Raw genomic sequence first — 230,686 nt, 5'->3', positions numbered from 1 at the left:
ATGAATTAGCCGCATGCGATGAGCAGAATCCATACAAGCCCCCTGCCCCATCAGGTAAATGAATCCAGGATTGAAAATCAGCTTCATGGCTTGGGCGCAAGCGTTTTATCCAAGGTTTCAGGACGCTGGATGAAATTTGGTCAGCCCAAAGGATAGCTAACACTAAATAAAACAGAGATGCTTTAATCGCTTGAGGCTTTACTTGATATATCTTGTAAATCAAATAGGCATAAAGGGGAATCCATACCAACTTATTGGACAAGAATCGCATGATTATATCTAACTCAGTTGTGTACGACTGGTTGATTACCCGAAATAAAGATTCATCCCATGTCGGAAACATTACTTAAAATTTAAAAACGTTTCGAACTCTTGCCAATGTCGCCGCTGCAATCGGTTCCACCTTCTTCTCGCCTATTTCTAATTTTTCCTCTATGAGCGTTGGATTGTTGATGTAATAATCAAACTTTTCCCGTGCCTCTTTGAAATACTCCAACATTAACGCGTGCAAGGCTTGTTTTGCATGACCATAGCCATAGCCGCCTGCTGAATATAATTTACGCATTTCCTCTGATTGTTCCGGTGTGGCGATTAAATTATATAACTTAAAGGTAATGTCTTTGTCGGGATCCTTCGGATCCTCTAAAGGCGTTGAGTCGGATTCAATCTTCTTGATCTGCTTCAACAATTCCTTTTCTGGTAAGAATACGTCGATGTAATTATTCAAGGACTTACTCATTTTATTGCCATCAATCCCCGGAATGGTCATTACCTCCTCGTTGATCGCTGCCTCAGGAATGACAAATATCTCTTCATTAGCTACCCGATTGAAAGCACCTGCCATGTCGCGCGTCATTTCGATATGTTGGCGTTGGTCTTTCCCGACAGGAATGATTTGGGCATCGTAAAGCACAATATCTGCTGCTTGCAAAACAGGATACGTAAATAATCCCGCATTGACTTTGTCCATGGTGGTGGATTTATCTTTAAAGCTATGTGCATTAGCCAACATCGGATAAGGCGTCACACAGTTTAAATACCACATGACCTCAGTATGGTAAGCAGCTAATTTGGATTGACGGTAGAAATAATTTTTATCCGTATCAAAACCAAAGGCCAACCACGCAGCCGCAATGGATAAAGTATTCGCACGAATTTGTTCACCATCCCGTAGGCTGGTAAGCGTATGCAAATCGGCAATAAATAGAAAGGATTCATTCCCAGGCTTTTTAGAAAGCTCGATTGCGGGCATGATTGCTCCTAAAATATTACCTAGATGGGGTTTTCCAGAAGATTGTATACCGGTTAAGATGCGCATATAACTAATCAAAAATTTTACAAAAATCACGAAATTCATTCAATTCTCCCAATATATTTTTTGTCATTCTTTTGCTTGCCTTTTCGATATAAATTCTCCTAAAATTTCGCTAATTTCGTTCAATCAATTTTTATTCTTTTTTCATGTCTGTCTCCCCTGACTTACTCCGATTTTTGACCGATTTGAAAGCAAATAATTCGCGCGAATGGTTTGCTGCCAATAAATCTGTTTATGATCTGGAGAAGCAGAAATTTGATCAATTGATCGAGCGGTTGATTCAAGAATATGGGGCTTTTGAGAATATGATGGGTGTAGAGCGAAAGCATTGCTCCTATCGTTTATATCGCGATGTGCGGTTTTCAAAAAACAAGGATCCCTACAAAACTTGGTTTTCAGCCAGTTTCTCGGAGGGTGGTCGGCGATCCGGTTACATGGATTATTATCTACACATTGAACCCGGCGGTAAATCTTTTTTAGGTGGTGGGATGTACAGTCCTACGCCGGAGCAAATTGCGAAGTACCGACAAGAAGTGGATTACAATGGTGCGGCTTTGCGTAAAATTGTGGAATCTCCTTCATTCTTGGCCACATTTGGGAAAGCTGAGGGTGAAATGTTGCAAAAGGTTCCGAAAGGATTTGATCCAGATCCCGCAGATGTCGAATACATTCGTCGGAAACAATTGTTTTATTGGCGGCATTATTCCGACAAGGAAATTACTTCTCCTGATTTTGTCTCCAAACTCATGCAGGATTCGAAGCTTTTAAAGCCATTTTTGGATTTCTTGAATTTGACATTTTTTGATAAAGAACCTTTTTAACACCCATTTACATGCAATTTTCGCATTTACATAATCACTCTCAGTTTTCATTATTGGATGGGGCGTCGAAGATTTCGGCGATGTTTAAAAAGGCAAAGGCAGATAATATGCCAGCGGTTGCGATTACCGACCATGGAAATATGTTCGGCGTATTTCAATTTGTGGCAGAAGCTGGTAAGCAAGGAATTAAGCCCGTTGTAGGCTGCGAGTTTTATCTTGTAACAGATCGTCACAAGCAGAGTTTTACGAAGGAACAAAAGGATAAGCGTTACCATCAATTGTTTTTAGCCAAGAATCCGGAAGGTTATCAAAATCTGGTCAAACTGTGTTCGTTGGGATTTATGGAAGGAATGTATTCCAAATATCCACGGATCGACAAAGAATTAGTCTTAAAGTATCACAAAGGTCTGATTGCCACGACTTGTTGTTTAGGGGCGTCGGTACCGCAGGCTATATTGCGTTCGGGTGAAGAGGAAGCAGAAAAGGAATTTAAATGGTGGCTAGATCTTTTTGGTGAGGACTATTACATCGAAGTTCAAAATCATCATATACCTGAGCAACAGACAGTTAACGAGGTCTTGTTAAAGTTTGCAAAGAAATATAACGTCAAGGTAATTGCCTCGAATGATAGTCATTACTTAGATCAAAAGGATTCCAATGCACATGATATTCTCTTGTGTATCAACACGGGTGAAAAGCAGGCCACTCCTACCTACAAGGATATCGATGATGGATCTGAGATGAAAGGAAAGCGTTTTGCTTTCTACAATGATCAGTTTTATTTCAAGACGACAGAGGAAATGACCAAACTTTGGTCCCACGTTCCCGAAGCTATCGATAATACGAATGAGGTGGTGGATAAAGTAGAAACCTTGAAGCTCACCAAAGATGTATTATTGCCTAACTTCCAGATTCCGACCAATTTTCAAACGCAGGATGATTATTTGGAGCATTTGACGATGGAGGGCGCAAAAAAGCGCTACGTGGATATCGATCAGGTGGTTGAGGAACGTTTACGTTTTGAATTATATACCATCCGAACGATGGGTTTTGCGGGTTATTTCTTGATTGTTGCCGATTTTATCCAAGCAGGTCGTGATTTGGGTGTTTACGTTGGTCCGGGCCGTGGTTCTGCTGCGGGCTCAGTGGTAGCCTATTGTTTAGGGATTACGAATATCGATCCCATTAAGTATAATTTGCTATTTGAGCGTTTCTTGAATCCCGATCGTAAGTCATTGCCCGATATTGATACGGACTTTGATGATGAAGGCCGACAAAAAGTTATCGACTATGTGGTCGATAAATATGGTAAAAACCAAGTGGCGCACATTGCTACGTATGGAACTATGGCCGCCAAAATGTCGATTAAAGACGTCGCACGCGTATTGGATTTGCCACTATCCGAGTCCAATGCGTTGGCGAAATTAGTTCCAGAGAAGCCAAAAATTACCTTGGAGCGAATATTTAACGCGCCTCTGAATGGAGATAAGAGTTTGGCTGATAAAGAAGGTTTGAATCCGGAGGAGATCGAACAGGTGAAGCAATTGCGTCAAATCAAAGATTCAGGTGGTTTGCCTTCCACGGTGATTGAGAATGCCTTGGTTTTGGAAGGTTCTGTGCGCGGAACAGGTATACATGCTGCGGGAATTATCATTGCACCCTCTGATTTAACGGATATTTTACCGGTCGCCACTTCGAAGGACGTTTCCTTGTTGATCACGCAATACGATGGTTCAGTCATTGAAAATGCCGGTGTTATTAAAATGGACTTTTTGGGTCTAAAGACCCTTTCCATCCTTAAAGAGGCAGTTCGCCTAATTAAACAGAATCACGGGATAGAAATTGTCTTGGATGATTTGCCCTTGGATGATCAAAAGACCTTTGAATTATATCAACGTGCAGAGACGAATGGTACCTTTCAGTTTGAATCCCCTGGAATGCAAAAGCATTTAAGGGATTTGAAGCCGGATCAGTTCTCTGATTTGATTGCCATGAATGCCTTGTTTCGTCCAGGCCCGATGGTTTATATTCCGAACTACATTGCTCGTAAGCACGGTCGGGAGGCCATTGAATACGATTTGCCGGAAATGGAGGAGTATCTGAATGATACCTACGGGATTACGGTCTATCAAGAGCAGGTAATGTTGCTTTCGCAGAAATTAGCTAATTTCTCGAAAGGTGATGCCGACGTACTTCGTAAGGCCATGGGTAAGAAGGATAAGGCGACGATTGATAAAATGAAGGGTAAGTTCATGGAAGGTGGGCAGGCCAACAATCATCCGGCGCCTAAATTGGAAAAGATTTGGACCGACTGGGAAGCATTTGCGCAGTATGCCTTCAATAAATCGCACTCGACCTGTTATGGTTTGGTGGCTTATCAAACGGGTTACTTGAAAGCAAACTATCCGTCGGAGTACATGGCAGCCGTCTTGTCCAATTCCCTAGGAAACATCGAGAAGATTACCTTCTTCATGGATGAGTGTAAACGAATGGGGATTCCGTTGTTAGTTCCGGATGTTAATGAATCATCCCGATCGTTTGCTGTGAATAAAAAGGGACACATTCGTTTTGGACTTGGAGCGATTAAGGGTGTGGGCGAAGCAGCTGTAGACGTGATTGTAGAAGAACGGAATAAGAATGGGGAGTATAGGGATATTTATGATTTTGTTTCTCGAATCAATGTTCGCCAGGTAAATAAGCGCAGTATGGAATCTTTGGCATTAGCTGGAGCATTTGATTGTTTTACGGAGGTTCAGCGTTCACATTATTTTGCCATGGAGGACGGGACATCGTTTATTGATAAAATTGTTCGCTATGCTTCTAAAATGACCGAATTAAAGGCTGAGGCAACGCAATCATTATTTGGGGACTTGGGAGCTGGAACAGGAAACGATATCGCTAAACCGCGTCTTCCCTCGAGTGAATCTTGGTCTGTGATGGAGCAATTAAAAAATGAGAAGGAAGTCGTTGGGGTATATATTTCGGGTCATCCTTTGGATGAATATAAAGTTGAGATTCAGAATTTTACGAATTCAACTGTAACCCAATTAGATTCAAAGCCTGGTGCTGTTCAATCCGTCGCTGGCATTGTAACCAAAATGAATACGCGTACTTCGGCGAATGGAAATCAGTTCATGATTTTCACGCTAGAGGACTACTCAGGAAATTATGAGTTTGCGTTATTCGGTAAGGATTACATTGAATTCGAGCGTTTCATTGGTCAAGATCGGATGTTGTTTTTGCAGGGTTCTTACCAACAAAAGAACCGCTATGTAGAGCAGATGGTCTTTAAAATCCAATCGATTGAGTTGCTTTCAGAGGTTTTGGAAGAGCGTACCAAAGAAATGAAACTGTCTTTACATCTCAAGCACCTTACTCCTGCTCTGATGGATAATTTATATTCGGTGTTGGATCGGAACAAAGGGAATAAGAAATTGGTTATTGAGGTATTCGATGAAGAAGAGAAGATTCAGATGGATTTCTTGTCAAGAAAGATGCAGATTCGAATTGGAAAAGGTTTGATTGCCGACTTGCAAGCGCTTGATTCGGTAGGTTTTCGATTAATTTCATAAATATTTACGCGGGAACTAAATCTTGTATTTGATTTGTTATAATTTTGAATTTTAAAATAAAATAGAAAATGGGAAAATATGTAGAGGCAACGGATGCCAACTTTCAGGAATTAATTAATGGACCAACACCAGTATTAGTCGATTTTTGGGCTGAATGGTGTGGACCTTGCAAAATGATCGGACCAATCGTAGAGGAGTTAGCAGGAGATGTTGAAGGACAAGCGGTGGTAGCTAAAATGAATGTGGATGCGAATTCTGCGGTACCTGCCTCTTTAGGTATTCGTTCAATTCCTACCTTGATGGTATTTAAAAATGGTGAAATGGTGGAGCGTTTAGTGGGTGGAAATATCCCTAAATCTGTTTTAGCAGAAACTTTGTTGAAGCACGCTTAATTTGCCCGATAAACCTTATCCATGGCTTGTAACAAGATGTTGCAAGCCATTTTTATTTCCGCTTGGGTGATCACTAAGGGAGGTGCAATGCGTAAGGAATTATCGCAGAACAAAAACCAATCCGTGATTAAGCCCAGATGTATACATTCATCAATGACCGCTTTGACGGTTTTGAAATCTTGCATTTCCACGGCAATCATCAAACCTATTCCGCGGAATTCTTTGATAATGGGATGCTTTAATAAATCTTTAAATAAATCGTGTTTCGCTCCCACTTGATCAAGAAGTTGATTATTTTCAATGTATTGTAAGGTCGCTAATGAAGCCGCACAAGAAACAGGATGTCCCCCAAATGTCGTAATGTGACCTAATACGGGGTCATAGGAAAGCGATTGCATAAGTGATTCGCTGGCCATAAATGCACCAATGGGCATTCCGCCCCCCATCCCTTTGGCGGTTAATAGCACATCGGGAATGATGTTTTTAGATTGAAAAGCCCAGAAAGTACCCGTCCGTCCGAATCCAGTTTGTATTTCGTCAATGATTAATAGGCAGCCTACTTCGGAGCATCTGGCTCGCAAAGCTTTAAAATAGGCTTCACTGGCCGTTCGAATTCCCGCTTCACCTGCAACAATTTCAATAAAGACGGCGGCGGTTTTGTGGGTAATTGCGTTTAAATCCTGCAATTCACCATGTCGAATATGTCGGATATCTGGTAATAAGGGCCGAAAGCTGTTTTTAAATCCTTCATCCCCTGCTAAGGATAATGCACCTTGACTAGCCCCATGATAGGCATTGATGCAAGCAATCATCTCAGTCCTTTTGGTATATCGTTTGGCTAATTTCATGGCCCCTTCTACAGCCTCGGTACCAGAATTTGTAAAATAAACTTGGTTGAGGGTATTGGTTTGGGTCGATTTAACCAGAGCTTCAGCCAGTAGTACTTGTGGACTTTGGATGTATTCGCCATACACCATCAAGTGCATGTATTGATCAAGCTGATTTTTGATGGCTTGAACTACTTCAGCATTTCGATGCCCCACGTTCGATACCGCAATTCCAGAAATTAAATCGATGTACTTTTTATTGGAAGTATCCGTTAAATAAATATGCTCGGCATTCATTATTTCTAATGCTAAAGGGGCATTAGACGTTGGAGCCATGTGTTTCTGAAAGAGTTGTCGGTGAGTCAATCCCATAAGATTTCAAATTTACGCCCTTTTATTAAATTATCAGTTTTTAACATGGTGTATTCCAATTATCTTCGAAACTTTGTGCTATGAAGCTACTCTTACTATTAATTCTTTTTCCTATATGCCTGACAGCTCAAACCTTACAGGGACGTGTAATGGACGCGAAAGGTGAAGCATTAGCTTTTACTTCAATTTGGGTGGAAAATACGAATCAAGGAACCTTGGCGAATGAGGATGGCCGTTTTGAATTGCGTTTAAAACAGGGAAAGAATCGGTTGGTATTTAGGCATTTGGGCTTTGCTCCTAAGCCTGTTGAAATTGAATTAGCTAATCAGGAATCCAAGGAGGATGTAGTGGTTATTATGCAGGAGCAAGCGGTTGCCTTGGATGAGATTAATGTGCGTGCACTCAAGGAAGATCCTGCGATTGGTATCATGCGTCGAATGATCGCTATGGCCCCTTTTCATTTAAAAGAACTAAATTCTTATCAGGCGAAAGCTTATGTGAAAGGTGGTGGTAAAATAATATCTATTTCTAAATTAGCCGATTTAGCAATCGGAAAGCAGTTGGAGAAAGATGCGGGTATTAAAGTAGGGAGAACGTATGTTTTAGAGGGGATTAACCAAGTAACTTATAAGCGTCCCAATCAAGTCCAGGAGCGTGTGATATCAAATCGTAGTAATTTGCCACTTGCTTTGAAGGGAGCTGATGCACCTAATTTAAGAGCTACTCAAACTAATTTTTACCAGCAGAAAGTATGGGGGTCTTTGATTTCACCCCTTGCTCCTCAAGCCTTTCAATTTTATAATTTTAGTTTTTTGGGAAGTTTTACACAAGGCGGAAAAACGATAAGTAAAATACAGGTTCGGCCAAAGGCTTACGCCATCGATTTGTTTGATGGAGAATTGTTGGTCGTGGAGGACACATGGAGTATTTATTCGCTTCGATTGAATTTTAAGAATAGTTCGGGAGGTTTTACGTTAAGCCAACAGAATGCTGAATTTCAGGGCGTATGGATGCCAATTAATTATGAAATGCGTGCGACTCTGCAGGTTTTAGGCTTTGGTTTCGCGGTTAATTATGTAACACAGGTAAAGTCCTATCAGATACAGGTTAATCCGGGATTTGTGGTAAAGCCCCAGATTATTGAAGAGCGTTTAGATAAAGCTTTGGCCAAAGAAATAGATCGTTCGAAGGTTACCAGAAATCCCCAATCAGCGTTTAATGGAGAGATTACGCGAAAAAAATTAAAAAAGGTACTTAAGCAGGTTGCCAAGGAGGAGGTAAAAGAGGATTCTTTAGCCAAAGAAGGAATAAGTGGGATTTATGAAATGACAGTAGATTCGCTTGCTCCTACGCATTCGGAAGCGTTCTGGAATAAAGAAAGAGAAGTCCCTCTGACGGAAGCTGAAATTAAGGGATTCAAGGAAGCAGATAGTTTATATGTATTTGAACGCGCGAAGATGACGAAAGACTCTTTAAATGCGTTACCTAAGTTTAAATTATCTCATTTGTTTTTTGCGAAGCGGTATACTTATGAAAAGAATGGCTTGGGTAATTCTTTCAGTATTGGTTTGTTCGGTTTTGGATTTACTCCCGTGGATGGATTTTATTTAAATCGGGATTTAGAATTCAATCATCAGCGGACAAAGACTGATTATTTTAAAACGGGAGCCTATTTGCGTTACGCCTTTGCGCGCCAAGGATTTAATGGAGACTTTTTTGTGGAGAATAAGTCGGATGAAGGTAGAAACCTCCTTAACATGACAGTAGGATCTCAAGTGGCTAATTTTAGTTCTGCCAAAACACTTCCATTGACGCTCAACTCAAGCGCGGCTTTGTTTGATTCAAGGAGTTATTTGTATTGGTATCAAAAGGATTTTGCTCAAATAAGCTTTAGGCGTCAGGTTCGAGCTTCTTTTCAATGGCGGGCTGAATTAGAATATCGTAACCGTAGTCCATTGACTAATGTAGTTTCAAATGGATGGTTTCAAAGACAGAATTCATTTCGAGCGAATTATCCTTTAGCGAATGAAATTGCAGACACAAGGTTTGAGACGCATAATCAATGGAGCATAGGAGCATCTATTACTTGGAAACCAGGATCTACTTGGCGATTGATTAATCAAGTCCGTCGAGTAGCTAGATCTGAGAGTAATTTAACGATGAAGTTAGAAACTCAGGCTGTATTGGGTGATTTTGGCTTTTCAAGAATAGGTATTCAGGTAGATCAAACGGTTAATTTAAATCGTTTAGGTCAATTGGCTTATCAGGTTCGTTACGATGATTTCTTCAGGAAGCCACGTATTTTTATGGATTTCACCCATTTCAATGCCAATGAATTAAATGTTGTTTCAAGTTTACCTTTTGGATTTAGCACCTTACCTATGTATCAATTTAGTACAGCGGGCAGATCACTCGTTTTTCATTCGAAATGGAGTCCCCGAAAATTATTATATACCCAAAGTCAATGGTTCTATATGTATGGACTACGTGAACATATTCGTTTCAGTTCATTGCAGACGGTGTCTAGGAATGGGAAAGATGGTTTTTATGAAGTGGCTTATTCCTTGCAAGGAATTTTCAGGACATTTGGTTTAGAAGTTGCAAAACCGATTGGTAATTGGGTTCCATCTGAGTGGAAACTTTCAATAACTGCACCCTTCTAGTTGGAAATTTGCGGGAAAATCTCTTAATTGTGCTAAATTTTTTTGAAAAAATCTAAATCATTATTTATGAATCAAATTGTTTACTTAGTCCCTGCTTTTGGTATAGTAGGATTGCTGTATACAGCATGGAAATTTAGTTGGGTATCTAAACAGGATGCGGGAAATGACAAGATGCAGGAGTTGTCCGGCTACATTGCGGATGGGGCGATTGCATTTTTAAAAGCAGAGTGGAAAATTTTAGCCTATTTTGCCATTCCAACGGCAATTTTATTAGCGTGGTTGGGTACACAGACAGGAACTGTGGATAATCCCATTCACTCATCTCCTTACATTGCATTAGCCTTTCTTATTGGCGCCATTTTCTCAGCTACCGCGGGGTACATTGGTATGATTGTAGCTACAAAGGCCAATGTGCGTACTGCTGAAGCAGCTCGTACTTCTTTAGCTAAAGCATTGAACGTATCGTTTACAGGAGGTTCAGTTATGGGTATGGGAGTTGCTGGCTTAGCGATTCTTGGTTTGGGTGGTTTGTTTATCGCCTTCTATCAATTATTTGCGGAAGGCAAAGCATTGACTTCTGATGAGATGAAGACGGCTATTGAAGTATTAGCAGGTTTTTCATTAGGTGCGGAGTCGATTGCCTTATTCGCTCGTGTTGGAGGCGGTATCTATACGAAAGCTGCCGACGTTGGAGCTGACCTTGTAGGTAAGGTAGAGGCTGGTATCCCAGAAGATGATGTTCGTAATCCAGCGACGATTGCTGATAACGTGGGTGATAACGTAGGTGACGTAGCGGGTATGGGAGCTGATTTGTTCGGTTCTTATGTGGCTACGATTCTAGCTACCATGGTATTGGGACAAGAAATTGAAGTTACTGATAATTATGGTGGCTTCTCCCCTGTTTTATTGCCGATGTTAATTGCAGGTGTGGGTCTATTAGCTTCCTTAGTTTCGACATTCTTTGTACGAATTTCGAAGGAGACAGATTCGGTACAAAATGCGTTGAACGTAGGTAATTATGCTTCTATTGTTATCACATTTATTGCCTCCTATTTCTTGGTAACCAATATTTTACCTGAAACCTTAGTATTACGTGGAACAACATTCAGTTCAATGGATGTATTCTATGCGATTATTGTAGGTTTGGTAGTTGGTGCATTAATGTCAATTATCACGGAGTATTATACGGCGATGGGTAAGCGTCCGGTTGATTCAATCGTACAGAAATCAGGTACAGGTCATGCAACGAATATTATCGGTGGTTTAGCGGTTGGTATGGAATCTACTGTATTGCCAATTATCGTTTTGGCTGCAGGTATTATCGCTTCTTATAAATTTGCGGGTATCTACGGTGTTTCTATTGCTGCTGCGGGTATGATGGCAACAACTGCTATGCAATTAGCAATTGATGCTTTTGGTCCAATCGCTGATAATGCAGGAGGTATTGCTGAGATGTCTCAATTGCCTTCTGAGGTTCGTGATCGTACGGATAATTTAGATGCGGTAGGAAATACAACAGCAGCTACGGGTAAGGGTTTTGCCATTGCATCGGCAGCTTTGACTTCTTTGGCATTGTTTGCGGCTTTCGTTGGTATTTCTGGAATTACTGCTATTGATATCTATAAAGCAGATGTTTTGGCAGGTTTATTCATTGGTGGTATGATTCCATTTATTTTCTCAGCTTTATGTATTTCAGCTGTAGGTAAAGCTGCGATGGAAATGGTTAATGAGGTGCGTCGTCAATTCCGTGAGATTCCAGGTATCATGGAATACAAAGCAAAGCCAGAATATGAGAAATGTGTGGCTATTTCTACCGAGGCATCAATTCGTCAAATGATTTTGCCAGGTGCAATCGCTTTGACAGTACCTGTTGTCGTTGGTTTCACGATGGGACCTGAGGTTTTAGGTGGTTTATTGGCAGGTGTAACGGTATCAGGTGTTTTGATGGGTATTTTCCAATCAAACGCGGGTGGTGCTTGGGACAATGCAAAGAAATCATTCGAGAAAGGTGTGTTGATCGATGGTCAAACATTTAAGAAAGGTTCTGAACCTCATAAGGCTGCTGTAACGGGTGATACTGTTGGTGATCCATTCAAGGATACTTCTGGACCATCGATGAACATCTTGATTAAATTGATGTCGATCGTTTCTTTAGTTATTGCTCCTTACATTTATGCCGGAAAAAGCAAGGCACACGCAAGTGTGAAAAGCCCCGCGCCTATCGTTAAGGTAATTGCTAAAAAATAGATTACCATGGAGCGTTTCATCATTTGATGAAACGCTTTACATAAAAAAAGCCATCCGTAATTTGACGGATGGCTTTTTTAGTTCTATCAGAAAAATCTCTAAGAGAATTAAGCAGTTAATTTACCTCTTAATGCTCTTGGGATATCGATGGTAGCAACTGGGTTAGAAGCTGGATTTAGGATTTCGCAACCCTCAACTTTCAACTTGTTAACCTTCACTGTTTGACCTAAGTCAAGTCCAGAGATATCCGCTGTTACGAAATCAGGAATGTTAGCCACTAATCCACGTAAAGAAACTTTACGTAATTTTTGAACCATTTTACCCCCTTTGATAACGCCTGGAGAGTTTCCAATGATTTTAACTGGAACGTCGATTTTAACTGGCTTGTCAGCCGTGATCTCCAAGAAATCTACGTGAAGAATCATTTCGTTTACTGGGTGGAATTGAGCATCTTGCAAAATTGCACGGTGGATATCTCCTTCAATGTTCAATTCTACTTCGTACACATCTGAAGAGTACAATAACTCACGGAACAAGATCATCGGAACTGCGAAATGCAATTGCTCTTTACCACCATACAATACGCATGGAGCTAATGCCTCTGCACGTAAATCTTTTGAACCTTTGGTACCTAATGTAGCGCGCTTATACCCTACGATTTCTAACTTTTTCATTTTGTTTTTGTTAGTGTTTCCAGTCTTTCGCACGTAGGCTATCCCCTGAAAACGGTTGAAATTAATATTTAATAAATAATGAACTGATAGACTCATGATCACGGATACGACCAATTGCTTTGGCAAATAACTCAGCAACGGATAATACCTTAATTTTGTCGCATTCCTGTTTTTGTGGAATCGTATCTGTTACCAATAATTCCGTTAAAACAGAATTAGAGATATTTTCATACGCTTTTCCAGATAAAACGGGGTGTGTTACCACCGCGCGAACTGAATTTGCACCCTTGTCCATGATTAACTGAGCGGCCTTACACAAGGTACCTCCGGTATCAATTAAGTCATCGACCAAGACCACATCTGCACCTTTCACATCTCCGATTAATTGCATAGATGCAATTTCATTGGCACGCTTACGGTGTTTATCGCAAATAACCATCTCCGCATTGAAGAATTTGGCCATATTGCGCGTACGTACCACACCACCTACGTCCGGTGATGCAAATACAATATTTTCAAGATTTAACGATTTCAAATAGGGTACAAAGATGGCATTGCCTTCCAAGTGATCCACTGGAAAATCCATAAATCCTTGAATTTGACCCGCATGAAGGTCAATCGTCATTAAACGATCTGCTCCAGCCGCAGTCAATAAATTTCCAATCAATTTAGCTCCAATACCTACACGTGGACGATCTTTACGATCCTGACGAGAATAACCAAAGTAAGGAATTACCGCCGTCACGTAGTGTGCTGAAGCACGTCTTGCTGCATCAATCATCAACAACAATTCCATCAAGTTATCAGCTGTAGGGAAAGTTGATTGAATAATAAATACATCACAGCCGCGTACTGATTCATCAAAACTGGGTGACATCTCACCATCTGAGAATCGCAATGTGGTTACTGCACCCAAATCCTTTCCATAATACTTCGCAATTTCCTTCGCGAGGTAATTAGAGGCCGAACCTGAGAAAATTTTAACTGCGTTAATCGCTGCCATGTTAGTATTGTAAGGGCTTAATTATAAAAATTAAGGCGCAAAATTAGACATTTTACGCCTTAAATCAAATCTATTTTACAGATGCACGAATAATGTTCAATGCGCCACCTGCTTTGAACCACTCGATTTGTTGAGCATTGTAGGTATGATTCACCGCAAAACTCTCTTTCGAACCATCTGCATGCACCAATTCAATCGTCAATTGTTTTTCTGGTGCGAATGAACCTAAGCCAACAATATTAATGCTGTCATTCTCTTGAATCTTGTCATAATCAGCTTCGTTGGCAAATGTTAATGCCAACATACCCTGCTTCTTCAAGTTGGTCTCATGAATACGAGCAAATGACTTCACCAAAACCGCACGAACACCCAAGTGACGTGGCTCCATCGCCGCATGCTCACGAGATGAACCTTCACCGTAGTTGGTATCCCCTACTACAATTGTTCCAATTCCTGCCGCTTTGTATGCACGTTGTGTCGCAGGTACCGGACCGTATTCTCCCGTTAATTGATTTTTAACATTGTCTGTTTTCTCGTTAAAGAAGTTGACAGCTCCAATCAACATATTGTTTGAGATATTATCCAAGTGACCTCGGTATTTCAACCATGGACCTGCCATTGAGATATGATCTGTTGTACACTTACCTTTTGCCTTAATCAATAATTTCAAGCCGGATAAGTCGGTACCTTCCCAAGCCGCAAATGGATCCAATAATTGTAAACGATCTGATGTAGGTGAAACCTTCACTTGAACGCCTGATCCATCTTCTGCTGGAGCTTGATAGCCTGCATCTTCAGCCGCAAATCCCTTTTGTGGTAATTCATCGCCTGTTGGGGCATCCAATTTAACTTGCTCACCTTTCTCATTGGTCAAAGTGTCAGTCAATGGATTGAAAGTCAAATCTCCTGCAATTGCTAATGCGGTAACCATTTCTGGGGAAGCAACGAACGCAAATGTATTTGGGTTACCATCCGCACGTTTTGCGAAGTTTCTGTTGAATGAGTGAACAATCGTGTTCTTCTCTCCTTTTTCAGCACCTGGACGAGCCCATTGGCCGATACATGGTCCACAAGCATTCGAGAATACGGTCGCACCAATGGTATTGAATGTATCAATGAATCCGTCACGTTCAATCGTGTAACGTACTAATTCAGAACCTGGCGTAATGGTAAATTGCGCTTTGGTCTTTAATCCTTTAGCCGCTACTTGTTTTGCTAAAGATGCTGCGCGCGCGATATCTTCGTAAGATGAGTTGGTACAAGAACCTATCAAACCAACCTCCACTTTTGTAGGCCAACCGTTTTTCTCGGCTAATTCTTTCATTTTCGAAATTGGTGTAGCCAAATCGGGTGTGAAAGGACCATTTAAATGGGGTTCTAATGTATCTAAATCAATTTCGATTACCTGATCGAAGTATTTTTCTGGATTTGCATATACCTCAGGATCCGCCGTCAAGTGCTCACGAACTTGATCCGCCATTGCAGCAACATCCGCACGACCCGTTGATTGTAAATAACGCGCCATGGAATCATCGTAACCGAATGTTGAGGTAGTTGCACCAATTTCCGCTCCCATGTTACAAATAGTACCTTTACCTGTACATGACATAGAAGTTGCTCCTTCTCCGAAATATTCAACGACACAACCTGTACCACCTTTTACGGTCAGGATACCCGCTACTTTTAAGATAACGTCTTTGGGTGCAGTCCAACCGTTTAATTTACCTGTTAATTTAACACCGATTAATTTCGGGAATTTCAATTCCCAAGCTAATCCTGCCATCACATCACAAGCATCTGCACCACCCACACCGATAGCGATCATACCTAATCCACCCGCGTTAACCGTGTGAGAGTCAGTACCGATCATCATTCCGCCTGGGAATGCATAATTTTCTAAAACGACTTGGTGAATGATACCCGCACCTGGTTTCCAGAAACCGATACCGTATTTATCTGAAACTGATGACAAGAAATCGTAAACTTCTTTATTCTTATCGACCGCAACGGCTAAATCCGTTGATGAAGCCACTTTCGCCTCAATCAAGTGATCACAGTGTACCGTAGATGGTACAGCTACCTGTGGGCGTCCTGCTTGCATAAATTGCAACAAGGCCATTTGAGCCGTTGCATCTTGCATCGCTACACGGTCCGGTGCGAAATCAACATAAGAATTTCCACGAGCATATGCCGTAGAAGGCGTTCCTTCCCATAAATGGCTGTAAAGGATTTTTTCAGTTAACGTAAGCGGCTTACCAGTTAATGCACGTGCTGCTGCAATGCGAGCCGGCATTCTTTCGTAAACAGCTTTGATCATTTCAATGTCAAAGGCCATGGTAATTATTTTTATATAAGAAATTGCTCGCAAAATTAATAGATTAGCTTGAAAATTGCCAATTTTGAAGACTATGATTTCCTATGATTGAAATTTTATTGAAATTTGGCAATCGTTTCTGAATTAAATAATGTTTTTGGCTGTTTTGTCAGTCATTTAAACCTATTAAGCTTGAAAATTTTCCGTCATTTTGTTTGCCTTATAGGGCTATGCCTGCCTGGGATGGTATGTGCGCAAATGAATGATTTTCAGGCTGTTGTAGATTTAGCAATCGCCCAAGCTCCCTCCCATGCCGCCCAAATTAGACACCTGCAATTTGATGTGGAGATTGCCGAAAAAGGTCGTTTTGATCGTTTCCCCTATGTCGGTAAGCAACGTTTACAAAAATTGGAGGGGATTAAGATTGGGCAATGGTACGGTAAACAAACCAATTCGCATGTTTTTATGGGTGCGATGAATCAAATGATTCATCGAGTGGAACAAGTGCAAGGTAATCAAATCAAATATCCACGTCCTACTTTATTCTTTTGGACAGATTTTTATCAGGATTTTGTTGGTTCACAGATCATATCACCGCTTAATTTTCAGGCTCGTGCTTATTACGATTTTACTTTCAAACAGACTTTTCTTTTACAGGGCCAAGCGGTATACCAATATACCATTACGCCTAAATGGAAAACAGATCGTTTATTTTCGGGTGTTTTGACATTGAGTCAAGAAGGTATGTTTGTTGGCTTCGAAGGAACAGTTGAATCCGACGCAATTGATTATCAATTGGATATCAAGAATCAATATAAATATGACATTTGGCTTCCTTTATCTGCCCGTTTTCAAGTCAAAGGAGGACTCTTAGGAATAACGGGGGAATATGAAATCTTTCAAAAAGTCAATGGGGAAATTCAGTTTTGGTTACCCGCTGTAAATGACTTTGAAAAACCTAAAGCGATTAAGGAAGTATTAAATATTTCTGATCGAGCATTTGATGAAACATTTGTTAGCCAATTGCTCGCTAATTTTCATCAAGGTCTTATTCGAAAATGGAAACAGAGGCCACAATCAGCGCTCGTGAGTTCAGATTCCGTTGTTATAGCTCCTACAGTACAGAAGAAAATACAAACGCCGAATTTTTTCCCTGTACCCATGGATTCCTCAAGTATCGCTTATTTTGATACATTGAGGAAGGTTCCTTTTCGTTTGGATCAATTGGTATTTAGTCGGTCTTTTTACTTTGGCCAACGAAAGCAAGATTATTATCCCTTTGAAATCTATTACAAATCCCCCGTTTTTGACTCCAATTTCAACACTGCCGAAGGTTTCGTAGTCAATACAGCTGTCGTTTTTCGAAAACGATGGGCGCGCTATCGCATGTTGGAAGCCGAGTTATTAGGCCGAAGGTCTTTTGAGCTTAATCGAAATACGGGATATGCCCGACTCCGTTATCGTTCGGAAACATTAGATATTTCCGCCACGCAAGGAGATTATGTAGCACAATTCAACCCTGATAATACCATTTCACCCGAAATGAACTCGCTTGCGACGCTTCTTTTGAAAAACAATCAAATGAAGATTTATCGAAAACAGTTTTGGAATATTTCCTTATTGAAACGGATTTCATCACGCCTTTACATTAAGGCTCTTGTTGAATCAGCCTTGAGAATGCAAATGGATAATACAACGGGCTATTATTGGATCAATTACATGAACCGTCGATTTAGTAGCAATAACCCAACAAATGAGGAAAATATGGTAGAAGGTTTTGATGCTAACCGGGCACTTATCACACAATTTACGCTCGGGTATCGTCCTTTTCTTACACAATCCTATTTTAATTCTACCCGACAATCGGATTGGGGGTCTTCTCCTTTGATTCAGGTAAAATATCGTGCCGCATGGCCCGAAATCATGGGTGCTAAAGTGGATTTCCAAATGCTTGAATTATCTTATGTTCAAAATTTGCAACTTTCCCCATGGGCAAAATCGGGTTTTGTTATTAATGCGGGTACTTTCTTTGGGCATTCACCGAGATATTTTTTAGACTACAAACATTTTAATGGCGGCCTTAATTTGATAAACACAGGAGATATGTTGGCCTCGCACCGCTTAGTCGGTTATTATCAGAATTTTACTTCGGGGGCCAACCAGCGGCTAAATGTCAATCATTATGCTTACAGTACCTCAGGAAACTATGTTGAGGCTTTATCTCAATTTCAGTTTTCCAACCTTTGGTTAAAGCCCTTGCTTGGAACAAAAAAAGCCTACGTGAAAGAACTTTTGATCGCGAATGCCGTTTACCTACCTAAACAGAATTTATTTTACCAGGAATTGGGGTATGGATTGGATGGCGTTATTAAGGTCCTCCGATTGGAGGCTATTGCTAATTTTTCCAATGGAAACTTTAATTACCTTGGATTTCGGGTAAACATCAATTCGCGTATTCGAATTGGTAATATTCCTGAATAATATGATTTTTTAGATTTTTTTTGGTGCTTTCGCTGTAATTGTAAACAAATACATTTTAAGCAACTATATTTGAGGTCATTTCGAAAATTTAACCTGTAACGTTTATCTGATGGCAAAAAATTTGGTCATAGTTGAGTCCCCCGCAAAAGCAAAAACGATAGAAGGTTATTTGGGTAAGGATTTTATTGTAAAATCTTCTTTCGGTCATGTGCGGGATTTACCTACCAAAGGTGATAAAGTCATCGATGTGGATAATGATTTCACGCCCACGTATGTTGTATCCTCTGATAAGACACAGGTTATTTCGGAATTAAAGAAATTAGCAAAATCATCCGATGAAGTTTGGTTAGCAACGGACGACGACCGTGAGGGAGAAGCCATTTCTTGGCATTTAAAAGAGGCGCTAAATTTAAAGGATGATACGAAACGTATTGTATTTCGAGAAATTACGAAGTCGGCGATTTTAAAAGCGATCGAACAGCCTCGGGCTATTGACATGGATTTAGTGAATGCCCAACAAGCGCGTCGGATTATGGACCGTTTAATTGGTTTTGAACTATCCCCTGTTTTGTGGTCAAAGGTTCAAAAAGGATTATCTGCAGGTCGTGTTCAGTCGGTTGCCGTTCGTTTAATTGTAGAGCGTGAGCGTGAAATCGAAGAACATAATAGCATTGCTACTTTTAAAGTAACTGCATTATTTGATTTGCCTGGAAAAAAAGTATTGAAAGCGGAATTGGCCAAGAATTTTGCCAAAGAAGGTGATGCATTGGAGTTCCTTAAGAAGTGTGTTGGGGCAACCTTCTCCATTAAGAGTTTAGAAACGAAGCCTGCAAAGAAGACACCGGCTCCGCCATTTACCACTTCTACGCTCCAGCAGGAAGCATCGCGTAAATTGGGATATGCCGTGGCAACGACCATGTCCATTGCGCAAAAACTATATGAATCAGGTCGTATTTCTTACATGCGTACCGATTCAACGATGCTGTCACAAGAAGCGAGAGATAAAGCAAAGGCGGCGATTGAAGCGAACTATGGCGATAAATTTCACCATGCGCGTCAATTTAAAACGAAATCAGATAGTGCTCAAGAGGCGCACGAAGCCATTCGTCCAACGGATTTTGGTTTATCCACGCTATCGGGAGATTCTCGTGAGCGTAAACTATATGAATTAATTTGGAAGCGTTCAATTGCCTCTCAAATGGCAGATGCGCTTTTGGAAAGAACTACTGCCCAAATTGAAATTTCAACCACCACCGAAGTTTTAGTGGCTCAAGGTGAGATGGTCGCTTTCGAAGGTTTCTTAAAAGCCTATTTAGAAGGAAAAGACGATGAAGAGGAGGATGAGAACAAAGATATGTTGCCTCCTTTGACCGTTGGCCAAGTTCTCCAATTAGATGAAATTAAGGCGCAAGAGCGTTTCTCTCGTCCTGCACCCCGTTACACGGAAGCTAGTTTAGTGAAAGCATTGGAAGAAAAAGGTATCGGCCGTCCATCTACTTACGCTCCTACCATATCTACCATCATTAAACGGGCCTACGTTGAGAAAGAAGATCGTCCCGGAAAGGAACGTAGCTATCAAACGTGGACGTTAAAAGATGAAGAAATTGCAGGTACTAAGGCCACGGAAATGGTGGGTGCTGAAAAGGCGAAATTATTCCCGACCCATATTGGTACTTTAGTTACGGATTTCTTAGTTGAAAATTTCCAAGAGGTCGTTGATTATACCTTTACCGCTGAAATGGAAAATGAATTTGACCACATTGCACAAGGGAAGTTGCCATGGGTTAAATTGATGAAAGATTTTTATGGTTCCTTCCATAAGACCATTGAAGAAAGTAAGAGCATCTCGCGTAGTTCTGTGGGCGGAGGTCGTGAATTGGGTGTGGATCCGGAAACAGGCAAAAAGATTTCGGTTCGCTTAGGAAAATTTGGACCATTCGTCCAATTAGGTGAATCAGGAGAAGAAGATAAACCCGTTTTTGCGAACCTAGCGAAGAATCAATCGATAGCTACCTTAAGTTTAGAAGAAGCCATTGCTTTATTAGCTCGTCCGAAATTGCCACGTGAGATTGGTATCCATGAGGATAAACCGGTTGTAATTGGGGCAGGTAAATTAGGTCCTTACATTAAGTTTGATGGCAAATTCGTTAGTTTGCCAGAGCCTTATGATCCGTTTACGATCGAAATAGAACAAGCCTTGGTGGTCATGCAGGCCGCTCAAAAAGCTGCTGAATCAGCAGGTTTAGGGTATTTTGAGGATCAATTAATTGAAACAGGTAAAGGCCGTTTTGGTCCATATGTGAAGCATAACGGTAAGTATATATCACTAAGTAAGACAGACAATTTGGCGACCTTAACGCAAGAGCGCGCAATTGAATTAATCTTAGCCAAGCGTAATTCCGAGGCGAATAAGATTATCAAAGAATTTGCCGAGAATGCAGCTGTCAAGGTGGTAAATGGTATGTATGGTCCCTACATTCAAATCGGAAAACGAAATGTAAAGATTCCTAAGGATCAAGATCCCGCAAGTTTAACATTGGAAGATTGCCTGGCTTTAGGTGATGCTGCCCCTGCGCCGAAAAAAACAACTAGAAAAAAATAAAATGAGTCAGATTATTGATGGAAAAATGGTCGCTGAATCCATGAAAGCGGCTATTGCCTTGGAAGTTCAGGAGTTGCTTGCTTCCGGTAAACGTGCCCCCCATTTAGTAGCCATTCTTGTAGGTAACAATGGTGCATCTGAAACCTATGTGGCCAATAAAGTGAAATCATGTGAGGAGTTAGGTTTCTCTTCTACCCTACTTCGTTTTGATCCTTCCATTACTGAAGATGAACTCTTGAAAGCGGTTGAGGACGTGAATAATAATCCTGACATGGATGGGTTAATTGTCCAACTCCCTTTACCCAACCACATTAATCCAGACCGTGTCATGGAAACAATTCATCCTTCGAAAGATGTGGATGGTTTTCATCCAATCAATATCGGTCGGATGGCGAAAGGATTACCTGCTTACATTTCAGCAACTCCGCAAGGAGTATTGGATTTGTTAGCTTATTATAAAATCGAAACTGCGGGAAAACATTGTGTGGTAGTTGGGCGTAGCCAAATTGTCGGCTTACCGATGTCCATTCTCATGCAACGCAATCATCCACAAGGAAATTGCACGGTGACTTTAACTCATTCGCGGACTGCGAATTTGGAAGAGATGTGCCAACAAGCTGATATTCTCATCGCGGCATTAGGTAAACCCGAATTTATTAATGCTTCACACATTAAGCCAGGCGCGGTTGTCATCGATGTAGGTTTAACGCGTGTAGAAGATTCGTCGAAGAAATCTGGATTCGCCTTAAAAGGGGACGTCGATTTCGATTCAGTTTCGCCAATTTGCTCTTACATCACTCCGGTGCCTAAAGGAGTTGGTCCGATGACTATCGTTTCTTTAATGAAAAACACGCTTTTAGCAGCCAAAGGCGTGATTTACCCGAAGAATTAAGCCTTGAATAAATAGCGATGGAAAACTCCCAATGGGAGTTTTTTGTCGTATTGGTCATTAAGGTATAATTCACCCGACTGAGCATTGTCTGGAACACTGAAAATTCCATTGACTAAATTTTCAACAACCAATGTTGAAAAACCCAATGAATAGACATTCGTTAACAAGATGTGCTCTTTAGGGTCCAAAATCTCTTTCACAGAGCGTAACATATCATCAATTTGTTCCTCGAGAATCCATTTCTCTCCGTCAGGTCCCCGACCGTATGCTGGAGGATCTAATAAGACACCTTGATAGAAATTTCCCCTTCTCGCTTCTCGCTTGACAAATTTTAAGGCATCTTCAGCCATCCAACGAATCGAATCCAATTGGGAGACTTCCATGTTTTCCCTTGCCCAAGATAGTACAGGCTTCACTGAATCCACGTGTGTGACATCGGCTCCCATTTGACGGCAAACCAAACTAGCTCCTCCTGTGTAGGCAAAAAGATTTAAGATTTTTGGTTTTGGATTGCTCAACAAGGGAATATGCTTAGCTAAAAATTCCCAATTCGATGCTTGTTCCGGAAATAAGCCCACGTGTTTGAATGAGGATAAGCTTATCTTTAGTTTTAAATCCAATTTCTCCGATTGATAAGGAATAAACCATTTATCGGGAACTCCTTTTTTGATATCCCAGATACCACGCTCTGTACTCCCTTTTTCTTTGCGGAAATGGGCATTGGCTTTCATTGCCCAAAATTCTTCAGATAAGGATTTTGACCATAAAGCCTGAGGCTCTGGGCGTCTTACCACAAAATCACCAAACTGTTCTAGTTTTTCAAATCCGCCTGAATCGATGAGTTCGTAACTTTTTCCCCAGTTTTGAGGTGTTTCAATGGCGATGGATTGTTGATTGGTAGACATTAAGGGTTGAATTGAATTTTATTTAAATAGAAAACTTGACGTTTCCCATCCGTTTGGTTAACAATTTGTTGGGTACCGGAAGCTAAAAAATAAGTATTGTACCAATATGTTAAATCGGAATCACCGGATTTACGCACACGGTCACCTTCTTGATTGGTTTCAATCGGCATCACATGTTCGGTTTCTTTGGTTCCTTGCGCTTGGATTATTTTGGAAACAATCTCATTATTTCGGCTGTAGCTTAGTATAATTTGGTCTTCTTGAACTGAAGTTTTGATTTTCTGAATGAGTTTCGGCTCCTTCATATCTTGTAAGGAAATACAGTGATCCCACAATAATTTTCCAGTTTCATCTAATTCCGCTATGACAGCGTGGGTGTAGACCCATCCGTCAAACTGTTGCTGATTTCCATAATAATTAAATCCTCTGTATCCCCACGGACTGTAATAGCTTGAGAATGGCGAATAAAGACCATAATAGCCATATCCCCAGCGATAAGGATTATACAACATGCTCCAAGGAGAATAGAAGCCACCCATGGACATCATACCTGGAAAGAATCCACCGCCATAAGGGCCGAAATTATTGTATTTATAATCGGGATAAAAAGCTTCTGCAACAACGATGTAATGATCACCTTTTCGAATGATATCATGCATTAATAGTCGGTAATCCAGTCGCAAATCCTCCCCTTTTTCTTCCTTATCTTTGATTTTACGGTTTTGTCGTTCTTGTTGTTTTGGGCTCAAAAAGTTAAAGAAATTATCAAATTTCGTAAAGGAAGTATAGCTGGCATGGGTTTGTTCACCATCCACAAAGGATTGAAAATATAATCCTTGAGAACTTGGTCCCCTCGATGATCCAATGGTATTTTTATGCCCATAGGTACCCACGATGACTTGCAAGGAATCATTAATCTGCGCTGATTTGGCATTCATCATGGCATATTCCTCATTCGGTTTCATTAAGATTTGACTCACCTGATTTCCATCTTCATCAAATGATTTTAAGACCAATTGGTACTCTTTAGCCTTTTTCCCAACCGAATAGGTCACATTGATCTGACGGTAAACCGTATCCAAATCCATGGATTGAATTTCGGTTTGTCCTTTTACTACCGCGGGTAAAATGCGTGTTTTCTTTTCGTTAAGATTAGTAAATAGGATAACCGGCTGAGAATTTACCATTCCTGCGATAAATAGGGATGCGTTTAGGGCTTTGAAATTCGAGATCTCGATTCGGTCGACCGAAATAATTTGAAACTTTTCGACTTTTGCTTTCTCCGTATTCACTCGAAAGATTACGTAAGAGTTACTCTTAAATCGACTGAACAACAGATACAAATCTTCTCCATCATAACTGTGTGTTACAAAATCTTGGTTAGGGTCGATGTTGGCATTGCTTGACCATTCTTGCTCCAAATTTGTAGAGAATTTTCGAAGGTTAAAAGCCTGTTTGTTTAACTGACTCATTAAAATGACCCCCTTATTGCCAAGTGGAATCGTAAACGTTTCTACCTGATTCGATTCTTGAGGAAATTCAATTCGCTTATTGGTTTGACCATATCCTGAAAACAGGATCGCCAACAAACATACAAGAATCGAGATGGACTTTTTCATGATTATTCAGTTAGGCTCAATATTATATCAAACTCGGCTTTTTGAACTGGAGTTACGGATAGTCGCGATTGCTTTATTAATGCTAATGAGCTCAATCTTTCATCCGCTTTCATCGCTTTCAAGGTCACTGTTTTTTCGAATTTTTTCACGGGAATTAATTCGACAACCACCCAGCGCGTGTCCTCCGTGGTTGGATCTTGGTAAAATTCTTTACTTACTTCTGCGAGACCTACGACCTCCATGCCTTCGTTTGAGTGATAAAAAAACACCCAATCGCCTTTTTTCATGGCCATCATGTTATTTCTAGCTTGGTAATTTCTTACTCCGTCCCAAACCGACTTCCCTTCTTTAACGAAATCATCCCAAGAATATTTGAATGGCTCCGATTTTACTAACCAATAATTCATCTTTATGGGAATTTAGGGAATTTAGAGAAATTAGGTTTGCGCTTTTCTAAAAATGCATTTTTTCCTTCTTTCGCCTCATCCGAAAGGTAATATAATAGCGTTGCATTACCCGCTAATTCTTGAATACCTGCTTGACCATCTAATTCGGCATTGAAGGCTGATTTCAACATGCGTAGTGCCAATGGACTTTTTTCCAAGATTTTTTCACACCAGGCTACTGTCGTCGCCTCTAATTCCTCCAGAGGAACAACTTTGTTGACCAAGCCCATTTGTAAGGCATCTTGCGCATCATATTGATCACATAAGAACCAAATTTCACGGGCTTTCTTTTGACCCACGACACGCGCTAAATAAGAAGCGCCGAAGCCTCCGTCAAAGGAGCCAACGTTTGGACCTGTTTGACCGAAACGTGCATTTTCAGCAGCAATCGATAGATCACAGATAACATGTAAAACGTGACCGCCGCCAATGGCCCATCCAGCAACCATCGCAACAACGGGTTTAGGTATTGTTCGGATTTGACGCTGCAAATCCAACACATTTAAACGTGGTACATAATCTTCTCCAACATATCCACCATCCCCACGGACACTTTGGTCTCCCCCAGAGCAAAAAGCTTTGCCTCCTTCACCTGTTAAGATGATTACTCCGACAGACGTATCTTGGCGCGCTAATTCCATGGCCTCCGACATCTCCTGTACGGTTAAAGGCGTAAATGCATTGTGCTTGTGTGGGCGATTAATGGAGATTTTTGCAATCCCTTTGTATTGTTGGAATAAAATTTCTTTATACTCCTTTATCGTTTTCCAAGGAAAATTTGATGTCATATGGCTTTAATTTGATTCTTCGTTATACGTAACATCCCAAGTATGGTCTGCTAATAAAATGACTTTGGCTAAATAGCGGCTGTATTTAAATGAACGTCCCCATTCATGTGGCGCTACGAGGGATAATAAATCTGTCCCGTCTTCTTTTTCGTACATGTAATAGGTTTCACTGATAATGGGCTCAAAACCCATCGCGGCATCATAGATGCGTTCTGAAATTTCTTTACGATCGGCTAATAGTTTAGCTTGTTTGGCTAAAACCTCCATCTGCTCATAGAGCTGATTCATCTGACGATCGGTTTGTTGGCGCATGGCCATAATACTTCTCCCCTTCGTTTTCCCAGTATCCTCTGGTTTAATCACTGCGCCCCCTGCGGTATGTGCATAAGGAAGTAAGCCCGGGTTTTGAGCTACTTTGTCAGGATTAATGGGATTTAAAAAAGGATCTTCGTTCATCTGGGCAAGGTTATTTGATTAACCTCTTATTAACTCACGAAATTAGAGAATGTTTGGTTAATTTTGGAATGATTTGACGATTTATGCTGCTATTTTCTCCCCTTTCAGATGAATTACCTCAAGGCTCTACGGATTTTGAACGTGAAGCCTTGGAATTTTGTCGGCAATGGAAAAGTGGACAGCAACAATTTTTATTCCACACGTCGGGTTCGACAGGGATCCCTAAACCCATTTATGTCCAACGAGATGCCATGGTTGCATCTGCAAAAGCAACGGGCGAATGGCTAAATTTAGTACCCAATGATCTAGCATTAGCCTGTTTGCCTGTCTATTACATTGCTGGTGCGATGGTTTTGGTTAGGGCAATGGTTTTGGATTTACGTATTTGTTTGGTGGAGCCTTCCGTGAATCCATTGCGTAATTTGTCCCCAATTTCCATACAATTGGCATCGTTTGTACCGAACCAATGGCATGATATTTTGGATTCTTCGATTGATTTAAATTCTTTTTTTAGTCATTCCAAAGGTATTCTGCTGGGTGGTGCAGCCCTCTCGGAAAGTTTAGCTGAGCGCACGAAAGTTTTAGCCTACCCAATTTTCGAGACCTATGGAATGACTGAAACGGTTTCACATGTGGCTTATAAAAAACCTTTTGATTTAAATTTTCACGTATTGAAAGGGGTTGAGTTTGGGGTGGATGAAAGAAGCTGTCTTCGTCTAAAGGGGGCGGTTACCCATGATGAATGGATTCAGACAAACGATATAGTCCAACTTCAAAATGATGCGTTTTTTGAATATTTAGGTCGATTCGATCGAGTAATTAACTCAGCAGGTCGAAAAATACATCCGGAAAAATTGGAACAATTTATATCGAAGCATTTGCCCGTGGGGGTCGATTTTTTTATTGATTTCTTGCCTGATGATCACTTGGGTCAAATGGCTTGTCTATTTTACCGAGGTGAATTTTTGGAAATTAAACAAAAGGCACTTTTGCAAGCTTTGCGTGAAAATTTTGAATCCTGGGAATTACCTAAACAACTTATTCAATTACCAAGCTTCCAATTTACCACCTCAGGCAAAATAGATAGATTGAAATCCGTAGCTTTGTACCTTAAATTCAAGTAAATGAAAGCAGCGCGTCTCGAAAAAAAGTTTCAATTGTTTTACGAAAGTCCGAATAATGTACCAGCCCCCTATCATTTGGAGGCCTCATTTACATTTGAAGGTTTTTTGTCCGACAAGCCTCGTGTAGAGGTTTCTATACATTACATTGATCGGGATGATTTTTCGAGGGAGGAGTTATTGGCGGAGGGATTAAATGTAGAAGATCAATTTTCGTGGTCAGGAGATTTATCAATAGCCTGGCGTAATCGATTAGAAACAGCCTTTTTATTATTTCAATCGGGATCCTGTAATCCGAGGGATGAAGAACCTTTCATTACGCTTGAGGCTGCCGATACCAGTACAGCGGTACCCATTAGCTTAGAGACGGAAGATACATTGATGCAGGAGTTTATGCAGGCGATTTTAGAGGTTGCGGGAAATGAAATGCCCTTGTATTTGGGTTTTCAATTTACGGATGCAGATGGAGAATGGACCCGGATTGAAGGTGAAATGTCTTTTTTTGATTTAAAATATACCTATCGTTCGGTTGGTGAAAATGGTCCTGTTCGATTTACGGATCAATGGAGTGAACTTCAAGAATTGATGCAAGTCTTGTTTATTGGAGAATTTATCTTTGAAAAAGGTGTCGAGGATTTAAAACCAAAAACGCAGTTTGCAGTTTATCCAGGCGATGGCAAGTGGTATGTAGCTGGCGATACTTGGTATAGACCTTCGGGTAATAAAGGATATTTTGATTTAATTGAAGACAAATTGCGTAACCTATTCACTATTTAAAGTCCCTGATTATGAATCAAACGACTGAGGAAAGAATCCAAGAGGTTTTATTGTTGCAAAAATCAGCCTTGCTGCGCCTTAAAAATGCGAGTGCGGATGAACGGATTGAGAAGCTAAAGAAATTGCAAAAGTATATGTTGGCCCACCAACAAGACTTATTTGATGCCTTGTTTCAAGATTTTCGTAAACCGACCTCCGAGGTTATAATTGGCGAATTATTGGGTGTGAAACGAGAAATCGATCACATGATTTCCCACATTCGTTCTTGGATGAAGCCGCAAAGCGTGTCAACTCCGCTTTTGTTATTTGGAACTCGTGGACACATACAATATGAACCGAAGGGTTTGTGTTTGATTATTGCACCTTGGAATTATCCTTTCAACTTGGCGATTAATCCATTGGTACATGCCATTGCGGCCGGCAATGCGATTATTTTGAAGCCATCTGAAATGAGTGAGCATACGTCTGCTTTTATCAAAAAGATGATAACAGCCCTGTTTGATCCATCTGATGTCTTTTGTGTGGAAGGTGATGCTCAGATTTCCACCTATTTATTGGCACAAAAGTTTGATCATATCTTTTTTACGGGCTCTCCTGCCATTGGTAAAATCGTCATGGCAGCGGCAGCTAAAAACCTAACATCCGTTACACTCGAATTGGGTGGGAAGTCTCCTGCGATCATTGGCCCTGATGCCGATATGCCGAGTATCGTTCAGAAGATTGCATGGGGTAAGTTTTTAAATAATGGACAGACCTGCATAGCACCCGATTATGTGTATGTCCATGAAAAGGTTCACTTTCAGTTTTTGGCGGGACTTGAAAATACCATTCAGGCCTTTTACAATACGGATTCAAAAGGAATTGAGCAGAGTAAAGATTATGCCCGTATCGTTAATCGTCGCCATTTTGATCGAATCGTTCGATTGTTAGATGATGCTAAAGAGAAAGGTGCGAAGGTAATTTTCGGTGGCGATTTAAATCCAGATACGAACTTCATTAGTCCAACCATATTAAGTCAATGCACTTTAGATATGGCAATCATGCAGGAAGAGATTTTTGGCCCTATTCTGCCTGTACTCACCTATCGCTCGGAAGAGGAAATTATTAATTATTTGAGTAAGGAGGAAAAGCCTTTGGCCTTGTATATCTTCTCAGAGGACAAGTCCTTTATCGATTACATAAATAAAAATACATCGGCCGGATCCACCGTGGTGAATGATTGTTTGATTCAATTTGGACATCCTTCGTTGCCTTTTGGGGGCGTTAATAACTCAGGTATTGGAAAATCGGGTGGGAAGTTCGGTTTCCAAGAATTTTCACATTCCAAAGCTGTGCTTGTTCAAAAAACAAACGCACTTCGATTCTTTTATCCACCGTATACCTTTCGAACAAAATGGCTAATCGAGCAGGTGTTAAAATGGTTTTAAGAATCTATTTTAGATTTTTACTATTTCTGGGTGTTTCGAATTATTCTTTGGGTCAGTTTGCTACCTTAGATCAAAATCGTACTTCGAGGCAATTCTATCGCATTTCGTTGCATAAGGCGCCTTTGGAGTTATGGTTTCCTGCCGGTTACGACTCTGTAGCTCAATCGACAGCGCGATTAATGGATTCCACCTGGTTGAATATTGGTGGAGCATTTCCTAAAACCAATAATCGTTTTCGTGTTATACTGCAAAACCAAGGAATGGTCTCCAATGGTTTTGTTAGTTTAATGGCGCCTCGTGCCGAATTATTGACAACGCCCACGCAGGATGCCTCTTTGTTGGGAACCAGCGATTGGCTTCAATTATTAGTTTCTCATGAATTACGACATGTGCATCAAAACAATGCAGCCCGTCGAGGATTAGGGAATGTGATTCATTCCATTTTTGGATCATATGGTCAAGCGGTTTACGGTAATTTGTTAATTCCCAATTGGCTTTGGGAGGGTGATGCCGTGGAGACCGAATCCCGTATGAATGGAATGGGTCGATCCAATATTCCTCAGTTCAAAATGCCATTGAAAGCGTATGTAAGGGAATTTGGTGTGCCTTCCTATGCTAAATTGATGGGTAAGTCTTACCGCCAACTCGTTCCGAATCATTATGTGGTGGGCCAATTCTTAAGTCAATCGATGACAAATGATTTCGGTCATGATTTGATACCTCGATTATGGCAATCTACCCTTGACCATCCTACCCTGTTTGGTTTCTCCCGACAATTTAAAAAGGTTGCCGGAAAGTCCATTGATAAATATGCGTCCGAAAAACTTGGCGTATTTTCTCAAGATTTGGGTACAATAACAAAATGGAAAAAAGGCTTTACACAATATTTATACCCCAATGTATTGCCTGACGGTCGGATAATTGCCGTCAAAAGTGGTTTTTCGGATATCAAGCAATTGGTTGAAATCAAGGGTAAATCGGAACGTCGTTTAACTTATTTAGGCCCCTGGTTGGATCCTTCCATGTTAAGCAGTTCTTCGGAATTTAGTATTTGGGCTGAAATGGTTTATCATCCACGCTGGGGGCAAGAACAACGTTCTCGCTTGGTATTTTTTTCTCACCGTACTGGTCAGAAAAAATATTGGAATCAACGTTCAAGGTGGATAAATCCAAGTATTTCATCGGATTCCAAAATATTCTCGCTCATTCAGTTACTTGAGAATGGGGGGTCGAAGCTGCTAGTTTACGAATTGGTCTCGAAACGATTAATTGCAGAACGCCTTGCCAAACCGGGTGAACAATTTTTACATCCCCGTTTAGGAACGAATCATGATCTAGTTTTTATCAGTAAAATCAATTCAAATAAAACGCTGATTCGTTGGGATTATGAGGCTAATAACGATTCTTTTGTTTATTCCATGGGTGACCATAATATTGCACATCCTTTTCTGTCTGGAGATTGGATTTATATGAATTACCCTGATCTAGAGGTGGATCAAATTGCCCGTTTGAATTTAACAAATCAACGATTCGAGGTAGTAAGTAAAGAAACCTGGGGCGCCTATTTCGCGTTTCCGCTTGGGGATTCCTTGTTGTATTCAGCATATAGCCCCAAAGGTCATTATTTAGTTAAACAAGCGATTACTCCTCAATCATCGCCTTTAGTCTCCTCTCAAGTAGATAATTTGACACTTATCAAGGGGACGGATTATCCAATTAAACGAGTATCCAAATGGAATATTTTTCAGCCATTTACTTGGGGGCCTTTAGTTTCTTCTTCCGGTAATCAATTGGAAGTCAGCGTTATATCAAAGGATGTTTTGAATTCGCTTCAAGTATCTACTGGATTTCAATACGGTATGAATGAACGAAATTTGACAAAATTTGCGCGCCTCTCCTACCAGGCTTGGTTTCCTATTATCGACTTTAATTTTCAGTCGGCCGATCGTAAAACGCAATTGTACATTGATAATAAACGACCTTTGGACAGTTTACGGACCGATGAATGGAAGCAAACAACTTGGGATATAGGATATCGTATTCCGCTCAATTTGACACATGGGGCTTATCAAGAGAATTTACAATTTGGGTCTAATTTAGGTTTTTTACAGGTTCAGGGTTATGATTTGAGAAAACGTTATTATTCGGAACCTTTTAATGGTACCTACCAATTTTTAAAACATCAATTCGTCTACAGTAAGTTACTCGCCCGAAGTCTTTGGGATGTACAAAGTAGAAAGGGATTTGTTTTAAGGGCTAATTGGAATGGTACGGTATTTAATCAGAATTTGAACGGTGAATTATGGAATGTACAAGCTCAAGTGTATTTGCCAGGTTTATTTAAACATGATGGAATAGCGTTGAGGTATGCTTACCAACAAGAATCTTCCGGAAATTATCGTTTTGCTAGTTCTGTATTCTTTCCTAGAGGTTATTTGTATACTTCCTTTAATCGGCTTTCGACGATGGGAGTCGATTATCGTTTTCCGATATCAAATACCAACCTTAATTTAGGCCGTCTGATTTATGTGACTCGATTGAAAGGGAATTTATTTGGAGATTTGGGAATGGGGCAAGATAATTCAGCGCCTAAAACGCAATCTTTTCATTCATTCGGTGTAGATTTGTCGGCACAGTTTCATGCTTTACGTTTTTCGGAAGAGTTTGAAATGGGTGTTCGAGCGATGTATTTGTCGGCAAGTAAATCGTGGGTATTTGTGCCATTAGTAATAGATATCGGATTTTGATTAAGCAGTTTATTCTATTTTTTATTTGTTTGTTCGTTCTTTTTTCCTGTGATCAAACGCAGGATACCAAGGGTGAGACCATTCCAGCCCTGCAAGAATTTTCAAAGGTTCAAAATCCAGTGGTAACTGTATCCTATTTGACCAAACTTCTGGAAAATCAAGATGGGGCTAATCTCTATTTCTTGCGCTCTAGGGCTTATTTTGATTTGAGAGCTTATCAAAAAGCGGAAGAGGACATCGAGAAGGCTTTGAATAAAGTACCGGGAGATATTGATTTTCTTTTATTATCAGCAAAAATTAAGAGTAAATTAGGCTTGTTGGATGAAGCGATTGAGGATGCCAAATTAGTTGAATCAAGTGGTTTAGCTTCGGCAAATCTTTACCTTTTGTTAGCTGAGTTACACTTTAAACTGCATGAGAAAAGGATTGCCTTATCTTATATCAACAAGACACAAAAAGCAGGAATTCCGCTCGGCGAAAAGGTTTATTTTCAGTTTTTAGCAAGACAAGTTCGTTCGGATAGTATAGGGGCTTTAGAATCGATTGCGTGGAAGAGTATTGGGCATCCGGATTTAGCGCATGCTTATTTCAGTTTCCAACTTGGTCGTTTGGGTAATATTCAATATCAAAAATATATACTTGGCGAACTAAAAAAGTATCCATTAGATCCGTTTTTAATGATGTCTTGGGGGGATTTTTTGGTTCATGTTAGTCAATTTAGTCAAGCTGAAAAAGTATATAATCAGGTATTGCTATGGCTTCCGCGTAATCCGAGTGTTCGGATTCGTATGGCTCGTTTTTATTTGGGGCGCAAAAAATATGATTTTGCGGACAAGCAGATCGATCAGATTAATGCAAATTATTTTATGAAGGAGGTGCTTTATTTACGTGCTTTAATTCGTTTTTCAGCAGGTCAGAAAGAAAAGAGTATTGCTTTGCTTGATTCGGCCAAGAAATTGTATGGAACCGATGCGCGAATCATGAATTTATATGATCGTATTGTGGGGAAGAAAATTGATTCAACCCGAGTGAAAGTAGATTCTACCATACAATTGACACCTTAATTTTCCTATTTACACAACTTAAATACGTGTAAATTTGTACCTTTGCAAAAATTTTTTTCTATGATAAAAATATCTTTTCCTGATGGTCAGGTGCGTGAGTTTGAAAAAGGTGTAACGCCGATGGAAATTGCTTTGTCAATTTCGGAAGGCTTAGCACGTAATGTGTTGGCGGCAAAATTGAACGATGAAGTAGTGGATGCTTCTACGCCGATTGAATCGGATGCAAGTGTTCAATTGTTGACTTGGAATGATACGGAGGGTAAAAAGACGTTTTGGCATTCATCTGCCCACTTAATGGCGGAAGCTATTGAAGCCTTGTATCCGGGAACGAAATTTGGTATCGGTCCGGCGATTGAGAATGGTTTTTACTATGACATTGATTTGGGTGGTAAGGAATTTGGGTCGGATCAGTTCAAGGAGATTGAAGATAAGATGGTTGAGCTCGCTCGTCAAAAGAGTGAGTATATGCGTAAATCTGTTTCAAAAGCAGATGCGATTGCTTATTTCAAGGAAAAGAATGACGAGTATAAACTAGAATTATTAGAGGGTTTAGCGGACGGGAAAATTACGTTTTACACGCAAGGGAACTTTACGGATTTATGTAGAGGGCCTCATATTCCAAGTACAGGCTTTATTAAGTCGGTTAAATTACTAAGTGTCGCTGGAGCCTATTGGCGTGGAGATGAGACGCGTAAGCAAATGACGCGTATATATGCTATTACTTTCCCGAAGGCAAAAGAATTAGAGGAGTATTTATTCCTTTTGGAGGAAGCTAAGCGTCGCGATCACCGTAAGCTTGGTAAAGAATTAGAATTGTTCGCGTTCTCAGAAAAAGTGGGTATGGGTCTCCCCTTGTGGTTGCCGAAGGGTACTATTTTGCGCGAGCGTTTAGAGAATTTTTTAAAACGCGCTCAAGTTCGTGCGGGATATTCACCAGTTGTGACACCCCATATTGGCTCAAAGGAATTATATGTGACTTCAGGTCATTATGCTAAATATGGAAAGGATTCTTTCCAGCCAATTAGCACGCCTGATGAGGGAGAAGAGTATTTATTGAAACCCATGAATTGCCCGCATCACTGCGAGATTTATAAGACTAAGCCACGTTCTTACAAGGATTTGCCTTTGCGTTTAGCGGAATTTGGTACGGTCTATCGTTACGAGCAATCAGGTGAATTACATGGTTTAACCCGTGTGCGTGGTTTTACGCAGGATGATGCGCATATATTTTGTCGGCCAGATCAAGTTGAGGAAGAATTCATGAAAGTGATAGACCTTGTTCTTTACGTATTTAAGGCGCTTGGCTTCAATGAATATTCGGCTCAGGTTTCCCTGCGCGATCGTGAAAATCGGGAGAAATACATCGGAAACGATGAAGATTGGGATCGTGCGGAGCAGGCCATTATTAAAACAGCTGAACTGAAGGGATTGCCAACGGTGGTTGAATATGGTGAAGCGGCTTTTTATGGTCCGAAGTTGGACTTCATGGTTCGCGATGCACTGGGCCGTAAATGGCAGTTGGGGACTATTCAGGTCGATTATCAATTACCACAACGATTTGAATTAGAATACACAGGTTCAGATAATCAAAAACATCGTCCTGTGATGATTCACCGCGCACCGTTTGGTTCTTTGGAGCGTTTTGTAGCTATTTTAATTGAGAATACAGCAGGTAACTTCCCATTGTGGTTGTCACCTGATCAGTTAGCGGTTTTACCAATCTCCGAGAAATACGAGGATTATGCAAATGAGGTTTATTTACGTCTTCAAGAGCGTGATTTACGTGGATATGTGGATCATCGTAATGAAAAGATGGGACGTAAGATTCGCGATGCGGAAGTCGGAAAGGTTCCTTTTATGATTATTGTGGGCGAAAAAGAGCAAGCAGAAGGAATGGTAAGTATTCGTAAGAAGGGTGATGGGGATTTAGGCATGATGACGCTGGATGCCTTTATGGCCTTGGCGGGTGAGGAAATTAACCAACATTCGTATTCGTCTTAGAAAAAACTGATTATTTAGGCGCTTAACGGACATTTGTTTGCAATTGCGCGCTTTTTAAATTAGCTTCGAAGTGATTTTTATTTAAACCAAAAGATAATTTATGGCTTTACGCCCCAACAACAATTACCGAGGAAATAAACGAGAAGAAGAACCTTATCGTATTAATCAACTGATTCGTGGAGTTGAAGAAGTTCGATTAGTAGGTGAAAACATTGAGATTGGAGTATATCCATTTGCGAAGGCATTGGCTATTGCAGAATCACAAAACCTAGATTTGGTTGAAATTTCGCCGAAAGCGGTCCCTCCTGTTTGTAAGGTAATTGATTATGCAAAGTTTAAATACGATCAAAAGAAGAAGCAAAAAGAGATCAAGGCGAACGCTACAAAGACGGTTATCAAAGAAATCCGTTTTGGTCCTAACACAGATGAGCACGATTTCAATTTCAAATTGAAGCATGCGGTTAACTTTCTAAAAGAAGGTGCTAAGGTTAAGGCTTACGTTCATTTCGTAGGTCGTACCATCGTTTTCAAAGAGCGTGGAGAAATGTTGTTATTAAACTTCGCGAAAGGCTTGGAAGATGTGGGTAAACCCGATGATATGCCTAAGTTGGAAGGTAAGCGTATGAGCATCATCTTCTCCCCTAAAGTTGCCAAGAAATAATTTTTATATTCGGGTGGAATTTTGAGGTAATTTCATTACTTTTGCATTCCAATTTTTACATTTAATAATTTTAAGAATGCCAAAAATTAAAACCAACTCTGGAGCCAAGAAGCGCTTCAAAGTAACGGGAAATGGTAAAATTAAGCGTAAGCACGCTTTTCATAGCCATATCCTTACTAAAAAAACCACGAAACAAAAGCGTAATTTAGTTCACGCTACTTTAGTTTCACCAGTTGATATGGATCGCGTTAACTTAATGTTAGGTCTTTAATTATCAGTTTAGTTATTGTTAAACCAGAAAGAAGGCCATTAAAGTAATCATTTGATTCGCCTCATTTCAAAAAACAAAAAATTATGCCAAGAAGTGTCAATCACGTAGCCTCAAGAGCTAGAAGAAAGAAAATCCTTAAGTTAGCAAAAGGATTCTACGGTCGCGGAAAAAACGTATGGACTGTAGCCAAAAACAAAGTAGAGAAAGGTTTGCAATATGCATACCGTGATCGTAAGGTTAAGAAAAGAGATTTTCGTGGACTTTGGATTCAGCGTATTAACGCAGCCGTTCGTCAAGAAGGTTTATCTTATTCAGCGTTCATGGGTAAATATAACAAGTCTGGAATGGCGATGAACCGTAAGGTTTTAGCTGATTTAGCAATGAATCACCCAGAAGCTTTCAAAGCAGTTGTCAAAAAACTTGCTTAATTAGCAAAGGAAAGTCCCGAATTATTCGGGACTTTTTTTTTATCCCCTATCTTTGTTATCAATTCGTATAACATTGAAAAAGCCCATTTATTTCGATTATGCAGCCACCACTCCGGTTCACCCTCAGGTGATCGAAGCTATGTTGCCTTATTTTTCGGAAGAATTTGGGAATGCGGGTTCAAGCCAACATTATTTTGGCTGGATGGCCGACGAGGCTGTGGAGCTTGCACGAAAAAACATTACTTCGTATTTTGGTTGTAGTCCGAGTCAATTGGTGTTTACCTCGGGAGCAACCGAATCAAATAATTTAGCTATCCAAGGTTTTTTGCATGCCAAGAAACCGGGCCATATCATAAGTTCATCGCTGGAACATAAAGCGGTTTTACAAGTATGTGAGGAAATGGAGAGGCAAGGTTGGGCAGTTACTTACCTGAATCCTAATTCTAGCGGTTTAATTAGTTTATCGGAAATCGAGGCAGCTATTCGTTCAGATACGGTGTTGGTTACATTGATGCTCGTCAATAATGAAACGGGTAATTTGTTGGACTTTCAGTCGGTTGCCCAATTATGTCATTCCAAAGGGATTTGTTTTCATTCCGATGCTACCCAAGCATTAGGAAAGATTGATTTATCAAATCAAGAATATTTACCTGATCTATTAAGTTTTTCAGGTCATAAAATGTACGGTCCGAAAGGAATTGGAGGATTATTGATTAATCCCAATATAGGTATAAGCCCTTTGGTATTTGGGGGTGGTCAGGAAAGAGGTTTACGGCCGGGTACTTTGCCTGTCCAACAAATCGTGGGTTTTTCAACTAGTTTTTCTAAAGTTCCTTTGGCTATTGATTCAATAGCGAAACTTAAATCCTTTCAAGGGAAAATATTGAACGGATTTAAATTTCCATATGTTTTAAATTCCAACGATTTAGCATCTGTACCCCATATCATGAGTATTTCTATTCCAAGTTGGGATTGGGAAGAATTGTATCGTAAGATACCGAGAATAGCAGTTTCTAATGGTTCTGCATGTAATGCGAAATCTCAGTTGCCTTCACACGTTATGAAAGCCATGGGCCACTCCGATGGTTTAGCTTTAGCCACTCTTCGGATTTCATTAAGTTATTTAACGACAGAAGATGAAATAGATTTTTTAATCTCCTATTTAAACGAACAATTGATTGACCTATGAAAGAATTAATGCTTATTCTTGAGAAGTTATCGGAATTCTTGAAAAGTGGAGAATCCATTGCTTTGGCAACGGTGGTTCATGTGGAAGGATCTGCCTATCGTCGCCCAGGGGCGCGCATGTTGATTGATTCCTATGGAAATTGGTGGGGAGGAATTTCTGGTGGTTGTTTGGAAGGAGATTTATTGAAGAAGGCAACTTTGGCGATGCACCAACAAACCATTAAACGAATCACCTATGATACACGTGAGGACGATCCTTTTCAATTGGGTGTCGGTTTAGGTTGCCAAGGACTGATCGAAATACTGATTGATCCCATTCGTGAAAATATTGAACAAACATTTAATGTTCTGAAACAGGCTATTCATAGTTCTGAATCAAATTTTATCCGTACGCAGTGGTCTGGCACCAACTTTTATTGTCGTCTTCAGGACAAGGCAGAAATTGGTTGGAATGAACAAGCACAAATATTTATAGAGTATTTACCTGCCCGCACGAGACTTTGGGTTGTCGGCAACCATTTTGATGCATGTAGCCTGATTGAGCTATGTTTGAATTTAGCTTGGGATGTCCGTTGGGTAGGTAATACCCAGAAAATGAGTAAAGATATCGTGAAACGAGTTACGGCATCCTATGATTGGGATTCCGTTGGTGGCATTAATTCGTCCGATTATGTCGTGATGATGACCCATGATTTTGATCGAGATGTCGCATTTATTAATCAGTATCTAGTGGGAAATACATTTCAGTATGTGGGTATTTTAGGTCCCACCAAACGTTTTGATCGTTTACAAAAACAAATAAACGGAAAGCTTGTTACAGACGTAGCGAGTCCTATTGGCTTAGATATTGGAGCTGAGGGGGCCGACGAAATCGCAGTAGCTGTCGTTGCTGAGATTTTAGCTGTCCAGCGAAATAGAAATGGACAACGTCTTAAATTTAGAGAATCAACTATTCATTAACATGAGTCAAATTAATCGCCTAAGAGAACAAATTAAGCCTTACCAAGAAGTTCTTTATCAACACCCTATTAATCAATTCATTCAAAAGCCAACTGATTTAGCTGTTTTTATGCAGCATCATGTTTTCGCTGTTTGGGATTTTATGTCTCTGGTTAAGAAATTACAAGCTGAGTTGACTTGTGTTTCACAGCCCTGGGTACCGAAGGGCTCAGCAGATGTACGTTTTTTGATTAATGAAATTGTATTGGGGGAAGAATCGGATGTTGACCAGCATGGCCAAGTCATCAGCCATTTCGAATTATACATTCGTGCGATGAAGGAATTATCCATCGAGCCCTCTCCTATTTTAGATACGTTTTTGAAAGCCTCATCGATTCAGGAAGTCTTGAAATTAATTGGTGATTCCAATTTGGCACCTTCGATCAAACAGTTTCTAACATTTACATTTGAATCCATCTCAAATCGACCGATTGAGGAGATTGCCGCGATCTTTACATTTGGTCGGGAAGATTTAATTCCAGGGATGTTTCAATTGATTGTCGATCAACTCAAGCAAGATGCTCCCGAGCAAGTGGAAACGCTTGTTTACTATTTAGAGCGACATATCGAAGTAGACGGAGACCACCACAGTCAATTGGCCTATCAGATGATGGAGGAATTATGTGGTTCAGATCAAGATAAATGGAATCGGGCTACACAGGCGGCCATTGAATCTTTGGAGGTGCGGAAGGTTCTTTGGGATGGGGTTGTTGCGAATTAAGAACTAAGAGTTAAGAATTAAGGACTATGGATATATTCTCGGCTTTCAATTATTTGGCATAAAAAAAGCCCGATCCAAGATGGTCGGGCTTTTTAATTAATCAAACACTTACTATTTCACTTCTTCAAAAGAAACATCTTCTGCTCCTCCGTCTGTGGCTGTATCCGTTGGTTGAGCACCATCTCCTCCTTCACTTGCACCGGCTGCATACATCTCTTGTGAAGCAGCGGTCCAAGCAGCGTTCAACTTCTCTAATCCGGCATCAATCGCTGCTACATCTTGCGATGCATGAGCTGCTTTCAATTCAGTTAAAGCTGATTCGATGGCAGTTTTATTACCTTCTGATAATTTCTCGCCGTATTCTTTCAATTGTTTATCCGATTGGAAAATCAAAGCATCAGCTTGGTTGATCTTCTCAACACGCTCTTTTTCAAGCTTATCTGCTGCTTCATTCGCTTTTGCCTCGTTACGCATTTTTTCGATATCCTCATCCGTCAAACCACTGGAAGCCTCAATTCGAATCTTTTGCTCTTTACCTGTTCCTTTATCTTTCGCCGAAACATTCAAGATACCATTCGCATCGATGTCAAAGGTTACTTCGATTTGAGGTACACCACGTTGTGCCGGTGGTAAACCATCTAAGTGGAAACGACCTAATGAGCGGTTATCTTTGGCCATCGGACGTTCTCCTTGCAAGACATTCAATTCAACAGATGGCTGGTTGTCTGCTGCTGTTGAGAATACCTCTGATTTCTTCGTTGGAATTGTTGTATTCGCCTCAATCAATTTCGTGAACACACCACCCATCGTTTCGATACCTAATGATAATGGCGTAACGTCAAGCAATAAGACATCTTTCACTTCACCCGTTAGTACACCACCTTGAATCGCAGCACCTATCGCTACAACCTCATCTGGATTAACTCCTTTGGAAGGTTTCTTTCCAAAAAACTTCTCCACCTCATCCTGAATACGTGGAATACGAGTCGATCCACCTACTAAGATAACCTCATCGATATCTGAGTTAGTATACCCTGCATTCTTCATCGCACGTTTGCATGGCTCCAAAGTACGTTGGATCAAGCTGTCAGCTAATTGTTCGAATTTGGCACGGCTTAAGGTACGAACTAAGTGTTTTGGAATTCCGTCAACGGGCATAATGTATGGCAAGTTGATTTCTGTAGATGCTCCTGAACTCAATTCAATTTTTGCTTTTTCTGCCGCTTCTTTCAAACGTTGTAAAGCCATTGGGTCTTTACGCAAGTCAATGTTCTCGTCAGCGATAAACTCTTCTGCTAACCAGTTGATGATTACTTGGTCGAAGTCATCCCCTCCTAAGTGCGTGTCACCATCTGTTGATTTTACTTCAAATACGCCATCGCCTAATTCGAGGATAGATACGTCGAACGTACCACCACCTAAGTCGAAGACCGCAATCTTCATGTCCTTACCACCTTTATCAACACCGTATGCCAAAGCAGCCGCTGTGGGTTCGTTGATAATACGCTTCACTTCCAAGCCAGCGATTTGACCCGCTTCTTTGGTGGCTTGACGCTCTGCATCATTAAAATAGGCAGGCACCGTGATGACAGCTTCTGTTACTGTTTGGCCGATATAATCTTCCGCCGTTTGCTTCATTTTTGTCAAAATCTGCGCAGAGATTTCTTGAGGCGTATATAGGCGATCACCGATGCGAACGCGTGGTGTGTCGTTATTACCTTGTTCTACTTGATATGAAATGGTTTTTAATTCTGAACCTACTTCAGAAAACTTTTTACCCATAAAACGCTTTACAGATGAAATCGTATTCTGAGGATTTGTAATGGCTTGTCTTTTGGCAGGATCACCCACTTTACGCTCGCCATTTTCCAAAAATGCTACAATGGATGGAGTCGTTCTTCTTCCTTCTGAGTTCGCGATAACCACTGCCTCATTTCCTTCCATAACCGCCACACATGAGTTGGTGGTTCCTAAGTCAATTCCAATAATTTTTCCCATGATATTTTTAATTATTTTTTCTCCCTTTTCTACAAGGATAATGCCATTTCAAAGCTTGTTGTCAGTTAATGACATATTGTCATATTTAAATATTATTCGATTAATTTCGTCAGTGAATTGGGCTTTGATGTATCTTTGTTTATTCTAAAATAAGAACATAATGTCAATATCATCTGATTTTACTTGGGTCGAAGGTTCTGAGCCACATCGCCAGCGAACTAGAGAAATAATTAAAAAACATCCTGAGGTTAAGAAGTTAATTGGTAAGAATCCAATGACATTTTTATGGATTCTCGTGTGTGTGGGTATGCAAATCGGTATTGCCTATTTTGTGAAAGACTTATCTTGGGCCTGGATTATTGGAGTTGCCTGGTTTGTTGGAGCCTTTCCTACGCATACGCTGTTTGTTTGTATTCACGAATCAGCACACAATTTGATTTTCAAAAAGAATAGCTTGAATGTAGCCGCTGGTATTATTGCGAATTTTCCGTCCTTGTTTCCAACAGCTATTTCATTTAAAAACTACCATTTGAAGCACCATGCTTTTCAAGGAGTTCATGAACTGGATGCGGATTTGCCCGATTACTATGAGGCTAAATTGATCAACAATTATTTTATTGGTAAGATTCTTTGGTTAATGCTTTATCCCTTTTTTCAGGGTATTCGTACGATTCGTTGTATCGAATTAGCGGTTCTCGACCGCGGTGTAATTATGAACATATTAGCCCAATTAACATTTGATTTTCTAATTGTGTATTTCTGGGGCTGGCCAGCCTTGGCTTATTTGGGTTTAAGCTTTCTTTTTTCGGTGGGACTTCATCCGTTGGGAGCTCGTTGGATTCAAGAACATTATTTGGTTCTCGATAAGAATCAAGAAACCTACAGTTATTATGGCCCTTTGAACGGGATTAATATGAATGTAGGATATCACAATGAGCATCACGACATGCCATCCGTACCTTGGAACAACTTACCTAAGTTGAAATCTTTTGCGCCTGAATTTTACGAGAACTTGAAGTATCATACTTCCTTTGTGAAGCTCTTGTTTACTTTCATCTTCTCTCAGGAAATTGGCTTATATTCTCGAATCGCGCGAAAAGAGCGCGCAGGTGTCCCCTTAACGGATAAGTCGACACCCGATATCGATATCGCATAAAAAAAGGTCAGCTTTACGGCTGACCTTTTTGTTTAGATGGATTGCTTACTCTTGGCATCAATTGTATAGCTTTTTCCTTTTATCCCTAAGGTGATCGGAGTAGCGGAAAGATTATCGATTTCAATTCCCGACTTATGGATCTTGATCGCTAATTGATTCGCGCGGAAATTAATTTTGAATGAATATTCTTCCCATTGGGCTGGTAAGAACGGTTCAAAGTTCAATTGGTGATTGGAAACTGTCATGCCTCCAAATCCCTTCACGATAGACATCCAAGTTCCCGCCATCGAAGTAATGTGGCATCCATCTTCTGTATCATTGTTGTAATCATCCAAATCCAAACGGGCTGCACGCGTGTAGAATTCGTAGGATTTATCCTCTTTACCTAATTTGGCAGCTAAGATGCTATGAACACACGGGCTTAAGGAGGACTCATGTACCGTGATAGGTTCGTAGAAATCATAGTTTCGAGCTATTTCCTCTTTCGTAAAATCGTTTTCGAAGAAATACATTCCCTGCAAAACATCCGCTTGCTTGATGTAGCAAGAACGCAAGATGCGATCCCATGACCAGTTTTGGTTGATCGGTCTTTGACCCGCTGGGATACTATCCACTGGAGCAATTACTTTATCCAAGAAGCCATCCTGTTGTAAATAGATTCCGCGATTTTCATCACGCGGGAAATACATATTCGCTATGATATGTTCAAATTGTGCTATTTCGCTTGCCTGGAAAGCTGTTTTGGCTAATTTTTCTTTCGCTTCGTTCGGATAATTTGCTTGAATCTCAGCTAATACTTCTAAGGTATATTTCAAGCACCAAACAGCGAAGTAATTTGTGTACCAGTTGTTATTGACGTTGTTTTCGTATTCGTTGGGGCCTGTGACACCTAGCATCACGTATTTTTGGTGGTTTTCCGACCAATTGACACGTTGTGCCCAGAAACGAGAAATACCAATTAAAACTTCCCAACCGTAATCCACTAAATGCTTACGATCATTCGTGTATTCTACATAATCTTTAATGGCATAGGCAATGGCTCCATTCCGGTGAATCTCTTCGAAGGTAATTTCCCATTCATTGTGACACTCCTCTCCGTTCATGGTTACCATCGGATACAAGGCAGCACCTTGATCGAATCCGAGTTTACCTGCGTTTTCAATGGCGCGATCTAATTGTTTCCAACGATAGATTAAGAGATTCTTAGCAACCTGTTGGGGTGCTGTCGATAAATAGAATGGAATACAGTAAGCCTCCGTGTCCCAATAAGTCGATCCTCCATATTTTTCACCTGTAAACCCTTTCGGTCCAATATTCAAACGATCATCGGCGCCTGTATAGGTTTGATTCATCTGGAAAATGTTGAATCGAATTCCTTGCTGGGCCGACACATCTCCTTTAATCACGATATCATTAATCGCCCATTTAGCTTCCCAAGCGGCAGCTTGTTCGATTAGCATTTGCGCAAATCCCTTTTTGCTAATTCGATTTAAATAGGCTTCTGACCGAGTAAATAGTTCTTGCGTGGGATGATTTTCAGAACTTAAATTAACGGCATATTTGAAAATAGTTAGGCTATCCCCTTCATTGACAGGAATGGAATAAGTCAACGAACTGTATTTTTCAGAGGTATTTGTTTGAGGGCTAATGGCAAGCGTTTGACCATTTAAGTCGATTTGAACTTGTTGGCCAGTTAATACTTCAAATCCCGTTTTCTTTGTCTTTGACCAAACATACGATGTATTTCCTACCGCGCCTACTTGAACTTGGTCCCAAAACTTTTCATCGTAATTCGAATCTTTGTTCTTAATATCTCCATCCACAAAAGCTTTTACTTGAATAGTGTCTGAGAAATTTAATGCTTTCAAGCTAAAAGAAATAACACCTGATTCATCATCGGCCATACTGTTTAACCGGATCGATTTGATTTCAAGTGATTTTCCGGAAGGCAAACTTATTTGGCAGGTACGAAGGATATAACCATCCTTCATGTTTAATTCCCGGTAAAATGCATGAACGGTACTTTGGTGAAGGTCAACGATTTCGTTGCCAATTTTAATTTCTAAACCATTCCAATTGGCTGCATTTAATACTTTTGCAAAGTATTCGGGATATCCATTTTTCCACCAACCCACACGTGTTTTATCGGGATAATAGACTCCAGCTACGTAGTTACCTTGTAGTGATTTTCCGGTATAAGTCTCTTCAAATGAACCTCTTTGCCCCATTCGTCCATTTCCTAAAGAGAAAATGGATTCAGTAATTTCATTAAATTCAGGATGAAATTGATCTTCGATGATTTTCCACTCATCTAATTTTAAGTATTGTTTCATGGGGTAATTAGGTCATTGATTTAATCAATCACAAAAATAGAATATTGTCGCTTTTTGTAATTTCTGTGCTACGCTGTTTCTTAAAATTGTAATAATTTCACTGCGTTCACTCCAATAAAGTTGGGGATGATTTTATCCGCTTGATTGAGTGTTTCTGCATCACCAATGCCGATAGCTTTCATATTGCCAGCCTTGGCTGCTTCTACCCCTGCTTGGGCATCTTCAAATACAATACAAAGCTCTGGGTTTAAGCCTAATCCCTCTGCGCCCTTCAAGAACACTTCCGGATCTGGTTTGCTTTTGCTTACTTTATTTCCATCGATGATTAAGTCGAACCATTCTAGTAACCCCGTCTTTTGAAGGATGATTTCCGCATTTTTACTCGCTGAACCCAAGGCAATCTGATAACCTTGTTCTTTAATTTGTGTCAGAAATTCGACTACTCCGGGAAGAATTTCACTTGGATTCATGTTGGAGATTAAACGCAAGTATTCTTCGTTTTTCTCGACAAGCCATTCGGACTTTTCGGCTTCAGTGGCTGAATAGTTTGCCCAAGCTAAAATTTTGTTCAAAGATTCTACACGGGAAACCCCTTTTAATTGTTCGTTTTGTTCTTCCGTTAATTCGTAGTTGAATTTCTTTCCAAGATTTTTCCAAGCTTGAAAGTGATAAATGGCTGTATCGACGAGAACTCCGTCTAAATCAAAGAGGCATGCCTTGTAATTCATGAGGTAAATTTTAGCTTTTCTTTAGTAAATGAAGCATCAAAATTATTACATTTACGGATGCCAAGAAAGCCTTTTTTGCTGTGCTAGGCTGTTTATTTTCAATTATGCGCAATTTACGTCTTACTGTTATTTTTCTTTTCGCGATGCTTGTTTCATCGCGTCTATTGTTTTCCCAATCGCCTATGTCTGTTAAAGCTACTTCTGAAAAATTCGTGGTCTATCAAATGATGTTTCACCTTTGGGGAAATAAACAGACGGAATTAATTAGAAATGGTTCTTATGTTCAAAATGGTGTAACCAAGTTTAAGGATGTTTCTGATGTTGCCTTAAAAGCGCTACATAATAAAGGGATTACCCATTTGTATGCAACTGGATTGATTGAGCATGCGACCATGGAGGACTTTACAGCTTATGGATCCCCGTTGGATCACCCCTCAGTCGTAAAGGGGCGTGCGGGTTCTCCTTTTGCAATCAAGGATTATTACGATGTCAATCCCTTTTTGGCGGATAATCCTGCGAAACGTATGGATGAATTCAAAGCGATGCTTAAGCGTATTCATGCCAATGGACTTCAGTTGATCATTGATTTTGTCCCCAATCATTTAGCAAGACAATATCAATCGGACATGAAACCAAAGGGAGTGGTGGATTTTGGGGTGAATGACCGACAAGATGTTGCGTTTGATGTTAATAACAATTTCTATTATTTACCTGGTACGAAATTTTCGGTACCCGAAGGAGTTCATCCCCCCGTGCCTGTGACGATACCTTATACAGAGGTTCCTGCAAAAGTGAGTGGGAATAATGTTTTTTCATCTCAGCCCTCTATTCACGACTGGTTTGAAACGGTTAAATTGAATTATGGAATTGATTTCCAACGGAACAATGAAACTCATTTTGATCCGATACCTAATACATGGATTAAAATGCATCAGGTTTTGGCTTATTGGACGGAATTGGGGGTTGATGGTTTCCGTTGCGATATGGCAGAAATGGTTCCTGTGGAGTTTTGGACCTATGCGATTGGACAAGTTAAAGTACAGAATCCCAAGATAATTTTTATCGCAGAAATCTACCAACCAGATAAATACCGGGATTATATATTTAAAGGTGGTTTTGATTACCTTTATGATAAGGTGGGATTATACGATGGTGTTCGCCGCTTGATGGAGCAAAAACCCGCGGGTAATTGTGCGGATATCACGAAGGTATGGCAACATGAGTCGGGTGATTTTGCGAACCACATGCTGCGTTTTTTAGAGAATCATGATGAACATCGTTTAAATACGCCAGCTTTTGCAGCAAATAATTTTTGGTCGACGATACCAGGAATGATGATTACGGCTGCCTTGCATGATGGTCCTTTGATGATTTACATGGGACAAGAATTTGGGGAAAAGGCGAACGAAATTGAAGGATATAATGAAGCGGATGATCGAAGCTCGATGTTTGATTTTTGGCGAGTGGAAACGCATCAGCGTTGGATGAACGGAGGTAAGTTTGATGGTGGTCAATTAAGTGCTGAGGAGAAGCAGATTGATGCCTTCTATCAAGATTTGATTAAGCGTGTTACAAAATCAGAGGCAATTTCGAAAGGGGCATTTTTTGATTTGCAATATGCCCAAACGGAAGCATATCCGCATCAAAAGGTTTATTCGTTTATTCGATATACTCCAAAGGAGCGTTTATTGATCGTATGTAATTTTGATTCACAAAATGAGCATCAGTTTAATATTCAAATTCCCCAACTAGCTGTGGAGATGATGGGTGTTAAGCAAATTAACCCTCAATTAGTACATGCCTATTTACCGCCTCATGGGGCTGAGAAAGCGCAAGTATTAGGAAATAAAGTCGTTATCCCTGCCAATAGTGCATTAATCATTCAATTATAATTTATGAAAAGCTTTACTAAACCTCGATTGTCGCTAGCCCAAATCTTTAACATGAGTGTAGGCTTCTTGGGAATTCAATTTGGCTTTGCGTTGCAAAATGGGAATGCCTCGCGTATTCTCCAAAGTTTTGGTGCGGACGTTGAACAGTTATCTTGGTTTTGGTTAGCCGCTCCACTTACCGGAATGATTGTGCAGCCTATTATAGGTTTTTATTCTGATCGAACATGGAACTGGCTAGGTCGTAGAAAACCATTTTTTTTAACGGGTGCCATTTTAGCAGCCTCAGCCCTATTCTTTTTTCCACATGCCGGCGCATTAGCCGGATTTATGCCACCCGTGATTGTCGGGGCTAGTATTATGATGATGATGGATGCATCATTCAATGTTTCGATGGAACCCTTTCGCGCATTAGTAGCGGATAATCTTTCTGAGGAGCAAAATACCTTGGGCTTCTCGATTCAAACATTTTTGATTGGAATTGGAGCGGTAGCAGGTTCTTGGTTACCTTATATTTTGGGTGAATGGGCCGGTATAGCCAAAGATGCGGCTCCGGGTCAAATTCCAGATAATGTTACCTATTCGTTTTATGTCGGTGGAACCGTGTTTTTATTGGCCATTCTATGGACGATTATTTCAACGAAGGAATATTCGCCTACGGAACGTGAGGCGATGGGATTTGAGGAAGATGGACAAGATGATACCTTGTTTTCCTTATTTCGATACATCAAAGAGATGCCATTTACCATGCGCCAATTAGGGGTGGTACAATTCTTTTCTTGGTTTGGTTTATTTATGATGTGGGTATTCTCGACACCTGCTATTGCGCATCACGTATTTAACGTGGCTTCAGATGATCACAGTTCATCGGGTTTTCAAGATGCGGGTAATTGGGTTGGAATAATGTTTGGTGTTTACAGTGCCGTTTCAGCTGTTTATGCAGTTTTTTTACCTCAAATAGCTAATAAGATTGGGAATAAGGCGACGCATGCTATTTCATTGTTGGCCGGTGGAGTTGGTCTTATTTCGATCTATTTTATTAATGATCAATACTTATTAATCGCAAGTATGGTGGGAGTTGGCATGGCTTGGGCGAGTATTTTGGCGATGCCATATGCTATTTTATCAGGTTCTATCCCTTTAGCCAAAATGGGGGTTTATATGGGTATATTTAATTTCTTTATCACGATTCCTCAAATTGTCAGCAGTATAATTGGTGGCCCTATCGTAAAACATGTTTTTGGCGGGGAGTCTATTTACGCGATTTTGACGGCCGGCGTTTTCCTATTAATGGCAGCGACAAGTGTTTTATGGATCAAAGAAAAATAGTTTTATCCTTTCTTTTTTTAGCTAGCTTTTGCGCTTTGGGTCAAAGGTCAGCTAATGATGATTTTGTTGTTATCGCGAAAAAGTTTTTAGGTCGACCCTATCGAGGCCACATGCTTTCATCTGGAAATCCGGAGCATTTAATAACTTCTCAAGAGGCTTTTGATTGCGTCACTTTTATTGAGCATAGTTTAGCCATCAAAATTTCAAATGGCGATTCTAGCAAATGGTTTAGCGCTTTGAAGCATGTTCGTTATGCAGGGGATTCTGTTCAATTTGAAAAGAGGTATCATTATTTTTCGGATGCGATGCGATACTTGGGTTATGCCTTGATTCAAGATCCTAAACACCATTCCATTGCTACAAAAGACTTTAGCTTTCTATCTAATTATCTTAAAGATAAGGGAGATAAGACTGTGAATATAGGTTTATTGGCCATGCGGGAAGGCCAACTGAAATCCAGAAAATTTGAATATACTTCAGTGAAGGATTTACCTTATCTATTACCGTTGATTCAAGATGGTGATTTGATTGGGCTCGTAGGAAAAAATGATCATATAGACTTTCTTCATACAGCCATAGCGATTAAGAAAGGTACTCAAGTACATCTTTTGCATGCTTCGCAGGAGAAAAAGATGGTAATTGTTTCGGATGAAACATTGACAGATTACCTTAAATTCCATCGGCAATTTATTGGTATTACTGTATTTAGACCTAAATTTAGTATATGAAAAAATACGACTTTGATCGGGTTGTCGATCGTAAAAATACCTTCAGCTTTAAATGGGATAATGTAAGCTATGGCGATCGGGATGTTTTACCAATGCCTGTTGCTGACATGGATTTTCCAGTTGCCGAGGAGATTTTAGAGGCATTAGAAAAAATCACTGACCATCAAATTTTAGGCTATTCGATTGTTCCTGATGAATTACGAGTTGAAGCGCAAAAAAAGATTGCTCGTGATTATGGTTGGGAAACTGAACAAGATTGGCAGGTATGGATACCTGGTATTGTACCGGGAATTACAGCAGCCTGTGCGGCATTCAGCTCTCCCAATGACGGGATATTAACCGCAGTTCCTGTTTATCATCCATTTCATTTAGTAGCAGGTTGGCTTGGACATCCGCTTCATACCTTCCCTATGATTGAAGAGTCGGGACGTTGGACCTTTGATTTTGTGGCATTTGAAGAAGCGCTCAAGCAAGGTCCTAAGGTTTTCTTGTTCTGTAATCCCCATAATCCTGGAGGAACCGTATTTACAAGCGATGAGATTAAGCAGATTAAATCATTATGTCAGCAATACGATTGTATGATTATATCCGACGAAATTCATGCTGATTTGATTATCGATTCCAAGGTTAAACATCAAACGATTCAGTCGGAGATTTCATTCTTCGCTACATCTAAAGCTTACAATACCGCTGGTTTAGGAGGTGCTGTAGCTATTATTCCTGATCCTGCAATTCGTTTGGAGTTTCAAAAGAAGACTTTTGGATATTTTCCGATGCTTTCACGTCATAGCATTGAGGTAATGTTAGCTACTTATCGGATGCCCTCGACATGGATGGATAATCTCCTACCCTTTTTGCGTGATAACCATGCGTATTTATTGACTCGGATGAATCAATTGCCAGGTATCAAAATGTTGCCCTTGGAGGCTACCTATTTAGCTTGGATTGAATTTGATGCAACCATGCATGGGGATTTCCAAAAGCGATTATTTGAGGCCGGATTGCATGTGCTACGTGGCGATCAATTTTTAGGAGGGAATTTTATCCGACTTAATTTCGCATGTCCACGTGCTTCTTTGGATAAAGCAATCGAAATCATTGAAAAAGTAGTTCATGAGGCTCGTTAAATTTATCGTTCTTATTTGTTTTATCGTATCCTTGGGGGCAATATTCTATTATGTCCAAAAGTTAGACGATGAATCCGTGGCGGTTAATTTAAATGATCAACTAGTTGTTTCATCACAAGGGAACTCATTGGCCCGACAAGTGGATGTAGATACCCATTCAGTAAAATCTACTTCGACGATTTCTACTCTCTTTCAAGATTATGAAGCTAGAATGAGTGGAGATAGTTTGTTATTCGTGAAAGGTAATTCCATTGTATTCAAGGAAGCTTTATTTAAAATAGATGTTAGGCAGATTCTTTTATCTGATTTAAATGAAAATGATGCTCCTGAATGTTGGGTAATAGGACTTAATTCGAATAAGTCTACAACTATTCGCGCCTACGAATATCATTCGGGACATATCAATCGAATAAATTTTCCTAAATTGAAGGGTAGTCAAGCGTTTGGATATGTAGGTTCGGATTCGCTATTCTTTGATAAAACGGGTATCGTTCGTCAGTTTAATTATGAAAATGACCCTTATGCGGATTTATCAAGTGGAAAACGAGCTTGTTATTACCAATTTGGCAAAGACCAAAGTTTTATACTAAAGAAAACCTTAGACCTAGAATAAATATGAAAACGAATTTACGTTCACAACAATGGTTTGGAAAAACCGGTAAAGATGGATTTATCTATCGTGCTTGGATGAAAAATCAAGGTATTCCTGATGATTATTTTCAAGGTAAGCCAGTGATTGGAATTTGCAACACTTGGTCAGAATTAACACCTTGTAATGCGCATTTTCGTGAATTAGCTGAATTCGTCAAAAAGGGTATCATTGAGGCCGGTGGTTTCCCGGTAGAATTTCCCGTGATGTCTTTAGGTGAAACCTTGATTAAACCTACCGCCATGTTATACCGTAATTTGGCGAGTATGGATGTGGAGGAATCGATTCGTGCCAACCCCATTGATGGGGTTGTTTTAATGTGTGGTTGCGATAAGACCACTCCCTCCCTCGTTATGGGGGCATGTTCCGTCGATTTACCTACGTTGGTTATTTCTGGAGGTCCAATGATGAAAGGAAAATTTAAGGGAAAAGAAATTGGGACATCCGATGTTTGGCGATTTGCCGAAGCCTACAAATTAGGTGAATTATCTCAAAAGGAATTTATTGAAGCAGAAGCTTGTATGGCTCGTACGCCTGGGCATTGTGCGGTGATGGGTACTGCGTCAACTATGGCAACGATGGTTGAAGCCTTAGGATTAAGTTTACCTCAAAATGCAGCAATTCCTGCCGCAGATGTTCGTCGTAAGGTATTGGCCCAACATTCAGGAAGAAGAATTGTGGAGATGGTGAATGAGGACCTAAAAATGTCTAAGGTATTAACGCGTCAAGCTTTTGAAAATGCGATTCGAGTGAATGCAGCGACTGGTGGGTCAACAAATTTCGTAATTCACCTATTGGCAATCGCGGGTCGTATTGGCGTTGACTTGCATTTAGATGATTTTGATAAGTTCTCCTTGAATATTCCGTTGTTGGCTAATATCCAACCATCTGGAGCGCATTTCATGGAGGATTTGTATTATGCCGGTGGTTTGCCTGCTTTGATGAATCAAATGAAGGAACATTTGCATACATCAAGTATTACGGTAAATGGAAAGACCGTCGGTGAGAATATTACGGATACCCCTATTTACGATCCGAATATCATTTCGAGTTTTGATGAGCCATTTAAACCTGATTCGGGTATAGCGGTTGTACGTGGAAATTTAGCACCTCAGGGAGCTGTTTTAAAGCCTTCAGCAGCATCACCGGAACTTTTTAAGCACCGCGGAAAAGCAGTTGTTTTTGAAAATATTGAAGATTACCATGCACGCATTGATACGCCTGAATTGGAAATTGATGAAACTTCGGTCATGGTCCTAAAAAATGTAGGACCCAAAGGTTATCCAGGTATGGCGGAAGTAGGCAATATGGGAATACCAAAAAAACTTTTGGAAAAAGGTGTCAAGGACATGGTGCGTATTTCGGATGGACGGATGAGTGGTACGGGTTTCGGTACCGTAATCTTGCACATATCGCCGGAATCGGCCGCCGGAGGACCGTTGAATTGGGTTCAAAATGGTGATTTTATCAGCTTAGATGTGGAGAGCCGGTCTATTCATTGGGAAGTTAGTGAGGAGGAATTGGCTAAGCGAAAAATTGAGCAACCCTTCACGCCTCCTTCCATGCCACGGGGCTATGTAGGTTTATTTATTGATCATGTGGAACAAGCAGACCAAGGAGCCGATTTCGATTTTCTAAAAGGTGGTTCAGGTTCTGTTGTAACGAGAGATTCCCACTAATGAAAAAATATGTCATTACCGGGGCTGGCCAAGGAATTGGCTTTGAATTGGTCAAACGCATGTTGGCCCAAGGTAACTTTGTCATTTGGAATGATGTGGATGAGCAGGTTTTTAATCAGGCTAAGTCCCATTTAAATTCAGCTGGTTTACATCAATTCATTGGAATTGTTGCGGATGCCTCTTCGGACGCTTTCCGTACAGAATTACTGAAGGTAATCGAATCGAGTCCCGGTGACTTGGCCGGGGTAATTTGTAATGCAGGGATTACGACTTTCGGGGATTTTTGGAATTATTCACAGGCGTCCATGGAACAGATTCTTCGTATAAACATAACGGGAACCTTTTTCTTAACACAGTTAATCGCGCGCTATTTAAAAGAAAATCAACTATCCGGGTCGATTGTCATTATGTCATCGGTCACAGGACATCAGGCTCATCCCGATTTGGCAGCCTACGGTATGACAAAAGCAGCATTAAATCAATTGGTTAAGAATTTGGTGATTGATTTATCGCCTTATCAAATACGAATCAATGCGGTTTCTCCGGGTGCGACCATTACGGAGAGAACATTGCAAAATACAGAGTATCAGTCAGATTGGGCTGCCATTACCCCATTAGGGAAAGCCGCTGAGGTTAGCGACATCGCTTCTACTTGTCTGTTCTTCTTGTCGGAGGAAGCCAAGCATATTACCGGCCAAACCTTGGTCGTAGACGGCGGTTGGACCTCCATCAGTCCTCCTCCCCAGCATTAAGCCCAGGCGCGCTCTAGAAAATTTAACCAATTTTGGTGACAGATTTTTTTAATATCGTCGCTCGAAAAGCCTCTTTGGTGTAATAAATCAGGTATTTTCTGTAGATCAGCTATTGTTTCAAGGTCAGCCGGACATTGCTCTTTTCCGAAGCCACCATCTAAATCGGTTCCCAATCCTACATGATTCGTATTTCCGGCTAATTCGCAGATATGCGTTAGGTGATCAATCATAGTATTCAAGGTTACGCCCATCGATTGGGGTGTCGATTTTCCTCTTTCCCAACCCGGAACCATCATCCAAGCGTCTAATGGCATTCCGATTACCGCACCGCGATTGATTAAAAGCTTGAATTGCTCGTCGGAAAATTGGCGATTGTGGTTTACGAGGGCTCGACAATTGTGATGACTTGCCCAAACAGGCCCATCGAAATGCTCCATGGCTTCATCAAAGCTATCATCGCAAAGGTGTGTTGCATCCAAGATGATGTTTAATTCCTTCATTTTTCGCAATAAATCTCGCCCCTGTGGCCCCAGTCTTCCCGTTGCGTTTGTTCCTTGTGCATACCTGCCTGGGCCGTAATGGGCTGGGCCAAGCGCACGTAAGCCATATTCATGGGCAATTTCTAAGTATTCCAACGAGACGATTGAATCTGCACCTTCCAAGCTAAGTATGTAACCAATGGTATGTTGGTCGGTAGGCCATGTATTCAAATGCTGGTAGAGTTCTGGGAGATTATGTATAGGACGAAGGTCGCCACTTCGTTCCAATGCCTTGTAATAGGCTAATTGGCCTTGGGTTTGTGCCCAGGCTTGTTCTGGGGAATGCCAACCGGGTAATGGATTATTTCGGTCAACATACCGTGCAATTTGCGTAGCTACCACTAATCCAATATTCCCTTTTCGTAATTCTTCTAAAGAGACTGTGGCAAGGCCTCGATCGGGTTTATCCGTTAAATGTTTTTCACGCGCATTAATCTCTTGAATGGATGATCGCAAATCGCGGTTCCATTCCAAGGCATTCATGCTTAAATCTAAATGTGCGTCGATTAAAAACATTTATACAGTGATTTTACGATTTCTGGCAATTACATCCCAATGTGATCCATCGGCTAATTGAAGGTATTGATGCAATGCAACCGTTGGACAGATGTGATATGGATACATGCGAACGACATCCCCTATTTTAAAGGTTGAACTATCCCCTACCTCTACAATGCCATGTTCTTCACTCTGGCTCATTAATTTCCAATCTGGATGATCAATGAATTGTAATCGGTTATCAATACCATTTTCTGGTGCGATGGATTTATGTCCTACATCGATCGATATGGTATGGTTCGTAGGAATAGAAATGATACGTCCAATAACTTGAACGGCTAACTCTAGACTATTCTCAGGATACAGTTTGGCATAACCCGTATCAAAAAAGACGAAGGTACCTGGGCTACAAACGTATTGGGGATTCGAATGATGCACTAAAAAGCTGGGTGTTCCGCCAACTACGAGTTCTAGATTTGATGAGATATTTTTCCGCAATTCATGAAAAGTGACAAAATCGGTCTCAACGTGCTCTTTTCGATCCGCTAAATTCAAATCCCGGATATGACCATCATAGGCATGTAATCCAGCCAATTTAAGATTGGCAGATTGTTGAATGTATTCGATTAAAGGTAAAGCGTCTTCCGATTTAATACCTGTTCGATTCATTCCCATGTTTAAATCCACAAAAACGCGTTGGGAACTTGCAACTGAATTCAAATTATTGGCTGCTTCGATATCATCCAATAAACAAGCAAATGAGGTTTTAGGGAATTTTTCAACTAATTCGATAAAACGAGCAAGTGTTGTTCCTGTAGGTTGCATGGATAGCAACACATCTTTGGCCTTGTCTAATGCCAAAAGCTCTGCCTCTGCGATGGTCGCTGCTTTAAACTTATAAACACCGGCGGCCATCAATAATTGGTTGACCTCGCGTGTTTTATGCGTCTTAATATGAGGTCTTAATCGGTTGGGATCGTTATCTACTTGATTCAACACCCACTGGATGTTCTTTTTGACGATGTCAGGATTAACCAATAATCCCGGACTTTCAATACGATCAAAATTTATCATAATGCTCGATCTAAATGTACATAGCCCCCATCCACATGAATGAGTTGGCCTGTCGTGTGACTCGATTTTGGTGATAACAAAAATGCAACCATCGCTCCTAATTCATCTGCGGTTGTCATTCGTTGGCCCAATGGAATTTTAGATTCAATTTCGGCTAATTTCTCTTTGGGATTAGGAAGCGTTTGTATCCATTTTTCATAGAGAGGTGTATAGCATTCTGCCACGATGACTGCGTTTACCCGAATGTTATGAGGCAGCAACTCGACGGCCCATTCGCGCGTCAATGCATTTCTTCCTCCATTGGCGGCTGCATACGCTGAAGTCCCACCCTGACCTGTTTCCGCAGTTTTAGAGCCGATATTTACGATAGCGCCTTTCGATTTGATGAGGTAAGGTAAACAAGCTTGAGTAACTAGGTAATAATGAACTAAATTGGCATGCAAGGATTGCATAAAGCGCTCATAATTTCCATTGGCTAATCCAACTCCGTCATTCACACCGGCGTTATTGACTAGTCCATCGATTCGACCAAAAGTTTTAACGACTTCTTCTACCACACGCGTACACTCACATGGATTTGTTAATTCGGCCACAAAGGAAAATGCCTGTCCTCCCGTCGCCTGAATCAATTCGATACAGGCTTGATTATCTGCTTCGTTTCGACCCACGATGGCCACCATGGCAGATTCCAAACCTAAAGCTTGGCTAATTCCTGCACCGATGCCTTTAGCACCTCCCGTAACGATGATTACTTTTTCTTTGAGTCCTAAGTTCATATTAATCCAATGCGTAAAAGTGCTGACAATTTAATTCGTTGATCTTTTTTTGCTCGTTTTGACTTAATTCGGATAAAGCATCTTGACAGACCTTGATCCAGGTAGCTAAATCAGAGGCCAACTTTAGAACAGGATAATCTGTTCCAAACATGAGTCGGTCTGTCCCAAATACCTCCAATGCAACTTCGATGACTTCTTTCATTTGCTCTGAGGTCCATGTTGACCAATCTGCCTCAGTCACCAATCCTGAAATTTTGGCATAAACATAATCCAATTCTTTGAAGGATTGAAGACTTTGCTTCCATGCCTTCAAATCTCCTGATTTGATCGGAGGTTTGGCTAAATGATCAAGCACAATTTTTTGTTCGAGACCTCGGCAAAATTGGATACCAGCCTCTAGTTGATGAGGAAGGATTAATAAATCATAGGTAAAGTCAAACGCATCGAGTGCTTTTACCCCTTTTTGAAATTCGGGTCTCTGTAGAAAATGGATGTCTTTTTCAGCTTGAACGATATGTCTAAACCCTTTCAATGTTTCAAATTGTGAAAAATAGGCTAAGCGGTCCTCAATATTAGTTTGCTGTAAGTCCACCCAACCCACAACACCTTGAATGAAATCAGATTGCTCTGCTAATGCCAATAGAAACAAAGTTTCCTCCTCGGAAGAGGATGCTTGTACCGCGACACAGGCTTCTATTCCCAACGAATTGAAATGAGCGGAATCGGGATAGAAATCCTTTTGAATTGCCGACATATCTGCCGTTATCCACGTATCTCTTTCCAGATCGTAATTCCAAAAGTGTTGGTGTGAATCAATCATTTTGAATATGCAATGGCTTCTTGTCTTTGTTCTCCTAATCCATCCATCCCTAGCGTAACCACATCACCTGCTTGTAAGTAGATTGGTGGCTTAAATCCTAATCCTACCCCATGTGGTGTTCCCGTAGAGATAACATCACCGGGAAGTAGTGTCATGAATTGAGAAATGTATGATACTACCTGAGGGACATTGAAAATCAATTGATCCGTATTTGATGTTTGAAAACGCTTTCCATTGACATCCAACCACATATTAAGGTTATGTACATCGGCAATCTCATCCTTGGTTACCAAGGTGGGCCCCAAAGGAGCAAATGTATCACAGCCTTTGCCCTTCGACCAGTTTCCACCACGTTCTAGTTGGTATTCTCTTTCCGAATAATCATTGTGTAAACAATAGCCCGCTACATAATCATATGCCTCATCTTCGGAAACGTATTGTGCTTTTTTGCCTATAACAATGGCTAATTCTACCTCCCAGTCGGTCTTCGTAGATCCTTTCGGTATCATAACCTGATCATATGGACCGCACAAAGCTGTTGTACTCTTAAAGAATAAGATGGGTTCTGAAGGTATTTCTGCACCCGTCTCCCGCGCATGGTCGGCATAGTTTAGACCAACACATATAATCTTGGAGGGACGGGCCACACAAGAACCGATTCGAGAAGGTGCCTTGATTTCAGTCAAATCCTGATTTGCGATAATTTGCGCTAACTTATCTAAACCGCCACCCGCAAAGAAGGCTTCATTGTAATCACTTACGTAATTCGAAACGTCAAAATACTTACCATCGATTAGGATAGCCGGCTTCTCCTGTTCAAATGCTCCAATTCTTATTAATTGCATGTACTATAAAGTTTTGATGGTTTCCCACATCGTTTCAGCTAGAAATTGATTTCCAGCTTCCGTTAAATGAACACGATCCGTTGTCAAAATTCCGGATGCTTTGTTTTCAATGTTATTCTTTTGTTCATATGCCATAAATGCCTTGCGTAAATCGATCAACTTGCATTGATTATCGGTTGCGATTTTACGAATGATGTTGGCATAAGCATTTAAGTCACCATCGTTCTCATTGGTGTTATCAAACTTTTCGCCAATTACCGTAGGTGTACATATAACTACTTGTATATTAGACTTTTGTAACCTTTTGATTAAAGCGTTGTAGAATCTTTCGAACTTATCAGCATCGGTTCCTGTACGTGAAGTAGTTTTATGCCAAACATCATTAATGCCCACGTAAATGATTACGATATTGGGTTTCTTGGCGATAACATCATCTTCATGACGTAAGTATAGGTCATAAATTTTATTTCCTCCGATACCGGCTCCAATTAATTCATATTTACTAGCTAGACCTAATGACCCAAGCATTTCGGCCATTTTGGTGATATAGCCTGTTTTGTTTACCCCTGCTTGCGTAATGGAATCGCCAAAGAATACGATTCTTGTAGGGTTTTCTAATGTTTTATATGAGGTTAAACTCATACTTACTAATAAGATAATGCTAAAAATTTTCGTTTTCATAGGTTTTAGTTGTTTAAATAGATAAATCCACCATCGATCGGATAATCACAACCTGTAATGAAGGCTGCCTCATCCGAACATAAATATAATGCTAAATTGGCAATTTCATTAGGTTTTGCCATCCGACCTAGTGGCTGGGTTTTGGATAATTTTTTAAACATCTCTGCTTGGTTATCGGGATAGTTTTTTGCCAAAAATCCATCGACAAAGGGCGTATGCACGCGACCTGGAGATATGCAATTGCAACGGATGCCGTGTGAAATATAGTCTTTCGCGACTGATTGCGTCATGGAGCGAATAGCTCCTTTCGTCATGGAATATCCGAAACGGTCGGGAATGCCTACGGAAGCCGCCACGGAGGCCATGTTTAAAATAACTCCCGATTTCTGTTTAACCATAAAAGGAATAAAGGCCAACATACAATGATAGGCGCCTTTTACGTTTACATCAAAAATTCGTTGGAAATCAGCTGGGCTCGTTTTTTCCAAATTTCCAATTTGAGGTATGCCGGCATTATTGATTAATATATCGACCGGTGAAATACGTGTAGCAATTTGTTCTACGATTTCAAACTGCGTGATATCGGCTTGATGGTAGTTGATTTTGAGATTGGCATCTTGACCAGGTGCGGATAAATCAATGACATGTACCTCAGCCCCCTGCGATTGAAATAAATCGGCAATGGACTCTCCTATTCCGGAATTTCCTCCTGTTACGACGACTTTTTTACCTTTTAATGAAAATAGCATAATTTCTTTAGTTAGGAGACGCGATGTATCGCGTCTCTACATATTTTATTCCAGGTGTCTAACGTCTAGCGTCAAATGTCTACAATGAAACCCCTCTTCTCCAGAACATAAAATCATCTTGTCCTAGGTCCATGGCTTTGGTAGTAATTTCTCCGGAAGCCAATTGGATGATATATTCCAAAACCTCTTCTCCCATTTCTTCCACAGTTTTTTCTCCACGAATAATCGGACCACAATCGATATCAATGATTTCTGGGAGTTTCTCGGCCAAACGGGTATTTGTCGACAATTTTACCATTGGACTAATCGGATTACCTGTAGGTGTTCCTAATCCCGTCGTAAATAATTGAACGGTAGCTCCCGCTCCTGCCATACCCGTGGTGGCTAGTACGTCATTTCCAGGCGTACAAACTAAGTTTAAGCCATTTTTAGTGGCATATTGGCCATAGCCTAAGGCATCTACAATCGGGCTAGAACCTGCCTTTTTTGCAGCTCCGGCTGATTTGATAGCATCCGTGATTAACCCATCCTTGATATTTCCGGGTGAAGGATTCATGTCGAAGCCGGCGCCAACTGCTGCCGCACGTTTGGCATATTCGCGCATCATTTTTCCGAAATTATCGGCTACCTCCGCATTAACGGATCGATTTTGTAATTCTTGCTCTACACCACACAATTCAGGAAATTCTGCAATCATGACGGTACCTCCTAGTCCTACTAATAAGTCGGCGGTGTGACCAATGGCCGGATTGGCTGAAATTCCAGAGAAACCATCCGACCCTCCACATTTAACACCTAAACGCAATGCCGAAAGTGGTGCGGGTTTCCGTTCAATTTTATTGATTTCAATTAATCCTTCAAAGGTTTTTAGGACAACTTCGTTCAACAATTGCTCCACACCACTACCCTCATCTTGCTGTTGCTCAAAGAAATGAATTGGCTTACTGAAATTAGCATCTTTTACCCTTAACTTCTCTTTAAATACCTCAATTTGTGAATGTTGGCATCCAAGACTTAATACGGTTATTCCTCCCACATTCGGATTAACACAATAACCGGCCAACAAAGCGCATAGGTTCATCGAATCATCCTTATTTTCCCCACAACCACTTTCATGAGTTAAGAATTTAATTCCATCGACATTCGGGAAGAGTGGACTTTTGGCAATAATCGCTTCCGACGAACTGATACCGAGGCTTAATTTTTCGCCCGACTCAAACTGTTGGCGCAAACGAATGACTTGTTGGGTCACTGAATCATTTTTCTGAAAGCCCAAACCCTGCACAAACGCATTCTTTAATAGTTCGATATTGCGATTTTCGCAGAATACGAGTGGGATGACCAACCAATAATTTTGCGTACCCACTTGACCATCTGCGCGGTGGTAACCATTAAATGTCCGGTTCTTAAATTTGCTTACATCAGGACTAGACCAAGTATAGTCTTTTTGCTTACCCACAAAATCCTGTGAAGCGTGGTGTAAATTAAATGTATGAATTAAACCACCCTTTGGTATATCTTGGCTTGCATGCCCAACCAATACGCCGTACATATAGGCGTTGCTATCTTTGGCAATGGCTTCGGTGGTAAATTTGTGTTTGGCAGCAATGTCGTCTTGAAGCGTAATTTGATTGCCATCATGCTCAATGACAGTACCAGCTTTCAAATCTTGAAGCGCTACTAATAAGTTATCGGATGGGTTGATTTGTAAAAAAGAACGGGACATATGTATTAATTAAGGCTAAATATTCGTTTGGTTAATACCCATTTTTCGTTGGGCCTTGATCCAGGTATTCTTTGTTGGAACTCATTCATCAGATTCTCCCACTCTTGAACAGCAGGGTTTTCTGCATCTAATTTACTTTTGGCTTCAAATGAAAATGAATCATTGACAACCATTTCCATAACTAATCGATTACCAAATCGAAAAATTTCCATCGAAGTAATTCCTGCGTTTCGAATACTTTCTTCAATGGCTTGAGGAATCTTTTCATGGTAAGCTTCATAACGCTTGATGGAACTTTCTTCATCAACTAAATCCAATATCAGCATGTATCTATTCATGAGCTGCTACTTTATATCCAGCATAGGCGTAATAAACGATGTAGGCAAAACAGAACATAGGAACTGCCAATGCAACATTTGTATCAATTTTAAATAAAGAGGCTGCAAATGGAGGAACGATGGCGCCACCAACAATTGACATGATGATTAAGGAAGAAGCTAATTTAGAGCCTTCACCTAGATTTTTACAGGAAAGGGCAAAGATGGTTGGGAACATGATGGATTGACAGAAATAAACCAACATTAATGCTACGACTGCTACTATCCCACCCCCTAACATCGCTACAACTAAAGAAAGAACAGCCCCAATGGCATAAATACCCAAAATTTGACTTGATTTAAACTTACCCATTAAGAAAGTTCCCAAGAAACGACCAATTAAAAATAAGATAAATGCGAAGGATGCATGAAAGCTCGCCATTTGCGTCGCAGACATGTTAGCATTGATTTGATAGATTTTTTCAACGATCCATAGGTTCGTGTCTGGAGCATAATCAAGTTTCAAATCCACAAAATTTCCCCACAATGTAACTTGTGCGCCCACATTTAAAAATTGTGCCACTATCCCTAATACAAGATGTTTGTGTTTTAGTAGATCTTTAATTGTAATGTTAGATTCTTTTTCTTCAGCCGTTTTTAATTCAGGCATTTTGGTGATAGCGAACAAGATAGCCACGAAGGATACGACACAGCCTACTAACAAATAGGGAGTTTGTACCGATGCAGCGTGTGCGGCTCGAATGGCTTCTGATTCGGCGATTGGCATGGCAGCAAGTGCTTCCCGACTGTACTCCTTCTCAGAAAAAATAAATAATCCACCGATGACAGGTCCCAAAATAATACTCATACCATTAAAGGATTGCGCAAAGTTTAAGCGAAAATCACCTTTGGAAGGATCGCCCAACACCGTTACATATAGATTAGCGGCTGTTTCAAGGAAGGCAATGCCACTCGCAATCATAAACAAGGCAATCAAAAAGAAGGAATAAGCTCGAACATCTGCTGCTGGGTAAAATAGGAAAGCACCAGCAGCATAAAGAATTAAACCAAGTAGAATTCCCATTTTATAGCCGTATTTCTTCATGACGTATCCCGCGGGCAAGGCCATGACGAAGTAGCCGAAATAAAATGCGGTTTCAACAATATTGGCTTGCCATCGCTGTAAATCTAAAGCAGTTTGAAATTGCTTGACCAAGGTTCCATTGAGGCTATTGGCCAAACCCCAAAGAAAAAACAAACTTGTTACTAAGATTAATGGGAGCGTATAATTCGTTTTGCCGTTGGATTGTAAGCTAACATTATCCTGATCTGATTGTGGTAAAGCCATGTTAATTTGTTTCTTGTTAAAGTCAAAAGTCCTTTCAATTTACCTTCTTTTTTCATTAAATTTAAACAATTATCAACTAAACCAAATTCATGAATTTCCGTCTTACGCTTCTAGCCTGTTTCATTTCATTTTTATCTTTTTCTCAAATTAAAAGCCCTGATCAATTTTTGGGCTATGAACTTGGCACTCGATTTACGTATCATCATCAATTAGTTGCTTATTGTAAATATATAGCTGAGCAAAAGCCAAGCATGGCGACTTGGCAGAGTTATGGGAAAACGAATGAAGGACGTGAATTAGGAATTTTGCTACTGAGTAAGCCAGGTTTAAGCAATAAGCTCGAATTAATTAAAGAACAACATCGTCAAATCATTATTGGCCAAAAAGCCATTTCCAATGACTTACCTTTGATTATCAATCTTTCATTTAATGTTCATGGCAATGAGGCAGCGGGATCTGAGGCAGCTTTGGGAGCTATTTATGATTTAGTGAAAGAAGATGGTTTATTGAGTAAGGCCACTAGTAATTATGTAGTTTTAATGGATCCTTGCATCAATCCAGATGGCCGGGACGCCTACGTCACCCAATTTAATCGTCGGAACTTCACGCCAGGTGGAAATGCAGATCCTAATGATCAGGAACATTTTGAAGGTTCGACTTCGGGTCGTTACAATCATTATTCATTTGATTTAAATCGGGATTGGGTATGGCAAACGCAAGTGGAAACCCAACAGCGCATTGCTTTTTTTCAATCATGGATGCCGATGGTGCATGCAGATTTTCATGAGCAGAGTTACCAACATACTTATTATTTTCCTCCTGCAGCGAAACCCTATTTAAATTTCATTTCAAGCTCAACAAAAGATTTACAAACAAGCGTAGGAAATTCATTTGCCAAATTGTTTGATCAAAATCATTGGCCTTATTTTACTTCTGAGGTGTATGATTTATTCTATCCGGGATATGGGGACACCTACCCAATTTTAAATGGAGCGTTGGGTATGACACTCGAGCAAGGAGGTATACGAGGCGGATTACAAGCACAAAAATCCAATAAAGACACCATTCGGTTTGTAGACCGGGTAAATCATCACCGTCAATTAGCGGTTAATTTAGTGGATTGGGCAATATCAAATAGTTCAATGGTGAAATCGAGTTATTATCAAAATCACCAAAATGCTCGTACCAATCCTTCTAATTTGTATAAGACTTATATTATCCCACAATCTGAAGTCGCCAAATCGTCAGAATTACTGAAGATTCTTAAGTCAAATCGGATTCTGGTTAGTCAATTAGACAAGGATTACCCACTGAATGCCTTCTCCTTTTTAGAGCAAAAAAATATACCACTTAAAGCGACTAAAGGTGATTTGATTGTTTCAGCCTATCAGTCGGCCGCTCCAATGATTCAAGCCTTATTAGACCCAACTCCTGCTTTGGAGGATTCGGTTACCTATGATATTACGGCTTGGAATCTTTTCCAAATACATGGTGTAAAAGGATATGGTGTCAAGGAACGCTTAATTGGTGTTGACATTAGTTTATTGGAATCAAAGGATAATGTGTTCGATGAAAAGCAGGTATCCTATGTTTTCAAACCTGATAGCAAAGCTGTTAATTTCGTGAATCAAGTATTGAAGGCAGGATATTTGGTCGTTTATAACGACAAAGAAGTAGGATTTACTGGGAAGAAATATGAGGCCGGCCATCTTTGGGTTATTAAGAAGAAAGGTTCATGGGATGCACTACGTAATTTAGCGAATCAAGCCAAAGTACAGGTTGAGGGGATAAATACGTATCGTTCAGAATCAGGTGCCGACCTAGGTTCAACTCATTTTATTGAAATAAATCCTACCCGAGTAGCTGTGGTGGTGGATGGTTCATTTGATGTAAACCAACAAGGTGAATTGGCATATTATTTAACACAAAAAATGCAGTTGAAGCCTAGCTTTATTCCCTTGAATCAGGTTAAACGTGCTAACCTGAATGAGTATAGTCATTTGATTTTTCCCAATACACGTTACTTGGAGTTCTCGAAAACAGAAACGGTCCTTATAGAGGATTATGTTCGTAAAGGTGGTCGTGTCTTGTTGATGGAAAATGCCGCGAGCAGTATCAAGGATAAGGAATTAGCTATATTGGCGAAGGATTTGAGCGATAGTACCGAAGCGGTCGTAGCCTATGAGGATGCTGAGCGAAATGAAATTTCGAAGACTTTAACAGGTAATTTGATTGAGGTAAATTTGGAGAAAACACATCCATTAGGTTTTCGGATTCAAAGAGACCAGGTAATTGTATTAAATCAAGTGGAGAATTTAATTGTACCAAACATACGATGGAAATCCATTCTTACTACGGAGAAATCAAGTAAATATTACGGTTTTATGGGAGCTAAAGTGAAGGGGAAACTTGATCATAGTATGTTTTTAGCTACTTATACCCTAGGAGCGGGAAATTATATTTGGTTTGGATTTAATCCACTATTTCGTGCTATCCCGAATCAAACCATGACACTATTTGAAAACGCTTTATTATACCATGCGGAATAATATTATCATCACGTCCTTCTTTCTTTTTGCGTCATTATTAGCTATAGGACAAGCAATTAAGCCGATTTACCCTATTCCAAGTGCTAAGCAAATAGCATGGCAAGAACTGCGTTATTATGGATTTGTTCATTTCAATATGAATACATTCACGAATGTGGAATGGGGTGAAGGCAAAGAAGATCCTAAATTATTTAATCCGTCAGCTTTGGATTGTAATCAATGGGCTTGTATCGCGAAAGCTGCAGGGATGAAAGGTTTAATTTTAACTGCCAAACATCATGATGGTTTCGCCTTATACCCATCGAAATATACAGCGCATTCTGTTGTGAAATCTCCTTGGAAAAATGGTCAAGGTGATGTAGTTCGCGAATTAGCGGATGCTTGCAAACGCTATGGTATCAAATTAGGTATTTACCTCTCTCCATGGGATCGATTCCATCCAGCCTATGGAACCGATACGTACAATGAAGTATATGCGAATATGCAAAAAGAACTATTGACACAGTATGGACCTATTTTTGAGTTTTGGTACGATGGGGCAAACGGTGAAGGACCCAACGGAAAGAAGCAAGTATATGATTGGAAGCTATTTCATTCGATGGTCAATAAATACCAACCCAATGCTGTGCAGTTTTCGGATAATGGACCGGATATTCGATGGGTCGGCAATGAACGTGGCTACTCCTATGAAACAATGTGGTCCCCTTTGAATAAAGATGAAATATATCCGGGTTATCCCAAGTTTGATGATTATCGCAATGGACAAGAGAATGGTCGTTATTGGGTAGCACCAGAAGTGGATGTAAGCCTAAGACCAGGTTGGTATTACCACCCGGAACAGGATAACAAGGTGAAATCTCCGGATTCTCTGATGAAGATTTATGTGGCTTCGGTGGGAAGGAATGCCAACTTACTCATCAATATTCCAGTCGATACGAGAGGATTGGTTCATGAGGCTGATTCTGCCGCATTGATTGGATTAAAGAAGTTGATGAATGTGGGGTTAAAAAGTCAAATAATTAAGAACGATGTGATTAAGACATCCTCTTTTGTCACCTCTCACCCGGTTTCATTTGTACGAGATTCGAATGAAAAGTCATTCTGGGCTGCTAAAGAAAATGATAAATCACCTACTTTAACTTGGAATTCGAACGAAGCTCGTTTGATTAATGCAGTTGTTTTGCAGGAGCCAATTGCTTTAGGTCAGCGCGTTAAATCCTTTCAAGTGAGATTGACCGACGAGCAAGGTCAAGTCGAAATAGTGAAAGGAAATACGATTGGGAATATGCGTATTCTGCCTTTCAAAGCTAAAAAAGTAAAAAGCATCCAAGTGGAATTCTTGGATGCTCGCGGCCAAATATTATTGGCAAATTTTGATTTATTGTACCTTATTTCAACACATAACGAATCGCTGTACCACTAAACGTGTAGCCATTGGCATCTTTCGTTGTGTAAACTTGATATTTGACATCCATGATGGCAGAGGCACCTAGTTCTTCGGCTTTCTCTACCATTTTGTCTAAGATTTCTTTCTTTTTGTTTTGATGAATTCCCCGATTTAACATTTTTCCGTTCTGAGTTTGATCGGCCGACAAAGGTATTTCATCTGAAAAACTAATGCTTTCGATGACAGCATAACTTTGTTTAGGTTGTTCATTGAAATAAAACACATCAATGGCATATTTAACAGGAATCTCGAAACCTATACCATCATGACGTTCTACGCCACCATCCTTGAAGTTGGGACTATAATAGGTAGATGGTTGTACATGTTTGGAACAACCAATCATGGAAGCAACCAAAACCAGTCCAAGAAATAATTTAAATACTTTCTGAGTCATAGATTAATACTTTTTCCCATAGGGATGCGCAATCCTCAATAAATTTTAAATGAATCGGATGGGTTTGATATACATCATGCCCAGCCTCCGTTTCAAAAGTAGTTAATAGGCAATAGTCATACGAGCGATCGATTACAGGACGATTCGTATTTGCAGGCTTTCCTACGCTGAAAACATCGACTGTCTCAATTTCTGCTAAGGAGCTCACTCCAGCTTCAAACATTTTGATATCATTCGATGATAATCCCTTTTTTAACCAAAAGTTAACGACGTGTACAAACATTAGTTAGATAATTTTACTTGATTAATAATTTCATTTAATTTTTGACCTAAGCCTTCTGAAGCTTCAGCTAATGGCATGCGAACTTGTGCTTGAATTAAACCTTTCAGTGCTAATATTTTCTTAACGCCCACTGGATTACCCTCTTCATAAAGATATGGGTCGATGGTTAAGAATGCTGCTAATGCTTTTTGTGCTGTTTTGTAATCACCTTGTAAAGCAGCATGTATCATTTGTGTAAATTGTGATGGGAATGCATTTGCAATAACAGACATAACACCTACCCCACCAATGGAAATGATCGGCACTGCCTGAACGTCATCACCGGAGATTAACAGAAAATTTTCAGGTTTATGAAATGCGATTTCCATGCATTGCTCAATGATGCAAGATGCTTCTTTGATACCAATGATATTCTTATGTTCAGCAAGCGTTAAAACAGTTTCTGCCGACATGTTTATCCCCGTTCTTCCTGGAATGTTGTACATAATTACTGGTACAGGACAAGCATCTGCGATAGCTTGGTAATGAGCAATTACCCCACGTGCACTTGGTTTATTGTAATATGGACATACGGACAAAATGGCATCAATACCCTCAAAATTCGTTTCCTTAATTTGTTTAATTAAGCTTTCGGTATTATTTCCACCTAATCCATAGACAATTGGTAATTGGCGGTTATTGCTTTCCTGAATTGTCGCAACAATTTTTTTCTTTTCATCCGCTGTTGTGGTAGCAGATTCTCCTGTGGTACCTTGAACAACAAGGTAATCAACGCCTCCGTGGCTGACATGCCCTACTAACTTAGCTAAACCTGTCCAATCAATGGAACGGTCGGCATCCATTGGTGTTACTAAGGCTGGAGCAACGCCATGAAATTTTGGTAATGATTGTGATTGCATAAATTAGGTAAGAAGTGCTATAAACTCTTCTTCGCTTAAGATTTTAATATTTAATTGATTTGCTTTCTCTAATTTGGCGGGTCCCATATTGTTGCCAGCCACAAGGTAATCGAGTTTTGATGAAATACTAGAAACAACTTTACCGCCATTTGCTACTATTTTATCCTTCAACTCATCACGTTCGAAGTTTTCAAATACCCCCGAAATTACGAAACTTTTTCCGACTAAGGCTTGCCCCTCCAAGACTATTTCTTGGATTTCTTCAGCCAACTGAACATTTGCAATTCTGAGCTTTTCGATGATACTTAAATTATTGGGATCATGGAAATACTCTTGGATACTGACAGCAATTCTTTCTCCTATCTCGGGAACTGCAACTAATTCTTCAAAACTAGCTTCTTTCAATCGATCGATACTCTGAAAAGCAATAACTAATTTCTCAGCAATTGTAGCTCCTACATGGCGAATACCTAAACCAAATAAGACTTGTCGAAATGGTATTTCTTTTGATTTTTGGATCGAACTTAAAATATTAGATATGGATTTAGCTTGAAATCCTTCCAAGCCTAGAAAACTTTGTTCATTTAAATCATACAAATCTGCTGCATTACGGATAATTCCTTTTTCAACGAAAAGATCAATCGTTTCTGTACCAAGGTTTTCAATGTTTAAAGCCTTACGTTGAATAAAATGTTCGATTCGGCCTTTAATTTGTGGCGGACAGTGAGTCTCGTTTATACAGTAGTGATTTGCCTCCCCTTCATTTCTAACTAATTCCGTTTCACATGCGGGGCATTGAGTGGGGAATTGAAATTTATTCGCATTAGGAATTCGTTTAGATGCATTTACCCCGGTAATTTTTGGGATGATCTCTCCTCCTTTTTCGATAAAGACCGTATCTTTTTCGTGTAAATTCAAGCGTTCCATCTCGTTGGCATTATGAATGGATGCTCGTTTAATGACTGTTCCTGCTAAATAAACCGGTGCTAAATTGGCCACGGGTGTTACATTCCCCGTTCTTCCCACTTGGTACGAGATACTCTCAATGCTTGTATGCGCAATTTCCGATGGATATTTGTAGGCTATAGCCCAACGAGGAGATTTAGCTGTAAATCCCAATCGCTCTTGTTGGCCTAAATCATTGATTTTTATGACAATACCATCTGTATTGAGCGGTAGATCATTTCTTTTCTCTTCCCAATCTGAAATGTACTGCAGTACTTGGTCTATATTTTTGCATTTTCGGTAGGTAGGTGAAACGGGGAATCCATTCTTTTCTAGTAGTAATAAACCTTCCTCATGTGTTTGAAAAGGAATTTCATTTCCAAGGTATGCATAGACAAAGCATGCCATATTTCGTTGGGCTACGATACTGGAATCTTGTAATTTAAAAGTTCCTGATGCTGCATTGCGAGGGTTAGCTAAGGGCGCCTCTCCTTGTGCCATTTTTTCAGCATTGATTTTATCGAATGAGCTTATGGGCATATAACCCTCTCCTCTTACCTCAAAACGGCTCGGAAGTTCGTTGGATGAAATAAAGTGAGGAATGCTTTTAATTGTTTTTACATTATTGGTAATGTCATCACCACGCGTTCCATCTCCACGGGTTACCCCTTTGACTAATTTTCCCTCTTCATACCAAAAAGAAAGAGCCACACCATCAAATTTCAATTCACAAATATATTCGTAGGCTTCATCGCCTAATGCTTTTTGAATTCTTTCGTCAAAATCTCTTAAATCAGTTTCATTGTACGTATTCCCTAATGAAAGCATCGGGAATTGATGGGTTACCGACTTGAAGATTTTGGTAATCGTTCCACCCACACGCTTCGTTGGACTATCCGCCAAGGCAAACAAGGGATTTTCAAATTCAAGTTTTTGAAGTTCAGCGAGGAGTTTATCGAAAGCTTCATCCGTAATTAGGCTTTCATTTAACTGATAATATGCATGGTTGTAGTAATTGATTTGGTCAACCAGTTCCTGCATCTTTTTTTGTATGTCCATACGCTAAAATTTAATAAACAAAGTTAATCCTAATCTCATCAGAAATAAACCTTAGCGAATATTTTTCATACCTTTGTTGAATGGAAAAGTTAATCATTGCACCCTCTGTTTTGGCAGCTGATTTTGCCAATCTTGAAAGTGAAACCAAAATGTTAAATGAATCGGCTGCACAATGGATTCATATTGATGTGATGGATGGCGCTTTTGTACCCAATATTTCTTTTGGATTCCCCGTTTTAGAGGCTATTGCAAAGCACACAACTAAGTTTTTAGATTGTCATTTGATGATTGAAAAACCAGAGCGCTACATTGCACAGTTTGCAGCAAGTGGAGCTAACATGATTACTGTACATGCTGAGGCGTGTCCACATTTGCATCGTACCATCCAACAAATTAAGTCAGAGGGATGTATGGCTGGAGTTGCCATTAATCCTGGTACACCTGTGTCCGTCTTAGCGGATGTAATCGGAGATTTAGATTTGGCATTAATCATGTCGGTAAATCCAGGTTTTGGTGGGCAAAAGTTTATCCCACATGCGATACAAAAAACGGCTCAACTTAAAGAGATGATTCGTATGACAGGGAAAGATATTTATCTGGAAATTGATGGTGGCGTGAATCAAATAAATGCAGCTGCCTTGCATCATGCGGGTGCGAATGTATTAGTAGCGGGTAGTTTTGTTTTTGCATCTGAAGATCCGAAAGCTACAATTCAAGAATTACTCTCTTTGGCCTAGGTATTTATGTTTAAATCACTTGGAACGTTTTTATTGACGTGTTTGCTGTTTCAGACTACAGCGCAATCCGTTCAATGGGCCTCTAAAGTGATGTCTTTTTCCAGTGAATATGCTGACCCACTTTTAGGAAAAGAGTATCGTGCTTTGCATATACTCGGTCGGCCGAGCAAATATCCTAAATTCGAAGCTAGCCCAAGTGCATGGCAATCGTTAACTCCAGACAATCCCTCAGGTGAGTTTATTATTGTATCCTTTGATACGGCCAAAGTAATAAAACAAATAGCGATATTCGAAAATTATGGAGCAGGTTCCATAACCCGAGTGGATGCTTTGGATGAAAATAATAAGATATTCCTTCTAAAAGAGTTTTCGCAAGGTTATGCACAATCAAGCGGTCAAATCACTCGAATTCGTTTGCCTAATCCAAGCAATTTTAAGGTCAAGTCAATCAAAATAAGTATGAATTCGCTTCGCGTTCAAGGGTTTTCGCAATTGGATGCTGTGGCAATATCGGATTCAGAATTACCTATTGAAGATAAAATCAAATTAGAGTCAGATCCGAATGCCTATTTGGTAAAAGAAAATCTAGGAACAGGTATTAATTCGAAATTCAATGAAATCTGCCCATTAGTAAGTCCCGATGGGAAGAGTTTATATTTTACACGTTGGAAACATCCAGATAATTTGGGTGCGATGAAAAACCAAGATATTTGGGTCGCCCAATTAGGGGAAAAGAATAAATGGGAAAAAGCAACACTATTTCCAGCCCCGATAAATAATGAGGAGAATAATGCAGTTTGTGGAATTTCGCCCAATGGGAAAACCATGCTCTTAAACAATGTCTATGGTAAAGATGGCCAAATGGAAAAGGGAGTTTCACTTTCATTTAAATTAAGAACCGGTGATTGGAGTTTCCCAAAACCAATTAGAATACAGAATTTTAAAAATAAGTCGGAGTATTCAGAATATACCTTAGCCCCTAATGGTAAAGTTCTTTTGATGACAACTGAAATGAAGGATTCCTATGGGGGAAAGGATATCTATGTTTCTTTCTTAAAGCCGGATGATACCTGGACTGAACCAAGAAATATTGGCCCCGTGGTGAATACTGGCGAACCCGAAAGCACCCCCTTTATAGCTCCAGATGGTGTTACGATGTATTTTTCTACCAGTGGACATGTAGGATATGGGAATAATGACATCTTTTTAACGCGTCGCTTGGACGATACGTGGTTAAATTGGTCTGTTCCTGAGAATGTTGGACCAATTGTCAATACAAATCAATGGGATGGGTATTTCACTGTATCGGCACAAGGCGATTATGCATATTTTAGTTCGGTTGAAAATTCCATGGGTGCGGAAGATATCTATCGAATTAAAATTCCTGAGAAGGTAAAGCCACAAACCCTCGTTCAAATATCTGGGAAAGTGATTAATCAAAATACGAAGGAAGCGATTGCGGCAAAGATTTTTGTTAAATCGACCATATCAGCTGATACGATTCACATAGATTATGATCCTTATTTAGGTGATTTTAGTTTTATGTGGCCTTCCAAGAAACCATTTACGGTCGAAGTTCGAGCGAAAGGCTATATCAGTAAAAGAGAGAATTTTGATTTTCGAGATACTAAAAAATATACCGAATCGGTTCAATTAATGAGCTTAATTCCGGTTGAGTTGAATAAACAATTCAAAGTCCCCAATCTTAATTTTGCCCAAAGCAAATCTGAAATTAGTAAGGAAGCCTACCCTGCCCTAGATGAAATTGTTAATATATTACTTGCTAATGAAGAATTGCAAATTTTGGTTGAGGGGCATACAGATAATCAAGGCGACTGGGATGCTAATCTTACCTTATCCGTGGAGCGGGTTAATCAAGTAAAAGCATATCTTGTCGACAAGGGTGTAGCGAATGATCGTATTCAAACAAAAGGTTGGGGAGGAACAAAGCCTTTAAATAGTAGTAGCCAAGAGGACAGAAGACGTTTAAATCGTCGCGTTGAATTTAGTTTCTTCGTAAAGCCATGACCAAAACAAAGGATTTATATTTTGAGCAATTAAATGGAATTCGATTCATAGCCGTGTTTTTAGTGCTATTGGATCATTGGTTGATTCCAATTAATCCATTTTCTTTTTTAGGTCACTTGGGAGTTGTCATATTTTTTGTACTCAGTGGCTTTTTAATCACTCGAATTTTGTTTCAAAATGCAGATGATTGTAGAAAAGTTCAAACGGGTATAAGCGTAAAAGTGATACGATTTATATATCGTAGGTCCTTGCGTATTTTCCCAATTTATTTTCTACTACTTTTTATAGGATTTCTCTTCTCATTATCTAATTTCCAGCAGTTTTGGTATTATCTGGTATTCTATTTGCCCAATTATTACATCATGTCAAAAGGGACTTGGTTGGGCATTTGGGATCATTTATGGTCTTTAGCGGTAGAAGAGCAATACTATTTAATTTTCCCCTACTTTGTTTTGTTGTTAAGCCCGAAGAAATATCCATGGCTTATTTGTTTGATGATATTGATGGGTATCGGAACTCGGTTAGGATTTGCAGTAGTGGCTAATCAGGATGTACAAGAACATAATTGGATGTGGTGGTATGTTAATCCTTTTTCAGCGTTGGATTGTTTTGGATTAGGCGGTTTATTGGCATATGTTTTTCATTACCAACAAGCTTATTTTCAGGAATTTAGGTATCTTTTTTTAGGTTTAGCTTTAAGCTTTTTAGCTTACCTAACCGTATTGTATTTGGCTTATTTAGCTGAATTTGATCATGCTAATTATTGGTCTATTGTATTTGAGCGTATAACAGCAGCATTAATGGCTTTTTTCTTAATTGCTTTGTCAATAAGGAAGCAGGCTTGGTTTTTAACCTCCTTTTTAAAATGGAATTCGATAGCCTATCTAGGTCAAATTTCCTATGGATTATATCTTTATCATAATCTAGTGATGAATTACTATCATGATAAGGGTAACACAATTTGGTATTATTTAAACAGGTTATTACCCGATTTTCATTTAGAAATAGTTAATTTTACAATCTTTAAATTCATCATCTGTTTAGTTATTTTAATTTTTATCTCAAGTCTTTCTTGGATATTGATTGAAAAGCCAATCAACAAATATAAAAACCGTATTTAATGCAAAATGAGTTAGATTTAGTAGTTGTTATTCCTGCTTACAACGAAGAGGCTTGTATACGAGATGTTGTGCCTAATTGGATTGATGGAATAGCTAAAACAATTTCCAGTGACCGTTTTAAGTTATTGATTATCAACGATGGTTCTCGAGATAATACAGGTGTTATCCTAGATGAGTTAACGGCATCCTATCCTAATCTAATTGCCAAACATCAATTAAATGGTGGGCATGGAAATGCTATCTACAACGGATATCAGATGGCGGTGGATATGAATCCAGCCTTTGTGTTTCAAACAGATTCTGATGACCAGTTTGATCCAAAGGACTTCCATAAATTTTGGGAAAAACGGAATGAATCCGATTTTGTACTTGGATTCAGGGAGGTTCGTCACGATGATCCATTTCGATTAATCATTACGCGAATTCTAAAATTCTCCCTCCTATTCATCTATGGGACATATATTCATGATGCCAATATCCCGTTTCGATTAATTCGAACTAGTTTTTTGAAAAAATTATTGGCGGCTTTACCTAGACAAATTCCATTTGCTCCAAATATTTTCTTATCTGTTTTAGCTAAGAAATCGGGACAGAAATTATTCGATATTCCTGTTTTACATAAAGAAAGAGAAACTGGGGAAGTTTCCATTCGACATATGAAACTGCTAAAAGTTTGCTGGCAAAGCTTTCAAGAACTGAGTTCATTTCGCTTCCAACTAAATCGAATGGTTCGGGAAATAAAAAAATAATAAAAAAGGCTAGCTCATAACGAATTAGCCTTTTTTGATTACAATAGAACGATTAAGCTCTTAAAGATTGCGGTTAATCGTACAGCATCTAAAATTCTGGCTTCCGTCGCTCCGTGGCTTTTTACAGATTGCTCATGTGATGCAACACACATTTGGCATCCGTTAATTGCGGATACAGTTAAGCTCGCTAATTCAAAAAACTCTTTTCCTAATACCGGATTCATCATGATTGACATTCGAATTCCAGCAGGTGCTGTGTTGTAATATTCCTTGTCGACAAAGTGTTTAAATCGGTAGAAAATATTGTTGGCGTTCAATAATGAAACTAAGGCATGTATTTCATTAATTTCCGCTTCTGTGGCTCCTTTTTCTAAAGCTATAGTAGTTAACGAATCAATCGTTACTTGGTGTTTTTGATTCACGGATACTGCTAAAGCTAATAAGTAGGCTTCCTTTTCACTTAAGGTTTGAGCGCGTAATGAATTCGAAACATTGATTTTCAAATCTTTAATGTAACGATGATCGGCAGCATCCAAAGAATCTAAAAGGGCAAAAGATTCTGTGGCAGGGATATTAATCTCTGCCAATAAGTTGTCTCTAGTCTCACTCATGTTTGGATTATTTTAAAAAGCCCCAGAGATTCTGGGGCTTAAAGTTGAATTATAATGTAGCGTCACCAGCTTTCCAGTTGCAAGGACAAAGTTCATCCGTTTGCAAGGCATCTAACACACGTAACACTTCGTCTACGTTACGGCCTACTGATAAATCATTTGCCGATACCCAACGAATTATACCATTTTGGTCAGCGATGTAAGTAACACGGTATGCCACCTTCTCTCCTTCTGTCAAGATTCCTAACTCTTCAGCTAAGCTCTTAGATGTGTCTGCCAACATCGGGAATTTTAAACCACGCAAATCATCGTGATCTCTTCTCCAAGCAGCGTGAACGAATTCAGAATCAGTTGAAGCACCAATTAACGACGCATCACGATCAGCGAAATCACCTGCACGGCGATTAAATTCAGCGATTTCTGTTGGGCAAACAAAAGTGAAATCTTTTGGCCACCAAAACATAACTAACCATTTGCCATCTTTCTTGTGGTCTTCTGAAGTGATAGTTGCAAACTCTTTACCTTGATCTAAAGAAACAACCGCTGTTTTTGAAAATGTAGGAAATTGGCTTCCTAAACCTAACATGTAATTTGCCATTTGTATAATAGTTTTGTTTTATCTTTTAAAATGATGGTGCAAATATGAGGCGAATAATCATATCAATCAAATCTATATTTTTTATATTTGTATAGTTTTTGACTATAATATGACTATAACGCAATTAGAGTACATTGTTGCACTTGCCGACTTACAAAGTTTTTCGAAAGCAGCTGATTTTTGTTGTGTGTCCCAACCTAGTTTGAGTATGCAAGTGCAAAAATTGGAAGATGAATTAAACATGACCTTGTTTAATCGAAAAGCTAAACCGCTTGAACCCACATTGGAGGCGCGTGAAATTATAAGTAAGGCTCGAGTAATATTATCTGAAAGCAAATCCATACTTGCTCTTACTAAAGGTTGGAGTACACAAATAAATGGTCATCTATCCATAGGCGTAATTCCAACAATTGCCCCCTACCTTATGCCAAGATTCTTGGCGGATTTTCAAGAAAAGTATCCTGATTTAACGATAAGTGTTTCAGAGACAACTACCGAAAATATAAAAAGTGAGATCTTCGAAGGCAGGATTGATATAGGAATACTCGTTACCCCACTTAATTCAAATCTAGTAGAATTACCCTTGTATTATGAGGAATTATTTCTTTATTCCAACGTTTGGGAGGATGATGGCTCTAAATTAAATGCTGTTTTAGAACCTTCAAAACTTTGGCTACTTGAGGAAGGTCACTGCCTAAGTAATCAAATCAATTCTATTTGTAATTTGAATGCTGGGGCAAGAATATCTAATTCACTCACCTATCAAACAGGAAGTTTAGAGACCATTGTTCGTATGGCTGATTTAGGCTTTGGTCAAACAATCATTCCTCAAATGTTTGTAGACTACCTCGATAATAAATCCAAAGAAAAAGTACATTCGTTACCTAATCCTGTGCCTGTTCGTGAGGTTTCACTTGTTCATGCCAAATCGTTCTCACGCAGAGCAATTATAAAGGCTTTACAAACAGAAATTTTAGCACATATTCCAATGCAGTGGCGAAGTATCGAAAATAGAGCTATTATTCCGATATAGGAGCTAATTCTTTGGTATTTCGAATCGATCTCAATAAATATAAACTAACTAAAAACACAAATCCCAAAATTAAAATTCCGGTTCGCATACTTCCGCTTACTTGAATAACAAATCCAAAGATAAAGGTTCCCAATACAGTTGAAAGTCGATCGCAGGCATCGTAAAAACTAAAATAGGAACTTGTATCCTTTTCGTTGGAAGGACACATTTTAGCGAAAGTTGCCCGACTATTTGATTGTATACCCCCCATAACAAAGCCTATTCCGGTTGCTAATAGGTAAAAGCTTAATTGATCTTGAACCGTATAAGCAAAACCACAAATAAATATCCAAACGATAACGATTAGAATTAAGGCCTGAATATTACCTAATCTTTGAGATAATTTGGCACAAAAATAGGCGCCTGGTATTGCTACTAACTGGATTAATAAAATGGTAATGATTAATGCATCCGTAGGTAAATGTAATTCTTCACTTCCAAATAAGGCACCTAAGTACATCACCGTCTGAGCGCCCATATTGAATAGAAAGAAGCTAGCGAGAAAGCCTTTCAACGATTTGATTTCTTTAACCTCATGATATACTTTCATGAGTTCTTGCCAGCCTCCTAACCAGATGTTTTTGTTATCACTGGTTTTTTGGTTGCTTTCGGGTAAGTAATGAAAGGGGATTTGCGCAAATACCAACCACCAAATACCCACACTAAGAAAAGATATTCGAGATGCTAAATCACCTACGATGTTTCCATACCATTGTGGCATCATAACCATAGTTAGATTCTGAATAAGTAATAATACGCTTCCAATGTAGCCAAGCGTAAATCCTTTAGCACTCAAACCATCAAACCGATCAGGACTCGCAATTTCGGGTAGAAACGAATTATAGAATACCATACTCCCACCCCATCCAATGATAGAAAATAGAAATCCAAATGTGCCAATGTAGTAATTACCCTTTTCAAAAAAGAATAGGCTCATACAACTTAATGAACCTAAATAACAGAAAAAGCGCATGAAGGACTTCTTATTTCCTCGGTAATCAGCGATTCCTGAAAGAATGGGCATTAAAAAGGCTAATAATAAAAAAGCTGCCGAAACAGTGTATGAAAATACGACGGCATTAGGTAACTCAACTCCAAGAAAATTAATTAATTTGGAATCAGAGGCACTTACCGCCGCATATGGGTAATAAATTGGAAATATCGCGCTCGTTATCGTTAAAGAATGAACCGAATTAGCCCAATCATAAAATGCCCAGGCATTCAACACTTTCGGGTTATTCAGTTCGTTCGCCATGGTTAAAATAAGCCTAATTGCTCTCCTTTATTTGTGTCCTTTGGAATATTTTCACTCGGGTAGTTTTTGATTTCCAATGGAATATCATCCACCTCGGGAGTTTCCTCAAGGGAATTGTTCGGAATTTCCTCCTCAAATGTAACAGTTTGCCCTACTGGGACGGTTTCTACATTTGGTGAATTTTCTTCACTTGGCTGGCTCTCAACCATCTCATTTAATTCCTCCTTTTCATCTTCATCCAAGTTGGCTGGGACCTCTTCTGTCTCCGGCATCGCCGTCTCAGTTTCTATCAATTGAACATCCGTTAATTTCGGATAATTCAATTTGCTACCAATAGCCTTCCATCCTCTTACATCCACCAATTCTTCAATTGGAATCAATTCAATCTCAGCAGTTTTGCCATCCGGCTTATGCTTAATTTGAACATTCGGCGCATAATTGATACTTGAAGCGACTAATTTCGAAGCCTTGTGATCCGCGATAAACAAGAACTTTTTATCGATCGTCGAGGTTTCGATTTTAAATCGCTTGATGAAATACGTTTTATTAGAACCATCAAAATATACCGCTGATATAATTCCTTTCGGATTGAATTTTGCGAGTAGTGCTATTTCCTCTGCAGGATAACGATTCGTTAATTCAAAATTGGTTAACTCGTAATTTCCAGAATTATAAATGGCTAATATATTATCATTGGGCTCAAAATTGCCAACATAATCACCATGCTGATCACGATTCAATCTTCCAATGGTTGGATCATACCAAATATCTACCCCACCTAGAGTAGAAACTCCCGCACTCTTTTGAACGATTTTACGCACGGGGTATTTGGTTAATACATTGCCAAGTGATTCTCGACCTTTGATGGCCAACTTCGCAAAGTCATAATCAAATTGTTTGTTTTTTGCCGTACAATTCGCCGTTAGATTAATGCTGATTACTTCAGCTTCTCCATTTTCATTCGCAGAGAAATAGGTAATCTTAGATTTATTGTCTTGGCTAACAATTCGATATTCACGGTCCCGGGTTACCGACGTAACCTTAAAGCGCTTTACGTATGAAATTCCTGTTTTTCCATCAAAGTATACCAGATTATATACCTTCCGGTCATCGTTCTTCTTAAATACACTTACGTAAAGTATATCTTTACCTACGAATACCTTTTCCTGCACTTTAGTGACTACACAGGTTCCATTTTGTCGGAAAACAATGATATCATCAATATCAGAACAATCCATTACGAATTCATCCTTCTTCAAACCATATCCAATAAATCCGTCTTCCCGATTTACATAGAGTTTTTGATTGGCTTGCGCAACAACTGTCGCCGTAATCGTATTGAAACTCTTGATTTCCGTCTTACGCTCTCTCCCTTTTCCGTATTTTTGAAGTAAGTTTTTGAAATAATCAATCGCATAGCGAATCAAATTCGCAAGATTATCCTCTACTTCGGCTAATTCATCTTGAAGACGCTTCATGGCTTCATCTGCCTTGAAACTATCAAATTTGGATATACGCTTAATTCGAATTTCAAGTAATCTAAGGATATCATCTTCCACAATCTCACGATAGAAATCCTTTTTATAGGGTTCTAAGCCCTTATCGACCATGGCAATCACCGATTCGAATGTCTCACATTCCTCGATATCACGATAAATTCGATTCTCGATAAAGATTTTTTCCAAAGAGCTAAATAATAATCGCTCCATTAATTCTCCCCGCCGAATCTCTAATTCTTGTTTTAATAAGTCAACGGTCTGATCCGTGCTAACGCGTAATATCTCCGCTACCCCGATGAATTGAGGTTTCTCATCTACGATAACACAAGCATTCGGAGAAATGGATACCTCACAGTCGGTAAATGCATAAAGCGCATCAATCGTAACATCCGGTGAAATACCAGGTGCCAGTTGAATCTGGATTTCCACATCCTTGGCTGTATTATCTATGACCTTCTTAATCTTGATTTTACCCGTATCATTGGCCTTAATAATGGAATCAATTAATGACGTAGTTGTAGTTCCAAATGGAATTTCCTTGATTAATAAGGTCTTCTTGTCAAATTCTTCAATTTTAGCTCTTACACGGATACGTCCCCCACGTAATCCATCATTGTAATTGGAGACGTCGATCATGCCGCCCAACTGGAAATCGGGATATAATGTGACTTTTTTATTATTTAATAAATCAATGGAAGCCTGAATAATTTCACAGAAATTATGGGGCATGATTTTGGTTGCTAAACCTACTGCAATACCTTCAACGCCCTGAGCTAACAATAAAGGAAATTTAATCGGTAAAGTAATAGGCTCTTTCTTACGTCCATCATAAGATAATTGCCATCGAGTCGTTTGGTTATTAAACACAACATCGTTGGCAAATTTAGATAAGCGCACTTCGATATAACGCGCCGCTGCCGCACTATCCCCTGTCCGGTTATCTCCCCAGTTACCTTGACAATCGAATAATAGATCTTTTTGACCTAGATTAACCAAGGCGTCATTGATAGATGCATCCCCATGTGGGTGATATTGCATCGTTTGACCGATAACATTAGCTACTTTATTGAAACGGCCATCGTCCATTTCTTTTAATGCATGCAAAATACGACGTTGAACGGGTTTTAAACCATCCTCTACCGCAGGCACAGCACGTTCTAGAATAACGTATGAGGCATACTCCAAAAACCAATTTTCATACATGCCGGCTACGGCTATCTGATTTTGTAATGCCCCTTCTGTCGTCTCACTCATTGCGAATATGCGAATCTAATTGTTGAATTAATTGGTACAGCATAATAGCTGTTGCTCCCCATATTTCCTCCGATTCATAAAAATAACGAGGAGCTGTTATCTTTTCCTGCATGAATGTCAACTCATGATAGTCCAAGGAATCGGCCTGTTGGAAAAATGCCACAGGTATTTCAAAAATACGATTAATTTCTCTTTTATTAATGCTGTAGTCGAGCTTTTTATCAAGAATCACAAAGTAGGGCTGAATCCAGAAATTTGAAACATGAACCCAATGCGGATTTAGTTCGATTAATTGCTCTTCTGACAACCTGATCCCTATTTCTTCTTCTACTTCGCGAATGGCTGTTTGTTTTAAATTTTCATCCGAATCTTCTTTTTTCCCTCCAGGAAATGCCATCTGTCCACTGTGATGTCCATCGTAGTCATTTCGTTTAATTAATACGATTTTAGCTTCATCCGTAGGTTCTTGGATCAATATTGAGATGACAGCCGCTTGTCGGGCATTTTGCTTCAATGACTCATTCTCTGCAAGTCGACTCAATAACTCCAACAAACGATCAAATGGACTATTCAAAATATCAGATAGAAGCGATAATTGATTCAGCGCAACGGATGCCATCGAGTGCGGCGGACATGATTCCTCCAGCATAACCGCCTCCTTCTCCACAAGGATATAAGCCTATAATTTCTGGGTGCTCCAAGGTTTCACGGTCTCTTGGAATTTTTACAGGTGAAGAAGTTCTACTTTCTAAACCAATTAATTGACCCAAATTACTACTAAAGTCTCTTATTTTACGATCAAAGTCTTGCAAGCCCAATGCCAAAGGTTCTGCAATAAAATCAGGTAAAAAATCGCGCATATCTCCTGGTTGTAAGCCAGGTACATAAGATGTGTCATGCGAAGTATTACTGCTCCGACGCTTAATAAAATCCCCCGTTAATTGAGATATGGCTTTTTGGGTACCTCCTACTAATTGGTGTGCTTTTTGCTCCAATTCTTCTTGCAAATACATGCCTGCTAATGGACCAAATTCCTTATACTTAGCCAAATCTTCCGGCATGATACTCACAACGATACCTGAATTTGCATATTTCGAATCTCGCCTAGAGGGAGACATGCCATTCACAACTACTTGATTTTGTTCAGTTGCGGAAGGTACAATAAATCCTCCTGGACACATACAAAAAGAGAAAACGCCTCTTTGCACTCCCTTGAATTTAGTTTGTGTAACTAAGCTAAATGATGCTGGTGGTAAATAATCAGGGCGCTGCGGTAAATTATATTGGCAACGATCGATCATTTTCTGCGTATGTTCAATACGGACACCGATGGCAAAGGGTTTTACCTCAATGGCAATCTTTTTATTCAATAATAGATGAAATATATCGCGAGCAGAGTGTCCCGTTGCCAAGAGAACTTTAGATGCTTCAAAGCTTCGGCCATCCGCTAACGATACACCTCGAATTTGATTTTTATCTACGATGAAATCGGTAACCTTTGCATTAAAATGCACTTCCCCACCTGACTCAATAATGGCATTACGAATGCCCTCAATTATTCCAGGTAATTTATTCGTTCCAATATGTGGATGTGCTTCATATAGAATATTTGCATTAGCCCCATAAGCGACAAATGTTTCTAACACGGAATCAATGTCACCTCGTTTTGTACTTCGGGTATATAACTTACCATCCGAATAAGTACCCGCCCCTCCTTCTCCAAAACAATAATTACTATCTGGGTTTACAACATTATGACGGTTGATGGCTGCCAAGTCCCTCCTCCTTTCACGGACGTTATTTCCTCTTTCAAAAACGATAGGCTGTATCCCAGCACGTATTAATCTCAATGCCGCGAATAAACCAGCTGGTCCGCTGCCAATGATAATAACTTGCTTCGCATTTGCTTTTAACTGGGGCAAACGCATCCTTTCGGATAAATCCACTTGGAAATTATGGTCTAACGGATAAAAGCCAATTTTAATATTTGCTTTAATTTGCCGACTTCGTGCATCGATTGATTTTTTTTCAATGCGATACTGACTTGAATTTAATAGATTTGCACCAAGTTCTGCCAGTAAGAAATCATGTAATAATTCAGGAGAATTAGCAACGGCAGGATCAAGAACAAATGACTTATATTCGGGCATATCGATTATTTGTACAAATTTACTAATCTATTCTTAACATTTTGATGAATCAGCTCCAAAACCAAGTTAGTCCTTATTTATTACAACATAAAAATAATCCGGTTAATTGGTATCCCTGGGGTGACTTAGCTTTGAATAAGGCTATTAGTGAAGATAAGCCAATTATTTTAAGCATTGGATATGCCGCTTGTCATTGGTGCCATGTCATGGAACATGAATCCTTTGAGGATGAACAAGTAGCTGATTTAATGAATGCTAACTTTGTTTGTATTAAGGTGGACCGTGAAGAGCGGCCAGATATTGATCTGATCTATATGGATTCAATTCATGCAATGGGATTACACGGGGGATGGCCACTAAATGTATTTTTGATGCCTGATCAAAAACCATTTTATGGGGGTACTTATTTTCCGAAAGCGAATTGGGTACAATTGTTACATTCTATTACAAATGCATTTAGAGAGCATCGTTCGGAGCTTCAGACTTCAGCTAATGGCTTTGCCGAAAATTTAAATGATAACAAAGTAGGGCTTTATCCGATAGATCTTTCTACAATTAACCCCATTCTATTCCATTCCATCGAGCGGATAAAAACGGGCTTGGATCCTGTTTTTGGAGGTACACTAAAAGCACCGAAGTTTCCAATTCCATCGTTGGGATTGCTATTTGAAAAATTACCTTCCCCTTTGTTAGTTGAAACTGATATTGAATCCTTGGTAGATTTGCAGTTGACCAAAATGGCCTTAGGAGGCATATTTGATCAAGTTGGAGGAGGTTTTTCGAGGTACTCGGTTGATTCGGAATGGTTTTGTCCACACTTTGAAAAAATGCTTTATGATAATGGTCAATTAGTCCGAGTCTATGCTTTAGCCTATCAAAGAATAAAAAATCCATTATACCTCGAGGTTGTCCAGCAGACTGTTGATTTTCTTCAAAAAGAATTATTGGGTGAAAATGGATTGTACTATGCTTCCATCGATGCCGATAGTGAAGGAATTGAAGGAAAGTTCTACGTCTGGACATTTGAAGAATTAAATCAATTGTTACCTTATGAGAAGCATCAAGCCTTTTATCAAGCTTATTCCTTAAGCAAGATGGGGAATTGGGAGCATGGAAATAACATTTTGTTCAAAAAGCATGAAGTTTGCAATTCACTGTATCAAATTGAACTAGATGTCTTAAAAATGGTTCGTCAGTCACGTGTGAGACCTGGTACAGATGATAAGCAACTTTTATCGTGGAACGCGTACCTCGCAATCGCACTTTTGGAATCAGGGCGGTTAATAAAGGATTCTAATTTTCAAAAATTTGGAGTTGATTTGTTAGAAGCCATGGTGCTTGGTTTTGTCCACCAAGATAAAAATCAAGTTCTTCATCAGATAACTTATTCGGATAAACCCATAATAGCTTTTTTAGATGATTTAGCATCCTTAGGATTAGCTTTAATTCAAGGCTACTTGATTGATGGTAATAAGAAATATGTACAAATAGCAAATTTCATCAATGAGCAAATTGAACTGTTACATACTGAGCAGAATAATTTGTATAATTTTCATTCAAATGCGAACGAAAGCTTAATCGCACCAAAATTTGAAATCGTTGATTCTGTATGTCCATCAGCGAATTCAATGGTCTGTGAATTCTATTTATGGTTAGGGTTCTTAAATTCGGATGCTGCATTAACAGTAAAAGGCAGAGCTATGTTAGCCGCTGTGATTGAACAAGCGCAAGGGAACCCCATCTACTTTGCCAACTGGCTTCGAATTCATTCCGAGTGGATAGAGAATCCGCAAGCCATCATTAAGTATAATCCAACAAAGATTCCGACAAAAGATTTCGAAAATCTTACTTATTTATCTATACCTACCAGTGATCTAGATTATGCAGCTTTGGTTTGCATTGGAGATCATTGTTTATCTCCCTGCAATTCAATGGAAGATTTAAAGAAGCAATTGGCAACTATTTAATTCGGTCAGGATTTTCATTCACAAAAGCACCCCAACCCTTTTGCGTACCTTTTACGGAAGAAGTAAGATTTTTATTATGAAAATGGTGACAGATGGCAATTCCTAAGGCATCCGTTGCATCATGTAACTTGGCATCTAACTTGATGCCACTTATTATTTCCACCATTTTGGCTACTTGTTCTTTGGATGCATTCCCATTTCCGGTAACGGATTGTTTCACTTTTTTGGGTTCATATTCGGTAATGGGTATACTTTTTGAAAAGGATATAGACATGACCATACCTTGTACCCGACCAAGTTTTAACATCGATTGAACATTTTTACCAAAAAATGGAGACTCGATGGCAATTTCATCAGGTAAAAACTCATCAACAATGCCCACGACACGTTCATGTATTTTAAGGAATTTAGCCCCCTGAGTCGTATATTTTGTCAAGTTTAATACGCCATACTGCAAGACTTGTACCTGATTATTGATAATTCTAATTAATCCATATCCTAAATAACGGGTTCCTGGGTCAATACCCAAGATTATTTTTTCTGCACGATGGTTTGTAATTTGCGTCATATTCAAGATTTATGTTCATTCATCAACTACCCAGTATTATCCCAAGTATCCTACCCAAATTAACTTGGTCAAGATTGGATTCCCCTGAGTCGAGAAAGGTTTATTTTACCTTTGATGATGGACCAACTCCTGAAATTACCAAATTTGTGTTGGATTGTTTAGCCGACTATCAAGCAAAAGCCACATTTTTTTGCATCGGAAAAAATATGTTGGCTTATCCTCAAATTGTGCAGGATCTTGTATATGCTGGTCATCGATTAGGTAATCATACGATGAATCACGCGAATGCTTGGAGGTATTCGACTGGTGATTATCATACTGATTATTTAGCCTGTGAAGCTGTTTTTAAAGATATGCAAATTGAATCAGTAGGCTTCAGACCTCCCTATGGTCGGGTAACCCCATTTATTTACAATTCTCTAACATCGAAAGCGGATGTATATATGTGGAGTGTATTGACGGGCGATTATAATTCAGATTTGGCTTCGGAGGATATCGTTTTATCGTGTACGAAATTAATAAAATCGGGTAGTATTATTGTCTTTCATGATAGTGAAAAGGCATTTCCGAGATTGAAAGTGGTTCTCCCACTGTTGTTAAAATATTGCTTAGATCAACACCTTATCCCTTGTTCTTTATGATTGATACCCATGCGCATCTTTATGATCCTCAATTTACATCTGTAATTGATAAACATATTCTTGATATAAAAGAAGCTGGAGTATCTGAAGTGTGGTTACCTAATTGTGATTTAGAATCTTGGAAACAATTGGAGTCATTACATCAAATGTATCCTGATTTTGTATTGCCGATGATAGGCCTCCATCCTACCTATGTGAAAGAAGGTTATCTCAACGAATTAAAAGAGTTGAAGTCAATTCTAGAAAATCAGAAAGTTTTAGCTATCGGAGAGATAGGATTGGATTATTATTGGGATACGACCTATCAAAGCGAGCAAATAATGGCCTTTGAAACTCAATGTCATTGGGCTTTGGATCGTGGATTGTGGATCGATGTCCATTGTCGGAAGGCTTATGCCGATCTTATTCGCATTCTTAAAAAAGAAGAATATAAAGAGTTAAGCGGAATTATTCATTGTTTTTCCGGCGATTTTCGTGAAGCAAAAACCTTGGTTGACTTAGGTTATACCCTGGGAATTGGTGGTGTGATTACCTATAAAAACACAACGCTATTTGATTCAATCAAAGATATCTCTTTAGAACACATTGTTTTGGAAACGGATGCCCCCTATCTAACGCCTGTTCCTTATCGGGGCCAAATGAATTCACCCAAATACATTCCGTTGATTGCTCAGAAATTGGCCGACTTATATGAAGTCTCTTTAGAAAAGGTTATTCAAGTGACCAATGGAAATGCTAGCAGACTAAAACTTAGTGCAGATTATTAAGAATAGAATCTGTTTCTTTCTTCCAGTCGAAAATTGCCTGCTTTAATCGAATAGCTATTTTATTTTTGGAATCCCAAAACTTATTCCACGTGCCCTGGAAAGCCATTTTGCCATTCTCGATAATACCTAGTTTGTGACTCATTTTTAGTATATCAACCAAATCATGTGAAATTAGAAGACAGGGGATATTTTTATACTTTATTAATTCGCGAATAATCTCGATAAACTCTATTTTTTGAGCCGTATCTAATTGGCTGAAAGGTTCATCTAATACTAAAAATTCAATATCCTGACTAACGGATTCTAAGAGAGCTATTTTTTGACGTTCTCCCCCTGAAAGTTGGTTGATTTTACTATCGAGTAAATGTTTGATATGAAACAGTTGAATATAGTATTTAATCGTTTTTGAACGCTCTTTTTCAGTCATTCGTTGGAATAACATATCTAAATAGGCCTGAACGGTATGATGTGGTTTTAAATGGAGATTTTGTGGGACATAACCTGCTGATTTAAACTGAGGGATTAATCGATCTACCCCCGTATTTAATTCTTTCTCGTGTATGGTTATGGATGCTTCTTGGCATGATTTTAAACCTACAGTCAATAAAGCCACCGTACTTTTTCCAGATCCGGATTTACCCACCAAGGTAAAAATTTCGCCTTTTTGAATGCCAATTTTTATGCCTGATAGATTAAAATGAGGATTAACTGAGTATCTTGGTATGGTAATTTTTAACATCTAAATCTATCAATATGCTTTTGTGTGGAATCGATGTCGGTACATCGTCTATTAAAGTTAGTGTAGTTGACGCTGCAAACCAACAATTAATTTATTCTACTTCCTATCCGGAAAGCGAAAATGAAATATCTAGCCCGGCACCAGGTTTTGCTGAACAGGAACCTGAACATTGGTGGCATTGTGTCCAACAAGCGATTCTAAAAGCCAATGCAAGTAGGACATATGATTCAAAAGATATTGCTGCTATCGGGATTTCCTATCAAATGCATGGCCTTGTCGTATTGGATGATCAGAATCAAGTTGTTCGTCCTTCGATTATTTGGTGTGATTCAAGGGCGGTAGAACTAGGACAAACAGCGTATCAAGGAATCGGTGAGAACTATTGCCAACAAAATTTATTGAATTCGCCCGGAAACTTTACCGCTGCAAAATTAGCATGGGTAAAAGAGAATGAGCCTAAATTATATGCACGAATTAAGCAGGTGATGTTGCCTGGGGATTTTATTGCGGGTCGATTAACTCATCAATTTACAACTACCCCATCAGCCTTGTCAGAAGGTATATTTTGGGATTTTAACGCTAAAAAACCGTCCAAGCCTTTGTTAGAATATTTTGGTTTTGATGAAACATTGTTACCCCTGATTCAAGATGTGTTTACAAACCATGGTACAATTGATTCGAAGGTAGCGGATACGCTTGGCCTAAATAATCAAGTACAAGTAACCTATAAAGCAGGTGATCAACCGAACAATGCCTTTTCATTGGGCGTACTTTCTCCGGGTGATATAGCTACCACTGCAGGAACTTCTGGTGTGGTTTATGGGGTAAGTTCAGAATTAAAATATGATTCAAATAACCGAGTTAATTCATTTGCTCACGTTAATCATAATAGTCAGCAAACGCGCATCGGCGTTTTAATGTGTATTAATGGAACAGGTATTCTTAACCGCTGGGTTCGTCAAACAATTTGTCCAGAACTTAGCTACCGAGAAATGAATCATTTGGCCTCTGAGACTGCAATTGGAGCTAAGGGTTTATTATGTATTCCGTTTGGAAATGGGGCTGAACGTATTTTTCAAAATAGACAGATTGGCGCAAGTTTCGAAAATCTAGATTTTAATCGACATAATCGTCCAGAGATAATTCGTTCTGCACAGGAAGGGATTGCTTTTTCGATGGCTTATGGAATTGAGATGTTGGCAGATGCGGGTATTCAACCTTCCCGACTGAAAGCGGGATTTGCAAACATGTATCTAAGTGAAGTGTTTAGTCAAACTATTGTTAATGCAGCTAATGTATCTGTTGATTTATTAGAATCAGATGGAGCATTTGGGGCAGCTCTTGGCGCAGGGCTTGGCTTAAATTATTATAAGAATGAGCAAGAATCAGTCGCTAAAATAAAACATATTAAAACGATTAACCCTATTTCTTCTGAGATAGAATCGACGAAAGAGGCTTATTTACGTTGGAAAGAGTTGGTCAATAAAAAGGTCTAAAAAAGGGAAAGCCTCTCAATTGCTTGAGAGGCTTGTACCCAGAGCCGGAGTCGAACCGGCACGGGCTTGCACCCACGGGTGTTTGAGACCAGCGCGTCTACCAATTCCGCCATCTGGGCAATTGAATCAAACCAATTGGCTCAATTGCCTTGCAAAAGTAGTGTTAAATTCATGATTTAGCAAGTACGAAATAATTATTTTCTTAACTATTCGTATCGTAAAGCTTCAACTGGATCCATCTTGGAAGCTTTAAAAGCTGGGTAAATTCCTGAGAATAAGCCAACTAACACACAGATAATTATTCCGACAGTCATCCACAGCCAAGGTATAATAAAACTTGCATTTCCTGAACTAATCCCTTGGGCAATTAAATTACCGATAGGTATAGCTAGGATAATACCTCCTACTCCACCTAATAAACAAATGACAATCGCTTCAATTAGGAACTGTTGTAGTATTCTTCCAGGCGTTGCGCCCAAAGATTTTCGAATTCCAATTTCACGTGTACGCTCCGTAACCGAAACCATCATGATGTTCATTAGTGCTATGGCTGCACCTAATAAGGTTATAAATCCAATCACAAATCCACCTAATTGAAGACTCGAAGTAATATTTTCAAAACTTTTCGCAATCGAGTCAGATCGATCAATGGAAAATGAATCATCCATACCAATCGGATCCATCCGTACTTTACGCATCACTCCTCTCGCCTCTTCCATAAAATCATCGAGGTTTTTCACCTTAGTCGATGATGTGGTTATATCAAAAGTTAAATTTCGACCGACAGCCATTTTCCGACCCGTTTCTAGAGGGACCATGATCACGCGATCGTCGCCCCCTCCCATCATATTACCCTTCTTAGCTAATACTCCAATAACTATTAGCTTAATGCCACTGACAATGATCTCTTTATTTAATGGATTCGTCTTTTCAAAAAGTTGGTCAATTACATCGACGCCCAAAAAACAAACATTGATTGCATTGGTAAACTCATTGGAAGAAAAATTTCGACCTTCCGCAATTTTATACCCTTTTAATTCAACGAAATTATCATCTATACCGAGTAATCGAACATTCGGATTGGTTTTCTTGCTTTCATATTTAGCAATCGCATTATTCGTTACATTCGTCTTTAAGGAAACTTTCCCTTTAGAACTAAATAAAGCTTTATAGCGACTCGCTTGACGGAAATCTATATTCTTAAATCGCTTTTCGCGTTGTCCCTCTCTTCTAACTTGCATAGCTGGACGATTGCGAATATCAAATGAATTAGCACCTAAACCTGAGAAACTATTGTCTACTGAACTTTGAATCCCATCAATAGCTGTTAAAATACCCACCAGGGAGGTAATACCTAATGAAATGATAAGCGCAGTTAAAACGGTTCTTAGGAGATTTCCCTTAATCGATCGTAAACCTTCGGCAATATTTTCTTTGATATTCATAGAGCTAAATACTTACTGCAAGGTATTAGGAAATTTTAGTTTTATAAAACCAGTGGTATTTCTATTTAGCCACTAATCACATTATTTAAGTTTCCTTAAATAGTAATCCTCCCCTTTGACAATGATATGCTCGCGTAGCGTTGTATCTGTACCAAGTCTTAAATCGGTTGGAAGTGGATTAATAACACGCTTGCTAAAGAATAAATATTGAGCATCTTTGGGAATCGGTTGGAGGCCTTTTTCAAATGGATTAATTGGAATTAATTTCCGACCGAATTTTTCACCCCAGAGCGGATATTCGTAATCATCATTAATCGTTCCGAGAGCTACAATAGCATTCTGAGGTACGATACTGTCAAATTTTTCATAAGCACGTGTGATATCAGGTCGCGAAATTGTCAAAATTTGGATGCGGTTTTTATTCCATATTGTGGGAATTCCCTTCGTCGAAAATAGCGCCGATCTACCGTGAAAAGCAATCGTGCACCACGCCGATAGGATAACAATGACGAAAACAGGAATTACGCGCTTATACGTATTCGCCATAACTATTCTTTCAAAATATAATGTTGAAATAGGAATTAAGAATATGATGGAGCTTATCATATACCTACCCTTCCAAGGATCATAAGCTGCCGTAAAGGCAAGTGCACTGAAATGCATTAAAAATCCGAGTAGAAAAAGATAATAGACAAGTGGCTTCTTACGGGTTAATAAGAAAATGAAGGAAGGAACGAAAATTAATAAAAATATACTCCCATATATGGGTGTACCATTGTAAAAATCAAATTGTCGCGTAAAGTTAAATGGTACGATGGTAAATGTTTGAACACTTTCTAATCCCCAATTAAATTGGGTATCTAAATAGCGAAATAATGAATTTATCTTTTCTTGACCAGATTCTATAAAGCTAATATTTCGTAAACCGTCAAAATTTAACAAATCGAAAAAATATCGAGCCATATTCTTCGAACCATGTACTACTAAATTAGATAATGTACCTGCGCGTTCAATAGATTGATGTTTTGTTGCGGTTACGGGGCCGATCGGATGTCCATAGTGTACTATATTGGCCAAATACCCCGTTGGCATACTGACAAGTATAATAAAGAGGGAACTGTATAGGAAATGTTTCAAATGTTTAAACTGAATTGCTATATAATTCTTATAAACTACATAAACGAATAGAATAAGTAAACTTGGAACGACAAAAACGAAAGTTATTTTGTGACTAAATGCGATAGATAGTGCGAAAGTGAAAATGTAAATGTAATAAACCTGTTTACTTCTTAGATAACGGAATAAAAAGTAAAGTCCACTCACAAAGTATGCGGCCAATACAATATCTGTATCCGTAGTCGTGGATTGAATTAATACGATAGGTGTAAATAAAATTAGGCAGGAACTTAAAAGTCTCACTTTAAACTCAACCCTCAACTGCTTTAAAATGGCATAGCTGCCAACAAATAACATCCAGTAGGCAGAAAAATTAGGAAGCTTAAAAAAGTGTTCATTAAAGCCCGTCATTAAAAAGGGATAAAATTGAACAGAAGAGAAACTTTTCGGATAGGTATCAATGTTCCAATTAGTTCCTATAAAATGGCTTGTACTATGGTTTTGATTGAAATATAGAATTCGGTTTAAATGACCAGTCATACTATCCCATTCGTTCGGGGGAAGATAGAAAAAGAGAAATAACTGTGTTACTACAATGACAGAGATACCGATAAATATACAAGCAAATAGAAATTTTTCAGATTTACGCTGCTGCTTATAAACTTCATGAATTTGCTGAATACTTAAACCAACAAGTTTAAAAGAGGAATGATGTTCTAAACTAGGAAGAGCTACAATATTTTTAAAAAAAAGGTAAATGAGAAAGGAAACAAAGAAAGGGATAATCGACCAGGCTATGGCACTATGCCAATAATTTACAAAGGATACTAAATAACCACTTAGTATTATACTACCCGCTTGCACAATAAATCCAGTGATTAAAAATTCATCAAAGTTTTTATTGGAAATTTTTGACGCAATGCGATAATTAAATAGAATAAAAGAGATAAATACGATGTAAAGCATATGGACTCTTTAAACAACGGAGTTAATGATTTGAGAGATTCTTAAAACATCTTCCAAAGAGATTTCCGCAGATAACGGAAGACAAACTATTCTTCTCGCAATATCTTCGGCTATTGGGCAACTTTGATACTCTAAATACGGTAATTCATTCAATGCTGGGTAAAAGTATCGTCTGGGATATATGTCTTGACCATTCAACGTAAGAATGACCTTTTCTAATTGTGCTTCCGAATCAAAAATTACGGGAAAATAACTGAAATTTCGAGTATTTGATTGATTCCAATTAATTCGAGTAACTCTTGAATCTAAATTAGACTCATAAATTTCGGATACTAGTTTACGATGAGCTTGAATCTCATGGATATGATTTAAGTTAATCAAACCCATAGCGGCATGAAATTCCGAATTCTTACCATTGATACCCGCTGCAAAGTAATGATCACCTTTATGGCCAAAACTTCTGATACCGCGTATTTTTTCAGCCAAATCAGCATCCTGTGTCATGACGGCTCCCCCCTCAATGGTGTGAAATATTTTGGTCGCATGAAAACTGCATGTGGATACATCTCCAAAAGAAAAGATAGATTTTCCAGCATGCTTAACTCCAAATGCATGGGCGCCATCATAAATTAGCGGGATTCCTTTGTCTTTTGCCCATGCTTCTTGGGAAACTAAATCACCTGAGTTACCGTATACATGTGTAGTTAAGACACCTTGAATGTTTTGATTCCAAACCTTCTCTAATTCGGGCACTTCACATGTTAAAGATTTCAATGAAATATCAGCAAAAACAGGGTTACATTGTTCCCAAATTAAGGAGGTTGTTGTCGCGCAATAGGAGAATGGAGTGGTAATCACTTCACCCTTCAATTCAAGGGCTTTTATAGCTAATTGTAATGCAATGGTACCATTACTTACATACAAGAAATTATCTACTTCTAGATACTCGGCTAATTTACGCTCCAATTCCAATACCAAAGGGCCATCATTTGTTAATTGGCCATTTGCCCATATCTGTTCAAGCAAAGAAACATATTCTTTGATGTCGGGTAAATAAGATTTGGTTACGTGAAGCATTATAAATCGCTTGTTTCTTGTTGCATGTAAATTGGAAAATTAGGTCTTACATAGCCTGGCCATTTCCCATACCATGTTGTATTTTCTCGATAATCTGCTATTTCAAATTCAAATAATTCATCAAAATTAACCAAAACAATACTTGAATTTTTCACCACCATAATGGATAAAAAATAGGATCCATCATTTAAAAAATGTCCTGGAATTTCCACATTCGTGGAAATAATACCTTTGTTGTATTTTTTGGGTTGATTACCTATGTTGAAAATACATTCCCCTGTACTCGCATATAAATGTATACTCACGTTAAGGTCAACATCATCGAGCGTATTCCAAAACTCAAAGTTTAATTGAAATGCATCATTTACGGTCCAATAATCTAAGCCAGAAGCTAATTGTGGTTTTATTTCAGCATATTTTAAGCGTATTAACTCATTACCTAAGCCTGCAGAAAACCGATCGGCCGAAAACTTCATTTTCTTTGACTGAACCTCAGACATGTAATTCTTTAAAACCTGAGCTGTTTCACCCATCTGTTTAACTGTACCACGCTCTAAATGCAATGTTTTATTACATAAATTGGATACCGCAGTAAGGTTATGACTAACAAATAAAATGGTCTTGTCATTTGCTGCCACCTCTTTCATTTTTCCAAGAGACTTTTTTTGAAAATCAGCATCACCAACGGCTAAAACTTCATCTACAATTAAAATTTCTGGATTTAGATGGGCTGATATTGCAAAGCCTAAACGAACATACATACCCGAAGAATACCTCTTAACGGGTGTATCCAAAAAGTTAGAAATTTGTGGCCCAGCAAATTCAACTATTTCATCAAATTGAGCTGAGATTTCACGCTTACTCATTCCTAAAATAGCACCGTTTAAGTAGATATTATCTCTTCCCGATAGTTCAGGGTGAAATCCAGTACCTACCTCCAATAAGCTAGCCACTTTACCTTTTACATGGATGCTTCCTGAAGTTGGATTTGTAATCTTACTTAAGATCTTCAAAAGCGTTGATTTACCAGCTCCGTTATTACCTATAATACCAAGCTTATCCCCTTTCTGTATCGAAAATGAAACATCATTTAGGGCATAATAATCTTTGGCTTTATCTTTCTTTTTAAATAAGGATTTTAACCCATTTCGTAAAGAAACAGGCTCTGTCATCTGATTGAGATTATACTTTTTTGTGATATTATTTACCTCTACAATATTCATAACACCTTATAAATAATCAACAAACGAACTTTCCTTCTCAGTAAAGATAAAAATCCCCGTAAAAAATACGATAAAACAACAAGTAACTGATAAAAACACAAAATCCCAAGATTGAAGTACGTAGTTCGGAATCAACAAGGTCCTCGCATATTCAACGAGTCCTACTAGGGGATTTAGAAAAGCATACACATTAAACCAAGAAGAAATTTGTAATGATTTGGCTGTGTAAACAATTGGACTAACAAAAAATCCATATTGAACAATTAATGGGATTAATTGCAAAAAGTCACGGTATTTAATTGAAAAGGAGCAAAAAATTAAGCCTAACCCAATACTAAATAAAAGTAATAGCAAGATTACTAGAGGTAATAACAAAATACTTAGTGGAATCGTGTGTAACAAACTGATACATAGGCCAAGATAAACGATAAAGCCTATTAAAAAATCAAAGAGTGATACGGCTATGGAAGAAAATGCTATGATTAATCTTGGAAAATATACTTTCGAAACTAAATTATGGTTAGCAAGAATTGAATTGCTTACTGCCTGAAATGTATTGGCAAAAAGATTCCAGAAGAGTACACCTGAAAAAATAACTAATTGAATAGGAAAGCCTGAAATATCACTAATTTTTGCCACATTCTTGAACGCAAACAAAAAAACGAGCATTGTTAAGACGGGACGAATGATCGCCCAAATTATCCCTAAATAGGTTTGTTTGTAACGGATAGAAATATCACGTTTGGCTAAAATATATAATAGTTCTCGTTCATGAACTATTTCTGAAAACAACTTTGAATATAAGTTCATCAATGTTGTTGTTAATAATTAATACGATACAAAAAGCGTAAATACGCCAAAAAGCAACCAAGTAGAAAGCCTAATAAGGTTCCAATTAGCATAATTTTACCCCATTTATAAGGCAACACAAAAATAGGCAACTCAGAATCCTCGATAATGGTAAGAAGCGGTGCTTCTTTGACCAACGAAAATTTCAAATTATCATAATTACGTAAAGCTTCAAAATACATGGCTTGCAATTGACTCGAATTCATTTGTAAACGCTCAGCGATTATTCTTGCCCGTTGAAAAATAATTTGTTGGTTTTGATCATTATAATTTGCCAATTTCCCCTGTGTATAATACAAGGCCGAACGCAGCGAATCTACTCGTTTGTCCATTAATACTAATAATTCTTTTGACTTCTTCGTTTTAGAATTAATGTAATAATCGGTAATGGTTTTCAAATACAATTGTGCCCAAATATGAGTTAGTGTATCGTCTCTTGTCTCCACACTCAGTGTCTGAAAACTTGCTTTCGGGTTATCTAAATAAATATCTGTGTTATCATTTAAATAGAGGGAAATTGTATTGATTATATTTTTGTCTTGAACGTCTATGGAATCTAAATTCCCAGTTTTAAAACGATGCTTGAAGAAATCCTCTGGTAAATCATTCCATTCATGATTTTGTAAATCAGAACGTTTTAAAAATACGTTACCAAAATAATCGACTTTATTCCCAACCTTAACCTTCGTCAATATAGCTTGCCGGTAGATATTTTTGGTTCTTAATAATTCTTTAAAATTCTCTCCACTAAACATTGAACTACCCGAATTTAATCCGCCAAAACCCAAGGAAGCAGCGATATCTCCTAATCCTCCGGACCCATTTTCGGTTTCTAGATTAAAGACAATTTTAGTCTTTTTTAAACTGTTCGTATTTCGATAAATTTCTACACCCAACCCTATCAGAAAACCTAAAATGGTCGTTATGATGATGAATTTTTTATTCTTTTTGACAAATGGAATAAAACCCATCAATTTGACCAATACAGTAGAAAGTGTAAACTGTTCGTTATTCTCTTCTTTCATCTTAATGCTTATTGGGCCGTTGCCTTAATCAATGTAATGATACCAATTATACTTGTTACTGTTCCAGTTAATACAGAAACGACCGAAACGATTTGTTGGCTTGTATTTCCAGACTTAATCTTCTTCGGTACGATAATTTCTGAACCTCTTTCCACACGTGGATAAAATTTCATAAATAAGAAATTACGTGTTCTTTTAACCGAACCATTGGAATATATTACATAGACCCGCTTTCTGGCTGAACTTGATGTAAATCCCCCTGCGCTTGAAATATAGCTACCCAATGATTTTGATTCTGTATATTTAACGTTGTTGGGATATAAAATCTCCCCCGTAATCTTTACCGTTTGCGGTTCTCTAGGGATATTTATTACATCACCATTTATAATTTGAATATCATCAGGTCCTCCCGGTTGAGCTAAAGCAGCAACCAAATTAATACCAATGGTTTCATGGTTCGTTCCAGAATTTTCCGATGCATTGTTTACGACAATACCATTGAAATTATCATTGATATCCTTCAACTGATTTTTCTTTATTTCCGATTCAGATTCAGATAACTCTGTTTTTCTAATAAGCTTGGCGCCTTCGGGATATGCTTGTTTATTTAAGCCTCCCGCACGTTTAATCAAATCAGATAAACGATCATCTTTCTTTTCTAATCCATATACGCCCGGGTATAATACTTGACCTTGTAGCGTGATAAATTGTTGTAACTCATAATTAGGTGATGATCGAACAAATACTTCATCAAATGGACTAAGTTCGAATTTGGACGCACTTTCATCAACAATTAAATTTTTAGAAATGGAAAACTTGTAGACTTCAGCTATTTGTGAACTTGAGAAATCTTGATTATCCCCTATTTCATTCTTTTTTCGACGAACGACTTCAACAAAACCGGTAGATGCGGATTCCCGTAAACCACCTGCTTTGACGATTAAATCTTCTACCGTCATATTACTTTCAAAAGGAATGGTAATTTTAACCTGACGATTTAATAAAACATTACTTTCATTATTCGACTTCAGCTTATCCGAAATTTCACTCGATTCTGTATTCTTTGGCTTTTCAATATCCTGACTAACTAAATTGTTGTTATTCTTATCATCTTTGGCCTTCTTTTTGTTTAAATCTTCCCTGATGCCATTAATTTCTCCGTGAATGGTGACTGTATAAGCTTCTCTCAATTCAGTGATTGAAAAGACACGAATTCGGTCTTCTCGTTCTAGTGGAATATCAGTTGCCTTACCATTAAATATATCTGCTAGGTTAACGGAAATATTAGAAGGTGTAAAATCCTTGTTCATGCGATTAATTGTCACACGAGTTAAAAATGCATTTTCTTTGACACCCCCTGCTTTTTTAATCAAACTAGAAAGAGTCAATTTTTGATCCAAAGAAAAAATACCTGGTCGGAATACTTCCCCCTCTAAAGTCACACGATTTTCATAGCGGTTTTCAGTAATAGCTTCGGCTAAAATTATATCTCCATCGGCTGGAAAAAACGAATTAGCAATTGAATAATTGATATCAATCAATTTACGCTCTGTTTTGGTAATTCGTTCAACTTTCAATAAATCCTTGTAAGCATTTTCAAGGAAACCACCCGCATAATTTTCAAATATTGTAGCAAGGCTTTCTGATGGTAATGGCTCAAAAAAGGCACTTCTTTTAACTCTACCCTTGATTTCAATTCTAGATTTATATAATCCAATTTTAATGATGTCTTGATCACGAACCGTAATATCACTTTTACTAAAGCCTTGCGTGATAAATTCATACAAGTCTAGATGTGCTATAATTTTATTATTTCGAACTAACTGAACATCACGGAATGAACCATTTTCAGTAGGCCCACCAGCCAAGTACAAGACATTCATTACCTTGGAAAGCGAGGGAACGGAATAAGTTCCTGGAAATTGAACCTCTCCTACTACGGAAACCTGAATGGTACGTATATTTCCCAAGGAAATACTCGCATATAAACCATTGATATCCGTACGTCCTTTAAATTTCTTTAATCCAATATAAATGCTTGATAATTTGTAAATTAATCTATTTTGAGCTTCCTCAATGGTTAATCCAGCTACGTAAACATTTCCAATTTTATTTACTTTCACATATCCATCTGCATTCACTGTCAGATTGTAGTGTTCTTCTGAATACCCATTAATATCTACAATTAATTCATCATCTGGACCTAAAACATAATTTTTCGGGGTGGCTATTTTAAGATTTGGTTCAAATACGCCTGCTTTTTTATTAAAAATCGAAAAGCCAAATATCTTATTCTGTAAAGCAATTTTAACCTTTTTAATGGAATCCTCTTCTGTGTTATTGGTATTAAAATCTTGAGCTTGTCGAGCGGCAACCAAGCTATCCATTTCACTTTTTTGCCCTTTTGTATTAATCACTTCACGTTTCAATACTTTAGACGACCCGATTGGTTTATTTGAAGGACCCGCTTGGTTCATGGGACCCGTGGGAATATAAGAGGATGGTACTTGAAATTGAGATAATACACTTTGTGTGCCAAGTAACCAGATAAGTAGCGTAACAAAATAAATTCTCTTTGTCATAAAGAAATTCTTTTAAAGGGATACAAAATAAGTCAAAAAAGAGCACATTTCCACTTAATTTTATATTTAGATAGAATGAATGTAATTTATTTATTCTTTGGTATTTTTGTTTATTAAAAAGTAAGACATGACATCAGAACCGATTTATAACGACGACAGTATACGATCTCTTGATTGGAAGGAGCATATTCGTTTGCGCCCTGGTATGTATATCGGAAAATTGGGAGATGGTTCATCAGTCGATGATGGTATTTATGTGTTGGTTAAAGAAATCATGGATAACTCCATCGATGAACACATGATGGGAAATGGAAAACAAATCGATGTTAAGATTTCAGATCAAAAGGTAGAAGTACGTGACTATGGTCGTGGTATTCCACTCGGAAAAGTTATTGATTGTGTTTCAAAAATTAATACGGGTGGTAAATACGATTCTGGAGCTTTCCAAAAGTCTGTGGGATTAAATGGGGTCGGTACCAAAGCGACCAACGCTCTTTCAAATTACTTTAAGGTTCAATCTTACCGAGACGGTCAGACCAAGTGGGCGGAATTCAGTAAGGGTGAATTAATTAATGAATCTAAAGGTACTGAACCTTCCTCAGGCAAAAGTGGTACATTTATTTGTTTTGAGCCCGATAATACTGTTTTTAAAAACTACCATTTCATTCCTCAATTCCTCGATAGCTTATTTTGGAATTATGCATTTTTGAATGCTGGTTTAACCATTAATTTTAATGGAGAGAAATATTTTTCTCAAAACGGACTTTTAGATTTATTATCTAAAAAAACAAACGCAGAGGAAAATCGCTACCCAATCATTCACTTGAAGGGCAGCGACATCGAACTAGCCATAACACATAATAATCAGTACGGCGAAGAATACTATTCATTTGTCAATGGTCAAAATACAACCCAAGGAGGAACACATCTGGCCGCTTTTCGTGAGGCAATTGTACGAACAGTTCGAGAATTCTTCAAGAAGGATTTTGATCCTTCAGATGTACGCGCAAGTATTGTTGGGGCAATTGCTATTCGTGTTCAAGAACCTGTATTTGAATCACAAACAAAGACTAAATTAGGGTCCACAAATATTTCACCTGACTCCTCCTCTCCTTCTATTCGAACATTTGTTGGAGATTTTGTAAAAACAGAATTAGATAATTATTTACATCAAAATCCCTCCGTTGCCGATTCTTTATTGAAACGTATTTTACAATCGGAAAGGGAGCGAAAAGATATTGCTGGAATTAAGAAGTTAGCCAACGAGCGTGCTAAAAAAGCGAATCTGCACAATAAAAAGTTGCGCGATTGTCGGGTACACCTAACCGACGAGAAGGCTGAGTCCCGTCAAGAGACCATCTTATTTATCACAGAGGGGGATTCTGCCAGTGGAAGTATCACCAAGTCCCGTGATGTGCAAACGCAAGCTGTATTTAGTTTGCGCGGAAAACCGCTCAATAGTTTTGGACTCACAAAGAAAATCGTTTACGAGAACGAGGAATTTAATTTATTGCAGCATGCGTTAGATATAGAAGATAGTTTAGACAATTTGCGTTACAATAAAATCGTCATCGCTACCGATGCAGACGTGGATGGTATGCATATTCGACTTCTTATTTTGACATTCTTTTTACAATTCTTTCCCGATGTCGTACGGAATGGACACCTTTATATTCTAGAGACTCCTTTATTCCGTGTACGGAATAAAAAGGAAACGATCTATTGTTATTCCGATGAGGAGCGTAGAAATGCGATAGAAAAATTGGGTCCTAAGCCAGAGATTACCCGATTTAAAGGTCTAGGTGAAATTTCACCCGAGGAATTTGGAGAATTTATCGGTGAAAACATCAAATTGGAACCCGTAATTCTTGAAAAAGATTTTACCATACCTCAATTATTGACGTATTACATGGGGAAAAATACACCAGAACGTCAAAAATTTATCATCGAAAACTTAGTGATTGAAAAAGATCTTGAAGAGGTCTTATTATCCTAATCATTCAATTCAACTAGTTGAACTAATTCATGATAGGCCTTCATTAATTGAAGGCCTTTTGTTATTTCCATACCCTTCTTCGCTATTCTTGTCCCCTCATCTATTTGATCTAATTGATAATGGATTTCAGCCAATACATAATAACTTGGATGGTAATCAGGAAAGCGTTGAATGAGCAGTTGAAGTGATGCTATGCAAGCAACCCAATCCGATTCACGACGGTCTTCCAAAGCCAACAGATAGTAATTAAGCGGGTTTTCAGGTTGATTTTCTATTTCTTTTAAAATTATTTCCCTCCTATTCATTGTCATAATAAAGAAATTTAGTATGCTTGCATAACAAATAAATGCCTTATGAAAATATTAGTCTGTATTTCTGTTGTTCCAGACACAACATCAAAGATAGGTTTAAGTTCCAATAATTTTGTAAATCTGGAGGGCTTAACCTTAATTACGGGTCCTTATGAGGATTATGCTTTGTCGAGAGCCATTGAAATTAAAGAAGCCTCATCAGAAAATGTCGAGATTGTAATTTTCCACGTGGGACTTGAAAGTTCGGAGACTATTATCCGGAAATGTTTAGCTTTGGGAGCTGATTCAGCCGTGCGTGTGCACTCTCATGCAAATGATGCATTTCAGGTAGCCCAAGAAATTGCCAATTATGTTAAAGCTAATCCATTTGATTTAATTCTAATGGGTAAAGAATCGATTGATTACAATACAGGACAAGTTCATCAGTTTACAGCATCTCTTTTAGGTTGGCAAAATTTCAATCCAGTCATGGGTTTAGAAGTGAACGGTGCTACAGTTCAAATCAAAGTAGAGACAATTCAAGGTTACGCAAATATAAGTGCTAACCTGCCCTTAGTTTTAGGATGTCAAGAGCCAATAGCGGAATGGAAAATTCCATCTATGAGAGGAATCATGGCAGCCCGAACAAAAGAAATTCAAGTTCTACCCTCAACGTCCCAACCAAGTTTTAAGTATTCGAATGACGAAGTGAATGAACAAAATCGTAAAGGAATTATGTTCACTCGAGAAAACTTAAATCAATTAGTCGAAATCATCAAAAAAGAATCTAAGTCATGATCAATATAGCCGCTTTTATAGACATCAAAGACAATAAATTGAGTGCAAGATCTGCTCAATTACTGTTATTGATTCAAGACATGCTAAGAAGTAATCCTGAGGTTAAATCTATTAATCTGTTTACAACGGATGGTGTGAGTACCTTGGATATACCAACTATTCAGGGAGCAAATTTAACCTCCATTCATGGTTTATCTGACGCCGGCATATTTTCATCGGCCCAAATGCAAACAATTTTGGCTACTTTATCGAGCCATCAAATCAATTGCGTTATTGGATATAAGAATTTAGTGACTGATCAAGTTTTTCCGGCATATTGTGCGAAAACGAGTTTGCCTCTCTTAGGTCAGGTTATTAATTTAAAATTAGCTGAAAACGACATTGAAATACGACAAAGCATTTTTAGTGGAAAGGCATCAACATTGGTCAAGGTAACTTATGCTAGTGTCCTCAGTTTCAATAATGCTTTTGAATTTGGTATTCTTCAAGGAGATCAAATTACCTTGCATGCTAATCAATTAAAGCTAGAAGCAAACGATAATTATCAAATTAAGGATTTACATAAAGCGTCTGCAGGTATGAATTTAGCTGATGCAACCTATGTAGTAGGCGCCGGAAGGGGCTTAAAAGATCCAAGTAATTGGAATATAATAGAAGATTTAGCAGCCAAAATAGGCGCGGCAACAGCTTGTTCAAAACCTGTCTCAGATATAGATTGGCGTCCACATAGTGAGCACGTAGGTCAAACTGGAATTAAAATAGCTCCTAAATTATATATAGCTTGTGGTATTTCCGGTGCGATTCAACATTTGGCAGGTGTAAATGGATCTAAAACAATTATTGTAATAAATAACGATCCTGAAGCTCCCTTTTTTAAATATGCCGATTATGGAATTGTTGGCGATGTATTCGATGTAGTTCCTGAACTCATAAAAAATCTATAAATTCAAGCCTTAAAGGCTACACTTTCCTTATCTTTGTATTTTAAATAAATACTTTGGGAGAGTTAGTTCAGTTACAAGTTATTTCGTTAAGCCCAAGTGCTGCTGGTGCCTCATCTTACATTCTATTTTTGCAAGCTGAGACAAGTAGCCACTTGGGTTTTCCTATGGTAATCGGAATAAATGAAGCCCAGGCTATTTCGATGTTTATGGAAGATATCATTCCTGCAAGACCACTGACACATGATTTATTTGCAAACTACATCAAAGCATCCGGAGGAAATATCTCTTATGTAGAGATAACATCATTTACAGATGGTGTGTTTTATGCCAAAATATTCGCTTCAAATGGAGATTATATTTTTGAAGTAGATGCTCGCCCCTCCGATTCAATAGCCTTAGCTCTGAGATTACATATACCTATATTCATTAAACAGGCGCTACTTAATGACATTGCAATTCCTTTGGAACACCTCAGTTCTGATGAAGACGAATCAGCAGAACTTGATTATCCATTGAATGAAACATCACCAGAGGAGATTATTGCTGCATTAGAAGAATCCTTGTCGAAAGCCCTAGCAGAAGAGAATTATGAGGAAGCGGCTAAATTAAGAGATCAATTAAATCAATTAACTAAATAATATGCGGTACACGAAAGGGAAAGCTCAAGCCTCCAATCAAATCATCGTTATTTCAATTGCTTGTTTATCAGTTGTCATTTCTTTACTGTTTCAGCTTTTAAGTGGAGCTTATAGTTGGGGTGAGAATTTACAATCACAAATGAAAATATATGTTTATTTAGATGATAGTTTAAATACCTCCCAAATCGATTCAACAGTCCAAATAATTAAAGCTAAAAAGGAGGTAATTCAGAATTCAATTAAGTTGGTCGATAAGCAAAATATTGCCAAAGATTTTTTAAGTACAACACATGAAAACTACGAGGAATTGTTGGGTGATGTGAATCCCTTCAAGAATCTTGTAATTTTAGACATCAAGCCTGCTTATCGTAACAAAAAAGATTTTGAAAATTTAGCCAGGGAGTTACGTGCTTCACCAGCAATTTATGAAGTAAGCTACCCAATTAATTACCTCGAATTAATCATCCCTAAAATCAAAGTTATTACGTCTACAGCTTTGGTATTTATACTTTTGATTTCAGTATTAGTCTACCTTCAAATTAGCAATTATACTAAGTTACATATACATGCTAATCGAAATTTAATAAAGTCGATGCAGTTATTAGGTTCAACTAATGGATTTATTAAAAAGCCCTATCTGTTAAAATCTGTTATTTTAGGGATTTCAGGGGCTTTATTGGGATTTTTACTTACAAATATGTTTTATTTTTATTTAAATAATCAGTTACCCGAACTAGCTAGTTATTTATTTGAAGTATATAATCAGCTAACTATTCTAGTCGGCACAATCGTTATTTCTACTTTATTCAGTTCATTAAGTACATTATTGACGCTTAACAAGTATTTAAAAATTTCAGCATCCAATCTTTATTAATTATGAATAAGAATTCTTCTAAGCCAGCCTTCCCATTAGATGCTAAAAGCATTGCAATTTTAATTAGTGGTTTTGTGGTAATGTTCATCGGATTTATCATTATGAATCTCGATCAGGAAGCTTTTGGTTTCGGATTTTTAGGTTTGACATTAGGACCTATTTTGGTTTTATTGGGTGTCATCATTCCCATATTCTCCTTATTTAGAGCTAGAAAATAATGATAGATTATTTACAAGCAATAATTCTTGGCTTGGTGGAAGGTCTAACAGAATTCTTACCAGTATCTTCTACAGCCCATTTAATTATAAGTGAATATATTTTAAATCTTCATTCAGATAATTTTTTAAATTTCCTGACTGTATTTATTCAATTAGGGGCAATATCTGCAGTAACTATTTTATATTTTAAAAGACTTACATCAAGTATACAAGTATACCTTCTAGTCACACTTTCATTTATACCGGCTGTTATCTTTGGTGTTTTATTGGATGACTTTTTAGAATCACTTTTTGAAGGTTATGCCTTTATAGCTATCTCTTGGCTTTTGGGTGGAGTTATTTTGGTTCGAATCGATTATTGGTTACAAAACAAAAATGTTAAAGCGAAAGACCTTTCTCAAATGACCCATATACAAGCATTTAAAGTCGGTTTATATCAATGCTTAGCAATGATTCCAGGCGTTTCTAGGTCCGGAGCAAGTATCGTAGGAGGTCGTCTTGTTGGTTTGAGCCATCAAGCCGCTGTCGAGTATTCGTTTTTATTGGGTATACCTACCATTTTGGGTGCAAGCGCTAAAAAGATTTTAGATTATCGATCAGAAATTCCTACATTTCTGGATGCTGCACATCTACCAATGCTAGCTGTTTCCTTTTTAGTTAGTTTTATCGTTGCGCTTCTAACGATACGCTTTATGGTATCCATAGTCAATAAATACGGTTTTAAATATTTTGGTTATTATAGAATACTCGTTGGATTAGCGCTAGGAATACATTTATGGTTGAAATAGAGGAAGATAGAGTTGATAATCAGTTCTACTTAATAGACAAGCCCTTAACCTGGACTTCTTTTGATGTAGTTCGTAAGATGAAAAATCTAGGTCGATTTAAAAAAATTGGGCATGCGGGTACTTTGGATCCATTGGCGACTGGTCTTCTGATTATTTGCGTAGGAAAGCACACTAAAAAAATTGAATATTTTCAGAGTTTGCCTAAAACCTATACCGGAACATTGGTATTCGGAAAAACGACACCTTCTATAGATTTAGAAACAGATTTCGATGGGGAATACCCAATCGATCATATTTCATCTGATTTAATTACTCAAATGATTGAAGCTAAATTTATAGGTGAAATAAAACAGCTCCCTCCTATTTATTCAGCAATTAAATTAGATGGCCAGCGATTATATAAACACGCTCGAAATGGTCTAAAAGAAGACGAATTAAATATTAAACTACGGGAGGCAACGATCTACCAATTTCAAATAAACACCACTAATTTCCCTGAAGTTGATTTTGAAATACAATGTTCAAAAGGGACATACATAAGAAGTATTGTTAGGGATATTGGTCAAGAATTAAAATCAGGAGCGTATTTGAAGAAGTTAGTTCGAACAAAAATTGGGGATTATTCGTTAGTAAGTGCACAAAACTTAGAACATTTCAACAGAGAGCAATATGAAGTTTTATCATAGTCTAGAAGATATAAACTTAGATAATTCTCCAAGTGTTTTGACGGTTGGAATGTTTGACGGCGTTCACTTAGGTCATTTATCGGTTCTGCAAAAAGTGATTCAATTAAGTAAGGAAAGTAATATACCTTCGATTGTATTAACTTTTTCGAATCATCCCTCGAGCTATTTTCAACCAACGAATTTAGTTGGTCAAATTTCTAATTTAGACGAAAAAATTAATCTATTAGAGTCATTGGGTATCGATATAGTCATTGCATTACCATTTGATTCGTATATGGCAAGTTTGAGTGCTCAAAGCTTTGCTGAAAATATTTTAATTGACAAGTTGAATGTCCGCGAAATAGTATTCGGCTACGACAACCATTTTGGTCACAACAGAGAGGGATCGAAGGAATTTATTGATAAAAGATTCCCTAGTATCAACACTCATCGTGTTGAGGAGACTAAAATCGACAATGAAATTGTCAGTAGCTCTTTAATTAAAAGTTATATTCAGAAAGGTGACGTAGAAAAGGCTAATCAATTATTAAATTATACTTATTCGTTGCAAGGAACGGTGATTAAAGGGGACCAGTTGGGACGAACAATTGGATTTCCTACCGCTAATATTAATATGCAAACATATAAATTGATCCCTCCTATCGGAGTTTACTTTACACGTTCGTATGTAGATAATCAAATTTTGTATGGTATGACAAATATTGGAGTTAGGCCTACTGTTACAAAGAGCGAAGAATTACGCATAGAAACTCATCTACTTAATTTTGATCAAGATATTTACGGCCAAACACTTCGCGTAGAATTCATCAATAGAATGCGTAATGAACAAAAGTTTGATTCCTTCGCAGCTTTAGTTAATCAATTAGAGAAGGATAAATCAGAAGCTCAGAATTTGTTAGCAAAGATTCATGTAACTCCCTAAAAATTTGATTTCATCAGCTTTACTGGTAAGAATATCAAGAATATGATCATCTAGCTTATTCCCTTCAATATCGATAAAAAACCAAAATTTAAAGTCATTCTTATCTTTTTGTGGACGAGATTCTATTTTCAGTAAGTTGATATTTTTATCTTCAAACTCCTTCAACAACCTTAGTAAGGTTCCGGGTTTATCATCATTTTTCAGCTTTACAGCTAAAGTTGTTTTATCACGGTTTGTTTTCTTGAGGTTTTCAACTTTTGAAATAATAATAAAGCGGGTTTGATTACTATCGTTATCCTGAATATTATCAAACAAAATAGGTACCTGGTAAATTTTGGCTGCTATATGAGAACACAATGCAGCTGTTCCTACATTTTCGGAGGCTAATTTAGCCGCTTTGGATGTGGAATCTACCTGAACGTAAAAATCATCTGATTTGCTAGAAAAATAGTCCTGCGTAAAGCCTTGACATTGATTAAAGGCTATATCTTTCGAATAAATCTTTGTTATTGCATTGATGTCGTGTTCCTTGGTTGCTAAACAAAAATTTACAGGAATGATTATTTCAGAAATGATAAATAATGACTTTTCATTAAGTAGGTCTAACGTTTCCTTGACCATACCCTCTTGATTATTTTCAATAGGAACGATACCATATTTGGCGCGACCAGAATCAACCGAATCAAATATTGATTTTATCGATGGAAGTGAAATGTAATCGGCAACTGCACCGAAACGTGATTCGGCTGCCTGGTGAGTAAAGCTACCCTCAGGACCTAAAAAACTGATAATTTCAGGTAACTCTAAGTTCCGAGATACACCAAAAATTTCCAAAAATATGGCTTCTATGGCTGCTTTTCTTAATCTCCCAGTAGGTTGAGAAGATAATCTGTCAATAATTTCTTTCTCTCTATCTGGATGATAAATTAAACTATTATTAGCTCTTTTTAAGTTGCCTACCTCATCTACTACGTCCATACGTTGGACAAGTAACTTTAAAATTGAATCATCAATTTCATCAATTTCCTTCCGTAAGTCACTTAAATTCTTCATGTACTCCTGTTTTAAATGTCATTAGATGCCTCTGAAGAGGTGTCATTCATGCGTAAACGTTCAACTTTATTAACCTCTCTAAATTTAATACGATCAACAACCGCATTATCAATTTTCTTAGAAAGAAAATAACTCGTAAGACAGTATACGGCAAAGATTAATACTAAATATAACAATAATTGATTATTACTTTCTAATCGCACCCGACTGAGGTAATGAAACAAACAAACTATTAAGATATTGAAAATCAATAATACAGCGGTTGCCCTCTTATGAGATAAACCTATATCAATTAATATATGATGAAGATGTTTTCTGTCGCCCTCAAATGGTGATTTTCCTTCCATTAAACGAATAAAAAACATACGAATCGTATCAAATACCGGTAAAATTAAAATCGCTAATGCATACAAAGGTGCATCCTTAGAAAGTGAAGGATTCAACATGTAATTATGGTTAATAACAACATATTTAATCGCAAAATAAGACAACAGAAACCCTACAATAAGTGAACCCGTATCGCCCATAAATATTTTATTCTTTGTCGACCAATTATATCTCAGAAAACCTAGCAAAGAGCCCGATAAAGACATTGCTAAGGTAGACTGAGCATATAATCCCAATTTGTAAAACAAAAAAGCAAACATTAAGCTAGCAAATAACCCAACAGAACCCGCTAATCCATCAATTCCATCAATCAAATTAATTGCATTAATTAAGGATATAAAAATAAAAATTGTTACAAATAAACCTACGTTATATGATAACTGAGAAAAACCAAGTAAACCATATAGGTTAGAAACTTGAAGATTGCCTAAGCTTATGACTAACAAAGAAGCGGCTATTTGAATCAATAACTTTTTTTTCGGTGATAAAATGAGAATATCATCCTTTATTCCTAAAAAGAATAGAATAATAATAGCCGAAATTGTAAGATGTAAATCATGACCTTCCTTAGGATTATCCCAGATGAAATAAGTAATTAAGGTGGCAGCAAAAATTGCAACACCTCCTAAGGTAGGAGTAAGCTTTTTGTGAGAACTTCGTGATTTAATTTCAGCCATTAAATCCTTCAGCCGTGAAATATTAATTATGACAGGAATAGCTGTTAGCGTAATAAATAAAGCTACAACAAAAGAAATAATAAGCTGAAAGTCCTTATTCTCAATTAATTCTAAATAATTCATAAATTATTTGATCACACGTTTCTTACTAAGAGTTGTTGAACCATTTCCATAAATTTCAAATGGTTGAGTATTTTTTGTAATAATTTGTCCGATTCCAACGACACTATGTGAAGCAACAGTGACCCCTCCTACTATGGTAGAATTAGCACAAATCCATGCTCCGTTTTCAATATTAATGGGTTTACTCATCAAATCAAATGAAGTCGAAGTATAATCATGATTTCCCGTTAACAATAATGCATTTTGTGAAATACACACATGATTACCAATCACAACATCTGAAATATTATCAATCCATGCCGCTTCGCCTATCCAAACATGATCACCAATTCGCAACTTCCAAGGCAACTTAACCTTTACCCAGGGTTTAATCACGCATGATACGCCTACACGAGCACCCATCAACCTAAGAATACCTACTTTAAATCGACTTGGGTAAGGGATATTCGTTAAGAAAAATAGATTGGAAAGAATTAGCCAGATGAGATATCTTAACTTATCCCAAATATTCACATGCAGCGAGTGCTTAAACGAAGATAAATCAACGACTTTGTTATCCATTTAGGGTATTCTTTTTAGGTAATACTAACAAAAACCGAATCAAGATAATGTAAAATACCCAATACGAAAAATCCAATGGCCTACCACCAGTAAACACAGACACAAACAAATTAATATAAAATAGACTTATAAAGTTTTGAAATACGTTTTTGGTCTTAATTCCCAGAATTATGTAGTAAACAATAAACAGGTTGAAAATACAAAATAGAAGACACCCCAGGATACCAAAATTAACGAAAGCTTCTAAAGCTGGAATATCGACATACCAAAATTTATACCCCTTACCAAAAATAAAATCAAACCAGTCCCTTGAAATAATTCGTTTGATAAAAGCAATATTTTGAACACGGTTAAGAGCTGACGCATCCTGCGGAGTAGATGAGTTATTAATTCCTAATCCCGTATTAATTGCACGTAGTAAAAAATCATAAGCCTGATCCGAGTACCTATTGAATGTTTCGACAATACGAAAAGCCTTATTTAAATACTGAAGTATTAAAAAAAGTACAAAATAGTAAATTAAAATATACCGATTCGATTTAAAAGCGTTCTTAAAACTATAATTAGCGAATAATAGGTAAAAAAGGATACTCAAACCCAGAGAAATAAAATTTCCCCTGGTTTGAGTTAATATTAAAACAATAAAACTTACCAATAAATTGATGTGTGCAATTAACTTTAAAAGGATACTCCGATTACCAATAAAGTCATAATTGCTTCGCTGTATTACTAAAAATGACATAATTAGTCCCGCAACTGCATTACGACCAAATACGATGGGATTACCTGAAAAATCTTCTCCCGTCCCCTTATTGTATTGGACAGTAGCACGAGCACCAAGTACATAATTAGGATTCGTCGAAATTGAATAAATTAACGATACATTATTCAATAAGGTAACCAAAATGATCAATAGCGGTAAATAGTATTGAATGGAATTGTCAACCCGAAAAACGCAGTAAATAAATCCTATTAAAATCGTAAAATTAATTGCATCAACGATTAATGATGACTTTTGGCTATTGTAAAAAAGAAAATAAAAAAAACCTAAGAAAAAAAAACTTAAGCCCGTGAAGGCCAAAGTCTCATTCCCTTTATAAAAATACTTTAACGGAATATGATTCAGCATCAACACCAAACCTATACAGTAAACAATCCCAGTAAAAACAGATGTTTGACCTATTCCAATTAATTCTTTTAGAAAATAGATAAAAGGAGGGGCGATCCAGATAAGCACTATACCCAGTGAAACTTTCCAATTAAATAATTTATTATCTAACAAAATAAAAATATATTATAATGGAAATAGTTGAAGTGATTCCGTTTGGATTCGAACCAAAGACCTACTGCTTAGAAGGCAGTTGCTCTATCCAGCTGAGCTACGGAACCAAAATTAAAAAGTCAATTTAGCTAAACGTGCAAGCACTCTTAACTAAATTGACTGTGTCGGGGTGGCAGGATTCGAACCTACGACCTCTTGGTCCCAAACCAAGCGCGATACCGGGCTACGCTACACCCCGAAAAACACTGCGGAGAGAGAGGGATTCGAACCCTCGGTACCGTTTCCAGTACGCATGTTTAGCAAACATGTCCTTTCGGCCTCTCAGGCATCTCTCCTAGCATTTAAGAGAGTACAAAAATAAGATTATTTATTTAAGATGCCAAATATCTGGCAAAAAAAACAACATTTTTATAAATCAAATACAGACACCGACTTACCTGGTAAAGAGGTTTTACCCATTAATTCAAGGTCAACTTGACGAGCTGCTTCACGGCCTTCCGAAATAGCCCAAACGACTAATGACTGACCTCGACGAGCATCCCCTGCTGTAAATACCTTGTCTACCAAGGTTTTATAAGATGAAGAGGCAGAAATATTACCGCGATCATCTAAAGATCCCCCTTGATCCTTTAACTCGTCAATTAAACCTGAATGATCCGTATGTAAGAAACCTGCAGCAATGAGAGCCAACTCACAAGGAATTTCCCGAATATTTAAAATTTCTTGTTCAAGTTTACCGTCTACATGTTTATAAGAAATATCTCCAATCAATAATCCTTTCAACTCTCCCTTTTCATTTTTAATAAATTCTTGCAAGGATATAGACCATAAACGTTCAGCTCCTTCTTCATGAGAGGTTGATGTTCGTAACATATTTGGCCAATTAGGCCATGGTGTATTATCTGCCCGACCTACAGGAGGCTTAGGCATAACCTCTATTTGTGTAATCGATTTGGCCTTATGACGATTTGATGTTCCCACGCAGTCAGAGCCGGTATCTCCCCCACCAATCACAACTACATTCTTTCCTGTTGCCAAAATGTCTCCTGAAGTATACGCTTCACCCTTATGGTTTTTTATTACATCAATACCCGACACACGTTTATTTTGTTGAGACAAAAATTCCATGGCAGGATAGATACCAATCGCATCATTCCCTTTGGCCTGAATTAGACGCGGCGTTGTAGAACCTGTTGTCAAAATGATCGCATCAAACTCCTGCTGTAACTTATTCAATTTAATATCAGAGCCAATATTGGTATTGGTAACAAAACTGATACCTTCTTTCTCCATAACGGAAACTCGACGATCAATAGTTGATTTGTCTAATTTAAAATCAGGTATTCCAAAACGCAACAAACCACCAATGCGATCCGCGCGCTCATAAACAGTAACTAAATGACCTGCTTTATTTAATTGACTAGCGGCTGCCAATCCTGCTGGACCCGAACCAACTACTGCCACCATCTTACCAGATCGTTTTGCTGGAATCTGAGGGACAACCCAACCTTCGGCATACGCTTTTTCGATAATTGATTTCTCAATCATTTCAATAGCAACAGCTGGCTTATTGATTCCTAAAACGCAGGCCGATTCACATGGAGCAGGACAGATTCGTCCCGTGAACTCTGGAAAATTATTTGTCGAAATTAAAATTTCAAACGCATACTTCCAGTTTTGCTCATATACGGCATCATTAAATTCAGGAATGATATTTCCAAGCGGACATCCATTATGACAAAAAGGAGTACCGCAATCCATACAACGACTCGCTTGAGACTCGGTATCTTGAGGGGATGCTAATAATTCAATTTCATTATAATCATTAACGCGCTCAGCGACAGGACGCTTTAACGCTACTTTCCGATCTACTTCTAAAAAACCAGTTGGCTTGCCCATTTTACTATTTTTTTAACTCAATTTGAATATCTTGATAAACTCGGTCTTTGTCATTTAATACATCTGAAATCGTTAAATTTCTCGATGTCAATGCATTTCGGTAATCGATTGGGAGAACCTTTTTAAATAAACTTATCGAAGACGCAAAATTGTCTAGGATTGACTTACCCTTGGTTGAATTGGTTAATTCAACATGCTTTTCCACGTACATCCGTACGATTGAAACATCTTCAGGAGTCAATTCGGTAATTTCAACCATTTCACGATTCACCTTCGCTTCAAAGTCATTCTTTTCATCCAAAATGTAAGCCACACCTCCTGACATACCCGCACCAAAATTACGACCTGTTAAACCTAAGATAACGACTAATCCACCCGTCATATACTCACAACCGTGATCACCAATACCTTCGACAACAACCTTGGCTCCTGAATTACGAACACAGAATCGCTCACCCGCCATACCTGCTAAATAGGCTTCACCCGAAGTAGCACCATAGAAACTTACATTTCCGACAATACTATTTTCTGCTGCATTAAATGTTGCAAACTGGGAAGGATAAGCGATAATCGTTGAACCACACATACCTTTACCTATGTAATCATTCGCGTCACCTTCAATCTCTAATTTTAAACCCTTCACAGAAAATGCACCAAACGATTGACCTGCAGTACCTTTAAATTTCATATGAATCGTATTTGCTGGTAAACCTTTTTCGCCATACTTTTTCGTAATCTCATTTGAAATGATAGTTCCTACAGATCGATTTACATTTATAATTGGTAATTCTCCAAAAACTGGTTTTTGACTTGACAAAGCATCTTTCGCCAATGCTAAAATTTGCCAATCTAATTGATCTTCCAAACCATGATCTTGCTCCTCCGATTTAACTACAGAAACGCCATCTTCCCTTGGAGCAAAAGATAAAATAGGAGATAAATCTACATGCTTGAATTTCCAGTGATTGGATAAATCAGTCATTTCCAACAAATCCACGCGACCTACCATCTCGTCCAATGTCTTAAATCCTAATTCAGCCATTATTTCACGCATATCCTGTGCCAAGAAATGGAATAAATTAACAACATCTTCCGGTTTACCCGTATATAATGCACGCAATTCAGGATTTTGGGTAGCTACCCCTACTGGGCAGGTATTCAAATGACACTTACGCATCATAATACATCCTGCGGTCACTAGGGCAGCTGTCGCTACACCAAACTCCTCCGCTCCCAAAAGTGCGGCTATGGCAATATCACGACCCGTTTTAATTTGACCATCCGTTTGAACTGTAACACGTCCACGTAATTTATTCTTTACTAAGGTTTGATGAGTCTCAGCCAATCCAAGCTCCCATGGTAAACCTGCATGACGAATTGATGACAACGGAGATGCTCCTGTCCCACCATCGTATCCTGCAATTAGTATATGGTCAGCATGTGCTTTTGCTACACCAGCAGCAATAGTTCCTACCCCAGCCTCTGATACCAATTTTACAGAAATTCGTGCAGCGCGATTGGCATTTTTTAGATCAAATATTAGCTGAGCCAAATCCTCGATTGAATATATATCATGATGCGGTGGAGGTGATATTAATCCCACACCCGGAGTAGAATGTCGAGTCTTACCAATCCAGTCATCTACTTTATGTCCTGGTAATTGACCTCCTTCACCCGGTTTTGCACCCTGAGCCATTTTTATTTGTAATTCCTTGGCATTCGTCAGGTAATTGGCAGTTACTCCAAATCTTCCCGAGGCAACTTGTTTAATAGCCGAATTCATCGAATCCCCATTAGCCATAGTTACAAAACGTATGGGATCCTCTCCTCCTTCGCCTGTATTCGACTTTCCTCCAATACGATTCATCGCAATGGCTAAGGTCGTATGCGCTTCATACGAAATAGAACCAAAGGACATTGCTCCTGTGGCAAATCGCTTTAAGATATTTTCAATCGGTTCAACCTCATCAATTGAAATCGATTGAGTCGATTTAAACCGCAATAAACCACGTAAGGTGATGGCCTTTTTTGTTTGATCGTCAATGATCTTCGCGTATTTTTTATATACCGAATAATCATTCGACTTCGTTGCTTGTTGTAACAAGTGGATAGTAGCTGGATTGAACAAATGTTCTTCACCGCGTTGTTTCCACTGGTAGATACCTCCTACTTCTAATTTCGGATAATCCGACTTTAATAACTCATAACCTGCTTGGTGCTTAACCAAAGCTTCTTTAGCAATTGTATCTAAATCTATACCGTTAATCCGGCTAATTGAGCCAGAAAAATAGAGGTCTACTACTTCTTTAGCAATACCTAAAATTTCAAAAATTTGAGCACCCTGATACGACTGAAGAGTAGAGATTCCCATCTTTGAGAAAATTTTTAACAATTCACCGTTAACCGCTTTGATATAATTGTATTCAAGCTTCTCATACGACAAGGATTGGTCAACTAGATTTGTATCCTTCATCGCACGAATCGTTTCAAATGCCATGTATGGATTAACCGCAGAAGCGCCATACCCAATCAATGTCGCGAAATGATGGGTTTCCCAAACGTCACCAGCCTCAACGATAATGCCCACTTTAGCACGTTTTTTGGTACGAATCAGGTGATTATGAACAGCCCCTAAAGCCAACAAACTTGGAATTGGCGCATGAGATGAATCGATTCCTCGATCTGTCAATAAAATAATAGAATACCCATCGTCTACGGCATCTTCCGCATATTGGCAAATTCGCTCAAGTGCCTTCTCCAACTTACCTTCCTCACCACTAGAGCGGAATGTCATGTGAATTGATTTGGTTTGAAAATTCTCGTGGTCAATCCAACGAATTTTTTCTACCTCCTTATTTCGTAATACGGGTTGTTGTATTTCAATTTGCTTACAATGGTTTGGCCCTTCTTCTAATAAATTAGAAAGTCCGCCAATATCAGTCAATAAAGACATAACCATACGCTCACGAATAGGGTCAATCGGCGGATTAGTTACTTGTGCAAACAATTGCTTAAAGTAAGACGATAAATGTTGTGCTTTATCTGATAAAACTGCCAATGGCGTGTCAATACCCATGGAACCCAACGCTTCCTTACCCGTTTCAGCCATTTGTGCTAATACGACACGAATATCCTCCGTTGTAAAACCAAAAATTTGTTGGCGTGAAATTAACTCGATTGCCTTTGGTTGGCGATACTCACTACCTGCTTCAGGTAAATCCTCGACACGAATTTTATTTTCACGTAACCATTGTCCATAAGGCTGCTGTTGGCAAATTTTCTCCTTCAATTCCTCATCAGGAATAATTCGTCCCTGCTCCATATCCACCACAAACATTTTACCGGGTTGTAAACGTCCCTTTGAAACAATACTGGATGGATCTAAATCCAATACACCTGCCTCGGAAGCCATGATCACATGATCATCTTCAGTAACCCAATAACGGGATGGACGAAGGCCATTCCGATCTAAGGTTGCACCAATCATTTTTCCATCCGTAAATGAAATACTAGCTGGTCCATCCCATGGCTCCATCATTGCTGCATGATATTCATAAAAATCACGCTTGTAGTCGGCCATACTATCATTGCCATCCCATGCTTCAGGAATTAACATCATCATGACATGAGGTAAAGAGCGACCACCCAAGTACAACAATTCGATGGCGTTATCTAAAATGGCAGAGTCCGATTGTCCAAGGCTACAAACCGGAAGAATCATATCTAATTCCTCTTGACTAAAGTACTTACTCGAAAACAAAGCTGATTGTGCTTGCATCCAAGAAGAATTCCCTTTTACCGTATTAATCTCACCGTTATGCGCAATAAACCTAAATGGTTGCGCTAATTTCCATTCAGGAAATGTATTCGTTGAAAACCGTGAATGAACAATCGCCAACGCAGAGGTAAATGTATCATCATGCAAATCCTTAAAATATCCAGGAACCTGCATCGTTGTCAACATACCCTTGTAGATTATCGTTCTACATGACAAAGAAGTAAAGTAAAACTTGTTTTCAAGACTTGGAATTGTTTCGTTTAACAAACGAGTAACATACTGTCTAAAAACATAAAGTTTACGTTCAAAATCGATCTCAGTAGCACAAGTCTCGGGACGTTCAATAAATAATTGTTGAATCGAAGGCTCTGCCTTTCCAGAATCGGCACCTTGAATATCACCATTGTCCAAAGGTACCTCGCGATATCCAATCAACCGAAGATTTAATTTTTTTGCTTTACGTTCAATTACTTCTTTACATTCCTTAATTAATACGTCATTTTTGGGAAAGAAAATCATACCCACACCATATTGACCTGGAGCTGGTAAAGAATAACCTAGCTTTCTCGTCTCCTCCAACAAAAATTCATGTGGTATTTGCAATAACACTCCCGCACCATCACCTGAATTTGGATCACATCCACAAGCACCACGATGATCCATGCGAATCAACATCGTAATTGAATCTTGTACAATACGATGGGATTTAATTCCCTTCATACTAGCAACAAAACCTATACCACAGGCATCATGTTCAAACTCTTTCCTGTAAAGACCCTCTTCGGCAATGTTATTCATAATAATATATAATTATTCTAACAAAAATTTTAAAATAAGATTATCGTATAAATTCTATTCGAAAGAAATTCTCAATAGAATAGCCACATATTTCAAATTTAACTAAAAATATATTTGGCTAAAATCAATTTTTACAAAATAATATACTGAATATAGTAATATCACTATTGCGATATAGTTATTCCTTGAATAATCCTATTTTACGTTAATAGTTGTCACCGTAATCACTTCCATCAATACCAAATTCATCCGTATTCGCATCGGATTCATCTTCAAAATCATTCTCTAAGTCATTTAAGTAAATGGCATCTACCCCCTCTTGAACGGTATTCATGATGGTTAAATTTTCTATTTTAGCTTGATCTAATCGGTCTGTGATTTCTTCATTTTTGGATACAACAACGAAAAGTCCCAATTCATTGGTACAAATTTTAGTTGCTTTACGAATTGCCGAAACACCAAAACCATCTAATTGATTGATTTTAGCTATATTTAATATCATGTTGCCGTAATCTTTCTTGAAAAGAATTCGTACAGCAGATTCTAATTCTTCATGATTTTCTTGAATTAATCCTTCCCCTAACCACTCAATTAAGGCATAACTTTCATTTTGCTCTAGTTGGTAAATTTTCGTCGACATATTAAATTAAAGATGAAATTTGATTGTAAATAAATTCTTTGTAATTGTCAGGTAATGTCTCTTTCACAAATTTCTTTCCAGTAATCTCTTCATAAAGTAAAATATATCTTTCAGAGATCTGCATGACAAACTCATCTGTGATAGTTGGCATAATCTGACCCTCTTTTCCTTGAAAATTATTGGCAATTAACCACTCTCTAACAAATTCTTTTGACAGCTGCTTCTGTGGCTGACCGGCAACAAATAATTCTTGATACGGTTCTAAATAAAAATAGCGTGAAGAATCAGGTGTATGAATTTCATCCATCAACATGATCTTACCCTCATAAAATCCGAATTCATACTTGGTATCTACCAAAATTAAATTCTTCTCGGCAGCCATTTGCTGCCCACGTTCAAATAAAGCAAATGTCTTTTCACATAATTCATCCATGGTTTCTTTGGAAACAATTCCTTTTTCCAAAATTTCAACAATAGAAATATCCTCATCATGTCCTTCACTCGCCTTCGTTGTTGGAGTAATTATGGGATTTGGTAGCTTTTGATTTTCTTTTAGCCCTTCAGGTAACTCAACACCACATACGATACGTTTACCTGATTTATATTCTCGCCAAAGATGGCCAACCAAATATCCTCGAACGACCATTTCAATCGGAATGGGTTGACAGGCTAATCCAAAAGCAGCATTAGGTGCTGGTGATTGCAATAGCCAATTGGGAACAATATCTTCAGTAGCTTTAAGAAAGTGTGCAGCAATTTGATTTAAGACTTGACCTTTAAATGGTATTTCACGAGGCAATACAACATCAAATGCTGATATTCGATTTGAAGTAATCATAAGCAAATGTTTACCAAATGAGTAAACGTCACGAACTTTACCACGATAAAATGATTTCTGACCTGGGAATTCCAACGGGGATGTAGACATATTATAAAATTAAAACAGGGTTTTTTCTTTTCGTTTCATTAAATCCAACAAATTCATAGCTTCGTTGAATCGAATATTTAAAGGAGATTGATTCTGGTTACTTTGCTTTTTGTCGCGAAAAATTTTAGGTGACTTAAATGCTACTAATTCATAAATTCTAATTAATGAATCGGAAACAGAAACATCCTTTATACTATTCTTACTATAATTTAAAGCTTCCTCGAAATCTTTATTTTGATAAAGAGTTAGTGTCTTTAACACATAATCCCCATGAGTCTTCGGGCTGTAATTTAAATCAAACTTCTTTCGATCAACTTTAATCGCTAAATAACGTTTTACACGGGACAAATCATTATTTGTAAATATACTCTTACGCTCCATGGCAATAACAACTTGAAGCGCCTTAGAATAATCTCGTTGGTCAAGATACCTATTTACTCCCTGAATCTGTGCGTTATATTCATAGTTACTTTCAGCGTAGAAAGTTTGTAACAATAGAATAAATATGTAATAATAGGTTGTAAACACGATTAAATTTTAAGAATTCGATATTTAAAGCTTAAATCGAAAGCAATTAAAATACCTACCAAAATTAATAAATAATGGACCAAAAAAGGTGAAACAAGCTCATTTTCAAAGTCAATTAACTGTAAAAAGTTAAAATTATCTTGATTGGTATCAATTCGTCGCCAAGTTCCACTTTCACTTTGGTACATTTCAATTCGATTGAGAGAATTAAAATGCTGATCAGGCAAAGGAATGAGCTCTTTCGGTACTAATTTATTTTCCCGTTCAATCTTTAATAGATGTCGAAATGTGTTCTCTGAAGTTCTCGGAATAAAAATATAGTATTTTCGAGTTGATGAATTATAAAGCCAAATTTCTAATTCAGAATACTTTAATTCTGAAATACGAGAACTTATATTTACTTGATCATCCTCCGATAATTTAAAGTTTAGATGCGTTTTACAACTAATTACAAAGATCGCATTATTGTATTCTTGATTAGACTTTTGAGGAACCTGAGTCAAATTTTTCGTTACAATTAACAGACAGCATAGAATCAATGATCTGATTAGAAATTTAATCACCAAAAGACTAGATATTCCAAATTGATTCTTTGACATTCGACGGTAACGAATGTATTGAATAATCAAGCTCAAAATAAATACGCAGATAAACAAGATGGAATTGTTCATAAAAATCATGCATCAAGCCAAGTAAGTATCAAAAGTAAATTACTATTTTTACAATTCTATTACAATTTGATGGATATATACAAAAGTTCTCGGTTAGATAATCTTAAATATGAGATTAGAGGTCCAGTTTATGAAAAGGCAATTGCCCTACAAAACCAAGGCTACAAGATAACCTCTTTAAATATTGGTAATCCTGCTGCATTTGGTTTTGAAACACCAGATGAAATCGTTCATGATATTATCGTCAATATTCGGAGCGCACAAGGCTATGTGGACTCAAGAGGTCTATTTGCGGCAAGAAAAGCGGTCATGCAGTATTATCAAAACCAGGGTGTCAAAAATATTTTAATCGAAGATATATATATCGGGAATGGAGTCAGTGAACTAATCTCTCTTGTATTAACAGCGCTTTTGAATGCAGATGATGAAGTTTTAATTCCTTCGCCCGATTACCCTTTATGGACAACGGTGGTAGGTTTAGCCGGTGGCAAAGCTATTCATTATGAGTGTGACGAAGATTCTGACTGGAATCCGAGCATCTCTGATATTGAATCAAAGATTACGAGTAAAACGAAGGCCCTTGTCATTATTAATCCCAATAACCCTACGGGTGCTGTTTACACAAAAGAAACCATTAATAATATTGTTAAGCTTGCAGAGAAACATAAGCTTCTCCTATTTGCGGATGAAATTTATGATAAGATCTTATATGATGAAAATATTCATCATTCGGCGGCCGGGTTAAGTGATGAAATATTGATATGCACGATGGGAGGATTGTCAAAAAACTATCGTGCAGCAGGATTTAGAGGAGGGTGGATGATCCTAACCGGTGCAAAACACAAAGCCAAGAGCTATATCGAAGGTTTGAATTTTCTATTTAGTACACGCCTTTGTGCGAATGTGATTACGCAAGTAGGTATTCAAACGGCACTTGGCGGTTATCAATCCATAAATGACCTAGTTCTTCCATCGGGAAGATTGGCACGCCAAATGAATTTGGCGCATGAAAAACTAAATGCAATTCCAGGAGTAAGATGTGTCAAACCCAAAGGCGCATTGTACCTCTTCCCCAAATTTGATTTAAATCAATTTGATTTTGAGGATGATAATCATTTTGTCATGTCGCTTTTGGAAGAACAAAAAATTCTAGTTGTTGGCGGACAAGGATTTAATTTCACCGATAAAGATCATTTTCGGATCGTTTTCCTTCCACATGTGGAACAATTAACGGTAGCTTTAGATAAAATAGCCCTTCATTTTGATAATCATCGTATATGATTTTTAACCAATTTTCACGGAAGCAAAAGTTATTTATATTTCTCTTTGGAATATTTTTGACTAATGCTATTATCGCGGAAATTATTGGAGTAAAGATAGTCAGCATCGAGAAAAGCCTAGGATTTAATCCCCTACATTTAGAGACATCTTGGGGAACATTATGGGATTTAAATCAAACAGCAGGGGCGTTAAACTGGCCCATTGTATTTATAGTTTCGGATATCATTAATGACTATTTCGGTAAAAAAGGGGTTCGATTTATTTCATTTACGACAGCTGGATTTATCGCTTATTCGTTTATTATCATTTACTTAGCCACCTTATTAGTGCCGGCAGATTTTTGGTTGGACACCAATAAAGGTGATTCGAATTTTAATATTAACGAGGCATTTAGTCGGATATTCCGACAAGGTTTAGGGATTATAAGCGGATCATTGTTTGCCTTTTTAGTTAGTCAAATAGCAGATGCATTAATATTCGAACGAATCAAAGCCAAGACAGGTCAAAAGATGATTTGGTTGCGCGCTACAGGATCGACTTTAGTTTCCCAACTAATTGATAGTTTTCTGGTGATAGGAGTCGCATTTTACTTATTTGGAAATTGGACAATTGGCCAATGGATGAATGTATCCTTAAACAACTATTTATATAAATTCTTTGTCGCCATTTTGTTTACCCCCCTACTCTACTTGGCGCATCATTTAATTGAGCGATACTTAAAGGAAGAAAATTAATTCCTTCGGAGATTATCCAAAAATACGGCCGTGGATATCCCAACATTCAAGGACTCAGCTAATCCATACCTAGGAATAGTAACACGATGCTTTACGTATGGAATATTTTCGGTTCTTATGCCATTGGATTCATTTCCAAACAATAAAAAGGACGCTTTAGGAAAAGTAATTGTATGGATATCATCACCATTTAATAAAGCACCGTAGACAGGTATATCTTTATTGGTAGAAAATAACTCCGCTAACTCCATATACGCAAAACGAACGCGGGCATAAGAACCCATCGAAGCTGAAATTACTTTGGGATTAAAAAAATCGGTACAATCGGGCGACATCACAAGTTGATTTACACCATACCAATCACAAATACGAATAATCGTACCCAAATTACCCGGATCCCGAATTCCATCCAAAACAACCGTTGTCATATTTTCAAATGACAAAGTGGATTTGAAATGCTGCATGGATACCACAGCAAACCCGAACGAATTTGTCACCAACGTAGATAATTTGGCTAATAATTCTTCGTTCTCAATATACACTTCTGTCCTTTTGAATAAGGTTTCATATTTATCGGCAAAAACATCTGACGTGACTAGAAACTGGACGGGTATATCTGAGTCGATTAATTCAACTACCGCCTTCTCGCCTTCTACTAAAAATAGTTGATTATCAATTCGCCCCTTTTTAGAATGTAGGGAATTAATTAACTTTATTTGTCTATTCGTTAGCATCAAGAAATTGTGAAAAAGGTATACGCTGTATTGTTTGTCATTCTATGGTTTGTTTTAAATTCCTGTCAATCGGTAAATACCTATCAATTGCCCACAAACACGGTTCATAAAATTACGATCAAAGGAAATAAAATTCAGTCCACAGATGACATTAAGGCAAATATAAGTGGATTAAAAGAAAGTAATAAGTCTTTTTTGTTTATTCGTGTAAATTCCTTGCTAGCAAACAAACGTAAAAGAATTGATTCAACTGGCGCCAAACAAGCCTCCATTCAATTCTTCAAAAGAGTCCCGTCTCAATTAGATAGTATAGAATTAACCAACATAAAGAATAATTTAATTCTTTATTATCGTAAACATGGATTTTTGAAGTCGGAAATTTCATATTCTGTCAGCAATACGGAAGGTAAAATAATTGTAGATTTCATTGTACGAGAAGGTCTCCAAAGTATCTTTTCCACTAAAGATTCAGTATTGATTGACAATCCTCAATTGGCTTCTTCCATGCAGGAATATTTGGTCAATAGAAGCCTAATAAAGAAAAATACACCTTTGTCAATGGAAACCATTAATGAACAGAGGTCAAGTATCGTAAATTACTTTAGAAATAAAGGCTACTTTTATTTTAATCCTGAAGTAGTGGGAATACATATTAATGATCTTAAAGACTCCACATTAAAGAACATAGCACTCATATATAAAATTCCATCTTTTGCGTATTCAAATGTAGATTCCAAGAAATATGATCGTGTTTATCGTTTTGGGAAATTAAAAATAAATGAAACAACGATTGATCAAAAAGACGAGTCTTCCACTTGGATAAAAAAAACCATCAATTCGAATCAATTAAAACGAATTATCAATATCAAAGAAGGGGATATTTATTCATTGGATAAAGTCAATCAATCCTTATTGAATATCTATGCAACTGATCAATTTAAAACAGTCAACGTAAACTTTGACACGACATCGAACAAAGTATCACCTACGATTGATTTGGTCAAAAATAATAGATACACATTTTCATCAGAACTGGGTGGAAGTGTATTTAGAGGAATACCGGGTCCATTTTTGACAAATACCTTTAAAATTCGGTCCGTATTTTCCTATTTAGATTATTTAGATTTTACAGGGAGAATCGGATTTGAGGCCCAAACCGGTTTTATAAACACCGAAACAACAAGAAAAAATTTAGAAGTTAACCTAAGTACTACACTGAATTTACCCTCTTTATATATTCCCAAAAGTTTAGATAGCTGGAAACAGTCATTAACTGCATCTCAAACACAAATCGGAGTAGGATACGACTACATCGACCGTCCTGAATATATACGAACGAATGCAAAAGTATTTCAACGCTATAATTGGAAAAAATCAAATAATAAATTTTTCCAATTATCATTGATAGACTTAAACTTGTTAAACACAAATTATCCCATCACACCTACTTCAGAAGCATTTAAAAGTTACTTAGAGGAATTACGCCTTAAGGGAAATAATTTATACCGTAGTTTCAATCCAAGTTTTGTATCAAGTATTAATTTTCAATATAACTACCGATCTTTTATTCCAAGCAATTCGTTAGTCAATGGCGAATCGTTATTACTAAATTTAGAATCAGGTGGTACAAGCTTGAATTTCCTTGGAAACAAGCGCATTAGCTTTATTGAAAATGTATTTTCAAGTAACCAAGAAATTCAATTCTATCGATACCTTCGGGTAAACCTTGATTACCGTAAATATTATTTATTAGGTAAAAGACAAAAGAGCCAATTCGCATTCAAATTCAATGGCGGAATTGCGTATGCATATAGTGGAGAAAATAATTACGAACTACCTTATGAGAAAAATTTCTTTATTGGTGGTCCAAGTAGTATAAGAGCTTGGAAACCACGTCGACTAGGTACCGGAGGGTATAACACGTTTAGCAATTTGATTGAACAACCAGGAAGTATGATTTTGGAAAGTTCAATCGAATATCGCTTTCCTATTGTTCAATTTCTAGGGAAAATAAATGGAGCAATTTTCGTTGATGCAGGAAATATATGGAATGTAGATCATGGTCAATTGAATACCATCGGCACGTTCAAATTGAATACTTTTCTAAATGAAATTGCAGTTGGAACAGGTTTTGGTATTCGATGGGATTTTGATTATTTCCTTTTGAGATTAGATTTGGCGTCAAAAGTAATCAATCCAGCAAATCCTAAAAACGAAAAATGGGTTCTCCCCAAAACTACCTTAAGCAGTGGGGAAAACCCAATTGAATTTAATATTGGGATTGGCTACCCGTTCTAATTATGCTTTCTTTCTCGCAATTGCTTTGATTGATTTCTCAACAATCGCCTGTGCATTTAAACCATATTTTTCCATTAAATCAGCTGGTTTACCTGATTCGCCAAATGAATCGTTTACACCTACAAATTCTTGAGGTGTCGGCATATTCAAGGCAAGATATTGAGCGATCGAATCGCCTAAACCTCCGTTAATTTGATGTTCTTCGGCAGATACAACACAACCTGTTTTTGCCACCGAAGCATGAATTGCCTCTGTATCCAAAGGTTTAATTGTGTGAATGTTAATTACCTCTGCAGATATACCCTTTTCTTGTAGCATTTCAGCTGCAATAATGGCCTCCCATACTAAATGACCTGTTGCGAATATACTTACATCTGTGCCTTCAATTAAATGAACGGCTTTGCCAATCTCAAATTTCTGATTTTCAGGTGTAAACACAGGAACTACAGGACGCCCAAAACGTAAATAAACCGGACCTTCGTAATCAGCAACTGCAATAGTAGCTGCTTTCGTTTGATTATAGTCACAAGGATTAATAACTACCATTCCCGGTAACATTTTCATTAAGCCTATGTCTTCTAAAATTTGATGTGTTGCTCCATCCTCACCTAATGTTAATCCAGCGTGTGAACAGGCTATTTTAACATTTTTACCTGAATATGCTACGGATTGGCGGATTTGATCATAAACGCGACCGGTACCAAAATTAGCAAATGTAGTTGCATAAGGTACGTAACCTCCGATTGACAAACCAGCAGCTAATCCAATCATATTTGCCTCAGCAATACCTGTTTGAAAGAAACGCTCAGGTGAATTCTTAATAAATGCCTCTAATTTTAAAGATCCAATTAAATCAGCGCATAAAGCTACTACCTTAGGATTGTGAAGGCTTAAATATTCCATTCCAGCACCAAAGCCCGAACGTGTATCTTTTTTTGTTTCGTAAGTAAATAATGCCATTTCTATTGATTAATAATCGCCTAAAGTTTCTTCTAATTGACCTAATGCCGCCGCTAATTGTTCATCATTGGGAGCTACACCATGCCATTTATGACTGTGCATCATAAAATCAACACCTGCACCCATTTCTGTTTTCATAATTACCATCACTGGCTTTCCATTTTGCAACAATTGTTTTGCTTGTGCAATGATCGCAGTAATGGATGCCATATCGTTACCGTTAACACGCAATACCTGCCATCCAAAAGCCTTATACTTAGCCTCTAAATCAAGGTTATTCATTACTTTCTCAGTTGGCCCATCAATCTGCTGACCGTTCTCATCAATGAAAGCAATTAAATTATTGACATTGTGATGAGGTGCATACATCGCTGCCTCCCAAACTTGACCTTCATTCTGCTCACCATCTCCCATTAAACAATAAACGATCGAAGCATCACCATTGAGTTTTTTCGCTTGAGCTACACCAATGGCGACACTTAGCCCTTGACCCAATGATCCCGATGCGATACGAATACCTTCTAAATGCTCATGTGGCGTTGGGTGACCTTGCAAACGTGTATTTAATTTACGAAAGCTAGCTAACTCGGACACATTAAAATACCCACGACGAGCCAAAACGCTATATAAAAGCGGTGAAATGTGACCGTTTGAAAGGAAGAATACATCCTCATTCAAACCATCCATTTGAAAAACTACTTTTCCCGAAGCATCGGTTTTCAACATCATGGAATTAAAGTATAATTCCACCAATAAATCAGTACATCCGAGAGATCCTCCAGGATGCCCAGATTGGCAGCCATGTACTTGACGTAAAATATCCCGACGAACCTGAGAGGCTACTTTTTGTAATTCAACTGTTTGCATAATAAAATTAGTGGATTTGTTCCGTATGATTTTTGGTATCCACTTTCGTGATAATATCTGTTATAATTCCTTTTTCATCAATGACAAATGTCGTACGAGCTATCCCCATGTACGCTTTACCATACATAGATTTCTCTACCCATACACCAAATGCATTGACAATTTCTTGTGATTCATCTGAAACTAATGAAAATTTTAGTTGGTATTTCGCTATAAATTTATCGTGAGACTTATTTGAATCTGTACTTATCCCGATAACTTGAAAGCCCTTAGCAGCTAAATAATCTAAATTTTCATTCAAATTACAAGCCTGAGCGGTACAACCAGGCGTATTATCTTTCGGATAAAAATAAAGAACTGTCTTTTTCCCCAGCAACGACAATGCCTGTCCAGTTGAGTCAACAAATTCTAAAATAGGCGAAACTGAACCAATGCTTAATTCCATGTTATTTTATAGCTAAATCAAACAATTTATTTCCTTGTAATATCCCCGTCAATGTATCCCCCATTTGAACGGGTCCAACTCCAGCTGGAGTACCTGTAAAAATATAGTCCCCTGTTTTTAAGGTAAAATATTGAGATATTTCCTCGATCAATTCAGCAATATTCCAAATCATTAAATCGGACGAGCCATTTTGAACCTCTACTCCATTTTTATGTAATTGAAAATGAATGGGAGTAGTAAAATCAGATTCTTGAATTGGTCGGAAATCAGAAACGAAAGCTGAGCCATTAAACGCTTTCGCTTTTTCCCAAGGTAATCCTTTCTCTTTTAATTTACTTTGAAGATCACGTGCGGTAAAATCAATTCCCAATCCGATCGAATCAATGTATTTATGCGCAAACTTAGCCTCTATATTCTTACCTACTTTTCCAATCCGAAATACTAATTCCAACTCATAATGAACATCGTTCGAAAATGAAGGAATATAGAAAGCGGATGAGGAATCCAACAAAGCCGTATCTGGCTTAATAAAAATTACTGGATCCGTAGGTCTATCATTCGATAGCTCCTTGATATGATCCACGTAATTTCTACCAACACAAATGATTTTCATCTGAAATTATTTTAAAACCTCAGATACCAACTTAGCAGCGTCTTTTAATAAAACAGCCGAAAATACCTTCAATCCTGAATTATTGATAATGGCAGCTCCCTCTTCCGCATTGGTACCTTGTAAACGTACGATGATAGGAATATTGATTTCCCCAATGTTCTTGTAGGCTTCAACCACTCCATTAGCAACACGGTCACAACGTACGATACCACCAAAAATATTGATCAAAATAGCTTTTACATTAGGATCTTGTAAAATGATGCGGAATCCAGCCTCAACCGTTTTCGCATTCGCTCCACCCCCCACATCTAAAAAGTTAGCGGGATCTCCACCCGATAATTTAATAATGTCCATCGTTGCCATCGCCAAACCAGCACCATTAACCATACAACCCACGTTTCCGTCTAGTTTTACATAGTTAAGGTCATTTTCAGATGCTTCAACCTCCAATGGATCTTCCTCTTCAATATCACGTAATACAGCTAAGTCCTTGTGACGATACAAAGCGTTATCATCTAAATTAACTTTAGCATCAACCGCCAATATTTTATCATCCGAGGTTTTTAATACCGGATTAATTTCAAACATGGACGAATCTGTTTCAACATAAGCACGGTACAAGGATTGAATAAACTTAACCATCTCCTTGAATGCTTGACCACTTAAACCTAACATAAAGGCAACCTTACGTGCCTGAAAATCTTGTAAACCCACACGTGGATCAATCCACTCTTTGATGATTTTTTCAGGAGTATGTTCAGCTACTTCTTCAATATCCATTCCACCCTCCGTCGACGCCATAATGACATTACAAGCACGCCCACGATCTAATAGAATTGAAATATAGTATTCTTTAGGCTCAGAATCACCCGGATAATATACATCCTCACTAATTAAAACCTTATTAACTTTCTTTCCTTCGGGACCCGTTTGGTGCGTTACCAACTGCATACCAAGAATTTGAGAAACTCTTTCTTTTACTTCATCTAAATTCTTTGCCAACTTCACTCCGCCACCTTTACCGCGACCACCTGCGTGAATTTGTGCTTTTACGACAAACCAACCAGTTCCAGTTTGTGCCTTTAATGCTTCTGCGGCTGAAATCGCATCTTCGATTTTGTCAATAACAATTCCCTCTTGAATTCTTACTCCGTAGCCTTTTAGAATTTCTTTTGCTTGGTATTCGTGAATATTCATTTAGTAAAAATTTTAATTTCGTGAAATTACTATTTATTTGCCAAACTTTTAAAAAGTTCTCGTATCTCTTTAAAAATCTAAAAAAAAGCCAAAAAAATGTTAGAATTAAAAAATATTTCCAAATCCTATGGAACACAATTGATTCTAAACAACATAAATATAAGCGTTCAGAACAGTCAATTGGTTTCCATCTTAGGGCCGTCTGGTTCCGGAAAAAGTACATTACTCCAATTAATTGGCCTTCTCTCTATGCCGGATTATGGCGATATCCATTTAAATGATATTTCCTACAAAGATTTAAAAGAGAATCAATTAGCTAAATTCAGAAATGAAAACATAGGTTTTGTATTTCAATTTCACAATTTATTGGGCGAGTTTACCAGCGAAGAAAATATCAAATTGCCCCTATATATTCGAGAAAAGAATATAAGCGAAGAACAAGAAGCCTATTTTCAAGAAATCATTCATCACCTGGGTATACAAAACCTCATTCATAAATTTCCGAGTCAATTATCGGGTGGAGAACAACAAAGGGTCGCTGTTGCACGTGCGCTCATCAACAAACCTGCTTTAATATTGGCAGATGAACCAACAGGAAACCTCGACAACAAAAATGCCGACGCATTATATGAGATGTTTGTTCGATTAAAAGAAAACTATGGCCAGCAAATCATTATGGTAACTCATAATGAGTCATTAACGAGTCAATCTGATCAAGTAATTTATTTAAATTCAGGAAACATCATTTAGCTTTCTCTGACAAAATGTCATAACTTTATAAGTCATTTAGAGATTTACTAATCTATGCAAGCGTTAAAGGTTTTATCTACAGAGGAAAAAGAAGCATTGGATTCTCCAAGAATATCCACAGATTATCAGCAAACGGATTTATTGGGAAAGGTATATATAGAGAGCTACGGCTGCCAAATGAATTTTGCTGATTCTGAAGTTGTCACATCCATACTAATAGATAAAGGTTACGGAACTACATCCAACATTGATGAGGCAGATACTATCCTACTCAATACCTGCGCCATCCGAGATAATGCAGAAAATAAAATTCGACACAGATTACAGACATTTAAAGGGTTAAAAGCCAAAAGACCCGAAATTACCATTGGAATTTTGGGGTGCATGGCTGAACGTTTAAAAACCAAGCTAATCGAAGAAGAAAAATTAGTTGATTTAGTTGCTGGACCTGATTCTTACCGCGATTTACCCAATCTATTAGAACAAATTGAAAATGGCCAAAAAGCCATCAATGTATTTCTATCAAAAGAGGAAACTTACGGCAATATTGAACCGGTTCGACTGCACACCAACGGTGTAAGTGCATTTGTGAGTATCATGCGAGGATGCGACAATATGTGTTCTTTTTGTGTAGTGCCATTTACAAGAGGCCGCGAAAGATCTCGTGATCTGGATTCAATCATAAATGAGTGTCAAACATTATTTAATCAAGGTTACCGAGAAGTAAATTTATTGGGCCAGAACGTTGACTCTTATCGATGGAAAAATCCTAATACAGGCGAAGAAATCAATTTTGCCTTATTACTCGAAAAAACAGCACAAATACATCCTGATTTGCGCATCCGTTTTTCAACATCCCATCCCAAGGACATCACCAATGAAGTCCTTTACACAATGGCTCGGCATGAAAACATTTGCAAGAACATTCATTTGCCAGCCCAAAGTGGCAGTAATCGGATTCTTGAATTGATGAATCGAACATATACACGTGAGTGGTATTTAGACAGAATCAAAGCAATAAAAACCATATTAGGTGATGAATGTGGGATTTCACACGATATTATTGCTGGATTTTGTTCAGAAACAGAAGAAGAGCACCAAGATACATTATCGCTATTGGAAGAAGTTCAATACGATTTTGGGTATATGTTTATTTATTCCGAACGTCCAGGTACGCCGGCCGCTAAGAAATATAAAGATGATGTGCCCGACGAAGTCAAATCAAGAAGACTAAGCGAAATAATTGAACTACAAAGAAAGCATTCAGGAATTCGCAATAATCAATACATTGGAAGAGTTCAGAAAATACTTGTCGAGGGAAATTCCAAGAAATCAGATAAGCACCATTTTGGTAAAACGGATTCTAATAAAGTTGTTGTTTTCCCAAAAGGATCGGAAAAAATCGGTGACTATGTTCATGTGAAAATTACTTCTAGCACGACCGGAACATTAATTGGCGAACTCGTAAATTAAAGCAATATGGAAACAAGTCACTTGACAGCTTTAAAAGCACGATTTGGAATTATCGGAAATGCCCCTTCCCTACTTCATGCTATTTCGATAGCAGAACAAGTGGCGCCAACTGATATGACCGTATTAATTACGGGTGAAAGTGGTTCCGGCAAGGAATCATTTTCTAAAATTATCCATACGCTATCCAAACGTAAACATGGCCAGTTTATAGCCGTCAACTGCGGAGCTATTCCCGAGGGTACGATAGATTCGGAATTATTTGGGCATGAAAAAGGATCTTTTACTGGAGCCATAGAGGCACGAAAAGGGTATTTTGAGGTAACTGACGGAGGAACGATATTCTTAGATGAAATTGCTGAAATGCCACTAGGGACGCAAGCTCGTTTACTGCGTGTCCTGGAAAATGGTGAATTTTATCGCGTCGGTTCTTCCAAAGTTCAAAAAACCAATACTCGTGTCGTTGCTGCAACCAATCTAAATTTACAGGACGCAATTAGTAAAGGAAAATTTAGAGAAGACTTGTACTATCGATTATGCACAGTGCCTATTTATGTGCCACCATTACGAGAGCGTGGGAATGATATCGAATTACTCTTCCGAAAATTCACAACCGATTTTTCTGAATCACATCGAGTAAAACCCATCACACTTACCAATGAGGCTAAATTGTTGTTACAAAAACAACATTTTCCAGGCAATATTCGTCAACTAAAAAACTTGGCGGAACAAATTTCAGTCCTTGAATTAGGTGACCGAATTGTTGATGAGGATAAACTACAAGAGTATCTAGCATTTAACGAACCCAAAATCAAATCCAACGTCATAAAATCTGACTTTTTTCAAAGTTCAGATGGAATGAACGAACGCGAAATACTTTACAAAATTCTATTTGATTTAAAGCGCGATGTTACCGAGCTCAAAAAAATCTTACTGAAAGTTATTGAATCGGGTAATGGTGTTAGTTATGATATTTTGCATGAAAATGCGAATTTATTTGCCGACATTAAACCCGCCGAGGGATTTGCATTACCCGCTCAACGAGTGGAAGAACCCATGGAAGCTATCTCAATAATCAATGAGGAACCTATCGATTTAAATTATGAAGAAATCATTACACCCAGTCAGGATGTAACTTTATCGCTCGAAAAGCAAGAAAAAGAAATTATCATCAAGGCATTGAAGAAAAATAAAAATAAACGTAAACATGCCGCCAAAGATTTGGGGATTTCTGAACGTACCTTATATCGTAAAATCAAACAATATGATTTGGAAGACTTGGCATAGTGCCCTATTTACCGTGTTATTGGTTTGCCTAAACAGTTGTTACAGCTTTAAAGGCGCTAGCTTATCGGCGGATCTTAAGACAATTCAAATTAATAATATACGTCTTGAAATTGCTGGCGGTCCTACCAATTTGAGTCTTACTTTTAATGAAAAGTTAAAAGAGTATTTCCAACGAAATACCACGCTAAAGTTGGTAAACCAAAATCCTGACTTATTAATCGAAGGAACGATTGTTGGTTACGAATTAACTCCCCAGGCACCTACTACAGATGATAAGGCTGGTTTAAATCGTTTAACCTTAAGAATATCATTTAATGTCGTAAATCGATTAGATGATACGAAGAATTTTGAACAGGAATTTTCATTTTATCAAGACTTCCCTCAAAATCAAACACTATCTCAGGTAGAGAAGACATTAATTCCTAAATTGACAGATCAAATTATTTTAGATTTGTTTAATAAAATAGCAGGTGATTGGTAATGGAACTGAATAAATCACAGCGTTTATGGTATTTACTGAACCGATTTGATCGAGATAATGAATCGGTGATGACTGACTTAACTAAGGATCAGGATCGTTATCCGTTTTTTTACCTACTCAATTGGAATAGTTACCAAGGAAAAAGCCTTTTGAGGAAAACTGCTTTACGTTCACCAATAAGAACACAGTTTTATCATACCCACCATGATGCTCCTGAAGTGAATCCTTCCATTGAGTCGGGAATCGATCAAATAGACATCATAAATCAATTTTTAGAAAACCTTCCAACATTAACTAAATCCAAAAAAACGTCCATGGGAGACGAGTTTGAACCATCATTGGACCTATCGGAAAAGCTTTGGACACCTCCCGTATCAGAGACATTTGCAATTATCTTGGTAAAACAACAAAAATATCAACAGGCTATCGAGATATATGAACAATTAATCTTGGCAAAACCTGAAAAAAGGCTTTACTTTGCATCTCGAATTTCAGATTTACAACAAAATATAACCGAATAAATATGTTTACGCTATTAATTTCACTTATCGTTCTTTTTTCAGTGCTACTGATTATCCTTATTTTGGTACAAAATCCAAAAGGTGGCGGTATCAGCGGTGAGTTTGGTTCATCCGGAGCAACTCAAATGTTTGGTGTACAAAAAACAGGCGATTTAGTAGAGCAATTAACTTGGGGCTTCTCTATTGCCATATTGGTATTGGTACTTGTTACAAACTTTACGATTTCCAATGGTACGACAGATGCAACTCAATCAGTAAACGTAGAAAAAGCAGCTACGAAAACTGTTCCTGCGGCTCCTGCTCCAATGGCACCAGCCCCTGCTACGGCTCCTACATCAAAATAAATAGCTGACATTTTTTCAGTATAAGATGCGTGGCATACATATTGTTTATGTAGTCACGCATTTCTATTTATTTAGAAATTATCATTTACAAAACTTAAATTTATTATAACCATGTCAAAATTAACGATCAAACCATTAGCAGATCGCGTTATTGTTGAGCCTGCTGCTGCGGAGGAAAAAACTGCATTTGGAATTATTATTCCAGATACTGCAAAAGAAAAACCACAAAAAGGGATCATTGTAGCTGTTGGTAATGGCAAGAAAGATGAACCTATCACAGTTAAAGTTGGCGACGAAGTATTGTATGGCAAGTATTCTGGAACTGAAATCACGATTGAAGGAAAGGATTACCTAATCATGCGTGAATCTGACATTTTTGCAGTTTTGTAATTTAGTTTAACCTATTAATCATTTTAATATATCATGGCAAAGGAATTATATTTCGACAGCGAAGCGCGCGAAAAGATGAAAAGAGGGGTTGATACCCTTGCAAATGCGGTTAAAGTTACTTTGGGCCCTAAAGGTCGTAACGTAATCATTGATAAAAAATTCGGGTCACCTTCAATTACAAAGGATGGTGTATCTGTGGCTAAAGAAATCGAATTAGAGGACGCAGTGGAAAACATGGGTGCTCAATTGGTTAAAGAAGTTGCATCGAAGACAGCTGATCAAGCGGGTGATGGTACAACGACTGCGACTGTGTTAACACAGGCTATTTACACGATTGGTTCAAAAAACGTTGCAGCTGGAGCAAACCCAATGGATTTGAAGAAAGGTATCGAAAAGGCTGTTGAAGTCATTGTGGCCAATCTAAAGTCTCAATCACGTCCCATTACTACTTCCAATGAAATTGCTCAAGTAGCTACTGTATCAGCTAACAACGATTATGAAATCGGTACAATGATTTCATCTGCGATGGATAAAGTTGGCCGTGAAGGTGTTATCACAGTGGAAGAGGCTCGTGGTACAGAAACGGAAGTTAAGACGGTAGAAGGTATGCAGTTCGACCGCGGCTATTTATCTCCTTATTTTGTAACCAATACGGAGAAAATGGAGGTTGAATTAGAAAAACCTTTCATTTTAATTTCAGAGAAGAAGGTGTCTTCAATGAAAGAATTACTACCTGTATTAGAAGGCGTTGCACAAACGGGTCGTCCATTGTTAATTATCTCAGAAGATGTAGATGGTGAAGCTTTAGCTACCTTGGTAGTTAACAAAATTCGTGGTGCGCTAAAAGTGGCTGCGGTAAAAGCCCCTGGATTCGGCGATCGTCGTAAAGCGATGTTGGAAGATATTGCTATCCTAACAGGAGGTACTGTTATTTCAGAAGAACGCGGATTCAAATTAGAGAACGCAACGATTGAATATTTAGGTCAAGCGGAAAAAATCATTATCGATAAAGACAATACGACAATTGTTAACGGTGCAGGTTCAGCGGATGACATTACCAATCGTGTGAATCAAATTAAAGCTCAAATCGAAAATACAACTTCGGATTACGATCGTGAGAAGCTACAAGAGCGTCTAGCTAAATTATCAGGTGGTGTTGCTATCTTATACATCGGTGCAGCTACTGAGGTTGAAATGAAAGAAAAGAAAGACCGTGTCGATGATGCATTACACGCAACCCGTGCGGCTGTTGAAGAAGGAATCATCGCGGGTGGTGGTGTTGCTTTAATTCGTGCTATTTCATCATTAGATGGTTTAAAAGGCGAAAACGAAGATCAAACAACAGGTATCAACATCATTCGTCAAGCAGTTGAAGCTCCATTACGCACCATTGTTGCTAATGCGGGTGGCGAGGGATCGGTAGTCATCAATGCGGTTAAAGGCGGAAAAGATGATTATGGTTACAATGCACGCGAAGATAAATATGAAAATATGATTGCGGCGGGTATTATTGACCCAACGAAAGTAACACGTTTGGCGTTAGAAAACGCAGCTTCTATTGCTGGTTTATTATTAACGACAGAGTGTGTTATTGCCGACAAGCCTGCTAACGAAGCACCTCACTCACACGCACCAGGTGGTGGAATGGGTGGAATGATGTAATTCCTCGTTAGAATATCTACTAAAAACTCCCCATATTTGGGGAGTTTTTTATTTGTAAAAACCATGAAAAGAATTGCAATCGACATGGATGATGTAATGGCAGACACAACTGTCAAAATCATTCAATACATAAATAAACGAGTACAAGGTAATTTTACCTATGAAAATTTATTGAATGCTACCAACGAGCAGAAAAAGCATTTTTACGAATTGTACCTCGCTAATAATGACTTTCTATGGGATGAAGGCTTTTTTGAAGATATCCCGGTTAAACCCGATGCTGTTGAGGTGATTCAGGCATTAATGGAAAAGTATGAGGTATTTATTGTATCGGCTGCCACAGAATTTCCAAACTCGATGAAAGAAAAATTAAATTGGATGAAGAAACATTTTCCATTTATTGGTTGGCAACATATCGTATTCTGTGGACATAAACACATGATTTTAGCAGATTACTTAATCGACGATCATGAAAAAAATTTAAAAACATTTACAGGTACGCCTCTCCTATTTACGGCGCCACATAATTTGCATTTGAATGAATATGAGCGAGTAAATTCATGGTTAGAAGTAAAAATGCGCTTATTATCATGAGTGAATTAGTTAAGAACCGCCTAAGCATAGGTATTTTATTTTTTCTATGTGGATTGAATTTCGCCACATGGGCCACTCGGATTCCAGATTTTAAATATTATTTAAAGCTGTCTGATGCACAATTAGGTGGCGTATTGATGGGTTTACCTTTGGGTTCACTCGTTTCATTACCTATCGCCGGTTGGCTTATTTCTAAGTTCAATTCAAGAGTCATATGTATTGTAGCCGTCTTCTTATATATTGTCATAATACCCGTGATTGGCTTTAGTAATAGTTCAATCAGTTTATTTACATGTTTATTCTTTTTCGGAATGGCAGGTGATATTCTCAATATCGCGATGAATACTCAAGTTGTGGCATTGGAAGCAAAAATGAATAAAATAATCATGTCTTCTTTCCATGCTGTCTTTTCGATTGGGTTAATGATAGGATCTATGATTGGAGGAATACTTGCTAAAAATGGATATTCATTTCAATCTCATTTTGATATAATTGCAGCAGTCAATGTAGTAAGTATCCCCTTCTTTTATCCTAGCCTTATAAAAAATGAGAAAAAAGAAGAGCAAGAAGCTAAATCGAAATCATCTTTTCTTAACCTCGGTAGCTACCTATTTGTACTTGCCTTGGTAGCCTTTTGCGGTATGTTATGTGAAGGTGCTATGGCCGACTGGATTACGTTGTACTTCAAAGAAAATGTCACTACGATAAATTATCCATCAACCATAGGATTTTCTGCATTTGCCATGGCAATGGTTGTTGGTCGATTTCTCGGAGATTATATTTCTCAAAAATTTGGAGTCAAAAATGTTCTGATTGGAAATGGTTTATTCGTGAGTATTGGAATGTTTCTCACATTAATGATGTCACAAGTTGAGTTTAAAATTTTCGGATGCTTTTTAACAGGTTTAGGAATTTCAACCATAGTACCGTTAATTTATTCGCAGGCAGGAAATCAAAAAAGAATTGAACCTGCGATTGCCATTGCCGGGGTATCTACAATTGCCTATATTGGATTTCTAATTGGTCCTGTTTTAATTGGTTTCTTAGCTGATTTTTTTGAATTACGAAAAGCGCTAATTTTATTGATCATATTAGGTTTAAGTGCAAGTACGGTAGCTAACAGGTATATTAAATAGTTTGGCCATGCTCATACATTATAAGAAACCAGAAGGGATTTTAGCTAATTTTATTGACCATTATTGGGAAAAGAAGATGGAGTCCACCGAAGATATCCCTTATGAAGTAGAAACCATTTTTCCCGAAGATCAAGTTGTTATCACTTTTTCATTGGGAAATGTATTTTATCGTGCTGTCCAAAATCCAACAGATTTTCTGCCGATAAACGGGTCACTAATTGAGTCCCTACATACGTTACCAACCTATTATAAACATCAAGTTGGAAATCACATATTCGGCATTAAATTCAAATTAGGAGGACTGGCTTGTTTTTCAGCGGAATCCTTTAAAAATTTCAACAATACCAATTGCTCAATCGATAAGTTTCTAATCCCACCACCACAAAATTTTCACTCGCTATTGTTAGGTTCAAACAGTTTCGAAGAAAGAGTTCAGTTATTTGAAGCTTATTTCTCTCCACTCCTAATTCTATCAAAAATAAAGAAATGGGAGCGTTTGAATCATTTTGTGGAAATACTAGAATCTGATCAGGATATTAACGCAGCTTTATACAAAACAATTACCCGATCATTTATCGAATTGACAGGTATTACTCCAAAGGATTATTTACAGCTTAAGCGAATTAATCAATCACTTGCCTATTTTGCCCAAAATAAGAGCTCAAAAAATCAAGAATTGGCAGAGATCCTTGGCTTTTATGATACGGCCCATTTTAATCATACGTTTAAAAAATTCACTGGCAAAACTCCACAAACATTTGTTCAAGAAATCGAGCAAATGCAGCCAAATGAATTTATCGAAGAATTCAAACAATACATTTCACCTGAACATCTTCTATATTACTCTTCTAAAAAACATACCTAAGTCAAAAAGTCCGTTTATTACAACCTTATATAGCTAATTTGGTATTAAATTGTATGTCAAAATAATAGCAAATGAATAAACATGTAATCTTTTGGTCAATCACCGTTGGTCTGGGCGGAATGTTATTTGGAATGGATATGACGGTCATTTCAGGCGTTGAAAAAACAATCAAGACACTTTGGAATTTAGATGATTGGACCCATGGATTTGCTATGGCTACTGCACTTTATGGTACCGTCCTAGGTGCGGCATTTGGAGGTATTCCAGCTGATAAATTTGGTCGAAAAAAGACTTTATTTTGGATCGGCTTAAGTTTTCTAATCTCCTCGATTGGTGCAGCCTTAGCTAATGATGTCAATAGCTTTATGATTTTTCGGTTTTTAGGAGGACTTGGTATCGGAGCATCGTCAGTTGTTGCACCTATTTACATATCTGAAATTGCGCCCGCAAAGCATCGTGGGAAATTAGTTATCTCTTTCCAATTAAACATTGTATTAGGAATACTCATTGCATATGTATCAAATTATTTTCTTAGTGGTTTAGGTGAAAACGATTGGCGCTATATGTTGGCCATTGTAGGACTTCCAAGTCTTTTATTTTCCATCCTAATCTTATTCACACCTGAGAGTCCCACTTTCTTGTTGTTACATCGTAATGATCTAGCTGGAGCAAAGAAAATCTTAGAATTAGTTGATGATGAGTCAGATGCCACAATTCAAAGGATATTAGAAAACAAATCGGTATCCGTTCAGAAAGAAAATATATTCACCAACAAATACTATCGCCCACTTTTATTGTCATTTTTATTTTCTTTTTTCAACCAAGTTTCGGGTATAAATGCTGTTTTATATTACGCACCACGAATTTTTGAAGAAGCTCATTTAGATAAATCGAGTGCCTTATTACAGTCAGCAGGAATTGGTGTAGCGAATCTAATTTTCACCTTAATTGGCTGGTACCTCATTGACCGAGTGGGTCGGAAAGTATTGATGTATATCGGTTCAATTGGATATATAATTTCATTAAGTCTTATCGCCTATTCATTTTATAGTTCATCCTTCGAATGGGTACCGATGTACATTTTTGCCTTTATAGCCGCACACGCTATTGGTCAAGGTTCTGTTATTTGGGTATTCATTTCCGAAATATTCCCAAATTCGGTTCGGGCAACAGGTATGGCTTGGGGCTCCTTAACGCACTGGATTTTAGCTGCCTTAATCACAAATTTCTTCCCTATCTTCACCACATTACTTGGGGAAACTAGCATCTTTGCATTTTTTGCCATCATGATGGTTTTCCAATTGGCTTATGTCAAATTCATGATGCCTGAAACCAAAGGAGCAACTTTAGAAGATATTGAAAAACAAATTGTCATTCATTAATACCTTTAACGATGATCCAATTCGATCCTACCAGCAATAAGCCCAAATATCAGCAACTGATTGATAGTATCGTGGATGCCATTGATTCAGGTAATTTTGAGCGTGGAAAACAATTGCCATCAATTAACGTGGTAGCCAGTGAATTTGGCATGGCTAGAATGACCGTTACTAAAGCCTATGATGAATTAAGAGAACGCGGATTAATAACATCCCATCATGGAAAGGGGTTTTACGTTGCTTCAACAGACACACGGAGCAATTTAAATGTATTCATATTAATGGATGCCTTAACCCCTTATAAAGAAATATTATTGGATAATATCTTAGAGCATCTTGGCGAAGGTGTTACCCATACCCTATTCTTTCATTACCATGACATTAATCTTTTTGAAAATTTGATTAATGATAATTTAGGGAAATACAATCACTACATCATATTGCCCCACTTCAACAAAAGTGTTTCCGCTATCTTATCGAAAATACCCAAGGATAAGTTGCTAGTCCTCGACATCGATGTGAAGGAATTTGGATCAGATTCAGCTATTCTATTTCAAAATTTTGAATCCAATATTTATCAAGGATTATCAGAATGCTACGCTAAGATTAAAAAGTATAAAGCCATCAATTTGGTCTTAAGCAGCAAGAGTTTTCAATATACGCCAAATGGGATAATAAAAGGGTTTACAAAATTCTGTGCTGATAATGAATTGAATCATGACATTATCCCCGACTTAGAAGAGGAACTGGACATAAAAGAAAATGAAGCCTATATCGTTTTCCGCGAATTTGATTTAATAAAAATGATAAACTGGTGTACGAAAAAACAATGGAAATTTGGCCGAGAAGTAGGTGTAATTTCCTATGACGATACACCGCTAAAAGAAATCATTTCAGAAGGTATTTCTGTTATTTCCAATGATTTTGCATTGATGGGTGAACGCGCAGCGAAAATGATCCTTGAAAAAACAAAAGGACGCTATTCAAATGAATATTATTTCATTGATCGAAATTCACTATAAATTAACATTGACGTTAATCCATTCCCCATCGAATTTTGCATCATATTGCTTATAAAATTCAATAGCTGGTGTATTCCAATCCAATACCTGCCACATCATGCCTGTACAATTAGTTATTTTAGCTTCCTCAAAGCAAATTTCAATTAATTTCTTACCGATTCCTAAGCTGCGAAACTCATCTTTCACATACAAATCTTCGAGGTAAAAACGTTTCCCCTTCCAAGTAGAGAACCGAAAATACCATAAAGCAAAGCCCGCTAATTTCCCTTGATAGAAAGCAAGATAAGAACCAAAAAGAGGATTTTCTCCGAATCCATTAACTTCATAATCCGCCAAAGTAGCCGTAACTTCCTCCGGCGCTTTTTCAAATAGTGCTAATTCCTTTACTAATTCAAATATGATAGGGATATCCTCCCGTGTAGCTCGTCTTAATTCTATCATGTTTACTCGTTGGTAAATTGTCTCAATTTATTCAATAAATTTTTAAAATCGTTTGGGAATTCACTATCAAATTGAATCCATTCATGCGTCATTGGATGTTCGAAACCTAACGAATAGGCATGCAGCGCTTGTCTAGGACATAGCTTAAACATGTTGTCGACAAATTGTTTAAAATTTGCCCTTGTGCTCATAAAACGTATTTTATCGCCACCGTAAGACGCATCCGAAACCAAGGGATGTCCCATGGATTGCGCATGAGCACGAATTTGATGAGTCCTCCCCGTTTCTAAATTAAATTTAACAAAAGAACAAAAGCCAAAGGATTCAATGACTTCGTAATGCGTAATGGCCAACTTGCCTTCTTCGCTATCTTCAGGAAGCATAAACATGATTTTACGATCCTTGGGATGCCGCGTGATATTTCCACGCAAGGTCCCTTGGGGTTCTTTAGGTACCCCCCATAAAATGGCATAATAGGTACGCTCTATGCTGTGGTCGAAAAATTGCTTGGCTAAAAAAGTCATGGCAAATTCCGATTTAGCAATGACCAATAAACCTGAGGTATCCTTGTCGATTCGATGCACTAAACCGGGTCGGATATTGTTATTACCAGGTAAATGTTGACAATAATAAAGTAAACCGTTGACCAAAGTACCATTCCAATTGCCATGTGCCGGATGTACGACCATGCCCGGTTCTTTATTGATAATCATCAAATCATCATCCTCATAAACAATATTGATCGGAATATTTTCCGGAATAACTTCCGTATCTCTTGGCGGCGTTGAGAATGAAACAGAAATCTCATCAAAGGGCTTTACCTTATAATTCGATTTAACTAATTGGTCATTGACCTTAACTGCTCCCGCTTCGATGCCCGTCTGAATTTTAGACCGACTCGAATTCGCAATTTTTAGTAATAAGTATTTATCTATTCTGAGTAATTGCTGACCTTTGTCAACGACAAAGTTAAAATGCTCAAATAAATCATCTTCTGATTCAATTGGGTCTATTTCTGGATCTATGGACATCTTACAATTTGAAAAACAATTCTTGAACTTACCATCACCCGTGGAAGAAATTCATGATGCGTTGTTTGAAGAAAAACAAATTAGTGTTTTTGTCAAACGAGATGATTTAATTCACCCCATCATCAGTGGCAATAAGTGGCGCAAATTAAGAGAATATATTCAATTCGCCCAATTAAATGGAATTAAGCAAATTATTAGTTTTGGTGGGGCCTACTCAAACCACTTATATGCGTTGGCCTTTGCGACAAAAGCATTCGATATTAAGTCCATTGGAATCGTTCGGGGTGAAGAATTAAACACCAATAGTAATCCCTATTTAGAACAGATGAAGGCATGGGATATGGATCTGCATTTTATCAGTCGGTCCAATTATCAAGCCAAACAAATACCCGAAGCTGTTCCTCAAACCAATAGTTTAAACATAGCAGAAGGTGGTTTTGGCAACAAGGCTATCGTCGGGATAGCTGAATTAAGTAAAGAAATCGAGAGCTTTAAAAGTTTAGACTACTTGATTTGCCCTATCGGTACAGGAGCCACCTATTTGGGACTCTGTCAATTGCTACAAGGTGTAAAAATAATCGGTATACTGACGCTAAATAATAAGGCTGAAATTGAAGGTAATTCCCAAGAATTAGGTATTCCTATTCAAACGATAAACGATCAATATGTGTTTGGGAAATATGCCAAACAGGCCAATGTATTAGACACTTTTTGTGAACAATTCCATCAAAAACACCAGATAAAAATAGAGCCCATATACACCGGAAGGATGTTTTATGGACTCTATGATTTAATTTCAAAAGATTTCTTTAAACCAGGTAGCCAAATCGTGGCATTACATACAGGTGGTAATAAAGCTTAACCTACGGAACCTTCTAAAGAAATAGCCAAAAGCTTCTGAGCTTCTACAGCAAACTCCATCGGTAATTGGTTTAAAACTTCTTTAGCATAACCATTGACGATTAGTGCGATAGCCGTTTCCGTGGATAAGCCTCGCTGATTACAGTAGAAGATTTGATCTTCTCCAATTTTAGACGTAGTTGCCTCGTGTTCAACCGAAGATGAACTATTTTTGACTTCTAAATACGGGAACGTATGCGCTCCACATTTATCCCCTAAAAGTAATGAATCGCATTGCGAGAAGTTCTTGGCTTTATCAGCCTTACGCGCGACTTGAACTAATCCACGGTAAGAGTTTTGAGAAAAACCTGCGGAAATACCTTTCGATACAATGCGTGATTTGGAGTGTTTACCCAAATGTATCATTTTGGTACCCGTATCAGCTTGTTGGTAGTTATTGGTTACCGCAACCGAGTAAAACTCACCGATCGAATAATCTCCTTTCAAAACTACAGATGGATATTTCCACGTGACTGCTGATCCCGTTTCTACTTGTGTCCAAGATAATTTAGAATGCTCTCCATCACAAATTCCACGTTTGGTCACAAAATTAAAAATACCACCCTTACCGTCCTTGTCACCAGGATACCAGTTTTGAACGGTTGAATATTTTACCTCTGCCCCCTTGTGTACAAATATCTCTACAACAGCCGCGTGCAACTGATTTTCATCACGTTGCGGTGCTGTACATCCCTCTAAATAACTTACATAAGAATCTTCATCAGCGACAATTAACGTACGCTCAAATTGACCCGTGCCTGCAGCATTTATTCTGAAATATGTAGATAATTCCATCGGGCAACGAACACCTTTCGGAATGTAGCAGAAAGAACCGTCAGAAAATACGGCAGCATTCAAAGCGGAGAAAAAATTGTCTTTAACAGGAACGACACTCCCTAAGTATTTTTTTACTAATTCGGGATGTTCCTTAATGGCTTCGGAAATAGAACAAAATATAATACCTTTTTCAGCTAAAGTCTCTTTGTAGGTAGTAGCCACAGAAACAGAATCAATTACTGCATCCACAGCTACAGCAACACCTGATATACGTTTTTGCTCATCAAGGGAGATTCCTAATTTCTCAAAAGTCCGACGAAGTTCTGGATCAATTTCATCCAAAGAATTTAAGGTCTTCTTGGGTTTCGGAGCTGAATAATATTTAAGCGCTTGGTAATCTGAGGGAGTATAGGTCAAATTAGCCCAATCGGGTTCCTTTAACGTTTTCCAATGATTGAATGCCGCCAATCGCCATTCAAACATCCACTCGGGTTCGTTCTTCTTATCAGAAATAAATCGAATAATCGATTCATCCAATCCCATTGGGGCTTCATCAGTCTCAAAATTCGACTCAAAACCATACTTGTAGTCGGAATTCGTTACCTCTAATAAAATATCATCTGGATGCTCTGCCATGTTCTTTTGTGATTAGAACACAAAATTACAAAGCGAAAAGATAAAATAGAAGCATTTAAGTAGAATGAATCTAAATAATCTAAAATAATGGGGTATTTCGAATCAAACTTTCCTCCAAGGATATAAAGGTTTCTGTCCGCTGAATTCCACTAACACGCTGAATTTTATCATGCAATACCTCTCGAAGATGTTGGGTATCCCGACAAATAATCTTCGCAAAAATACTATAGATACCGGTTGTATAGTGAATATTAACTACTTCTGGTATCGCCTCTAATTGCTTGGCTACATCCTCATAGAGTGAACTTTTATCTAAGTAAATGCCTAGAAAGGCTGTGATATCCCAACCTATTTTAGAATAATCGATTAATAATTGAGCACCTTTAACAATACCCATAGATTCCATCTTTTTCATCCGGACGTGTACGGTACCGCCTGAAACATCTAAACGCTGCCCGATTTCGGTATAAGGTAAATTAGCGTCCTCTACGAGTATTTTAAGAATTTTATAATCTAAAGGATCTAAATCTGTCTTCTTGTCCATTCGAAATTTTCAATATTTAGGTTAAATTTTTAAAAAATATCCAACAAATTGATATTTTTTTTAAAATATTTTGAAATAATTAAAATCATCTTTTATATTTGTCTTAAGATAATTACAAAGGTAGTTATTTTTTCACTGTAGGGTGATGAAATTGGCAGACGTGCCCTCCTGTCTCGGGGGTGGTGAGTTCAGGATAAACACGGCATAATGGGTTGACCACTAAATCAGTTCTGTGTCGAGGCTAACTGCACCTTGGAGGTTCGAATCCTTCTCCTACAGCATTTTAATTATTTGGTTTTTAGTTTGTTGATGAAGTGTAATGTTAAAAGCAATCTTATTTTAGGATTGCTTTTTTTATTGTAGCAATAATCTATATATTTGATAGAATAAATAGTTTAAATTTTAACCCTTTTCATTATGTCAATACATTTAGGCGATATCGCACCGGATTTTAGTGCTGACACAACACAAGGTCCTATTAACTTCCATGAATGGATAAAAGACTCATGGGTATTACTGTTTAGTCACCCAGCGGATTTTACTCCTGTCTGCACGACTGAATTAGGGAAAACTGCTCTTTTGGCTGGAGATTTTGATAAACGCGGAGTTAAAGCAATTGCTATTTCTGTGGATGATTTAGATTCTCACAATCAATGGGTTCCTGATATCGAAGAAGTCAATAACGTCAAAGTTAACTTCCCGATTATCGCTGATCCTGAAAAAAAGGTTGCCTTATTATATGATATGATTCACCCGAATGCATCAGAAAAAGCTACTGTTCGTTCCGTATTTATCATTGGACCCGATAAAAAGATTAAACTAACACTCACCTACCCTGCTTCCACCGGCCGTAACTTTACAGAAATTTTACGAGTAATTGATTCGCTTCAATTAACGGCTAATTACCAAGTTGCCACACCAGCAGATTGGAAAAATGGTGAAGATGTAATCATTACCCCAGCAGTATCCAATGAAGATGCTGTTGCTAAATTCCCGAAGGGATTTACAACAGTCAAACCTTATTTGCGTAAAACTCCACAGCCTAACCTATAGGTCTGTTTAGTTATATTTAAGGGGTGCAAGGACTACTTGTACCCCTTTTTTAATCCCAGAAAAATTGTATTTTTGAGAAAATTTAAGCCAAAAGTATTTATAATGACCTTATCCAATATTGCATTCGCTGAGACCAAAGCTTTTCAAGAATTAGCAAAAGACCGTGATCGTTTAGCAAAAAACAATCTTAAAAATTTATTTAAAGACGAACCTAACCGTCAATCAAAATACAGTATTCTTGACCAAGATATTTTACTTGATTTCTCAAAGAATATATTAGACGAGTCAGCATTTAAACACCTCATTGATTTAGCGAATGAATGCCAACTTGAACAAGCCATAAAAGCTCAGTTCAACGGAACAAAAATCAACCAAACCGAAAATAGATCCGTTTTACATACTGCCTTACGTGCAAAATCTTCGCAGAACATTCTTGTAGACGGAGAAAACGTTATTCCAAAGATACAGTCGGTCAAAGAACACATGAAGTCCTTTACCGAAAAAATCATCTCGGGTGATTGGAAAGGATATTCAGGAAAAGCCATCACGGATGTTGTCAATATTGGAATTGGAGGGTCAGACCTTGGTCCTGTCATGGTAACAGAAGCGTTAAAACCTTATAAAAACCACCTAAATATACATTTTGTAAGTAATGTTGACGGAACACATATTGCAGAAACCTTAAAGAAGGTTAATCCTGAAACCACCTTATTTCTAATAGCTTCCAAAACATTTACGACACAAGAAACCATGGCAAACGCCTTTTCGGCTAGAAATTGGTTTTTAGAGGCTGCTAAAAATGAAGCATCTGTGTCTAAACATTTCGTAGCACTTTCAACCAATGCTAAAGCAGTTAGTGACTTTGGAATTGATGTAGCTAATATGTTTGAATTTTGGGATTGGGTTGGTGGTCGTTATTCATTGTGGTCAGCCATTGGATTATCCATCGCGTTATCGATTGGATATGCCAACTTTGAATTATTATTAGAAGGGGCCCATGAAATGGATACCCATTTTGCGACAGCTTCCTTTGAAAAGAACATGCCTGTCATTCTCGCATTATTGGGAATTTGGTACGTAAATTTCTTCGATGCATCAACCCATGCAATTCTTCCTTACGATCAGTACATGCATCGCTTTGCGGCCTATTTCCAACAAGGAGACATGGAGTCCAACGGAAAATCAGTTGATCGCAATGGAAAGCGTGTGAATTACAATACAGGTCCGGTGATTTGGGGTGAACCAGGAACGAATGGCCAACATGCTTTTTATCAATTGATTCACCAAGGCACGCAATTAATTCCAGCGGATTTTATCGCTCCTGCCATCACGCACAATCAAATTGGCAATCACCATACATTGTTGATGTCAAATTTCTTCGCGCAAACTGAAGCTTTGATGAATGGAAAAACCAAGGAACAAGTTGACGCTGAATTAGCCAAAGCTGGATTAAACGAAGAGCAAATCGCAAAATTAAGTCCCTTTAAGGTGTTTGAAGGGAATAAGCCAACTAACTCAATCCTAGTAAAACAAATCACTCCCAAAACCTTAGGCGCATTAATTGCTATGTACGAGCATAAAATATTCGTACAAGGTGTTATTTGGAATGTATTTTCTTATGATCAATGGGGCGTCGAATTGGGTAAGCAATTGGCAAATTCTATCCTACCTGAACTAGAGAATAATGAAAAAATCCATTCGCATGATAGTTCTACGAATGGATTGATTAACCAGTTTAAAGCCTGGAGATAATTATTTTCCCAAATAGTCGATTAAACCTGAGATGGAGAGTACTTGTTGCTCTCCATTTTTCATATCTTTCAGACTTACTGTCTGATCTTTAATTTCCTGATCACCAATTACCCCAACAAATGGAATACCTTTTTTATCAGCAAATTCAAAAGACTTCTTGATTTTTGCGATATCGGGGTAAACCTCGGTTGGAATACCACTATTTCGTAAGGCAGATGCCACACGAATAGCCTCTAATTGGCCAGTAGAATCAAAATAAGTCAACAAAACTTTACTTGCACTCAACTGAATTTCTGGGAATAAATTCAATTCGCGCATCACATCGATGATTCGCTCAATTCCAAACGAAATACCTACTCCACTCATATTAGGCAAACCAAAAGCCTCTGTCAGATTATCATATCTTCCACCACCAACGATCGATCCAAAAGGTAAATCAACAGCCTTTCCCTCATAAATTAACCCCGTATAATAACTTAAACCACGAGCTAATTTAAAATCAAAAATGACATTTGAATTATCGTATCCGTTCAATTCAGAAAGCTCCAGAACTGATTTAATTTCTTTTAATCCGGCAACTCCCATTTCGTTAGTACCTATAAAATCCTCCAAAAGATTTAGCTTGGAGGAATTATCTCCAGTAAACTGAAACAGGGTTTTCAATTTATTGGTTTGATCATTGGTAAACCCATTCGAAATAAGTTCTACCGCAACAGCATCCCAACCAATTTTATCTAATTTATCAATAGCAACTGCGAAAGGAACAAATAGATCAATGGCTCCTAGACAATCCACAATACCTGCTAAAACCTTTCTTGAATTAATAATCAAATTGGTCTTTAAATTCAGAGATTGAAAAATAGCTTGAAACAAAGCGATTAATTCCGCTTCGTTTACCAAGGAATCGGAACCAATAATGTCGGCATCGCATTGATAAAACTCACGGTAACGCCCCTTTTGTGGACGATCTGCACGCCAAACAGGTTGAATCTGTGAGCGTCTAAATGGAAAGGCTACATCATTCCGATTCATCGCGACAAACCGCGCAAATGGAACTGTTAAATCATATCGTAAACCCTTTTCTGAAATTTGAGGCAATAAAGCTTTGGATCCAGCTTGAATTACTTGAGGATCAGCTTTACTCAAATAATCACCTGAATTTAAAATTTTAAATAGTAATTGATCCCCCTCGTCCCCATATTTACCCGTTAATACGGAAAGATTTTCCATCGCAGGAGTTTCAATAGCCTGAAAGCCAAAAGCCTCGAAATGCTTTCTGATAATAGAGAAAACATAATTTCGAAGAGCCATCTCCTTAGGACCAAAATCTCTTGTACCGCGTGCGTTGTTGGGCTTTTGTATTACTTTCATGAAACAAATTTAATTATTCGAGGCAGATTATTTGATATATAAGCAATAATTCCTATTTTTGCACACCAAAATTATTATCGACATGGCCGTAACTAGACTAAAAAGAAAAGACAGAAGAAATAAAGCAGTAGCTAACAATAAAGTGGAAGCTATTAAAATCTTGAAACAAAGACCAATTATTAAATTAGTAGATATTGAGGCTATCAAAGCTTCATTTGCGAAATAATAATTATTTCTTGAAATTGGAACCGGTATAGACTACCGGTTTTTTTTTGTTCAAAATATAAATCCTCTTAATATGAAACGTACTTCCCTATTAGCAGCATTTTTAGGCTTAGGAATCTGCTTTGCCAGTTATGCGCAAGATCACCGTCATGTAGTAACCAATCCAACTAAACCCGACGTTACTGAATATTGGGATCCTGAAGTTCGCGTGGTTACACCTGGTTCTATTCCGTCAGATGCCATTGTCTTATTTGATGGCAAAAGCCTTGCAAATTGGGAATCAGCGAAAGATGGTAGTCCAGCTGCTTGGAAAGTAGAAGATGGTAAAATGACCGTCGTTCGCGGAGCAGGCAACATTTCAACGAAACAAAAATTCACCAACTATCAATTACACATTGAATGGCAATCACCTATTGAGCCAGAAACTTTGAAAAGCCAAGGTAAAGGTAATAGTGGTGTATTTATGCAAGGTATGTATGAAGTTCAAGTTTTAAATTCCTTTAAAAATCGAACTTATCGTAACGGACAAGCAGGTAGTATTTACAAACAAAGTGCACCTTTAGTAAATGCAACATCGCCAATGGGTGAATGGAACGTGTATGATATCATTTACACGGCACCTGTATTTACAATTAATGGAGGTATAGAAACACCCGCATACATTACCGTAATACACAACGGAGTAGTTGTACAAAATCACACAAAGATTCAAGGGACTACAGAATACATAGGCCAACCGAAAAATCCCGTACATGGAGCAGGACCCATTAGTCTTCAAGACCACGGGAATGCAGTAAGTTTCCGTAATATTTGGTTGCGTGAATTGTAAGATTTAGAAAAAATATACGAGGAAGGTTTTTTATCCGAAAAACCTTCCTTTTTTTTGTTGTATGAAACATATCATTAGCTGGGTACTTCGTCACATTCCAAGAAAAATTATCCAATTATTTGCCCATCGATTACTGAAAATCTACAGCCTATTTTTGGTTGGAAACAAAGTTTATTGCCCCGTTTGCGATCATTCTTTCTCCAAATTTCTTCCCTACGGAAGACTTCAACCGAGAGAAAATGCATTATGCCCGAGTTGTTTGAGTCTTGAACGACATCGTTTGATGCACTTATACTTAAAGAACGAGACTTCATTTTATACATCAAAGCCCAAAGTACTTCACGTGGCACCTGAATACTGTTTCATTGACCGATTTGAAAACTATTTAGGTGACAACTACATTACGGCTGATATTGAATCCCCATTAGCCAAGGTTAAAATGGATTTACATCATATTCCATTTGAGAATAATTCATTTGATGTTGTGTTCTGTAACCATGTGTTAGAACACGTAGAAGATGATGTACGCTGCATGCAAGAAATAAGACGTGTATTGAAACCGGATGGATTCGCTTTGTGTCAAAGTCCTCAACGTTATGACTTAGCGACAACGTATGAAGATTCCAGCATTACAGATCCAAAAGAACGCGAAATTCATTTCCTACAAGATGATCATTTACGTATCTATGGGCGTGATTTTGGACATCAATTAGAAAAGTCGGGGTTTACAGTTAATCCAGTCAATATGATTGAAAAATTAGGTTTGCAAGAAAGCCAACGGATGGCTTTGCCTTTGGAAGAAATTATTTACCAGTGTAAAAAATAATATGCGCTACAGTCCATTTCCCTCAGAATTATTTGTCAACAACCGTCAAAAATTAATAGCTGAATTGCCACCTAAATCGATGGTGCTTATCAGTTCAAATGATATCATGCCCACCAATGCGGATGGAACGATGGGCTTTAAACAACAGACTGATTTGTTTTATTTATCGGGATTAGATCAAGAGGAAACGCTATTATTACTCTATCCTGATGCACCCGAGGCTCATTTGCGAGAAATAGCTTTTGTCAGAGAGACTTCCGAACTCATCGCTATATGGGAAGGGCACAAATACACAAAAGAAGAAGCACGAAACATTAGTGGCATTCAAAACATTCAATGGACGACCCATTTTGAGGCTATCCTAAAAACGTTAATCTATTCTGCTGAGACAATCTATATGATCGATAACGAGCATATGCGCAATAGCTCGTTGGTTGAAACCCAAAACGATCGTTTGGTATTAGAAATCAAAGACAAGTACCCCTTACATCGAATTGGTCGCCTTGCTCCTATGCTAAATACCTTACGAATGAAGAAGGAAAAAGCGGAATTAGACGCCATGCAAAAGGCAATCGATATCACCGAATCTGGTTTTCGACGAGTTTTACAATTCACACAACCCGGTGTATGGGAAAATGAAATCGAGGCTGAATTCATTCATGAATTCATTAAATCGCGCAGCGGCGGATTTGCCTATACCCCGATTATAGCATCTGGAGCCAATGCCTGTGTCTTACATTACATTGAAAATGAGCGTGAATGCAAGGATGGTGATTTATTATTATTGGACGTAGGGGCTTGCTATGGAAATTACAATGCAGATATGACTCGAACGATTCCTGTTAACGGGAAATTTAATCCGCGTCAACGCCAAGTATATCAAGCGGTTTTAAATGTTCTAAACTTCGCCACGGATTTAATGCGTCCAGGAATTTTTTGGGTAGATTATCAAAAAGAAGTTGAGAAATTCATGGAAGGTCAATTGATTGAACTAGGTTTATTTACTCGCCAAGATGTTGAAAATCAAGACCCTAACAACCCTCTCTTTAAAAAATACTTTATGCATGGAGTAGCCCATCATTTGGGTTTAGATGTGCACGATGTTTGGGATAAATATAAACCTTTTGAAGTGGGCATGGTTCTAACTTGCGAACCAGGAATATACATTAGAGAGGAAGGCATCGGAATTCGACTAGAGAATAATCTATTAATAACGAATGGACCAGCTGCCAACTTAATGGCAAATATTCCAATAGAAATGGATGAAATTGAAGCATTAATGTCAAAAGGATGATCCAAGGAGAATTATCGATTTTTATAAGTCTCATTATTATGCTAGCAGGTATATTCGCCTTAGCTAAATTAGAAAATCGAATCTTCAAACTGGTTTTTTCCGTCATCCCACCTTTATTGTTTTGTTATTTTCTTCCTTCCTTATTTGTCCAATACGGAATTATTACCATTGGTGAGAGTGATTTAAATGGGACGTTGGCAAAGACAATTTTACCTTTTTGTATCTTTTATTTCAGCCTAGGACTTCCCATAAAAAAGCTTAAATTAATTGGTAATCAACCGCTTATCTTATTTTTAGTAGGAGCCATAGGGATTATTATCGGTGGGCCCCTTTCATTAGTTATTAGCCATTTTTTCTTCCCCTCGGAATTCAATGCTGAATCCTACAAAGGCATGGCGACCATCGCTGGATCTTGGATTGGCGGAACAGCGAATCAGATGGCTTTAAATGCTATTTTCTTACCTAAGGCAGATGAATTAGCTAAGGCCGTCACAGTAGATGTATTTTTCGGAGAAACCTGGTTGGCTGTTTTGCTATTTTTGATTCCGTTCCAACAAAAAATTAATGCCTATTTCCGAGCTGAATACAATCATAAATCCGTTGATTTAGATTGGAGAGACGATAGCAATGAGAAAAAATTCACTTTCTCCAACCTGATTTACATCTTGGGCTTAGGATTTCTTGTCGTAATGCTTTGCAATGTATGTGGCAAAAACCTTGCTGTGCTAATCGGAATCTCATTTCTCAATTCAAGCTTTTGGACTTTCCTATTGTGTACCTTGGCTGGAATACTTTTAGGATTAAGCACATTAAGAAGGTTATACATACAGGGCGCCGACGTCATTTCAACCGTATTTTTGTATTTTATTATCGCATCCATCGGTTTAAAAATATCACTTAGTCATTTATTTTCCACTCCGCTCCTACTATTTACTGGATTTATATGGATAAGCATCCACGGCTTAGCTATATTTGTAGTTGGAAAGTGGATCAAAGCTCCCTACCACTACATGGCGATTGCGTCACAAGCCAATGTGGGAGGAATAGCATCTGCCTCAGTTGTAGCTACCGCTATAAGTCCATCATTAGCGCCATTGGGTGTCATCTTGGCTTTATTGGGCTATGCAATTGGGACCTATGGTGGATACCTTTCTGCAGTATTAATGCAATGGGTTAGCCTAACATATTAGTAGTAAAATAGATACATGAAAAACATTCGTAATTTTTGCATTATTGCACACATTGATCACGGTAAAAGTACCTTAGCTGATCGATTGATTGAGTTTACCAATACCGTCCAAAAGCGGGACATGATGAACCAATTATTAGATGATATGGATTTAGAGCGTGAACGTGGTATCACCATTAAGTCTCATGCGATCCAAATGCAATATCCCAAAGATGGTGATGTATATACCTTTAATTTAATTGACACACCGGGTCACGTCGATTTTTCTTACGAGGTTTCCCGTTCAATTGCGGCATGTGAGGGTGCTTTATTGATTGTTGATGCCTCACAGGGCATTGAAGCACAAACGATTTCCAATCTATATTTGGCTATCAACCATGATTTAGAAATCATACCGGTATTAAATAAAATCGATTTACCTGGAGCCATGCCGGATGAGGTATCTGATCAAATCATCGATTTGATTGGATGCAAGAAAGAAGATATTATTCACGCATCTGGAAAAGAAGGAATAGGCATTCAGGATATTTTAGATGCAGTTGTAGAACGTGTGCCAGCACCTAAAGGAAATCCCGCTGAGCCCTTGCAAGCCTTAATCTTCGACTCAACATTTAACTCATACCGAGGAATTGAAGTAATATTCCGTGTATATAATGGTGAAATCAAAAAAGGTGATCGTGTTAAGTTTATTAATACGGGCAAAGAATACTTTGCGGATGAGATAGGAACCTTGGGCTTAGAACAAGAGCCGAAGCCAATTATTAAGACAGGTGATGTGGGATACCTGATTTCAGGTATCAAGGAAGCCAAAGAGGTAAAAGTAGGTGATACCATCACACATGTTGCCAATCCTTGTCTTTCGGCCATTCAAGGATTTGAGGAAGTAAAACCAATGGTTTTTGCTGGAATCTATCCGGTGGAAACCTCGGAGTTCGAAGATTTACGGGATGCCATGGAGAAACTTCAATTAAATGATGCCTCTTTAGTTTGGGAACCGGAAACATCGGCAGCCTTAGGATTTGGATTCCGTTGTGGATTCTTGGGAATGTTGCACATGGAAATTGTGCAAGAGCGTTTAGAGCGTGAATTCGACATGACAGTCATCACAACTGTTCCGTCGGTGAAATTCAAGGTATTAACAACCGCAGGAGAAACCCAATGGGTTTCTGCGCCGAGCGAATTGCCGGAACCTAATTTGATTAATGTCATCGAGGAACCTTATATAAAAGCGCAAATTATCACCAAGTCCGAATACACGGGCGTAATTATGAGCTTGTGTATGGATAAGCGTGGTATTTTGGTGAATCAAATTTATTTGACGACCGACCGCGTAGAATTAACCTTTGATATGCCATTATCTGAAGTTGTATTTGACTTCTTCGATCGCCTAAAAACCATATCCCGTGGATATGCTTCTTTGGATTATGAATATAAAGGCTATGAACCAGGTTACATGGTTAAGCTAGATATCATGTTAAATGGCGAAAAAGTGGATGCGTTGTCGGCCATCGTTCACCGGGATAAAGCCTATGATTGGGGTAAGCGATTGTGTGAAAAGTTACGTGAATTATTACCGCGTCAACAGTTTGAAATTGCCATTCAGGCAGCAATAGGTCAAAAAATCATCGCGCGTGAAACTGTGAAAGCATTACGTAAGGATGTATTGGCCAAATGTTATGGGGGTGATATCTCTCGTAAGCGTAAATTATTGGAGAAACAGAAGAAGGGTAAAAAACGGATGCGTCAGGTGGGTAATGTAGAAATACCGCAAGAGGCATTTATGGCGGTTTTGAAACTCGATTAAATCAAATAATTTTTTAAAAAATCTTTTAAAATAAGCGTTTAAAGCGTATTTTTGAATTTCAAATATAAAAGCATGGCTGAAGTAATTAGAATGCCCAAGATGAGTGACACCATGGTTGAAGGTGTTATTGCAAATTGGCTAAAGAAAGAAGGAGACGTAATTAAGTCGGGAGACATCATCGCCGAAGTAGAAACTGACAAGGCAACGATGGAACTTGAGAATTACGAAGATGGCACTTTGTTGTACATCGGCATAAAAGCCGGCGAAGCGGTTCCCGTAGATGGAATTATCGCCGTTGTGGGTACTCCAGGTGAAGATTATTCAGCATTATTGCAAGCACCTGCAGCAGCCGCAGCCTCAGCACCCGCTGAACAGGCTACTCCTGCAGAAGCATCGGCACCTAGCCCTGCTCCTGTGGCAGCTGCTCCAGCAATCGATCTAAGTGGAATCAAAGCCAAAGCTGTTCGTATGCCAAAGATGAGTGATACAATGGTAGAAGGGGTGATTGCCAAATGGTTGAAGAAAGAGGGAGACGTCGTAAAGAGTGGAGATATCATCGCAGAGGTGGAGACGGATAAGGCGACGATGGAGTTGGAGAATTATGAAGATGGTACGCTTTTATATATTGGAGCAAAAGAAGGACAAGGAATTATCGTTGATGGCATTATTGCGATTGTCGGTGAACCAGGAACCGATTTCCAACCCATATTAGCAGCTGAATCAGCCGCACCTGCACCTGTGGCAGCGGCTCCAGTGGCAGCAGCACCAGAACCGGTTAAAGTAGCTGAAGTAGCCAAGCCTGTTGAAACAAAAACGGCAGCACCGACAGCAAGCAAGGAGCGTATTACAGAGGATTCGATTAAGGCATCTCCTTTAGCACGCGCATTAGCGAAAGAAAAAGGATATAATTTAACTTGGATTAAAGGAACAGGCGAAGGTGGTCGAATCACCAAAAATGATGTAGAAGACTACAAGCCTAATACGGGAGGAGCCATGTCCACGTTTGTTTCAGGTGTAGAAAGCTTTGAGGATATTCCGAATAGCCAAATGCGCAAGACCATTGCGCGTCGTTTGTCAGAATCTAAATTCAGCGCACCAGAGTTCTATCTTACGATGGAAATCAATATGGATAAAGCGATAGAAGCGCGTGTTAGTTTAAATGAAGTATTACCTGTTAAGATTTCATTTAATGACATGGTAATCAAAGCAACGGCATTGGCATTGACAAAACATCCAAAAATCAACTCGTATTGGATGGAAGACCGAATTCGTGTCAACAAACATGTTCACATTGGAATGGCAGTGGCTGTGGAAGATGGTCTACTCGTTCCAGTTATTCGTTTTGCGAATGAAAAATCCATTGCACAAATTTCGGCAGAGGCGAAAGAATTAGGAGGTAAAGCTAAGAGCAAGCAATTACAGCCGAAAGACTGGGAGGGTAATACATTCACGGTAAGTAATTTAGGTATGTTTGGCATTGACCAATTTACATCAATCATTAATTCGCCTGAGTCGTGTATTTTGGCTGTAGGTGGAATCAAAGAAACAGTTGGTGTGAAGAACGGTCAATTCTACGCAACAAACATTATGAAATTAACATTGACATGTGACCATCGTGTGGCGGACGGAGCAGCAGGAGCAGCATTCCTATTAACCCTAAAACAATACCTCGAGGATCCACTTAAAATGTTTATTTAACATCTTTTTTGTCAAGCCTCGAAGAATTTCGGGGCTTGATTATTTTTAGCATACAAACAGATGGAGTCACAAAATATTAGAATTGCCGTACAAAAATCAGGACGCTTAAGCGAAGAATCCTTAAAGTTATTTAAGGCCTGTGGTATTAAATTTGAATCAGGAGGTTCAAAGCTTAAAACTGTTTCGAGTAATTTTCCGATTGAGTTTTTATTTCTACGCGATGATGACATTCCAGGTTATGTTGAAGATGGCGTAGCTGACTTAGGCGTTATTGGTGAAAATGTACTTATGGAACACATTCGACAAGTGAATGTTGTTAAGGAATTAGGATTCTCTAAATGTCGTTTATCTTTAGCGATACCTCGTAATGAGCAATATACCGACTTATCATATTTCGAAGGAAAGAATATAGCTACCTCCTACCCCAACTTAACGAATGCCTTTTTAGCTAAGCAAGGTATTAACGTAACGACGCATGAGATTTCAGGATCTGTTGAGATTGCACCGAGTATTGGGCTTGCAGAGGCAATTTGCGATATCGTATCTACGGGTGGAACGCTATTAAGCAACGGCCTTAAAGAAGTGGCAACCGTTTTTCAAAGCCAAGCTGTTTTGATCGCTAGCAAACAATTAAATGCAGAAAAACAGGCTATTTTGGATAAATTGTTGTTTCGTATTGACTCTGTACAACGCGGACAAAATGCGAAATATGTGGTATTGAATGCAAAAGAAAGTGATGTTGCCAATATCAAAGCTTTATTACCAGGAATGAAAGCGCCATCGATTATGCCATTGGCAGAAAGTGGTTGGGTATCCATTCATTCGGTAATTTCTGAAAATGATTTTTGGGATATTATTGAAGCCTTGCGTGAGGCAGGTGCTCAAGGAATTTTAGTACTACCGATTGAAAAAATGATTCTATAAGATGTTTTCAATTATCAAATTTCCGGAAAAATCGACTTATAAGTCCATTCTTACCCGTCCCTCATTGGATGAGCAGTCGTTAGATGAACTTATCAAATCGGTATTTGATCAAGTAAAAAAAGATGGGGACCATGCCTTAAAGGCATTAAGCTTACAATTTGATAAAAAGGAAATTGACCAACTAGCCTATACGGAAGCTGAAATTGAGTCCAACGCGAAGTTGGTACCCGAATCGCTCCAAAATGCTATACGGGTAGCCTATAACAACATTTATAAGTTTCATGCGTCCCAACAACACATTAGCACAAAAATTGAAACAAGTCCGGGAGTATTTTGCTGGCAAAAATCCTCGCCCATCGAACGCGTAGGTATTTACATTCCTGGTGGAACGGCTCCTTTGTTTTCAACCATCTTAATGCTGGCCATCCCAGCTAAAATTGCAGGTTGCAAAGAAATCGTATTGTGCACGCCAGGTGAACATCCTGCCCTATTCTATGCTGCTAAATTATGCGGCGTTACTCAAATGTTCAAATTAGGGGGCTCGCAGGCTATTGCTGCGATGGCACAAGGAACTGAAAGTGTTCCTGCCGTTTATAAAATATTTGGACCGGGTAATCAATATGTGACAGCTGCGAAAATGTATGCCAATCGAATGGGTATTGCCATCGATATGCCAGCAGGACCTTCAGAAGTAGCCGTTTTTGCGGATGAAACAGCCAATCCCGCTTATATCGCATCAGATTTACTCTCACAAGCAGAGCATGGGCACGATTCGCAAGTGATTTTGATAAGTACAAAAGAAGAAATCATTCAACAAACCTTTGTGGAATTAGAGGTGCAATTAGCGACTTTACCCCGCAAAGATTATGCCGAAAATGCATTAAAGAATTCTAAATTCATTTTAGTGAATTCAAACGCGGAAGCGATAGAATTGCTCAATGAATATGGAGCAGAGCATCTAATTTTGGCCTGTGAAAATGCCGAAGAATTAGCAGAATCAATCACGAGTGCAGGATCTATATTTTTAGGACATTATACACCCGAATCTGCGGGAGATTATGCTTCAGGGACGAATCATACACTTCCGACCAATGGATTTGCGAAAGCATACTCAGGTGTAAACTTGGATAGTTTTGTCAAAAAAATCACCTTACAATCCATTACACAAAAGGGACTCCAAGAAATTGGCCCAAGTATCATTGAAATGGCAGAAGCAGAATCTTTACAGGCACATGCAAATGCTGTTAAACTAAGATTGAGCTAATGAATTATCAGGATTACATATTACCGCATATTTGGAATTTAAAACCCTATTCATCCGCAAGAGATGAATTTAAAGGTTCTGAAGGTGTATTTTTAGATGCCAATGAAAACCCTCTAGGTTCCGGAAATGAGGGGAACGATTGGAATCGTTATCCAGATCCCTTGCAACATGCGATTAAATCCAAATTGGCAAAGATTAAAAATTGCTCGGAGGACCAAATATTTTTAGGAAACGGTTCAGATGAAGCCATTGATTTAGTCATGCGCATGTCCTGTGAGGCACAAAAGCATAATATCATCATTTGCCCGCCTACCTATGGAATGTACGAGGTAAGTGCATCTATTAACAATATTTCTATTAAACGCGTTAATTTAACTCCTGATTATCAATTGGATGTTGACGGCATTTTGAATTCAATTAATGAAAACACCCGTATAATTTTCATTTGTTCCCCCAATAATCCGACAGGGAATAAGTTGAATCGCAATGACATTTATACAATTCTGGCCAACTTTACTTCGGGATTTGTACTTATCGATGAAGCCTATATCGATTTTTCCGATGAGACTAGTTTCATTCAAGAATTGAAAAAATTTCCTCAGTTAATCGTGCTACAAACTTTATCGAAGGCATATGGTCTTGCATCCCTTCGTTTAGGAATGGCATACGCGAATCCCGAACTTATCAAGCTTTTAAATAAAATCAAGCCTCCCTATAATATCGGTGGTGCAACCCAAGAAATCGTCGTGGAGGCGTTGAACAATACGACATTTGTTCAGCATTCCATTGAACTAATAAATGAAGAGAAAATCAAATTACTTGTTGAATTCTCAAAAATTCCTCAAGTAATTCAAGTGCATCCTAGCCAAGCCAACTTTTTATTAGTTAACTTTGAGAAAGCTCAAGAATTATTTGATTATTTGATTCATGAAAAGGTCATAACGCGAAACCGGTCAAATGTATCCTTGTGCGAAAACAGTATTCGGGTAACAATAGGCCTACCTATTGAGAATGCCTTGTTAATCGAAAAGATTAAATCGTTTTACCTATGAATGGTCAACTTGCTAAAATAACGCTCATTTTTGCATTGTTGCTGTCAAGCACAGTTACATATGGTCAACTGAAGGATTGGGCAGCGGGTTTTCGTGTAGGCGAACCTGGTGGTTTCATGGCAAGGAAATATTCTGAAAATGGCGTTAATGCGATTGAAATTAACCTAGGTACATATGGAGGACTTTGGGGAACCGATCGAAATTATCAAGATGGTACCTTTCGAAATATTGGTTATTCAATTAACGCTTTGTATCTCTGGCATCACCCTACTTTGATTAATCCAGATCTTCACACCTATTATGGTTTTGGGCCGCAGATTAATTCAAGGGACTGGTATCCTAACAAACCTAGCAATAATCAAGCTGATGGTCGTGATCGTGTGACAGGTATGGGGGGAGCTGCAGTGGGTGGACTTGAATATTTTCCTATCGACGCACCCAACTTAAGTTTCTTTTCAGAAATCGGCTTTTATGCAGAAATGTTTCCAAATCCCTTTTTCATGAATTTGCAGGGGGGAATTGGCGTACGTGTTAATTTTTAAATTTTGGGGATGTAGCTCAGTTGGCTAGAGCGCTTGCATGGCATGCAAGAGGTCGTCGGTTCGAGCCCGATCTTCTCCACAAAAAAGGACTCCATCGGAGTCCTTTTTACTTATAATCGATCTTTAAATGATTCGTAACCAAAATGTTTAAATCGGTGATACTGCCCTTGCCGATCTATCATTCCGATGTCCGGTAAGTTTACCCCATTAAAAGTCGTCGTTTTCACCATCGTATAATGAATCATATCTTCAAAAATGATTTCATCCCCAATCGATAAAGGTGTTTCAAAGGAATAATCCCCGTAATAGTCACCTGCGAGGCAAGTCATACCTCCAAAACGGTAAGTTGGCTTATCCACCACCGGCTCCATCGAAGCATGTCGAATACGAGGCTTGTAAGGCATTTCCAGGGTATCTGGCATGTGGGCGGCAAAAGATACATCTAGAATAGCAACATCAATTCCCGCTGAATGGACAATATCCAAAACCGTTGATTTCAAGAAACCGGTTTGCCAACCTACAGCTGATCCAGGCTCAAGAATAATGTGAAGGTTGGGATATTTAACTTTAAATGTCTTTAAGACTTGAATTAGATGTTCGACATTATAATCCGCTCTCGTAATTAAATGACCACCGCCTAGGTTTAGCCATTTAACTTGTGTCAACAAATCTCCAAACTTCTCATCAATCACCTGAAGTGTACGCTCTAACACAAATGAATCATTTTCACATAAGGTATGCGAATGCAAACCTTCAATACCTTCCGGTAAAGACTCCCCGATATCATGCCGACGAATTCCTAAGCGAGAACCTGCGATACATGGATTATACATATCGGTCTCCACCTCGGCATATTCGGGATTAATTCGAATACCACACGAGATACCCTTACGTGATGCCTTGGATGCAAACTGATGGACCTGGTTCAAGGAATTAAATGTCATGTGACTCGCATAAGACATAAACTCATCAAACTCAGCGGGCAAATAAGCTGGCGTGTATGCATGACACTTCTTTCCCATTTCCTCAAACGCCAGACGAGCTTCATGTAATGAACTTGCGGTAGCACCAGCCAAATATTGTTTGACAACGGGAAAGGCATGGTAAAAGGAAAAACCCTTCAATGCACAAATAATTTCAACACCTGCTTCCTTTTGTACTCGTTGCAAGAGCTGTAAATTATTAATCAATAAGTTCTCCTCTAATACATAGGCGGGAGAGGCTATTTCAGGGTATTGCGACATACTAATATTCGTGTGGCAATTCGCCGTTAATTTCCTCATTCCAAGGTAGTCCGTGGACATTTAATAATTCCATGAACGGATCTGGATTAAATTCTTCCACATTGTAAACCCCTGGCTGAAACCAAGTGCCTTCGCACATCAATGCCGCACCAATCATAGCTGGTACACCTGTCGTATAGGATACACCTTGCGCTTGAACCTCCTTGTAGCAGTCGGCATGATGGCAATTGTTATATACGTAATACGTCGTATCCTTACCGTCCTTAACGCCTTTAATCTGACAACCAATCGATGTTTGACCCGAATAATTCTCGCCTAATGTTCCTGGTTCAGGCAATACAGCTTTCAAAAATTCCAAAGGAACGATGTCCATACCATTAAACTTAATGGGCTGAATCGAAGTCATTCCAACATTTTGCAACACTTCCAAGTGTGTTAAATAAGCCTGACCAAAAGTCATCCAAAAACGAGCCCGTTTAATGCTAGGGAAATTCTTCGTTAAAGATTCTAATTCCTCATGATATAATAGATAGGATTCCTTAGGTCCAATATTCGGATAATTGATCGGTTTATGAATTGACATCGCATCAATTTCCACCCATTGACCATTTTCCCAATACTTACCTTTCTGTGTAATTTCGCGGATATTAATTTCCGGATTAAAATTGGTCGCAAAAGCCTTACCATGATCACCCGCATTACAATCGATGATATCTAAATAATGCATCTCATCAAAATAATGCTTATTGGCATAAGCTGTATAAACCCCAGTAACACCTGGATCAAAACCACAACCTAATAAAGCCATCAATCCAGCTTCTTTGAAACGCTCTTGATAAGCCCATTGCCAAGAATATTCGAACTTGGCTTCATCTTTAGGCTCATAATTTGCTGTATCCATGTAATGAACACCTGTTGCTAAGCAAGCATCCATAATGGTTAAATCCTGATATGGTAAAGCCACGTTAATTACCATAAAGGGTTTTTCTTCATTAAATAACTTGACTAAAGCTGGCACATCATCCGCATCCACTTGTCTGGTTTGAATGGATGTAGGCAGGCCAATTTTCTTAGCTTCTTCTGCAATTGCATCACATTTTTTTAATGTCCTAGAAGCTAATATAACCTCTGAAAAGAATGCAGGATTCATCGCACATTTTTTAGCAACAACATTGCCTACTCCACCTGCTCCAATTATGATAACTTTTTTTCCCATATGTTTATTAAAAAAGAATGCAAAAATACGTCAAGTCAACGGAGAAACCATCGTTCAATTTGAATTATTTTTATATGGCCGTATAACTTTTTGAAAAGCCTTAAACCAATAATTATTGTATAAATTATCCTCTCGAACTCCTTTACTTGTACTTGAATGTATAAATAAAACCTCATTGGGTCCATGCACTTTGGTAACCAAACCAACATGATTAATGTTTTCAGAACCAATCGTTTTGAAAAACAACCAATCCCCTTGAGCAATGCCATCAATAGATACCGGCAAACCAAATTCCGCTTGTTGAATAGTCACTCGTGGAATTATATAATTTTGATCTGAATAAACTCGAAAAAGTAAGCCTGAACAATCCATTCCCAAAACATCGGAACCACCATAACGATATTCAACACCCTTGTAAGATTTAGCTACTTCTACTAAATTATCTATTTCTCGATTCGTAAATTGAGATGTATTTTGATGAAAAATTGAACGATTAATGCGCGAAACCAATCGGCAAGAATCGAGAAATAAACTTGCCAGAAGGCAACATATGACTAGGCTAAACTTCTTCAATTTGTTGATTTTCAATGTAGATGAGAACAGCTTTAATCTGTTTATAGCCTAGTTGGCCTAATTTCTCCTTATACTTTTCTAATTGAGTTCGATGTTTTTCATCCACCTTACCCGTCTTAAAATCGATAATAATTGTCGAATCCTTTTGTTGGATAACTCGATCGGGGCGAACCACCTCACCATCTGGACAAAGAATATCGCGTTCCACAAATAAAAGCTCACCCTTTTTAAAATAGGATTGAATCTGCTTGTTCTCCATAATGCAGTTCAACAAATCCTTTGTCTCATCAGCGAGTGCATGAATAATTTGCGAATAATAAGTTTGGTAAAATTCAATATCCTTGATTTTGGCTAATAAATTATGAACCATTTCACCATGCTCCCGCTTGGATTGCGCACTTGTGTATAAATCTTGTTGGTAGGTTTGAATACGAAAATCAACTTGACTTTTAATTTGCGTATTTAGGTTTAACAACTTCTCATCAACCAACTGATTGTCAACACTTTGCTTAATAAATTGAGACGCATCTTGAGGAACAAAATATTCACAATTTTGCTTTTCTATCACATAGGTTGGTACAGCACGTTCAAAATCTGGGTTGTTCAAACAATAATCATAAACAATTTGACCCAATGAATCCTGAAATGACTTTTTTGTCATTGCATGCGCTTGTGCATTGGGTTCTGCCAAAAGAATATGCAAATGCTGCTTTGGACGGGTAAAGGCGACATAAAGCATATTTAAGGAATCTAAAAACACCGCATCATACTCAGATTTCTTCTGCCTATGTAAGATTTCGAAATTCGTTAATTCCTTCGGTGTTACCCGACCGTAATAATGATTGAGTGCTACATTCTTATCTAATTTTAAAGCTGGAATATCTAAAGGCCTTAAGTCAAACCAGACTTTTTCGGATTGAGGTTGGTGAGTCCAACTCACAAAAGGGCAAATAACAACGGGATACTCCAAGCCCTTGGATCGATGTATACTTGTGATTGTTATGGCATTCCCTCCCTCTGGACTTGCAATACTAAATGTTGCTTTATTCGAATCATAAAAGACCAAAAAAGCCTCAAAATCATCCGTTTTTAAAAGTACAAACTCATTGATGAGGTCTAACAGTTTAAATAAATATTCGATCTCATCTGTAAAGTGGGTCAAATTGAAAGTTGAAACCAATCCATAAACCCATGAAACTAAATGACCTTCATCTTCATGAAAAAGGAAACCTAATTGCTTAAAGTATAACAGGGCTTCCTGGTAATAATCCTGATTATTTTTTAAGTCAGCACTAATCAATTCCCAATCAACCGGCTCATGACATAAATCGGCATATTGAAACAGTAATTCTTTGTAACGAAAGGCATTACGTGAATCGGTTTTCAAACGCATAAAGGCAATAATGAAACCAACGACATTGGCGTAGTGTACCAACAATGAATCGGAAGATATAACCGGAATGTTTCGCTCTTTCAGTTGGATCGCTAAGTATTTCGACTGCTTATTTTTTCGAGTCAAAATGGCTATGTCACGGTATTGAAATCCATTGGCTAATTCTTGTTGAATCAACTCCAAGGTACGGTCTAACATCCAAGCAGACTCTAATTCTGCGTGATTATCAACCAAGGGTTTATGATATACTAAAACGTCGACTTTACCAGAATATTTATTTGGGCTTACCCGAGGAATTTGGTTTAAATCCATCCCATAGGTGGGATCAACCAACGAAGACCACGCTTGAAACTTAGGATTAGACGCTACCCAAGTAAAAAAATCATTATTAAAATTGACTATTTCTATAGCACTGCGATAATTTGAGTCGAGATTTTTAAGTTGGCGATTCGTCCTCAAATAGTCAAAACGTTCCAAATCCAAAGGCTTGTCTTGAAATTTTTCCTCCATAAAGGGATGATCAGAAACCTTGAGTGAAGAAATCAAGCCTACTTCTCCCCCTCTAAATTTATAAATGGATTGCTTGGCGTCCCCAACAAGCAAATTTTTCTTACCCTGCGAAACAGCGTTCTCCAATAGGGGCATAAAATTCTGCCATTGTAAAATAGAGGTATCCTGAAACTCATCAATTAATATATGATTAAAACGATCCCCTAATTTCTCATAAATAAAGGGTACTGGGTCATTTGCGATGATTTCATTTAATCTTTTTGAAAACTCCGAAATCGAAACCGCTCCATGATCATTTTGATATTGAAGCAATTCATCCGTAATTGTTGCCAACAAGGCTATTTTCTTAATATCCTTTTTGATCAATTTAAATAAGAAATATCGCGTTGAATGAGTATCATAAATTTCAATGAATTCGGATCCGGTTTCAACAAGTTGGTGAGCTATTCCTGCAACAGTTAACTTAATCGATTCCTCCTGACTTTTTGATGTCCACTGCCCACTGACTACAGATGAACGCAAATAACTTAATCCATGTTCTTCGAATTCACCGGCTTCTACAATTCGATTAAAATAGGAAGCCACCGAATTTTTGCCATAGGCTAGCATGTCTCCCGAAATTCCAGCATCCTTGAGAATATTCAAGAACTGTGATGCGAGATTAATAAGGTTTAGATTAACCTCATTCATTTCTTCGATTAACTGCTTTTCTATTTGTAGAAAGTCCTCAATACGCAGAGGGTCCATTTCCTTTTTAATCGTGTAGTACTCCTCATTCAAACAAATCTTTAAGAAATCGTGTAGATTTTGTCGCAATAAATTCCAGCTTCGGCCTTCATTTACTTCAGACTTAGCAAAATCCAAAAGCAAATTGGTTATGATTGGGTCGCCTTGTTGGTTTACCTTATCCAGCAATTGATCCAGCAATTCATTCATTAATTGATTGGAATCTAAAAGCACCTCAAATTGATTTGGCAAATGCAATTCCTCGATAAACGTTGAACTTAGACGCTGAACAAAACTATCGATCGTCATGACCGAAAAAAGACCGTAATCTTGTAATAGTTGTTGTTGGGTATCGCGTGCTCTACGAATCAATTCATCTTCTGAAATAAACAATTGCTCCGATGCATAGTCGGCAAGTATCGAATTTATCATTGACCTAAATGTGGCCTTCTCCCTTTCGGGCAATTGATTCATGTGCGCTATACCATGTAAAAACTCGCTAATTCTTGAACGCATTTCTTCCGCCGCCTTGGTCGTAAACGTAACAGCCAAAATACGTCGAAAATATCCTCTTCTTTCTACTTCACGAAGCGCTAATTTGATGTACTCCACCGTAAGAGTATAAGTTTTACCAGAACCGGCTGAGGCAGAATAAAGTTGGAGTGACATAAAAACAGAAAAAAACTATCTACAATGCAAGATAAAATAAAAATAGGATTAATTCGATGTGGTTATTATTCGTATCTTTGTTTCCCGTAATCAATAAACAATTCAATCGAATGTCTGGCAAGGGGAACATTAAAAAAGCGAAGTACATTTTTGTTACGGGCGGAGTAACAAGTTCATTAGGAAAAGGCATTATCGCCTCATCATTAGCCAAGTTACTGCAAGCAAGAGGGCTAACTTGCACCATCCAAAAATTTGACCCCTACATTAATATTGATCCAGGAACCCTGAATCCTTACGAACATGGCGAATGTTATGTGACCAACGATGGAGCAGAAACGGATTTAGATTTAGGACATTATGAGCGTTTTTTAAATACGCCCACCAGTCAAGCCAATAACATTACGACTGGTCGAGTGTACCACAACGTCATTACCAAAGAACGTAAAGGTGATTATTTAGGTAAAACGGTCCAAGTGGTACCGCACATTACCGATGAAATCAAGCGTAATATTTTAATACTCGGAGAAACAGGGAAGTTTGATATTGTGATTACGGAAATTGGTGGTTGCGTAGGTGACATCGAATCTTTGCCATTTATCGAGGCTGCACGTCAATTAAAATGGGATTTAGGAGAAAAAAATACTTTGTTTATCCACCTAACACTTATCCCTTATTTGGCATCTGCCGGTGAGTTAAAAACGAAACCCACGCAACACTCTGTTAAGCAATTGTCGGAATCCGGAATTCAGCCAGACATTTTAGTTTGTCGGACCGAGCATGCCATTCCGCAAGAAATGAAGCGTAAAATCGGTTTATTCTGTAATGTTTCGGAACAAGATGTCATTGAGGCACGTGATGCTGACACGATATATGACGTTCCATTATTGATGAAACAAGAGCGCTTAGATAGCCGGGTTCTTTATAAATTAGATATTTACAACGATAAGGATTCCAATCTTACAGCTTGGTCCAACTTCTTAACTAAATTAAAAAATCCAAAATTTGAAATTACCGTAGGCCTAGTAGGTAAATACGTAGAATTGAAAGATTCGTATAAATCAATTGCGGAGGCATTTATTCATGCAGGCGTAGCCAATGAGATTAAAGTAAATGTAAAATGGATATCATCGGAAACCGCTGAGGATAACATTGAAGAATTATTAACAGGATTGGATGGTATTTTAGTGGCACCTGGGTTTGGAGAACGAGGAATTCAAGGAAAAATCAATGCGGTTCGCTTTGCCCGTGAAAACAGTATTCCGTTTTTAGGTATTTGTTTAGGTATGCAATGTGCAGTAATCGAATTCGCGCGCAATGTAGTTGGACTCGAAGGAGCACATTCATTCGAAATGAATCCAGAAACCGCCTATCCAGTCATTGATTTAATGAATTCCCAAAAAGACGTGTCCGAAAAAGGAGGAACCATGCGATTAGGCGCTTATCCTTGTAAAATCGAAAAAGGAACACATGCTTTTAAAATTTACGGAAAATCCTTAATTCAAGAACGCCATAGACATCGTTATGAATTTAACAATGCCTATTTAGAGCAATTCCATCAAGCCGGAATGGTTACATCGGGAATTAATCCAGACACCAACTTAGTGGAAATTGTTGAACTCCCTAATCACCCATTTTTTGTAGGCGTTCAGTTTCACCCAGAATACAAATCAACCGTAGAGGCACCTTCACCCCTATTTGTTCAATTTATTAAGGCGGCATACCAACATGCCGTACCTTTCATCAAAAACGCTAAATAGATTTAGTAAAAGATACTATGGATAAGAATTCAATATCAGGGATTGTACTTATTATGGCCATGTTACTTGGCTATCAATACTTTTTTGCCCCCAAAGAACCACTACCTGTTAAAAAGGAAGTGGCAGCACAAACTCCGACAAAATCAAATCCTAAGACTGCTGCAGTAGCAGTCATTGCGGATTCTACAGTTCAAATTAAAGAAAGCTTGAGCACGCTCGAGAATGAGAACTTGAAAGTTACCCTTTCGAACTACGGAGCTAAATTAGTTCGTGTTGAATTGAAAAATTACAAGAGTTACAAGAATTATACACAGGGTAAAAATGCCGGAATTGTATTGTTTGATGCCAACAAAGATGTATTTGATGTAGAAGTTCCAGCAGCAGGTAAAAAGCTCACACTATCCAAACTGGTTTACCAAGCGCAATCATCTCAGAATCAAGTAATATTTACGAGTACCCTTCCTAACGGTAAGAAAATAAGTCAAACCTATCGTTTACCAGAAAGCGGCTTTGAATTATCTTATTCCATCGATGCCAAAGAAATCAGCGCAGAGTTAACGGGTAACGAATATTTCATTCATTGGAAGGAAAATGTTTCTCAGACTGAAAAGGATGCTCAAGAGGAAAGAAAAGCAACCATCAACTATTTATTGACGGAAGATGAGGAATTTGACTATTTAAGCGAAAATCCATCGAGCGTTACGAATGAAAACCTAAGTCAATCGATTCAATGGTTATCTTTCAAAAAGAAATATTTTCTAGCGGGTCTAGTGCCGCAAGGTACTTTATTTACAAAAGCGAATTTAACAGCTACGCCTAACCCAACAGACTCTGTTAACATCAAAACATTGGACGCTCAATTAGTGGCTCCGATGGGGGATTTAAGTACAGGAAAATCAAATTTCAAATTCTACTTTGGACCGAATGATTATTCCATCGTAAAGAACATTGCACCTGCTTTTGGCAAGAATGTTAAGTTGAGCTACGATTTCTTATTACCGATCACGAAATACATATTCGTACCTCTATTTGATTTCTTAGAGAGCATTATTTCCAATTACGGTTTATTGATTGTTTTATTAGTATTGATTATTAAAACAGCCTTATTACCATTGACTTACAAGTCCTACATTTCGATGGCTAAAACAAGAATTTTAGCACCTGAAATTGCTGCGATTAAAGAGAAAATTGGGGATGATCCGGCGCGTGTCCAACAAGAAACGATGAAGCTCTACGGTGAAGTTGGGGTTAATCCATTAAGTGGATGTATTCCCGTTCTTGCGACTATGCCGATTTTAATGGCTGTTTTTATGTTGTTCCCGAATTTGATTAATCTTCGTCAGGAATCCTTCTTGTGGGCAGAAGACTTATCCACCTATGACTCGATTTTAAATTTACCGTTCGCTATTCCATTCTATGGTTCTCACATCAGTCTATTCTGTTTGTTGATGACCGTATCACAGTTAGCCTACGGATATTACAACAATCAAATTACACCTGATCAGCCAGGTCAACCGATCAACATGAAGATGATGGCTTACATTACACCTGTTATTTTTATGTTCGTCATGAACTCCTTCCCTGCTGGACTTAGCTTTTATTACTTCATTTCAAACTTAGTGACGATCGGCCAACAATTAGCTATTCGTAAATTTGTTAATGAAGACAAAATCAAGGCACTTTTGGAGGCTAATCGTGCCAAAATCAAAGCGGGCGGTGGAGCAAAGAAATCTCGTTTCTCATCCTACCTTCAAACACAATTGAAGACGATGGAGGAACAACAAAAAGCTGCTGCAGAACAGAAAAAAGGTAAGAAAAAATAATGGCTACATTAAGTTCTATTTATTTCGAGAAAGCAAAAACACTGATACCTGGCGGTGTAAATTCACCTGTTAGGGCTTTTAAATCAGTGGGTGGAAATCCTGTATTCATTCAATCAGCGAAAGGAGCCTATTTAACCGATGTAGACGGAAATTCATATATCGACTTAATTGGTTCTTGGGGTCCGATGTTGTTTGGCCAAGCGCATCCTGTCATTGAGAATGCCGTACGCGAAGCATTGTCCGATGGTTTTTCATTTGGCGCTCCTAGCTTAAAGGAAGTTCAAATTGCAGAGAAAATAGTTTCCATGGTTCCCTCGATTGAAAAAGTTAGACTAGTGAATTCGGGTACCGAAGCAACCATGGCTGCTATTCGATTAGCGCGTGCCTATACCAAGCGGGATAAAATCATCAAATTTGAAGGATGTTACCATGGACATGGAGATTCCTTTTTAATTGCAGCTGGTTCTGGGGTAGCTACCTTGGGAACTCCTGATAGCCCAGGCGTAACCGTATCCACAGCACGCGATACCTTGACTGCCATTTATAATGATTTAAACTCGCTTAAATCCTTGTTTGAAGCAAATCCAACCGAAGTCGCTGCGGTTATCGTTGAACCGGTCGTTGGTAATATGGGACTCGTAATTCCTGAACCTGGCTATTTAGAAGGTTTACGCGAATTATGCGATGAGTACAAGGCTTTATTGATATTCGATGAGGTAATGACGGGTTTTAGGCAATCCCCAAGCGGATACCAGGGTGTTTGCGGTGTGCAACCCGATTTAACCACCTTAGGTAAAATCATCGGTGGAGGTCTACCTGTTGGCGCCTATGGAGGAAAATCCGATATCATGGACATGATTGCACCGGCCGGCCCTGTTTATCAGGCTGGTACATTGAGTGGAAATCCGTTGGCAACAACAGCCGGCTTAGCCATGTTAAATCTAATTACCTCCGATGAGGACGTATATAACCGTTTAGCTCAAAAAGGAAAAGCGTTGAAACACGGTATTCAGTCACAATTAAAGCAATTGGGGAAGAATTACACAGTCAATCAATTGGGATCCATGTTTACACTATTCTTTACAGATACTCCCGTAAAGAACTTCAGTGATGCCAAAACATGTGATTTAACTTTATTCGGACAATATTTTCAAGGTATGCTGAAAAGAGGCGTATACCTTCCGCCTTCCCAATTTGAATCGTGGTTTTTATCTGATGCTTTAGGGGAAGTGGAAATGCAGAAAATTTTACAAGCCAGCGAGGAAACACTCTCGGAAATGTTCTCCTAACATGCAATTCAGTGTCATCATACCCGTTTATAATCGTCCACAGGAATTGGATGAACTATTAGCGTGTCTGACAAAACAAAACTATAAAAATTTTGAAGTTCTCGTCATTGAAGATGGTTCCAGCATCAAAGCCAATGATGTTGTAGCCAAATACAACGGCCAACTTGATATTCACTATTTCGAGAAAGAAAATGGTGGACAAGGTTTTGCCCGTAATTATGCCTTTGAACGTGCAAAAGGTGATTTCTTCGTTATTTTAGATTCAGATGCCTTAATTGAATCCAATTACCTAAATGAGGTGATATCGGGTATTGAGAAAGGCCAACTTGATATCTTTGGTGGCCCCGATAAAGACCACCCCTCCTTTACACCCGTACAAAAGGCCATTAGTTTTGCGATGACCAGTTTGTTTACGACAGGTGGCATTCGTGGAAAAGAAAAGAATGTAGGCGGCCAATTCCATCCGAGAAGTTTTAATATGGGTATTTCAAGGCAAGTTTGGGAGGCTAGCCAAGGGTTTAAAATCACACGGATGGGAGAAGACATCGAATACAGTATTCGCTGTATTTCTTTAGGGTTTAAATCAGGGTTAATTCCAAACGCTTTTATCTACCATAAACGCAGAACAAGTTTCAAACAATTTTATAAGCAGATTCATTTCTTTGGTCGGGCACGCATCAATATCAGTCGGTTTTTTCCAAAAGAACTGAAGTGGGTTCATTTTTTTCCTGCCTGCTATTTCATCTATTTCTGGAATACGATCTTGCTTAACATACTCTTGCCAACTTTAGGCAACCTATTGTTTATAGGATTATTGATCTATTGGTTGGCCATCTTTATGGACGCCCTTAGGCAAACAAAAAGCCTAAAAGTCAGTCTTTTAGGCTTAATTGCGGCAAATATCCAATTGTTGGCCTATGGCCAGGGCTTTATCGAAGAGGGTCTCAAAAAACTTACCAATACTTCCCAGGAATAAGGTAATTCTGCACATAATCCTTCACCCCTTCTTCCAAACTATAAAATTCCTTTCCGTAACCAATCGAACGTAATTTCTGCATATTGGCCTCCGTAAAATATTGATATTTATCTCGAATATCTTCAGGAGTATCGATGTAATTGATCGACACGGGTTTGTCCATGGCGATGAAAGTTGACTTACCTAAATCGTTGAATTCACGGGCAATCCCTGTTCCTAAATTATAAATACCTGAATTCTTCCGATGCTCCATTAAGAAAATACAAACTGAAACTAAATCCTTCACATAGATAAAATCTCTGCTTTGTTGGCCATCCTTATAATCCGAGCGATGCGACTTAAAGAGTCTTAAACTTCCTGTTTCATTAATCTGACGAAAGGCATGCCATATAACTGACGCCATTCTTCCTTTATGGTATTCATTTGGACCATATACATTGAAAAACTTTAAACCGGCCCAAAAAAATGGCTTTTTCTCTTGTTGTAAAGCCCAAATGTCAAATTCATTTTTCGAGTCCCCATAAGGATTTAAAGGCTTAAGCATAGGGATATTGGACTCATTATCATCATATCCCAATTCACCCAATCCATAGGTTGCTGCGGAAGAAGCATAAACTAATGGGATTTGATAGGCTATGCATTTACTCCAAATCATCTTCGAGTAAGTAACATTCAACTCATCGAAAATTGATTTATTAAATTCGGTGGTATCTGTACGCGCCCCAATGTGGAAACAAAATTCAACTTCTTGATAATGATTATCTAACCAATTCGAAAACTCAGAACGATTGACACGTTGCATGATCTTCTTACCTTCCAAATTCTTATTTTTCTCCGGAAAAGAAAAATCATCTACCGCAATGATGTAATTAAAATTCAACTCATTCAAACGAGCGATCAAACAACTCCCAATAAATCCAGCGGCACCCGTAACAATAATCATAATAAAGCTATTTAAGCAACAAATTTACGCATATTCTCAATAGCTTTTGTACCTTTGTCAAATAATTGGATTGTCTGCTATTGTTTTCCCAGACATCCTTCACAAAAACTGAAAACAATGGTCTACGTAATCCGAAAGGAACATTTTAATGCCGCACACCGGCTCTTCAATCCCGCCTGGTCAGAAGAAAAAAATCAAGAAGTATTTGGCTTATGTGCTAATAATAATTGGCACGGTCACAATTTCGAATTAATCGTTACCGTCAAAGGATTACCTGATCCTGATACGGGTTTTGTATTTGATTTAAAGACTTTAGGTGATTTAATTAAAAGAGAAATCATTGACAAAGTCGATCACAAAAACCTCAATTTAGATGTGGATTTCATGGAGGGTAAACTAGCAAGTTGTGAGATTCTTATCATGGAATTTTGGAAAATCTTGGCACCACAAATTAAAGCCAATTCAAAAACGGCTACCTTGCATAAATTGCATCTGATAGAAACAAACAAAAACTCCGTCGAATACTTCGGTGAATAAGGCATGAAATACTTTATTTTGGCAGGCGAAAAATCAGGGGATTTGCACGGATCTCATCTGATTCAAGAGATCCGACAAATGGATCCGCAGGCTGAAATACAAGCATGGGGTGGCGATGGCATGGAGGCGGCCGGAGCTGAAATATTAATCCACCACAAGGAATTGGCCATCATGGGCTTACTCGGGGTTTTACAAAATCTAGCAAGACTAAAAGGTTTATTTCAACGATTTGCTCAGCAAATCGAAGCCTTTAAACCCGACACCATTATATTTATCGATTATGGTGGATTTAATCTTAAAGCAGCACGAATAGCAAAATTAAAAGGCTTTCACACGCAATTTTACATCGCTCCAAAAGTTTGGGCTTGGAACAAAGGTCGAATTGATGATATCAAAAAATGGGTTGACGAATTGTACGTCATCTTCCCATTTGAACTAAAGTTATTTCAAGAAAAGGGTGTTAATACACATTATGTAGGGAATCCCTTACAAGATGCCGTTTGTCATTTTAAAATAAATGAACAGTTTCTAACGAAGAACCAATTAGAAAAACCCTACATCGCTTTACTCGCAGGAAGTCGGAAACAGGAAATCAAAAGTGCAATGCCCGTTTTCAATCAATTAAAATTGGAAAATCCACAATGGAACTTTGTGGTTGCTGGCCTACGCGAATGGCAAGAACTTTATAGCGCTTATTCCATCCCGATCGTTTATGACCAGACCTATGATTTACTTAGTCATGCTCAAGCTGCAGTAGTCACCTCAGGTACGGCAACCTTAGAAACAGGCCTATTCAAAGTACCTCAAATTGTAGTATACAAAACGGATTGGTTATTTTACTCACTTGCCAAATTATTGGTGAAGATTAAATTTATCTCACTCGTTAATATCATTTTGGATAAATTGGCTGTGCCCGAATTGATTCAAGTGGAATTTACAAGCCAACATATTCAATGGCGCCTCAAGGAATTACTAGATACGAAAAGTCTTGTACGAAAACAACAATTATCAGACTACGATCAACTAGTCAAATTAATAGGCCCGGCCGGTGCTTCGAAAAAAACCGCTCAGTTAATTGTTGGAGCCACTCAATCAGCTAAATAATTCTTTATCCAAGATTTTTGCACTCCTGAAATAGTCTCGTAATAACGAGCAATATCTTTCTTGTCGAGTTCAAAATCGCCCGTTGGAAAATAAGGCTCTCGAATCCGAATTTCCTTATTGACATAGTCAAACCCAATCATCATGATGGGAACCTTTGCTTGAACAGCAATATGGTAGAATCCTGTTTTTAATTTGTCTACATCTTTCCGAGTACCCTCTGGAGCAAGCACAGCATGAAAGCTTTCTTTGTTGTTGTAGATATCTACAATGGAACTAACGAGGTTCGTATTTTTAGATCGATCCACGGGATAGCCTCCTAACCAGGAAAAAATACCACCAAAGGGCCCTTGAAAAAGCTCTTGTTTACCCCAATATAATATCGGCATTTTCAACATGGAACGAGCTCCCAAACCAATTGGAAAATCTTTCCAAGTTGCGTGTGGACATACAATTACCACCGTTTTGGGAAGGTCTTGGGGAATATTTCCCACCAACTTCCATCCGGAAACCTTAAAAAGAAAATCAAAAATTGGACTTGAAACTAACATAAGCTTTGAATATGCTGATTAATTTGTTGAAGCGAAGTACTTGGCTGAATAAGAACAGCATCCCAACCATACTTTTGAGCTGCATTAATGTTGTGCTCATTATCATCAAAGAACACGATGTAATGATTATGTAAGTTGTTTAATTCGATGACTTGTTGGTAAATATGAACATTCGGTTTCACCATACCCATTTCAAAAGACAAATGAATATTCGTAAACGAATCAAATAAATTGAAATTAGGATATTGCGGACTCAAAAATAAATCCGAATGAATTTTACTCGTGTTACTCAATAAATAAAGCGGAAATATTGATTTAAGTTCAGCCACATAATTACTTGTCTCCTCTTGAATTGGTAAGAGCAAAGCATTGAAAGCGCTTGTAAACTCCCCCTGACTACAAGATAATTGAAAGCGCTGAATGATTCGATTCTGAAATTCAAGGCATGTCTCTAAACCCGATTCATAGGCTACCCATAAACTTTCATCCAAAGTAATTCGCTTTATTTCTGAAGCCGAAAATGAGGAACCTAAATCAGCGAAAGCTTGATAGGTCTTATCTAAATCAATGGGAAGCAAAACATTCCCTAAATCAAAGACAAGAGCAATAGGCTTTTCCATCGATTATTCTACGACTACACCCATTTTACCAAACTTCTCAATGCGAGCCATGATGCGCTCCTGAGGGTCTATTTGACTTAGCTTTGCTAATTCTTCTTTAATAACAGCTTTAATTTTAGCGGCGGCAGCATCTGCATCTAAATGAGCACCACCAAGAGGCTCTGGAATAATACCATCGATTAATCCATTTGATAGCATATCTTCAGCCGTTAATTTTAATGCCTCTGCAGCTTGTTCCTTGTAATTCCAAGAACGCCATAAGATGGATGAACATGACTCAGGAGAAATAACCGAATACCATGTATTTTCCATCATAAGCACCTTATCACCTACGGCTATACCCAGGGCACCTCCTGAAGCTCCTTCACCTATAATGATACAGATTACCGGAACCTTCAACATGAACATATCCCGTATATTGCGTGCAATCGCCTCTCCTTGACCTCTTTCCTCAGCTTCTAATCCTGGAAAAGCACCGGGCGTATCGATGAAACAAACGATGGGCTTATTAAATTTCTCAGCCATCTTCATCAGGCGCAATGCCTTACGGTACCCTTCCGGATTTGGCATTCCAAAATTGCGTAACTGACGCTGCTTGGTATTCCGTCCTTTTTGTTGGCCGATAAACATCACCGAAAACTCATCATCAATATTCCCAAAACCACCCACCATTGCTTTATCATCGGCAACAGAGCGATCACCATGAATTTCAATAAATTCGGTGCAAATTTTCTCGATGTAATCAAAAGTATAGGGACGATCAGGGTGACGGGATAATTGAACACGTTGCCAACGAGTCAAATTAGCGAAGGTTTCCTTTTTCAATTCTAAGATTTTATCGGTGAGCGAAGCCACAGCAGCTGTAACGTCCACATTATTTTCTAATGCCAATTTTCGCATCTCGATCAACTTGTCTTCTAACTCGGCGATTGGCTTTTCAAATTCTAATAATGTTCTCATGCTAGTTCTAATTGTACGAATACAAAATTAAAGATTAAAGTGTGAATGTCTCAGACTTCTCGGGTAAAATAACGTCTGAAAAACCTAAACGTCTAATTTCATCTCTAAATTCTAACATACTTTCTTCTTCCCCGTGGGATAAGAAGATGGTTTTCAATTTATCTAGTTTTTGGTCCGATACAAACTTCAATAAACCTTTTTGATCCGCGTGTCCAGAAAACACATCAATTTTACGAATCGTGGCATTTACACGATATTCTCGATCTTTCACTCGAATCAAATCCGTACCCTCCATCAGTTGGCGGCCCAATGTCCCATCAGCGGCATATCCAATCAATAAAATAGTAGCATAACTATTCGAGATATTGTCCGCGATATGTTGTTCTACCCGTCCCCCGGAAATCATACCTGAAGATGAAATGATGATACATGGCTCGTGGTAATTACGAATTGCGCGCGATTCTTTTTCACTCTGCAAAAAGATGAGATTCTCGACATCGAATAAATCATCATATTCTTTATGAAATTCACGTGCCTCAGGATTTAAATACGCTAAATATTTTGAATAAATGCGTGTTGAGCTTTTACCCATGGGACTATCCGTAAATACACGAATGGCGGGAAAGCCTCTCTCTTCGATAAGACGATTCAAGGTGTACAATACGGCTTGCGTACGGCCAACAGAAAATGCTGGAATAATCAAACGACCAGGTTTATCTAAACAAGTTTCCTTAATAACAGCAGCTAAGGCATCAATAGGTTCCTGCTTATCTTCATGAACCCGATTGCCATATGTACTTTCACAAACCAAATAATCGCAAGGAGGCATCGGGAATGGGTCAATGTGTAAAGGATAATTATAACGTCCAATATCACCGCTGAATCCTAGTGTCTTCGTTTCGCCACCCTCCGTAATTGAAAAATAAAGATGCGCAGCACCCAATAAGTGACCGGCAGGGATAAACGTTAATTCAAGTCCCGGCTTAATAACAAACCTCTTATTAAACTGTAGCGTCACAAAATTTTCCAGTGAATCTTCGACGTCTTTTTGAAGGTATAAATCACCTCGACGTAGCAAACGATCCATTTGCTTATGCTTCTTCCGACTTTCGCCTTGCGCAGACCGTAATTTCCGTAAATGCAAATTAGCTGAATCCATCAAAAGCAATGCCGCTAATTCAGCCGTGGGTGGCGTACATAAAACTTGCCCCTCATAACCCTCACGATACAACATGGGAATATTACCCGAATGATCAATATGCGCATGGGTTAATACAACTAGATTAATTAAGGTCGGATCAAAAGGAAAAAAAGGAGCCGGCTCATAGGGTACATCAAAATCAATGGAACGCTCCATGTCAGTACCACAATCAATTAGAATTTTATAATCATCTTCGAGCTCCAACAAATACATAGAACCTGTAACTTGTTTAGCCGCTCCTAGAAACTGTAACTTCATATGTAGAAAGAAAATAGGGCCACGAATGGCCCCAATACTCTACAAAAATACAAGTATTTTCCTTAATTACGAATTATTTAACCTCACTTGCAAATTTAGCTTGCGCGGTATCTAACTCTTCTTTAGTCATATCACGGTCGGCAATAATTGTCCGATAACGAAAAGTTACCGACTCCCCTTTCTTTAAGGTATAATTTAGAGAGGCTTTACCATTGCTAAATACGGAAAGTCCCAAGGGGTTAATTGCAAATAATCCATACCCACGGGCATGCCAATAACTTGGATAGGTCACATTGGAGGGATGATCCAAAATAGCCACATTAATCGAATGATTATCCATTTTACCAGTTAAATTCATCCATTTCGCACGTGTACTCCAGACTGCTTCTCCCTGAACACCTTCACTACTGATGTAATTACCTGTAACACCCGTATTATCCATGACAGGCACCTTTGTCTCCACACCATGCGCATCTGTAAAAACATCAGGCTTATTAGACGGAATTTCTAATTGACGAGCTACGCGAATCGCAAACATACCATCTTTAACGTCTTTGAAAGTAACAATATCTGAAACAGCCTTCAACGTAGTGATTCGATCGATAATACGAATATCCTTGGAACCCGAAAAAACATAAGATGTGGATTCATCCAACACCTTCTTCCCTTTTCCATCTTCATCAATCCAAGATGCTGTTACAGCAAGTGAACCATTGAGTCCTGGGACCATTTTCCCAACACTTTCATGTCGAATGGTACCCATTTTATGTGATTTTAAAGACTCAACGATATTATTCGAATTATTCCAATAATCATAGCCATTCACATCTTCATAATTTAACCACATACCCACGTGATGCGGGTGATCAACGCGCTCACCCGGTCGAGGTGCCATTGGATATCCACGCGTAATTACTGTCCCCTGAGCAGATAAAATGGGAAAAAGAACCGCTTTTTTCAATTGACTTTCGGCGGGAAAAAAATAGGATGTAAAATACTTCCCTCCTACTAACACATCTACTTTATCCGATTTCTTTACGAAAGAAACGGGTTCTTGCGAAAAACCAGTAAAGGACAAGCATGAAAATAACAAAACAAAAATACGCTTCATAGTAAGGTGTTTAAAGTAAAATTCCGGAGAAAGATTCTCCGGAATTATTACAAAATAAAGAAATCAAATGTTAACTAGTAACCTGCGTTTTGTGGGAAACCACCGTTTTCAGATAGGTCAACTTGTTTTTGAGGAATTGGACGGACATAGTGAATGTCACGTACATTTGTCGCAGCATCTGAGTTATACAACTTCACACGCTCAACTAAATTACCCCAACGCTTCAAGTCCATCCAACGTGTTTGCTCACCAGCAAGCTCACGAGCACGTTCTTCCATAATCAAGTTCATGTCTACCGAAGTAACTTTCATGTTTTCAGCTTTTCCTGCTGCAGCTGCACGAACACGAACCGCATTGATTGCTGCAACAGCCTCAGCTTGCTTACCTAATTTGAATTGAGCTTCAGCCAACATCAAATAGGTATCCGCTAAACGATGAACAAAAAAGTCACGGCTACCGTTCTCATACGTCATATCTGGACGAAGTGGATCGAAGAATTTTTTCAAGGTAGGGAACAAAGCAAAGTTGTATAAACTTGGTACCAAAACTTGGTATTTCTTGGCCTTACGCTCTTCCAAAGACATCTCATATCCTGGAATAAAGATTGTCGTATCACCAGCCTTGTAAGTTACGGTAGCTTTTGAACCATCAAAAGTCGTGTTATATGTACCCGGCTTGTTAGACAACCAAGTATCCTTGAACGTCTTCTTGTAGCGTGTATCATTTACACGATCAGCAAATACAGTATTCAACAAATAAGGAGTCGGCTTCAAACGCTTGAATGGACGACCATTCACTACGTCACGTTGCATACCCGGTTGAGTATCGTATTGCATACCAAAATACAAGTGAAGCTTGTTCCCTTGATTATCAACAAAACCATTTGTTAATGGATCTGAAGTATATTGTACAGCAAAAACTACCTCATCATTTAATTGGTTGGCCTGATCAAATACTTGATCGAAATCAGCTAATAATTTGAAGCCATAGTTATTGATTACGTTGTTACACAAAGTAGCAGCATTCGCGTAATCCGTCGCCTCAGCAAACTTCGATGAGGCACGAGTCAAATAAACTTTTGCTAACAAGTTCTCAGCAGCAGCTTTCGTTGCACGGCCATAATCTGAAGAAGCCTTCTTGTTCTCTAAAGCTGGAATTGCTGCTAATAAATCAGCCTCAATTTGCTTATAAACTGCCTGCTCAGTAGCACGAGTAGCCGTTTTTGTAGGACCTGTTGTTTCTTTCAAACGCAAATCCAAAGGACCAAACTGTTGAACCAAAATAAAGTAATAATGCGCACGCAAATACTTCATCTCAGCCACACGCTGATTCTTAACAGCATCTGAAATACCCGTTACAGCCGGAGCGCGGTCGATAACTGCATTGATGGTATTGATACCCCTATACGTCTCATCCCACAATTCAGCTAAAATAGATACCGAGGAAGTTAATTGAGAATCATAAAAGTGAAAACCTTTAAATGAACCATCCGCTCCTGCTGAATAAATATCTGTTCCGTACTCAGACATGGTTAAACCACGTTCCGTGGCATAAAATGAACGAAGAGGTGTATAAGCCGCATTAGTCGCCGCAATAAATCCTGGCGTCGTAGCGATGTAGTCATTACTAATGGAAGATACTACTGTCTCCTTTAATAAGTCACTACAAGAGGCAGTACCTAGCATAATCGCTGAGGCAAGACCTAACGTTTTAAGTGAATTTTTGATATATAAACTTTTCATTATTTCGGAGATTAAAATTTAATATTTAAACCAAATGTAGAAACTTGAGTCGCTGGAGTTACGTTGTTATCAACGTTACCATTGGAAGTTTCTGGATCAACCCCATTTTCCTTGCTACGATATTTCGAGAAGATAAATGGTTGCTGAATACTTGCATATAAACGCAACGATGATAAACCTAACTTCTGAGCTGTTTTCGCAGGGAACGTGTAACCGAAGTTAATGTTACGAACCTTAATGAATGAACCATCAAAATACATAATTGCTGTATTGTATGCTGGAAATTCTTGGTTAAAGTTCGGACGTGGATAATATGCATTTGGATTGTTTGGAGTCCAGTAGTCTACCTTAATTTGGTTGTAACGACCTTGTAAGTAGTTAGAGTTCTGGTGGAAACGAGAAACAATCTTCTGTCCTTGACGTGTGAAGATAAAGAATGATAAATCAAATCCCTTGTAAGAAAAACGATTTGTAATACCACCTGTCCAAGCTGGAACGTCAGAACCTAATAACACACGGTCATCTGCAGCAATCTTACCATCACCATTCGTATCCGCTACTTTAATTTGACCTACTGAGAAACCTTTAGCCTTCGCCTCGGCTGCTTCAGCAACTTGCCAAATACCCGCATATTGATAATCGAAGTATGAATTCAATGGTTTACCAATGAACCAACGGTTACCTACGTCATCCTTTGCTCCATTGTACAATGAAACAATCTGCTCTGTATTCTTATAGAACATGAAGTCAGTAGACCATTTAAATCCATTCTCCGCATCTACGTTAATTGTCGATAATGATAACTCCACACCTGTATTCTTCGTTTCTCCTACGTTACGCGTAACGGCAGCAAAACCTGTTGAGGTAGGTAATTGATCCGACAAAAGAAGATCTGTTGTATTGGTTTGATAGTATTCTAATGAACCTGAAACCTTTCCTCTCCATAAGCTAAAGTCAGCACCAATGTTTCTCGAAGTAGATGTTTCCCACTTCAAATCCGCATTACCAATGGTGTTTGGACGATATCCATACGCAGCATTGTTATTCCAAGCATAAGAGGTACGCCCCATCAAACCTTGTGTTTGGTAAGGAGAAAGACCTTGGTTACCTACTTGCGCCATAGAAGCACGTAACTTCAATTCATCAATCCAAGTTAAGCTTTTCATGAAATTCTCTTGGTGTACATTCCAACCCAAGGCTACCCCTGGGAAGTTACCCCATTTCGTGTTCTCACCAAAACGAGACGAACCATCACGACGAGCAGTTACTGTTAACAAGTACTTTCCTTTGTAATCATAGTTCAAACGAGCCATATAAGAAGCAATCGTCCATTGAATTAGGTTTGAACCAATACCTTGAATGGAAGATGCATTACCTAAGTTGAAAAACTTCTGCGTCTCGACCGGTACACCCATTACACTCTGCGTAAATTGTTCAAAATTATCGCGTTGCATAGACTGTAAAGCGGTAATACCAAAATTGTGATTTTTGATTTGCTTGTTATAAGTTAAGATATTCTCCAACGTATAGTTAAATCCAAAACGATTATCCGTTGTTGCCGTAGGGAAACCTCCTTTAATTGCATTTGTAAGCGCACCGTTAAACTGGCCGTTGCGAGAAATCGTAAAATCTGGCCCAAAGTTAACACGGTATTTCAAGTCCTTTGTTAACTGTAATTCAGCATAAATCGAATTAAAAATACGATGTTTCTTGGTCTCATCCACTTTTGCCCCTGGAACTATCTCATTCAATGGGTTGGTCAATAAGGCATCATCCGTTTGTTGGAAAATCAAATTCCCTGCATCATCAAATGCACGAGCTAACGGGTTTTGACTCAACAAGAATCCATAAGGGTTTAAGTTCGCACCATTTGTTAGGGAATACATTCCGTAAGACGAAATACCTACTTTTAAAACCTTATTTACTTGATGATCCACATTCACACGTAAAGAATAACGCGTAAAATCTAATCCTTCGATAATACCTTTATCTTGGAAATATCCCGCATTGATAGAGAATTGCGTTTTATCGTTTCCACCTTGAACACCAATCGCATGATTTTGTTGGATACCCTTCTTTACCATTAAATCTTGGTAATCTGTCGTGCGACCTTTCGCAATACCATCTAATTCGATCGCAGTAAACAACTTAGAATCTGCAAACGCATCAATTACGCCCGTTGGAACAACATTGCCATTCGCATCTTTGTAAGTTCCAATCGTACGACGAGATTCACGCTTCATTTCCGCGTATTCAGCACCCGTAAACAACTGAATTTTATCTAATGTCTGCGTAGAACCCACATAGGAATCATATGAGATAACAGTCTTGCCTTCTTTCGATCCACGTTTTGTTGTAATCAATACAACACCATTCGCACCACGTGCACCATAAATAGCAGTTGCTGTCGCATCCTTCAAGATTTCCATGGAAGCCACATCATTCGGGTTCATATCCTCATAGCCTGATGATAATGGAATACCATCAACAACATATAAAGGATCGTTTCCTGCGTTGAATGAACGACGACCACGAATCAAAACTCTTGGCACCGTACCTGGCTTAGAACCTGATTGCGCTACGTCAACACCAGCCACACGACCTTGCATCGCTTGACCTAAGTTGGTAATAGGCATCTCCGTAATCTGCTTGGATGTAACAGAAGAAATCGCACCAGTCAACTGGCTTTTCTTTTGTGTACCATAACCCACAACAACTACTTCAGTTAAGGCCTTTGTGTCAGCTGCTAAAGCAATATTAATTTGTGATTTGTTACCAACTGTTACATCTTGAGAGTTAAAACCTACCGAAGAAAATGTCAAAACAGCAGAACCTGAAACTGTAATCTTGTAGTTTCCGTCTGCGTCCGTCGATGTACCCTTCGTAGTACCTTTAACAGCAATACTTGCCCCTGGAATACCTGATCCATCGTCAGAGGCAGTCACTCGTCCAGTCACCGTTCGGTCCTGAGCAAGCATTTGAATTCCCATTAGCACAAAAAACATGCTAAAAAGAACCTTAGAAAGTAATTGTTTTCTCATAGGTATGAAAATTTTTAGTTTAAGGTTTGCAAAGTAAAGTTAATCTTAACCCATAACGCTTCGCATTCATCATGAGTTAGCTGGTCAAAATGGTTATTTGTATCTCGTAGAAGCAACCAGTTCTTCTGTGAGAGTCTCTTTAAAATCAAGTTAAATAAACGTTTACGGCTTTTATACCGCAATCCAAACTTGTTTTTGATATTTTTATGCATCCCTGCTAGCTTTCTTTAACCCTATAAAGCCACACAGAACTAAAATTTACTCAAAATAAAATATTAATTGTCCAATTTTTAGGCAATTGCTCGTTCCCTCGTCAAACCATCTTTCATGACACGTAATGCACCAAAGATCAAATTATATACAGACTGAGGGTTAATTTTCATCGAATCTGATATTTGATCCGTATCCATATTTTGGAAAAAACGAAGCGATATAGCTTCCCGCTGACGCTTTGACAACATATTTAAACAATTCGCTAGCTGCTTATTCGTACGAATTTCATCTTCATACTTAATTAATATAGATTCTTGAGAATAATCAGCTTCGGAAAAATCGAGCATGTAATTCGTATGATGTAGATGATTTTTCATTTGTGTTTCTAAATGGCGAACCAATTTACGTTTTATAGAAGCCATCAAGTAGAACTTAACACTTGTCGTAGGTCCTATAGTCGCATGATTTCGCCATAATTCCACAAATAAGTCATGCAAACAATCCTTAATCAATTCTTTATCACTCGTTACTCCCATCGAATAAGAATACAATGGCTGTACAAAATGCTGGTACAATTCAGTAAATGCCTTTTGGTCTCCCGAACGAAACTGATCCCAAATGGCTACTTCATCAATAATTACTTTTTTACTCATCATCTTAGATTTGCACTTTTCGATTAATTCTAGTTTTTTGGAGAGCTGTACACCAACGAACCTTTCCTAATATAGACAAGGCATTTATTAAAATTCAATGATTTTATTTAATTTTTTTCCGTAAACGATTACGGAAACGATTACATTTTTACTTTTTTCAAAATGACCCTGAAATACTGAACAAAATATGTGCAACTTTGAAAAATGTAAAGAATTCAAGCAATTGTATTATTAGCACAAAACCTCTATGCAAAAGAAATTAAATACCACGGATGCAACCCTGCTTGTAATGGGTTCGATGATTGGTTCGGGAATATTCTTAGTCAGTTCTGAAGTTGGCCGATCACTAAGCTCCCCAATTTGGTGGATTAGCACCTGGCTTTTAACGAGTTTCTTAACCGTAACCGGCGCCTATGCCTATGGTAAGCTATCAAGTAAGTTTCCTGCCACCGGAGGTCAATACATCTACCTAAAGGAAAGCTATAATCCCTTGGTAGGATTTCTTTTTGGTTGGACAACCTTCCTCGTTATTCAGACAGGTACCATTGCAGCCGTCGCTGTAGCTTTTGCCAAATACGCTGGATTCATTTGGCCCGAACTAATCAATGAGATTCCGTTGCTGGGAGAATACATTACGAGCCAACAAATCCTTGCGGCACTGTTGATTGTCATATTGACTGGGGCCAACTTAAAAGGGATTTCTTTTGCCGCCATCATTCAAAATGTATTTACAGTAACGAAAATTGGAGCCATCTTACTCATTGTAATAATTGGGTTATATGTAGGTATCAGCAACGAGTGGATACACTTTAACAATTTCTTTGCGGAGGGAAATACAATCAACCCAATAACCCAACAAGTAGAAATCGTTTCCACACCCACGTTGTTAAGCCTCTTTGGGGCAGCCATGATAGGACCTTTGTTTTCATCCTCAGCATGGAACAATGTTACATTTGCTAGTCAAGACTTTGAACATCCGCAGAAAACCATAGCAAAAGGTTTGGTCTATGGTTCGGCTTTGGTTTGTGGATTGTATGTATTAACAAACATAGCATACCTAGGGATTCTACCCTTACAAGGTGACCCCAATGGCTCAACAAGCTATTTAAGAGGAATTATGTTTGCTAGCCAAGATCGCTTGGGCTCAGCTGCCTTGCAGACTGTTTTAGGAAATGTAGGGGCGTTGGTTATGGCCGTATTAATTATGATTTCGACTTTCGGTTGCAATAACGGAATTATCTTAGCGGGTGGCCGGCTATTTGAGGCGATGGCTCACGACAAATTATTTTTTAAACAAGCGGCGCAAGTAAATAAGAATAATGCTCCAGCCTATTCATTGATCATACAAGGAATTTGGGCGATTTTATTGTGCTTCTCTGGCTCTTACAATAAACTCCTAGATTTTACCGTCTTCGCGATTTTATTATTTTACTTTCTGACGGTATTGGCTGTTTTCAATAAACGCATCATGCAAGAAGAATTAGCCTTGAAGGATAAACTTCTTTTTAGCTCCTACTTAATATTGCTAGTCTTGATTTCCGTGAATTTACTCTATACGAAAACGGAAACCTCAGTTTACGGACTTCTTATCGTGCTGACCGGAATTCCATTCTATTTCTTGATGAAAAAAAAGACTTAGAATGTCTTAAACCAAGTCGTTAATCGGTCAAACCAATTTTCTTCGGTCGTCTTGTTGTTCATCCCGAAACCATGGCCCCCTTTGGCCATGACATGTAAATCAACAGGGACATTGTAATTTGCCAAAGCCGCTGCAAAATTCAAGGAATTGGACAAAGGAACAGCTTTGTCATCCGAGGCATGCACCAAAAATGCACGTGGCGTTAAAGCATTCACCTGCTCCTCATTGGAGAATAATCTCAATAAATCTTCTGATTTATTTTTGCCCAATAAACTATTGACAGACCCTTGATGCGTATAAGACCTAAACGTTATCACCGGATAAATAAGAATTTGAAAATCAGGACGTAAATTAATGCCATCATTTTGCTTCGTGTAATCCACATCAAAGTGTGTCGCTGCCGAAGCCGCTAAGTGCCCACCAGCAGAAAAACCCATCACACCAATCTTATTAACGTCCACATTCCACCCAGCTGCTTGTTGGCGCGCCACCCGAATCGCTTGTTGGGCATCCTGCAAAGGCGCATACTTCATATCCTCCTGTCTTGTACTATCCGGCAAACGGTAATGGACCACCATGGAATGCACTCCAATCTCATTTAATTTTTTAGCGACATCACTCCCCTCATGCGAAGCCGCCAAAATTCGGTAACCACCACCTGGAAAAATGATAACCAAGGGCATATTAACCGCGGTCATTGCCTTAGATGGATAAAAAGTGTACCGAGGTTCCGTGACGTTAGCAATCCGAAGAATTCCGCCAGTCACAGCTTCATTTTGATTATTGGGACCTGGAATATAATTTGGAATAGAACCGGCATACAAGGGTTGTGATACTTGCCCATTCGTCGATATGCTTACGATCATGAGAACAATGAGGATTATATTTTTCATACGGTTTAACTTTTTTGCTTATCGGTCGATATCAACACCACTGCAAATAAAATCAAAAAACTAGCAATTAATAGGATGGGCTGTAAGGGTTCATCCAAAATCAAATTACCCAAATATAAAGCAATTATCGGATTAACATACGTATACGTCGACACCAAGGTTGCATCGCATGCCTTGGACAAATAACCAAAGAGTGAAAACCCAAACATAGATCCAATTAAGGCTAAATAAGCAAATACCGCATAAGCTTTCGTGGGTAAAGCACTAAATTCGATAAGTGACAAATCCCCTCGGAATGTACTGAAAATAAATACGACGAGTCCACCAAACAACATTTGAATCGCACAAACCTGTGTAAAATGATAAGTGTTTGCCAACGTTACCTGAACGCGAAAAACACCAATATTCCATGCAATAACTGCGACCGATAAATACCCGATACCTTGCAAAAATTCTTGTTCACGGCCATGAATGGCTAAGGACTTTTGTGACATAAGAACAAGAATTCCGATAAGTCCTAAAAATGTACCCGTCAATTTGCGCAACGAGGGTTTACGACCATCTAACCAAAAGAACAGGACTAATAAACTAGGACCCAAGGCCATAAAAACGGATGAAAATCCAGATGGCACAATCGAACCCGCTAAGGACATGAAACCATTACCTAATGAAATCAAGAAAACCCCAGCTTGTAGATGAACACGCCAATGTTTGGTAGACATTTTTTGCCAATGCCCTCCCAATATCGACCAAATCAATAGAAGAAAACCCGCGGTAAAATTACGGGAATAAGTAATGACTAATGGCGGAAGATAATCCAATAAAATACGAACACTCAAAAACGTAGAACCCCAAATCAGATACAATAATCCCAAAGAAATTATGACACGGGGGCTGATGGCTTTTGTGTTATTCATTTAATAAATCCGGCCGACGAGCCATGGTTCTTTTCACCGCTTGTTCATGTCGCCAAGCTTCAATTAATTTATCATTCCCCGAACGTAATATTTCAGGAACATCCATACCTTCAAATGAGGCAGGACGTGTATATACCGGAGGAGCTAATAAACCGTCTTGAAACGAATCCGTCAAAGCCGAACTTTCATCTCCAATGGCACCCGGAATTAACCGAATAATCGCATCTGCTGTCACTGCTGCTGCTAACTCTCCACCCGATAAGACATAATCTCCGATGGATATCTCTTTGGTCACATATTTTTCACGAACACGCTCATCAATACCCTTGTAGTGCCCACAAATAAAAATCATATTTCCACAAAGGCTTAGTTGATTCGCCATGCCTTGCTTCAATACAATCCCATCAGGTGAAAAAAATATGATTTCGTCGTAATTCCGCTCCGACTTCAATTGATCCAAGCAACGCGTTAATGGCTCAATTGCAATCACCATGCCAGCCCCGCCTCCAAACGGATAATCATCTACTTGCTTGTGTTTCTTCGTCGAAAAATCATGTAAATCATGTAAAACAACTTCAACCAATCCCGCTTTGGCCGCCCGTGCACAAATCGAATGCTCAAAAAAGCTCGACATCAAATTCGGAACCACTGAAATTATATCAATCCGCATCATAGGATTCATTCATATAAACATCCAAAAGTCCATCAGGCAATTGGGTGATAATTTCTTTCTTTTTCTTATCCACCTGAGGAACAATCTCATCCGTCAACGGAATTAATACCTCAATGCCTTTATAAATCATAATAATAACATCTTGGGCTCCAGTAGAATAAACTTCCTTCACTGTTCCTAAAGGTCCTAGGTTACGATCATTTACTTGGTAATCTACAATTTCATGGTAATAAAATTGATCATCATTTAGTTTAGGAAGCATGGAAATAGGCAAAAACAAACGAGATCCCACCAGTTCCTTCGCTGCATCCACATTCGTAATACCCTCCAAGGTCATCAAATTCAAGTTATCCCGAATCTGTAAATCCTCAATAAAATAAGGAACCATCTCATTACCTTGTTGGACAAACACAGCATCCAATTCCTCGTATTCATAAGGATCATCCACATCCATAAACACATGAAAAGCACCTTTTAATCCATGCGGCTTCGCAAGGTATCCCAATTCAAAATATTCTGTCTTTGCCATAGGTACAAAAAAAAATCATACAAACTTGAAAAACAAATTTGTATGATTCTTTAAATGAATGAATAATTATTCAGCAGCAGCTTCTTCACCTGCTTCAGCAGCAGGAGCCTCTTCAGCAACTGGAGCTTCTTCAACTGCAGGAGCCTCTTCAGCAACTGGAGCTTCTTCAACTGCAGGAGCTTCTTCAGCTACAACCTCTTCGACTTCAACACCTGTTGCCTCTTCGTCAGCTTCGTTGATTGCCTCAACTACGCTTGCTACGATTGCCTCATCAGCTGCTTTGTTTTTCGCTGCAATAACCTCAGCACGCGCTGCAGAAACTTTCGACTCTGCCTCTAAACGAGATGCTTTTGATTTTGCTTTTGATTGAGCTAATTTGTTGTTGCTTGCCTCTACTTGCTTTGCTTTTTCTACTTTCCAAGCTTCGAATTTAGCATCCGCTTGCTCTTGTGTCAACGCACCTTTCAATACACCTACTTGTAAGTGTTTCGCATACAAAATACCTTTCGAAGAAAGTACCGCACGCGCTGTATCAGTTGGTTGAGCACCATTTAATACCCATTGAATCGCTTGTTTTTCATTCAAAACGATTGTTGCTGGATTGGTGTTAGGATTGTATGTTCCGATTTTCTCTACGAATTTACCGTCACGAGGTGCACGAGCATCTGCAACAACAACATCGAACATTGCTAACTTCTTGCGTCCACGACGCGCTAATCTAATTTTAACAGCCATTATATATGGGTTTGTGAAGGATCCCGTCCCTCGGTTAATAAAAATGTCTGCAAAAATAGGATTATTAGTTGGGAAAACCAAAAAGAAAAATGAGAAAATAAACCGATAAGCCGAATTCTGTAAGCATGAAACATGCCCTCTTATCATTTATCTTGACGAATGATTACTCATTCGCTCGAGCAATCTACCCACTGACATCGGACGAGCAACCCTTTTGTCTTTCGACAGTCAGCCTATTTGATCTTGCAACCCGTGAGGTTTACCTATGCCTAATTTGTCACCAAATTAGCGGTGGGCTCTTACCCCACCTTTTCACCCTTACCCCGAAAGGCGGTAATTTTCTGTGGCACTCGCTGTAGAACCTAGCAGCTCCCCTTCCTGTTAAGAAGCACGGCGCTCTTTGTTGTTCGGACTTTCCTCTTTAAAAAAGCGATAAGATGGTTTATTTTCTCAAGACAAATCTACGACTATTTTTTTAGCTCCCAATTCCCCTCAATGGCTCCAAGTAAACCAATACCCGTTTGGGTAAAATATAGGGATGAAATTAAAAGCTTAGCATCTGATAATTTTAATCCAGAAACATGATCATTCAATTTATTTACTGTTGATTCAGCAGACCAAACAAAAGATTGCATTCCCTTCTCAATTTTCCTTCTCAAAAAACCACGCAAATAGTAAGGCACACCTTCGAGCTCAATGGAAGACCATGAAGCGGCTAATTGGCCGTCCTTCAACAACAATGGCCTTAAACGAATCATCACAGCTGACTTAGCTCCCGATAAACCTAATAGTTTTACATGAACTGTTGACGAATCCGCAACGACAAATACCTGCTCATCCTTTATTTTCAACGAACTAGCCAATATTTTAGTTAGGCGTTGATAAGAATAATCTACACGAAAAGGTAACTGTTTTCCATTCGAATGAAGCTCTACCCATCGATTCGGGGAAGTATTTTCCGGATTATCACTAATCGTTAACGCGGTACGAACAAATAAATTCCCGTGCAAATGATTAGCCGCTAAGGTAATATCCTTCATGTCGATATCTGCCGACTCCAAAGCAACATTACCCCATTCACTCGGATAATTCATCGGTATGCGATTTATCATATGATTCAAATTAGCGGGTTGAAGAAATTTACTGAACTGATCCCCTATTTTGGTTTGAATGCCTGGTAAGCTCTTTTGAATCAAGGGGTCTACAATACCTTGTACAGCAATCGGGAAACCTAAGACTCGCATTTCCGGTTTGGCCAACCAAGAATACCGTAATCGAACATCATCCACTTGATGATGATTAATATCTTTCCACAACCATTTTAATTCCAATTGAAGATTCGCTTTGGCCTGAATCAACCCCGTATTTATCCCCGCAATATTGGGTTTTGCTACAACTTGAACCGGTAAATCCAATTGCAAATAGTCCGCTTTCCCCATTTTTATTTGCGGTTTATTCAACAAATCCAATTTGAGCGGAAAATCAAGTCCAGGCTGTTTCTCTGAATTATAGAGTGTACCCCCTTTTTGAATCCCCAAAAGCGAAAACAAGCTGTCATAGGACACTTTAAAATCAATTCGGATTGTCTTCGATTGAATTTGAGGCGATTGTTTCTGAAAGGACGCGATCGTTCCTTGCAAAGGCTCAATTCGCTTACAAGCAAAAAACAACAAACTCGCCAAAATGATAATGTAGCGCCGCATAAAAATAAAAGCCTCAATCTTGCCAAAGCATAATTGAGGCCTTAAAAATAAAATAACCTATATTAAGTTAATAAACCTCCATCCACTTGAATCGTTTGACCTGTCACGTAAGAAGACAAATCTGATCCTAAAAACAAACAGACATTGGCTACCTCTGTTGCTTCACCACCCCGCTTCAAAGGAATCGATTTCTTCCATTCCTCCACGGTTGCCTCATTTAACTCACCCGTCATTTCCGTCTCAATAAAACCTGGAGCAATCGCATTGCAACGAATGTTACGAGACCCCAATTCGAGCGCCACCGATTTAGTAAAACCGATTATACCCGCTTTAGAAGCCGCATAATTCGCTTGACCTGCATTTCCTTTAACCCCGACAATCGAAGTCATATTAACGATTGAACCCGCCTTAGCTTTCATCATGGGCTTAATCACCGCCTTGGTCAAATTAAACACCGATTTCAAGTTTACCCGAATCACCTCATCCCACTGCTCCTCTGTCATACGCATCAATAGACCATCACGTGTAATTCCAGCATTGTTAATTAGTACATCAATCTGTCCAAAATCCGTAATGACCGAATTAACCAATTCCTCAGCGGCATCAAACATCGATGCATCCGAACGATAACCCTTCGCTTTCACACCGTGAGCCTCCAATTCTTTCACTAAAGCCTCACCCTTTTCCACCGATGATAAATACGTAAAAGCAACATTCGCACCCGCCTGTGCAAATTGATTGGCAATTGCCCGACCAATTCCGCGTGATGCACCCGTGACTAAAACGACTTTTCCTTGTACTAATTGCATGTAATAAATAGTTTTTTGGTTGTATTATTTCTTCTTTCTTGTCAATGTTAAAACCTCACTCTCCGCCACAAAATCTGCTTCGATATACTCACCTTCGGCTAACTCCCCCTTCAAAATCTCCTCAGCCAATGGATCTTCTAAATATTTTTGAATCGCACGATTTAAAGGACGAGCCCCATATTGCGGATCGTAACCTTTGTCGGCAATAAAATCTTTCGCCTTCTCCGTTAAATCCACAGCAAAGCCTAAGGTACTTAGACGTGTCATCAATTTAACCAACATCAAATCGATAATCTTATGTAAATCTGTGCGCTCTAACGAGTTAAACACGATAATATCATCTAAACGATTGATGAATTCTGGCGCAAACGCTTTCTTCAATGCATTTTGAATGGTCGTTTTCGCCTGCTCTTCCATATTGTCGACACGTGATTTAGTCGAGAAGCCAATCCCTGATCCAAAATCCTTCAAATCGCGAGCACCGATATTGGAAGTCATAATGATAATCGTATTTCGGAAATCTACCCGACGGCCTAAACCATCCGTTAAGATACCGTCATCCAACACCTGTAACAATAAATTAAAGACGTCAGGATGCGCTTTTTCAATCTCATCCAACAAGACAACGGAATAGGGTTTCCGACGAACCTTCTCGGTCAATTGACCACCTTCTTCATAACCTACATATCCCGGAGGCGCTCCCACTAAACGAGAAACGCTAAACTTCTCCATGTACTCACTCATATCAATTCGAACCAAAGAATCCTCCTTATCGAATAAATAAGTAGCAAGTACCTTCGCCATCTCAGTCTTACCTACACCTGTTGGGCCTAAGAAGATAAACGAACCAATCGGTTTATTTGGATCTTTTAAACCTACACGTGTCCGCTGAATGGCCTTCACTAATTTCTTCACTGCATCACCCTGACCAATCACATGTTTGGTCAATTCCTCCTCCATTTGCAGCAATTTCTCGCCTTCTTTGGCAGCAACACGATTCACCGGAATACCCGTCATCTGCGCAATTACTTCGGCCACATGTTCCTCAGTTACCGTGAATTTCTGCTTCTTAGATTCCTCCTCCCAATTGGTCTTCGCGATTTCTAACTGATCAATTAACTTCTTCTCACGATCACGTAACTGCGCCGCTTCTTCATATTTCTGCGACTTTACCACTTGATTCTTCTCCTTCTTCACAATCTCAATCTGATTCTCCAAAGCCACAATATCCGCAGGAACCTGAATATTCGAAATGTGCACTCGAGCGCCCACCTCATCCATCACATCAATCGCCTTATCTGGCAAGAAACGATCTGAAATATAGCGATCAGACAGCTTAACGGCCGACTGAATAGAATCATCCGTATAAATCACATGATGATGCTCTTCGTATTTGTCCTTGATGTTATTTAAAATCTCAATCGTTTCCTCTACCGTAGTAGCATCCACCATGACTGTTTGGAAACGACGAGCTAATGCGCCATCCTTTTCGATGTACTGACGATATTCATCCAAGGTAGTCGCTCCAATAACTTGAATGTCTCCACGCGCCAAGGCTGGTTTAAACATATTTGAGGCATCCAATGAACCGGACGCACCACCCGCTCCTACAATCGTATGCAATTCATCGATGAATAAAATCACATCCGTCGATTTCTCTAATTCATTCATCACCGCCTTCATACGCTCCTCAAACTGGCCGCGGTATTTGGTACCCGCCACCAAAGAAGCAATATCCAAAGTGACCACACGCTTGCCAAAAAGCACACGCGAAACCTTCTTTTGAATGATACGCAAAGCTAAGCCTTCCGCAATAGCAGTTTTACCCACACCCGGCTCCCCTATCAAAATCGGATTATTCTTTTTACGACGAGAAAGGATCTGTGCAACACGCTCAATCTCCTTTTCACGACCCACAATGGGATCTAACTTACCTTGTTCCGCGATTTTAGTTAAATCCCGGCCAAAGTTATCCAAAACAGGGGTTTTGCTTTTCTCACCCGCTTTCGCAGTCGAAGAACTACTCGAACCACTTCCGCCACCCGCATTTCCACCTCCAAATAAACGATTATCATCATCTGAATCATCCGTATCCGAAGAAGCTTTTGGTGAATTCTCTTGCGAATTGCTCGATTGAAATTCGACCATTTCCTTAATCAAATCGTAATGAACCTGGTACTTTTCTAAAATCTGCGTAGCAACATTATCCTCGTCGCGCAAAATGGCCATGAGCAAATGCTCGGTGCCTACTAAATTTGTCTTGAAATACTTTGCCTCCAAATACGTCAAACGAAGAACTTTCTCCGCCTGTTTCGTTAATGGAATGTTTAACATACTTTGCTTATCGAAGCTAGACCGACTAGTCGATGCCGTCGAATGCTCAATACTTTGGCGCAACTGATCCAATGAAACTCCTGATTTGAGTAACAAATCGATCCCTGGACCTTCTCCGTCTCGGATAATACCCAACATTAAATGCTCGGTACCAATATAATCATGCCCCAATCGCAATGCCTCTTCACGAGCCAATGCAATCACTTCCTTCACCTTATTCGAAAACTTAGCCTCCATATTTCCCTAATTAATATTATTCAAAACGCACCTAAGCCTTTATTTGTTCAAACTCTTCATTAAAATTTCACGCGATTCAATTCCGTAATTCATAATTAAATCCAAAACGGACAAATTAGCTACAAATTCTGTGCCAAAACATTGTCGGTAAGGCACAACCTCGAAAATATTTCGCTTACTAAATTCAGATTTAGAATCAATCACATTCCAATAGGAACCATCACATCCCGCTTGAAACGAATCTGTGAAGGAAAACTGGGGCTTTTTTTGTAAAAAGCGCGCAATTGTATTCAAAAATTGAATATTTAAATCTACTAAAAATTTACTTTTTTTCGCAAATATCTGTTCGATAAATGGATCCACATGTTCAAAAAATGGAGCCTTTCCATAGGCAGCTTGAATCGCACCTCGATGCCGACGAATCCAATCTTGAGAATAATCAATTTGAACATCTTTTGTCAATTGTTTGACAGAACTGGAATGAATGACAGGCACGGATAGCAATTCCTTCCCGTTAGCCCCCAAAATATAGCTCCGGTTACGATAGGTTTGTTTGGGGAAATTTTCATAAACCTCAAAGGAAACACTTGTCTCCGAAAAGATCAACGCGCAATATTCTAAGGAAGGTAAGTAATGAATATCAATGTGCATTCAAAAATAAAGTGGATATTTGCAAAAATAGCAGATAACAGCGATTAACTCGACACATTAGCAATGATGTTTTTATATAAGTTTTTAGGGAAACTACCCCTCTTCATTTTGTACACACTGGCCACAGGTGTCAAATGGGTCTTTTATTTCATCCTTGCTTACCGCAAGAAGGTTATATTTAACAATATTTCTCGGTCGTTCCCTAAGCTTAATCACAAGCAAATCAAAGACTTAACCTATCAATTCTACGGATACTTGACGGATCAACTCGTTGAATTTTTTTACGGCGTATCCATTTCGAAAGAGGAAATGCTTGCCCGAGTCGAAATGGTTAATGAGCATTACATTTCGGATTACCTCCAACAAGGCACGCCGGTTGTTTTGGTAGCTGGACATCAAGGAAACTGGGAATGGGCGATTCATCGTCTCGCTTTATCCAATAATTTATATGATGTAGTCTACCAAAAATTAAACAATCCTGCCTTCAACGAATTCACGATGCAAGTAAGAAGCAGGTTCCCAGGAGTAACATTACTCGAAAAACGAGAATCCATCGTTGCAACGCGTGATCGGAAGCACATAGCACGAGGTATTTGTCTAGCTGCGGACCAAGCCCCTCAAAAACCAGAATCTGCCTATTGGACAACATTTCTCAATCAGGATACCGCCTTTTTCACAGGCATGGAGCGATTTGCGAGAGACTACAATTACCCCGTTGTATTTGTTGAACTTATTCGCAAAAAACGCGGTAAATACATTATGAGTTTTGAACCTATAGCGAATCCCGATTACGATAAGCTTCCCAAAGGTGAAATTATCGAACGCTTCGCAAGAAGATTAGAAAAATCCATCATTCAATACCCAGAACAATATCTCTGGTCACATCGACGCTGGAAACACACGAAACCCGAAAATATTTTGATAAAGTGGTAATTAGTTGAAATCACTAACAGCACCAGCTCCCTCACGAATTACCTCAAACTCGTCCTCATTGATTTCAATAACCGATGATGGCAAGTAGCCACCAAATCCTCCATCCAAAACCAAATCAACTTGGTTTTTATAGCGATCAAAGATTAAACTTGGGTCGGTATATTCTTCCACGGCTAAATCCGTTTGAAGCAACGTAGTTGTTAACAGAGGATGTCCTAATTGACGAACTATTTCCAAAACGATTTCACTATCCGGGATTCGAATACCTACCGTCTTTTTCCCTTGAACTAATACCGAAGGAACCTTCGAACTCGCCGGCAAAACAAATGTATAAGGACCTGGCAAATAACGCTTCAAGGTTTTGAAGGCAAAATCACTGACCTTCGCAAAATTAGAAATCGAACTTAAATCAGCACAGATAAAACTGAATCGGTTTTTAGTAGGCTTAATCTGTTTAATCTCGCAAATCCGATTAACGGCTTGTTGGCTCTGAATCGAACAGCCCATCGCATACATAGTATCCGTCGGGTAAATGATAACCCCACCCTTATCCAACACCCGAACAACGTAATCAATTAACTCCTGTGCGTTGTTTCGTTCATACACCTTACGTATTTCAGCTGCCATCTTAGAAATTTAAAAAGAAATCAGAGCCACTTTGCTCTTCTTCCGACTCCTCAATTTTTACTTGATCGATACTCGCGTTTATTTCAAAACCCACAATTAAAATCAGAGCCACAAAATAAAGCCAAACCATCAGTGCAATCAAGGAACCAATCGATCCATATACCTTGTGATAAGAGGCAAAATTGACCAAATAATAAGAAAATAAGTTGGAGATAAGAATGGTCAATACCGAAGCAGTTATACATCCAGCATTAAAAAACTTCCAACGTTTATGAATGGCAGGTGCGTAATAATAAATCAATGAAATGGTAAAAAAGAAAACCGAAAATATCACAAAATAGGTCAAAGCCTTTGTTAAATAAAAGGTAAAATTATATTCAAGAATACCTTCTTTAGCGAGGTATTTTACCACGATATTCCCTAAAATGAAGACTAAAAAGGAGGTAATTAACACAAAGGTCAACAACACATTAAGACCGATAGCCACTAAACGCTCCTTGATAAAACCCCGATTCTCACTTGTTTTATAGGTAAGGTTAAAGGAGCGCATCAAAGCCATAATCCCACTCGTACTCGCATACAAGGCAAAAAGAAAACCAAAAGACAAAACCCCTCCCCGCTTTTTGGTAATAATCTCTGTAATGAGTTCCGTCACATCACTTTGGAGATTTTTCGGAACAGTCGCTTTGATAAAACTTATCGTCTTTAAATCTAAATGATCAATTGGCAAGTAGGGCAATAAAGAGAATAAAAAAAGAATCGTAGGAAAAACGGCTAATGTAAAGTTATACGCCACCGCTGCGGCCCGCACATCAATATCAAACTGAAATACCTTTTGGTATAAAATAGATATGATACGAACTAAGACATAATGCTCCTCGTACTCACGCCATATCTGCTTTATTTCATTCAGTAAATTTCTTCTCATATCGAATAATATAGCTGCAAAGCGTTTACGATAAAGTCGGGAGCCTTAATTACCTTCTTCGATGCCAAATCTATGAATACTAGGGTAGTTTTCCCCTCATTGATTAAATGGCCCTGTTCATTCTTAATTTGATAAGCGAATTCAATCTTGGCAGAAGGCATTCTCTCCACCTGACAAAAAACAGTCAACTCATCATCATACAATCCTGGCGCGATAAACTTCGTATAATGCTCTGCCACGGGCAAACCAATTCCATTATCCTCCAGTGACTTATAACTTACACCTAAACTACGCAGCGTTTCTACCCGAGCAATCTCATATAAACGCGCATAATTGCCATAATAGACATAGCCCATCTGATCCGTATCCGCATAACAAACTCGATATTTAACCGCGTGTGAATACATATTACTTAATTTTACGAGCATCTAAGGCTGCTTGAAACTTCGCTGCATTCTTCATGTGCTCCTCATACGTAACAGCAAAATTATGTGTCCCAGAAAAGTCTTCTTTCGCGCAGAAATACATATATGCATGCTTTTCAAGGTTCAATACCTTATCTAACACCTCTACCGGAGGGATAGAGATGGGGCCCGGAGGAAGGCCAAAATTCTTATAGGTATTATATGGCGAATTAATTGCCATATATTTACCCGAAACTCTTTTTATGCTGAAGTCCTTCCAAGCAAAAATGACGGTAGGATCCGCCTGCAATCGCATCCCCGTTCTAAATCGATTCCAGTAAACCCCAGCAATTCTAGCTTGCTCACCTGCATACTTACTTTCTCCATAAACAATCGATGCCAAAATACCGGCTTGAACGGGAGTTAATCCTAAGGCCTTTGCCTGGTTCACTCGCTTCGAATTCCAAAAACGTTTATTGGCCTTCAACATCTTTTTCATGAAATCATCAAATGTTGACGTCCACAAAACTTCATAGGTATCCGGAATAAATAAACAAGGGACCGTTTCCGGTGTAAATCCGTATTGCTGCGTTATCTCAGCTGAATCCAACATCTTGTAAATGTAAACCGAATCAAAGGCCATTACCTTTCCCAATTTTGACGCTATATCCTCTTTTAAACGTAGATTATTAATTGTGATACGCAAAGCATCTTGTCGGCCATTTCGCATTTTTCGCAATAACTCCCAATTCCCAGACTCAGGATTCACCAAATAACGACCCGGCTTAACCTTTTCGGCCACACCCAAGACTTTTGCTAAAAAGCGAAAGCTCAATTGATCTCTGACCAAATCATGCTTTTGTAAGGTATCCAAAACTTGATTAAAATTGGCCCCATTGGGAATTAAAATAGCAAAAGAATCCCCCTTCACGTTAAAATTGGGCGTTTTAAACACCTGCCATACGTAGTAGGAAAACATGGCCGAAACCAATGAAAATACCAATATGAAAATCTTAATTTTTTTATTCGAAACCATGTTATTCTATTTTAAAACCGATTGAAAAACGCGAGGCCAAGGCTTGTAAATCCGCAACTACCGGATCAAGTAAATCAATGCCATCTCGTTTACGAATCACTTCCAACTCACGTTCCGGATCCCCCGGAATAATCACTTTCTTCCCATCTACCGCATCCGCACTACGGAAACGCTTGATCCATTTGTCCATATCCGACTTAAATTCCTCCGCAGGACGAAAAGCATCAATTCGCATGGCACCTAGAAAATGTCCTGTCCCATTCCCAACGGTCTCTCCTGCGGCCATAAATCCAGCCGTCGCAAATGGAGGCACCCATGGACCAAAATTGGCACCCGACAAAACACCCGACAAAATATCGACAATTGCTCCCAAGGCATAACCTTTGTGAGAGCCATGCGCACGGTCACCACCTAAGGGCAATAATGCTCCCCCATTTTTAATCGCAAACGCATCCTGACAAGGATTTCCATCTTTATCTTGAACCCAACCTGCTGGGGTATCCAAACCTTTTCGTTGTAAAATCTCCAACTTACCATAGGCCACCGCCGTTGAGGCAAAATCAGCCAAAAAAGCAGGTTCATCTAACGCTGGAATACCAACGGCAATGGGATTGGTTCCCAATAATTTCTCACGTGAAAATGTAGGTGTTACCAAAGGAGCCGCATGCGTCATGGCCCAACCAATCATATCCTTCTCCACAGCCTTCATCGCATGATAACCCGCTATACCAAAATGATTGGAATTCTGAACAGCTACCCAACCGCTTCCCGCCACAGCCGCTTTTTGCGTAGCGATCTCCATCGCTTTTGGGGCAACCACAAGACCTAAGCCCCGATCACCATCCACCAAGGCCGTTGAAGGACTTTCATGAAGAATACGAACCTGAGGATTGGGATTTAGTCGACCATGATCATACAAACGCACATAGCCGGCCAATCTCGCAACCCCATGAGAATCAATTCCTCGAGCATCCGCAGATACAAGAACATGAGCTGCCAATGCGGCATCCTCCGCAGGACAACCTATTGCCTCAAATACGGAACTAACAAAATCAGATAAGCGTTGATAGTCTGCCTTCATTAATAAATTTTAACAACAAAGATAAAAATAAGAATTGGGAAAAATTCATCAAATTTGCGCTAAAATCATCAACAAATGGAAATCACTAATCTCGTAAATTCAATTTGGTTCTGGATCATTCTAGTGCTGCTCGCTGTCGTCATTCGCGATGTGTTTATTCAGAAAAGCCATACAATTACTCACAATTTTCCCATCGTCGGCCACATTCGGTATTGGTTGGAACAAATTGGACCTGAACTAAGGCAGTACATCGTGGCAAACAATCGGGAGGAATTACCTTTTAATCGTCAAGAGCGTTCCTGGATTTATGCTTCTTCGAAAAATGAGAACAACCTGCAAGGTTTTGGAACCGATCAAGATTTCAATACACCTGGTTATATTTTTATCAAAAACGCGATGATGGGCTACAACCCACCGGCTGATCATCTAAGCAAAAAAAATCCCGGGGTCATTCCTGCCACCAAAGTCATTGGCTTATACCATAATCGCAGACGACCCTTTCGTCCTTATTCTGTAATCAATATTTCAGGCATGAGCTACGGCTCACTTTCGGCCAAAGCCGTGGAAGCATTGAACAAGGGCGCTAAAATTGCCGGCTGTTACCACAATACCGGCGAAGGTTCACTTTCTCCTTATCACCAGTTTGGGGCAGATGTGGTTTTGAATATCGGAACCGCTTATTTCGGTGTTCGTGAACTGGATGGAACCTTCTCCATGCAAAAACTGAAACAGAAAGTTGAGGAAAATCCCCAACTTCGTGCGATCGAACTTAAACTATCTCAAGGGGCTAAACCTGGAAAAGGTGGAATGTTGCCCGCTTCCAAAATCAATCAAGAAATTGCTGACATTCGGAATATTCCGTTGGGAAAAGATGCGATGTCTCCTGCTTTTCATTCTCAGTTTAAAACCGTACCCGAAATGGTTGATTTTATCGAAGCCATGGCCGAGGAAACTGGAATACCGGTAGGAATTAAATCAGCAATTGGCAAACTCGAACAATGGGAAGAACTTGCTGCCTATATGCTTAAAACAGGTAAAGGCCCCGATTTTATTACCATTGATGGAGGTGAAGGTGGAACGGGAGCTGCACCACATGCATTCGCCGATCACGTATCCATGCCATTCAGTTTCGCCTTTGCCAAAATTTATCAAATCTTTCAGCGCCATGAACTGACAGATAAAATTTTCTTTATCGCCTCAGGTAAACTAGGATTTCCAGAAAAAGCCCTCATGGCCTTTGCCATGGGTGCCGATTCGATTAATGTGGCTCGTGAAGCCATGATGTCAATTGGTTGCATACAGGCCCAAAAATGCCATACGAATCATTGCCCTACCGGTATTGCTACGTCTAATAAATGGCTGCAAGCGGGTATCGATATTACCCTAAAAAGCGAACGTTTCTACCGTTATCACTACACCTTGGTCAAAGAAATCGCTGAAATAACGCACGCATGTGGCTATGAACATCCTAGTCAAATGACCATGGATGACATCGAATTATCCATGGGTGACAACAATCGGACAATGACCTTAGCTAAAGCTTATGGATATCACAAAACCGCTATTCCCTATCACGATTTTCACGAACTCGTGGCATGTCCTTATTTAGGTGGTCCAGATGCTCGAAATCGTTTAGAAATTAAGGCTGATTGATTGGAGATAAACGATTATCTTTGCACCCATGTTATCAATATCCAATCTAAATTTCTATTTCGGTAGTCGGGCCCTCTACGAAGGTGCCAATCTTCACATCAAACCCAAAGCTAAAATTGGCCTCATTGGTGCCAATGGTACAGGTAAATCAACGCTTTTGCGTTTAATTTCGGGGGAATATACACCCGATGGTGGAAATATCTCCAAATCAGGGGATTGTACGATTGGTTTCTTGAATCAAGATTTATTATCCTACCAAACCGATGATAGTATTTTAGAAGTTGCCATGCAGGCTTTTGAACGCCAATTGGAACTTCAGAAGGAAATTGACCAGGTCTTGCATAAGATGGAGACCAATTACGAGGATAAGGATGTCGACCTCCTCGCTAAACTTCAAGAAGAGTTTGAACGTCTGGATGGATACACCATTCAGTCCAAAACCGAAGAAATTCTAGAGGGTCTCGGATTTAGTACCGATGACTTGACTCGTCCTTTGCGCCTATTTTCTGGAGGATGGCGGATGCGGGTGATGTTGGCTAAATTGCTTTTGCAAAAACCATCGCTACTCCTATTGGATGAGCCGACCAACCACCTGGACTTACCTTCCATTGAATGGGTAGAAAACTATATTCACGATTACGAAGGCGCCATTGTCGTAGTATCGCACGACCGTTATTTCTTAGATCGGACCATCGATCACATCGCAGAAGTATCAGGCGCAAAGATTACCTTGTACCCGGGTAACTATTCGTATTACACGGAAGAAAAAGCCTTACGGAATGAAATCCAAAAGGGAGCCTTTGAAAACCAACAAGCGCAGATCCGTCAAACCGAACGATTTATTGAGCGATTTAAAGCCAAAGCTTCGAAATCCCGCCAAGTACAATCTCGGGTAAAAGCCTTGGAAAAAATCGATATCATTGACGATGTCATTGATGAAAAGGCAAAAGTTAATTTCAAATTCAATTTTGGAACAGAACCCGGTCGATTCATTTTATTCTTGGAAAACATTTCCAAGGCCTACGGCGAGAAAGTTATCTTAAAAAACACCTCTGCCACGATAAACCGAGGTGATAAAATCGCTTTAATCGGCGCGAATGGTAAGGGTAAATCCACGTTATTACGTGTCATCTCAGGTAGTGAAGAAATCGGTGGCGAACGAAGGACGGGGCACAATGTAATTGAATCCTTTTTCGCACAACACCAATTAGAGAGTTTGAATGTCGAAAATACATTAATCGACGAGCTAAAAGCCACCGGAACAACGAAGACCGAAATGGAATTGCGTAGTGTATTGGGTTGCTTCCTATTCTCGGGCGAAGAGGTATTTAAGAAAATTAAAGTATTATCCGGAGGTGAAAAATCGCGGGTGGCATTAGCCAAAGTATTAATCTCGGAGGCCAACTTCCTATTACTCGATGAGCCGACTAACCACCTTGATATGCAATCCGTGAATATTTTGATTCAAGCCTTGCAACAATATGAAGGAACGTATGTAGTCGTTTCTCACGACCGTTATTTCGTTTCGAACATTGCGAATAAGATTTGGTACATCGAAGATCATGAAATCAAGGAATACCCGGGTACGTTTGATGAGTATGAGACCTGGATGGCGAGTAGACCTGTACAAAGTACTTCAGCCAAAGCGGTAACAACAAAACCCAAACCTGAATTAGCACCTATTGAACACAAGCCGGTAAATGTCAATTCAGCCAAAGCCATTGAGAAATTGGAAAATCAAATCATGGAATTGGAACAAGAAATCGAAAAAATTGAATTCGACATGGCCAATGCCGCATCGGAATCAAAATTCGATATCTTAAAGGATTTGGAGAATAAACGACAAGCGGTTCAAATCAAATTGGAGGAAACAACAACCGAATGGGAGTTATTAATTGGGTAATATGCGCTACATAAGCCTCATTCTTCTTTGGAGTATTTCGTTGAACGCATGGGGACAGTTTCGCAATAAATCTTTTAATCCATCCATTAAATCCGTTTATATCGGCCAGATGACTCCTCGGGAGATTATCCAGGCACAACCCGTATTTGATATTTCGAATCAAATTGGCCAATTAAACTTTGATGATTTATCCTTAGCCAATCGAAATGGATTATACCTACGGGTTGTGCATTGTCAGGCCGACTGGACAGCATCTCCCCTTTCCGACATCGAATTCCTTCAGGACTTCAACGATGTACCTGTTCGTGATTCACAAGCATCGATGGGTACCAAAGTCCCTTACCGACACTATCAAATTGCCCTGCCGCGCGTCAAATTAGCCGGTAATTACTTAGTCATAGTGTATAATCGTGCGAAACGAGACACCTTGTTGACGCAACGCTTTTGCGTTTACAACAACGAACTCACGGTGGCATCTCAGGTAGGATTTGGAAGAAATAATTCATTGCGAAATACACATCATAACCTAGATATCAAGTTGAAATATCCGGGCAATTACATGATTAATTCGGCCGAGGATTTCAAGGTATATGTCAAGCAAAACGAAATACTCGAAAATCAACTCCCGAAGCTTCCCTTGGGAATGATAGAACCGATGTCCCAAGGTATCAGCTTTCCAAGTTATGAGAACGAACAAGCCATCGCAGCGGGAAATGAATACCGTGTCATCGACTTACGAAGTACCCAGCAAAAATTAAACTTTGTAGACCATTGGGATGTAAGAGAACAAGAAACGCTCGTGTATACCATGCTAGAAATCCCACAAGGGAATTACGCATATGTCCAACGCAATGATTTTAATGGTGCTTACGTTATTGAGAACTATGAAAACAACTACAATTCTTTGTATGCCGACTACGTGAATTGCGTGTTTAGTTTAAAGGCACCTAAGCAGAATGATCCCATCTATGTTACAGGGGCATTTAATAATTACCAACAAGCTTCTCAGAATCAAATGCAATACAATGAAGCATTGGGCTTGTACCAGGCCAGCATTCTGATGAAACAAGGCATTTATAACTATCGATTTGAAACAAAATTCCCCTCCAGTTTTCTGGAAGGGAATTATGCACAAGCTGAAAACAACTATGAAATCTTCGTTTACCTCCGTAAACCCGGCAAACGATATGATGAATTAGTGGGCTTTCAAAAAATCAATACGTCTCCTTAAACGTTGAAACGGAAATGCATGATATCGCCATCTTGAACGACATAATCTTTTCCCTCAACTCCTAATTTACCTGCTTCCTTACAAGCTGACTCACTTTTGTAGGTTTGATAATCAGCATACTTAATTACTTCTGCACGAATGAAACCACGCTCAAAGTCGGTATGGATCACTCCAGCAGCTTGTGGAGCCTTCCAGCCTTTCTGAATCGTCCAAGCTCGAACTTCTTGAACTCCGGCCGTGAAATAAGTTATTAGATTTAACAAAGCATATGAACTTCGGATTAATTTACTCAATCCGGATTCCGTTAAACCATATTCTTCTAGGAACATTTGACGCTCATCTAAATCCTCAATCTCTGAAATTTGAGCTTCTAATGCGGCACAAACAACGATTACCTCCGCATTTTCCGCCGCTACATTGGCACGTAAAGTATCTACAAATGGATTACCTCCGGCTGTCAATGAGGCTTCGTCGACATTGGCCACATAGATAACCGGTTTATCGGTTAATAAACACAAATCCCCAATAGCTGCTTCCCGTAAATCAGGATCCATTACCACAGTACGAGCTGATTTACCTTCCTCTAACGTTGCTTTAAATTGCTGTAATGCCGCAAATTCCTGTTTTGCTTTAGCATCCCCTGCTTTAGCCGCACGTTCTAATTTTTGTATTTTCTTATCAATCGATTCAAGATCTTTCAATTGCAATTCCATGTCGATGATTTCCTTATCGCTGACAGGATTGACACGACCTTCTACGTGAATGATATTTTCATCATCAAAACAACGTACCACATGGATAATGGCATCCACTTCACGAATATTGGCAAGAAACTTATTTCCCAAACCCGCACCTTGCGATGCCCCTTTCACCAAACCAGCAATATCTGTAAATTCGATGACCGTAGGCAAAATACGATTCGGTTTAACGAACTCTGCCAAAACATTTAAACGCTCATCAGGTACCGTTACAATCCCAACATTGGGTTCAATGGTACAGAACGGATAATTAGCCGCTTCGGCTTTGTTTGATGATATCGCACTAAATAAAGTTGACTTTCCTACGTTGGGCAAACCAACAATTCCACAAGTTAATCCCATATATTCATTTAAATAAGTCACAAAAATACGTCTAAAAATGAAAAAAGCCTCCGATTTCTCAGAGGCTTTTTCAAAATAGATAAATTTATCTTATTCCCATTTTAAATCAGTACCACCAAACTCATCCTCGTCCCGATTAAATTGTGTAAAATCAACATCTGGCATTAATTCCGTCTTGACATGATTCACGGCTTCATTTAATCCCTCCACAAATTTATCAAAGTCTTCCTTGTACAGGAACATTTTATGCTTTTCATAGACAAACCCATCTTCCTTTTGGTGACGACGACTTTCTGTAATCGTGATGTAATAATCTTGAGAACGTGTCGATTTAACATCAAAAAAATAAGTTCTTTTACCCGCTCTGATTCGTTTCGAAAACAATTCTTCTCTATCTCTTTCTTCCACTGTTAAAAATAATTTGGTTTGACAATGTGTAAATCTACTATTTATTCTTATTCACTCAAAAATATTCGTAGGAATTTAAAGGCCTAAATTGATAAAATTTAGGATTATTTAAACAATATTTTTAATTCCCGTAATAATAACTAAACTTTGAGTACCTGTTTGTCAAGTATAAATGTATAAATGTCTACTCATTTTCCTGTTAATAAGCATCTTGACTTTGTTTGAAAGCTTTTCCCAAGAATTGGGTGACGACAGTTATGGTATAGCCTCCTTTTATTCGAATTACTTTTATAATCGAAAAACAGCTAATGGGGAAATTCTAAAAAAAACAGAATTCACGGCGGCTCACCGGATTTACCCATTTAACACGCTGATAGAAGTAACTAATCTTGCTACGAAGCAAACAGTTGTTGTTCGCATCAATGATCGTGGACCTTATAAATATGGCCGAATCATTGATTTAACCTATGCAGCAGCCAAAAAAATAAATATTCACCGTGCAGGACTCGGAAAGGTTAAGATCAAAATTATCGGATTTGAGAATGAATTAATGCTGATTCCTTATCACCAATTGGAATTAGAAACACCCCCCAAATTCAGTTCCAAATTTTATCAAAAAACACGTTTAAAGTACAAAAAGAAATATCGTATCAAACAGAAAATCAAAAACAAACGCTACCTCAAAAAAGGTAAGAAGCCGAAGAGCAAATTGCGCGTAAAAGCTAAATCTTAGCCTTGCTCTCGTAAAACTTGATAAAATCCTCAATCTTATCGACCGGAATACGCTTCCCAATTATCTTTTTGTTTTTATCAACGATATAAACAACGGGTGTTGCATACGCATCATAGGTATTTAAAAAATCAGTATAATATTCCTCCTTCCCTGTTTTAGCATTAATGTGAATATCAATTCCATTCTTCCAATGCTGTATTTTAAAGGTTTCAATAAATTCACGCCATAATTTCTTATCCCGAACCAAACATGCCGCATAAACCGCAATGTTCTTTTCTTTGAAAAACGTATCCATTTTCAATAACTTAGGAGTCTCTTCCTTACAATGGCTACACTCAGGATCGTAGATAAAAACAACCGTATAATTAGCTTGAACCGCAGACAAGGTCAATAATTTACCCACAGGATCAGTCAAAAACATATCTGGAATTCGCTTTCCAATCAACAAAGGTTTAATTACTTTGATACGTTCCTTCATCTTCCGAATCGTCGTTGTATCCCATAATTTCGGTTCACCGAGGTAATACTTTTCAGCTAGGTGTACAAAAGCGCCATCCGTTCCTACCACGTTATGATTTTCATAGGTACTCGCAATTTTATAAACCACATATTTCCGCATGGCCTCATTCTTAATTCCAGCCAATATACGATCCGCATCCTTTGAAACAGAATCGGATTCTTGAACAACTAAATCTTCGAAATACTTATCGATTTTCTTTTGTAAAAAAGGAGTCCGAATAAAGCGTTCATCATTCAAATCGATGTTATCGAAATAATGTTTCTTATAATAAGTATACTGATATTTATAAAAGTCGGCACTATCTTTTGCATTCTTAACCGGCTTCGTATAGGCTGGAATTTCAGGCTCAAAACTTGCTTTAATTAACTTTGAGACAAATAAATTACTGTGCTGATTGACCCAAACATATTGTTCCTTCAACATTTGAGACCGAATCTGATCAGGGGAAACTGTACCCTGTAGCCTTCTATACATAAGTCCCATGGACTTTTGAAATTCATAAAAAGCCTCGTTTTCAGGGGAACCGCTAATCTTCATTTCCCCAACAATATCGGTGGTATCTGTTTCGAAAGAAAAATCCGTATTTCCGATAACCAAATCAAAAAACTTATTATTCAAGAAAGTAACCAAATAAAGACCTTGATCCAATAACTCATTCCCTTTAAAAACAAATGAACCATTCGCATCCACTTGAGCAGTATCCTTAATAACTTGTTGGTTAGAACCAAAATAATGCGCCAAATAAACGTCGGTATTCACCAATCCACGAATCTTACCTTGTATACGAAAGCCCACACTTTTAACCGCTGCCTTAGGAGCACGATAAGGCACCACCCCTTTGGCCTTACTATTCTGTGCGACCGAAGAAAAACTCAAAACAGAAAGAAGTACTATTTGTAGAAGGACTTTCATAAAAATTAGGCTAATTTTAATTTTAACTCGTCAAAAATACAATGTTTTTCACGCTATCTAAAATTATTGATTTCATACTTTTACCAATAACTTGGTTAATAGGATTAAGCCTGATCAGTCTTCTAGCTAAATCGAGTAAAACCAAACGAATAGCAGGAATGAGCGCATTAGTAATACTGCTTTTGGGAAGCAACGCCTACTTCGTTAACAAGTTGATTTCCGCCTATGAGATGCCTCAAATTTCCCTAAAACCAACAGAACATTATCCTTTAGCCATCGTTCTTGGTGGTGGCATGATCCGACCTTTGCAAGAAGACCCCCATCGAATCAATCTGGCAGAAAGTTCCGATCGTTGCATGCAAGCAGCACTTCTCTATAAATCAGGAAAAATAGACAGAATTTTAATCACAGGGGGAAATACGTCTATCGGTTCCTTAAAAATAGACGATAGCAATGAAACGGAACTTGTAAAACGCTTATTGATCCAATTAGGGATACCTCAAAACCGAATCATTACCGAAACAAGAGCCAAAAATACGCGTGAAAACGCTATTAATTCCAAAAGATTATTGGACTCCATGAAAATACAGGGACCAGCCCTATTGATTACCTCCGCGTATCATATGCGACGCGCAAACGCTTGTTTCAAAAAATTAAACGTACCCGTTATTCCTTATGCAGTCGATAACAAAAAAAAGGACACCCAACAGGGTATCCTTGAAATCTTGATGCCTTCCGAAAAAGAGCTGAACAAGCTCGCTATCCTAATCCGTGAAATGAGTGGTTACCTCATTTACAAAATCATGGACTATGCCTAAGTAGAAAGAATTTCGACCATACGGATTAAATCTTCTGATACAGGCTTTTTCTTAGTAATCGTATCATGAAAGGGTGTATAAACTAATTGATTGTTGATAACTCCTGCCATCACATTCTTTTCTCCTCGTAAAAGCCCTTCCAAAGCACCTAATCCCAAACGAGACGCCAATATACGGTCATAGGCCGTTGGAATACCTCCACGCTGAATATGACCCAACGTAGTTACACGAATATCAATCTTATTCCCCATCTTCTCACGAATCTTTTTCGCGACAATCTGCGCATTCCCTTCCTCATCACCCTCGGCAACGACCACAATCGAAGATGATTTTTGCTTCGCAAATCCATTATTCAAAATTGTAACGATATCATCTACCGGCGTTAAATTCTCGGGAATCATTAATGCTTCCGCACCACCCGCAATACCGCATTGAACGGCAATATAACCTGAATCACGACCCATTACTTCGATAAAAAATACACGATCATGAGAATCCGCTGTATCACGAATCTTATCAATCGCATCTAAGGCTGTGTTCACCGCCGTATCATACCCAATCGTATAGTCTGTACCGAACAAATCATTGTCAATCGTACCCGGAGCACCTACCGTTGGAATTTTAAATTCATTATAAAAAATCTCGGCACCCGTAAAAGTTCCATTACCTCCAATGGCTACTAAGCCCTCAATTCCGAACTCTTGTAATTTATCATATGCCTTTTGGCGACCTTCTGTGGTCATAAACTCTTTGGAACGAGCCGATTTTAAAATCGTACCACCTCGTTGGATGATATTACTCACCGACTGCGAATTCAATGGAATAATATCCCCCTTGATCATCCCGTTATATCCACGAACAATTCCATAAACTTCTACTCCATGGTATGCCGCACCGCGCACGATCGCACGAATACAAGCATTCATTCCGGGAGCGTCACCACCTGAGGTAAATACAGCTATTTTCTTCATCAATCTATTTTTTTAAACATGTTTCCATGAAAACCGACCAAAAATACGATTTTAATCGTTTAATCCATAGATTTACCTTAGATTTTGAACTGAATTTATACAAAATTCATCTATAAAGTTTTGTAATTTGCAGCATTAAAAAACTATTCAACATGTCGAACACAGCCAACGAATTCTTATACACCTATTTAAACAATGCCTCTCCTACCGGCTTTGAGTCTTCGGGCCAACAAATTTGGTTGGACTACCTAAAACCCTACATCGATGAAAAAATCATCGATACATACGGAACGGCTGTAGGCGTAATCAATCCGGGTCAAAAATACAAGGTTGTCATAGAAGCCCATGCCGATGAAATTTCCTGGTTTGTGAACTACATCGATGACAATGGTTATTTATTCCTTCGCCGCAATGGGGGTTCGGATGCACTCATTGCACCTTCCATGCGAGCGAATATTCATACGAAAGAAAAAGTAGTCAAAGGTATTTTCGGTTGGCCAGCCATCCACGTTCGTGATCTTGCCAAAGACAAAGCTCCTTCCATCGATGATATCTTCATTGATTGCGGGGCGGCCAACAAAAAAGAAGTGGAAGAAATGGGCATCCACGTGGGAAGTGTCGTAACCTTTGAAGATGGCCTAACCGAACTAAATAACAAGTATTTGGTGGGGCGAGCGCTCGATAACCGTATCGGTGGCTATATGATCGCCGAAGTGGCTCGAAAACTAAAAGAAAACAAAATTGAATTACCCTATACCTTGTACATCGTCAACTCCGTTCAAGAAGAAATCGGGTTACGCGGTGCGGAAATGATTGTGCGAAGATTAAAACCCGATTTGGCGTTTATCACCGATGTGACGCATGATACCCAATCACCGATGTACAACAAAAAGACCCAAGGTGATATGTCGTGCGGAAAGGGCCCTGTCATTTGCTATGGCCCAGCGGTACAAAACAATGTCCGTGATTTTATCATCGATGTAGCCAAAGAAAAAGGAATTGACTTCCAACGCCAGGCCGTATCTCGCTCAACAGGAACGGATACTGATTCATTCGCCTATGCGACTGAAGGTGTGGCATCTGCCTTAATTTCCTTGCCCTTAAAATACATGCACACTACCGTGGAAACCATCGCTAAAAGCGACATGGAGGCGGTTATTGAATTGATTTATCAGTGTTTGCTGAAAGTGAAGGGGAATGAGGATTGGAGGTATTTTAGTTAAACAATAGACTTTAGACAAAGCATATAATTGTAGAGACGCGATACTTCGCGTCTTTATTTTTACCAATAAATTAATCAAAGAATTAGACGCGAAGTATCTCGTCTTTATTTTTACCAATAAATTAATCAAAGAATTAGACGCAAAGTATCGCGTCTTTATTTTTACCAATAAATTAATCAAAGAATTAGACGCAAAGTATCGCGTCTCTACAAATAGATTTATTCAAAATCAGGAATAAATATCTAATATTTAATAGACGCGAAGTATCGCGTCTCTACAAATAACATAGTATAACTTAAAGCGACTAATTTAAATACCTCGCAAAAAACTCCCAAGTCCTCAACATCTGATCAATCCGCTGGCGGTTGTTACCCGCACGCGTAATCTCATGCGACGCACCCGGATGACGAACGTATTCGACCGTTCTGCCCATTTGTTTTAAACTCTTGTACAACATCTCGCTTTGAATCACACCCGTCCGTAAATCATTCTCACCATGGAAAATGATTAATGGCGTCTTGATTTGCGAAACATATGTCATCGGCGATTCACGATCCAAAATGGAACGCGTTGCCTTCTCCCAAGGATATCCCCCAAAATAATTTGGTACCAAACGCCAAGCATTTCCCTCTCCAAAGAATGTCGATAATTCATACACACCGCGCTGAGAGGCCGCCACTTTAAAGCGATTCGTATGTCCCACGATCCAAGCAACCAAATAACCGGCATATGAACCTCCTGTGACCGCCAAACGCGTCGTATCGGCCCAACTTTCCTTTATCGCCAAATCGGTCGCCTGCATCACATCCGCCATCGGTCCAGTTCCCCAATCCTTCACATTACTCGCCATAAAAGGTGTTCCATATCCTCCACTACCACGGGGATTGCAATACACGACACCCCAGCCTTTGGAGGTATAATATTGAAACTCATGCCACATACTCGCCTCACCCGTTCCCCACATGGCCGTTGGCCCACCATGTATCTCGACAACCAGCGGATATTTCTTACCTGGTACATAGCCTGCTGGTTTCATTACCCAATAATCAATCGTTTGACCAATTTTATTCACGAATGTATGCTTCTCCGCTTTGGTAATTGACTTTTCTTTTAACCAATTCGCATTAAAATCAGTAAGAACCTCCTCTTTTTTATCAAACATTCGATAAAGTTCCGATGGATTGTCAATCGACGTTTTGGCATAAATCAACTCCTCGCCTTCTTGATCAAAACCCAAGACACCATCCGCCGAAGAAGTCAATGTTTCAAATTCACCTCGAGGAATTGAATATGCCATCAATGTAACCGCACCATGATCCTGCACCGTTAAATATAGCCATGCATCAGAGACTGCCCATTTGATTTGGGTAATCACACGGTCCATTTTCACTTCCTGTATCTGCCCTGTTGCCAATGTCAATATCTTCAACACGGAATTCGAAACTCCCGTAGCCTTGGATTCAAAGTAGGCTACTTGTTCACCCGAAGTACTTATCGATATATTGGAGAAACGATAGCCGGGTTTGATTAATACGGATTTATACGTTTTTGTTTTCGCATCATAACGAACCATTTGACTCTCTAATACCTTATCGGGATGGGTCAACGAATCAGCTGGAAGAATTACTAAAAACTCAGACTCATTGATTTGCTCCCAGTCCGACCAACGGTGTAATGGATTATTCAATAACACAGGCTTAGCCCCCTCATGCAAAGGCATGGAATAAATAGCGGATAGTTGAATCTCTCCCGACGTAGTCATCTCTTCTTGAAACTGCAATCGGTTAATCACTTTGGCCTTCTTATCCTTTTCATTCTGAGCCAAATAAGCACGAACTTCCTCGATGGTGCCGTTCGGATTAGGCTTAGCCTTAGATACAAATGCCGCATTGGACACGTTCGGCATCTCTAAATTCCAGGAAGGAATCAAGCGACGTGGATTGACCAAGGTATCCGTATAAAAGTCCTTTAAGGATATGGCCGTTTGATAATATAAACGTTGATCATGTTTCGAAATCGATGGATTTTGAACCGCCACAGGCGAATTTGTCAATGCCAGAGGTTCTCCGCCCGACAAACTCAAGCGATATACCTGCGACTTATTTCCCAAATCACGTGTAAATAAAATCGATTTACCATCTGGGCTCCAAGTAGCTCCAGAAATGGAATGTTTTCCAAAAATCAGTTGCCGACTCTTTTTCGTTTCCATATCCCCCACGTATAAATGTGTCTGATAGATATAATCCCCTTTCACGTCGGGATCATCCACGATGGAGGTTACCGTAAATAGATAGCGCAATCCATCTGGTGAAAAGCTAGGCTTTCCCACCGTTTTGATTTTCAGCATATCAGTCACCTGAATAGCTTGTTGAGCCAAAGCCCCAAAAGAGACAAATAGTAGTAAAACGAGTAAACGCATCTGACAAAAAATAAGGCCTGCGAAATATGTCGCAAGCCTTAAAATTATAAAATAAAAGATGATTTGATTAAATCAATTTCAGAATTTCTTCGCCTATTGCCTCCGTACCCAAAATCATCGATTTATCTGTCGTCGAATCCGCAATATCTCCCGTACGGAAACCCTTCTTCAACACTTGGTCCACCGCATTAATAACCGCTTCCGATTCCGCCTTCATTCCAAATGAGATATCCAATAACAAAGCCGCTGATAATACCGATGCCATTGGATTAGCTAATCCTTTTCCTGTGATATCGTGCGCAGAACCGTGGATGGGCTCATAAACACCCGTTCCATCACCGATGGACGCAGAGGCCAACATACCCATAGAACCCGCTATTTGAGATGCCTCATCAGTTAAGATGTCTCCGAATAAGTTTGCCGTCACCACCACGTCAAAACGCTTCGGATCCTTGATCAACAACATTGCAGTCGCATCCACAAATTGATATTCTACCGTTACGTCTGGATATTCCAAAGCCAATTTCTGAATCACTTCACGCCATAAACGAGATGATTCCAAGACGTTCGCCTTATCGACAGACACCAAATGCTTCTTACGAGTACGAGCTGCTTCAAATGCTTTACGACCAATACGCTCTACCTCATAACGGCTATATTCCGCAATGTCATAGGCAGTATCACCATCATTCTTACGACCCTTCTCGCCGAAATAGATATCACCCGTCAATTCACGGAAAAACAAAATATCCGCACCCTTCAAGATTTCTGGCTTGATGCTTGAAGCAGACAATAACTCATCAAATAATTTGATCGGACGTAAGTTGGCATATAAACCCAATTCCTTACGCATCTTCAACAATCCTTGCTCCGGACGTACTTTTGCCGAAGGATCGTTATCGTATTTTGGATGACCTACGGCACCAAACAATACCGCATCCGATGCTTTCATCTTCACCAAAGTCTCCTCTGGTAATGCATCACCTGTCGCCTCAATCGCCACGTGGCCAATTAATGCCTCATCATAGGTAAAATCGTGACCGAATTTAGCCGCAATTTTTTCTAATACTTTCTTACCTACTTCAGTTACTTCTTGTCCAATTCCATCCCCTGGAACAATTAGGATATGTTTTTTTGCCATGATATGTTTATTAAATCAAATTCAACATCTTTTGCGTCGCCTTGATGGCAGACACGGTTTGGTCAGAATCCAAACCTCTTGTAATCATTTCGCGACCCTCGTAAGACCAAGTAATAATTGTCTCACAAAGTGCATCCGATTCTCCTCCCGGTGGAATACGCACCGCATAATCGGTTAATTGAGCTAATGACCGACCATTCTTTTTAAAGATTATAGCCAATGCATGCATAAATGCATCGTACTGACCATCTCCTTGCGCGTGCTCTTCAAATATCTCCCCATCCACCGAAATCTTTAACGTCACCGACGGGCGTAAATCTTTCGAATGCGTTAATACGTAATTCAATACCTGCACTCGCTCCTCAATCGCATCCGAATCCAAGACATCCGAAATGATGTATGGCAAATCGTCTTGCGTCACCACTTCCTTACGATCTCCCAATTCGATGATTCGTTGGGTTACTTTCTTTAAATCGCTGTCCGACAACTGAATACCCAATGCCGCCAAATTATTAGCAATATTAGCTTTACCCGATGTCTTACCCAAAGCATATTTACGCTCCCGACCAAAACGCTCCGGCATCAACTCATTGAAATACAAATTGTTCTTCTTATCCCCATCGGCATGGATTCCCGCCGTTTGGGTAAATACGTTTTCCCCAACCACCGGTTTATTCGCCGGAATGCGGAAACCCGAAAAAGTCTCTACTAACTTACTCACCGAATACAAGGACTTCTCACAAACGGATGTCTTCACATCCTTCTGATAGTCATTCAAAACGGCAATCACCGAAGCCAAGGGCGCATTTCCTGCCCTTTCCCCCATCCCATTGACTGTTAGATGCAAGCCATGAATTCCATGACGAACAGCCTCTAGTGCGTTCGCTGTACCCAAATCATAATCGTTATGGGCATGGAAATCGAAATGGGTATTTGGGTAACGTGTCACTAATTCTTGAATGTAATCCGCTGTTTCCCAATGCGTTAAAACACCCAAAGTATCTGGTAGGAGAACACGCTTAACCGGTAATGTGGTAATGAAATCCAAGTATTGCAACACATAATTCTTCGAATTACGCATACCATTACTCCAGTCTTCTAAATATACATTAACCGATAAACCCTTCGAATTGGCTAATTCAATCGTCGCTTGAATCTCGCTGAAATGCTGTTCTGGGGTTTTCTTGAGTTGGTGCTCTAAATGGTTTAGGGATCCCTTGGTCAACAAGTTCATGACTTTGGCACCGGCGTCCAACATCCATTGAACCGATGTTCCCCCATCCACAAAGGTCAAAACCTCGACCCGATCTAAATACCCGGCTTGCGTAGCCCAAGAAGTAATCTTCTTCACCGCTTGAAATTCCCCTTCGGAAACGCGCGCAGACGCAATCTCAATGCGATCAACCTTTAATTCGGTCAATAGCAATTGAGCAATGGTCAACTTTTCGGAAGCAGAAAAAGATACGCCGCTGGTCTGTTCACCATCGCGCAACGTCGTATCCATGATTTCAATATGGCGCATGAATTCTTATCGCTTTGAGGCAAATTCAGCGATTTCAGCTTTCATCGCTTGTAAATAATCGATGTCGTCGAAACCGTTCAATAAATTATGTTTCTTATATCCATTAATCGCAAAGGATTCAGATGCTCCTGTTGCTAAAATGGTAATGGTTTGCGCTGGCAAATCCACTTGTAATTCAGTCTTTGGATCCTTTTCAATTGCCGTAAAGATCTCATGCAAGAATTCTGGGGATACCTGAACAGGCAAAATACCTACGTTGATCGCATTTCCACGGAAGATATCCGCAAAGAATGACGAAACCACACAACGAAAACCGTAATCGTAAATCGCCCATGCCGCGTGCTCACGTGAAGAACCCGAACCGAAGTTCTTTCCACCTACCAAGATCTTTCCTGAATAGGTAGGGTTGTTCAAAACGAAATCAGGTTTCGGTTGGTCGTTCTTATCATAACGCCAATCTCTAAACAAATTATCACCAAAGCCCTTACGCTCCGTCGCTTTTAAGAAACGTGCTGGGATGATTTGATCGGTATCCACGTTCTCGATTGGCATCGGAACAGCAGAACTTGTTAATACACTAAAACTATCGTAAGCCATATTGCTCTCTATTTAACGCTCTTATAAAAATTGTCTTGGATCTGTTACAACCCCAGTAATCGCAGCTGCCGCAGCAACCAACGGACTCGCCAACAACGTACGAGATCCTGGACCTTGACGTCCTTCGAAGTTACGATTCGACGTACTCACCGCGTATTTACCCGCTGGAATCTTATCGTCGTTCATCGCTAAACAGGCCGAACATCCCGGTTGGCGCAACACAAATCCCGCCTCCGTCAAAATATCCAAAATACCCTCTTCCTTAATCTGTGCTTCCACGATATGTGATCCCGGAACTACCCAAGCAGTTACATGTTCTGCTTTCTTACGACCTTTGACAATCGATGCGAAGGCTCTGAAATCCTCGATCCGACCATTTGTACATGATCCGATAAACACATAATCTACTTTCTTACCGATCATCGAATCGCTCTCCGCAAAGCCCATGTAATCCAATGATTTCTCATAGGTTGCGACACCCCCCTCTACTTCAGTTGCTTTTGGAATATTTTTCGAGATACCAATACCCATACCTGGGTTCGTACCATAGGTAATCATCGGTTCGATATCAGCTGCTTGGAAGTTGATCTCTTCATCAAACTTCGCACCCGCATCCGTCTTCAAAGTCTTCCAATAAGCCAATTGCGTATCCCAATCCGCGCCTTTCGGTGCCAATGGACGACCTTGGATATAGTCAAATGTTGTTTGATCGGGGGCAATCATACCGCCACGAGCACCCATCTCAATACTCAAGTTACAAACCGTCATACGACCTTCCATGGTCATATTTTCGAATACATCTCCCGCATATTCCACGAAATAACCCGTAGCTCCCGAAGTCGTTAACTTCGAAATAATGTATAATGCAACGTCTTTTGGCGTAACTCCTTTACCTAATTGACCATTGACATTGATGCGCATCTTCTTCGGCTTGGGCTGCATGATGCATTGAGATGACAATACCATCTCTACCTCTGAAGTACCTATACCAAATGCAATCGCACCAAAGGCGCCATGTGTCGACGTATGTGAATCACCACATACAATCGTAAAACCTGGCAATGTAATACCATTTTCAGGTCCTACCACGTGAACAATCCCGTTTTTCGGATCCCCTAAACCCCAGTGAGAAATACCATATTTCGCTGAATTCGTTGCTAATTGCTGCAATTGATTCGCAGATAAAGGATCTTCGACCGGAAGGTGTTGATTAATCGTCGGTGTATTATGATCAGCCGTCGCAAACGTACGCTCCGGATACATCACACCAATACCGCGGGTTTCCAAACCTAAAAAGGCAACCGGACTCGTTACCTCATGGATAAAATGACGATCGATAAAGAATACATCCGGACCATCTTCGATTTTCCGAACCACATGGGAATCCCATACTTTATCAAATAAGGTTGTTGGAGAATTGCTCATTCGTATAATTTAAATTTTTAAGCGCTTTTAATATAATTAAGCTACAAAAATGTCATTTTTTTTGCAATAATGCAAAGTGAATAGGATGTCAAATTGGAATTTCACCAAATAAAATTTGGTAAATACCATGTTTTACAAAGATGATCGATGTATAAAGGAAAATGGATTCTCAATCTTTTTGCGCGCATTGCTTTTGACCAAATCCGCAGCCATCTCCCCCATCTTTACAAAATCCGTAGAGATCGTCGATATCCCATCAAATAACAAGCGCTTAATCGGCGTCTCATTATAAGAAATCAGCCCCACATCCTGACCCAATGTCAAACCCTTTTCCTTGATTTGATCCAAAATCGCAATTAAATCATCTTCCATTACCGTGATGTAGGCCATACCCTTTTCCGGTCCTGCCTTTTCGGATATGGAGAAGTCGAAGGCAAAGTCCCGACAAAAATGTTCGAAGCCTCGAACAATCCCCTTCGGATAATAACTGGAATCCGGAAAGACCAATTGAATGCGCTGGTATTTCGCCAAGGATTCTTTCGCTTGCACCAAGGTCTCATAAATATCCCGTTCAAAATTCTCATAGACGGCGCCGTAAGATCCCTGAATTCCCGGTAGCAATTTATCCACGAGGATCAACTTCTCTTTGGGGAGCGAATTGATAAAATCCACCGAAATGGAATCTCCCTCCATGAAATGAGGGATGATGACAATGTGCGAATAGTCAAGCTCCCTGCTAGAAACTATTCGTTTAAACAAATTAAAATCGTTGTTGTAGATGTAGAAATCAATCCCTACCGACTCACCCATCGCTGCCACAAATGCATCGTAAATGATTTTTTTGTGAACGGATAACTTGTTGAATAACAAGAAAATACGAAATTTGACCGGTACACTTTCCACACAAATGAAAAACCCTTTACCCCGTACCGATTCTACCACTCCCAAGGATTTCAAATAATTATAGCCCTTCTCCACCGTGATGCGCGAGATATAATGCTCGAAACTCAATTCATTGATCGATGGCAACACGTCGCCCTGCTGAATCTTACCCGCTTGTATGCCTTCGATGATGGAATTGGCCAACTGCCTATACTTCGGCGTGGAGGAAAACTCATCTATTTTAATCAAATCCAACACTTTATTCTGAAATAGAATTACCTAAACCCACAATTAAGACAGACACCAAAATCACCACAATACCCGTAATCACCGTACGCATCGTTTGCTTGGAAACACCCTTCCACTCCTTGAAATAGATTCCCCAGAAATTAGAGGTTAAGATAATCGTCGCCATGTGCAAAATCCAAGAACTCGCGCCATTGCCTAATTTACTTTCGCCCATGCCATAGAAAAAGAACTGCAAAAACCAGGTCGTTCCCGCTACCGCCGCAAAGGTATAATTCATACGCAACGGTGATGTTGCGTCCACATAATCTCCAAAGGTCTTATTCTTAAAATTCAAATACATACAATAGATGAAGTTGGTCAAAAACCCTCCCCACAACACCACGATAAATATCACATTGTTCTGGAACAAAGGATCACAACCCTTGGCCACCGCAGATCCCGCCATGTCTTTACCAGCTTCTATTCCAAAGTTGAAACAGGCACTGCACAATCCCGAAATCGTTGCCACAATCAATCCCTTCGTTAAACTAAATTCCTTAATGGTTTCTTGCTTCTGCTCCTGTGATAGCTCATTTTCTTTCATCATACCGGCTCGACCGCATAAATAGATTCCGAAAACACAGACTAAAATTCCCAATAATACCACTTGGCCTCCCGTGCTTCCCACGATGTGTGAAATCGTGTCACCCGACACCCCTGCAAATTCCCGATAAATCGGCGGAACCAAGGCCCCAAAGATGCTACACAAACTCAAGGCAATCGACATACCTAAAGACATCCCCAAAAAGCGCATGGCTAAACCGAAAGTCAAACCTCCAATTCCCCACAAAACACCAAAGGTAAAGGTCCAGAAAAAAATATCCGAATCGACTGTTTGGATGATATTCATGAAATCAGGTATTGTCAAATAGGCTGCCACAAGGGGCACGATCAACCAAGAGAAAACACCTCCCACGAGCCAAGCACTCTCCCAAGACCATACATGAATCTTGCGATAGGGAATGTAAAAAGAACCGGACGCAAAACCGCCCAACGAATGAAAGAATAAACCTAAAATAGCACCCATTATATTATTTGGTTAACGTAAATACATATTTTCCTGAACCGATTCGAACACGATCTCCCGTCATCGATTGTCCATCCTGTTGCACTTGCTTATAGCCCTGCACCGGCAAGATTACACTCGCACTCGTATTCGCCGGTACTTCTACTTGAAGCGTAAATGTGTTCGAATCTAATCGCCAATCCGAGGAAATTTTTCCATAGGGCGTATCTAAACTCGTTTTAGCAAATGTCAATCCACCCCCTAATTCCGGCTTAATCACACTCTGCTTGTAACCAGCCCCATCAAATTCCTCCGTATCAATTCCCCCAATCGTCCGATACATCCAATCCCCCACCGCGCCATAGGCATAGTGATTGAATGATGTCATACCGGGATCTTGAAAGGTTGAATCCGGTTTCATCGAATCCCAACGCTCCCAAATGGTAGTCGCTCCGTGCGCCTTAATCGGGTATAACCAAGACGGATAAGTATCTTGAAGCAATAATTTGTATGCCACATCATTCCGACCGAATCGCGTCAACACCGGATTCAAGAAAGGTGTTCCCAAAAACCCCGTCGTCAAGTGATACTTATAATTCTCGATATTGGTCACCAATCGCTCCAATGCCGCTGGACGTAAGGATCCCGGAATCATGTCGAATTGCAAGGCCAAAATATACGCCGTTTGCGTCTCTGAAATCAAGCGACCATTTGCCGTCATAAATTCCTTTTGGAATTGCAACTTAATCCGATCCAACAACTTTTCGTATTCCTTGTATTCCTCCACTTTACCCAAAATTCGCGCCGTCTTAACCATCAATGCCGTATTGTAGGCATAAAAACATTGCGCGACCAAGTAATTATCCGTCACCGCTGAACGCTGACCAATCATCCCCTTGGAATCATCCACACGATACGAAAGCCAATCAGCAAATTGAAATCCCGTATTCCACAAATCATTCTTCGCCACACTTCGTACATAGTTCAAATAAGCCTTCATACTCGCATATTGATTCTCCAATACCTGCTTGTCGCCATAAGTAGTGTAGATATTATAGGGAATGATGATGCTCGCATCGGACCAACCGGCTGCTCCGGCTTGGTTATTTTCTTTTCCAATCGTCGTCCGGGTCAATACATCCGGAATCACAAATGGAACTGCCCCATTCGGAGCTTGGTCTGCACTAACATCCTTTAGCCACTTCGCAAAAAACTGATTCACATTAAAATTAAAGGCTGCAGTGCGTGAAAAAACTTCCGCATCACCGGTCCAACCTAAGCGCTCATCGCGTTGCGGACAATCCGTCGGCACATCTAAGAAATTCCCCTTTTGTCCCCAACGGATATTCGACTGCAATTGATTTAATAAGGCATTACTCGTCTCAAAACTTCCCGAGGATGCCATGTCGGAATGCAATGCAATCGCCTTGAAATCCTCTTTATTCACAGCCATTCCCTCCACTTGCACATAACGGAAACCAAAGAAGGTAAAATGCGGCTCGATACTTTCTTGTTCACCAGAAAGCGTATAAGTTGCCCGCGCCTTGGCTGAACGAAGATTAGCGAAATAAGGCTCCCCAAACTTATCCAGCATCTCCACGTGGGATAATTTAACTTGTTGGCCCGCAGAACCCTTAGCCTGAAACTTCACCCAACCCACCACATTTTGGCCAAAATCCAAAATCGTTTTGCCTGATTTTGTGGTAATAATCTTTTGAACGAATAGTGTTTCTCGTTTTTTAATCGGCTCATTGATTTGCGAAACCAAGACATCGTAGGAGGCAGTCGTCTCGACCGCCGCCGACCATTGCGTAGGTTTAATGCGTAAATCCTGCTTCTCGCCGTCGTAAATCTCCGAGCTAACAATGGAACTTAAAGCTGCTTTCCAAGAGCCATCTGAGATAATCGTTTCCGTAGTTCCATCGGCGTATTGTATCTCCAACTGGCTTAATAGTGCCGTTTGAGAACCATAAAAATTCTTGTTGTTCTCCCAGGCAATGCGGGTACGGAACCAACCGGATCCCAATAATACCTGTAGCTTATTCTCCCCTTGCTTGATATCGGAGCTTAAATCATAAACTTGAAACTGTAAATGCTTGTTGTAACTCGTCCAACCCGGTGTCAAAAAAGCATCCCCAACGCGCTTTCCATTCACCGAAGCCTCATATAAACCACGAGCTGTGATAAACAAACGGGCTTTTTGAACTTTCTTTTTCACCGTAAAGGGTTTCATGAGAACGGGTACTCGCCCGTCGACCGAATCCGATGCAATACCTGAAGAAATCCATTTTGCCTTCCAATCTGCCTTTTTCAACAAGGAAGTAGCAAAGCCAGTGGAAGCAACCTTAGTCGCCTTCCCATCCTGATCCCAAACTTGCACACTCACTTTGTAGGATTGGTTGGATTTCAAATCTGCACCTGCATAAGGAACAAAAATGGATTGATCCGAAGCAACTTTTCCGGAATTCCATACGGATTTCTTCCCTTCAAAGACCTGAATCGAATAGGCCGTTTGCTTGACGTTTCTTTGATTAGAGCTTAGTTTCCAACTAAATCGAGGATGCAAAACACCGATTCCTTGCGGATTGGATAGATTCTCAACCGAGATCGATTGAATGCTTGTTTGGGCAAAAACGAAAAAAGGCGTAAGAAAAAACACGAGTCCAAGTGACCGAAGCAAGGGAATTTTCATAAATTTCAAGGTTTAGATTTCATAGCAATCTACGAATCTAAGTTTAGAAACTCAAACAACCATCCATATACCCCCTAGGGAAGTTCCATGAATAAGAAATACTTGCTTTTATTCGTATCTGTCATCGGTATTTTAGCTTGGAGACAAGATGATTTACCCAATGTGGATTGGTCGGAGTATTTAGGTGGGCCCGACCGGAATCATTATTCCGAATTGACACAAATCAATCCATCGAATGCCCAAGATTTGAAGGTCGCTTGGAGCTATGCCTTACCTGATTCGGGTCAAATGCAGGCGAATCCGATTATCATTGATGGAATACTCTACAGCGTGAGCGCTTCCGTTCAGGCCTTTGCGCTGGATGCGGCCACAGGAAAAGAGATTTGGCGCTTTGGCGACCCACTGAAAAACTGGGCGAGTACATCGAGGGGTTTGGCATATACCCAGGGACGAATATTATATACCGCGGGTCCAAATCTCTGGTGCTTGGATGCCAAAATCGGAAAACCGATCACAGATTTTGGAGACCATGGCAAGGTCGATTTACATACGGGCTTACCTAACATCGCAAAGGACAAATTCATTATCTCAAATACCCCCGGAACCATCGTGGGGGATTTAATCGTCATGCCGCTTCGATTATCCGAAGGTGCCGATGCCGCCCCGGGAGACATTCGTGCCTTTAATATCTATACGGGTAAAGTCGCTTGGACGTTTCACACGATTCCCTATCCTGGCGAAAAGGGCCATGAGACCTTTCCCAAAGACGCATATAAAAATGAATACACGGGTGCCGCTAATAACTGGTCGGGAATGGCGGTCGACAAAAAGCGAGGCATTCTCTATGTCCCCACGGGTTCCGCCGGTTATGATTTTTGGGGAGGCAACCGCAAAGGACAAAATCTGTATGCGAATTGCCTATTGGCCTTAGATGCTAAAACCGGAAAATTGCTTTGGCATTTCCAAACGACGCATCATGACATTTGGGATCGGGACTTACCGGCACCACCAAATTTGATTACAGTCACGCGAAACGGAAAGCAAATCGATGCCGTTGCTCAAATCACCAAACAGGGATTCGTTTTCATCTTTGACCGAGTGACAGGCAAACCCCTCTTCCCGATTCAGGAACGCAAGGTAAATACAACTGCCTTACCCGGAGAACAAGCCTGGAAAGCGCAACCCTTTCCATTATTACCAAAACCCTATGCGCGCTTATCGCATGAAATTCAAGCGACCGACGTAAGTCCCTACGCAAAAAACAAGGAGGAACTCAAAAATATCTTGGGCGGCTTGAAACGCGGTTGGTACGACGCCCCCAGCGAGCAAGGCACCTTGATCCTACCCGGTTTTGATGGCGGTGGCGAATGGGGCGGCGCGGGTGCTGATCCCCAAAAAGGTATCCTCTATATCAATAGCAACGAGATGGGCTGGGTGCAAAAGATGGTTCGCAACAAAGACATGAAATCAGTAACAGGGGAAACGCTTTACCAAAATTACTGTGCGAATTGCCATGGAATTTCCAAACAAGGCAATCCGTCATCGGGATATCCAAGCCTAGTCAACGTAGACCAAAAACGTAACAAAGCCTTCATTCATCAAATCATCAAACAAGGCAAGGGCATGATGCCCGGTTTCGGCCACATTAGCCCGGAAGCACAGAGCGCCATCGCCGATTACATTCAAGGCCTGCCTCCCAAGGAAATCCTGAGCGCGAGTTCACCTAAAATTTTACCCTATCAGATGACGGGTTATAATAAGTTTTTGGATGCCGACGGGCTTCCGGGTTTAAGTACACCTTGGGGAACCTTGAATGCCATTGATATGAATACGGGCAAATACCTTTGGAAGATTCCATTCGGATCGGAACCCGCATTAGTAAATAAAGGAATCCAAGACCCCACCGGCGGTGAAAACTACGGCGGTCCCATCATTACCCAAAGCGGATTATTGATCATCGCCGCCACGAAGGATGCAACCCTACGCATCTATCAAGCCTCAAGTGGTCAACTTCTTGCCTCCTATCGTTTACCGTTTGCATCCTTTGCGACGCCGTCGACTTATCGTGTAAAAGGTAAACAATATGTGGTGGTGACTTGTGGGGGAACGAAGTTGGGAACGGCGAAGGGGAATGTAGTGGTGGCGTACGCTTTGTAACTAAGAGTTAAGAACTAAGAACTAAGAGTTGAGAGCTAAGAGCTAAGAGTTGAGAATTATGAGTTAAGAGCTAAATGCAAAACTTTAATTTATCAATTTAGAGATATTTAATATCTACATTTTCTTCTTCAATATATGCCGATAGAACAATCTTGCATTAACAATTCAAATACATATGAAAGAAGAAAGCTTAATCCCATCTAAATCATTTCAATTTGCACTTAAAATAATTCGTATTTATCAATCGCTAACAGTTGGTCACAAGGAATTCGTAATGAGTAAACAGTTGTTGCGATCAGGGACTTCAATTGGCGCTAATGTAGCAGAAAGTGGAGCAGCATATTCCAGAAAAGAGTTTGAATTTAAATTATCCATAGCCTACAAAGAAGCACGCGAGACATCTTATTGGTTAAAACTAATGTTTGCGAGTCATTATTTGAATGAGTCCAATTTTATTGAGTTGAAAAAGGATATTGAGGAACTTCAAAAGCTAATTGGTTCAACTTTAGTCACCTTACGAAAACATCAAAACATTTAGTTCT

The 230,686-nt window shown here is 38.9% G+C and carries 198 protein-coding genes, 5 tRNA genes and 1 other RNA gene (1 of these 204 cut by a window edge); 95 read left to right on the top strand and 109 right to left on the bottom strand.

The genetic code is table 11. The features are described 5' to 3' along the window. On the bottom strand, positions 1–343 hold the 5' portion of the coding sequence (locus ACMH5P_RS02300; RefSeq protein ID WP_459492696.1) for a phosphatase PAP2 family protein. The gene continues 206 nt to the left of window position 1, outside the view; only the first 343 of its 549 coding nucleotides appear in the window; the start codon lies at positions 341–343; its stop codon lies off the left edge, out of view. A 3-nt stretch (positions 344–346) separates the two neighbouring features. Further along, positions 347–1,318, bottom strand: coding sequence for a tryptophan--tRNA ligase (gene trpS, locus ACMH5P_RS02295; RefSeq protein ID WP_459492695.1), 972 nt, complete (start codon positions 1,316–1,318; stop codon positions 347–349). 143 nt (positions 1,319–1,461) lie between these two features. Between trpS and ACMH5P_RS02290 the strand changes: the two genes are divergently transcribed. The 3 genes from ACMH5P_RS02290 (at position 1,462) to trxA (ending at position 6,100) form a co-directional block, all read left to right on the top strand. Next, positions 1,462–2,136: a DUF2461 domain-containing protein gene (locus ACMH5P_RS02290; protein WP_459492694.1), complete on the top strand. Its 675-nt coding sequence runs from the start codon at positions 1,462–1,464 to the stop codon at positions 2,134–2,136. Between the two features lie 11 nt (positions 2,137–2,147). Then, complete coding sequence (dnaE, locus tag ACMH5P_RS02285) at positions 2,148–5,708, top strand: DNA polymerase III subunit alpha (protein ID WP_459492693.1); 3,561 nt, start codon at positions 2,148–2,150, stop codon at positions 5,706–5,708. A 68-nt stretch (positions 5,709–5,776) separates the two neighbouring features. Further along, a complete protein-coding gene (gene trxA / locus ACMH5P_RS02280; protein WP_459492692.1) occupies positions 5,777–6,100 on the top strand; it encodes a thioredoxin in 324 nt (107 codons plus the stop codon). Here the strand turns inward: trxA and ACMH5P_RS02275 are convergent. Continuing rightward, positions 6,097–7,299: an aspartate aminotransferase family protein gene (locus ACMH5P_RS02275; protein ID WP_459492691.1), complete on the bottom strand. Its 1,203-nt coding sequence runs from the start codon at positions 7,297–7,299 to the stop codon at positions 6,097–6,099. The genes trxA and ACMH5P_RS02275 overlap by 4 nt on opposite strands. Before the next feature lie 80 nt (positions 7,300–7,379). On the opposite strand from ACMH5P_RS02275, the gene ACMH5P_RS02270 reads away from it, so the two are divergent. Both ACMH5P_RS02270 and ACMH5P_RS02265 read left to right on the top strand, forming a co-directional pair. Continuing rightward, positions 7,380–9,962: a DUF5686 and carboxypeptidase regulatory-like domain-containing protein gene (locus tag ACMH5P_RS02270; protein ID WP_459492690.1), complete on the top strand. Its 2,583-nt coding sequence runs from the start codon at positions 7,380–7,382 to the stop codon at positions 9,960–9,962. 66 nt (positions 9,963–10,028) lie between these two features. Continuing rightward, positions 10,029–12,209 (top strand): sodium-translocating pyrophosphatase, encoded by a 2,181-nt coding sequence (locus tag ACMH5P_RS02265; RefSeq protein ID WP_459492689.1) that lies wholly within the window; start codon positions 10,029–10,031, stop codon positions 12,207–12,209. Between the two features lie 107 nt (positions 12,210–12,316). Here the strand turns inward: ACMH5P_RS02265 and ACMH5P_RS02260 are convergent, their stop codons facing one another. From ACMH5P_RS02260 to ACMH5P_RS02250, 3 genes are all read right to left on the bottom strand, one after another. Next, entirely contained in the window at positions 12,317–12,883 is a 567-nt protein-coding gene (locus tag ACMH5P_RS02260) for a 50S ribosomal protein L25/general stress protein Ctc (protein WP_459492688.1), read from the bottom strand. Positions 12,884–12,944: 61 nt separating this feature from the next. Further along, the gene (locus ACMH5P_RS02255) at positions 12,945–13,886 is read right to left on the bottom strand and encodes a ribose-phosphate pyrophosphokinase (RefSeq protein ID WP_459492687.1); all 942 of its coding nucleotides are present in this window, start codon (positions 13,884–13,886) and stop codon (positions 12,945–12,947) included. Between the two features lie 70 nt (positions 13,887–13,956). Continuing rightward, positions 13,957–16,221 carry an aconitate hydratase gene (locus tag ACMH5P_RS02250; protein ID WP_459492686.1) on the bottom strand — a complete coding sequence of 755 codons (2,265 nt, stop codon included), beginning with the start codon at positions 16,219–16,221 and terminating at the stop codon, positions 13,957–13,959. Between the two features lie 171 nt (positions 16,222–16,392). On the opposite strand from ACMH5P_RS02250, the gene ACMH5P_RS02245 reads away from it, so the two are divergent. The 3 genes from ACMH5P_RS02245 to ACMH5P_RS02235 all read left to right on the top strand — a co-directional run bounded on the left by ACMH5P_RS02245 (position 16,393) and on the right by ACMH5P_RS02235 (position 22,175). Further along, positions 16,393–18,681, top strand: a complete 2,289-nt coding sequence (locus ACMH5P_RS02245; protein ID WP_459492685.1) for a DUF5686 family protein — start codon at positions 16,393–16,395, stop codon at positions 18,679–18,681. A 109-nt stretch (positions 18,682–18,790) separates the two neighbouring features. Then, complete coding sequence (gene topA / locus ACMH5P_RS02240) at positions 18,791–21,283, top strand: type I DNA topoisomerase (protein WP_459492684.1); 2,493 nt, start codon at positions 18,791–18,793, stop codon at positions 21,281–21,283. Between the two features lies 1 nt (position 21,284). Beyond that, a complete protein-coding gene (locus tag ACMH5P_RS02235) occupies positions 21,285–22,175 on the top strand; it encodes a bifunctional 5,10-methylenetetrahydrofolate dehydrogenase/5,10-methenyltetrahydrofolate cyclohydrolase (RefSeq protein ID WP_459492683.1) in 891 nt (296 codons plus the stop codon). On the opposite strand, the gene ACMH5P_RS02230 is transcribed toward ACMH5P_RS02235, so the two are convergent. From ACMH5P_RS02230 to ACMH5P_RS02210, 5 genes are read right to left on the bottom strand one after another with little or no spacing between them, the layout of a single operon-like run. After that, entirely contained in the window at positions 22,172–23,080 is a 909-nt protein-coding gene (locus tag ACMH5P_RS02230; protein ID WP_459492682.1) for a class I SAM-dependent methyltransferase, read from the bottom strand. The genes ACMH5P_RS02235 and ACMH5P_RS02230 overlap by 4 nt on opposite strands. After that, positions 23,080–24,699 carry a hypothetical protein gene (locus ACMH5P_RS02225; protein ID WP_459492681.1) on the bottom strand — a complete coding sequence of 540 codons (1,620 nt, stop codon included), beginning with the start codon at positions 24,697–24,699 and terminating at the stop codon, positions 23,080–23,082. The genes ACMH5P_RS02230 and ACMH5P_RS02225 overlap by 1 nt, the downstream gene beginning before the upstream one ends. Positions 24,700–24,701: 2 nt before the next feature. After that, positions 24,702–25,106: an EVE domain-containing protein gene (locus ACMH5P_RS02220; protein ID WP_459492680.1), complete on the bottom strand. Its 405-nt coding sequence runs from the start codon at positions 25,104–25,106 to the stop codon at positions 24,702–24,704. Between the two features lie 2 nt (positions 25,107–25,108). Then, entirely contained in the window at positions 25,109–25,933 is an 825-nt protein-coding gene (gene menB, locus ACMH5P_RS02215) for a 1,4-dihydroxy-2-naphthoyl-CoA synthase (protein WP_459492679.1), read from the bottom strand. Positions 25,934–25,939: 6 nt separating this feature from the next. Next, on the bottom strand, positions 25,940–26,389 hold the full coding sequence (locus ACMH5P_RS02210) for a DUF2452 domain-containing protein (RefSeq protein ID WP_459492678.1): 450 nt from the start codon (positions 26,387–26,389) through the stop codon (positions 25,940–25,942). A gap of 83 nt (positions 26,390–26,472) precedes the next feature. On the opposite strand from ACMH5P_RS02210, the gene ACMH5P_RS02205 reads away from it, so the two are divergent. The 12 genes from ACMH5P_RS02205 (at position 26,473) to ACMH5P_RS02150 (ending at position 39,794) form a co-directional block, all read left to right on the top strand. Beyond that, on the top strand, positions 26,473–27,513 hold the full coding sequence (locus ACMH5P_RS02205; protein ID WP_459492677.1) for an AMP-binding protein: 1,041 nt from the start codon (positions 26,473–26,475) through the stop codon (positions 27,511–27,513). Further along, the gene (locus ACMH5P_RS02200) at positions 27,514–28,287 is read left to right on the top strand and encodes a hypothetical protein (protein WP_459492676.1); all 774 of its coding nucleotides are present in this window, start codon (positions 27,514–27,516) and stop codon (positions 28,285–28,287) included. Positions 28,288–28,298: 11 nt separating this feature from the next. Beyond that, on the top strand, positions 28,299–29,714 hold the full coding sequence (locus ACMH5P_RS02195) for an aldehyde dehydrogenase family protein (RefSeq protein WP_459492675.1): 1,416 nt from the start codon (positions 28,299–28,301) through the stop codon (positions 29,712–29,714). Continuing rightward, complete coding sequence (locus ACMH5P_RS02190; RefSeq protein WP_459492674.1) at positions 29,681–32,461, top strand: hypothetical protein; 2,781 nt, start codon at positions 29,681–29,683, stop codon at positions 32,459–32,461. The genes ACMH5P_RS02195 and ACMH5P_RS02190 overlap by 34 nt, the downstream gene beginning before the upstream one ends. A 29-nt stretch (positions 32,462–32,490) precedes the next feature. Further along, positions 32,491–33,525 carry a tetratricopeptide repeat protein gene (locus ACMH5P_RS02185; RefSeq protein ID WP_459492673.1) on the top strand — a complete coding sequence of 345 codons (1,035 nt, stop codon included), beginning with the start codon at positions 32,491–32,493 and terminating at the stop codon, positions 33,523–33,525. 60 nt (positions 33,526–33,585) lie between these two features. Then, entirely contained in the window at positions 33,586–35,526 is a 1,941-nt protein-coding gene (thrS, locus tag ACMH5P_RS02180; protein WP_459492672.1) for a threonine--tRNA ligase, read from the top strand. Between the two features lie 100 nt (positions 35,527–35,626). Further along, on the top strand, positions 35,627–36,187 hold the full coding sequence (infC, locus tag ACMH5P_RS02175; protein WP_315576203.1) for a translation initiation factor IF-3: 561 nt from the start codon (positions 35,627–35,629) through the stop codon (positions 36,185–36,187). Between the two features lie 76 nt (positions 36,188–36,263). Beyond that, positions 36,264–36,458 (top strand): 50S ribosomal protein L35, encoded by a 195-nt coding sequence (gene rpmI / locus ACMH5P_RS02170; RefSeq protein WP_459492671.1) that lies wholly within the window; start codon positions 36,264–36,266, stop codon positions 36,456–36,458. Positions 36,459–36,541: 83 nt separating this feature from the next. Then, a complete protein-coding gene (gene rplT / locus ACMH5P_RS02165) occupies positions 36,542–36,886 on the top strand; it encodes a 50S ribosomal protein L20 (RefSeq protein ID WP_459492670.1) in 345 nt (114 codons plus the stop codon). Positions 36,887–36,959: 73 nt separating this feature from the next. Further along, the gene (locus ACMH5P_RS02160; RefSeq protein WP_459492669.1) at positions 36,960–38,075 is read left to right on the top strand and encodes a cysteine desulfurase family protein; all 1,116 of its coding nucleotides are present in this window, start codon (positions 36,960–36,962) and stop codon (positions 38,073–38,075) included. Then, positions 38,072–39,034, top strand: coding sequence for an XdhC family protein (locus ACMH5P_RS02155; protein ID WP_459492668.1), 963 nt, complete (start codon positions 38,072–38,074; stop codon positions 39,032–39,034). Before ACMH5P_RS02160 ends, ACMH5P_RS02155 begins: the two co-directional genes overlap by 4 nt. Position 39,035: 1 nt before the next feature. Next, positions 39,036–39,794 (top strand): DUF3050 domain-containing protein, encoded by a 759-nt coding sequence (locus tag ACMH5P_RS02150; RefSeq protein ID WP_459492667.1) that lies wholly within the window; start codon positions 39,036–39,038, stop codon positions 39,792–39,794. A 111-nt stretch (positions 39,795–39,905) separates the two neighbouring features. On the opposite strand, the gene dnaK is transcribed toward ACMH5P_RS02150, so the two are convergent. Then, positions 39,906–41,792: a molecular chaperone DnaK gene (dnaK, locus tag ACMH5P_RS02145; RefSeq protein ID WP_459492666.1), complete on the bottom strand. Its 1,887-nt coding sequence runs from the start codon at positions 41,790–41,792 to the stop codon at positions 39,906–39,908. A 160-nt stretch (positions 41,793–41,952) separates the two neighbouring features. On the opposite strand from dnaK, the gene ACMH5P_RS02140 reads away from it, so the two are divergent. Beyond that, positions 41,953–42,948: a fatty acid desaturase gene (locus ACMH5P_RS02140; protein ID WP_459492665.1), complete on the top strand. Its 996-nt coding sequence runs from the start codon at positions 41,953–41,955 to the stop codon at positions 42,946–42,948. A gap of 32 nt (positions 42,949–42,980) precedes the next feature. Here the strand turns inward: ACMH5P_RS02140 and ACMH5P_RS02135 are convergent, their stop codons facing one another. Beyond that, positions 42,981–45,281, bottom strand: a complete 2,301-nt coding sequence (locus tag ACMH5P_RS02135) for a family 65 glycosyl hydrolase domain-containing protein (protein ID WP_459492664.1) — start codon at positions 45,279–45,281, stop codon at positions 42,981–42,983. Positions 45,282–45,361: 80 nt separating this feature from the next. Further along, positions 45,362–46,009 (bottom strand): beta-phosphoglucomutase, encoded by a 648-nt coding sequence (gene pgmB, locus ACMH5P_RS02130; protein WP_459492663.1) that lies wholly within the window; start codon positions 46,007–46,009, stop codon positions 45,362–45,364. 182 nt (positions 46,010–46,191) lie between these two features. Here pgmB and ACMH5P_RS02125 point away from each other — a divergent pair, with 182 nt between their 5' ends. The 7 genes from ACMH5P_RS02125 to ACMH5P_RS02095 are packed head-to-tail and all read left to right on the top strand — an operon-like array spanning position 46,192 to position 54,162. After that, positions 46,192–47,901 (top strand): alpha-amylase family glycosyl hydrolase, encoded by a 1,710-nt coding sequence (locus ACMH5P_RS02125; RefSeq protein WP_459492662.1) that lies wholly within the window; start codon positions 46,192–46,194, stop codon positions 47,899–47,901. Positions 47,902–47,952: 51 nt separating this feature from the next. Further along, positions 47,953–49,227 carry an MFS transporter gene (locus ACMH5P_RS02120; RefSeq protein WP_459492661.1) on the top strand — a complete coding sequence of 425 codons (1,275 nt, stop codon included), beginning with the start codon at positions 47,953–47,955 and terminating at the stop codon, positions 49,225–49,227. Then, positions 49,209–49,955, top strand: a complete 747-nt coding sequence (locus ACMH5P_RS02115) for an N-acetylmuramoyl-L-alanine amidase-like domain-containing protein (RefSeq protein WP_459492660.1) — start codon at positions 49,209–49,211, stop codon at positions 49,953–49,955. The genes ACMH5P_RS02120 and ACMH5P_RS02115 overlap by 19 nt, the downstream gene beginning before the upstream one ends. Next, a complete protein-coding gene (locus tag ACMH5P_RS02110; protein WP_459492659.1) occupies positions 49,952–51,082 on the top strand; it encodes a MalY/PatB family protein in 1,131 nt (376 codons plus the stop codon). The genes ACMH5P_RS02115 and ACMH5P_RS02110 overlap by 4 nt, the downstream gene beginning before the upstream one ends. Continuing rightward, positions 51,069–51,695, top strand: a complete 627-nt coding sequence (locus ACMH5P_RS02105) for a hypothetical protein (protein WP_459492658.1) — start codon at positions 51,069–51,071, stop codon at positions 51,693–51,695. Before ACMH5P_RS02110 ends, ACMH5P_RS02105 begins: the two co-directional genes overlap by 14 nt. A gap of 2 nt (positions 51,696–51,697) precedes the next feature. Continuing rightward, entirely contained in the window at positions 51,698–53,410 is a 1,713-nt protein-coding gene (locus ACMH5P_RS02100) for an IlvD/Edd family dehydratase (protein ID WP_459492657.1), read from the top strand. Further along, positions 53,410–54,162, top strand: coding sequence for an SDR family NAD(P)-dependent oxidoreductase (locus tag ACMH5P_RS02095; protein ID WP_459492656.1), 753 nt, complete (start codon positions 53,410–53,412; stop codon positions 54,160–54,162). Before ACMH5P_RS02100 ends, ACMH5P_RS02095 begins: the two co-directional genes overlap by 1 nt. Here the strand turns inward: ACMH5P_RS02095 and ACMH5P_RS02090 are convergent. The 10 genes from ACMH5P_RS02090 to fucP form a co-directional block, all read right to left on the bottom strand. Then, positions 54,159–55,217, bottom strand: coding sequence for a dipeptidase (locus tag ACMH5P_RS02090; protein WP_459492655.1), 1,059 nt, complete (start codon positions 55,215–55,217; stop codon positions 54,159–54,161). The genes ACMH5P_RS02095 and ACMH5P_RS02090 overlap by 4 nt on opposite strands. Then, positions 55,218–56,273 carry an alanine racemase gene (locus ACMH5P_RS02085; protein WP_459492654.1) on the bottom strand — a complete coding sequence of 352 codons (1,056 nt, stop codon included), beginning with the start codon at positions 56,271–56,273 and terminating at the stop codon, positions 55,218–55,220. After that, positions 56,270–57,049, bottom strand: a complete 780-nt coding sequence (locus ACMH5P_RS02080) for an L-fucose dehydrogenase (RefSeq protein WP_459492653.1) — start codon at positions 57,047–57,049, stop codon at positions 56,270–56,272. The genes ACMH5P_RS02085 and ACMH5P_RS02080 overlap by 4 nt, the downstream gene beginning before the upstream one ends. 1 nt (position 57,050) lies before the next feature. Beyond that, positions 57,051–57,869, bottom strand: coding sequence for an amidohydrolase family protein (locus ACMH5P_RS02075; protein ID WP_459492652.1), 819 nt, complete (start codon positions 57,867–57,869; stop codon positions 57,051–57,053). Continuing rightward, the gene (locus ACMH5P_RS02070) at positions 57,866–58,714 is read right to left on the bottom strand and encodes a fumarylacetoacetate hydrolase family protein (RefSeq protein WP_459492651.1); all 849 of its coding nucleotides are present in this window, start codon (positions 58,712–58,714) and stop codon (positions 57,866–57,868) included. Before ACMH5P_RS02070 ends, ACMH5P_RS02075 begins: the two co-directional genes overlap by 4 nt. Positions 58,715–58,717: 3 nt before the next feature. Further along, positions 58,718–59,395 carry an SGNH/GDSL hydrolase family protein gene (locus tag ACMH5P_RS02065; RefSeq protein WP_459492650.1) on the bottom strand — a complete coding sequence of 226 codons (678 nt, stop codon included), beginning with the start codon at positions 59,393–59,395 and terminating at the stop codon, positions 58,718–58,720. Positions 59,396–59,400: 5 nt separating this feature from the next. After that, a complete protein-coding gene (locus ACMH5P_RS02060; protein WP_459492649.1) occupies positions 59,401–60,144 on the bottom strand; it encodes an SDR family NAD(P)-dependent oxidoreductase in 744 nt (247 codons plus the stop codon). 79 nt (positions 60,145–60,223) lie between these two features. Next, positions 60,224–61,870, bottom strand: coding sequence for a UxaA family hydrolase (locus ACMH5P_RS02055; protein ID WP_459492648.1), 1,647 nt, complete (start codon positions 61,868–61,870; stop codon positions 60,224–60,226). Positions 61,871–61,875: 5 nt separating this feature from the next. Next, positions 61,876–62,208: an L-rhamnose mutarotase gene (locus tag ACMH5P_RS02050; RefSeq protein ID WP_459492647.1), complete on the bottom strand. Its 333-nt coding sequence runs from the start codon at positions 62,206–62,208 to the stop codon at positions 61,876–61,878. Next, positions 62,201–63,535 carry an L-fucose:H+ symporter permease gene (gene fucP, locus ACMH5P_RS02045; RefSeq protein WP_459492646.1) on the bottom strand — a complete coding sequence of 445 codons (1,335 nt, stop codon included), beginning with the start codon at positions 63,533–63,535 and terminating at the stop codon, positions 62,201–62,203. The genes ACMH5P_RS02050 and fucP overlap by 8 nt, the downstream gene beginning before the upstream one ends. Positions 63,536–63,624: 89 nt before the next feature. Between fucP and ACMH5P_RS02040 the strand changes: the two genes are divergently transcribed. After that, on the top strand, positions 63,625–66,084 hold the full coding sequence (locus ACMH5P_RS02040) for a M14 family zinc carboxypeptidase (protein ID WP_459492645.1): 2,460 nt from the start codon (positions 63,625–63,627) through the stop codon (positions 66,082–66,084). Then, positions 66,074–67,507, top strand: a complete 1,434-nt coding sequence (locus ACMH5P_RS02035) for an alpha-L-fucosidase (protein ID WP_459492644.1) — start codon at positions 66,074–66,076, stop codon at positions 67,505–67,507. Before ACMH5P_RS02040 ends, ACMH5P_RS02035 begins: the two co-directional genes overlap by 11 nt. Here ACMH5P_RS02035 and ACMH5P_RS02030 read toward each other — a convergent pair. From ACMH5P_RS02030 to ligA, 4 genes are read right to left on the bottom strand one after another with little or no spacing between them, the layout of a single operon-like run. Continuing rightward, the gene (locus ACMH5P_RS02030) at positions 67,473–67,925 is read right to left on the bottom strand and encodes a heavy metal-binding domain-containing protein (RefSeq protein ID WP_459492643.1); all 453 of its coding nucleotides are present in this window, start codon (positions 67,923–67,925) and stop codon (positions 67,473–67,475) included. The two genes, ACMH5P_RS02035 and ACMH5P_RS02030, sit on opposite strands and share 35 nt — an antisense overlap. Continuing rightward, on the bottom strand, positions 67,906–68,208 hold the full coding sequence (locus tag ACMH5P_RS02025; RefSeq protein ID WP_459492642.1) for a Dabb family protein: 303 nt from the start codon (positions 68,206–68,208) through the stop codon (positions 67,906–67,908). The genes ACMH5P_RS02030 and ACMH5P_RS02025 overlap by 20 nt, the downstream gene beginning before the upstream one ends. After that, positions 68,208–69,107 carry a 4-hydroxy-tetrahydrodipicolinate synthase gene (gene dapA, locus ACMH5P_RS02020; protein WP_459492641.1) on the bottom strand — a complete coding sequence of 300 codons (900 nt, stop codon included), beginning with the start codon at positions 69,105–69,107 and terminating at the stop codon, positions 68,208–68,210. The genes ACMH5P_RS02025 and dapA overlap by 1 nt, the downstream gene beginning before the upstream one ends. A gap of 3 nt (positions 69,108–69,110) precedes the next feature. Next, the gene (ligA, locus tag ACMH5P_RS02015; RefSeq protein WP_459492640.1) at positions 69,111–71,111 is read right to left on the bottom strand and encodes an NAD-dependent DNA ligase LigA; all 2,001 of its coding nucleotides are present in this window, start codon (positions 71,109–71,111) and stop codon (positions 69,111–69,113) included. Positions 71,112–71,191: 80 nt separating this feature from the next. Here ligA and rpe point away from each other — a divergent pair, with 80 nt between their 5' ends. Genes rpe through ACMH5P_RS01995 form a run of 4 tightly spaced genes read left to right on the top strand, consistent with a single transcriptional unit; the run spans position 71,192 to position 75,746 of the window. Next, the gene (rpe, locus tag ACMH5P_RS02010) at positions 71,192–71,848 is read left to right on the top strand and encodes a ribulose-phosphate 3-epimerase (RefSeq protein ID WP_459492639.1); all 657 of its coding nucleotides are present in this window, start codon (positions 71,192–71,194) and stop codon (positions 71,846–71,848) included. A 6-nt stretch (positions 71,849–71,854) separates the two neighbouring features. Next, entirely contained in the window at positions 71,855–73,876 is a 2,022-nt protein-coding gene (locus ACMH5P_RS02005; protein WP_459492638.1) for an OmpA family protein, read from the top strand. After that, the gene (locus ACMH5P_RS02000; RefSeq protein ID WP_459492637.1) at positions 73,873–74,997 is read left to right on the top strand and encodes an acyltransferase family protein; all 1,125 of its coding nucleotides are present in this window, start codon (positions 73,873–73,875) and stop codon (positions 74,995–74,997) included. The genes ACMH5P_RS02005 and ACMH5P_RS02000 overlap by 4 nt, the downstream gene beginning before the upstream one ends. Then, positions 74,997–75,746, top strand: a complete 750-nt coding sequence (locus ACMH5P_RS01995) for a glycosyltransferase family 2 protein (protein WP_459492636.1) — start codon at positions 74,997–74,999, stop codon at positions 75,744–75,746. The genes ACMH5P_RS02000 and ACMH5P_RS01995 overlap by 1 nt, the downstream gene beginning before the upstream one ends. A gap of 38 nt (positions 75,747–75,784) precedes the next feature. Here the strand turns inward: ACMH5P_RS01995 and ACMH5P_RS01990 are convergent, their stop codons facing one another. Together ACMH5P_RS01990 and ACMH5P_RS01985 are read right to left on the bottom strand one after the other, a co-directional pair. Then, on the bottom strand, positions 75,785–76,357 hold the full coding sequence (locus tag ACMH5P_RS01990) for a carboxymuconolactone decarboxylase family protein (protein WP_459492635.1): 573 nt from the start codon (positions 76,355–76,357) through the stop codon (positions 75,785–75,787). Positions 76,358–76,406: 49 nt separating this feature from the next. Then, positions 76,407–76,955 carry a peroxiredoxin gene (locus ACMH5P_RS01985; protein ID WP_459492634.1) on the bottom strand — a complete coding sequence of 183 codons (549 nt, stop codon included), beginning with the start codon at positions 76,953–76,955 and terminating at the stop codon, positions 76,407–76,409. Between the two features lie 109 nt (positions 76,956–77,064). Here ACMH5P_RS01985 and ACMH5P_RS01980 point away from each other — a divergent pair, with 109 nt between their 5' ends. After that, entirely contained in the window at positions 77,065–77,988 is a 924-nt protein-coding gene (locus tag ACMH5P_RS01980) for a LysR substrate-binding domain-containing protein (protein WP_459492633.1), read from the top strand. Here ACMH5P_RS01980 and ACMH5P_RS01975 read toward each other — a convergent pair. The 4 genes from ACMH5P_RS01975 to ACMH5P_RS01960 are packed head-to-tail and all read right to left on the bottom strand — an operon-like array spanning position 77,975 to position 84,185. After that, positions 77,975–79,282, bottom strand: a complete 1,308-nt coding sequence (locus tag ACMH5P_RS01975) for an MFS transporter (RefSeq protein WP_459492632.1) — start codon at positions 79,280–79,282, stop codon at positions 77,975–77,977. The genes ACMH5P_RS01980 and ACMH5P_RS01975 overlap by 14 nt on opposite strands. A 2-nt stretch (positions 79,283–79,284) precedes the next feature. Continuing rightward, a complete protein-coding gene (locus ACMH5P_RS01970) occupies positions 79,285–82,035 on the bottom strand; it encodes a DNA gyrase/topoisomerase IV subunit A (protein ID WP_459492631.1) in 2,751 nt (916 codons plus the stop codon). Further along, positions 82,028–82,654: an NUDIX hydrolase gene (locus ACMH5P_RS01965; protein WP_459492630.1), complete on the bottom strand. Its 627-nt coding sequence runs from the start codon at positions 82,652–82,654 to the stop codon at positions 82,028–82,030. Before ACMH5P_RS01965 ends, ACMH5P_RS01970 begins: the two co-directional genes overlap by 8 nt. After that, positions 82,614–84,185 carry an NAD(P)/FAD-dependent oxidoreductase gene (locus ACMH5P_RS01960; RefSeq protein ID WP_459492629.1) on the bottom strand — a complete coding sequence of 524 codons (1,572 nt, stop codon included), beginning with the start codon at positions 84,183–84,185 and terminating at the stop codon, positions 82,614–82,616. The genes ACMH5P_RS01965 and ACMH5P_RS01960 overlap by 41 nt, the downstream gene beginning before the upstream one ends. Before the next feature lie 44 nt (positions 84,186–84,229). Between ACMH5P_RS01960 and ACMH5P_RS01955 the strand changes: the two genes are divergently transcribed. Continuing rightward, complete coding sequence (locus ACMH5P_RS01955) at positions 84,230–86,152, top strand: thioredoxin domain-containing protein (RefSeq protein ID WP_459492628.1); 1,923 nt, start codon at positions 84,230–84,232, stop codon at positions 86,150–86,152. Here the strand turns inward: ACMH5P_RS01955 and ruvC are convergent. Next, on the bottom strand, positions 86,145–86,720 hold the full coding sequence (gene ruvC / locus ACMH5P_RS01950) for a crossover junction endodeoxyribonuclease RuvC (RefSeq protein WP_459492627.1): 576 nt from the start codon (positions 86,718–86,720) through the stop codon (positions 86,145–86,147). The genes ACMH5P_RS01955 and ruvC overlap by 8 nt on opposite strands. Before the next feature lie 11 nt (positions 86,721–86,731). On the opposite strand from ruvC, the gene ACMH5P_RS01945 reads away from it, so the two are divergent. Together ACMH5P_RS01945 and ACMH5P_RS01940 are read left to right on the top strand one after the other, a co-directional pair. Then, positions 86,732–87,361 (top strand): polysaccharide deacetylase family protein, encoded by a 630-nt coding sequence (locus tag ACMH5P_RS01945; protein ID WP_459492626.1) that lies wholly within the window; start codon positions 86,732–86,734, stop codon positions 87,359–87,361. Next, positions 87,325–88,128, top strand: a complete 804-nt coding sequence (locus ACMH5P_RS01940; RefSeq protein WP_459492625.1) for a TatD family hydrolase — start codon at positions 87,325–87,327, stop codon at positions 88,126–88,128. Before ACMH5P_RS01945 ends, ACMH5P_RS01940 begins: the two co-directional genes overlap by 37 nt. On the opposite strand, the gene ACMH5P_RS01935 is transcribed toward ACMH5P_RS01940, so the two are convergent. Next, positions 88,112–88,867 (bottom strand): ATP-binding cassette domain-containing protein, encoded by a 756-nt coding sequence (locus ACMH5P_RS01935; protein WP_459492624.1) that lies wholly within the window; start codon positions 88,865–88,867, stop codon positions 88,112–88,114. The genes ACMH5P_RS01940 and ACMH5P_RS01935 overlap by 17 nt on opposite strands. 14 nt (positions 88,868–88,881) lie before the next feature. On the opposite strand from ACMH5P_RS01935, the gene ACMH5P_RS01930 reads away from it, so the two are divergent. Next, a complete protein-coding gene (locus ACMH5P_RS01930; RefSeq protein WP_459492623.1) occupies positions 88,882–90,363 on the top strand; it encodes a xylulokinase in 1,482 nt (493 codons plus the stop codon). Between the two features lie 35 nt (positions 90,364–90,398). Here ACMH5P_RS01930 and ACMH5P_RS01925 read toward each other — a convergent pair. The 8 genes from ACMH5P_RS01925 to ACMH5P_RS01890 form a co-directional block, all read right to left on the bottom strand. Then, positions 90,399–90,482, bottom strand: a tRNA-Leu gene (locus tag ACMH5P_RS01925). An 87-nt stretch (positions 90,483–90,569) separates the two neighbouring features. Next, positions 90,570–91,808: an ABC transporter permease gene (locus ACMH5P_RS01920; protein ID WP_459492622.1), complete on the bottom strand. Its 1,239-nt coding sequence runs from the start codon at positions 91,806–91,808 to the stop codon at positions 90,570–90,572. A gap of 81 nt (positions 91,809–91,889) precedes the next feature. Continuing rightward, entirely contained in the window at positions 91,890–93,890 is a 2,001-nt protein-coding gene (locus ACMH5P_RS01915; protein WP_459492621.1) for an ArnT family glycosyltransferase, read from the bottom strand. 9 nt (positions 93,891–93,899) lie between these two features. After that, positions 93,900–94,967, bottom strand: coding sequence for a DegT/DnrJ/EryC1/StrS family aminotransferase (locus ACMH5P_RS01910; protein ID WP_459492620.1), 1,068 nt, complete (start codon positions 94,965–94,967; stop codon positions 93,900–93,902). Further along, entirely contained in the window at positions 94,967–96,190 is a 1,224-nt protein-coding gene (locus ACMH5P_RS01905) for an ABC transporter ATP-binding protein (protein ID WP_459492619.1), read from the bottom strand. Before ACMH5P_RS01905 ends, ACMH5P_RS01910 begins: the two co-directional genes overlap by 1 nt. Before the next feature lie 6 nt (positions 96,191–96,196). Beyond that, positions 96,197–97,000 carry an ABC transporter permease gene (locus tag ACMH5P_RS01900; protein ID WP_459492618.1) on the bottom strand — a complete coding sequence of 268 codons (804 nt, stop codon included), beginning with the start codon at positions 96,998–97,000 and terminating at the stop codon, positions 96,197–96,199. Between the two features lie 11 nt (positions 97,001–97,011). Then, complete coding sequence (locus tag ACMH5P_RS01895) at positions 97,012–98,064, bottom strand: hypothetical protein (RefSeq protein WP_459492617.1); 1,053 nt, start codon at positions 98,062–98,064, stop codon at positions 97,012–97,014. Between the two features lie 8 nt (positions 98,065–98,072). Further along, the gene (locus tag ACMH5P_RS01890) at positions 98,073–100,646 is read right to left on the bottom strand and encodes an SLBB domain-containing protein (protein WP_459492616.1); all 2,574 of its coding nucleotides are present in this window, start codon (positions 100,644–100,646) and stop codon (positions 98,073–98,075) included. A 127-nt stretch (positions 100,647–100,773) separates the two neighbouring features. Here ACMH5P_RS01890 and ACMH5P_RS01885 point away from each other — a divergent pair, with 127 nt between their 5' ends. Next, positions 100,774–102,642 carry a DNA topoisomerase IV subunit B gene (locus tag ACMH5P_RS01885; RefSeq protein ID WP_459492615.1) on the top strand — a complete coding sequence of 623 codons (1,869 nt, stop codon included), beginning with the start codon at positions 100,774–100,776 and terminating at the stop codon, positions 102,640–102,642. On the opposite strand, the gene ACMH5P_RS01880 is transcribed toward ACMH5P_RS01885, so the two are convergent. Then, a complete protein-coding gene (locus tag ACMH5P_RS01880; RefSeq protein ID WP_459492614.1) occupies positions 102,639–102,953 on the bottom strand; it encodes a hypothetical protein in 315 nt (104 codons plus the stop codon). The genes ACMH5P_RS01885 and ACMH5P_RS01880 overlap by 4 nt on opposite strands. A 42-nt stretch (positions 102,954–102,995) precedes the next feature. Between ACMH5P_RS01880 and ACMH5P_RS01875 the strand changes: the two genes are divergently transcribed. Genes ACMH5P_RS01875 through ACMH5P_RS01840 form a run of 8 tightly spaced genes read left to right on the top strand, consistent with a single transcriptional unit; the run spans position 102,996 to position 108,800 of the window. Beyond that, positions 102,996–103,730, top strand: a complete 735-nt coding sequence (locus ACMH5P_RS01875; protein ID WP_459492613.1) for an electron transfer flavoprotein subunit beta/FixA family protein — start codon at positions 102,996–102,998, stop codon at positions 103,728–103,730. Next, positions 103,727–104,674: an electron transfer flavoprotein subunit alpha/FixB family protein gene (locus ACMH5P_RS01870; protein WP_459492612.1), complete on the top strand. Its 948-nt coding sequence runs from the start codon at positions 103,727–103,729 to the stop codon at positions 104,672–104,674. Before ACMH5P_RS01875 ends, ACMH5P_RS01870 begins: the two co-directional genes overlap by 4 nt. Before the next feature lie 53 nt (positions 104,675–104,727). Continuing rightward, positions 104,728–105,312 carry a bifunctional nuclease family protein gene (locus ACMH5P_RS01865; RefSeq protein WP_459492611.1) on the top strand — a complete coding sequence of 195 codons (585 nt, stop codon included), beginning with the start codon at positions 104,728–104,730 and terminating at the stop codon, positions 105,310–105,312. A gap of 1 nt (position 105,313) precedes the next feature. After that, positions 105,314–106,186, top strand: a complete 873-nt coding sequence (locus tag ACMH5P_RS01860; protein ID WP_459492610.1) for a cell division protein FtsX — start codon at positions 105,314–105,316, stop codon at positions 106,184–106,186. A gap of 2 nt (positions 106,187–106,188) precedes the next feature. Next, positions 106,189–106,404: a DUF3098 domain-containing protein gene (locus ACMH5P_RS01855; protein ID WP_459492609.1), complete on the top strand. Its 216-nt coding sequence runs from the start codon at positions 106,189–106,191 to the stop codon at positions 106,402–106,404. Next, positions 106,404–107,192 carry an undecaprenyl-diphosphate phosphatase gene (locus tag ACMH5P_RS01850; RefSeq protein ID WP_459492608.1) on the top strand — a complete coding sequence of 263 codons (789 nt, stop codon included), beginning with the start codon at positions 106,404–106,406 and terminating at the stop codon, positions 107,190–107,192. Before ACMH5P_RS01855 ends, ACMH5P_RS01850 begins: the two co-directional genes overlap by 1 nt. Next, complete coding sequence (gene truB, locus ACMH5P_RS01845) at positions 107,180–107,878, top strand: tRNA pseudouridine(55) synthase TruB (RefSeq protein ID WP_459492607.1); 699 nt, start codon at positions 107,180–107,182, stop codon at positions 107,876–107,878. Before ACMH5P_RS01850 ends, truB begins: the two co-directional genes overlap by 13 nt. After that, positions 107,862–108,800 (top strand): bifunctional riboflavin kinase/FAD synthetase, encoded by a 939-nt coding sequence (locus ACMH5P_RS01840; RefSeq protein ID WP_459492606.1) that lies wholly within the window; start codon positions 107,862–107,864, stop codon positions 108,798–108,800. The genes truB and ACMH5P_RS01840 overlap by 17 nt, the downstream gene beginning before the upstream one ends. Here ACMH5P_RS01840 and pheA read toward each other — a convergent pair. The 13 genes from pheA to ACMH5P_RS01775 form a co-directional block, all read right to left on the bottom strand. After that, positions 108,774–109,853, bottom strand: coding sequence for a prephenate dehydratase (gene pheA / locus ACMH5P_RS01835; protein ID WP_459492605.1), 1,080 nt, complete (start codon positions 109,851–109,853; stop codon positions 108,774–108,776). The two genes, ACMH5P_RS01840 and pheA, sit on opposite strands and share 27 nt — an antisense overlap. Positions 109,854–109,864: 11 nt before the next feature. After that, a complete protein-coding gene (locus ACMH5P_RS01830; protein WP_459492604.1) occupies positions 109,865–111,040 on the bottom strand; it encodes a glycosyltransferase family 4 protein in 1,176 nt (391 codons plus the stop codon). A gap of 3 nt (positions 111,041–111,043) precedes the next feature. Then, entirely contained in the window at positions 111,044–111,601 is a 558-nt protein-coding gene (locus ACMH5P_RS01825) for an LbetaH domain-containing protein (protein WP_459492603.1), read from the bottom strand. Continuing rightward, positions 111,594–112,883, bottom strand: coding sequence for a hypothetical protein (locus ACMH5P_RS01820; protein ID WP_459492602.1), 1,290 nt, complete (start codon positions 112,881–112,883; stop codon positions 111,594–111,596). The genes ACMH5P_RS01825 and ACMH5P_RS01820 overlap by 8 nt, the downstream gene beginning before the upstream one ends. 33 nt (positions 112,884–112,916) lie before the next feature. Then, a tRNA-Arg gene (locus ACMH5P_RS01815) sits at positions 112,917–112,990 on the bottom strand. 57 nt (positions 112,991–113,047) lie between these two features. Further along, positions 113,048–113,121, bottom strand: a tRNA-Pro gene (locus ACMH5P_RS01810). A 10-nt stretch (positions 113,122–113,131) separates the two neighbouring features. Continuing rightward, positions 113,132–113,218, bottom strand: a tRNA-Ser gene (locus ACMH5P_RS01805). Between the two features lie 73 nt (positions 113,219–113,291). Continuing rightward, entirely contained in the window at positions 113,292–114,782 is a 1,491-nt protein-coding gene (locus tag ACMH5P_RS01800; protein ID WP_459492601.1) for a glutamate synthase subunit beta, read from the bottom strand. 4 nt (positions 114,783–114,786) lie between these two features. Beyond that, complete coding sequence (gltB, locus tag ACMH5P_RS01795) at positions 114,787–119,358, bottom strand: glutamate synthase large subunit (RefSeq protein WP_459492600.1); 4,572 nt, start codon at positions 119,356–119,358, stop codon at positions 114,787–114,789. Between the two features lie 205 nt (positions 119,359–119,563). Then, on the bottom strand, positions 119,564–119,998 hold the full coding sequence (locus ACMH5P_RS01790) for an STAS domain-containing protein (protein WP_459492599.1): 435 nt from the start codon (positions 119,996–119,998) through the stop codon (positions 119,564–119,566). Position 119,999: 1 nt separating this feature from the next. Beyond that, positions 120,000–120,926, bottom strand: a complete 927-nt coding sequence (locus ACMH5P_RS01785; RefSeq protein WP_459492598.1) for a phosphoribosylaminoimidazolesuccinocarboxamide synthase — start codon at positions 120,924–120,926, stop codon at positions 120,000–120,002. 9 nt (positions 120,927–120,935) lie between these two features. Further along, positions 120,936–121,421: a hypothetical protein gene (locus ACMH5P_RS01780; protein ID WP_459492597.1), complete on the bottom strand. Its 486-nt coding sequence runs from the start codon at positions 121,419–121,421 to the stop codon at positions 120,936–120,938. A 35-nt stretch (positions 121,422–121,456) separates the two neighbouring features. Beyond that, a complete protein-coding gene (locus ACMH5P_RS01775; protein ID WP_459492596.1) occupies positions 121,457–121,957 on the bottom strand; it encodes a hypothetical protein in 501 nt (166 codons plus the stop codon). Positions 121,958–122,194: 237 nt separating this feature from the next. Here ACMH5P_RS01775 and ACMH5P_RS01770 point away from each other — a divergent pair, with 237 nt between their 5' ends. Then, complete coding sequence (locus tag ACMH5P_RS01770) at positions 122,195–123,406, top strand: pyridoxal phosphate-dependent aminotransferase (RefSeq protein WP_459492989.1); 1,212 nt, start codon at positions 122,195–122,197, stop codon at positions 123,404–123,406. Next, positions 123,403–124,140 (top strand): queuosine precursor transporter, encoded by a 738-nt coding sequence (locus ACMH5P_RS01765; RefSeq protein ID WP_459492595.1) that lies wholly within the window; start codon positions 123,403–123,405, stop codon positions 124,138–124,140. Before ACMH5P_RS01770 ends, ACMH5P_RS01765 begins: the two co-directional genes overlap by 4 nt. Here ACMH5P_RS01765 and ACMH5P_RS01760 read toward each other — a convergent pair. Beyond that, the gene (locus ACMH5P_RS01760; RefSeq protein ID WP_459492594.1) at positions 124,137–124,874 is read right to left on the bottom strand and encodes a TrmH family RNA methyltransferase; all 738 of its coding nucleotides are present in this window, start codon (positions 124,872–124,874) and stop codon (positions 124,137–124,139) included. The two genes, ACMH5P_RS01765 and ACMH5P_RS01760, sit on opposite strands and share 4 nt — an antisense overlap. 9 nt (positions 124,875–124,883) lie before the next feature. Here ACMH5P_RS01760 and tamL point away from each other — a divergent pair, with 9 nt between their 5' ends. Beyond that, positions 124,884–127,172, top strand: coding sequence for a translocation and assembly module lipoprotein TamL (gene tamL / locus ACMH5P_RS01755; protein WP_459492593.1), 2,289 nt, complete (start codon positions 124,884–124,886; stop codon positions 127,170–127,172). On the opposite strand, the gene ACMH5P_RS01750 is transcribed toward tamL, so the two are convergent. Genes ACMH5P_RS01750 through sucC form a run of 5 tightly spaced genes read right to left on the bottom strand, consistent with a single transcriptional unit; the run spans position 127,173 to position 131,254 of the window. Beyond that, positions 127,173–128,132 (bottom strand): transketolase family protein, encoded by a 960-nt coding sequence (locus tag ACMH5P_RS01750; protein ID WP_459492592.1) that lies wholly within the window; start codon positions 128,130–128,132, stop codon positions 127,173–127,175. Positions 128,133–128,141: 9 nt separating this feature from the next. After that, complete coding sequence (locus ACMH5P_RS01745; protein ID WP_459492591.1) at positions 128,142–128,999, bottom strand: transketolase; 858 nt, start codon at positions 128,997–128,999, stop codon at positions 128,142–128,144. Positions 129,000–129,006: 7 nt separating this feature from the next. After that, complete coding sequence (gene bcp / locus ACMH5P_RS01740; RefSeq protein ID WP_459492590.1) at positions 129,007–129,444, bottom strand: thioredoxin-dependent thiol peroxidase; 438 nt, start codon at positions 129,442–129,444, stop codon at positions 129,007–129,009. Position 129,445: 1 nt separating this feature from the next. Next, entirely contained in the window at positions 129,446–130,057 is a 612-nt protein-coding gene (locus ACMH5P_RS01735; RefSeq protein WP_459492589.1) for a fumarylacetoacetate hydrolase family protein, read from the bottom strand. 6 nt (positions 130,058–130,063) lie between these two features. After that, on the bottom strand, positions 130,064–131,254 hold the full coding sequence (gene sucC / locus ACMH5P_RS01730) for an ADP-forming succinate--CoA ligase subunit beta (protein ID WP_459492588.1): 1,191 nt from the start codon (positions 131,252–131,254) through the stop codon (positions 130,064–130,066). Between the two features lie 96 nt (positions 131,255–131,350). On the opposite strand from sucC, the gene ACMH5P_RS01725 reads away from it, so the two are divergent. From ACMH5P_RS01725 to ACMH5P_RS01665, 13 genes are all read left to right on the top strand, one after another. Next, positions 131,351–132,004: an ABC transporter ATP-binding protein gene (locus ACMH5P_RS01725; RefSeq protein WP_459492587.1), complete on the top strand. Its 654-nt coding sequence runs from the start codon at positions 131,351–131,353 to the stop codon at positions 132,002–132,004. 54 nt (positions 132,005–132,058) lie between these two features. Next, positions 132,059–133,477 carry a tRNA (N6-isopentenyl adenosine(37)-C2)-methylthiotransferase MiaB gene (gene miaB, locus ACMH5P_RS01720; protein WP_459492586.1) on the top strand — a complete coding sequence of 473 codons (1,419 nt, stop codon included), beginning with the start codon at positions 132,059–132,061 and terminating at the stop codon, positions 133,475–133,477. Between the two features lie 6 nt (positions 133,478–133,483). Further along, complete coding sequence (locus tag ACMH5P_RS01715) at positions 133,484–134,761, top strand: sigma-54 interaction domain-containing protein (RefSeq protein ID WP_459492585.1); 1,278 nt, start codon at positions 133,484–133,486, stop codon at positions 134,759–134,761. Beyond that, positions 134,739–135,242, top strand: coding sequence for an LptE family protein (locus ACMH5P_RS01710; RefSeq protein ID WP_459492584.1), 504 nt, complete (start codon positions 134,739–134,741; stop codon positions 135,240–135,242). The genes ACMH5P_RS01715 and ACMH5P_RS01710 overlap by 23 nt, the downstream gene beginning before the upstream one ends. Further along, complete coding sequence (locus ACMH5P_RS01705; RefSeq protein ID WP_459492583.1) at positions 135,242–135,763, top strand: hypothetical protein; 522 nt, start codon at positions 135,242–135,244, stop codon at positions 135,761–135,763. The genes ACMH5P_RS01710 and ACMH5P_RS01705 overlap by 1 nt, the downstream gene beginning before the upstream one ends. A 2-nt stretch (positions 135,764–135,765) precedes the next feature. Next, the gene (gene secG, locus ACMH5P_RS01700) at positions 135,766–136,107 is read left to right on the top strand and encodes a preprotein translocase subunit SecG (RefSeq protein WP_459492582.1); all 342 of its coding nucleotides are present in this window, start codon (positions 135,766–135,768) and stop codon (positions 136,105–136,107) included. A gap of 111 nt (positions 136,108–136,218) precedes the next feature. Next, entirely contained in the window at positions 136,219–136,497 is a 279-nt protein-coding gene (locus ACMH5P_RS01695) for a co-chaperone GroES (RefSeq protein ID WP_315575528.1), read from the top strand. A 33-nt stretch (positions 136,498–136,530) separates the two neighbouring features. Next, a complete protein-coding gene (gene groL, locus ACMH5P_RS01690; protein WP_459492581.1) occupies positions 136,531–138,159 on the top strand; it encodes a chaperonin GroEL in 1,629 nt (542 codons plus the stop codon). Between the two features lie 63 nt (positions 138,160–138,222). After that, complete coding sequence (locus tag ACMH5P_RS01685; RefSeq protein ID WP_459492580.1) at positions 138,223–138,753, top strand: 5' nucleotidase, NT5C type; 531 nt, start codon at positions 138,223–138,225, stop codon at positions 138,751–138,753. After that, positions 138,750–139,889 carry an MFS transporter gene (locus ACMH5P_RS01680; RefSeq protein ID WP_459492579.1) on the top strand — a complete coding sequence of 380 codons (1,140 nt, stop codon included), beginning with the start codon at positions 138,750–138,752 and terminating at the stop codon, positions 139,887–139,889. Before ACMH5P_RS01685 ends, ACMH5P_RS01680 begins: the two co-directional genes overlap by 4 nt. 7 nt (positions 139,890–139,896) lie before the next feature. Beyond that, entirely contained in the window at positions 139,897–140,754 is an 858-nt protein-coding gene (locus ACMH5P_RS01675) for a helix-turn-helix domain-containing protein (protein ID WP_459492578.1), read from the top strand. 71 nt (positions 140,755–140,825) lie between these two features. Continuing rightward, complete coding sequence (locus ACMH5P_RS01670; RefSeq protein ID WP_459492577.1) at positions 140,826–142,136, top strand: sugar porter family MFS transporter; 1,311 nt, start codon at positions 140,826–140,828, stop codon at positions 142,134–142,136. Between the two features lie 11 nt (positions 142,137–142,147). Then, on the top strand, positions 142,148–143,155 hold the full coding sequence (locus tag ACMH5P_RS01665; RefSeq protein ID WP_459492576.1) for a GntR family transcriptional regulator: 1,008 nt from the start codon (positions 142,148–142,150) through the stop codon (positions 143,153–143,155). Here the strand turns inward: ACMH5P_RS01665 and ACMH5P_RS01660 are convergent. Together ACMH5P_RS01660 and ACMH5P_RS01655 are read right to left on the bottom strand one after the other, a co-directional pair. Beyond that, entirely contained in the window at positions 143,150–143,596 is a 447-nt protein-coding gene (locus ACMH5P_RS01660) for an N-acetyltransferase family protein (protein WP_459492575.1), read from the bottom strand. The two genes, ACMH5P_RS01665 and ACMH5P_RS01660, sit on opposite strands and share 6 nt — an antisense overlap. Positions 143,597–143,598: 2 nt before the next feature. Next, positions 143,599–144,627 carry an RluA family pseudouridine synthase gene (locus tag ACMH5P_RS01655; protein ID WP_459492574.1) on the bottom strand — a complete coding sequence of 343 codons (1,029 nt, stop codon included), beginning with the start codon at positions 144,625–144,627 and terminating at the stop codon, positions 143,599–143,601. Here ACMH5P_RS01655 and ACMH5P_RS01650 point away from each other — a divergent pair. Beyond that, positions 144,620–145,489, top strand: a complete 870-nt coding sequence (locus tag ACMH5P_RS01650; RefSeq protein WP_459492573.1) for a 1-aminocyclopropane-1-carboxylate deaminase/D-cysteine desulfhydrase — start codon at positions 144,620–144,622, stop codon at positions 145,487–145,489. The two genes, ACMH5P_RS01655 and ACMH5P_RS01650, sit on opposite strands and share 8 nt — an antisense overlap. On the opposite strand, the gene sufB is transcribed toward ACMH5P_RS01650, so the two are convergent. Both sufB and ACMH5P_RS01640 read right to left on the bottom strand, forming a co-directional pair. Beyond that, complete coding sequence (gene sufB, locus ACMH5P_RS01645; RefSeq protein ID WP_459492572.1) at positions 145,486–146,940, bottom strand: Fe-S cluster assembly protein SufB; 1,455 nt, start codon at positions 146,938–146,940, stop codon at positions 145,486–145,488. The two genes, ACMH5P_RS01650 and sufB, sit on opposite strands and share 4 nt — an antisense overlap. Positions 146,941–147,019: 79 nt before the next feature. After that, the gene (locus tag ACMH5P_RS01640; RefSeq protein WP_459492571.1) at positions 147,020–147,484 is read right to left on the bottom strand and encodes an Lrp/AsnC ligand binding domain-containing protein; all 465 of its coding nucleotides are present in this window, start codon (positions 147,482–147,484) and stop codon (positions 147,020–147,022) included. Between the two features lie 417 nt (positions 147,485–147,901). On the opposite strand from ACMH5P_RS01640, the gene ACMH5P_RS01635 reads away from it, so the two are divergent. Both ACMH5P_RS01635 and pgi read left to right on the top strand, forming a co-directional pair. Then, on the top strand, positions 147,902–148,537 hold the full coding sequence (locus tag ACMH5P_RS01635) for a peroxiredoxin (RefSeq protein WP_459492570.1): 636 nt from the start codon (positions 147,902–147,904) through the stop codon (positions 148,535–148,537). A 102-nt stretch (positions 148,538–148,639) separates the two neighbouring features. Then, complete coding sequence (gene pgi, locus ACMH5P_RS01630; protein ID WP_459492569.1) at positions 148,640–150,289, top strand: glucose-6-phosphate isomerase; 1,650 nt, start codon at positions 148,640–148,642, stop codon at positions 150,287–150,289. Here the strand turns inward: pgi and hisS are convergent, their stop codons facing one another. Next, positions 150,290–151,660, bottom strand: a complete 1,371-nt coding sequence (hisS, locus tag ACMH5P_RS01625; RefSeq protein ID WP_459492568.1) for a histidine--tRNA ligase — start codon at positions 151,658–151,660, stop codon at positions 150,290–150,292. Positions 151,661–151,742: 82 nt separating this feature from the next. Here hisS and ACMH5P_RS01620 point away from each other — a divergent pair, with 82 nt between their 5' ends. From ACMH5P_RS01620 to ACMH5P_RS01565, 12 genes are all read left to right on the top strand, one after another. Further along, the gene (locus ACMH5P_RS01620; RefSeq protein ID WP_377976088.1) at positions 151,743–151,886 is read left to right on the top strand and encodes a hypothetical protein; all 144 of its coding nucleotides are present in this window, start codon (positions 151,743–151,745) and stop codon (positions 151,884–151,886) included. 72 nt (positions 151,887–151,958) lie between these two features. Then, positions 151,959–152,714, top strand: coding sequence for a 3-keto-disaccharide hydrolase (locus ACMH5P_RS01615; RefSeq protein WP_459492567.1), 756 nt, complete (start codon positions 151,959–151,961; stop codon positions 152,712–152,714). 61 nt (positions 152,715–152,775) lie between these two features. After that, the gene (locus ACMH5P_RS01610) at positions 152,776–153,540 is read left to right on the top strand and encodes a class I SAM-dependent methyltransferase (RefSeq protein WP_459492566.1); all 765 of its coding nucleotides are present in this window, start codon (positions 152,776–152,778) and stop codon (positions 153,538–153,540) included. 1 nt (position 153,541) lies between these two features. Then, the gene (locus tag ACMH5P_RS01605; RefSeq protein WP_459492565.1) at positions 153,542–154,834 is read left to right on the top strand and encodes an aminopeptidase P N-terminal domain-containing protein; all 1,293 of its coding nucleotides are present in this window, start codon (positions 153,542–153,544) and stop codon (positions 154,832–154,834) included. A gap of 38 nt (positions 154,835–154,872) precedes the next feature. Next, positions 154,873–156,024, top strand: coding sequence for a DUF819 family protein (locus ACMH5P_RS01600; RefSeq protein WP_459492564.1), 1,152 nt, complete (start codon positions 154,873–154,875; stop codon positions 156,022–156,024). Between the two features lie 15 nt (positions 156,025–156,039). Next, positions 156,040–157,827 (top strand): translation elongation factor 4, encoded by a 1,788-nt coding sequence (gene lepA, locus ACMH5P_RS01595; protein WP_459492563.1) that lies wholly within the window; start codon positions 156,040–156,042, stop codon positions 157,825–157,827. A gap of 72 nt (positions 157,828–157,899) precedes the next feature. Further along, positions 157,900–159,525 (top strand): 2-oxo acid dehydrogenase subunit E2, encoded by a 1,626-nt coding sequence (locus tag ACMH5P_RS01590; RefSeq protein ID WP_459492562.1) that lies wholly within the window; start codon positions 157,900–157,902, stop codon positions 159,523–159,525. A gap of 60 nt (positions 159,526–159,585) precedes the next feature. After that, positions 159,586–160,449, top strand: coding sequence for an ATP phosphoribosyltransferase (hisG, locus tag ACMH5P_RS01585; RefSeq protein ID WP_459492561.1), 864 nt, complete (start codon positions 159,586–159,588; stop codon positions 160,447–160,449). Position 160,450: 1 nt separating this feature from the next. Next, entirely contained in the window at positions 160,451–161,713 is a 1,263-nt protein-coding gene (gene hisD / locus ACMH5P_RS01580) for a histidinol dehydrogenase (protein WP_459492560.1), read from the top strand. After that, positions 161,713–162,765, top strand: coding sequence for a histidinol-phosphate transaminase (gene hisC / locus ACMH5P_RS01575; protein WP_459492559.1), 1,053 nt, complete (start codon positions 161,713–161,715; stop codon positions 162,763–162,765). Before hisD ends, hisC begins: the two co-directional genes overlap by 1 nt. Next, positions 162,762–163,307: a hypothetical protein gene (locus tag ACMH5P_RS01570; RefSeq protein WP_459492558.1), complete on the top strand. Its 546-nt coding sequence runs from the start codon at positions 162,762–162,764 to the stop codon at positions 163,305–163,307. The genes hisC and ACMH5P_RS01570 overlap by 4 nt, the downstream gene beginning before the upstream one ends. A gap of 5 nt (positions 163,308–163,312) precedes the next feature. Then, positions 163,313–163,386: transfer RNA gene (locus ACMH5P_RS01565), tRNA-Ala, on the top strand. Between the two features lie 31 nt (positions 163,387–163,417). On the opposite strand, the gene nspC is transcribed toward ACMH5P_RS01565, so the two are convergent. Genes nspC through ACMH5P_RS01545 form a run of 4 tightly spaced genes read right to left on the bottom strand, consistent with a single transcriptional unit; the run spans position 163,418 to position 169,638 of the window. Further along, complete coding sequence (gene nspC, locus ACMH5P_RS01560) at positions 163,418–164,551, bottom strand: carboxynorspermidine decarboxylase (protein ID WP_459492557.1); 1,134 nt, start codon at positions 164,549–164,551, stop codon at positions 163,418–163,420. A gap of 1 nt (position 164,552) precedes the next feature. After that, positions 164,553–165,767, bottom strand: coding sequence for a saccharopine dehydrogenase family protein (locus ACMH5P_RS01555; protein WP_459492556.1), 1,215 nt, complete (start codon positions 165,765–165,767; stop codon positions 164,553–164,555). A 54-nt stretch (positions 165,768–165,821) separates the two neighbouring features. Further along, positions 165,822–166,340 (bottom strand): C40 family peptidase, encoded by a 519-nt coding sequence (locus ACMH5P_RS01550; protein WP_459492555.1) that lies wholly within the window; start codon positions 166,338–166,340, stop codon positions 165,822–165,824. Continuing rightward, entirely contained in the window at positions 166,327–169,638 is a 3,312-nt protein-coding gene (locus ACMH5P_RS01545; RefSeq protein ID WP_459492554.1) for a UvrD-helicase domain-containing protein, read from the bottom strand. Before ACMH5P_RS01545 ends, ACMH5P_RS01550 begins: the two co-directional genes overlap by 14 nt. Before the next feature lie 110 nt (positions 169,639–169,748). Between ACMH5P_RS01545 and ACMH5P_RS01540 the strand changes: the two genes are divergently transcribed. The 4 genes from ACMH5P_RS01540 to ACMH5P_RS01525 are packed head-to-tail and all read left to right on the top strand — an operon-like array spanning position 169,749 to position 175,483. Next, on the top strand, positions 169,749–171,395 hold the full coding sequence (locus tag ACMH5P_RS01540) for a CTP synthase (RefSeq protein WP_459492988.1): 1,647 nt from the start codon (positions 169,749–169,751) through the stop codon (positions 171,393–171,395). A gap of 17 nt (positions 171,396–171,412) precedes the next feature. Continuing rightward, entirely contained in the window at positions 171,413–173,218 is a 1,806-nt protein-coding gene (yidC, locus tag ACMH5P_RS01535; RefSeq protein WP_459492553.1) for a membrane protein insertase YidC, read from the top strand. Then, complete coding sequence (gene hemL / locus ACMH5P_RS01530; RefSeq protein WP_459492552.1) at positions 173,218–174,507, top strand: glutamate-1-semialdehyde 2,1-aminomutase; 1,290 nt, start codon at positions 173,218–173,220, stop codon at positions 174,505–174,507. Before yidC ends, hemL begins: the two co-directional genes overlap by 1 nt. A 1-nt stretch (position 174,508) precedes the next feature. Next, the gene (locus ACMH5P_RS01525; protein ID WP_459492551.1) at positions 174,509–175,483 is read left to right on the top strand and encodes a glycosyltransferase family 2 protein; all 975 of its coding nucleotides are present in this window, start codon (positions 174,509–174,511) and stop codon (positions 175,481–175,483) included. Here the strand turns inward: ACMH5P_RS01525 and rfaD are convergent. Continuing rightward, on the bottom strand, positions 175,461–176,426 hold the full coding sequence (rfaD, locus tag ACMH5P_RS01520; protein ID WP_459492550.1) for an ADP-glyceromanno-heptose 6-epimerase: 966 nt from the start codon (positions 176,424–176,426) through the stop codon (positions 175,461–175,463). The two genes, ACMH5P_RS01525 and rfaD, sit on opposite strands and share 23 nt — an antisense overlap. Before the next feature lie 117 nt (positions 176,427–176,543). Here rfaD and ACMH5P_RS01515 point away from each other — a divergent pair, with 117 nt between their 5' ends. Continuing rightward, on the top strand, positions 176,544–176,963 hold the full coding sequence (locus ACMH5P_RS01515; protein WP_459492549.1) for a 6-pyruvoyl trahydropterin synthase family protein: 420 nt from the start codon (positions 176,544–176,546) through the stop codon (positions 176,961–176,963). A gap of 3 nt (positions 176,964–176,966) precedes the next feature. Then, the gene (gene lpxB / locus ACMH5P_RS01510) at positions 176,967–178,067 is read left to right on the top strand and encodes a lipid-A-disaccharide synthase (protein ID WP_459492548.1); all 1,101 of its coding nucleotides are present in this window, start codon (positions 176,967–176,969) and stop codon (positions 178,065–178,067) included. Here the strand turns inward: lpxB and ACMH5P_RS01505 are convergent. From ACMH5P_RS01505 to ACMH5P_RS01470, 8 genes are all read right to left on the bottom strand, one after another. Beyond that, positions 178,052–178,615, bottom strand: a complete 564-nt coding sequence (locus ACMH5P_RS01505; RefSeq protein ID WP_459492547.1) for a 1-acyl-sn-glycerol-3-phosphate acyltransferase — start codon at positions 178,613–178,615, stop codon at positions 178,052–178,054. The two genes, lpxB and ACMH5P_RS01505, sit on opposite strands and share 16 nt — an antisense overlap. Continuing rightward, complete coding sequence (locus tag ACMH5P_RS01500) at positions 178,609–179,235, bottom strand: HAD family hydrolase (RefSeq protein WP_459492546.1); 627 nt, start codon at positions 179,233–179,235, stop codon at positions 178,609–178,611. Before ACMH5P_RS01500 ends, ACMH5P_RS01505 begins: the two co-directional genes overlap by 7 nt. A gap of 3 nt (positions 179,236–179,238) precedes the next feature. Beyond that, positions 179,239–180,195, bottom strand: a complete 957-nt coding sequence (locus ACMH5P_RS01495) for an acetyl-CoA carboxylase carboxyltransferase subunit alpha (RefSeq protein WP_459492545.1) — start codon at positions 180,193–180,195, stop codon at positions 179,239–179,241. Positions 180,196–180,229: 34 nt separating this feature from the next. Beyond that, a complete protein-coding gene (locus tag ACMH5P_RS01490; RefSeq protein WP_459492544.1) occupies positions 180,230–181,654 on the bottom strand; it encodes an MBL fold metallo-hydrolase RNA specificity domain-containing protein in 1,425 nt (474 codons plus the stop codon). Between the two features lie 73 nt (positions 181,655–181,727). Beyond that, positions 181,728–182,765, bottom strand: a complete 1,038-nt coding sequence (locus ACMH5P_RS01485) for a DUF6807 domain-containing protein (RefSeq protein WP_459492543.1) — start codon at positions 182,763–182,765, stop codon at positions 181,728–181,730. Positions 182,766–182,839: 74 nt separating this feature from the next. Beyond that, positions 182,840–184,507, bottom strand: coding sequence for a RagB/SusD family nutrient uptake outer membrane protein (locus tag ACMH5P_RS01480; RefSeq protein ID WP_459492542.1), 1,668 nt, complete (start codon positions 184,505–184,507; stop codon positions 182,840–182,842). Positions 184,508–184,518: 11 nt separating this feature from the next. Further along, positions 184,519–187,512, bottom strand: coding sequence for a SusC/RagA family TonB-linked outer membrane protein (locus ACMH5P_RS01475; RefSeq protein ID WP_459492987.1), 2,994 nt, complete (start codon positions 187,510–187,512; stop codon positions 184,519–184,521). Between the two features lie 326 nt (positions 187,513–187,838). Continuing rightward, positions 187,839–188,414 carry an RNA polymerase sigma factor gene (locus ACMH5P_RS01470; protein WP_459492541.1) on the bottom strand — a complete coding sequence of 192 codons (576 nt, stop codon included), beginning with the start codon at positions 188,412–188,414 and terminating at the stop codon, positions 187,839–187,841. A gap of 247 nt (positions 188,415–188,661) precedes the next feature. On the opposite strand from ACMH5P_RS01470, the gene ACMH5P_RS01465 reads away from it, so the two are divergent. Further along, a complete protein-coding gene (locus ACMH5P_RS01465; RefSeq protein ID WP_459492540.1) occupies positions 188,662–190,053 on the top strand; it encodes an APC family permease in 1,392 nt (463 codons plus the stop codon). On the opposite strand, the gene ACMH5P_RS01460 is transcribed toward ACMH5P_RS01465, so the two are convergent. From ACMH5P_RS01460 to ACMH5P_RS01415, 10 genes are all read right to left on the bottom strand, one after another. Continuing rightward, positions 190,050–190,946, bottom strand: a complete 897-nt coding sequence (locus ACMH5P_RS01460) for an alpha/beta hydrolase (protein ID WP_459492539.1) — start codon at positions 190,944–190,946, stop codon at positions 190,050–190,052. The genes ACMH5P_RS01465 and ACMH5P_RS01460 overlap by 4 nt on opposite strands. Positions 190,947–190,951: 5 nt before the next feature. Beyond that, positions 190,952–191,863, bottom strand: a complete 912-nt coding sequence (locus ACMH5P_RS01455) for an EamA family transporter (protein WP_459492538.1) — start codon at positions 191,861–191,863, stop codon at positions 190,952–190,954. Then, on the bottom strand, positions 191,856–192,533 hold the full coding sequence (gene trmD / locus ACMH5P_RS01450) for a tRNA (guanosine(37)-N1)-methyltransferase TrmD (protein ID WP_459492986.1): 678 nt from the start codon (positions 192,531–192,533) through the stop codon (positions 191,856–191,858). The genes ACMH5P_RS01455 and trmD overlap by 8 nt, the downstream gene beginning before the upstream one ends. Beyond that, on the bottom strand, positions 192,523–193,065 hold the full coding sequence (rimM, locus tag ACMH5P_RS01445; RefSeq protein WP_459492537.1) for a ribosome maturation factor RimM: 543 nt from the start codon (positions 193,063–193,065) through the stop codon (positions 192,523–192,525). The genes trmD and rimM overlap by 11 nt, the downstream gene beginning before the upstream one ends. 66 nt (positions 193,066–193,131) lie before the next feature. Further along, on the bottom strand, positions 193,132–193,800 hold the full coding sequence (locus ACMH5P_RS01440) for a 30S ribosomal protein S16 (RefSeq protein WP_459492536.1): 669 nt from the start codon (positions 193,798–193,800) through the stop codon (positions 193,132–193,134). A 90-nt stretch (positions 193,801–193,890) separates the two neighbouring features. Beyond that, an RNA gene (gene rnpB / locus ACMH5P_RS01435) (RNase P RNA component class A) lies at positions 193,891–194,249 on the bottom strand. A gap of 18 nt (positions 194,250–194,267) precedes the next feature. Then, positions 194,268–195,503 (bottom strand): DUF4403 family protein, encoded by a 1,236-nt coding sequence (locus ACMH5P_RS01430; RefSeq protein ID WP_459492535.1) that lies wholly within the window; start codon positions 195,501–195,503, stop codon positions 194,268–194,270. Between the two features lie 62 nt (positions 195,504–195,565). Beyond that, complete coding sequence (gene fabG / locus ACMH5P_RS01425; RefSeq protein ID WP_459492534.1) at positions 195,566–196,312, bottom strand: 3-oxoacyl-[acyl-carrier-protein] reductase; 747 nt, start codon at positions 196,310–196,312, stop codon at positions 195,566–195,568. 24 nt (positions 196,313–196,336) lie between these two features. Continuing rightward, complete coding sequence (locus ACMH5P_RS01420; RefSeq protein WP_459492533.1) at positions 196,337–198,883, bottom strand: ATP-dependent Clp protease ATP-binding subunit; 2,547 nt, start codon at positions 198,881–198,883, stop codon at positions 196,337–196,339. A 39-nt stretch (positions 198,884–198,922) separates the two neighbouring features. After that, a complete protein-coding gene (locus ACMH5P_RS01415; protein ID WP_459492532.1) occupies positions 198,923–199,534 on the bottom strand; it encodes a WbqC family protein in 612 nt (203 codons plus the stop codon). A 63-nt stretch (positions 199,535–199,597) separates the two neighbouring features. Here ACMH5P_RS01415 and ACMH5P_RS01410 point away from each other — a divergent pair, with 63 nt between their 5' ends. Then, the gene (locus tag ACMH5P_RS01410; protein ID WP_459492531.1) at positions 199,598–200,467 is read left to right on the top strand and encodes a lysophospholipid acyltransferase family protein; all 870 of its coding nucleotides are present in this window, start codon (positions 199,598–199,600) and stop codon (positions 200,465–200,467) included. Here the strand turns inward: ACMH5P_RS01410 and ACMH5P_RS01405 are convergent, their stop codons facing one another. The 5 genes from ACMH5P_RS01405 to ACMH5P_RS01385 are packed head-to-tail and all read right to left on the bottom strand — an operon-like array spanning position 200,468 to position 204,543. After that, complete coding sequence (locus ACMH5P_RS01405; RefSeq protein ID WP_459492530.1) at positions 200,468–201,094, bottom strand: L-threonylcarbamoyladenylate synthase; 627 nt, start codon at positions 201,092–201,094, stop codon at positions 200,468–200,470. A gap of 1 nt (position 201,095) precedes the next feature. Continuing rightward, on the bottom strand, positions 201,096–202,022 hold the full coding sequence (locus tag ACMH5P_RS01400; RefSeq protein ID WP_459492529.1) for a YihY/virulence factor BrkB family protein: 927 nt from the start codon (positions 202,020–202,022) through the stop codon (positions 201,096–201,098). Then, on the bottom strand, positions 202,019–202,429 hold the full coding sequence (locus tag ACMH5P_RS01395) for an acyl-CoA thioesterase (RefSeq protein ID WP_459492528.1): 411 nt from the start codon (positions 202,427–202,429) through the stop codon (positions 202,019–202,021). The genes ACMH5P_RS01400 and ACMH5P_RS01395 overlap by 4 nt, the downstream gene beginning before the upstream one ends. 1 nt (position 202,430) lies before the next feature. Then, positions 202,431–203,462, bottom strand: coding sequence for an endolytic transglycosylase MltG (gene mltG / locus ACMH5P_RS01390; RefSeq protein WP_459492527.1), 1,032 nt, complete (start codon positions 203,460–203,462; stop codon positions 202,431–202,433). A gap of 1 nt (position 203,463) precedes the next feature. Then, complete coding sequence (locus tag ACMH5P_RS01385) at positions 203,464–204,543, bottom strand: Ldh family oxidoreductase (protein WP_459492526.1); 1,080 nt, start codon at positions 204,541–204,543, stop codon at positions 203,464–203,466. Positions 204,544–204,618: 75 nt separating this feature from the next. Here ACMH5P_RS01385 and ACMH5P_RS01380 point away from each other — a divergent pair, with 75 nt between their 5' ends. Genes ACMH5P_RS01380 through ACMH5P_RS01370 form a run of 3 tightly spaced genes read left to right on the top strand, consistent with a single transcriptional unit; the run spans position 204,619 to position 209,330 of the window. Beyond that, on the top strand, positions 204,619–206,196 hold the full coding sequence (locus ACMH5P_RS01380) for an FMN-binding glutamate synthase family protein (RefSeq protein WP_459492525.1): 1,578 nt from the start codon (positions 204,619–204,621) through the stop codon (positions 206,194–206,196). A 28-nt stretch (positions 206,197–206,224) separates the two neighbouring features. Beyond that, a complete protein-coding gene (locus ACMH5P_RS01375; protein WP_459492524.1) occupies positions 206,225–208,099 on the top strand; it encodes an ABC-F family ATP-binding cassette domain-containing protein in 1,875 nt (624 codons plus the stop codon). A gap of 1 nt (position 208,100) precedes the next feature. Next, complete coding sequence (locus tag ACMH5P_RS01370; RefSeq protein WP_459492523.1) at positions 208,101–209,330, top strand: type IX secretion system plug protein; 1,230 nt, start codon at positions 208,101–208,103, stop codon at positions 209,328–209,330. Here the strand turns inward: ACMH5P_RS01370 and ychF are convergent. Beyond that, positions 209,327–210,430, bottom strand: coding sequence for a redox-regulated ATPase YchF (gene ychF, locus ACMH5P_RS01365; RefSeq protein WP_459492522.1), 1,104 nt, complete (start codon positions 210,428–210,430; stop codon positions 209,327–209,329). The two genes, ACMH5P_RS01370 and ychF, sit on opposite strands and share 4 nt — an antisense overlap. A 90-nt stretch (positions 210,431–210,520) precedes the next feature. Further along, a complete protein-coding gene (locus ACMH5P_RS01360; protein ID WP_377976178.1) occupies positions 210,521–210,838 on the bottom strand; it encodes a DUF3276 family protein in 318 nt (105 codons plus the stop codon). A gap of 217 nt (positions 210,839–211,055) precedes the next feature. Between ACMH5P_RS01360 and ACMH5P_RS01355 the strand changes: the two genes are divergently transcribed. Beyond that, positions 211,056–211,571 carry a septal ring lytic transglycosylase RlpA family protein gene (locus tag ACMH5P_RS01355; protein ID WP_459492521.1) on the top strand — a complete coding sequence of 172 codons (516 nt, stop codon included), beginning with the start codon at positions 211,056–211,058 and terminating at the stop codon, positions 211,569–211,571. Here the strand turns inward: ACMH5P_RS01355 and ACMH5P_RS01350 are convergent. Further along, entirely contained in the window at positions 211,561–213,003 is a 1,443-nt protein-coding gene (locus ACMH5P_RS01350; RefSeq protein WP_459492520.1) for a DUF4369 domain-containing protein, read from the bottom strand. The two genes, ACMH5P_RS01355 and ACMH5P_RS01350, sit on opposite strands and share 11 nt — an antisense overlap. Before the next feature lie 158 nt (positions 213,004–213,161). On the opposite strand from ACMH5P_RS01350, the gene ACMH5P_RS01345 reads away from it, so the two are divergent. Continuing rightward, positions 213,162–213,821 (top strand): YdcF family protein, encoded by a 660-nt coding sequence (locus ACMH5P_RS01345; protein ID WP_459492519.1) that lies wholly within the window; start codon positions 213,162–213,164, stop codon positions 213,819–213,821. Here ACMH5P_RS01345 and pfkA read toward each other — a convergent pair. Then, positions 213,818–214,792 carry a 6-phosphofructokinase gene (gene pfkA / locus ACMH5P_RS01340; protein WP_459492518.1) on the bottom strand — a complete coding sequence of 325 codons (975 nt, stop codon included), beginning with the start codon at positions 214,790–214,792 and terminating at the stop codon, positions 213,818–213,820. The two genes, ACMH5P_RS01345 and pfkA, sit on opposite strands and share 4 nt — an antisense overlap. Before the next feature lie 152 nt (positions 214,793–214,944). Here pfkA and ACMH5P_RS01335 point away from each other — a divergent pair, with 152 nt between their 5' ends. After that, a complete protein-coding gene (locus tag ACMH5P_RS01335) occupies positions 214,945–216,015 on the top strand; it encodes a M42 family metallopeptidase (RefSeq protein ID WP_459492517.1) in 1,071 nt (356 codons plus the stop codon). 304 nt (positions 216,016–216,319) lie between these two features. Here ACMH5P_RS01335 and ACMH5P_RS01330 read toward each other — a convergent pair whose 3' ends face one another. The 8 genes from ACMH5P_RS01330 to ACMH5P_RS01295 form a co-directional block, all read right to left on the bottom strand. Beyond that, complete coding sequence (locus ACMH5P_RS01330) at positions 216,320–218,434, bottom strand: S9 family peptidase (protein ID WP_459492516.1); 2,115 nt, start codon at positions 218,432–218,434, stop codon at positions 216,320–216,322. Between the two features lie 67 nt (positions 218,435–218,501). Further along, a complete protein-coding gene (gene leuB, locus ACMH5P_RS01325) occupies positions 218,502–219,575 on the bottom strand; it encodes a 3-isopropylmalate dehydrogenase (protein ID WP_459492515.1) in 1,074 nt (357 codons plus the stop codon). Between the two features lie 10 nt (positions 219,576–219,585). Further along, a complete protein-coding gene (locus tag ACMH5P_RS01320; protein ID WP_459492514.1) occupies positions 219,586–221,097 on the bottom strand; it encodes an alpha-isopropylmalate synthase regulatory domain-containing protein in 1,512 nt (503 codons plus the stop codon). A gap of 6 nt (positions 221,098–221,103) precedes the next feature. Beyond that, a complete protein-coding gene (gene leuD, locus ACMH5P_RS01315; protein ID WP_459492513.1) occupies positions 221,104–221,694 on the bottom strand; it encodes a 3-isopropylmalate dehydratase small subunit in 591 nt (196 codons plus the stop codon). 21 nt (positions 221,695–221,715) lie between these two features. Continuing rightward, the gene (gene leuC, locus ACMH5P_RS01310) at positions 221,716–223,119 is read right to left on the bottom strand and encodes a 3-isopropylmalate dehydratase large subunit (RefSeq protein ID WP_459492512.1); all 1,404 of its coding nucleotides are present in this window, start codon (positions 223,117–223,119) and stop codon (positions 221,716–221,718) included. Between the two features lie 132 nt (positions 223,120–223,251). Then, a complete protein-coding gene (locus ACMH5P_RS01305; protein ID WP_459492511.1) occupies positions 223,252–224,250 on the bottom strand; it encodes a GntR family transcriptional regulator in 999 nt (332 codons plus the stop codon). Positions 224,251–224,260: 10 nt separating this feature from the next. Continuing rightward, positions 224,261–225,316 carry an L-rhamnose/proton symporter RhaT gene (rhaT, locus tag ACMH5P_RS01300; protein ID WP_459492510.1) on the bottom strand — a complete coding sequence of 352 codons (1,056 nt, stop codon included), beginning with the start codon at positions 225,314–225,316 and terminating at the stop codon, positions 224,261–224,263. Positions 225,317–225,320: 4 nt separating this feature from the next. Then, entirely contained in the window at positions 225,321–227,987 is a 2,667-nt protein-coding gene (locus tag ACMH5P_RS01295; protein WP_459492509.1) for a family 78 glycoside hydrolase catalytic domain, read from the bottom strand. A gap of 87 nt (positions 227,988–228,074) precedes the next feature. Here ACMH5P_RS01295 and ACMH5P_RS01290 point away from each other — a divergent pair, with 87 nt between their 5' ends. Both ACMH5P_RS01290 and ACMH5P_RS01285 read left to right on the top strand, forming a co-directional pair. After that, positions 228,075–230,144, top strand: coding sequence for an outer membrane protein assembly factor BamB family protein (locus tag ACMH5P_RS01290; RefSeq protein ID WP_459492508.1), 2,070 nt, complete (start codon positions 228,075–228,077; stop codon positions 230,142–230,144). A gap of 175 nt (positions 230,145–230,319) precedes the next feature. Continuing rightward, positions 230,320–230,682: a four helix bundle protein gene (locus ACMH5P_RS01285; protein WP_459492507.1), complete on the top strand. Its 363-nt coding sequence runs from the start codon at positions 230,320–230,322 to the stop codon at positions 230,680–230,682. The last annotated feature ends 4 nt before the right edge of the window (positions 230,683–230,686 follow it).

It is taken from the genome of Aquirufa sp. 5-AUSEE-100C1, assembly GCF_054558655.1.
This window is presented reverse-complemented; position numbering and strand designations above follow the sequence as displayed.

What these genes read in the sequence shown, in the direction of transcription:
- trpS (WP_459492695.1), bottom strand. Translation starts at nt 1,318, where the DNA reads ATGCGCATCTTAACCGGTATACAATCTTCTGGAAAACCCCATCTAGGT.
- ACMH5P_RS02290 (WP_459492694.1), top strand. Translation starts at nt 1,462, where the DNA reads ATGTCTGTCTCCCCTGACTTACTCCGATTTTTGACCGATTTGAAAGCA.
- dnaE (WP_459492693.1), top strand. Translation starts at nt 2,148, where the DNA reads ATGCAATTTTCGCATTTACATAATCACTCTCAGTTTTCATTATTGGAT.
- trxA (WP_459492692.1), top strand. Translation starts at nt 5,777, where the DNA reads ATGGGAAAATATGTAGAGGCAACGGATGCCAACTTTCAGGAATTAATT.
- ACMH5P_RS02275 (WP_459492691.1), bottom strand. Translation starts at nt 7,299, where the DNA reads ATGGGATTGACTCACCGACAACTCTTTCAGAAACACATGGCTCCAACG.
- ACMH5P_RS02270 (WP_459492690.1), top strand. Translation starts at nt 7,380, where the DNA reads ATGAAGCTACTCTTACTATTAATTCTTTTTCCTATATGCCTGACAGCT.
- ACMH5P_RS02265 (WP_459492689.1), top strand. Translation starts at nt 10,029, where the DNA reads ATGAATCAAATTGTTTACTTAGTCCCTGCTTTTGGTATAGTAGGATTG.
- ACMH5P_RS02260 (WP_459492688.1), bottom strand. Translation starts at nt 12,883, where the DNA reads ATGAAAAAGTTAGAAATCGTAGGGTATAAGCGCGCTACATTAGGTACC.
- ACMH5P_RS02255 (WP_459492687.1), bottom strand. Translation starts at nt 13,886, where the DNA reads ATGGCAGCGATTAACGCAGTTAAAATTTTCTCAGGTTCGGCCTCTAAT.
- ACMH5P_RS02250 (WP_459492686.1), bottom strand. Translation starts at nt 16,221, where the DNA reads ATGGCCTTTGACATTGAAATGATCAAAGCTGTTTACGAAAGAATGCCG.
- topA (WP_459492684.1), top strand. Translation starts at nt 18,791, where the DNA reads ATGGCAAAAAATTTGGTCATAGTTGAGTCCCCCGCAAAAGCAAAAACG.
- ACMH5P_RS02235 (WP_459492683.1), top strand. Translation starts at nt 21,285, where the DNA reads ATGAGTCAGATTATTGATGGAAAAATGGTCGCTGAATCCATGAAAGCG.
- ACMH5P_RS02230 (WP_459492682.1), bottom strand. Translation starts at nt 23,080, where the DNA reads ATGTCTACCAATCAACAATCCATCGCCATTGAAACACCTCAAAACTGG.
- ACMH5P_RS02225 (WP_459492681.1), bottom strand. Translation starts at nt 24,699, where the DNA reads ATGAAAAAGTCCATCTCGATTCTTGTATGTTTGTTGGCGATCCTGTTT.
- ACMH5P_RS02220 (WP_459492680.1), bottom strand. Translation starts at nt 25,106, where the DNA reads ATGAATTATTGGTTAGTAAAATCGGAGCCATTCAAATATTCTTGGGAT.
- menB (WP_459492679.1), bottom strand. Translation starts at nt 25,933, where the DNA reads ATGACATCAAATTTTCCTTGGAAAACGATAAAGGAGTATAAAGAAATT.
- ACMH5P_RS02210 (WP_459492678.1), bottom strand. Translation starts at nt 26,389, where the DNA reads ATGAACGAAGATCCTTTTTTAAATCCCATTAATCCTGACAAAGTAGCT.
- ACMH5P_RS02205 (WP_459492677.1), top strand. Translation starts at nt 26,473, where the DNA reads ATGCTGCTATTTTCTCCCCTTTCAGATGAATTACCTCAAGGCTCTACG.
- ACMH5P_RS02200 (WP_459492676.1), top strand. Translation starts at nt 27,514, where the DNA reads ATGAAAGCAGCGCGTCTCGAAAAAAAGTTTCAATTGTTTTACGAAAGT.
- ACMH5P_RS02195 (WP_459492675.1), top strand. Translation starts at nt 28,299, where the DNA reads ATGAATCAAACGACTGAGGAAAGAATCCAAGAGGTTTTATTGTTGCAA.
- ACMH5P_RS02190 (WP_459492674.1), top strand. Translation starts at nt 29,681, where the DNA reads ATGGCTAATCGAGCAGGTGTTAAAATGGTTTTAAGAATCTATTTTAGA.
- thrS (WP_459492672.1), top strand. Translation starts at nt 33,586, where the DNA reads ATGATAAAAATATCTTTTCCTGATGGTCAGGTGCGTGAGTTTGAAAAA.
- infC (WP_315576203.1), top strand. Translation starts at nt 35,627, where the DNA reads ATGGCTTTACGCCCCAACAACAATTACCGAGGAAATAAACGAGAAGAA.
- rpmI (WP_459492671.1), top strand. Translation starts at nt 36,264, where the DNA reads ATGCCAAAAATTAAAACCAACTCTGGAGCCAAGAAGCGCTTCAAAGTA.
- rplT (WP_459492670.1), top strand. Translation starts at nt 36,542, where the DNA reads ATGCCAAGAAGTGTCAATCACGTAGCCTCAAGAGCTAGAAGAAAGAAA.
- ACMH5P_RS02155 (WP_459492668.1), top strand. Translation starts at nt 38,072, where the DNA reads ATGAAAGAATTAATGCTTATTCTTGAGAAGTTATCGGAATTCTTGAAA.
- ACMH5P_RS02150 (WP_459492667.1), top strand. Translation starts at nt 39,036, where the DNA reads ATGAGTCAAATTAATCGCCTAAGAGAACAAATTAAGCCTTACCAAGAA.
- dnaK (WP_459492666.1), bottom strand. Translation starts at nt 41,792, where the DNA reads ATGGGAAAAATTATTGGAATTGACTTAGGAACCACCAACTCATGTGTG.
- ACMH5P_RS02140 (WP_459492665.1), top strand. Translation starts at nt 41,953, where the DNA reads ATGTCAATATCATCTGATTTTACTTGGGTCGAAGGTTCTGAGCCACAT.
- ACMH5P_RS02135 (WP_459492664.1), bottom strand. Translation starts at nt 45,281, where the DNA reads ATGAAACAATACTTAAAATTAGATGAGTGGAAAATCATCGAAGATCAA.
- pgmB (WP_459492663.1), bottom strand. Translation starts at nt 46,009, where the DNA reads ATGAATTACAAGGCATGCCTCTTTGATTTAGACGGAGTTCTCGTCGAT.
- ACMH5P_RS02125 (WP_459492662.1), top strand. Translation starts at nt 46,192, where the DNA reads ATGTCTGTTAAAGCTACTTCTGAAAAATTCGTGGTCTATCAAATGATG.
- ACMH5P_RS02120 (WP_459492661.1), top strand. Translation starts at nt 47,953, where the DNA reads ATGAGTGTAGGCTTCTTGGGAATTCAATTTGGCTTTGCGTTGCAAAAT.
- ACMH5P_RS02115 (WP_459492660.1), top strand. Translation starts at nt 49,209, where the DNA reads ATGGATCAAAGAAAAATAGTTTTATCCTTTCTTTTTTTAGCTAGCTTT.
- ACMH5P_RS02110 (WP_459492659.1), top strand. Translation starts at nt 49,952, where the DNA reads ATGAAAAAATACGACTTTGATCGGGTTGTCGATCGTAAAAATACCTTC.
- ACMH5P_RS02105 (WP_459492658.1), top strand. Translation starts at nt 51,069, where the DNA reads ATGAGGCTCGTTAAATTTATCGTTCTTATTTGTTTTATCGTATCCTTG.
- ACMH5P_RS02100 (WP_459492657.1), top strand. Translation starts at nt 51,698, where the DNA reads ATGAAAACGAATTTACGTTCACAACAATGGTTTGGAAAAACCGGTAAA.
- ACMH5P_RS02095 (WP_459492656.1), top strand. Translation starts at nt 53,410, where the DNA reads ATGAAAAAATATGTCATTACCGGGGCTGGCCAAGGAATTGGCTTTGAA.
- ACMH5P_RS02090 (WP_459492655.1), bottom strand. Translation starts at nt 55,217, where the DNA reads ATGTTTTTAATCGACGCACATTTAGATTTAAGCATGAATGCCTTGGAA.
- ACMH5P_RS02085 (WP_459492654.1), bottom strand. Translation starts at nt 56,273, where the DNA reads ATGATAAATTTTGATCGTATTGAAAGTCCGGGATTATTGGTTAATCCT.
- ACMH5P_RS02080 (WP_459492653.1), bottom strand. Translation starts at nt 57,049, where the DNA reads ATGAACTTAGGACTCAAAGAAAAAGTAATCATCGTTACGGGAGGTGCT.
- ACMH5P_RS02075 (WP_459492652.1), bottom strand. Translation starts at nt 57,869, where the DNA reads ATGATTGATTCACACCAACACTTTTGGAATTACGATCTGGAAAGAGAT.
- ACMH5P_RS02070 (WP_459492651.1), bottom strand. Translation starts at nt 58,714, where the DNA reads ATGCAATTAATAAGAATTGGAGCATTTGAACAGGAGAAGCCGGCTATC.
- ACMH5P_RS02065 (WP_459492650.1), bottom strand. Translation starts at nt 59,395, where the DNA reads ATGAAAACGAAAATTTTTAGCATTATCTTATTAGTAAGTATGAGTTTA.
- ACMH5P_RS02060 (WP_459492649.1), bottom strand. Translation starts at nt 60,144, where the DNA reads ATGCTATTTTCATTAAAAGGTAAAAAAGTCGTCGTAACAGGAGGAAAT.
- ACMH5P_RS02055 (WP_459492648.1), bottom strand. Translation starts at nt 61,870, where the DNA reads ATGTCCCGTTCTTTTTTACAAATCAACCCATCCGATAACTTATTAGTA.
- ACMH5P_RS02050 (WP_459492647.1), bottom strand. Translation starts at nt 62,208, where the DNA reads ATGAATAGATACATGCTGATATTGGATTTAGTTGATGAAGAAAGTTCC.
- fucP (WP_459492646.1), bottom strand. Translation starts at nt 63,535, where the DNA reads ATGGCTTTACCACAATCAGATCAGGATAATGTTAGCTTACAATCCAAC.
- ACMH5P_RS02040 (WP_459492645.1), top strand. Translation starts at nt 63,625, where the DNA reads ATGAATTTCCGTCTTACGCTTCTAGCCTGTTTCATTTCATTTTTATCT.
- ACMH5P_RS02035 (WP_459492644.1), top strand. Translation starts at nt 66,074, where the DNA reads ATGCGGAATAATATTATCATCACGTCCTTCTTTCTTTTTGCGTCATTA.
- ACMH5P_RS02030 (WP_459492643.1), bottom strand. Translation starts at nt 67,925, where the DNA reads ATGACTCAGAAAGTATTTAAATTATTTCTTGGACTGGTTTTGGTTGCT.
- ACMH5P_RS02025 (WP_459492642.1), bottom strand. Translation starts at nt 68,208, where the DNA reads ATGTTTGTACACGTCGTTAACTTTTGGTTAAAAAAGGGATTATCATCG.
- dapA (WP_459492641.1), bottom strand. Translation starts at nt 69,107, where the DNA reads ATGCAATCACAATCATTACCAAAATTTCATGGCGTTGCTCCAGCCTTA.
- ligA (WP_459492640.1), bottom strand. Translation starts at nt 71,111, where the DNA reads ATGGACATACAAAAAAAGATGCAGGAACTGGTTGACCAAATCAATTAC.
- rpe (WP_459492639.1), top strand. Translation starts at nt 71,192, where the DNA reads ATGGAAAAGTTAATCATTGCACCCTCTGTTTTGGCAGCTGATTTTGCC.
- ACMH5P_RS02005 (WP_459492638.1), top strand. Translation starts at nt 71,855, where the DNA reads ATGTTTAAATCACTTGGAACGTTTTTATTGACGTGTTTGCTGTTTCAG.
- ACMH5P_RS02000 (WP_459492637.1), top strand. Translation starts at nt 73,873, where the DNA reads ATGACCAAAACAAAGGATTTATATTTTGAGCAATTAAATGGAATTCGA.
- ACMH5P_RS01995 (WP_459492636.1), top strand. Translation starts at nt 74,997, where the DNA reads ATGCAAAATGAGTTAGATTTAGTAGTTGTTATTCCTGCTTACAACGAA.
- ACMH5P_RS01990 (WP_459492635.1), bottom strand. Translation starts at nt 76,357, where the DNA reads ATGAGTGAGACTAGAGACAACTTATTGGCAGAGATTAATATCCCTGCC.
- ACMH5P_RS01985 (WP_459492634.1), bottom strand. Translation starts at nt 76,955, where the DNA reads ATGGCAAATTACATGTTAGGTTTAGGAAGCCAATTTCCTACATTTTCA.
- ACMH5P_RS01980 (WP_459492633.1), top strand. Translation starts at nt 77,065, where the DNA reads ATGACTATAACGCAATTAGAGTACATTGTTGCACTTGCCGACTTACAA.
- ACMH5P_RS01975 (WP_459492632.1), bottom strand. Translation starts at nt 79,282, where the DNA reads ATGGCGAACGAACTGAATAACCCGAAAGTGTTGAATGCCTGGGCATTT.
- ACMH5P_RS01970 (WP_459492631.1), bottom strand. Translation starts at nt 82,035, where the DNA reads ATGAGTGAGACGACAGAAGGGGCATTACAAAATCAGATAGCCGTAGCC.
- ACMH5P_RS01965 (WP_459492630.1), bottom strand. Translation starts at nt 82,654, where the DNA reads ATGGCATCCGTTGCGCTGAATCAATTATCGCTTCTATCTGATATTTTG.
- ACMH5P_RS01960 (WP_459492629.1), bottom strand. Translation starts at nt 84,185, where the DNA reads ATGCCCGAATATAAGTCATTTGTTCTTGATCCTGCCGTTGCTAATTCT.
- ACMH5P_RS01955 (WP_459492628.1), top strand. Translation starts at nt 84,230, where the DNA reads ATGAATCAGCTCCAAAACCAAGTTAGTCCTTATTTATTACAACATAAA.
- ruvC (WP_459492627.1), bottom strand. Translation starts at nt 86,720, where the DNA reads ATGACGCAAATTACAAACCATCGTGCAGAAAAAATAATCTTGGGTATT.
- ACMH5P_RS01945 (WP_459492626.1), top strand. Translation starts at nt 86,732, where the DNA reads ATGTTCATTCATCAACTACCCAGTATTATCCCAAGTATCCTACCCAAA.
- ACMH5P_RS01935 (WP_459492624.1), bottom strand. Translation starts at nt 88,867, where the DNA reads ATGTTAAAAATTACCATACCAAGATACTCAGTTAATCCTCATTTTAAT.
- ACMH5P_RS01930 (WP_459492623.1), top strand. Translation starts at nt 88,882, where the DNA reads ATGCTTTTGTGTGGAATCGATGTCGGTACATCGTCTATTAAAGTTAGT.
- ACMH5P_RS01920 (WP_459492622.1), bottom strand. Translation starts at nt 91,808, where the DNA reads ATGAATATCAAAGAAAATATTGCCGAAGGTTTACGATCGATTAAGGGA.
- ACMH5P_RS01915 (WP_459492621.1), bottom strand. Translation starts at nt 93,890, where the DNA reads ATGCTTTACATCGTATTTATCTCTTTTATTCTATTTAATTATCGCATT.
- ACMH5P_RS01910 (WP_459492620.1), bottom strand. Translation starts at nt 94,967, where the DNA reads ATGCTTCACGTAACCAAATCTTATTTACCCGACATCAAAGAATATGTT.
- ACMH5P_RS01905 (WP_459492619.1), bottom strand. Translation starts at nt 96,190, where the DNA reads ATGAATATTGTAGAGGTAAATAATATCACAAAAAAGTATAATCTCAAT.
- ACMH5P_RS01900 (WP_459492618.1), bottom strand. Translation starts at nt 97,000, where the DNA reads ATGAACTTATATTCAAAGTTGTTTTCAGAAATAGTTCATGAACGAGAA.
- ACMH5P_RS01895 (WP_459492617.1), bottom strand. Translation starts at nt 98,064, where the DNA reads ATGAAAGAAGAGAATAACGAACAGTTTACACTTTCTACTGTATTGGTC.
- ACMH5P_RS01890 (WP_459492616.1), bottom strand. Translation starts at nt 100,646, where the DNA reads ATGACAAAGAGAATTTATTTTGTTACGCTACTTATCTGGTTACTTGGC.
- ACMH5P_RS01885 (WP_459492615.1), top strand. Translation starts at nt 100,774, where the DNA reads ATGACATCAGAACCGATTTATAACGACGACAGTATACGATCTCTTGAT.
- ACMH5P_RS01880 (WP_459492614.1), bottom strand. Translation starts at nt 102,953, where the DNA reads ATGACAATGAATAGGAGGGAAATAATTTTAAAAGAAATAGAAAATCAA.
- ACMH5P_RS01875 (WP_459492613.1), top strand. Translation starts at nt 102,996, where the DNA reads ATGAAAATATTAGTCTGTATTTCTGTTGTTCCAGACACAACATCAAAG.
- ACMH5P_RS01870 (WP_459492612.1), top strand. Translation starts at nt 103,727, where the DNA reads ATGATCAATATAGCCGCTTTTATAGACATCAAAGACAATAAATTGAGT.
- ACMH5P_RS01860 (WP_459492610.1), top strand. Translation starts at nt 105,314, where the DNA reads ATGCGGTACACGAAAGGGAAAGCTCAAGCCTCCAATCAAATCATCGTT.
- ACMH5P_RS01855 (WP_459492609.1), top strand. Translation starts at nt 106,189, where the DNA reads ATGAATAAGAATTCTTCTAAGCCAGCCTTCCCATTAGATGCTAAAAGC.
- ACMH5P_RS01850 (WP_459492608.1), top strand. Translation starts at nt 106,404, where the DNA reads ATGATAGATTATTTACAAGCAATAATTCTTGGCTTGGTGGAAGGTCTA.
- truB (WP_459492607.1), top strand. Translation starts at nt 107,180, where the DNA reads ATGGTTGAAATAGAGGAAGATAGAGTTGATAATCAGTTCTACTTAATA.
- ACMH5P_RS01840 (WP_459492606.1), top strand. Translation starts at nt 107,862, where the DNA reads ATGAAGTTTTATCATAGTCTAGAAGATATAAACTTAGATAATTCTCCA.
- pheA (WP_459492605.1), bottom strand. Translation starts at nt 109,853, where the DNA reads ATGAAGAATTTAAGTGACTTACGGAAGGAAATTGATGAAATTGATGAT.
- ACMH5P_RS01830 (WP_459492604.1), bottom strand. Translation starts at nt 111,040, where the DNA reads ATGAATTATTTAGAATTAATTGAGAATAAGGACTTTCAGCTTATTATT.
- ACMH5P_RS01825 (WP_459492603.1), bottom strand. Translation starts at nt 111,601, where the DNA reads ATGGATAACAAAGTCGTTGATTTATCTTCGTTTAAGCACTCGCTGCAT.
- ACMH5P_RS01800 (WP_459492601.1), bottom strand. Translation starts at nt 114,782, where the DNA reads ATGGGCAAGCCAACTGGTTTTTTAGAAGTAGATCGGAAAGTAGCGTTA.
- gltB (WP_459492600.1), bottom strand. Translation starts at nt 119,358, where the DNA reads ATGAATAACATTGCCGAAGAGGGTCTTTACAGGAAAGAGTTTGAACAT.
- ACMH5P_RS01790 (WP_459492599.1), bottom strand. Translation starts at nt 119,998, where the DNA reads ATGTCGACGAAAATTTACCAACTAGAGCAAAATGAAAGTTATGCCTTA.
- ACMH5P_RS01785 (WP_459492598.1), bottom strand. Translation starts at nt 120,926, where the DNA reads ATGTCTACATCCCCGTTGGAATTCCCAGGTCAGAAATCATTTTATCGT.
- ACMH5P_RS01770 (WP_459492989.1), top strand. Translation starts at nt 122,195, where the DNA reads ATGGATATATACAAAAGTTCTCGGTTAGATAATCTTAAATATGAGATT.
- ACMH5P_RS01765 (WP_459492595.1), top strand. Translation starts at nt 123,403, where the DNA reads ATGATTTTTAACCAATTTTCACGGAAGCAAAAGTTATTTATATTTCTC.
- ACMH5P_RS01760 (WP_459492594.1), bottom strand. Translation starts at nt 124,874, where the DNA reads ATGCTAACGAATAGACAAATAAAGTTAATTAATTCCCTACATTCTAAA.
- ACMH5P_RS01750 (WP_459492592.1), bottom strand. Translation starts at nt 128,132, where the DNA reads ATGGCATTATTTACTTACGAAACAAAAAAAGATACACGTTCGGGCTTT.
- ACMH5P_RS01745 (WP_459492591.1), bottom strand. Translation starts at nt 128,999, where the DNA reads ATGCAAACAGTTGAATTACAAAAAGTAGCCTCTCAGGTTCGTCGGGAT.
- bcp (WP_459492590.1), bottom strand. Translation starts at nt 129,444, where the DNA reads ATGGAATTAAGCATTGGTTCAGTTTCGCCTATTTTAGAATTTGTTGAC.
- ACMH5P_RS01735 (WP_459492589.1), bottom strand. Translation starts at nt 130,057, where the DNA reads ATGAAAATCATTTGTGTTGGTAGAAATTACGTGGATCATATCAAGGAG.
- sucC (WP_459492588.1), bottom strand. Translation starts at nt 131,254, where the DNA reads ATGAATATTCACGAATACCAAGCAAAAGAAATTCTAAAAGGCTACGGA.
- ACMH5P_RS01725 (WP_459492587.1), top strand. Translation starts at nt 131,351, where the DNA reads ATGTTAGAATTAAAAAATATTTCCAAATCCTATGGAACACAATTGATT.
- miaB (WP_459492586.1), top strand. Translation starts at nt 132,059, where the DNA reads ATGCAAGCGTTAAAGGTTTTATCTACAGAGGAAAAAGAAGCATTGGAT.
- ACMH5P_RS01715 (WP_459492585.1), top strand. Translation starts at nt 133,484, where the DNA reads ATGGAAACAAGTCACTTGACAGCTTTAAAAGCACGATTTGGAATTATC.
- ACMH5P_RS01710 (WP_459492584.1), top strand. Translation starts at nt 134,739, where the DNA reads ATGATTTGGAAGACTTGGCATAGTGCCCTATTTACCGTGTTATTGGTT.
- ACMH5P_RS01705 (WP_459492583.1), top strand. Translation starts at nt 135,242, where the DNA reads ATGGAACTGAATAAATCACAGCGTTTATGGTATTTACTGAACCGATTT.
- secG (WP_459492582.1), top strand. Translation starts at nt 135,766, where the DNA reads ATGTTTACGCTATTAATTTCACTTATCGTTCTTTTTTCAGTGCTACTG.
- ACMH5P_RS01695 (WP_315575528.1), top strand. Translation starts at nt 136,219, where the DNA reads ATGTCAAAATTAACGATCAAACCATTAGCAGATCGCGTTATTGTTGAG.
- groL (WP_459492581.1), top strand. Translation starts at nt 136,531, where the DNA reads ATGGCAAAGGAATTATATTTCGACAGCGAAGCGCGCGAAAAGATGAAA.
- ACMH5P_RS01685 (WP_459492580.1), top strand. Translation starts at nt 138,223, where the DNA reads ATGAAAAGAATTGCAATCGACATGGATGATGTAATGGCAGACACAACT.
- ACMH5P_RS01680 (WP_459492579.1), top strand. Translation starts at nt 138,750, where the DNA reads ATGAGTGAATTAGTTAAGAACCGCCTAAGCATAGGTATTTTATTTTTT.
- ACMH5P_RS01675 (WP_459492578.1), top strand. Translation starts at nt 139,897, where the DNA reads ATGCTCATACATTATAAGAAACCAGAAGGGATTTTAGCTAATTTTATT.
- ACMH5P_RS01670 (WP_459492577.1), top strand. Translation starts at nt 140,826, where the DNA reads ATGAATAAACATGTAATCTTTTGGTCAATCACCGTTGGTCTGGGCGGA.
- ACMH5P_RS01665 (WP_459492576.1), top strand. Translation starts at nt 142,148, where the DNA reads ATGATCCAATTCGATCCTACCAGCAATAAGCCCAAATATCAGCAACTG.
- ACMH5P_RS01660 (WP_459492575.1), bottom strand. Translation starts at nt 143,596, where the DNA reads ATGATAGAATTAAGACGAGCTACACGGGAGGATATCCCTATCATATTT.
- ACMH5P_RS01650 (WP_459492573.1), top strand. Translation starts at nt 144,620, where the DNA reads ATGGACATCTTACAATTTGAAAAACAATTCTTGAACTTACCATCACCC.
- ACMH5P_RS01655 (WP_459492574.1), bottom strand. Translation starts at nt 144,627, where the DNA reads ATGTCCATAGATCCAGAAATAGACCCAATTGAATCAGAAGATGATTTA.
- sufB (WP_459492572.1), bottom strand. Translation starts at nt 146,940, where the DNA reads ATGGCAGAGCATCCAGATGATATTTTATTAGAGGTAACGAATTCCGAC.
- ACMH5P_RS01640 (WP_459492571.1), bottom strand. Translation starts at nt 147,484, where the DNA reads ATGGACAAGAAGACAGATTTAGATCCTTTAGATTATAAAATTCTTAAA.
- ACMH5P_RS01635 (WP_459492570.1), top strand. Translation starts at nt 147,902, where the DNA reads ATGTCAATACATTTAGGCGATATCGCACCGGATTTTAGTGCTGACACA.
- pgi (WP_459492569.1), top strand. Translation starts at nt 148,640, where the DNA reads ATGACCTTATCCAATATTGCATTCGCTGAGACCAAAGCTTTTCAAGAA.
- hisS (WP_459492568.1), bottom strand. Translation starts at nt 151,660, where the DNA reads ATGAAAGTAATACAAAAGCCCAACAACGCACGCGGTACAAGAGATTTT.
- ACMH5P_RS01620 (WP_377976088.1), top strand. Translation starts at nt 151,743, where the DNA reads ATGGCCGTAACTAGACTAAAAAGAAAAGACAGAAGAAATAAAGCAGTA.
- ACMH5P_RS01615 (WP_459492567.1), top strand. Translation starts at nt 151,959, where the DNA reads ATGAAACGTACTTCCCTATTAGCAGCATTTTTAGGCTTAGGAATCTGC.
- ACMH5P_RS01610 (WP_459492566.1), top strand. Translation starts at nt 152,776, where the DNA reads ATGAAACATATCATTAGCTGGGTACTTCGTCACATTCCAAGAAAAATT.
- ACMH5P_RS01605 (WP_459492565.1), top strand. Translation starts at nt 153,542, where the DNA reads ATGCGCTACAGTCCATTTCCCTCAGAATTATTTGTCAACAACCGTCAA.
- ACMH5P_RS01600 (WP_459492564.1), top strand. Translation starts at nt 154,873, where the DNA reads ATGCTAGCAGGTATATTCGCCTTAGCTAAATTAGAAAATCGAATCTTC.
- lepA (WP_459492563.1), top strand. Translation starts at nt 156,040, where the DNA reads ATGAAAAACATTCGTAATTTTTGCATTATTGCACACATTGATCACGGT.
- ACMH5P_RS01590 (WP_459492562.1), top strand. Translation starts at nt 157,900, where the DNA reads ATGGCTGAAGTAATTAGAATGCCCAAGATGAGTGACACCATGGTTGAA.
- hisG (WP_459492561.1), top strand. Translation starts at nt 159,586, where the DNA reads ATGGAGTCACAAAATATTAGAATTGCCGTACAAAAATCAGGACGCTTA.
- hisD (WP_459492560.1), top strand. Translation starts at nt 160,451, where the DNA reads ATGTTTTCAATTATCAAATTTCCGGAAAAATCGACTTATAAGTCCATT.
- hisC (WP_459492559.1), top strand. Translation starts at nt 161,713, where the DNA reads ATGAATTATCAGGATTACATATTACCGCATATTTGGAATTTAAAACCC.
- ACMH5P_RS01570 (WP_459492558.1), top strand. Translation starts at nt 162,762, where the DNA reads ATGAATGGTCAACTTGCTAAAATAACGCTCATTTTTGCATTGTTGCTG.
- nspC (WP_459492557.1), bottom strand. Translation starts at nt 164,551, where the DNA reads ATGTCGCAATACCCTGAAATAGCCTCTCCCGCCTATGTATTAGAGGAG.
- ACMH5P_RS01555 (WP_459492556.1), bottom strand. Translation starts at nt 165,767, where the DNA reads ATGGGAAAAAAAGTTATCATAATTGGAGCAGGTGGAGTAGGCAATGTT.
- ACMH5P_RS01545 (WP_459492554.1), bottom strand. Translation starts at nt 169,638, where the DNA reads ATGTCACTCCAACTTTATTCTGCCTCAGCCGGTTCTGGTAAAACTTAT.
- ACMH5P_RS01540 (WP_459492988.1), top strand. Translation starts at nt 169,749, where the DNA reads ATGTCTGGCAAGGGGAACATTAAAAAAGCGAAGTACATTTTTGTTACG.
- yidC (WP_459492553.1), top strand. Translation starts at nt 171,413, where the DNA reads ATGGATAAGAATTCAATATCAGGGATTGTACTTATTATGGCCATGTTA.
- hemL (WP_459492552.1), top strand. Translation starts at nt 173,218, where the DNA reads ATGGCTACATTAAGTTCTATTTATTTCGAGAAAGCAAAAACACTGATA.
- ACMH5P_RS01525 (WP_459492551.1), top strand. Translation starts at nt 174,509, where the DNA reads ATGCAATTCAGTGTCATCATACCCGTTTATAATCGTCCACAGGAATTG.
- rfaD (WP_459492550.1), bottom strand. Translation starts at nt 176,426, where the DNA reads ATGATTATTGTTACGGGTGCCGCTGGATTTATTGGGAGTTGTTTGATC.
- ACMH5P_RS01515 (WP_459492549.1), top strand. Translation starts at nt 176,544, where the DNA reads ATGGTCTACGTAATCCGAAAGGAACATTTTAATGCCGCACACCGGCTC.
- lpxB (WP_459492548.1), top strand. Translation starts at nt 176,967, where the DNA reads ATGAAATACTTTATTTTGGCAGGCGAAAAATCAGGGGATTTGCACGGA.
- ACMH5P_RS01505 (WP_459492547.1), bottom strand. Translation starts at nt 178,615, where the DNA reads ATGTTAGTTTCAAGTCCAATTTTTGATTTTCTTTTTAAGGTTTCCGGA.
- ACMH5P_RS01500 (WP_459492546.1), bottom strand. Translation starts at nt 179,235, where the DNA reads ATGGAAAAGCCTATTGCTCTTGTCTTTGATTTAGGGAATGTTTTGCTT.
- ACMH5P_RS01495 (WP_459492545.1), bottom strand. Translation starts at nt 180,195, where the DNA reads ATGAGAACATTATTAGAATTTGAAAAGCCAATCGCCGAGTTAGAAGAC.
- ACMH5P_RS01490 (WP_459492544.1), bottom strand. Translation starts at nt 181,654, where the DNA reads ATGAAGTTACAGTTTCTAGGAGCGGCTAAACAAGTTACAGGTTCTATG.
- ACMH5P_RS01485 (WP_459492543.1), bottom strand. Translation starts at nt 182,765, where the DNA reads ATGAAGCGTATTTTTGTTTTGTTATTTTCATGCTTGTCCTTTACTGGT.
- ACMH5P_RS01480 (WP_459492542.1), bottom strand. Translation starts at nt 184,507, where the DNA reads ATGAAAAGTTTATATATCAAAAATTCACTTAAAACGTTAGGTCTTGCC.
- ACMH5P_RS01475 (WP_459492987.1), bottom strand. Translation starts at nt 187,512, where the DNA reads ATGTTTTTTGTGCTAATGGGAATTCAAATGCTTGCTCAGGACCGAACG.
- ACMH5P_RS01470 (WP_459492541.1), bottom strand. Translation starts at nt 188,414, where the DNA reads ATGAGTAAAAAAGTAATTATTGATGAAGTAGCCATTTGGGATCAGTTT.
- ACMH5P_RS01465 (WP_459492540.1), top strand. Translation starts at nt 188,662, where the DNA reads ATGCAAAAGAAATTAAATACCACGGATGCAACCCTGCTTGTAATGGGT.
- ACMH5P_RS01460 (WP_459492539.1), bottom strand. Translation starts at nt 190,946, where the DNA reads ATGAAAAATATAATCCTCATTGTTCTCATGATCGTAAGCATATCGACG.
- ACMH5P_RS01455 (WP_459492538.1), bottom strand. Translation starts at nt 191,863, where the DNA reads ATGAATAACACAAAAGCCATCAGCCCCCGTGTCATAATTTCTTTGGGA.
- trmD (WP_459492986.1), bottom strand. Translation starts at nt 192,533, where the DNA reads ATGCGGATTGATATAATTTCAGTGGTTCCGAATTTGATGTCGAGCTTT.
- rimM (WP_459492537.1), bottom strand. Translation starts at nt 193,065, where the DNA reads ATGGCAAAGACAGAATATTTTGAATTGGGATACCTTGCGAAGCCGCAT.
- ACMH5P_RS01440 (WP_459492536.1), bottom strand. Translation starts at nt 193,800, where the DNA reads ATGGCTGTTAAAATTAGATTAGCGCGTCGTGGACGCAAGAAGTTAGCA.
- ACMH5P_RS01430 (WP_459492535.1), bottom strand. Translation starts at nt 195,503, where the DNA reads ATGCGGCGCTACATTATCATTTTGGCGAGTTTGTTGTTTTTTGCTTGT.
- fabG (WP_459492534.1), bottom strand. Translation starts at nt 196,312, where the DNA reads ATGCAATTAGTACAAGGAAAAGTCGTTTTAGTCACGGGTGCATCACGC.
- ACMH5P_RS01420 (WP_459492533.1), bottom strand. Translation starts at nt 198,883, where the DNA reads ATGGAGGCTAAGTTTTCGAATAAGGTGAAGGAAGTGATTGCATTGGCT.
- ACMH5P_RS01415 (WP_459492532.1), bottom strand. Translation starts at nt 199,534, where the DNA reads ATGCACATTGATATTCATTACTTACCTTCCTTAGAATATTGCGCGTTG.
- ACMH5P_RS01410 (WP_459492531.1), top strand. Translation starts at nt 199,598, where the DNA reads ATGATGTTTTTATATAAGTTTTTAGGGAAACTACCCCTCTTCATTTTG.
- ACMH5P_RS01405 (WP_459492530.1), bottom strand. Translation starts at nt 201,094, where the DNA reads ATGGCAGCTGAAATACGTAAGGTGTATGAACGAAACAACGCACAGGAG.
- ACMH5P_RS01400 (WP_459492529.1), bottom strand. Translation starts at nt 202,022, where the DNA reads ATGAGAAGAAATTTACTGAATGAAATAAAGCAGATATGGCGTGAGTAC.
- ACMH5P_RS01395 (WP_459492528.1), bottom strand. Translation starts at nt 202,429, where the DNA reads ATGTATTCACACGCGGTTAAATATCGAGTTTGTTATGCGGATACGGAT.
- mltG (WP_459492527.1), bottom strand. Translation starts at nt 203,462, where the DNA reads ATGGTTTCGAATAAAAAAATTAAGATTTTCATATTGGTATTTTCATTG.
- ACMH5P_RS01385 (WP_459492526.1), bottom strand. Translation starts at nt 204,543, where the DNA reads ATGAAGGCAGACTATCAACGCTTATCTGATTTTGTTAGTTCCGTATTT.
- ACMH5P_RS01380 (WP_459492525.1), top strand. Translation starts at nt 204,619, where the DNA reads ATGGAAATCACTAATCTCGTAAATTCAATTTGGTTCTGGATCATTCTA.
- ACMH5P_RS01375 (WP_459492524.1), top strand. Translation starts at nt 206,225, where the DNA reads ATGTTATCAATATCCAATCTAAATTTCTATTTCGGTAGTCGGGCCCTC.
- ACMH5P_RS01370 (WP_459492523.1), top strand. Translation starts at nt 208,101, where the DNA reads ATGCGCTACATAAGCCTCATTCTTCTTTGGAGTATTTCGTTGAACGCA.
- ychF (WP_459492522.1), bottom strand. Translation starts at nt 210,430, where the DNA reads ATGGGATTAACTTGTGGAATTGTTGGTTTGCCCAACGTAGGAAAGTCA.
- ACMH5P_RS01350 (WP_459492520.1), bottom strand. Translation starts at nt 213,003, where the DNA reads ATGAAAGTCCTTCTACAAATAGTACTTCTTTCTGTTTTGAGTTTTTCT.
- ACMH5P_RS01345 (WP_459492519.1), top strand. Translation starts at nt 213,162, where the DNA reads ATGAGCGCATTAGTAATACTGCTTTTGGGAAGCAACGCCTACTTCGTT.
- pfkA (WP_459492518.1), bottom strand. Translation starts at nt 214,792, where the DNA reads ATGAAGAAAATAGCTGTATTTACCTCAGGTGGTGACGCTCCCGGAATG.
- ACMH5P_RS01335 (WP_459492517.1), top strand. Translation starts at nt 214,945, where the DNA reads ATGTCGAACACAGCCAACGAATTCTTATACACCTATTTAAACAATGCC.
- ACMH5P_RS01330 (WP_459492516.1), bottom strand. Translation starts at nt 218,434, where the DNA reads ATGCGTTTACTCGTTTTACTACTATTTGTCTCTTTTGGGGCTTTGGCT.
- leuB (WP_459492515.1), bottom strand. Translation starts at nt 219,575, where the DNA reads ATGGCAAAAAAACATATCCTAATTGTTCCAGGGGATGGAATTGGACAA.
- ACMH5P_RS01320 (WP_459492514.1), bottom strand. Translation starts at nt 221,097, where the DNA reads ATGCGCCATATTGAAATCATGGATACGACGTTGCGCGATGGTGAACAG.
- leuD (WP_459492513.1), bottom strand. Translation starts at nt 221,694, where the DNA reads ATGGCTTACGATAGTTTTAGTGTATTAACAAGTTCTGCTGTTCCGATG.
- leuC (WP_459492512.1), bottom strand. Translation starts at nt 223,119, where the DNA reads ATGAGCAATTCTCCAACAACCTTATTTGATAAAGTATGGGATTCCCAT.
- rhaT (WP_459492510.1), bottom strand. Translation starts at nt 225,316, where the DNA reads ATGGGTGCTATTTTAGGTTTATTCTTTCATTCGTTGGGCGGTTTTGCG.
- ACMH5P_RS01295 (WP_459492509.1), bottom strand. Translation starts at nt 227,987, where the DNA reads ATGAAAATTCCCTTGCTTCGGTCACTTGGACTCGTGTTTTTTCTTACG.
- ACMH5P_RS01290 (WP_459492508.1), top strand. Translation starts at nt 228,075, where the DNA reads ATGAATAAGAAATACTTGCTTTTATTCGTATCTGTCATCGGTATTTTA.
- ACMH5P_RS01285 (WP_459492507.1), top strand. Translation starts at nt 230,320, where the DNA reads ATGAAAGAAGAAAGCTTAATCCCATCTAAATCATTTCAATTTGCACTT.